This is a genomic window from Hamadaea tsunoensis DSM 44101, assembly GCF_000428945.1.
In the GTDB taxonomy this organism is placed as follows: Bacteria; Actinomycetota; Actinomycetes; order Mycobacteriales; family Micromonosporaceae; genus Hamadaea; species Hamadaea tsunoensis.
Window position 1 is genome coordinate 401,984 of record NZ_AUAX01000001.1, and the last position, 193,982, is coordinate 595,965.

The 193,982-nt window shown below is 70.9% G+C and carries 169 protein-coding genes, 1 tRNA gene and 1 pseudogene (1 of these 171 cut by a window edge); 56 read left to right on the forward strand and 115 right to left on the reverse strand.

Features of this window, described 5'->3' with window-relative positions; all coding sequences use genetic code 11:
* A protein-coding gene (locus G401_RS0101790) for a cation:proton antiporter regulatory subunit (protein WP_027341154.1) crosses the window boundary here: on the reverse strand, positions 1 to 461 show its 5' portion. The gene continues 22 nt to the left of window position 1, outside the view; the window shows 461 of its 483 coding nt (coding positions 1-461); its start codon is at positions 459 to 461; its stop codon lies off the left edge, out of view.
* A gap of 157 nt (positions 462 to 618) precedes the next feature.
* Entirely contained in the window at positions 619 to 816 is a 198-nt protein-coding gene (locus tag G401_RS0101795) for a hypothetical protein (RefSeq protein ID WP_027341155.1), read from the reverse strand.
* Positions 817 to 1,492: 676 nt separating this feature from the next.
* Here G401_RS0101795 and G401_RS0101800 point away from each other — a divergent pair.
* The 3 genes from G401_RS0101800 (at position 1,493) to G401_RS42790 (ending at position 3,501) form a co-directional block, all read left to right on the forward strand.
* Entirely contained in the window at positions 1,493 to 1,990 is a 498-nt protein-coding gene (locus G401_RS0101800) for a metallophosphoesterase family protein (RefSeq protein WP_027341156.1), read from the forward strand.
* A complete protein-coding gene (locus G401_RS42785; RefSeq protein WP_064741652.1) occupies positions 1,987 to 2,415 on the forward strand; it encodes an MmcQ/YjbR family DNA-binding protein in 429 nt (142 codons plus the stop codon). The genes G401_RS0101800 and G401_RS42785 overlap by 4 nt, the downstream gene beginning before the upstream one ends.
* Before the next feature lie 129 nt (positions 2,416 to 2,544).
* The gene (locus G401_RS42790) at positions 2,545 to 3,501 is read left to right on the forward strand and encodes an acyl-CoA dehydrogenase family protein (RefSeq protein WP_051366003.1); all 957 of its coding nucleotides are present in this window, start codon (positions 2,545 to 2,547) and stop codon (positions 3,499 to 3,501) included.
* Positions 3,502 to 3,732: 231 nt separating this feature from the next.
* Here the strand turns inward: G401_RS42790 and G401_RS0101815 are convergent, their stop codons facing one another.
* The 8 genes from G401_RS0101815 to G401_RS42805 all read right to left on the reverse strand — a co-directional run bounded on the left by G401_RS0101815 (position 3,733) and on the right by G401_RS42805 (position 13,301).
* The gene (locus tag G401_RS0101815) at positions 3,733 to 4,908 is read right to left on the reverse strand and encodes a cytochrome P450 (protein ID WP_034590399.1); all 1,176 of its coding nucleotides are present in this window, start codon (positions 4,906 to 4,908) and stop codon (positions 3,733 to 3,735) included.
* A 50-nt stretch (positions 4,909 to 4,958) separates the two neighbouring features.
* Positions 4,959 to 5,138, reverse strand: coding sequence for a hypothetical protein (locus tag G401_RS0101820; protein ID WP_027341158.1), 180 nt, complete (start codon positions 5,136 to 5,138; stop codon positions 4,959 to 4,961).
* Between the two features lie 149 nt (positions 5,139 to 5,287).
* Complete coding sequence (locus tag G401_RS42795; protein WP_051366004.1) at positions 5,288 to 5,911, reverse strand: hypothetical protein; 624 nt, start codon at positions 5,909 to 5,911, stop codon at positions 5,288 to 5,290.
* A 21-nt stretch (positions 5,912 to 5,932) separates the two neighbouring features.
* Positions 5,933 to 6,544, reverse strand: coding sequence for a TetR/AcrR family transcriptional regulator (locus G401_RS0101830; protein ID WP_027341159.1), 612 nt, complete (start codon positions 6,542 to 6,544; stop codon positions 5,933 to 5,935).
* Positions 6,545 to 6,554: 10 nt separating this feature from the next.
* Complete coding sequence (locus tag G401_RS0101835; RefSeq protein WP_027341160.1) at positions 6,555 to 7,712, reverse strand: acyl-CoA dehydrogenase family protein; 1,158 nt, start codon at positions 7,710 to 7,712, stop codon at positions 6,555 to 6,557.
* Complete coding sequence (locus G401_RS42800; RefSeq protein WP_051366005.1) at positions 7,709 to 9,709, reverse strand: acetyl/propionyl/methylcrotonyl-CoA carboxylase subunit alpha; 2,001 nt, start codon at positions 9,707 to 9,709, stop codon at positions 7,709 to 7,711. The genes G401_RS0101835 and G401_RS42800 overlap by 4 nt, the downstream gene beginning before the upstream one ends.
* A 5-nt stretch (positions 9,710 to 9,714) precedes the next feature.
* On the reverse strand, positions 9,715 to 11,295 hold the full coding sequence (locus tag G401_RS0101845; RefSeq protein ID WP_034590400.1) for an acyl-CoA carboxylase subunit beta: 1,581 nt from the start codon (positions 11,293 to 11,295) through the stop codon (positions 9,715 to 9,717).
* Positions 11,292 to 13,301 (reverse strand): acyclic terpene utilization AtuA family protein, encoded by a 2,010-nt coding sequence (locus G401_RS42805; RefSeq protein ID WP_169734129.1) that lies wholly within the window; start codon positions 13,299 to 13,301, stop codon positions 11,292 to 11,294. Before G401_RS42805 ends, G401_RS0101845 begins: the two co-directional genes overlap by 4 nt.
* Positions 13,302 to 14,110: 809 nt before the next feature.
* Between G401_RS42805 and trpD the strand changes: the two genes are divergently transcribed.
* Both trpD and G401_RS57450 read left to right on the forward strand, forming a co-directional pair.
* Positions 14,111 to 15,139: an anthranilate phosphoribosyltransferase gene (gene trpD / locus G401_RS0101860; protein WP_027341162.1), complete on the forward strand. Its 1,029-nt coding sequence runs from the start codon at positions 14,111 to 14,113 to the stop codon at positions 15,137 to 15,139.
* A gap of 176 nt (positions 15,140 to 15,315) precedes the next feature.
* Entirely contained in the window at positions 15,316 to 16,962 is a 1,647-nt protein-coding gene (locus G401_RS57450) for a cellulose-binding domain-containing protein (protein ID WP_084556705.1), read from the forward strand.
* 52 nt (positions 16,963 to 17,014) lie between these two features.
* Here G401_RS57450 and G401_RS0101870 read toward each other — a convergent pair whose 3' ends face one another.
* Positions 17,015 to 17,998, reverse strand: coding sequence for a glycoside hydrolase family 11 protein (locus tag G401_RS0101870; RefSeq protein ID WP_027341164.1), 984 nt, complete (start codon positions 17,996 to 17,998; stop codon positions 17,015 to 17,017).
* A 458-nt stretch (positions 17,999 to 18,456) separates the two neighbouring features.
* On the opposite strand from G401_RS0101870, the gene G401_RS0101875 reads away from it, so the two are divergent.
* Both G401_RS0101875 and G401_RS0101880 read left to right on the forward strand, forming a co-directional pair.
* Positions 18,457 to 20,073 carry a pectinesterase family protein gene (locus G401_RS0101875; protein WP_245601570.1) on the forward strand — a complete coding sequence of 539 codons (1,617 nt, stop codon included), beginning with the start codon at positions 18,457 to 18,459 and terminating at the stop codon, positions 20,071 to 20,073.
* Between the two features lie 102 nt (positions 20,074 to 20,175).
* Entirely contained in the window at positions 20,176 to 20,907 is a 732-nt protein-coding gene (locus G401_RS0101880) for a GrpB family protein (protein WP_245601571.1), read from the forward strand.
* Between the two features lie 47 nt (positions 20,908 to 20,954).
* On the opposite strand, the gene G401_RS0101885 is transcribed toward G401_RS0101880, so the two are convergent.
* Positions 20,955 to 21,030, reverse strand: a tRNA-Asn gene (locus G401_RS0101885).
* Between the two features lie 215 nt (positions 21,031 to 21,245).
* On the opposite strand from G401_RS0101885, the gene G401_RS42810 reads away from it, so the two are divergent.
* Entirely contained in the window at positions 21,246 to 21,512 is a 267-nt protein-coding gene (locus tag G401_RS42810) for a YtxH domain-containing protein (RefSeq protein WP_051366006.1), read from the forward strand.
* Here G401_RS42810 and G401_RS42815 read toward each other — a convergent pair.
* The 4 genes from G401_RS42815 to G401_RS0101910 form a co-directional block, all read right to left on the reverse strand.
* On the reverse strand, positions 21,499 to 22,728 hold the full coding sequence (locus G401_RS42815; protein WP_407636820.1) for a TIM barrel protein: 1,230 nt from the start codon (positions 22,726 to 22,728) through the stop codon (positions 21,499 to 21,501). The two genes, G401_RS42810 and G401_RS42815, sit on opposite strands and share 14 nt — an antisense overlap.
* A gap of 239 nt (positions 22,729 to 22,967) precedes the next feature.
* Positions 22,968 to 23,789 (reverse strand): ABC transporter permease, encoded by an 822-nt coding sequence (locus tag G401_RS0101900; RefSeq protein ID WP_027341167.1) that lies wholly within the window; start codon positions 23,787 to 23,789, stop codon positions 22,968 to 22,970.
* Between the two features lie 8 nt (positions 23,790 to 23,797).
* Positions 23,798 to 24,592, reverse strand: coding sequence for an ABC transporter permease (locus G401_RS0101905; protein ID WP_051366008.1), 795 nt, complete (start codon positions 24,590 to 24,592; stop codon positions 23,798 to 23,800).
* A gap of 3 nt (positions 24,593 to 24,595) precedes the next feature.
* Positions 24,596 to 25,525, reverse strand: a complete 930-nt coding sequence (locus tag G401_RS0101910; protein ID WP_027341169.1) for an ABC transporter ATP-binding protein — start codon at positions 25,523 to 25,525, stop codon at positions 24,596 to 24,598.
* 265 nt (positions 25,526 to 25,790) lie between these two features.
* On the opposite strand from G401_RS0101910, the gene G401_RS0101915 reads away from it, so the two are divergent.
* On the forward strand, positions 25,791 to 26,852 hold the full coding sequence (locus G401_RS0101915) for a S1 family peptidase (RefSeq protein WP_034590401.1): 1,062 nt from the start codon (positions 25,791 to 25,793) through the stop codon (positions 26,850 to 26,852).
* A 586-nt stretch (positions 26,853 to 27,438) separates the two neighbouring features.
* Here the strand turns inward: G401_RS0101915 and G401_RS42820 are convergent.
* Together G401_RS42820 and dnaG are read right to left on the reverse strand one after the other, a co-directional pair.
* Positions 27,439 to 27,870, reverse strand: a complete 432-nt coding sequence (locus G401_RS42820) for a hypothetical protein (RefSeq protein ID WP_051366009.1) — start codon at positions 27,868 to 27,870, stop codon at positions 27,439 to 27,441.
* Positions 27,870 to 29,726 carry a DNA primase gene (gene dnaG, locus G401_RS0101925; protein ID WP_027341171.1) on the reverse strand — a complete coding sequence of 619 codons (1,857 nt, stop codon included), beginning with the start codon at positions 29,724 to 29,726 and terminating at the stop codon, positions 27,870 to 27,872. The genes G401_RS42820 and dnaG overlap by 1 nt, the downstream gene beginning before the upstream one ends.
* A gap of 56 nt (positions 29,727 to 29,782) precedes the next feature.
* Between dnaG and G401_RS0101930 the strand changes: the two genes are divergently transcribed.
* Positions 29,783 to 30,499: a hypothetical protein gene (locus tag G401_RS0101930; protein WP_027341172.1), complete on the forward strand. Its 717-nt coding sequence runs from the start codon at positions 29,783 to 29,785 to the stop codon at positions 30,497 to 30,499.
* Here the strand turns inward: G401_RS0101930 and G401_RS0101935 are convergent.
* Genes G401_RS0101935 through ppdK form a run of 3 tightly spaced genes read right to left on the reverse strand, consistent with a single transcriptional unit; the run spans position 30,446 to position 34,685 of the window.
* The gene (locus tag G401_RS0101935; protein WP_034590403.1) at positions 30,446 to 31,663 is read right to left on the reverse strand and encodes a deoxyguanosinetriphosphate triphosphohydrolase; all 1,218 of its coding nucleotides are present in this window, start codon (positions 31,661 to 31,663) and stop codon (positions 30,446 to 30,448) included. The genes G401_RS0101930 and G401_RS0101935 overlap by 54 nt on opposite strands.
* A 6-nt stretch (positions 31,664 to 31,669) precedes the next feature.
* Positions 31,670 to 32,023, reverse strand: coding sequence for a VOC family protein (locus G401_RS0101940; protein WP_027341174.1), 354 nt, complete (start codon positions 32,021 to 32,023; stop codon positions 31,670 to 31,672).
* A gap of 16 nt (positions 32,024 to 32,039) precedes the next feature.
* Positions 32,040 to 34,685, reverse strand: a complete 2,646-nt coding sequence (ppdK, locus tag G401_RS0101945) for a pyruvate, phosphate dikinase (RefSeq protein ID WP_027341175.1) — start codon at positions 34,683 to 34,685, stop codon at positions 32,040 to 32,042.
* A gap of 216 nt (positions 34,686 to 34,901) precedes the next feature.
* Between ppdK and G401_RS0101950 the strand changes: the two genes are divergently transcribed.
* The gene (locus G401_RS0101950) at positions 34,902 to 35,633 is read left to right on the forward strand and encodes a HipA family kinase (protein ID WP_245601572.1); all 732 of its coding nucleotides are present in this window, start codon (positions 34,902 to 34,904) and stop codon (positions 35,631 to 35,633) included.
* Complete coding sequence (locus tag G401_RS57010; RefSeq protein WP_027341177.1) at positions 35,630 to 35,989, forward strand: DUF3037 domain-containing protein; 360 nt, start codon at positions 35,630 to 35,632, stop codon at positions 35,987 to 35,989. The genes G401_RS0101950 and G401_RS57010 overlap by 4 nt, the downstream gene beginning before the upstream one ends.
* Positions 35,990 to 36,234: 245 nt before the next feature.
* On the opposite strand, the gene G401_RS0101960 is transcribed toward G401_RS57010, so the two are convergent.
* The 3 genes from G401_RS0101960 to G401_RS0101970 are packed head-to-tail and all read right to left on the reverse strand — an operon-like array spanning position 36,235 to position 39,533.
* Positions 36,235 to 37,800: a glycoside hydrolase family 71 protein gene (locus G401_RS0101960; RefSeq protein WP_157545208.1), complete on the reverse strand. Its 1,566-nt coding sequence runs from the start codon at positions 37,798 to 37,800 to the stop codon at positions 36,235 to 36,237.
* Between the two features lie 45 nt (positions 37,801 to 37,845).
* On the reverse strand, positions 37,846 to 38,448 hold the full coding sequence (locus tag G401_RS0101965; RefSeq protein WP_027341179.1) for a response regulator: 603 nt from the start codon (positions 38,446 to 38,448) through the stop codon (positions 37,846 to 37,848).
* A complete protein-coding gene (locus tag G401_RS0101970) occupies positions 38,445 to 39,533 on the reverse strand; it encodes a sensor histidine kinase (RefSeq protein ID WP_027341180.1) in 1,089 nt (362 codons plus the stop codon). Before G401_RS0101970 ends, G401_RS0101965 begins: the two co-directional genes overlap by 4 nt.
* 111 nt (positions 39,534 to 39,644) lie before the next feature.
* Here G401_RS0101970 and G401_RS0101975 point away from each other — a divergent pair, with 111 nt between their 5' ends.
* The 3 genes from G401_RS0101975 to G401_RS55540 all read left to right on the forward strand — a co-directional run bounded on the left by G401_RS0101975 (position 39,645) and on the right by G401_RS55540 (position 42,095).
* On the forward strand, positions 39,645 to 40,649 hold the full coding sequence (locus G401_RS0101975) for an FtsX-like permease family protein (protein WP_027341181.1): 1,005 nt from the start codon (positions 39,645 to 39,647) through the stop codon (positions 40,647 to 40,649).
* Entirely contained in the window at positions 40,646 to 41,305 is a 660-nt protein-coding gene (locus G401_RS0101980; protein WP_027341182.1) for an ABC transporter ATP-binding protein, read from the forward strand. The genes G401_RS0101975 and G401_RS0101980 overlap by 4 nt, the downstream gene beginning before the upstream one ends.
* A 334-nt stretch (positions 41,306 to 41,639) precedes the next feature.
* Positions 41,640 to 42,095, forward strand: coding sequence for a hypothetical protein (locus G401_RS55540; protein ID WP_157545211.1), 456 nt, complete (start codon positions 41,640 to 41,642; stop codon positions 42,093 to 42,095).
* Positions 42,096 to 42,690: 595 nt separating this feature from the next.
* On the opposite strand, the gene G401_RS0101990 is transcribed toward G401_RS55540, so the two are convergent.
* The 4 genes from G401_RS0101990 to G401_RS0102005 are packed head-to-tail and all read right to left on the reverse strand — an operon-like array spanning position 42,691 to position 44,869.
* Positions 42,691 to 43,086, reverse strand: coding sequence for a RidA family protein (locus G401_RS0101990; RefSeq protein ID WP_245601573.1), 396 nt, complete (start codon positions 43,084 to 43,086; stop codon positions 42,691 to 42,693).
* A 22-nt stretch (positions 43,087 to 43,108) separates the two neighbouring features.
* Positions 43,109 to 43,627, reverse strand: coding sequence for an AAA family ATPase (locus G401_RS42830; RefSeq protein WP_245601574.1), 519 nt, complete (start codon positions 43,625 to 43,627; stop codon positions 43,109 to 43,111).
* Positions 43,618 to 44,298, reverse strand: coding sequence for a GNAT family N-acetyltransferase (locus G401_RS0102000; RefSeq protein WP_245601575.1), 681 nt, complete (start codon positions 44,296 to 44,298; stop codon positions 43,618 to 43,620). Before G401_RS0102000 ends, G401_RS42830 begins: the two co-directional genes overlap by 10 nt.
* A gap of 10 nt (positions 44,299 to 44,308) precedes the next feature.
* On the reverse strand, positions 44,309 to 44,869 hold the full coding sequence (locus G401_RS0102005) for a TetR/AcrR family transcriptional regulator (RefSeq protein WP_027341185.1): 561 nt from the start codon (positions 44,867 to 44,869) through the stop codon (positions 44,309 to 44,311).
* 55 nt (positions 44,870 to 44,924) lie between these two features.
* Between G401_RS0102005 and G401_RS0102010 the strand changes: the two genes are divergently transcribed.
* The 3 genes from G401_RS0102010 to G401_RS0102020 all read left to right on the forward strand — a co-directional run bounded on the left by G401_RS0102010 (position 44,925) and on the right by G401_RS0102020 (position 47,517).
* Positions 44,925 to 45,965 carry an FAD-dependent monooxygenase gene (locus tag G401_RS0102010; RefSeq protein WP_027341186.1) on the forward strand — a complete coding sequence of 347 codons (1,041 nt, stop codon included), beginning with the start codon at positions 44,925 to 44,927 and terminating at the stop codon, positions 45,963 to 45,965.
* Between the two features lie 326 nt (positions 45,966 to 46,291).
* A complete protein-coding gene (locus tag G401_RS52230) occupies positions 46,292 to 46,813 on the forward strand; it encodes a GNAT family N-acetyltransferase (RefSeq protein WP_051366011.1) in 522 nt (173 codons plus the stop codon).
* 32 nt (positions 46,814 to 46,845) lie between these two features.
* Positions 46,846 to 47,517 carry a hypothetical protein gene (locus G401_RS0102020; RefSeq protein ID WP_027341187.1) on the forward strand — a complete coding sequence of 224 codons (672 nt, stop codon included), beginning with the start codon at positions 46,846 to 46,848 and terminating at the stop codon, positions 47,515 to 47,517.
* 202 nt (positions 47,518 to 47,719) lie between these two features.
* On the opposite strand, the gene G401_RS42840 is transcribed toward G401_RS0102020, so the two are convergent.
* From G401_RS42840 to G401_RS0102040, 4 genes are all read right to left on the reverse strand, one after another.
* On the reverse strand, positions 47,720 to 51,136 hold the full coding sequence (locus tag G401_RS42840; protein WP_064741654.1) for a glycosyl hydrolase 2 galactose-binding domain-containing protein: 3,417 nt from the start codon (positions 51,134 to 51,136) through the stop codon (positions 47,720 to 47,722).
* A 1,046-nt stretch (positions 51,137 to 52,182) separates the two neighbouring features.
* Positions 52,183 to 53,448 (reverse strand): hypothetical protein, encoded by a 1,266-nt coding sequence (locus G401_RS0102030; protein ID WP_027341188.1) that lies wholly within the window; start codon positions 53,446 to 53,448, stop codon positions 52,183 to 52,185.
* An 11-nt stretch (positions 53,449 to 53,459) separates the two neighbouring features.
* Complete coding sequence (locus tag G401_RS0102035) at positions 53,460 to 54,980, reverse strand: alkaline phosphatase D family protein (RefSeq protein ID WP_027341189.1); 1,521 nt, start codon at positions 54,978 to 54,980, stop codon at positions 53,460 to 53,462.
* Positions 54,981 to 55,223: 243 nt separating this feature from the next.
* Positions 55,224 to 55,676, reverse strand: a complete 453-nt coding sequence (locus tag G401_RS0102040) for a carboxymuconolactone decarboxylase family protein (protein ID WP_027341190.1) — start codon at positions 55,674 to 55,676, stop codon at positions 55,224 to 55,226.
* Between the two features lie 140 nt (positions 55,677 to 55,816).
* On the opposite strand from G401_RS0102040, the gene G401_RS0102045 reads away from it, so the two are divergent.
* The 4 genes from G401_RS0102045 to G401_RS0102060 all read left to right on the forward strand — a co-directional run bounded on the left by G401_RS0102045 (position 55,817) and on the right by G401_RS0102060 (position 58,584).
* Positions 55,817 to 56,290: a DUF402 domain-containing protein gene (locus tag G401_RS0102045; RefSeq protein WP_034590407.1), complete on the forward strand. Its 474-nt coding sequence runs from the start codon at positions 55,817 to 55,819 to the stop codon at positions 56,288 to 56,290.
* A 5-nt stretch (positions 56,291 to 56,295) separates the two neighbouring features.
* Positions 56,296 to 57,108 (forward strand): P-loop NTPase family protein, encoded by an 813-nt coding sequence (locus G401_RS0102050; protein ID WP_027341192.1) that lies wholly within the window; start codon positions 56,296 to 56,298, stop codon positions 57,106 to 57,108.
* Positions 57,109 to 57,129: 21 nt separating this feature from the next.
* Positions 57,130 to 57,900, forward strand: coding sequence for an NRDE family protein (locus G401_RS0102055; RefSeq protein ID WP_027341193.1), 771 nt, complete (start codon positions 57,130 to 57,132; stop codon positions 57,898 to 57,900).
* Between the two features lie 123 nt (positions 57,901 to 58,023).
* Positions 58,024 to 58,584 (forward strand): YceI family protein, encoded by a 561-nt coding sequence (locus tag G401_RS0102060; RefSeq protein ID WP_027341194.1) that lies wholly within the window; start codon positions 58,024 to 58,026, stop codon positions 58,582 to 58,584.
* Positions 58,585 to 58,893: 309 nt separating this feature from the next.
* On the opposite strand, the gene G401_RS0102065 is transcribed toward G401_RS0102060, so the two are convergent.
* The gene (locus G401_RS0102065) at positions 58,894 to 59,337 is read right to left on the reverse strand and encodes an XdhC family protein (RefSeq protein ID WP_027341195.1); all 444 of its coding nucleotides are present in this window, start codon (positions 59,335 to 59,337) and stop codon (positions 58,894 to 58,896) included.
* Between the two features lie 246 nt (positions 59,338 to 59,583).
* The gene (locus G401_RS0102070) at positions 59,584 to 60,462 is read right to left on the reverse strand and encodes an oxidoreductase (RefSeq protein ID WP_027341196.1); all 879 of its coding nucleotides are present in this window, start codon (positions 60,460 to 60,462) and stop codon (positions 59,584 to 59,586) included.
* A 124-nt stretch (positions 60,463 to 60,586) separates the two neighbouring features.
* On the opposite strand from G401_RS0102070, the gene G401_RS0102075 reads away from it, so the two are divergent.
* From G401_RS0102075 to G401_RS0102085, 3 genes are read left to right on the forward strand one after another with little or no spacing between them, the layout of a single operon-like run.
* Complete coding sequence (locus G401_RS0102075; RefSeq protein ID WP_027341197.1) at positions 60,587 to 62,038, forward strand: alpha/beta hydrolase family protein; 1,452 nt, start codon at positions 60,587 to 60,589, stop codon at positions 62,036 to 62,038.
* Positions 62,039 to 62,083: 45 nt separating this feature from the next.
* Positions 62,084 to 62,581 (forward strand): hypothetical protein, encoded by a 498-nt coding sequence (locus G401_RS42845; RefSeq protein WP_034590409.1) that lies wholly within the window; start codon positions 62,084 to 62,086, stop codon positions 62,579 to 62,581.
* Positions 62,562 to 62,915, forward strand: a complete 354-nt coding sequence (locus G401_RS0102085; RefSeq protein WP_027341198.1) for a hypothetical protein — start codon at positions 62,562 to 62,564, stop codon at positions 62,913 to 62,915. The genes G401_RS42845 and G401_RS0102085 overlap by 20 nt, the downstream gene beginning before the upstream one ends.
* Here G401_RS0102085 and G401_RS0102090 read toward each other — a convergent pair.
* Both G401_RS0102090 and dusB read right to left on the reverse strand, forming a co-directional pair.
* Complete coding sequence (locus G401_RS0102090; protein ID WP_027341199.1) at positions 62,912 to 63,910, reverse strand: IS481 family transposase; 999 nt, start codon at positions 63,908 to 63,910, stop codon at positions 62,912 to 62,914. The two genes, G401_RS0102085 and G401_RS0102090, sit on opposite strands and share 4 nt — an antisense overlap.
* A 119-nt stretch (positions 63,911 to 64,029) precedes the next feature.
* Positions 64,030 to 65,151: a tRNA dihydrouridine synthase DusB gene (gene dusB / locus G401_RS0102095; RefSeq protein WP_027341200.1), complete on the reverse strand. Its 1,122-nt coding sequence runs from the start codon at positions 65,149 to 65,151 to the stop codon at positions 64,030 to 64,032.
* A gap of 80 nt (positions 65,152 to 65,231) precedes the next feature.
* Here dusB and G401_RS0102100 point away from each other — a divergent pair, with 80 nt between their 5' ends.
* The 3 genes from G401_RS0102100 to G401_RS0102110 all read left to right on the forward strand — a co-directional run bounded on the left by G401_RS0102100 (position 65,232) and on the right by G401_RS0102110 (position 68,605).
* Entirely contained in the window at positions 65,232 to 66,149 is a 918-nt protein-coding gene (locus tag G401_RS0102100) for an NAD-dependent epimerase/dehydratase family protein (protein ID WP_211240640.1), read from the forward strand.
* Between the two features lie 10 nt (positions 66,150 to 66,159).
* The gene (locus tag G401_RS0102105) at positions 66,160 to 67,035 is read left to right on the forward strand and encodes an RNA polymerase sigma-70 factor (RefSeq protein WP_027341202.1); all 876 of its coding nucleotides are present in this window, start codon (positions 66,160 to 66,162) and stop codon (positions 67,033 to 67,035) included.
* Positions 67,036 to 67,141: 106 nt separating this feature from the next.
* Complete coding sequence (locus G401_RS0102110) at positions 67,142 to 68,605, forward strand: AAA family ATPase (RefSeq protein WP_034590410.1); 1,464 nt, start codon at positions 67,142 to 67,144, stop codon at positions 68,603 to 68,605.
* Here the strand turns inward: G401_RS0102110 and G401_RS0102115 are convergent.
* On the reverse strand, positions 68,571 to 69,200 hold the full coding sequence (locus tag G401_RS0102115; RefSeq protein ID WP_027341204.1) for a class I SAM-dependent methyltransferase: 630 nt from the start codon (positions 69,198 to 69,200) through the stop codon (positions 68,571 to 68,573). The two genes, G401_RS0102110 and G401_RS0102115, sit on opposite strands and share 35 nt — an antisense overlap.
* 13 nt (positions 69,201 to 69,213) lie before the next feature.
* Positions 69,214 to 70,353, reverse strand: a complete 1,140-nt coding sequence (locus G401_RS0102120; protein WP_027341205.1) for a lytic polysaccharide monooxygenase — start codon at positions 70,351 to 70,353, stop codon at positions 69,214 to 69,216.
* Between the two features lie 187 nt (positions 70,354 to 70,540).
* On the opposite strand from G401_RS0102120, the gene solA reads away from it, so the two are divergent.
* Entirely contained in the window at positions 70,541 to 71,644 is a 1,104-nt protein-coding gene (gene solA / locus G401_RS42850; RefSeq protein ID WP_034590411.1) for an N-methyl-L-tryptophan oxidase, read from the forward strand.
* A gap of 134 nt (positions 71,645 to 71,778) precedes the next feature.
* Here solA and hrpA read toward each other — a convergent pair whose 3' ends face one another.
* The 4 genes from hrpA to G401_RS0102145 all read right to left on the reverse strand — a co-directional run bounded on the left by hrpA (position 71,779) and on the right by G401_RS0102145 (position 78,475).
* Complete coding sequence (hrpA, locus tag G401_RS42855) at positions 71,779 to 75,876, reverse strand: ATP-dependent RNA helicase HrpA (protein WP_051366012.1); 4,098 nt, start codon at positions 75,874 to 75,876, stop codon at positions 71,779 to 71,781.
* A gap of 187 nt (positions 75,877 to 76,063) precedes the next feature.
* Complete coding sequence (locus tag G401_RS0102135) at positions 76,064 to 77,443, reverse strand: glycine--tRNA ligase (RefSeq protein WP_027341206.1); 1,380 nt, start codon at positions 77,441 to 77,443, stop codon at positions 76,064 to 76,066.
* A 122-nt stretch (positions 77,444 to 77,565) separates the two neighbouring features.
* Positions 77,566 to 78,144: an Rv0361 family membrane protein gene (locus tag G401_RS52235; protein ID WP_051366013.1), complete on the reverse strand. Its 579-nt coding sequence runs from the start codon at positions 78,142 to 78,144 to the stop codon at positions 77,566 to 77,568.
* 7 nt (positions 78,145 to 78,151) lie between these two features.
* Entirely contained in the window at positions 78,152 to 78,475 is a 324-nt protein-coding gene (locus G401_RS0102145; RefSeq protein ID WP_027341207.1) for an antibiotic biosynthesis monooxygenase family protein, read from the reverse strand.
* 128 nt (positions 78,476 to 78,603) lie between these two features.
* On the opposite strand from G401_RS0102145, the gene G401_RS0102150 reads away from it, so the two are divergent.
* From G401_RS0102150 to G401_RS0102170, 5 genes are read left to right on the forward strand one after another with little or no spacing between them, the layout of a single operon-like run.
* Entirely contained in the window at positions 78,604 to 79,512 is a 909-nt protein-coding gene (locus G401_RS0102150; protein ID WP_027341208.1) for a metal ABC transporter substrate-binding protein, read from the forward strand.
* Positions 79,509 to 80,267: a metal ABC transporter ATP-binding protein gene (locus G401_RS0102155; protein ID WP_027341209.1), complete on the forward strand. Its 759-nt coding sequence runs from the start codon at positions 79,509 to 79,511 to the stop codon at positions 80,265 to 80,267. Before G401_RS0102150 ends, G401_RS0102155 begins: the two co-directional genes overlap by 4 nt.
* Positions 80,264 to 81,142: a metal ABC transporter permease gene (locus G401_RS0102160; RefSeq protein WP_027341210.1), complete on the forward strand. Its 879-nt coding sequence runs from the start codon at positions 80,264 to 80,266 to the stop codon at positions 81,140 to 81,142. Before G401_RS0102155 ends, G401_RS0102160 begins: the two co-directional genes overlap by 4 nt.
* Entirely contained in the window at positions 81,139 to 81,564 is a 426-nt protein-coding gene (locus G401_RS0102165; protein WP_027341211.1) for a Fur family transcriptional regulator, read from the forward strand. The genes G401_RS0102160 and G401_RS0102165 overlap by 4 nt, the downstream gene beginning before the upstream one ends.
* A gap of 17 nt (positions 81,565 to 81,581) precedes the next feature.
* Positions 81,582 to 82,199, forward strand: coding sequence for a hypothetical protein (locus tag G401_RS0102170; RefSeq protein WP_034590412.1), 618 nt, complete (start codon positions 81,582 to 81,584; stop codon positions 82,197 to 82,199).
* 21 nt (positions 82,200 to 82,220) lie between these two features.
* Here the strand turns inward: G401_RS0102170 and G401_RS42865 are convergent, their stop codons facing one another.
* The 3 genes from G401_RS42865 to G401_RS0102185 all read right to left on the reverse strand — a co-directional run bounded on the left by G401_RS42865 (position 82,221) and on the right by G401_RS0102185 (position 86,116).
* Positions 82,221 to 84,161 carry an acyl-CoA dehydrogenase family protein gene (locus G401_RS42865; RefSeq protein ID WP_051366014.1) on the reverse strand — a complete coding sequence of 647 codons (1,941 nt, stop codon included), beginning with the start codon at positions 84,159 to 84,161 and terminating at the stop codon, positions 82,221 to 82,223.
* Between the two features lie 207 nt (positions 84,162 to 84,368).
* Positions 84,369 to 85,109, reverse strand: coding sequence for a TIGR03943 family putative permease subunit (locus G401_RS0102180; protein ID WP_027341213.1), 741 nt, complete (start codon positions 85,107 to 85,109; stop codon positions 84,369 to 84,371).
* Positions 85,106 to 86,116 carry a permease gene (locus tag G401_RS0102185; RefSeq protein WP_051366015.1) on the reverse strand — a complete coding sequence of 337 codons (1,011 nt, stop codon included), beginning with the start codon at positions 86,114 to 86,116 and terminating at the stop codon, positions 85,106 to 85,108. The genes G401_RS0102180 and G401_RS0102185 overlap by 4 nt, the downstream gene beginning before the upstream one ends.
* 326 nt (positions 86,117 to 86,442) lie before the next feature.
* Here G401_RS0102185 and G401_RS0102190 point away from each other — a divergent pair, with 326 nt between their 5' ends.
* Genes G401_RS0102190 through G401_RS0102200 form a run of 3 tightly spaced genes read left to right on the forward strand, consistent with a single transcriptional unit; the run spans position 86,443 to position 89,143 of the window.
* Positions 86,443 to 87,027 (forward strand): ECF transporter S component, encoded by a 585-nt coding sequence (locus tag G401_RS0102190; protein ID WP_034590549.1) that lies wholly within the window; start codon positions 86,443 to 86,445, stop codon positions 87,025 to 87,027.
* Positions 87,027 to 88,406 carry an ABC transporter ATP-binding protein gene (locus G401_RS42870; RefSeq protein ID WP_051366016.1) on the forward strand — a complete coding sequence of 460 codons (1,380 nt, stop codon included), beginning with the start codon at positions 87,027 to 87,029 and terminating at the stop codon, positions 88,404 to 88,406. The genes G401_RS0102190 and G401_RS42870 overlap by 1 nt, the downstream gene beginning before the upstream one ends.
* A complete protein-coding gene (locus G401_RS0102200) occupies positions 88,403 to 89,143 on the forward strand; it encodes an energy-coupling factor transporter transmembrane component T family protein (protein ID WP_027341216.1) in 741 nt (246 codons plus the stop codon). The genes G401_RS42870 and G401_RS0102200 overlap by 4 nt, the downstream gene beginning before the upstream one ends.
* A 114-nt stretch (positions 89,144 to 89,257) precedes the next feature.
* Here G401_RS0102200 and G401_RS0102205 read toward each other — a convergent pair whose 3' ends face one another.
* The 14 genes from G401_RS0102205 to G401_RS0102270 all read right to left on the reverse strand — a co-directional run bounded on the left by G401_RS0102205 (position 89,258) and on the right by G401_RS0102270 (position 103,542).
* The gene (locus G401_RS0102205) at positions 89,258 to 90,031 is read right to left on the reverse strand and encodes an isoprenyl transferase (RefSeq protein ID WP_027341217.1); all 774 of its coding nucleotides are present in this window, start codon (positions 90,029 to 90,031) and stop codon (positions 89,258 to 89,260) included.
* 56 nt (positions 90,032 to 90,087) lie between these two features.
* On the reverse strand, positions 90,088 to 90,843 hold the full coding sequence (gene recO, locus G401_RS42875; protein WP_034590555.1) for a DNA repair protein RecO: 756 nt from the start codon (positions 90,841 to 90,843) through the stop codon (positions 90,088 to 90,090).
* Between the two features lie 33 nt (positions 90,844 to 90,876).
* Positions 90,877 to 92,343 carry an Asp-tRNA(Asn)/Glu-tRNA(Gln) amidotransferase subunit GatA gene (gene gatA / locus G401_RS0102215; protein ID WP_027341218.1) on the reverse strand — a complete coding sequence of 489 codons (1,467 nt, stop codon included), beginning with the start codon at positions 92,341 to 92,343 and terminating at the stop codon, positions 90,877 to 90,879.
* A 2-nt stretch (positions 92,344 to 92,345) separates the two neighbouring features.
* A complete protein-coding gene (gatC, locus tag G401_RS0102220; protein ID WP_027341219.1) occupies positions 92,346 to 92,642 on the reverse strand; it encodes an Asp-tRNA(Asn)/Glu-tRNA(Gln) amidotransferase subunit GatC in 297 nt (98 codons plus the stop codon).
* A gap of 398 nt (positions 92,643 to 93,040) precedes the next feature.
* Positions 93,041 to 95,200: a putative bifunctional diguanylate cyclase/phosphodiesterase gene (locus G401_RS42880; protein ID WP_064741655.1), complete on the reverse strand. Its 2,160-nt coding sequence runs from the start codon at positions 95,198 to 95,200 to the stop codon at positions 93,041 to 93,043.
* Between the two features lie 155 nt (positions 95,201 to 95,355).
* Positions 95,356 to 97,503, reverse strand: coding sequence for an NAD-dependent DNA ligase LigA (gene ligA / locus G401_RS0102230; RefSeq protein WP_034590413.1), 2,148 nt, complete (start codon positions 97,501 to 97,503; stop codon positions 95,356 to 95,358).
* A 9-nt stretch (positions 97,504 to 97,512) separates the two neighbouring features.
* Positions 97,513 to 97,800 (reverse strand): hypothetical protein, encoded by a 288-nt coding sequence (locus G401_RS0102235; protein WP_027341221.1) that lies wholly within the window; start codon positions 97,798 to 97,800, stop codon positions 97,513 to 97,515.
* Entirely contained in the window at positions 97,800 to 98,129 is a 330-nt protein-coding gene (locus tag G401_RS0102240) for a hypothetical protein (protein WP_027341222.1), read from the reverse strand. The genes G401_RS0102235 and G401_RS0102240 overlap by 1 nt, the downstream gene beginning before the upstream one ends.
* Before the next feature lies 1 nt (position 98,130).
* Positions 98,131 to 99,096: a methionine synthase gene (locus G401_RS0102245; protein WP_027341223.1), complete on the reverse strand. Its 966-nt coding sequence runs from the start codon at positions 99,094 to 99,096 to the stop codon at positions 98,131 to 98,133.
* Positions 99,097 to 99,100: 4 nt separating this feature from the next.
* Entirely contained in the window at positions 99,101 to 100,174 is a 1,074-nt protein-coding gene (gene mnmA / locus G401_RS0102250) for a tRNA 2-thiouridine(34) synthase MnmA (protein WP_027341224.1), read from the reverse strand.
* Between the two features lie 34 nt (positions 100,175 to 100,208).
* Positions 100,209 to 101,369 carry a cysteine desulfurase family protein gene (locus tag G401_RS0102255; protein ID WP_027341225.1) on the reverse strand — a complete coding sequence of 387 codons (1,161 nt, stop codon included), beginning with the start codon at positions 101,367 to 101,369 and terminating at the stop codon, positions 100,209 to 100,211.
* A gap of 10 nt (positions 101,370 to 101,379) precedes the next feature.
* The gene (locus G401_RS52240; protein ID WP_027341226.1) at positions 101,380 to 101,754 is read right to left on the reverse strand and encodes a nucleotidyltransferase domain-containing protein; all 375 of its coding nucleotides are present in this window, start codon (positions 101,752 to 101,754) and stop codon (positions 101,380 to 101,382) included.
* A gap of 43 nt (positions 101,755 to 101,797) precedes the next feature.
* Positions 101,798 to 102,754, reverse strand: coding sequence for an electron transfer flavoprotein subunit alpha/FixB family protein (locus G401_RS0102265; RefSeq protein ID WP_027341227.1), 957 nt, complete (start codon positions 102,752 to 102,754; stop codon positions 101,798 to 101,800).
* Between the two features lie 8 nt (positions 102,755 to 102,762).
* On the reverse strand, positions 102,763 to 103,542 hold the full coding sequence (locus G401_RS0102270; protein WP_027341228.1) for an electron transfer flavoprotein subunit beta/FixA family protein: 780 nt from the start codon (positions 103,540 to 103,542) through the stop codon (positions 102,763 to 102,765).
* A gap of 176 nt (positions 103,543 to 103,718) precedes the next feature.
* Between G401_RS0102270 and G401_RS55545 the strand changes: the two genes are divergently transcribed.
* Together G401_RS55545 and G401_RS0102275 are read left to right on the forward strand one after the other, a co-directional pair.
* Positions 103,719 to 103,904, forward strand: a complete 186-nt coding sequence (locus G401_RS55545) for a hypothetical protein (RefSeq protein ID WP_157545217.1) — start codon at positions 103,719 to 103,721, stop codon at positions 103,902 to 103,904.
* Between the two features lie 51 nt (positions 103,905 to 103,955).
* On the forward strand, positions 103,956 to 105,746 hold the full coding sequence (locus G401_RS0102275) for a phosphatidylglycerol lysyltransferase domain-containing protein (RefSeq protein ID WP_034590417.1): 1,791 nt from the start codon (positions 103,956 to 103,958) through the stop codon (positions 105,744 to 105,746).
* Here the strand turns inward: G401_RS0102275 and G401_RS0102280 are convergent.
* From G401_RS0102280 to G401_RS0102290, 3 genes are all read right to left on the reverse strand, one after another.
* The gene (locus G401_RS0102280; RefSeq protein ID WP_027341230.1) at positions 105,685 to 107,433 is read right to left on the reverse strand and encodes a M91 family zinc metallopeptidase; all 1,749 of its coding nucleotides are present in this window, start codon (positions 107,431 to 107,433) and stop codon (positions 105,685 to 105,687) included. The genes G401_RS0102275 and G401_RS0102280 overlap by 62 nt on opposite strands.
* Positions 107,430 to 107,771, reverse strand: a complete 342-nt coding sequence (locus tag G401_RS0102285) for a hypothetical protein (protein WP_157545220.1) — start codon at positions 107,769 to 107,771, stop codon at positions 107,430 to 107,432. Before G401_RS0102285 ends, G401_RS0102280 begins: the two co-directional genes overlap by 4 nt.
* Positions 107,772 to 107,871: 100 nt before the next feature.
* Positions 107,872 to 108,681 (reverse strand): GNAT family N-acetyltransferase, encoded by an 810-nt coding sequence (locus G401_RS0102290; RefSeq protein WP_034590418.1) that lies wholly within the window; start codon positions 108,679 to 108,681, stop codon positions 107,872 to 107,874.
* A 17-nt stretch (positions 108,682 to 108,698) separates the two neighbouring features.
* Between G401_RS0102290 and G401_RS0102295 the strand changes: the two genes are divergently transcribed.
* From G401_RS0102295 to G401_RS0102320, 5 genes are all read left to right on the forward strand, one after another.
* A complete protein-coding gene (locus G401_RS0102295; RefSeq protein WP_027341233.1) occupies positions 108,699 to 109,070 on the forward strand; it encodes a YidH family protein in 372 nt (123 codons plus the stop codon).
* Positions 109,067 to 109,411: a DUF202 domain-containing protein gene (locus tag G401_RS0102300; RefSeq protein ID WP_027341234.1), complete on the forward strand. Its 345-nt coding sequence runs from the start codon at positions 109,067 to 109,069 to the stop codon at positions 109,409 to 109,411. Before G401_RS0102295 ends, G401_RS0102300 begins: the two co-directional genes overlap by 4 nt.
* Before the next feature lie 750 nt (positions 109,412 to 110,161).
* Entirely contained in the window at positions 110,162 to 112,213 is a 2,052-nt protein-coding gene (locus G401_RS0102310; RefSeq protein ID WP_027341235.1) for a hypothetical protein, read from the forward strand.
* Positions 112,214 to 112,390: 177 nt separating this feature from the next.
* The gene (locus tag G401_RS42890) at positions 112,391 to 113,347 is read left to right on the forward strand and encodes a daunorubicin resistance protein DrrA family ABC transporter ATP-binding protein (RefSeq protein WP_034590419.1); all 957 of its coding nucleotides are present in this window, start codon (positions 112,391 to 112,393) and stop codon (positions 113,345 to 113,347) included.
* Positions 113,344 to 114,135 carry an ABC transporter permease gene (locus tag G401_RS0102320; RefSeq protein WP_027341236.1) on the forward strand — a complete coding sequence of 264 codons (792 nt, stop codon included), beginning with the start codon at positions 113,344 to 113,346 and terminating at the stop codon, positions 114,133 to 114,135. The genes G401_RS42890 and G401_RS0102320 overlap by 4 nt, the downstream gene beginning before the upstream one ends.
* Before the next feature lie 148 nt (positions 114,136 to 114,283).
* On the opposite strand, the gene G401_RS0102325 is transcribed toward G401_RS0102320, so the two are convergent.
* The 3 genes from G401_RS0102325 to G401_RS0102335 all read right to left on the reverse strand — a co-directional run bounded on the left by G401_RS0102325 (position 114,284) and on the right by G401_RS0102335 (position 119,989).
* On the reverse strand, positions 114,284 to 117,358 hold the full coding sequence (locus G401_RS0102325; RefSeq protein ID WP_027341237.1) for an ATP-binding protein: 3,075 nt from the start codon (positions 117,356 to 117,358) through the stop codon (positions 114,284 to 114,286).
* Between the two features lie 60 nt (positions 117,359 to 117,418).
* A complete protein-coding gene (locus G401_RS0102330; RefSeq protein WP_027341238.1) occupies positions 117,419 to 119,038 on the reverse strand; it encodes an acetolactate synthase in 1,620 nt (539 codons plus the stop codon).
* A 177-nt stretch (positions 119,039 to 119,215) separates the two neighbouring features.
* Positions 119,216 to 119,989: an enoyl-CoA hydratase-related protein gene (locus tag G401_RS0102335; protein ID WP_027341239.1), complete on the reverse strand. Its 774-nt coding sequence runs from the start codon at positions 119,987 to 119,989 to the stop codon at positions 119,216 to 119,218.
* 101 nt (positions 119,990 to 120,090) lie between these two features.
* Between G401_RS0102335 and G401_RS42895 the strand changes: the two genes are divergently transcribed.
* Positions 120,091 to 120,606 carry a DUF6232 family protein gene (locus tag G401_RS42895; protein WP_051366018.1) on the forward strand — a complete coding sequence of 172 codons (516 nt, stop codon included), beginning with the start codon at positions 120,091 to 120,093 and terminating at the stop codon, positions 120,604 to 120,606.
* A gap of 52 nt (positions 120,607 to 120,658) precedes the next feature.
* Here the strand turns inward: G401_RS42895 and G401_RS42900 are convergent, their stop codons facing one another.
* The 21 genes from G401_RS42900 to G401_RS0102450 form a co-directional block, all read right to left on the reverse strand.
* Positions 120,659 to 121,696, reverse strand: a complete 1,038-nt coding sequence (locus G401_RS42900) for an acetate/propionate family kinase (protein WP_051366044.1) — start codon at positions 121,694 to 121,696, stop codon at positions 120,659 to 120,661.
* A gap of 224 nt (positions 121,697 to 121,920) precedes the next feature.
* Positions 121,921 to 124,005, reverse strand: a complete 2,085-nt coding sequence (pta, locus tag G401_RS0102350) for a phosphate acetyltransferase (protein WP_027341240.1) — start codon at positions 124,003 to 124,005, stop codon at positions 121,921 to 121,923.
* Positions 124,006 to 124,014: 9 nt separating this feature from the next.
* Complete coding sequence (locus G401_RS42905; RefSeq protein ID WP_051366019.1) at positions 124,015 to 125,229, reverse strand: DUF2786 domain-containing protein; 1,215 nt, start codon at positions 125,227 to 125,229, stop codon at positions 124,015 to 124,017.
* 791 nt (positions 125,230 to 126,020) lie between these two features.
* Positions 126,021 to 127,274 carry a hypothetical protein gene (locus tag G401_RS0102365; RefSeq protein ID WP_027341241.1) on the reverse strand — a complete coding sequence of 418 codons (1,254 nt, stop codon included), beginning with the start codon at positions 127,272 to 127,274 and terminating at the stop codon, positions 126,021 to 126,023.
* Positions 127,275 to 127,309: 35 nt separating this feature from the next.
* A complete protein-coding gene (locus G401_RS0102370) occupies positions 127,310 to 127,951 on the reverse strand; it encodes a class I SAM-dependent methyltransferase (protein ID WP_157545226.1) in 642 nt (213 codons plus the stop codon).
* Positions 127,952 to 127,968: 17 nt separating this feature from the next.
* Positions 127,969 to 128,736, reverse strand: a complete 768-nt coding sequence (locus tag G401_RS0102375) for an HpcH/HpaI aldolase/citrate lyase family protein (RefSeq protein WP_027341243.1) — start codon at positions 128,734 to 128,736, stop codon at positions 127,969 to 127,971.
* Complete coding sequence (locus tag G401_RS0102380; RefSeq protein ID WP_027341244.1) at positions 128,733 to 129,908, reverse strand: CaiB/BaiF CoA transferase family protein; 1,176 nt, start codon at positions 129,906 to 129,908, stop codon at positions 128,733 to 128,735. Before G401_RS0102380 ends, G401_RS0102375 begins: the two co-directional genes overlap by 4 nt.
* A complete protein-coding gene (locus G401_RS0102385; RefSeq protein WP_027341245.1) occupies positions 129,905 to 131,665 on the reverse strand; it encodes an SUMF1/EgtB/PvdO family nonheme iron enzyme in 1,761 nt (586 codons plus the stop codon). The genes G401_RS0102380 and G401_RS0102385 overlap by 4 nt, the downstream gene beginning before the upstream one ends.
* Entirely contained in the window at positions 131,665 to 132,603 is a 939-nt protein-coding gene (locus G401_RS0102390) for a ribokinase (protein WP_027341246.1), read from the reverse strand. Before G401_RS0102390 ends, G401_RS0102385 begins: the two co-directional genes overlap by 1 nt.
* On the reverse strand, positions 132,600 to 133,946 hold the full coding sequence (locus G401_RS0102395) for an ADP-ribosylglycohydrolase family protein (RefSeq protein ID WP_027341247.1): 1,347 nt from the start codon (positions 133,944 to 133,946) through the stop codon (positions 132,600 to 132,602). The genes G401_RS0102390 and G401_RS0102395 overlap by 4 nt, the downstream gene beginning before the upstream one ends.
* 35 nt (positions 133,947 to 133,981) lie before the next feature.
* Positions 133,982 to 135,118, reverse strand: a complete 1,137-nt coding sequence (locus G401_RS0102400; RefSeq protein ID WP_281174127.1) for an ADP-ribosylglycohydrolase family protein — start codon at positions 135,116 to 135,118, stop codon at positions 133,982 to 133,984.
* Positions 135,118 to 136,416 (reverse strand): ABC transporter substrate-binding protein, encoded by a 1,299-nt coding sequence (locus tag G401_RS0102405; protein ID WP_245601577.1) that lies wholly within the window; start codon positions 136,414 to 136,416, stop codon positions 135,118 to 135,120. Before G401_RS0102405 ends, G401_RS0102400 begins: the two co-directional genes overlap by 1 nt.
* Positions 136,417 to 136,432: 16 nt before the next feature.
* Complete coding sequence (locus G401_RS0102410) at positions 136,433 to 137,281, reverse strand: carbohydrate ABC transporter permease (RefSeq protein WP_245601578.1); 849 nt, start codon at positions 137,279 to 137,281, stop codon at positions 136,433 to 136,435.
* A complete protein-coding gene (locus G401_RS0102415; RefSeq protein WP_027341251.1) occupies positions 137,278 to 138,150 on the reverse strand; it encodes a carbohydrate ABC transporter permease in 873 nt (290 codons plus the stop codon). The genes G401_RS0102410 and G401_RS0102415 overlap by 4 nt, the downstream gene beginning before the upstream one ends.
* A complete protein-coding gene (locus G401_RS0102420) occupies positions 138,147 to 139,178 on the reverse strand; it encodes a LacI family DNA-binding transcriptional regulator (RefSeq protein WP_027341252.1) in 1,032 nt (343 codons plus the stop codon). The genes G401_RS0102415 and G401_RS0102420 overlap by 4 nt, the downstream gene beginning before the upstream one ends.
* 320 nt (positions 139,179 to 139,498) lie before the next feature.
* Positions 139,499 to 139,879, reverse strand: a complete 381-nt coding sequence (locus G401_RS0102425; protein ID WP_027341253.1) for a YccF domain-containing protein — start codon at positions 139,877 to 139,879, stop codon at positions 139,499 to 139,501.
* 9 nt (positions 139,880 to 139,888) lie between these two features.
* On the reverse strand, positions 139,889 to 140,518 hold the full coding sequence (locus tag G401_RS0102430; protein WP_027341254.1) for a DUF402 domain-containing protein: 630 nt from the start codon (positions 140,516 to 140,518) through the stop codon (positions 139,889 to 139,891).
* On the reverse strand, positions 140,515 to 141,576 hold the full coding sequence (locus G401_RS0102435; RefSeq protein ID WP_027341255.1) for an amidohydrolase family protein: 1,062 nt from the start codon (positions 141,574 to 141,576) through the stop codon (positions 140,515 to 140,517). Before G401_RS0102435 ends, G401_RS0102430 begins: the two co-directional genes overlap by 4 nt.
* Positions 141,564 to 142,922, reverse strand: a complete 1,359-nt coding sequence (locus G401_RS0102440) for a type I glutamate--ammonia ligase (RefSeq protein ID WP_034590569.1) — start codon at positions 142,920 to 142,922, stop codon at positions 141,564 to 141,566. The genes G401_RS0102435 and G401_RS0102440 overlap by 13 nt, the downstream gene beginning before the upstream one ends.
* 225 nt (positions 142,923 to 143,147) lie before the next feature.
* A complete protein-coding gene (locus tag G401_RS42910) occupies positions 143,148 to 143,981 on the reverse strand; it encodes an ABC transporter ATP-binding protein (RefSeq protein ID WP_051366020.1) in 834 nt (277 codons plus the stop codon).
* Positions 143,974 to 144,633 carry a hypothetical protein gene (locus tag G401_RS0102450; protein ID WP_027341257.1) on the reverse strand — a complete coding sequence of 220 codons (660 nt, stop codon included), beginning with the start codon at positions 144,631 to 144,633 and terminating at the stop codon, positions 143,974 to 143,976. Before G401_RS0102450 ends, G401_RS42910 begins: the two co-directional genes overlap by 8 nt.
* Positions 144,634 to 144,731: 98 nt before the next feature.
* Between G401_RS0102450 and G401_RS0102455 the strand changes: the two genes are divergently transcribed.
* The 4 genes from G401_RS0102455 (at position 144,732) to G401_RS0102470 (ending at position 147,897) form a co-directional block, all read left to right on the forward strand.
* Positions 144,732 to 145,718: an ATP-binding cassette domain-containing protein gene (locus G401_RS0102455; RefSeq protein WP_027341258.1), complete on the forward strand. Its 987-nt coding sequence runs from the start codon at positions 144,732 to 144,734 to the stop codon at positions 145,716 to 145,718.
* Positions 145,715 to 146,788: an ABC transporter permease subunit gene (locus tag G401_RS0102460; protein ID WP_051366021.1), complete on the forward strand. Its 1,074-nt coding sequence runs from the start codon at positions 145,715 to 145,717 to the stop codon at positions 146,786 to 146,788. The genes G401_RS0102455 and G401_RS0102460 overlap by 4 nt, the downstream gene beginning before the upstream one ends.
* Positions 146,789 to 146,874: 86 nt before the next feature.
* Complete coding sequence (locus G401_RS0102465) at positions 146,875 to 147,501, forward strand: type IV toxin-antitoxin system AbiEi family antitoxin domain-containing protein (protein WP_064741656.1); 627 nt, start codon at positions 146,875 to 146,877, stop codon at positions 147,499 to 147,501.
* An 87-nt stretch (positions 147,502 to 147,588) separates the two neighbouring features.
* Positions 147,589 to 147,897, forward strand: coding sequence for a hypothetical protein (locus G401_RS0102470; RefSeq protein ID WP_027341261.1), 309 nt, complete (start codon positions 147,589 to 147,591; stop codon positions 147,895 to 147,897).
* Here G401_RS0102470 and G401_RS0102475 read toward each other — a convergent pair.
* The gene (locus G401_RS0102475) at positions 147,894 to 149,069 is read right to left on the reverse strand and encodes an ROK family transcriptional regulator (RefSeq protein WP_027341262.1); all 1,176 of its coding nucleotides are present in this window, start codon (positions 149,067 to 149,069) and stop codon (positions 147,894 to 147,896) included. The genes G401_RS0102470 and G401_RS0102475 overlap by 4 nt on opposite strands.
* Positions 149,070 to 149,242: 173 nt before the next feature.
* Here G401_RS0102475 and G401_RS0102480 point away from each other — a divergent pair, with 173 nt between their 5' ends.
* Entirely contained in the window at positions 149,243 to 150,739 is a 1,497-nt protein-coding gene (locus G401_RS0102480; protein WP_027341263.1) for a glycoside hydrolase family 3 protein, read from the forward strand.
* Between the two features lie 119 nt (positions 150,740 to 150,858).
* Here the strand turns inward: G401_RS0102480 and G401_RS0102485 are convergent, their stop codons facing one another.
* Positions 150,859 to 151,275: a nuclear transport factor 2 family protein gene (locus G401_RS0102485; RefSeq protein ID WP_027341264.1), complete on the reverse strand. Its 417-nt coding sequence runs from the start codon at positions 151,273 to 151,275 to the stop codon at positions 150,859 to 150,861.
* 107 nt (positions 151,276 to 151,382) lie between these two features.
* On the opposite strand from G401_RS0102485, the gene G401_RS0102490 reads away from it, so the two are divergent.
* Positions 151,383 to 151,823, forward strand: coding sequence for a MarR family winged helix-turn-helix transcriptional regulator (locus G401_RS0102490; RefSeq protein ID WP_027341265.1), 441 nt, complete (start codon positions 151,383 to 151,385; stop codon positions 151,821 to 151,823).
* A 20-nt stretch (positions 151,824 to 151,843) separates the two neighbouring features.
* Here G401_RS0102490 and G401_RS0102495 read toward each other — a convergent pair whose 3' ends face one another.
* From G401_RS0102495 to G401_RS42925, 14 genes and pseudogenes are all read right to left on the reverse strand, one after another.
* On the reverse strand, positions 151,844 to 152,446 hold the full coding sequence (locus G401_RS0102495) for a histidine phosphatase family protein (protein ID WP_027341266.1): 603 nt from the start codon (positions 152,444 to 152,446) through the stop codon (positions 151,844 to 151,846).
* On the reverse strand, positions 152,443 to 152,838 hold the full coding sequence (gene rsfS / locus G401_RS0102500) for a ribosome silencing factor (protein ID WP_027341267.1): 396 nt from the start codon (positions 152,836 to 152,838) through the stop codon (positions 152,443 to 152,445). The genes G401_RS0102495 and rsfS overlap by 4 nt, the downstream gene beginning before the upstream one ends.
* Before the next feature lie 1,217 nt (positions 152,839 to 154,055).
* On the reverse strand, positions 154,056 to 154,649 hold the full coding sequence (gene nadD / locus G401_RS0102505; RefSeq protein WP_027341268.1) for a nicotinate-nucleotide adenylyltransferase: 594 nt from the start codon (positions 154,647 to 154,649) through the stop codon (positions 154,056 to 154,058).
* A 46-nt stretch (positions 154,650 to 154,695) separates the two neighbouring features.
* Positions 154,696 to 157,140, reverse strand: coding sequence for an aminopeptidase N (gene pepN / locus G401_RS0102510; protein WP_027341269.1), 2,445 nt, complete (start codon positions 157,138 to 157,140; stop codon positions 154,696 to 154,698).
* Positions 157,141 to 157,173: 33 nt separating this feature from the next.
* Positions 157,174 to 157,614, reverse strand: a complete 441-nt coding sequence (locus tag G401_RS0102515; protein ID WP_027341270.1) for a GNAT family N-acetyltransferase — start codon at positions 157,612 to 157,614, stop codon at positions 157,174 to 157,176.
* Positions 157,615 to 157,686: 72 nt separating this feature from the next.
* The gene (gene obgE, locus G401_RS42915; RefSeq protein WP_051366022.1) at positions 157,687 to 159,174 is read right to left on the reverse strand and encodes a GTPase ObgE; all 1,488 of its coding nucleotides are present in this window, start codon (positions 159,172 to 159,174) and stop codon (positions 157,687 to 157,689) included.
* 147 nt (positions 159,175 to 159,321) lie between these two features.
* On the reverse strand, positions 159,322 to 159,579 hold the full coding sequence (rpmA, locus tag G401_RS0102525; RefSeq protein ID WP_027341271.1) for a 50S ribosomal protein L27: 258 nt from the start codon (positions 159,577 to 159,579) through the stop codon (positions 159,322 to 159,324).
* Between the two features lie 10 nt (positions 159,580 to 159,589).
* Positions 159,590 to 159,904 carry a 50S ribosomal protein L21 gene (gene rplU / locus G401_RS0102530; RefSeq protein WP_027341272.1) on the reverse strand — a complete coding sequence of 105 codons (315 nt, stop codon included), beginning with the start codon at positions 159,902 to 159,904 and terminating at the stop codon, positions 159,590 to 159,592.
* Between the two features lie 295 nt (positions 159,905 to 160,199).
* Positions 160,200 to 160,703, reverse strand: a complete 504-nt coding sequence (locus tag G401_RS58220) for a hypothetical protein (RefSeq protein WP_027341273.1) — start codon at positions 160,701 to 160,703, stop codon at positions 160,200 to 160,202.
* 201 nt (positions 160,704 to 160,904) lie between these two features.
* Positions 160,905 to 161,474: a hypothetical protein gene (locus tag G401_RS0102540; RefSeq protein WP_027341274.1), complete on the reverse strand. Its 570-nt coding sequence runs from the start codon at positions 161,472 to 161,474 to the stop codon at positions 160,905 to 160,907.
* A gap of 145 nt (positions 161,475 to 161,619) precedes the next feature.
* Positions 161,620 to 164,034 (reverse strand): annotated as a pseudogene (locus G401_RS42920) (Rne/Rng family ribonuclease); the annotation flags it as partial.
* Positions 164,035 to 164,285: 251 nt separating this feature from the next.
* A complete protein-coding gene (locus tag G401_RS0102550) occupies positions 164,286 to 164,993 on the reverse strand; it encodes a TIGR03936 family radical SAM-associated protein (protein WP_281174130.1) in 708 nt (235 codons plus the stop codon).
* A gap of 66 nt (positions 164,994 to 165,059) precedes the next feature.
* Positions 165,060 to 166,976 carry an arabinofuranosyltransferase gene (locus G401_RS0102555; protein WP_027341276.1) on the reverse strand — a complete coding sequence of 639 codons (1,917 nt, stop codon included), beginning with the start codon at positions 166,974 to 166,976 and terminating at the stop codon, positions 165,060 to 165,062.
* 70 nt (positions 166,977 to 167,046) lie between these two features.
* On the reverse strand, positions 167,047 to 168,096 hold the full coding sequence (locus G401_RS42925; protein ID WP_281174128.1) for a glycosyltransferase family 2 protein: 1,050 nt from the start codon (positions 168,094 to 168,096) through the stop codon (positions 167,047 to 167,049).
* 190 nt (positions 168,097 to 168,286) lie between these two features.
* Between G401_RS42925 and G401_RS0102565 the strand changes: the two genes are divergently transcribed.
* Positions 168,287 to 170,260, forward strand: a complete 1,974-nt coding sequence (locus G401_RS0102565; protein WP_027341277.1) for a hypothetical protein — start codon at positions 168,287 to 168,289, stop codon at positions 170,258 to 170,260.
* 158 nt (positions 170,261 to 170,418) lie between these two features.
* Here G401_RS0102565 and G401_RS0102570 read toward each other — a convergent pair whose 3' ends face one another.
* The 5 genes from G401_RS0102570 to G401_RS42930 all read right to left on the reverse strand — a co-directional run bounded on the left by G401_RS0102570 (position 170,419) and on the right by G401_RS42930 (position 178,797).
* Entirely contained in the window at positions 170,419 to 172,365 is a 1,947-nt protein-coding gene (locus G401_RS0102570; protein WP_027341278.1) for a TIGR03960 family B12-binding radical SAM protein, read from the reverse strand.
* Positions 172,366 to 172,385: 20 nt separating this feature from the next.
* The gene (locus tag G401_RS0102575) at positions 172,386 to 173,069 is read right to left on the reverse strand and encodes a lysophospholipid acyltransferase family protein (RefSeq protein WP_027341279.1); all 684 of its coding nucleotides are present in this window, start codon (positions 173,067 to 173,069) and stop codon (positions 172,386 to 172,388) included.
* An 89-nt stretch (positions 173,070 to 173,158) separates the two neighbouring features.
* A complete protein-coding gene (locus G401_RS0102580) occupies positions 173,159 to 174,082 on the reverse strand; it encodes a hypothetical protein (RefSeq protein ID WP_027341280.1) in 924 nt (307 codons plus the stop codon).
* A 148-nt stretch (positions 174,083 to 174,230) separates the two neighbouring features.
* The gene (gene ileS / locus G401_RS0102585) at positions 174,231 to 177,353 is read right to left on the reverse strand and encodes an isoleucine--tRNA ligase (protein ID WP_027341281.1); all 3,123 of its coding nucleotides are present in this window, start codon (positions 177,351 to 177,353) and stop codon (positions 174,231 to 174,233) included.
* A gap of 247 nt (positions 177,354 to 177,600) precedes the next feature.
* On the reverse strand, positions 177,601 to 178,797 hold the full coding sequence (locus tag G401_RS42930; RefSeq protein WP_051366024.1) for an endo-1,4-beta-xylanase: 1,197 nt from the start codon (positions 178,795 to 178,797) through the stop codon (positions 177,601 to 177,603).
* Between the two features lie 188 nt (positions 178,798 to 178,985).
* On the opposite strand from G401_RS42930, the gene G401_RS58225 reads away from it, so the two are divergent.
* The gene (locus G401_RS58225) at positions 178,986 to 181,052 is read left to right on the forward strand and encodes a hypothetical protein (protein ID WP_051366025.1); all 2,067 of its coding nucleotides are present in this window, start codon (positions 178,986 to 178,988) and stop codon (positions 181,050 to 181,052) included.
* A 58-nt stretch (positions 181,053 to 181,110) separates the two neighbouring features.
* Here the strand turns inward: G401_RS58225 and G401_RS42940 are convergent, their stop codons facing one another.
* Positions 181,111 to 182,187, reverse strand: a complete 1,077-nt coding sequence (locus G401_RS42940; protein ID WP_051366026.1) for an LCP family protein — start codon at positions 182,185 to 182,187, stop codon at positions 181,111 to 181,113.
* Between the two features lie 246 nt (positions 182,188 to 182,433).
* Between G401_RS42940 and G401_RS0102605 the strand changes: the two genes are divergently transcribed.
* Both G401_RS0102605 and G401_RS52250 read left to right on the forward strand, forming a co-directional pair.
* Positions 182,434 to 184,152, forward strand: a complete 1,719-nt coding sequence (locus G401_RS0102605) for an O-antigen ligase family protein (protein WP_027341282.1) — start codon at positions 182,434 to 182,436, stop codon at positions 184,150 to 184,152.
* 284 nt (positions 184,153 to 184,436) lie between these two features.
* Positions 184,437 to 185,327, forward strand: coding sequence for a glycosyltransferase (locus G401_RS52250; RefSeq protein ID WP_211240642.1), 891 nt, complete (start codon positions 184,437 to 184,439; stop codon positions 185,325 to 185,327).
* An 18-nt stretch (positions 185,328 to 185,345) separates the two neighbouring features.
* Here G401_RS52250 and G401_RS0102615 read toward each other — a convergent pair whose 3' ends face one another.
* Genes G401_RS0102615 through G401_RS0102635 form a run of 5 tightly spaced genes read right to left on the reverse strand, consistent with a single transcriptional unit; the run spans position 185,346 to position 190,556 of the window.
* Complete coding sequence (locus G401_RS0102615) at positions 185,346 to 186,056, reverse strand: nucleotidyltransferase family protein (RefSeq protein ID WP_027341284.1); 711 nt, start codon at positions 186,054 to 186,056, stop codon at positions 185,346 to 185,348.
* The gene (locus G401_RS0102620; protein WP_027341285.1) at positions 186,053 to 187,063 is read right to left on the reverse strand and encodes an SDR family NAD(P)-dependent oxidoreductase; all 1,011 of its coding nucleotides are present in this window, start codon (positions 187,061 to 187,063) and stop codon (positions 186,053 to 186,055) included. The genes G401_RS0102615 and G401_RS0102620 overlap by 4 nt, the downstream gene beginning before the upstream one ends.
* A 16-nt stretch (positions 187,064 to 187,079) precedes the next feature.
* Positions 187,080 to 187,982 carry an NAD-dependent epimerase/dehydratase family protein gene (locus G401_RS0102625; protein ID WP_027341286.1) on the reverse strand — a complete coding sequence of 301 codons (903 nt, stop codon included), beginning with the start codon at positions 187,980 to 187,982 and terminating at the stop codon, positions 187,080 to 187,082.
* On the reverse strand, positions 187,979 to 188,971 hold the full coding sequence (locus G401_RS0102630) for a glycosyltransferase (RefSeq protein ID WP_027341287.1): 993 nt from the start codon (positions 188,969 to 188,971) through the stop codon (positions 187,979 to 187,981). Before G401_RS0102630 ends, G401_RS0102625 begins: the two co-directional genes overlap by 4 nt.
* Positions 188,964 to 190,556, reverse strand: coding sequence for a lipopolysaccharide biosynthesis protein (locus tag G401_RS0102635; protein WP_027341288.1), 1,593 nt, complete (start codon positions 190,554 to 190,556; stop codon positions 188,964 to 188,966). Before G401_RS0102635 ends, G401_RS0102630 begins: the two co-directional genes overlap by 8 nt.
* Before the next feature lie 287 nt (positions 190,557 to 190,843).
* On the opposite strand from G401_RS0102635, the gene G401_RS0102640 reads away from it, so the two are divergent.
* Positions 190,844 to 192,325, forward strand: a complete 1,482-nt coding sequence (locus G401_RS0102640) for a sugar transferase (protein ID WP_027341289.1) — start codon at positions 190,844 to 190,846, stop codon at positions 192,323 to 192,325.
* Between the two features lie 4 nt (positions 192,326 to 192,329).
* Here G401_RS0102640 and G401_RS42950 read toward each other — a convergent pair whose 3' ends face one another.
* Together G401_RS42950 and G401_RS0102650 are read right to left on the reverse strand one after the other, a co-directional pair.
* Entirely contained in the window at positions 192,330 to 193,481 is a 1,152-nt protein-coding gene (locus G401_RS42950) for an LCP family protein (RefSeq protein WP_051366027.1), read from the reverse strand.
* Between the two features lie 176 nt (positions 193,482 to 193,657).
* Positions 193,658 to 193,982 (reverse strand): UDP binding domain-containing protein (locus G401_RS0102650; RefSeq protein WP_027341290.1); only part of this gene is annotated, 325 nt, incomplete at its 5' end.

Below are 193,982 nucleotides of genomic sequence, written 5' to 3' on the forward strand. Positions count from 1 at the left end.
GCCACGCCCTGCGTACCGTCGGACGTGCCGACCGCCACGACGACGTCACCCGCCCGGAAACCGAAGTCCGGTCGCGGGCTCGTCACCACCTCCGGGCCGCGCAGCACGGCCACGATCGAGGCTCCTGTACGCGTACGCGCCTGGGTGTCGCCCAGCGTCCGGCCGTCGTAAGGCGAACCGGCCGCGATGGCCACCTGCACGGTCACCAGACCGGTGACCTGCTGCTGCAACTCGGCGAGCCGCTCGACGATCCGCGAGGTACCCAGCAGCTCGGCGACCCCGTTGGCCTCGTCCGGCGTCAGCATCAGCGACGCGACGGCGCTGTCGGGATCGTGCGGGTCGTAGACGACGAGATCACGACGCCCGCCGTGATGCGAGATGACCGCCGCGCGCTGCCCGCGGGCGGTCCGGAAATCGTGGCGCAGGCCCACTCCGGGCAGGGCGGTACGCTCCACGTCCACGGCCGGCTCCTCCCAGTCCGAAGATGGCCATTGCCCCAGCCGGTGAAGCTGGAGCAATGGCCACAGTCTACGCGTACCGGGTGGGTCGGGCGGTTGTGGCTTGCTTTGGGCCTTACTTCGAGCGGCCTTACTTTGAGCGGGCTTACTTCGAGGGGCCTTACTTCGAGGGGGTGGGCGTGGTGCATTCGATCTTCGGGTTGACGCCCACGTAGTTCAACGGGCCGGCGATCACCGTGACGATCGTGTTGCCGGCCTTCGCGCAGTTCGTGTCGCTGCTGTTGAAATATCCACGCTGGCCGGCGGCGATGGCTCCGATGACAAGCCAGATGACGACGACTACGGCTCCGATGCGCATTCCATTCCTCCTTATGACCCGACGGTCATACCCCGCGTCTCCCTCCTTCAACCATCTGTCCATAGTGGTCGCTCGCTCGGCCTCGGTCGGCCGGTCCATGATCTGGTTTGGAACAGAAATATCGTGCACCTCTCATGATCAGTGCGCCGATCATGAAGCAGGGGAAAAGCGCCCGGGAGGGTTGCCCGATATGGGGGCTTGGCTGCCAGCAGGCCGGGTGATCGTCGGCGGGTGGGATGTAGTTTTCGGGCCTGTCCCTCGATCGTTTGCGGCAGGGATGTTGATAGGGGAGGGTTTTTCTACATCAGTAGCGCTTTGGATCTTGGATGGGGGCTGGATTTCTACATCTCAGCCGCCGTGGATCACGCCCGAGCCCCTCCGCCTCCGCCGGTTGCCCGCGCTGTGGGACAGATCTTCCGGCAGGTGGACCGTGGCCGCCGTTTTCTTGATCATTTACGGCTGAGGTGTCATTTCCAGCCCACCTTGCATGATCGTTTACGCGCCTGGTGCAACCAGGAGCCGTCCACGCACCCCGGAACCGTAAATGATCATGCAGTCGTCGGCCGTTTTCGCACCTCGCCCGTAAACGATCACCTTCTCCGGCAGGGAGGCGATCCAAACGGGATCATGGGATGGGAGCACCGGGGTGGGAGTGTTGCTGGGGGAGGATGGGGGGGTGCGGGTTGTGGTGATCGCGGATACGCATCTGCCCAAGCGGGCTCGGGATCTGCCGGCGGTGGTGTGGGCGGCGATCGACGACGCCGACGTCACGGTGCACGCCGGCGACTGGGTCGACGCGGCGGCGCTCGGCGCGATCGAGGCGCGTACGCCGAGGCTGGTCGGCGTGTACGGGAACAACGACGGCCCCGAACTGCGGCTGCGGTTGCCGGAGATCGCCCGGGCCGAGCTGGCCGGCGTACGCGTGGCGGTCGTGCACGAGACCGGCGCCAAGGAAGGCCGGGAGAAGCGGTGCGACCTGCGGTTTCCCGATGCGGATCTGCTCGTCTTCGGACATTCGCACATCCCGTGGGATTCGACCACGCCGGGCGGGCTGCGGCTGCTCAATCCGGGTTCGCCGACCGACCGGCGGCGGCAGGCGTACGCGACGTTCCTGACGATGGACCTCGCCGGTGGCCGGATCGAGTCGGTGGCACTGCATAGGATCGAGCGATGAACGCTGAGGACGTGCGGCGGCTGGGCGTACGCCTGCCGGAGGCGGTCGAGGGCGGCGATCCCGAGCGGGTCGGGCTGAGCGTACGCGGGAAGGGCTTCGCCTGGACCTTCACGGAGCGACCGGAACCCCGTGCTCCGAAGGAGCCGGTGATCGGGGTGCTGGCGATCCGGTGCACGGCGGCGGACAAGGAGTCGCTGCTCGCCGCGGACCCGGACAAGTTCTTCACCACCGACCACTACCGCGGGTTCCCCGCCGTTCTGGTGCGGCTAGACCGGGTGGACGAGGCCGAGCTCTGGGAGTTGCTCGTCGAGGGCTGGCGCTGCCAGGTGCCGAAGCGCATGGCAAAGGAGTTCGACGCGAAGGAGTTCGGCGCGAAGGAGTTCGACGCGCGGGAGTCCGACGCCGCCGCTGAGATCATCGATTAACGCCCATTCGGGGTACGCCGATGCGGCGCCATCCACGCATCTACGCCTATGGTGACAAGCTGTGACCCAGCGGCCGGTGCGAAACGGCATACTGGCGCGAGAATCGGACCCCGCCGCCCTGGAGAGCCCGTGGATTTCAGCCTGACCGCCGACCAGCACGAGCTGCGCGAGGTGGCCCGACGTTACCTCGCCGACCATTATCCGCCGGAGCGGATAACGCAGGTGGCTTCGGCCGGGTCCGACATCGCGGCCTGGCACACGCTGGCGGGGCTCGGCTGGTTCGAGGCGGGCATGGTGGAGCGGGCGCTGCTCGCCGAGGAATGCGGGTACGCCCTCCTGCCCACCCCGTGGTGGAGCGCGCTGGCGTTGCCGGAGCCGCCGGACGGGCCGATCGCGATGGCGCACGGCGGTTTCTCGGCGAAGGCCCGGTCGCACGGGGGCTGGCTGGTCACGGGGACGGCGGCCGGCGTACCCGACGCGTTGACGGCGACCGCGTTCCTGGTGTCGGCCGAGGGGCGTACGTTCCAGATCGCGCCGTCGGCGTGCACGGTCACCGCGGTCGCGGGCGTCGACCCGCTGCGGGCCGGGGCGGACCTGTCCTGCACCGACGTGCCCGCATGGGAGCGTCCGCTGATGGACGACTCCTTCGCGCTCCGGTCGCAGGCGGTGCTGGCCGCCGAGGCCGTCGGGGTCGCCCGGCGCGCCTGTGACTTCGCGGTCGCGTACGCGAGGGTGCGCTCGCAGTTCGGCCGGCCGGCCGCGGGGTTCGCCGATGATCTGTCCGAAGTGGCGGCCGGCATGGCGGACTGCCATGTGCTGATCGAGATCGCGCGTTCGCTCGCGTACAAGGCGGCTTGGCTTCTGGACGAACACGACTCGGACCTCGCGCGGATCGCGGTGGCCATGGCGACGCCGGCCGCCCGGCACGCGGCGGTGACGACGTGCGAGAAGGCGCTGCGGGTGCTGGAGCCGCCGGCGTCAGACGAGCATCCGGTGCACCACTGGTACCGGCGGGCGTTGTGGCTGCGGGAGTACGGGCCGAGCGACGCGGACTGCCTGGAGGAGATCGCAGGCACGCTCTTCTGACAGCGCTCCGCCAGCACCCGCCAGCGCCCAGCAGCACCCGCCAGCGCCCAACAGCGCCCCAGCAGCGACGATCTTGCGCGAATGTCTCGAATTTCGCGGCAAATGCCCGAAAGGCCGGTACATTCGCGCAAGATCGTCAGCAGTAGCCGGCGGGGACCCGGGGAGGGCGGCGGCCGGGGCGCCGGGGAGGGCGGTGGCCCGGGGTGTCCCGGGAGGGCGGCGGCCGGGGCTTCAGGGGAGGGTGAGGTGCAGGTCGCGGAGTTCGTAGCCGGAGATCTCCGGCTTGACGGTCACCCGCGGCCCGCGTGACATCCGCAGCCCGTCCAGCGCGAACAGCTTCGACAGGAAGATGTCGGTCTCCTGGATCGCGATGTGCGCACCGGGGCATTTGTGTGGCCCGTCGCCGAAGGACAACCCTTGCGCGGGCGCCCCGTCCCGCAGCGGCCGGGCCGGGCAGACCTCCAGCGCCCGTTCGCCCATGACCGCCGGGTCCAGATTGGTCACCGAGACGACCACGTCCACAAGATCACCGGCGGGGATCACGGTTCCGTCGGGCAGTTCGACCGGTGCCGTCGTACGCCGCAACAGGTTCCCCACCACCGGTTCGAGGCGCAGGATCTCGTAGAGGATGGCCAGGCGCTCGGGTTCGCCGGCGACCGCGTACCGGGCGCGGAGGGTCTCGTCGTCGAAGAGGTGCCAGGCCGCCACGTTGATGAACTCGCGGGTGGTCACCATTCCGGCGGCCGCGAACGTGAGGCACTCGCCGAGGAGCTCGCCGTCGTTGCAGCCCTCGTCCAGCAGGTGCGAGATCAGGTCGTCGCGGCGGCTCTTGCGGCGCGTACGCGCGGCCGGGCGTACGTCGCCGAGATAGATGGCCAGGTACGCGAGGTTCTGCCGGAAGAACCAGTAGATCCCGTTGAGGCTGTCGAAGCCGGGCTTGCCGAACTTCTCCGGGAAGAAGCGCTCCAGCCGCCGGTCGGTGCCGGGCTTGCTGTCGGTGAGGCCGATGACCTGCTTGGCGACGTCGACCGCCAGGCGGAAGCTGAGGTCGGACAGGACGGCCGCGCGGTCGCGGACGAGCAGGGCGATCTCCCGGTCGGCCACGGCGTGCATGAGGTCGCGGTAGTTCTCGTCGACCTGGCGCGGCGTGAAGTACTTGGCCGTCTGGCGGCGGTGCTCGCGGTGCTCGGGCCCGTCCCGGTAGAGCACCGGGCGGCGGATCTTCGCGGGCAGCTTCTCGACCGTCTCGACACCGAGACCGGCCTGCTTCGTGTCGTTGCTGCGCAGCAGGGCTCGCCCGGCGGCGAAGCCGCGTACGCGCCACACGCCGTCGGCGTCCCGCTCGACCGGGCAGGACGCCGTGGTGTCACCGCGATCGATCTTCCGCGCGCTCACGATCTCCGTCATCGCGCGAGCATAGGGCGCCGCCGCGACGGCGTCACCCGTCGAACAGACGATCAGCCCCGCAGCAGTTGTGTCAGGGACTTGCCCGGCACCACCCGCCGCTCCGGAACGGGCCTTTCCACCGCCGGCTTCTCCGGGACCCGGCGCACCTGCGCCTCGATGGGCTCACGGATGATGACCTTGGGGGTCGCCGGCTCGGTCAGCTTATATTGATCTTGAACGATTCCCGACATGTTTCGACCTTACGCCGCTCGGTCGCCCGTCCAGTAGGGCGATAAGACCACGAACATGTGACCTTCGCCGGTCCGCGTACCGAACTCGTCGAGGCGTCGGCTCCAGGATGAGGCACGCCGGGGCCGGGCGTACCGGGATCGCCGGAAAATCAGGCCCGCGCCGCGCGCAGGGCCTCCTCGGCCGCCGCGAGTTCGGCCTCGGCCCGGGTCAGGTCGGCCCGCAAGGCTTCGATCCGCTCCAGCGCCCGGTCCCGCCTGCGCTCCGCGTCCGCGACCGCCTTCTTGTCCGGCGTACGCACAGCCGGCCGGACCGCCCGCGTGACCTGGCCTTCGATCGTCGGGAAGCCGCCGCGTTCGAGCGGTTTCACGAGCATTCCGGCCCGCAGTTCCGCGGCCGCGGCGGGATCGGCCATGGCGGCCTGGAGGGTGTCGGCGATCTGCCGGGCTGCGTCCTCGCCGACCGGCCGGACCGCCCGCGCCCGCTGGACCAGCCCGGCCACGAGCTCCTGCTGCCGCCGGCCGAGCTCGCGCAGCTGGGCGCCGTCGAGCGTACGCGTCGCCTCCCGGAGCGTGTCGCCCAGCGCGAGCAGCTCGTCGACCTCGTCGCGGTGGTCCCGGACCAGGCGGTTGACGAGCCAGGCGACGGTGGTCGGCTTGCGGAGCGCACTGATCTCGCGGGCGCGCCCGGCGTCCCCCGCCGCCTTCGCCTCCTGTGCGGCGGCCGTGCGGGCCGCGGTGAACTCCTCCGGAGTCAGTCCGTAGAGATCGGTCACCTGTCCATTGTGCGGGCGGAGTCAGCGCGTGGGCGGCAGGACCGCGTCGAGGGTCCGCGCCCACTGCCGGAGGACTCGCGTACGCCGGACCGTGTCGTCGCTGAGCAGGTTGGCGAGCCCGAGACCGCGGGCCAGGTCCAGGGTGGCCTGGACGGTCTCGCGGGCGCCGGGGACGCTCTCGTCCACACGCAACAGCTCGACGGCCATGTGGTGGGCCTGCCGGCCGAGCCGGGCCTCCAGCGGGGCGACCCGGGCGTGCAGGGCCTCGTCGGCGGCGGCCGCGACCCACAGGTGCAGCGCGGCCCGGAAGATCTGCCCGTTGTACAGCCCGACCAGGGCGGTCAGCGCCGCCTCGGTACGCCGTTCCCCGCCCGCCAGGGACGCCGACGCGGCCTCGATCTCGGCCTGGCGTACCTCGCTCATGTGCTCGACGAGGCCGGTGACGAGATCCTCCCGGGTCGGGAAGTGGTGCTGGGCGGCGCCCCGGGACACGCCGGCCCGCTCGGCGACGAGGGCGACCGTCGCACCCGACCAGCCCAGTTCGGCCATGCACGCCACCGAGGCGTCCAGCAGCCGCTGCCGGGTCGCCCGGCTGCGATCCTGCCGGGGCTCGCGGACACTCGCGGACGTCAACGCATCCCCCTCAATAGGACCGTGGCAGCCCAAGCGTGTTCTGGGCGACGAAGTTCAGGATCATCTCACGGCTGACGGGCGCGATCCGGCCCAGCCTCGACGCCACGAGCAGGGTCGCCAACCCGTACTCCGTGGCGAGCCCGTTGCCGCCGTGCGTCTGGACCGCCTGGTCGACCGCGCGTACGCAGGCCTCGCCGGCGGCGTACTTGGCCATGTTGGCGGCTTCCCCGGCCCCCTGGTCGTCCCCGGAGTCGTAGAGGTACGCGGCCCGCGCGGTCATCAGCCGGGCCAGCTCGATCTCGATGTGGCAGGCGGCCAGCGGATGGGCGACCGCCTGGTGCGCCCCGATCGGCGCGTCCCACACCGTCCGGGTCTTCGCGTAGTCGACCGCTTTGCCGAGCGCGTACCGGGCCATGCCCAGCGCGTACGCCGAAGCCATGATCCGTTCGGGGTTGAGCCCCGCGAAGAGCTGCGCCAGACCGGCGTCCTCGCTGCCGACGAGGGCGTCCCCGGGTAGCCGGACGTCGTCGAAGAACAGGGCGAACTGCCGCTCGGGCGAGACGAGCTCGGTGTCGATCGCAGTCGCGGTGAAGCCGGGCGCGTCGGTCGGCACGACCAGGAGCACCGGCTTCAACCGCCCCGTACGCTCGTCCGCCGTACGCCCGACGACCAGCACGGCCTCGGCCTCGTCCACGCCGGAGATGTAGGTCTTGCGGCCGGACAGGATCCAGCCGTCCCCGTCGCGCCGGGCGGTCGTGGTCAGCTTGTGCGAGTTCGATCCGGCGTCCGGTTCGGTGATCCCGAACGCGAAGACGCGCGTACCGTCGGCGAGGCCGGGCAGCCAGCGCTGCTTCTGTTCCGGCGTGCCGAAGCGGGCGATCACGGTCGCGCAGATCGCCGGGGAGACCACCATCATCAGCAGCGGGCTGCCGCAGGCGCCGAGCTCCTCGCAGACCGCCGCGAGGTCGCCGATGCCGCCGCCCCCGCCGCCGTACTCCTCCGGCACGTGCACGCCCAGGTAGCCCAGGCGGCCCGCGTCGCGCCAGAGGTCGGTGGTCTTCTCCCCCGCCTTCGCCCGGGCGACGTAGTAATCGTGGCCGTACTTGGCGCCGAAGGCGGCGACGGCCTGCCGCAGCGCGCGCCGCTCCTCGGACTCGACGAAACTCATGCCGTCTCCTGTTCCCGTTCTCGCACCACGTGTTCGTCTGCCACTTGTTCCAGCACTACTTGTTCCAGCCCCACTTGTTCCAGCACTACGAGGACCGTCCCCGGCTCGACCTGGTCGCCGGCTTTCGCCCGCAGCTCGGCGATCACACCGGCCGCCGGGGCGGGCAGCTGGTGCTGCATCTTCATCGCCTCCAGCCACAGCAGGGGCTGCCCGGCCGCGACGGTGTCGCCCACCGCGACCGCGACCCGGACGACCGTGCCGGGCATGGGCGCCACCAGCGAACCGCCGGGTCCCGCCGGGCCGCTTTTCGGGAACCGGTCGACCGGGACGAGGCGTACCGAGCCGAGGGCGGAGTCCACATAGGTCGCATCGTCGTAGCGCGCGACGGCAAAGGCATGGCGTACGCGGTCACGGAACAGTTCCACCCGGTCGGCCGACACGGTCCCGACGACGGGGCCGTCGACGACCGCCACACCGTCGCGGGAGAAGCGGTAGTGGACATCCACAGTGGAATCGTCGGTTGTGAAGCTCCGGCGGCGCGGCATGGAAGGCAGGTTGCGCCAGCCGTTCGGGAGGCCGCCGAGGACGGCCGTGCGCCGGGAGCCGACGGCGTCCGCGAGAGCGGCGGCGACCGCCGACAGCCGGACGCAGTCCGGATCGGCCGGCGCTGAGGGGAAGGTGGCGAGGAAGCCCGTATCCGCGCCGCCCGACCGGAAAACGGGGTCGCGCAGGACGCGTACGAGCTGGTCGAGGTTGGTGACGACGCCGTGGATCCGGGCCCGCGACAGCGCGCCCGCGAGCGCCGACACGGCCTCGTCGCGCGTGGGCGCCCAGGCCACGACCTTCGCCAGCATCGGGTCGTAGTGCACACCGATCTCGTCGCCCGCCGTCACGCCGGAATCGAGCCGCAACCCGCGCGGCGCGCCACCGGACTCGAAGCGCGAGACGATCCCGGGGATGTCGAACGCTTGCAGGACACCGGTGTGCGGCCGGTAGTCGTGAGCGGGGTCCTCGGCGTACAGGCGGGCCTCGACGGCATGGCCCCGGGGATCCGGCGGGCTCGGCGGCAGGCGGTCGCCCCGGGCGATCTCCAGCTGGAGGCGTACCAGGTCGAGACCGGTCACCGCCTCGGTCACCGGATGCTCGACCTGCAGCCTCGTGTTCATCTCCAGGAAGAAGAAGCGGCCGTCCGGTCCGACCAGGAACTCGACCGTGCCCGCGCCCTCGTAGCCGATCGCCTGCGCCGCCTGGCGCGCGGCCGCGTACAGGCGCTGCCGCAGGGGTTCGCCGACGGTCGGGGCCGGCGTCTCCTCGATCACCTTCTGGTGCCGCCGCTGCACGGAGCAGTCCCGCTCGCCGACCGTCCACACCGTACCGTGCCGGTCCGCCAGGACCTGCACCTCGACGTGCCGACCCGTGGGCAGGTAGGGCTCGCAGAACACCGTCTCGTCGCCGAACGCCGCGAGCGCCTCGGCCCGCGCCGCCGCGAGCTGCTCCGGCAGGTCCGCGAGCCGCTCCACCACGCGCATGCCCCGGCCACCGCCGCCGGCCGAGGCCTTGATCAGCAGTGGCAGGTCCGCCTCGCCAGGGCTTTCCACCACCCCCAGCACGGGTACGCCGGCCCCGGCCATCAGTTCCTTCGACCGGACCTTGGACCCCATGGCCGACATGGCCGCCGGGGACGGCCCGATCCAGCCGAGCCCGGCGTCGAGAACGGCCTGGGCGAATTCCGCGTTCTCTGAGAGGAAGCCGTATCCGGGATGCACCGCCTCGGCGCCCGCCGCCAGAGCGGCTTCGATGATCAGGTCGGCCCGCAGATAGGTCTCGGCAGCGGAGCGCCCCGGCAGGCGTACTCCCAGATCTGCTTCTGCAGCGTGAAGAGCGTGAGCGTCGGGATCGGAGTAGACCGCCACGGTCGTGATGCCGAGCGCGCGGCAGGTGTGAAAGACGCGGCGCGCGATCTCGCCCCGGTTGGCCACGAGAATGCTGGAGAACATGCGGCTCACATCCTGAAGACGCCGTAGGGACCGGCGGCCTTCTCGCAGATCACGACGGAGAGGCAGAGGCCGAGGACGGTGCGGGTGTCCCGCGGGTCGATGACGCCGTCGTCGTAGAGCATTCCCGAGAGCACCATGGGCAGCGATTCGGCCTCGATCTGGTTCTCGACCATCGCCCGGACCACGGCGTCGGCGTCCTCGTCGAACGGCCGCCCGGTCGCCGCGGCGGCCTGCCTGTTGACCAGGGACAGGACCCCGGCCAGCTGCGCGCCGCCCATGACGGCGGACTTCGCGCTCGGCCAGGCGAACAGGAACCTCGGCTCGTACGCGCGACCGCACATCCCGTAGTGCCCGGCGCCGTACGACGCTCCCATGAGGACGGAGATGTGCGGCACGGTGCTGTTGGAGACGGCGTTGATCATCATGGCCCCGTGCTTGATGATGCCGCCCTGCTCGTATTCCGTGCCGACCATGTACCCCGTCGTGTTGTGCAGGAAGATCAGCGGCGTACGCGACTGGTTCGCCAACTGGATGAACTGCGTGGCCTTCTGCGACTCGGCGCTGAACAGGACCCCGCGGGCGTTGGCCAGAATGCCGACCGGGAAGCCGTGCACCGTGGCCCAGCCGGTGACGAGACTGCCGCCGTACTCGGGCTTGAATTCGTCGAACTCGGAGCCGTCGACGACCCGGGCGATGACCTCCCGGGGATCGAAGGGCGTCCTGAGATCGGGCGGCACGATGCCGAGCAGCTCCTCTTCCGCCAGCTTCGGCGGTGTCACCGGGCCGGGCGTCGGGCCCTGCTTCTTCCAGCGCAGGCTCCGGACGATCCGCCGGCCGAGGCCGACCGCCTCGATCTCGTCCCGCGCGTAGTGGTCGGCGAGGCCGGAGACGCGGGCGTGCATCCGCGCGCCGCCGAGTTCCTCCTCGTCGGCCTCCTCGCCGGTGGCCATCTTGACCAGCGGCGGCCCGGCGAGGAAGACCTGCGACCGCTGCTCGATCATCACGACGTGGTCGCTCATCCCCGGGATGTACGCGCCGCCCGCGGTCGAGTTGCCGAACACGATCGCCACCGTCGGTACGCCGGCCGCGCTCAGCCGGGTGAGATCGCGGAAGACCTGGCCGCCGGGGATGAAGATCTCCTTCTGGTTCTGCAGGTCGGCACCGCCGGACTCGACGAGATTCAGCACGGGCAGCCGGTTCTGGCGGGCGATCTCCAAGGCGCGCAACGTCTTCCTGAGCGTCCACGGGTTGGAGGCGCCGCCGCGTACGGTCGGGTCGTTGGCGATGATCACGCATTCGGTGTCCGAGACGACGCCGATCCCCGTGACGACACTGGCCCCGACCGGATAGTCGCTCCCGTAAGCGGCCAGCGGGGACAGCTCCAGGAAAGGAGCGTCCTCGTCGAGGAGGAGTTCGATCCGCTCCCGGGCAAGCAGCTTGCCGCGCTTGCGGTGGCGGTCGACGTACTTGGGACCGCCGCCGGCGAGCGCCTTGGCGTGCTCGGCGTCCAGCTCCGCCAGCTTGGCGAGCATCGCCTCCCGGTTCTCGGCGAACTCGCGGCTACCGGCATCCACAGTGGACTTCATGACGTCTCCCCGGTCGCGGCGCCCGATGGCTCGGTGTCGGCCGATGGCTCGGTGTCGGCCGATGGCTCGGTGTCGGCCGATGGCTCGATGTCGGCCGATGGCTCGGTGTCAGCCGATGGCTCGGTGTCAACCGATGGCTCGGTGTCAACCGATGTCGCCGGGTCGGCCGATGTCGCCGGGTCGGCCGATGTCGCGGTCGGTTCGGGGAGGAGATGGGCGGGGATGTCGGCGTACCGGCTGCGGAGCCATTCGCCGAGGCCCTTGCCCTGCGGATCGAACCGCGTACCGGCGGACACGCCCTCGCCCAGCAGGCCGTCGACGACGAAGTTGACGGCGCGCAGGTGGGGCAGTTCGTGCCGTTCGATCGGCAGCTCCGCCGTCTCCGGCAGCAGGTCCCGGAGGCGGTCGGTGGTCAGGAAGGCCACGAGCCAGGCGAAGGCGTCGTCGGACCGGGCCCACACGCCGATGTTCGCGGAACCACCCTTGTCGCCCGACCGCGCCCCGACGAGAACCCCCAACGGCACCCGCCGCGTCCCACCGCCACCTGCGGTGTCCAACCCCGCTGCCCCCGCGGGCTTCCCCAAGATCCCGTTTGGATCAGGGAAATCACCCGAATCTTGGCCCATGATTACGTGCGGATCCCTGATCCAAACGGGATCTTGGGAGCGGCTCTCGCGCCCGGGGACGGGATCTTGGAGGCTCCCGGGAGCGGGATCTTGGGGAGGGGTGTGGGGGATGTCGAGGGTGGTGCCGTCGGGGAGGGTGACCGTCTGGCGGACCAGCTCCGGGTCGACGAGCACCGACCGGAACACGCCGAAGGGCGTACCGTCGCCGGGGGGCGAGGTCATCGTGAACCCGGGATAGCCGGCGAGCGCCAGCTCCACCGCCGCGCCGGAGAACGAGCGTCCCACCACCGCCGGGTCCGCGTCCTTGACCGTCACGTGCAGCAGGGCGCTCGCTTCCTCCTGTGTGGACGCGTCCGCGTGGTCCGTACGCGCCAGCGTCCACACGATCTCCCCCGGCGGTACGCGCAGCGAGTCGGCGAGCTGCGATCGGACCAGGGCCGCCTTGGCCGGGATGTCGAGCCCGGTGAGGATGAACGTGGCGTCGTTGCGGTAGCCGCCGAGCACGGTGACGCCGGCCTTGAGGGTCGGGGGCGGCGGCTCGCCCCGGACTCCGGTCAGCGCGACGCGGTCCGGTCCGGCCGGGGCGACGCGTACGGTGTCGAGGCGCAGGGTCGCGTCGGGATGCAGGTAACGCGGGCCGCCGACCTCGTAGAGCAGCTGGGCGGTCACGGTTCCCACGTCGACGAGGCCGCCGGTGCCGGGATGCTTGGTGATGACGCTCGACCCGTCGGCCTCGATCTCCGCGATCGGGAAGCCGGGCAGGCCCATGGTCGCCGGGAAGAAGCTGTAGTTGCCGCCGGTGGCCTGCGTACCGCACTCGATGACGTGCCCGGCCGCGACCGCGCCGGCCAGCGCGTCGAAGTCGTCGCGGGCCCAGCCGTAATGAGCCGCCGCGGGTCCGGTGACCAGCGAGGCGTCGGCGACCCGCCCGGCGATGACGACCTGCGCGCCCGCCCGCAGCGCTTCGGCGATCCCCCACCCGCCCAGGTACGCGTTCGCGGTCAGCGCCCGCTGCACCCCGAGATCGGCGCCCATGAGGTCGTCGCCGGCGACCACGGCGACGCGTACCTCGACACCGAGGCGCCGGGCCAGTTCGGTGAGGCGCTCGGCCAGTCCGGCCGGGTTCAGGCCGCCCGCGTTGGTGACGACGGCGACGCCCTTGTCCACCGCCAGCCCGAGCGTCTCCTCCATCTGGCGCAGGAACGTCTTCGCGTACCCGGTGGCGGGGTCCTTGAGGCGGTCGCGGCCGAGGATGAGCATGGTGAGCTCGGCGAGGTAGTCGCCGGTGAGCACGTCGAGCGGGCCGCCGGTCAGCATCTCGCGGACGGCCGAGAACCGGTCGCCGTAGAAGCCCGAGGCGTTCGCGATCCGCAGCGTCATGCCACCCCTCCGCACCGTCCCGACATGCCTCCACGGTCACGCGGCGGTCAGAAAAAGTCAAGTGTGCTTGCTTTATTTTCGACTCCAAAGGTTTGCGGGCTCGATGCCTTCATGATCATGTGATGCACATATGTCGCCAGGCAGGGTTTTTCGACATATACGCATCACATGATCAAGGCTGGGCGGTCGCGAAACCGGAAAGTCGGGACAAACGCCTGGCGGATCCGATCGCAGCTCGGCATGATCGCGGCTACCTCCTTGATCATGTAACGCTATTTCGGCGAGAACGCGCTCTCCCGCCGATATGGCGTTACATGATCAAGGCCAGGTCGGTCACGGCGCCGGAATGGCGTTACATGATCAAGCCGCTGAGGATCGCCACCGCCTCCATATCAGACAGTCGCGACAAAGGCTGGGAGTGACGGGTGAAACGGTGACCGAACCGCGGTGAAGAATGCGTCGCCCCAGAAACCTGGCAGTGGAGGCCTCGGAGCGAAGCGGAGGGGCCGGAGCGGTCTCCCGCGGGAGGAGCGGAGGCGAGATCGACGAACCCGGGACACAATTCTTATAAGAGCGTCCGGCAGTAGGCTCTCGGGATCCGCCGGCCCCCTGCGGCGCCCCGCTGCCAAGATGCTGGGGCCTACTGCCGGCCTCTCTAAAGATCTTGGCTACACTCCCGCCATGACGTTCCGCGCGCAGTGGTGGCCCGCCTCCTAGGCGGCCCCCGCGCGCATCCCACGGCCGCCGCTTCCGGCGGCTGTCGTTCCTGTCCAGCTCCCGGTCGGCGGCCCCGATCGACAAGGACACGGATGAACACGCTCGCCCGCCTGCTCGCCCGCGAGGACCTCTCCCGCGAGCAGGCCGCCGCCGCCATGACGGAGATCGTGCTCGGCGCCGCCGACCCGGTCCGCATCGCCGGCTTCCTCGTCGCCCTGCGGGCCAAGGGCGAAACCGCCGTCGAGATCGCAGGGCTCGTCGACGCGCTCCTCCAGGCCGCTGTACGCGTACCGGTCCCGGGGCCGACCGTGGACATCGCGGGCACCGGCGGGGACGGCACGAACGCGGTCAACATCTCGACCATGGCGGCCGTGGTCGTCGCCGCGACCGGCCGGACCGTCGTGAAGCACGGTGGCCGGGCGGCCTCGGCCGGCAGCGCCGGATCGGCCGACCTCGTCGAGGCGCTCGGCGTACCGCTGGATCTGACGCCCGAACAGCATGTCCGGGTCGCCCGGGAAGCCGGGATCACGTTCCTCTTCGCGGCGGCCCTGCACCCGGGCATGAGACACGCCGGACCCGTACGCCGCGCGCTCGGCGTACCGACGGTGTTCAACGCGCTGGGGCCGCTGATCAATCCGGCCGAGCCGACCCATCGGCTGATCGGCGTGGCCGATCCCCGGCTGCTGCCCGCGATCGTGGAGACCCTGCGCGTACGCGGTGCCGACGCGCTCGTGGTCCGCGGCGGGGACGGCCTCGACAAGCTGAGCACGGCGGCGCCTTCGCACCTGTGGCGCGTACGCGACGGCGCCGCGACCGCGTCCGTCCTCGATCCGGCCGAGCTGGGCATTCCCCGCCCGGACGGGGACGGTCTGCGCGGCGGATCGGCCGCCGACAACGTCCGCGTCGTCCACGATCTCGTCGCCGGCCGCCCCGGCCCGGTACGCGACGCCGTCCTGCTCAACGCCGCCGGTGCGGTACTCGTCGCGCGGGGGGCGGCACCGGAGCCCGACGGGTTCCGCGCGGCGCTCAAGATCTGCGCGGAGGCGGTCGACACGGGCCGGGCGGCCGCGACCCTGTCCCGGTGGATCGAGGCGAGCAACCGGAATTTTCCGCTGCCCTAGTGCCACACACAGCAGTGGAAAGCCACTATGGAGCGTCCTACTACGGGCCGTGGGACCGAAAATTTCCGGAACATATTGACGCTCATGCGTTTCCTCGCGGAGGCTGGAGGCTGCCCTGACATACGTGATCATCGATCACGTTGTCGCATCCTTCTCCGCCCGGAAGGAGGCCCACAGTGGCCATCGAATCGGGCCGCTCCCTGTTCCGTTCGACGATCGTCGCGGTCACCGCCGCGACCCTCGCCGTCACGGGAGCGGCCACAGTGCTCAGCCGAACCCCCACCACCGCCCTCGCCGCCTCGGCGGCCGGGGTCGAGGACGAGGGGGCCGACTGCGCGGTGTCCCTGCCCGGCTCCACGCCCAGCGACAGCAGGCTCCCCGACCCCTTCAAGAAGATCGACGGTACGCGGATCACCGCCAAGTCGGATTGGCGGTGCCGCCGAGAGGAGATCAGGAAACTCGCCGAGCGCTCGGTCTACGGCACGAAACCCGGCAAGCCGGCCGGCGTGACCGGGTCGGTGACGCGTACGGCGATCTCGGTCAGCGTCTCCGACAGCGGGCGCAGCGCGAGCTTCTCGGCGAGCGTCAGCCTGCCCAGCGGCACGGGACCGTTCCCGGCCGTGTTCGTCGTCGGCGGCCTGGGAGCCGACACGGCGACGATCCAGGCGGCCGGAGTGGCCGTGATCAATTACGACCCGTTGGCCGTCGGCAAGGAAGGCACGCCCCGCACCAGCAAGCAGGGCGCCTTCTACAGCATCTACGGCGCGACCAGCACGACCGGTCTCGAAGCCGCCTGGGCCTGGGGGGTCAGCCGGCTGATCGACGTCATCGAGCAGTCCGGCGCGAGCATCCTCAAGGCGGACGCGCTCGGCGTCACCGGCTGCTCCCGGTACGGCAAGGGCGCCTTCGCCATCGGCGCCTTCGACCAGCGGATCGCGTTGACGATGCCGATCGAGTCCGGCTCCGGCGGCGTCCCGATCCTGCGCGGCATCGCGGGCGAGTCCGGGGCGCAGCCGCTGTCCAGCGCGTACTCGGAGCAGCCGTGGCTCGGGGACGCCTTCAGCGCGTACACGGGAAATCCGAACGCCCTGCCGGTCGACACGCATGAGACGGTCGCGATGATCGCGCCGCGCGGCCTGCTCGTGATGGAGAACCCGCACATCGACTGGCTGGCGGCGCGGTCGGGCAGCGTCTCCGCGCTGGCCGGCGCGGAGGTGTACAAGGCGCTCGGCGCGGGTGACAACATCACCTACTGGTCCGACGTCGCGGACGGCACGCACTGCGCCGTCCGTCCCGAGTGGAAGGTCCCGCTCCAGCAGAACCTGCAGAAGTTCCTGCTGAAGACGGGCAACGCGGCCGGCACGTTCCGGATCTCCAGCCTGAAGGCCGGCAACCTGGCCGACTGGCGGACCTGGACCACGCCGACCCTCTCGGACTCCCCGGGATCGCCGTCGCCTTCCCCCTCTTCGCCGCCGCCCTCTTCGCCGCCGCCCTCCTCACCGCCCGCTTCCTCGCCACCGCCCGTCGGCGGGGCGTGCGCGGCGGCGTACCGGACGGTCAACGCGTGGCAGGGCGGCTTCCAGGGTGAGGTCACCGTGACCGCCGGTTCCTCCGCGATCAACGGCTGGACCGTACGCTGGACGCTCGCGAGTGGACAGACGATCAGCCAGGTGTGGAACGGGACGCTGACCGTCAGCGGCGGTTCGGCGACCGTGAAGAACCTGTCGTACAACGGATCGCTGGGGGCCGGCGGGTCGACGACCTTCGGCTTCCTCGGCACCGGTACGGGATCGGCCAACGGCATCACCTGCACCAGTCCTTGAGTGATGCAGGAGGGGCCGTCGCGCGGCGGCGGCCCCTCCGCCGAACCAGGGATCACGCACTGCAGGAGACGGTCGGCCAGGTCCACGTGCCGTTGGCCTGGATCGTCACGCCCCAGTTGTTGCCGCTGCCGTTGGGTTTCGCCGTGAGAACCTGCGCGCTCGGCCAGGTCGCGCCGACGTTCCAGGTGGCGATGATCTTCTCCGGCGACGGCAGGGTCATCGTCACGGTCCAGTTGCTGGAGCCGGTGACCGCGACGTTGAGGTTGTAGCGGTCGCTCCACTGCTGGCCGGCCGAGAGCGTCGCGGTGCAGCCGCCACCGCCACCGCCGCCTCCTCCGCCCCCGCCACCGCCGCCACCGGTCCCGCCGATGGTGATGTTGGAGTTGCCGCTGCTCTGGTAGCCCTCGGTGGCCAGGACCATGTAGTTGAAGGCGCCGAGGCCCATGCCGTGGCTCGCCCAGGCGTCGAAGTGGTTGCCGGTCGTGATCGTCCCGCCCGTACGCCTCGACTGCCGCACGCTCCAGTACTGGTTGAACGTGGCCGTGCCGATGATCGACGGTGCGTTCGTACGCGTCGTCTCGTAGATGTCGTACGTGCCGCCGTCACTGGAGACCGTGCCCTTGTACGTGCCGGTCGGGCGGTAGGTCCCGTAGTTGTCGACGATGTAGTACTCGACGAGCGGATTCGTCGTCCACCCGTAGAGCGACAGGTACGCGTTCCCCGACGGGTTGAAGCTGCCGGAGTAGTTGACGCTCATCCGGCCGCCGGTGCTCCAGCCCTTGCCGGCGACGAAGTTGCCGACGTTGCTCCACGAGGTGCTGTAGTTGCCGCCGGAGCCGAGCGTCATCGAGCTGGACCCGCCGCCGTCGGACCAGAACGAGTAGAAGTAGCCGTTGTTCGTGCCGGTCTGGTTGGACGTGATGGCGGCGTTGGCGGTGCCGGGCAGCACCACCGCGGCGAGCAGCGCGCCGACGAGCACGCTCGCGGTGAGCAGCCGGCCTCGCCTTCTCGTGGGAGCGGGGTGGTCGTGCTTCATGGTTCCTCCTTCTCCCCCGGCCGGGCGGGCCGGGGCAGCGTTGATCGGGCCGGTGGAAAGAGCCGGCCGCGGTACCCGGGATTGGGTGGTCGCCGGTGGGAGCGGCGGCCCGGAGGCCCAGGTCAGGACGGGACCCGGGGCGACGGTTGTAGGGATCCGTCGATGGCTGAAGTATGTGACCGCCGAGAATGGAGTGTCAACAACTTCCGGAACAGTTTCGGGCGCTGCCTTACAGCTCGAATCGCCTTCACTCGCCGCCTGGCGATTGTCGGCACGCCCTGAATCACCGCAAGTTTCGGTCGATTTCCGGATGCTGCTCAGCACCCTCACCGTGATGAGTATCGATTGACATGCGGGAACGCGGAGGCGTACGTTCCGAATCGGAAAGCGCTTTCCCGTCCCGATTCCCGGCCGCTCGCCCAGCACGTCCGCGGCCGCTCCACGGAAGGACCCGTCCCATGACACTCCCCCGCACCTGGCGGCGGTCGCTCGCCGGGCCGGCCGCCGGCCTGCTCGCCGTCCTCGTCGGCGCCGCGCTGAGCACCGGCGCCAGCGCCGCGACCCTGTTCACCGACGACTTCGAGGACGGCAACGCGACCGGCTGGACCGGTTCGGCCGGCACGTGGTCGGTCGTCGCCGACGGCTCGAACGCGCTGCGGCAGTCCGCCTCGACCCTGGACGCCCGGTCCCGGGCCGGCTCGGCCTCCTGGACGAACTACACCGTCACCGCCCGGGTGAAACCGTTGGCGTTCAACGGTTCCAACCGGTTCGTCGCCCTGCTCGCGCGTACGCAGTCGGACACGAGCTACTACTACGTGACCCTGCGCTCGACGAACGTGTTCGAGTTGAAGAAGCTCGTCAACGGCTCCTCGACCACGCTGGCGACCGCCGCCGCCACGGTCACGGCCGGCACCTGGTACACGCTGTCGCTGACGGTGTCCGGATCGACGCTGCGCGGCTCGGTCGCGGGCGGGCCGACACTCACGGCGACCGACTCGCAGTTCACGGCCGGCGGCATCGGCGTCGCGACCTACTACGCCACCGCCTCCTTCGACGACATCTCGGTGGCGGACACCGGAAGTCCCAGCCCGTCCCCGTCCCCCACCGGAACGACGATCGTGGTGGCCAAGGACGGCACCGGCAACTACACGACCGTGCAGGCGGCGGTGAACGGCGTACCGGCGGGCAACACGAAGCGCGTGACGATCTCGATCAAGCCGGGCACCTACCGCGAGCTGGTGACCGTGCCCGCCACCAAGCCCTACATCTCCTTCGTCGGCACCACGGGCAACGCGACCGACGTCGTCATCACCTACGACAACGCCGCCGGTACGCCCAAGCCGGACGGCAGCGGCACCTACGGAACGACCGGAAGCTCCTCGGTCGTCATCGACGCCAACGACTTCACCGCCAAGAACCTCACCTTCGCCAACGCGTTCGACGAGGCCGCCCACAGCTACGACGCCGAACAGGCGGTAGCGGTCACCACCCGCGGCGACCGGCTGATCTTCGACAACGTCAGGTTCCTCGGCAACCAGGACACCCTCCAGCCCAGTTCCCCGAGCACCACCACGATCGGCCGCGCGTACTACCGCAACTGCTACGTCGAAGGCGACGTCGACTTCATCTTCGGCCGCGGCACCGCCGTCTTCGACCACTGCGAGATCCGCTCGCTCAACCGCGGCTCCACCACCAACAACGGCTACGTCACCGCCGCCTCGACCAGCAACACCACCGCGTACGGGTTCCTCTTCACCCAGTGCTCGCTCACCGCGGCGTCCGGCGTCGCCGCCCAGAGCGTCCACCTGGGACGCCCGTGGCACCCCGGCGGCGACGTCAACGCCATCGCCCAGGTCCTCTACCGCGAGTCGGCGATGGGCGCGCACATCCTGCCCTCACCCTGGGACGACATGTCCGGCTTCTCGTGGCGCGACGCTCGATTCAGCGAGTACGCGAACACGGGGCCGGGCAGCACGGTCACCGCGGACCGCCCGCAGCTGACCGCCGCGCAGGCGGCGAACTACACGGCGCAGAAGTACCTGGCGGGATCGGACGGCTGGAACCCGATCCCCTAGGTCCGGCCCGCGACAGGGTGGTCCCGGCCTGCCGCCGGGGGAGGCCGGGACCACCGCCTGCGCACGGGTAACGGTGCGGTGCCGGGGACTACCATGATCACCGTGACTGGGCCGCTGCCGTACCGGGTGCTGACCGGACCCGACGATGCCACGTTCTGCGAGCGGGTGAGCGCCGCGCTGGCCGACGGCTACGAACTTCACGGTTCGCCGGCGCTGACCTTCGACGGCGACCGGGTTGTCGTCGCCCAGGCGCTCACCTACCAGGCCGTCGACCGGGCGCGGGTGGTCGGCTACGACGACCGCTGGCCGGACCGGGCCCGGGCACTGATCGCCGAACTGGCGGACAGCCTCGGCCCGCGGGCGCTGCGGATCGACCACATCGGCAGCACCGCCATCGCGGGCATGGCCGCCAAGGATCTGCTGGACCTTCAGGTCAGCGTCGCCGCCCTGGACCCTGCCGCCAAGGCGTTCGACGAACCGCTTGCCCGGCTCGGGTTCGCGCGTACGCCCTTCCAGCAGGATCACGTGCCGGCCGGCAGCGCCGACGCACCCGACCGCTGGGCCAAGCGCTACTGGCACCGGCACCACCATCCAGCCGGCGACGTCAACCTGCACGTACGCGTCGCGGGCGCGCCGAACGAGCGGCTGGCGCTCCTTTTTCGCGACTGGTTCCGGGCGCATCCTGCGGCGGTCCCGGCGTACGCGAGTTTCAAGCGGGTGCTCGCGGACAGCGTGGCGGACCGGGACGCGTACACCGATGTGAAGGATCCCGTCGTCGACCTGGTCGTCGGCGTCGCCGAGCAGTGGGCCGCCGACACCGGCTGGCAGCCCTGAACGACAAGAAGCCCGGACCGGAGTCCTGGGCTTCTTCGTTGTGGTTCTGGCTCCCCGACTTGGACTCGAACCAAGAACCTGCCGGTTAACAGCCGGCTGCTCTGCCAATTGAGCTATCGGGGATCGCAGTTCCGGACGCTGGAGAAGATCTCCGCGCCCGGGCGACTGCACAAGACTACACAACTCCCAGGGGCCGACGCGAGTGGGTATCCCTTCGTGTTGCGGCGCCGACACAGGCCCAGGAAAGGGACAATCTTCACGAGAACGTTCGTCCGAGGTGTAGGCGACCCCGAAACGGGGCATCACCGCGTACAGGACAACAGGAGGGAGGCACGGAGATGAGCAAGATGTGGTTCGTCGCCGGTGCGGCCGTCGGGTATGTGCTCGGCGCCCGGGCCGGCCGGGAGCAGTACGACAAGCTGGTGCGCTCGGCGCGGCAGCTGTGGGAGAGCCCTACCGTGCAGGAGGCGGCCGGGGTCGCCCGCGAACAGACGGCCCGCCTGGTCGACACCGCCAAGGACAAGGTCCAGGAGAAGGTCGGCACCTACACGCACAGGTTCGACCGTTCCGTGACCGACGCCGAGGCACGCATCAACGGTGCGTGACCCCCGCATCCGCCGGCCGCCGCTCCTGGTCTCGTACCGGGCGGGGCGGCCGGGCGGGGCCGGTCAGCCCGATCTCGCTCAGCCGGGTGTGCGCGTACGCGACCTCGGCGGCCAGGTCCGCCACGTCGGGATGGGGTTGCCGGTACGCCCACGTGGCCGTCTCGACCTCCACGTGGTCGGTCAGCGCGTCGGCGCCGGCGAACAGCTGGTCGAGGGCCGCCCAGGCGATCGGCAGGGTCGTCGTCAGCGGAGCCGGAGCCTCGCTGTGCAACGGGACGTGGACGTGTACGCGCCACGGCCCGTCCAGATCCCCCGCGAACGCCTCGGGTAGGTCGTCCGCGCCCTTGCCGTCGGGACGGCGTACGGGATGCGGGAAGCGGGGTTCGGCGTACGCGCCGAGGACGGCCATCGCCTGCGCGGGATCGTCGGCCACCAGCGCGGCCGACAGCTGCACCTTCACGACCTGCAGCCGGTGCGCGCGCAGGTTCGCCATCGCCTCCTCCGGCGTCTCCCAGGCACAGGCGAGATGGGCGAGGTCGAGGCAGATGCCGAGGAAATTGGGGTCGATGTCGGAGAGCCGCTCAACCGCCTGCGCGCTGGTCTCGATGAGGCAGCCCGGCTCCGGCTCGAAGCCGATCCGGACCAGACGCCCGGTATGCCAGGTGATCTCGGCGAGCCCGTCGGCCAGATCCTCCAGCAGCCGGTCCGCCCGGGCGCCGCGCTCCTCGTCCCAGGGTTCGCGCCAGCCGATCGGCACCGTCGAGACCGAACCCCGCTCGGCGTCGTCCGGCATCAGATCGCAGAGGACGCGGGCCAGGTCGAGCGTGTATTCGAGGCGCTCCCGTTCGCTCCAGTCGGGCCGGTAGACGGCCCGCTTCTGCGGGGTCAGGGCGCTGTCGCCGGCCTCGGGCCAGCCCACGGCGGTCTCCGCCGTCTTGTGGACCTCCGCGGCCGGCCGGGGGGACGGCAACCGTCGGCCGTCCTCGGTGGACGAACCCGGTGATCGGTAGGGGAAGCCGTTCAAGGTCACGACTTCGAGCCCGCGGGCGGCCAGTTCGGAACGTAATCGCGTACGCAGCGAGTACGACGCGGCCAGTGCGGCGGCGACCGGTGCGGCGAGCCACAGCCCGAGTCCGAGCAGATCGACGCCGAGTTCCTCGCGGACGGGGACGGCGTCGGAGTCGAGTTGGGCGAGGATCCCGCGAAGGTCGGTCACGTGGCGCACGTTCGTGCCGTAGGCGAGGTGAACGGTCTGACCGTCACGATGCCGTAGACGCATCAAGCCACCTCCAGCCCCTGTGGGAGTGACCGTATAGGATCTTGCCGCACCTGACAATCCACATGAGACATCCGGTGGACCGCTGGTCTTACGATCCCACGCGGCACGGCCGGACCCCCAGGTCATGTCGGATCAACGACACAAAACGTGCCGTGTCCGGCCGTGCGCGCGAACGCCTATTTCAGCAGCATGGCCTCGAGCCGGCGGCCCGTGAACCAGAGCCCCACGACCACCATCACGACCAGGTACGCCGCGTGCCCCACGGTCGCCCAGTCGGGTACGCCCGTCGCGAGGTCGCGTACCAGACCGACGGCATGGTAGAGGGGCGTGCACTCGATGATCACCTGGATGGCCGGCGGGTAGTTCTCGATCGGGGCGAACGTCCCGGAGAACAGGAACAGCGCGAACTGCGCCGTGGTGAGCAGGTCGAAATCCTGCCAGCCGCGCATGAGCGTGCTGAAGGCCATGCCGACGGCGCCGAACGCGAAGCCCACCAGCACGGTCGCCGGGAAGGCCGCGACCGCCCAGCCGAACGCGGCCAGCTTCATCGCCACCATGATCCCGAGGAACACGGCGGTGTAGAGCGAGCCCCGGATCATCGCCCAGATCAGCTCGCCCATCGCGATCTCGAACGGCTGCACCGGCGTGGCCAGCATGGCGTCGTACGTCTTGATGTACTTGAACTTGAAGAAGAAGTTGAACGTGGTCTCGGCCATCGCGCCGTTCATCGCCGAGGTGGCGAGCATGGCCGGCGCGACGAACTGCGCGTAGCTCAGGACGGAGCCGTCGACGAGGGTGATGTTCTTGACCAGCGCGCCGACCCCGAGGCCGATGGACAGCAGGTAGAACAGCGGCTCGAAGAAGCCGGACACGAGCACGACCCAGTACGCCGGCCCGGACCGCAGCGGCCCGATGTTGCGGCTGATGACCGCGCCGATCCGGCCGGGCGACAGCGTGCCCGTCCGGAGTCCCGCGGTGGCGACGAAAGTGGTGACCATGTCTCCGCCTAGTCCTGAAGTCTCTTGGTGAAGCGCCAGACCGCGAGCAGCACCCCGACGACCGCCCACACGCCCAGGTACGCGACGTGCCCGGCGATGAAGACGGCGTTCCAGCCGGCCGACGCCCCGGGATGGGGCGCCTGCCCGAGCATCGCCGAGCGCGACAGCACGACGGCGTGCCACAGCGGCGAGACCCAGGCGAGCGGGCGGATCCACAGCGGCAGCTGGTTGACGTCGAAGAAGACCCCGGAGAACAGGGTCGCCGGGATCAGCCCGAAGCGGAACAGGATCGCGAAGTAGTTGTCGTTCTCGATCGTGGCGGCGAACGCCGTGACCGGGGCGGCCGAGGCCACCGCGAGCAGGGCCGCGATCGGCAGGGTCAGGACGGTCAGCCAGGAGTGGATCGCGCCGAAGAAGCCGACCACGATGAGGAACGCGATCGTCGCGAGCAGCGCCCGGAAGGCGAGGAACAGCAGGTGCCCGCCGACCATGTCGCGCGGCGCGACCGGGGCGGCCCGCATCGCGTGGTACGAGCGCACCCATTTGAAACCGCCGAGGACGGGATACGTCGACTCCCCGACCGCGATCTGGAACGCCGTCGTCACCAGGACGCCCGGCGCGATGTAGCTGAGGTAGTCGACCCCGCCGAGGCCGCCGTTGGCGTCGACGTAGCGGCCGACGCCGACACCGATGCTCAGCACGAACAGCAGCGGCAGCAGGAACGAGGAGAGTGCGGAAGCCTTCCACAGCCGACGGTAGAGCACGAGTTCGCGCTCCAGCGTGGCCACCATCGCGGTCGCCATCGCTCAGTCCACCAGGGTCCGGCCGGTGAGGTTCAGGAAGACGTCCTCGAGACTGGACCGGCGCACCAGTACGCTCGACGGCGCCAGGTCCCGCCGGTGCACCTCGGCGACGGCCGCGTCGCCGTCGTCCGCGTACAGCAGGATGCGGTCGGGCAGGACGTCGATGCGCTCCCCCACGCCGTCGAGCTTGCCGCGCAGGCTCTCCAGCGGGGTGTCGCCGTAACGCAGCTCGACCACCTCGCGGGTGGAGTGGGTCTCGATGAGCGAGCGGGGCGAGCCCTCGGCCACGATCCGGCCGGCGTCCATGACGACCAGGCGGTCGCAGAGCTGCTCGGCCTCGTCCATGTAGTGCGTGGTCAGCACCAGCGTGACGCCCTGCTGCTTGAGCCGGAACAGCCGCTCCCAGAGCAGGTGGCGGGCCTGCGGGTCGAGGCCGGTGGTCGGCTCGTCGAGCAGGACGAGGTCCGGCTGGTTGACCATGGCCCGGGCGATGGTGAGCCGGCGCTTCATGCCGCCGGAGAGCGGGTCGACCTTGCTCTCCGCGCGGTCGCTCAGCTGAACGAACTCCAGCAGCTCCGCCGCGCGGCGGCGGCCCTCGGCCCGGGGCAGGCCGAAGTAGCGCGCGTAGGTCGTCAGGTTCTCCGCGACGGTGAGGTCCGGGTCGAGGTTGTCCAGCTGCGGGCAGACGCCGAGGCGGGCACGGATCTTGACGCCGTCCCGGACGGGGTCCATGCCGAGGATGCTCAGCGTGCCCTCGGTGGGGGTCGAGACGCAGCCGATCATCCGCATCGTCGAACTCTTGCCGGCGCCGTTCGGCCCCAGGAAGCCGAACGCCTCACCGGGGGCGACGTCGAGGTCGATGCCGGCGACGGCGGTGAAGTCGCCGAAGCGTTTCACCAGGCCACGGGCATGAATCAGGGGCTGCACAGTCACGGGGCCGACCCTAGACCCGAGGTACGACAAACCCAACCCGAATACGCCCCGGCCCGAATGCCCGCCACCCCCATGATCCGGTTTGGATCAGGGAATCGCACGTGATCATGGACCAAGATTCGGCTGGTTTCCCTGATCCAAGCCGGATCAACACGAGATCACGGCACGTAACATATCGATAATCTTCGTCGTAAGCCTTGCCATCAAAAGCGGTGAATGGGAATATCTGCAATCACGGAACTCCTCTACCCCCAAGGAGGACATCGTGAGCTTCACCAAGCTCTCCCTACGCCACGCCGCCGTGATCGGCGCGGCAGCGACCGCATTCTTCTTCGCGACGGCGGTCGCACCCGGTGCCGCGAACGCGGCCGCCCCGCACGCCACCGCGCTGGGCGCCGCCAACCTCGTCGCCGGACTCGGCGACCGCAGCGCCGGCTTCTACCTCGACCAGGTCACCGGCAAGCCCGTCGTCACGGTCACCGACGACGCGGCCGCCGCCCTGGTCCGCTCGTCCGGCGCCACGGCCCGGCTCGTGCGGCACAGCGCCGCCGCGTTGAGCTCCGCCGCCGGGCAGGTCGACCGCACCATCCCCGGTTCCGGCATCGCCTGGGGCGTTGATCCCGCCTCCAACCAGGTCGTCATCACGGTCGACTCGACGGTGACCGGAGCCCGCTACGCCCAGGTCCAGGCGGCCGCCGCGAAGATCGGCGACACCGTACGCGTCGAGCAGACGCCCGGCGTGTTCAGCCTCCGGATCAACGGCGGCACGGCGATCTACGGCGGGCAGTACCGGTGCTCGCTGGGCTTCAACGTGCGCAGCGGCTCGACCTACTACTTCCTCACGGCCGGGCACTGCGGCAACATCGCCAGCACCTGGTACGCGAACTCGGCCCACACGTCACTGCTCGGCACCACCTCGGGATCGAGCTTCCCCGGCAACGACTACGCGATCGTCAAGTTCGCGAGCGGCGTGGCCCACCCCGGCACCGTCAACCTGTACAGCGGCAGCCAGACCATCAGCTCGTCGGCGAACGCGTACGTCGGTGAGGCTGTGAAGCGCTCCGGCAGCACGACCGGCGTACACAGCGGCACCGTCCAGCAGACCGGCGCCACCGTCCGGTACGCCGAAGGTACCGTCACCGGCCTCATCCGCACCAACGTGTGCGCCGAGGGCGGCGACAGCGGCGGCTCGCTGTTCGACGGCTCGATCGCGCTGGGCCTGACCTCCGGCGGCAGCGGCAACTGCTCCAGCGGCGGGACGACCTACTTCCAGCCGGTCACCGAGGCGCTCAGCGTCTACGGCGTCACGGTCTCGGGCGTCGCCTGATCCGCACCCTCCGCTCCCGGGCGTCCTTCCCCCCGGCGCCCGGGAGCACCCATGTCCACGTCGAAAATCTTCAGATTCTTTTGTCCCGGGTTCGTCGATCTCACTTCCGCTCCTCCCGCGGGAGACCGTTCCGCCCCTGTCGCTGCGCTCCGGGGACTCCACTGCCAGCACAGTGGGGCGAAGCATCGTCCACCGCGGTTCGGTCACCGTTCACCCCAAGCCCCACCCGGACTTTGTCCCGACTGTCCGAAATCGCGTTGGGCGGGTCGACTCGTGGCTGATCGTTCGCGGCGGCGATGCCCCGCCACTGTTCGTGATCGTTTGCGGCTGAGGTGTAAATCCGGCCCGATCCGCATGATCATTTACGCGTCAGGTGTAGCGGAAGTCGGTCAACGCGTTCCAGACCCGTAAACGATCATGCATCGGGACGCCTTTTCTACACCTCAGCCGCAAACGATCACCTCATCGGTCGCCGGCGGGCGCACAAGTCGCACAGTCGGGACAAAGGCCGGGCTGACACAAGCCGGTCGGGGGTTCGGGTGAAACGCTGACCGGACGACGGTGGCTGATGCCTATAAAATGATCTTCAGGGTAGGTGGAGCGTCCAGGCGATGCCGTCGACTCCGGGGATGCGGCGGCCCACCAGGCGCGACCCGTCGGCGTTGAGGTCGGAGCTGACGACCGACGCCGTGACCCGCTGACGTACCTGGTGGGGCAGGTGGCCGGGCTCGATGAGGGTCAGTTTCAGCGACTCCCGGTCCCGGATCGTCACCGGGTCCACCTCGCCGTCGACGATCTCGCTGATCGTCACCGTGAGGCAGGAGCCGTCCCAGACCGCTTTGGTGATCTCGTGCCAGCCGATGCGCTGCCGCTCGACCCAGAGTCCCAGATTCGTCGCGACGACCAGGCCGGCTTCCTCGCCGTCGGCGCGGGCGGCCCAGGCCAGCGTGCGCTCACCCGGCGCGAACAGCTCCCGGTACGCCTTCGGCAGCGCGCGTCTCGCGAAGAAGGATGCCATCAGAGAAGTCCTGTCGATGCCTGTTCGCGCAGGGCGCGGGCGGTGGTCTCCATCGAGACGAGATCGTTGAAGAGGCCGAAGTACTCGTCCTTCTGCGTCACCGGATTGATCCGCTGCAGCCGCGATTTCACGGCGTGTACGCGCCGGTCGACCTGGGCCAGCTGGAGCCGGGCGACGGTGACGTGGACGTAGTGGGGGTCGGCCTCGCCGTCGTAGCGGAACTCCTCGACGGCCAGTTGGGCGACGAGCGACTGCGCCATGAGGTCGTCGCACTGGCCGGTGACGGCCGCGATCCAGTTGGCTCCGGCGACGCCCCGGGACGCCCCGCCGGCCGCGTGGATCGCCTGGCGCACCTGGACGTGGAGAGGATCGGTGTAGCAGTCGGCCTCGGCGTTGTCGAACAGCGGGCCGGCCAGCACCGGTGCCTGGATGGCCAGCTTGAGCGCCTCCCGTTCGACCAGGAGCTGCGGGTCGTCGGGGCGGGTCCGCGGACGCGTGGCGGTCTCGATGCGCTCGCCCTTGGTCGCGGCCGCGACCGCCTGCTGCACCGTCTCGACGTCCGTGCCCAGCCAGCCCGCCAGGATGCGGCCGTACTCGGGACGGAGCGAGCGGTCCTTGATCTGCGCGACGAGCGGGGCGGTCGCCCGGAGCCCGCCGATGCGTCCCTCCGGGCTGTCGAGATCGTATTCGGTGAGCTTCGTGCGGAGGGCGAAGGACACCAGCCGCTCACGGCTCGCGATCATGTCCCGCACGGAGGCGTCGCCGCGGGCCAATCGGAGTTCGCAGGGGTCCATCCCGTCGGGGCCGACCGCGATGAAGGTCTGCCCGACGAAGCGCTGGTCGTCGGCGAAGGCGCGGAGCGCGGCCTTCTGCCCGGCGGCGTCGCCGTCGAAGGTGAAGATGATCTCACCCTTGAACGTGTCGGTGTCCATGAGCATCCGGCGCAGCACCGAGATGTGCTCCGAGCCGAAGGCCGTCCCGCAGGTCGCCACCGCCGTCGGTACGCCGGCCAGGTGGCACGCCATCACGTCGGTGTACCCCTCGACGATGACGGCCTGCCCGCGCTTGCCGATCTCACGTTTGGCCAGGTCGATGCCGTAGAGCACGGTCGACTTCTTGTAGAGCGGGGTCTCCGGGGTGTTGAGGTACTTCGGGCCGTCGTCGTCCTCGAACAGCTTGCGGGCGCCGAACCCGATCACGTCGCCGCCGGTGTCGCGGATCGGCCACACGAGCCGGCGGCGGAACCGGTCGATGAGGCTGCCCGAGCGGGCCGGCTTGGCCAGGCCGCCGGTGTTGAGCTCCTCTGGGGTGAAGCCGAGCTGGCGCAGGTGCTTGGTGAGCGCGTCCCAGGAGTCCGGCGCGAACCCGCACCCGTACGCCGTCGCCGCGTCCCGGTCGAAGCCGCGCTGGGCGAGGAACTCCCGGGCCGCCCGGGCGCCCGGGGTCATCAGCTGCTCGGCGTAGAACTTGGCGGCCGCCACGTGCGCGGCGACCAGGCGCTGGCGCTGGCCGGGCTGCGGGCGCGGCGAACCCGGCGCGGCGGTGCCCTCGACGTAGCGCAGCTGGAGACCGGCCCGCGCGGCGAGCTTCTCGACCGCCTCGGTGAACCGCAGGTGGTCGATCTCCATCACGAAGTTGATGGCGTCGCCGCCCTTGCCGCAGCCGTGGCAGAAGTACACGTTGCGGTCCGCGGCGACCGTGAACGACGGCGTCTTCTCGTCGTGGAAGGGGCACAGGCCCTTGAGGTTGCGCCCGCCGCCGCCCCGCAGCGTCACCTGCTCGGAGATCACATCGACGATGTCCGTACGCTCGCGCACGAGCGCGACGTCCTCGTCGCGTATCCGACCCCCAGCCATGCCACCATCCTAAGGCGGGGACCGACAGTGTCAGCCGGGGCCGATACCATCCCCGGGTGTCCACCCCCCAGAAGGCACACGAACCCGCCGACGCGCCCGCCGACGCGCTGACCATCGCGCTCACCGAATACGGGTTCATCGCCCAGCTCCAGAGCAGTATGCGCGACCAGGCCGCCGCCCGGTTCAACTTCTTCCTGGCCGTCGCGACCGCCGCCGCGGCTGTCGTCGCCGGGCTGCTGAGCAGCGGGAACATCTCCGGCGCCGGGCTGGGAGCGGTCGCGGCCCTGGGCGTGCTCGTGCTGGTGATGGGGATCTCCATCTTCGTGCGCCAGGTCGAGTTCACCCAGCGCGGCATGCGCTACGCCGCCGCCCATGACGCCGTGCGGACCTATCTCGTCGGGCGGGCCGGGCCGGCGGGGGCGTACATCCTGCTGCCGACGCTGCACGACCGGGGTGTGATCGGCGAGGGCTACCGGCGCCTGCGGTGGCGGCGCGACATCGTGGGGCTGGCCGGCACGGTCGCCTTGATCAACAGCGCCCTCGCGGGCGGCGGGGCCGGGCTGCTGCTGGGCCGGATCGCACCCACGCTGCCCGTCGCGGTCACCGTGGCGGCGGCCGTCGCGGCGTTCCTCGTCCTGCTCAGCCTGCAGATCGGCTACCTGCAGCGGGCCAAGCGGCTCACGCACCTGATGACCAAGGGGGTCATCGAGCAGCGCGGGCTACGCGCCGACGAGATCCCGGTGCAGCTCGATCGCGGCGGGGTCGGTGAGTGACGCCACCTGGTCGATGATCACCCGCAGCCGCGCGGCGTCGTCCGGAGCCGCCCGGAACAGCGGCGCGAACACCTGGTCCAGCCCGGCGCCGTCCCGGTCGCACAGCGTACGGACCAGGTCGGTGAGGATCTCCCGCTGCTGCTCGTACCACGGCTCCATGCCGCGCCGGCGCATCACGTAACGCAGCGCCACCCCCTTGAGCAGCGCGCACCGCAGCCGGTCCGCGCGCGGCACCACGAGGTCCGCGGCGTACCTGCGCAGCTTTCCGGGGTACGCCGACCGCGTCGCCGTCACCGCGTTCACCACGAACCGTCCGGTGAGGACGGACGTGCTGTTCTTCAGCAGCTCCTGACCCTTGTGCGACCCGTCGTACGCGGCCAGGCAGGCGAACACCGGATCGGCCAGCAGCTCGGTCAGGGCGGCGCGCAGCACGTCGGCCGGTTCCGGCGAGTAGGCCGCGGCGACGTCGGCGCACAGCTCCGCCTGCTCGTCGGCGTCCGCGATGAGCGGGCCGAGCTTGATGTAGCCGGAGTAGATGCCGTCCTCGACGTCGTGCACCGAGTACGCGACGTCGTCCGACCAGTCCATGACCTGCGCTTCCAGGCAGCGCCGATCACCGCCCGGCGACCCGGTCCGCAGCCAGTCGTAGACGGCGGCGTCGTCCGCGTACACCCCGAATTTGCGCGTGGTGGAGCGGCGCGGCCACGGATATTTGCAGGTGGCGTCGAGCGAGGCGCGGGTGAGGTTGAGCCCGGCGCCGGGGATCTTGGCCTCCAGCCGGGTGAGGACCCGCAGCGTCTGCGCGTTGCCCTCGAAGCCGCCGCACGCCTGGCCGACGGCGTCGAGGGCGTCCTCGCCGTTGTGGCCGAACGGCGGGTGGCCGAGGTCGTGCGCGAGCCCGGCGACGTCGGTCACGTCGGGGTCGCAGCCGAGGCGCTCGCCGAGTTCGCGGGCGATCTGGGCGACCTCGAGCGAGTGCGTCAGCCGCGTACGCAGGAAGTCGCCGGAGCCGGCCGTGTGCACCTGGGTCTTGGCGGCGAGCCGGCGGAACGCGGCCGAGTGCAGCACCCGGCCGCGGTCGCGCTCGTAGGCGCCGCGCTCGCCGGCGGTGTCCTTGGCCGGCTCGGCGACCCAGCGTTGTTCCTCCAGCTCAGCCGTCACCAGCGCAGCCTAGTCCTCGCCACGGCTCTGCAGGACGCAGAACTCGTTGCCCTCCGGATCCGCGAGCACCACCCAGCCGACGTCGCCCTGGCCGATGTCGATGTGCCGGGCGCCCATGTCCAGCAGCCGCTCCACCTCGGCCTCCTGGTCGGTGGGGCTGAGGTCGAGGTGGAGGCGGTTCTTGCCGGCCTTGTCGGCGTGCGCCGGGGTGAAGTAGATGCACGGCAGGTCGAGGTCGGGTCCGATCATCAGCTCGCCGTGTTCCTCATGCATGATCGGATAGCCGAGCACCTCGGCCCACCAGCGGCCGAGCCGGGCGGGGTCGGCCGCCTCGATCACCACACGGTTCCAGCGCAGTCCCATCCGTCCAGGCTAGCGGTCAGCGGGAATCGGAACTACCGCCCTCCAGCGCCGCCCGTCCCGCCTCCAGCCGCGCCACCGGTACGCGGAACGGCGAGCACGACACGTAGTCCAGCCCGGTGTCGTGGAAGAAGTGCACGGACGCGGGGTCGCCGCCGTGCTCGCCGCACACGCCGATCTTGAGGTCCGGCCGGGCCGCGCGGCCCTCCTCGACGGCGATGCGGACCAGGCGGCCGATGCCCTGGGCGTCCAGGGTCTCGAACGGCGACACGCCGAAGATGCCCAGATCGAGGTACCGCGGGAAGAACGCGGCCTCGACGTCGTCGCGCGAGAATCCCCAGCCCATCTGGGTCAGGTCGTTGGTGCCGAAGGAGAAGAACTCGGCGCTGGCCGCGATGTCCCCGGCCGTCAGCGCGGCCCGGGGCACCTCGATCATCGTGCCGATCGGGATCGTCACGTCCGGGGCCACGTCCGCGATGACCGCCAGGGCCTGGGCGCGTACCACCTCGAACTCCTGGACGGCGCCGACCAGGGGCACCATGATCTCCGGCCGCGGATCGCCGCCCGCCGCCCGGACGTCCGCCGCGGCCTGGGCGATCGCGCGTACCTGCATCTCGAACAGGCCGGGGATCACCAGCCCCAGGCGTACGCCGCGCAGCCCCAGCATCGGGTTCTGCTCGTGCGTACGCCGGACGGCCGCCAGCAGTTCCCGCTCGCGCGCGCTCGCCTCGCCGGTGGCCGCCTTCACCGACAGCTCCTCCAGCGACGGCAGGAACTCGTGCAGCGGCGGGTCGATCAGCCGGATCGTCACCGGCAGCCCGTCCATCGCCGTGAGGATCTCGACGAAATCCTTACGCTGCAAGGGAAGCAGCTTCTCCAGCGCGACCGCCTGGCCGTCCTGGCCGGTTGCCAGGATCAGCTCCTCGACGAGGGCCCGGCGGGTGCCGAGGAACATGTGCTCGGTGCGGCACAGGCCGATGCCGGCGGCCCCGAACCGGCGGGCCCGGGCGGCGTCGTCGGCCGTGTCGGCGTTCGTGCGTACGCCGAGCCGCCGCACCTGGTCGGCGTGCCGCAGCAGGCGGTCGACGGCGGTGACGAGCGCCCCGGCCACCGGCTTGCCCTCGAAGTACTGGACGACCGGGCTGGGCTCGACCGGGATCTCGCCGAGGTAGACCTTGCCGGTGGTGCCGTCGATCGAGAGCAGGTCCCCTTCGTGCACGACGGTTCCGTCCACGGTGAACCGGTCGACCCCGACCTCGATGTCCTCCGCCCCGCACACGCACGTGCGCCCCATGCCCCGGGCCACGACCGCGGCGTGACTCGTCTTGCCGCCGCGGCTGGTCAGGATGCCGGTCGCGGCGATCATGCCGGGCAGGTCGTCGGGATTGGTCTCCCGGCGTACGAGGATGACCTTCTCGCCCTTGTCGGCCCACTCGGCCGCGCGGCGGGCGTCGAAGACCGCCTTGCCCACAGCCGCACCTGGCGCGGCGGCGACCCCCTTGGCCAGCGGTTTCGCGTCGGTCATGGCGAACGCCGGGAACATCAGGTGCGACAGCTGGACGCCGTCGACCCGCAGCAGCGCCTCGTCGAGGTCGATGACGCCCTCGTCGACCAGCTGGTGGGCGATGATGAAGGCCGCGGCCGCCGTACGCTTGCCGACCCGGGTCTGCAGCATCCACAGCCGGCCGCGCTCGATGGTGAACTCGATGTCGCAGAGGTCCTTGTAGTGTCCTTCGAGGACGGTCATGATGCGCATGAGCTCGGCGAAGCTCGCCGCGTCCAGCTTCTCCAGCTCCTGCAGCGTGACCGTGTTGCGGATGCCGGCGACGACGTCCTCGCCCTGGGCGTTCTGCAGGTAGTCGCCGTAGACCCCGCGCTCGCCGGTCGCCGGATCGCGGGTGAAGGCCACCCCCGTGCCCGAGTCCGGGCCCAGGTTGCCGAAGACCATCGCCACGATGTTCACGGCCGTGCCGAGATCCGCCGGGATCCGCTCCTGCCGCCGGTACAGCACCGCGCGCTCCGCGTTCCAGCTCGCGAAGACCGCGCGTACCGCGAGCTCCATCTGTTCCCTGGGCTGCTGGGGGAAGTCCCGGCCCGTGTGCTCCCGGAAGATCTTCTTGTACGCGTCCACGAGCTGTTCGAGATCACGCGAGTCCAGGTCGACGTCGTCGCGTACGCCCTTGGCCTTCTTCGCATCGTCGATCGCGGCCTCGAAGGCGTCGCCGGGCACGTCGCAGACGGTCTTGCCGAACATCTGGATCAGCCGCCGGTAGGAGTCCCACGCGAACCGGTCGCTGCCCGACTGGGCGGCCAGGCCGGCGACGCTCGCGTCGGTCAGCCCGACGTTGAGGACGGTCTCCATCATGCCGGGCATCGAGAACTTCGCGCCGGAGCGTACCGAGACCAGCAGCGGGTCGGCCGGGTCGCCGAGGCGGCGGCCCATCCGCTCCTCCAGCCGCCGCAGGTGGTCGCCGACCTCCTCGTCCAGCCCGGCCGGCACCTCGCCGTCGGCCAGGTACGCGCGGCACGCCTCGGTGGTGATGGTGAACCCGGGCGGCACGGGCAGACCCAGCCGGGTCATCTCGGCAAGGTTGGCCCCCTTGCCGCCGAGCAGATCCTTGAGGTCCCTGTTCCCCTCGGCGAACGCATAGACGAACTTGGTCATCGTCGACCTCCCGCTCGGCCTGAACGCTTCATTAGGCCGGGACGTTATCCATGCTATGAGCTGCTGAAAACGAGTCGTGAGGAATGGCACATTCCGCGGGGTCTGTCCCGTTCATTCCGGTTCGGTGGATCGCTCCTCCACGCACATTCGCGCCTGGGAGCGGTCCCACGATCACGGCGATCTTCACGTCGCTAGGGTGGTCGCATGCTTCCCACGGTGACGGCAGTCCGATACGTCACTCCCCTGCGTGAAGGCGGTTCGCTGCCCGGCCTCGTCGAGGCCGACGACCTCGGCACCTATGTCGTGAAGTTCCGGGGCGCCGGCCAGGGGCCGAAAGCCCTGGTCGCCGAGGTGATCGTGGGCGAACTGGCCCGCCGGCTCGGCCTGCCGATGCCCACGCTGGCCGTCGCCGCCTTCGCCGCCGAGCTGGGCCGGGGCGAGCCCGACCCGGAGGTGCAGGCGCTGCTGCTGGCCAGCGCCGGCGACAACCTCGGCATGGACTTCCTGCCCGGCTCGTTCGGGTTCGACCCGCGCGCGCACCGGGTGGACAAGGAGCTCGCCGCGCGGGTGCTGTGGCTGGACGCCTTCGTCGAGAACGTCGACCGCACCTGGCGCAATCCGAACCTGCTGATGTGGCACAACGCGCTCTGGCTCATCGACCACGGCGCGAGCCTCTACTTCCACCACAACTGGCCGCGCGCCGACAAGGCCGTCCTGCGCCCGTTCAAGGCCGAGGACCACGCCCTGTCCGACTACGCCGCCGGGCTGCCGGCGGCCGCCGCCGAGCTGACCCCGAGGATCACTCCCGCGCTGCTGGACGAGGTGATCTCGCTGGTGCCCGACGGCTGGCTCGGGGACCCGGCCTTCGCGACGGTCGAGGAGAACCGGGCCGCGTACCGGGACCATCTGCTGGCCCGCGCCGCGTCCCCGGAGGCCTGGCTGCCATGAAGACCTCCTTCGAGTACGCGGTCATCCGGCTCGTCCCCCGCATCGAGCGCGGCGAGATGATCAACGTCGGCGTGGTGCTCTACAGCCGCGGCCGGGACTACCTGGCGGTGCGTACGCATCTGGATCCCGCCCGGCTGCTCGCCTTCGACCCGACCACCGACCTCGACTCCGTACGCGCGGTCCTCGACGGCTGGGCGGCGACGTGCGACGGGGAGCGCCGGATGAGCCTGGGCGAACGGTTCCGGTGGCTGACGTCGCCGCGCAGCACCGTGGTCCAGGCCGGACCGGTGCACAGTGGACTGACCGAGGACCCGGCCGCCGAGCACACCCGCCTCCTCGACCTCCTCGTCCACTGACCGGGGAGCCCTGCCCGCACGTGACGCGCCTCACGTTCGGGCGGTCAGCGGGGTGGAGGCGTTGACATCATCCATTGACGCTCGCCATACTCATTCCTCCGCGTGAGCGGCTCTCCACTCCGGGTGAGGCCTCCTCGGAGGCACGGGGGCATCCGGACTGGACGGCTCAGGGCTCACAGCTCTCGGCTCACAGCTCTCGGCCCGCAGCTCTCGGCCCGCAGCTCCCGGCCCTCAGCTCCCGGCGCTCAGTGGCCGCCGCAGGCCGTACCGCCGCCGGCGTGGTACATCAGATCCTGGTGGACGACGGCGGTCCTGATCGGCGTCCGGCTCGTCACCCGCTGCACGACCGCTCCGCCGCGCTGCAGTTCGAAGACCGGCGTCGTGCCCGGCACCAGCGCGGCGGTGAAGGACACCAGCCCGGCCGCGGTGACGTCCTTCGTGGACACCTGCGACCCCTGCCGGATGACGAGCCGGCCCGCCCCCGCCAGGTACGCGAGCAGTTCGACCCGGTCCACCGCGGGATCGCCGTAGGGCACCTTCATCGTCACGGTCTGCGTACCGGTGAAGGCGGCGGCGGCCTTCTGGCTCCGGTGGAAGTAGTAGAGCGCGTCGCGGACGAGGCCCGGCCGTTTCCCGGTCTTGAGCCAGGCCGTGTAGTACGCCATGACGTCCGCGACGGCGTACCCGCGCTCGACGGAGGGCGCGACCCAGGACTCGGTGTAGTCGTTCCAGGTGATGAGGGCGACCCAGTCGGCGTCCCCGGCGATCGCCTTCTCCATCATGGCCCGCAGTGCCCCGCTGCCGGAGGACTCCCAGTAGCGGCCGTCGTAGAGCCGGTCGTCCTCGAACGCGATCGGCGCCATGTACGCCCGCCCGGCCGCGTGCGCCTGCTGTGCTCCGACGCGGTCCGTGTCGGCGCCCGACACCCAGCGGTTGCCCCACAGCGAGTAGCCGTAGACGGCCGAGTTCCACTCCGCCGACCTGGTGGCCGGTGAGCCGGACAGGAAGATGGGGACGAGCACGGTCTTGACGCCCTGGCCGGCCAGTGTCGTGCGGACACCCGTCCACCAGGCGGCCGGCTTGCGTTCGGGGTAGAACGGGGCGAGCACGATCGAACCGTCCACCTTGTACAGATTGGCCGCGTCCTTCACCTTGAGGACGTCGGTCACGATCTGATCCGGGCTGGTGTCCGCGCCCTGCTGCAGGTCGGGGCTCAGCATGATGCGGAAGCCGGGGTCCACCGACTTCGCCGCGGCCAGCATCGCCGGCAGCTGCGTCCACCGCGCGTCCGAACTGACGCTGTGGTACTCCCAGATGAAACCGTCGAGCCCGATGGCGATCGCCTGGCGTACCTCGGTGGCGAAGTCCTGCTGCCGCCAGTCGGAGCCCGAGCGCACGGACCGGGTCAGCGGCCGGTCCAGCACGCCGTCGCCCTGATGCACCCCGGGTACGCCGTTCGCCCGCCACTTCGCCCAGTAGTCGGCCGACGCGCTCTTGTTGTCGATCGAGACCGGATACGGCGGGAAGTAGTACGCGAACGCCTTCTTCTTGGCCGACCGCAGCGTGGCGGTCGACGGCTTGTCGAAGGCGTACAGGCCGCAGGAGGCGGGCTTGCCGGGCGTCGCGGAGGCGGCGGCGGACGCGCTCGCGGAGGCGCCCGGCGATCCGGCGGCGGCGGAGCCGTCCGCGGCGACGGACAGGGACGGTTCGGAGGAGGCGCCCGCCGTGGGATCGGGCGTGCTCCCGCAGCCGGCCGGGAGCAGAAGGAGCAGCGCCAGAGCGGCCCGCCGAGCAATGTCCACTGTGGCCATCGGCAGAGTCTGCGCCTGAAGGCCGGTCAGGTCAACCCCGCGACGTCAGCGGATGAGACCGCGGCGGCGCCCCTCGACCGTCGCGGCCGTGCGGTTGTCCACGTCCAGCTTCGCGAAGACCTGCACGAGATGGGACTTCACCGTCGCCTCGCTGATGAACAGCAGCTTCGCGATCGCCTGGTTGGTGCGGCCCGCGGCCACCTGCTGGAGGATCTCCGTCTCCCGGGCGGTGAGCGTCTGCGCCGGCCGGCGTACGCGACCGACGAGGCGGGTCGCCACCGCCGGGGCCAGGACGGTCTCGCCGGCGGCGGCGGCGCGTACCGCGGCCACGAGCTCGGCCGGCTCGGCGTCCTTGAGCAGGTAGCCGAGCGCGCCGGCCGCGATCGCCGAGAGGATGTCGGCCTCGCTGTCGTAGGTCGTCAGCACCAGGACCGCGGGCGGGTCCGGCAGGGCGCGGATACGCCGGGTGGCCTCGGCGCCGTCGATGCCCGGGCCGAGCTGGAGATCCATCAGGACAACGTCCACATCGGACGCGAGTGGCACGGCCGCCTCGCCGGACGCCGCCTCGATCACCTCGAACGCCGTGCCGAGGACCGAGCGCAGCCCCGATCGCATGATCGGATGGTCGTCGACCAGGAGGACCCTCACAGCGGCACCGTCGCGCTGACCGCCGTGCCGCCACCGGGGGCCGCCTCGACCACGAACACGCCGCCGGCCTCCGCCACCCGCTTGCGCATCGCCGGCAGCCCGAGCCCCCCGGCGGGTACGCGTTCCGCGTCGAAGCCGACGCCGTCGTCGGCCACGTCCAGGCGTACAGCGGAATTCTGGAAGGAGAGGGTCACCACGGCCTGGCGGGCGGCACTGTGGGTACGCACGTTGGCGAGCGCGCTCTGGGCCACCCGCAGGAGGGCCACGGAGACGGGGGTGGGCAGCGGCGCGGGCTCGCCGTCCACGACGAGTGCGGTGGCGACGCCGAAGGGCCGCAGGTCGGCGGCGAGCCGGGCGAGCGCGTCGGGCAGCGAGCCGCCGGACAGCTCGGCCGGGGTGAGCTCGCGGACCAGGCGGCGGGCGCTCTCCAGAGCCGTCATCGCCGTACGCTCGGCGGCCCCCACGGCCGGCGGCGCGGCCCGCAGGTGCAGCAGGATGCTCGACAGGTCCTGCGCGACCGTGTCGTGGATCTCGCGGGCGAGCCGCTCGCGTTCGGCCAGGACGCCGGCGCGGCGCTCGGTGGCGGCCAGCCGCTCGCGGGCGTCCGCGAGCTCGCGCAGGAGGTCGGCCTCCCGGCGCAGCCAGCCGTAGACCTGGTTCATGACGATCGCCACACCGGCCCCGATGACCGGGCCGAGCAGGGCGCCGGGGTCGAACGTGCCCTGGTGGGCGGTGAAGGCGGCGGCCGAGGCGAGCACCAGGGCCACGACGAGGAGGTGGCCCGGGACCGGGCGGAGCAGGTGCAGGCCGAGGAGCATCAGCGGGAAGGCCAGCCACACGAAGCTCGCCGAGACGGCCGTGAGGCCGACCCAGCCGGCGACGAGCGCGCCCAGCCACAACCCGGGAAGGGCCCGCGACCTCGTGACGTCCGGGACGCCGGACGGCCGGGCCAGGAGGATCCCGACCGCGTACCAGGCGCCGACGACCGCCGGCAGGACGTAGGCGGACGCCGACACCGCTCCCACCACGAGCAGCACGGCGAACAGGACATGTTCGGCGCGGCGCAGCAGGGTTCGGGCGGTCATATCACCGAGGGTAGCCAGCTTTGAAGATCCACTGCCTGCATCGAAAGTTGGGGCCGGGTTCCCATCCGACGCCCGAGGTCGCCCGGGCGCCGACCGGCAAGCCTGGTGGACGTGTTCATCGCCCTTCGTGATCTCAGATTCGCCCGCGGCCGGTTCGCTCTGCTCAGCGCGGTCGTCGCCGTGATGACTCTCATGGTGGTCCTGCTCACCGGCCTGACCGCCGGGCTCGGCGCCGCCGCCGTCTCCGCCGTCGACGCGCTGCCGGCCGACCGGATCGCCTTCGCCGCGCCGCCGCCGGGCCAGGACGTCTCCTTCGCCACCAGCTCCCTGCCCTTCCCTCCGGCCGGCGCCACCGCCGCAGCCGAGCCGCTGGGGGTGGGAACCAGCCGCCTCGACGCCGGGTCACGCTCCGTAGCGGTCACCGTCCTCGGCGGCCGGCTCGTGCCGCCGCTGGTGCGCGGATCGGCGGACGGACTCGTCGCGTCCGACTCGCTCGACCTCGACGTCGGCACCGCCGTCTCGGTGGGCGGCGTACCGGTGACGGTCACGGGGACCGTGCGCGAGACGAGCCTCAGCCACCTGGCCGCCGTCTACGTCCCGCTCGCGGTCTGGCAGCAGGTCGCGCACACCGACCGGGTCACCGCCTACGCCCTGCCCGCCGCGTCCGCCGATCTCCCGGGCACCGTCACGCTCACCCGCTCCGAGGCCCGCCAAGCAGTTCCGGGGTACGCGTCGGAGCAGGGTTCGCTGACGCTCATGCGCGTACTGCTGCTGATCGTGTCGGCCCTCGTCTGCGGGGCGTTCTTCACCGTCTGGACCCTGCAACGCGGGCACGATCTGGCGGTCGTCCGCGCGCTCGGCGCCGGTCGCGCGTACCTGCTGCGGGACGCGGTCGGGCAGGCGCTCGTCGTGCTGCTCGGCGGGGTGCTCGCCGGAGCCGGGGTGGCCGCGGGACTCGGCGCGCTCGCGCGGACCGCCGTCCCGTTCGTCCTCGATCCGTCCACAGTGCTGCTTCCCGGCGCCGCCATGCTCGCCGTCGGCCTGATCGGCGCGGCCGTCCCGGTACGCCGCGTCACCGCAGCCGATCCCCTGCTCGCGCTCGGAGGAGCCCGATGAGCATCAGCCTCACCGACGTCACCGTGACCTACCCCGACGGCGGGCGTACGCTCACCGCGCTCGACCACGTCTCGATGAAGGCCGACCCGGGCGACCTGGTCTTCGTCACCGGCCCCTCGGGTTCGGGCAAGTCGACCCTGCTGGCCGTGGCCGGAGCGCTGCTCACCCCCGACAGCGGGACCGTGCTGATCGGCGGCGCGCCGCTCGGCCCCGATCCGGCCCGCGTACGCCGGGAGCGCATCGGCTTCGTCTTCCAACAGGCGAACCTGCTGCCGTCGCTGACCGCCCGGGATCAGCTGCTGCTGACCGCCCACCTGGCCGGTACGCCCCGCCGCCACGCCGAACCGCGCGCCCGGGCGCTCCTGGACCGGGTCGGATTGTCGGCGCGGGCCGACCGGCGACCGCACCAGCTGTCGGGTGGCGAGAAGCAGCGGGTGGGTCTGGCCCGGGCGCTCATGGGCTCGCCGGCCGTCCTGCTGCTCGACGAACCGACCTCGGCCCTGGATTCGGCCCGCGCACACTCCATAGTGGAACTCGTACGCGAGATCGTCGCCGAGAACCAGGTGGCGGCGCTGTTCGTCACCCACGACACGACCCTGGCCACGCCGGCCGACCCCCGCATCCACCTGACCGACGGCCACCTCGCCACCCCCTGACCCCCTCCCCACCGATTCTTGCGCGCTCCCCCTCTCTTGCGATCTTGCGCGTCCCCCCTCCCCGCGATCTTGCGTGAATGTCCGGGCTATCCGGGCATATGCCGCGGATTTTGGGACACTCGCGCAAGATCGTCGGGGTCGGGAGGTGCCGCTGCGGGGTTTCAGGATCAGGCGTCGGCTTGTCGCTGACCGGTTTCCGATGCGATCCGGACGGGGGCGATCCATCGCATGGCCTGCTGCCGACAGCCGCCCATTGTGGCCCCGAGGCGGTGACACTCGCCCAGGTCTTGGCCTTTGTCGCGACTATCCGACTTGTGCGCGAGGGTGCCCGGGTGTGTTCGGCGATCTTGCGCGAGTGTCTCGAATTTCGTCCGGTGTGGCCGAAATGCCCGGACATTCGCGCAAGATCGCCGCCAGCCTCGAGGTCGAGGTCGAGATCGAGATCGAGATCGAGATCGAGATCGAGATCGAGATCGAGATCGAGATCGAGATCGAGATCGAGATCAGGCCGGGTCGAGGCCAGGGCCAAGGCTCGGTCGGACTTTGTCGCGACTGTCCGATATGGTCCTCGGGTCAGGCCCGTTGCCATGATCATGTAGCGCTATTCCGGCAGCGGGGACCACTTGGGCTTGATCGTGTAGCGCTATATCGGCGGGAGAGCGTTTTCTTGCCGGAATGGCGTTACATGATCAAGGAGTTCGGCGTGATCATGCCGGGCGCTCGGTCGGGCTCGGTCGGGCTTTGTCCCGACTGTCCGATACCGGGTCGGGCGGGCCGGCACCATAGGTGATCGTTCGCGGTGGGGACGTAGTTTTCGGGGCCGCCGTCATGATCCATCGCGGCTGGGATGTAGCTATGGGCCGATTTTCTACATCCGAACCGCTGTGGATCGTGGGCGAGGGTGCGGTTTTTACATCCCAGGCGCTGTGGATCACGTCCGAGCCGCTCCGCTGCCGGCTGTCGCCCGCGATGCGGGAGCGATCTTCCGTCAGGTGGACTGCAGTCGCTGATTTCCTGATCGTTTGCGGCTGGGGTGTAATTCCGGCCCGATCTGCATGATCGTTTACGCGTGAGGTGTAGCCAGAGGCGGTCAGCGTGCTCCAGAACCGTAATTGTTCATGCAGTGGGCAGCCGTATTCACACCCCACCCGTAAACGATCAACCCGCCGAGCGCCCGCCGAGCACTCACCGAGCACTCGCCGGCTACCACCCGCCACCACCAGCCGCCCATATCGGACAGTCGCGACAAAGCCCGAACGGGCCGCGACGAACGCCGACCCTGATCCTCAGGGATCGCCTGCGGCGTGCGGGCGATCTTGCGAGAATGTCCGGGCATTCCTGGCAAACCCGACGAAATTCGAGACATTCGCGCAAGATCGTCGGGGTCAGGAGGTGGGGAGGGCTACTACGGCTTCCACCTCGACGAGGACGTCGGGGCGGAACAGGCCGGCGACGCGTACCAGGGAGGATGCCGGGTTCGGGCGGTCGCCGAGTGCCGGGCGCAACAGCGCGTCGCGGGCGTCGCGTACCGGCTGGAGGTCGGCGGCCTCGGTGAGAAACCAGGTCAGCTTGACGACGTCCGGCCAGTCCGCGCCCAGCGTCACCAGGACGCGGCCGAGGTTCTCCAGGGCCTGGGCCGTCTGCGCGCCGGTGTCGTCCGGCCCGACGAGCCGCCCGTCCGCGTCCAGCGGGACCTGGCCGGAGACGAAGGCCAGCGCCCCGGACACGGTGACGGCATGGGCGAATCCGAACCCCGGGGCGTTGCCGGGCACTTCGGTCACACGATCGATGATCCCCATGCCCTCAAGCTACCGGCCCCACGTACGCCCGCACGGCGCGTACGCACTCGTCGGCGTCCCCGGCCATGTCGACGACGAGCCGCTCGTCCGTCCACGGCTCGTATTCGCGCTTCATGACCTCTTCCCAGGTCGGGACGGTCAGTCCGGCCAGATCGCTGACCCGCTCGGTGACCCGGCGCCGGTGCAGGTCGCGGTCGGAGCAGACCACCTCGATGAAGCGCAGTTCGACCCCGCGGCTCGCGGCGAGATCCCGCCAGCCCTGACGGGCGACCTCGACGGGGTTCACCGCGTCGATGATCACCGGCCGGCCGAGGGCGAGCTGTGCGTCGGCCACCGCGTGCGCCACCCCGTAGGCGGCGATGCCGGTCGTGAAGTCGCGGGCGACTCCGCAGTTCCACATGGCCGCCTCCAGCTGGTCGATACGCAGCCAGGTCGCCGGGACCTGCGCGGCCAGCGAGGCGCTGAGCGTGGTCTTGCCCGAGCCGGGCAGCCCGCCGAAGACGATCAGCATGCTCAACCCCACACCCCGATGATCTTCCAGCCCAGATCGGGGAAGCCCGAGCGCCGGGCGGTGCGGTCCGACGCGGTGTTCGCCGGATCGTGCAGGTAGATCGGTACGGCACCGGCCGCGAGGATGTGCCGGGCGGCCTGCGCGACGAGCCGGGACGCCAGGCCCTGGCCGCGGTGGCGCTCGTCGGTCCCGACCGAGATCTCCATCCCGTACGCGTTGTGCCGCTTGATCCCGACCCCCGCCGCGTACGCGCCGTCGGAGCCGAAGGCGACCAGGGCCTCCCCGCCGAACGGGCGCAGCCATGCGGGCAGCCGTTCGTCGGTGAAGGCGATCCACTCCCCCGCGTCCGGCAGATCGGTCGGGTCGGTCGCGTACCGGAAGGTGCCCGCGAAGGCCCGCGCCTGCGGCCGGCCGACCGCCCGGGGCAGCTCGACCGGCACGTCGTCCCAGGTACGCACGGCCGCCCGCACCGGATCCGCCAGCGCCGGCGCGACCGAGAGCACCCCGCCGTCGGGAGTGGAGACGCCCAGCACGTTGGTCGTCGAACCGTCCCAGCCGGGGCGCAGGCGTACGTCCGCGCCGACGACGTGGACGCCGGGCGTACCGGGCCAGCCGCCGAGCCATTCGATGAGGAACTTCTCCAGCCGTTCGTCCACTGCCCGGCCCGCCTTCTCGTCGCTCACGCAGCCATCATCACGCGCGGGGCAGCATACCGGCGAGCAGTGTTCCGATCGTCTCAGCGGGCCGGAAATCCGCGGCGGGCCCGGCCAGCTCGTTGTGCAGCAGGCCGTCCAGGAGGTCGAGCACCATCCGGTAGTCCCGGGCGGGGTCCGCCGAGCCGAGCGCGGCCAGCCACGGTACGCCCCACGCGCCGAGCCGCTCCCGGGCCTCGACGATCTTGTGCTGGAGGGCGGGGTGGTGGGCCGCCTCCCCGAAGACCGCGAACCGGGCCAGGGTGAGCACGCGGCCCTCGCCCCGCGTCAGCTGCTCGACCATCGTGCCGAGGAGGGCGGCGAACTCGCGTACGCCGAGCGGGCGGGCGGTGCCCGCCAGCCGCTGCCAGCCCGCCGTCTCCACCTCGACGAGCCGGTCGAGGACGCCGTCCAGGAGCGCCTCGCGGGTGCGGAAGACGTTCGAGGCCGACCCCGCCGGCAGCCCCGCCTCCGCGTCGACCGCCCGGTGGGTGAGCTGCCGGAGGCCACGCGTACCGAGCACGCGGACGGCAGCGTCGAGAAGATCGTCGCGCCTGGTCACGAGGAGCAGACTACAACTGTAGTCAAACGCACTACAGCTGTAGTACGGTGCCGTCATGGGGAGAACTGCGGCCGTCGTGGGTGGCGGCATCGGCGGCCTCGCCGCCGCGATCGGACTCATCCGCGCGGGCTGGGAGGTCACGGTCTTCGAACGGTCCGCGGCCCTGCCCGAGACCGGCACCGGCCTCGGCATCTGGCCCGCGGCCCTGCGCGCGCTCGACACGCTCGGCGTCGGCGCCGCCGCCCGCGCCGCCGGCCGCCCGCAGCCCTCGGGCACCATCCGCCGCGACGACGGCACGGTCATCGCCCGGCTCGACATGGACGCGCTCACCCGCCGCCACGGCGAACCCGTCCACCTGGTGTCCCGGCCCGCACTGCTGCGCACCCTGGCCGAGGCGCTGCCCGACGGGATCGTGCGCTTCGGGTCGCCGGTCGACGACGTCAGGTCGCTCGTCTCCGCGTACTCCCTGGTGGTGGGGGCAGATGGGATCAACAGCCGGGTGCGGGCCGCGGTGGGCGACCCCGCGCGCACCGTCTACTCGGGCTGGACGGCCTGGCGCGGCACCGCGGACCTGGAGGTCCGCGCGGGCGGCGAGACCTGGGGCCGCGCGCGCAAGTTCGGCGTCACACCCATGATCACAACCACCAACTGGTACGCGGCCGCGCGCGCTCCGGAAGGCGACGAACCCGAGGACCACCTGGCCGAACTCCACCGCCTGTACGCGGACTGGCCCGATCCGATCCCGGCATTGCTGGCTCGGATCGATCCGGCCGCGATCCTGCACCACGGCCTGTACCACCTCGAACCGCTTCGGTCCTTTGTAGACGGCAGTGTGGCCCTGCTCGGGGACGCGGCCCACGCGATGACGCCGGAGTTGGGGCAGGGCGCGTGCCAGGCGCTGATCGACGCGGCAGCCCTGGCCGAGGCGCTCGCGGACGGCGACGTCCCGGCCGGCCTGCGCCGCTACGACGCGGTACGCCGCAAGCCCGCCCAGCGGATGGCGCGCAACTCGGCCCGGGTGAGCGTGCTGACCGGTCTGCGGCACGGCCTCTTCGTCCGCGACGCGATCACGAAGATCGCGGCGCGCCTCACCTGACCCGGAGCCTCACCTGAACCCGGATATGCAGCGACCCCTGGGGTTCCGCGCTGTCGCGCGGGCCGGTTGGACTGAACCGGTCGATCCCCAGGGGCCGGGTAGCTGCCTAGTATTCGCCACACCGCTACTACACGGCCTCGAGCGAATCCAGTCGAGAACAGCGGCTAGCGGACAGCCACCTCACGAGTCCGATTGCTACACAAAGCTGGACCACCTCCCTTCCCGTGTACGCCGAATCTACCCAAGCGATCTTCGGAACCGCAACGGTCTTTTCCGCGTACCCGCCGGTCTTTTCCGCGTACGCGGCGGTGAGGCATGATCAGTGGATGCCGATGAGCACCCCCGCGCCCGTCGAGTTCGTCGGCCGCGAGCCGTTTCTGGCCGCCTCGGCGGCGCTCGCGGACGCGTACCAGGACGCTTTCAGCGGCCCACCGTGGGACGAATCGGACGATCAGGTGCTCTCCTTCCTGAGCGGGCTGCCCGAGTGGACCGCCCGGGACGGGTTCACCGCCGCCTGGTCGGCCGGACCGGCCGGGATCAGCGGTTTCGCTTTCCGCGTACGCACGCCCGAGCCGGTCCCGGCGGGTGACTTCTACGCGGTCCTCCGCGAGCGGTTCGGCGACCCCGTGGGGACGCTGGGCGGCCGGATCGAGGTGGTCGAACTGGCCGTACGGCCGTCCGCGCAGGGCCGGGGCCTCGGCCGCGAACTGCTCCGCGCGATCGTCGGCAGCGAACCGGCCTGGCTGGTGACCCGGCTGGCCGCCGAGAGCACGCTCGCCTTCTACCACCGCGTCGGCTGGCGCGAGTACGCGATCTCCGACGGCCTCGCGATCCTCGCCAACGCATAGAAATATCTGTCTGCGCTGACTAGCCTGGGAGCGTGTCGCAGTACGGGTACATGGTGTGGGGCGGCGTCCTCGCGACCGTATGCCTGGCCATGCTCGGCCTGTTCCTGCTGATCCTGCGCGAACAGCGCCGCCAGGCCCCGCCCCGCCGCCGCGGCGACTGCGCCGGCCTGCTCGCCGAGGCGAAGGAACTGGAGGAACTCGCGGCGGCCGCCTACACCAAGGCCCTCGAAGCGACCACGACAGCCGCCCACGCGCTCGCCCAGCTCGACCTCGCCCAGGCCGAGACCGACGCGGCCTCCCATGCGCTCGACGCGACGACGGCCGCCCTGGACGAGGCCAGCACCTCGGTACGCCCACCGGCGTCCGGCCGCGACGACCCCAAGGAGCTGTCGAGCGCGGCGATGGCGGCGTACCGGCAGGGAGCGATCTCGGCCGACCAGCTCCGGCTGCTGTGGCAGAAGATCGACGGCTGGGAGCCCGGCCAGGACGAGCTGGCCCACGAGCTGACCCGGCTGCGGGCCGAGGACGTCGACGCCCGCCGCCGCTACGACAACGCGACCTTCCTGGAACGCGCGGCCCGGCAGGCCGCCGACGTGGCCGAAGTGGCGTCGCGGGCCCTGACCCAGGAAGCGGCGGACGCGGCCGCCGAGGCGCAGGAGGCCCGGGTCGCGTTCGACCAGTGCCGCCAACGCCCCACCCGCTGACCCCGCCCCCTCCCGCCCCCCGCCTCCACTCCCCCTCCCCTCCCGCCCCCGCCCCCGCCGAGTTGCGGCGATCTTGCGCGAATGTCCGGGCCTTTCGGGCATTCGCCGCGAAATTCGGGACATTCGCGCAAGATCGTCGAAGAGGGGTCGCCGGGGCGACGGGGGCGAGGGGGACGGGGGCGGGGGGTGGGTGGCGAGGGGGTCAGCCCACGTCGAGGTAGTCGAGGTTGGCCGGGCCGTTGGCGGTGGTGCCGGTGACGCGGATCGTGTTACTCCCCGCGACCAGGTTCACCGTCAGCGTCACGTCCACCCAGGTGTCCCAGTTCGCCGTCGCCGGGAACGCCACCCCCGGCGACACCACCACCCCGTTGACCGAGATGTCCGCGGGCCGCCCCGCGGCGGTGCCGTTCGCGTACCGGATGGTGATCGGAGTGGGTCCGGCGGTCGCGGCGGTCACGGTCCAGGCGGTGTAGCTGCCCACGACGTTGTCGCCGTTGACGAAGCCCGTCCCGCTGTAGTTGAGGTGGTTCGATTCGACCACCCCCTGCGAGATCGTCGCGCTTTCCGCCTCGTACCGGGTCCGGGGAGCGGCCAGCGCCACGTCAAGGTAGTCGACGTTCGGACCGCCGTTGGCCGTCGTCGCGGTCGCCGTGATCCGGCTCGTCCCGGCCGGCACCGACACCGTGAGCGTCTTGGTCACCCAGGTGTCCCAGTTCGCCGTCGCCGGGAACGAGACTCCCGCCGCGACGACCGTCCCGTTGACCGAGATGTCCATCGGGCGGTCCACCGCGGTGCCGTTCGCGTACCGCAGGGAGAGGGTGGCGGTGCTCGCGGCCGGTGCGGTCAGCGACCATTCCACGGCACTGCCCGCGACGTTCGTGTAGTCGACGAACCCGGTGCCGCTGTAGTTCAGGTGGTTCGACGCCACCGCCGCCTGCGTCAGCGTCGCGTTCTCCGCCTCCAGATGCCCGGTCCCGCCCCCGCCGCCGGCCGCGGTCACGTTGAAACCACTCACGCGTACGCCGGGAGCCGAGCCCTGCAGATCGCTCGTCCGATAGGTGCCGGTGATCGTCGTGGACTCCCCCGGCCACAGCGTGACCTGGTTGTCGCTCCACTGGATCGGCAGCACCGGCGCCCCCGAGGACCGCACCACGTGGGCGTCGATCGTCAGCGCCGGTACGCCGCTCGTGGCCGTGTTGCGCAGCGTGACCGTCGTCGTGGACGTCCCGTCCGCATTGTTCACTGTGGACGACGTGTTCGACACGGGCACGTTGGGCATGGCGGCCAGCCCCTGCAGGTTCGCGTACGCGGTCGTCGGCACGTAGTACCAGTCGTTGTTCGCCCAGTCGATGGTGTCCGGGGCGGTCGACAGCCAGTACACGTTCCGGTCGACCTCGGCGCCCGTGCCGTCGGTCAGCGTCAGCTTGAGCAGATACGTGCTCGACAGCCCGCTGATCGACGGCAGGGTCAGGACGCTCGCCTTCTGCCCGTCGCCGTTGACGCCGAGGTTCGCGACGGTCTGCGTGTACTTCTGCGTACCGTCGGTGTTGTAGACGCTGACCTTGGCCGTCAGCCCGGACGCGGCCGCGTGCCGGTTGTTCACCACGACGACCGCCTTGTTGTCGTAGCCGTACTGGATGTGCAGCGGCTCGTTCGCCTTCTTCGCCCCGAAGTAGGAGCCACCCTGGTCGAGGTAGTAGTCGAACAGCTGCCAGTGCAGCGAGGTCCAGGCGCTGTTGAACATCCAGTAGACGACCCCCGTGGCCGGGTTCGAGGAGTCGCTGAAGTTGCGCCCGTACGCCTCGAACTGCGCCCGGATGTTCTCGTACTGGGCCAGCTGCGCCTTGCGTACGTAGTCGGTCAGGGAGGTCGGGGCGCCGTAGCGGCCGGCGAGCGCGTTGTCGAAGATCTTCAGGGTGCCGAACGTGCTCGACGGCGACCGGTGGTACTGGGACGCGGTGAAGTTCTGCCACAGCGTGTCCAGTTCGGACGTCGACATCATCCGCCGGAGGCTGTCCAGCGTCGGGATGTCCGGCCCCGCGCTCGTCTCGGAGTTGAAGCCGAAGGCGCCGCCCTCGCGCTTGTTCGTCCAGTAGTTCGGCGGCACCCAGTCGTAGGGCCCGGTCATCTTCATCCCGGACGCGCCGGAGATCGGCGAGGACGAGTCCGAGGCGGCGGACACGATCGGCGTGGACCAGTCGGCCGCGTTCAGCGCCGCCACGTAGTTGCTCTCGATCGTCCCCTGCGGGGCGAAGTCGCTGCCGATGAGGAACGAGATCACGCTCGGGTGGTCGCGCAGGCGTACGGCCTCGGACTTCATGGACGCCTGCGCGATCGTGCGGTCCGCGGCGGCCCAGGTGTCGCCGGGCTCGCTGCCGTTGACGTCGCCCTCCCACTTGTCGCAGCACTCCCAGCCGGGCAGCACCAGGACGCCCATCCGGTCGGCGAGGTCGAAGAACTCGTCCGGCTCCAGGTGGCCTTCGAGCCGGATCGTGTTCAGGCCGAGGTCGAGCGCGTACTTCAGACGGTCCTCGACCGAGGTCGGGTCCCAGCGCAGGAACAGGTCCGGCGACCAGCCGCCGCCCTTGATCAGGATCGGCCGCCCATTGATCTTGTACGCGCGGTGGCCGCCGGCGTCGAGCGTGCCGCTGACCGTGCGTACGCCGAAATGATCGAGAGCCTGGTCGGAGACGGCGCCGGAGACGGACGCGGACAGGCTGAGGTCGTAGAGGGGCTGGGCGCCCATCGTGGCGGGCCACCAGATCTGCGGCGACGCGAGGGTGACCGGCGCGAAGGCCACGGTCCTGGTCTCGTGCGCGGCGAGGGTGACGGAGGTGCTGATGCTCCTGCCCGCCACGGTGCCGGCGATGGTCGCGGTGACCGCGGCGGCCGTGTCGTTGCGGGCGTCCACCTTGGCCGTCAGCGTGGCCGAATCGAGCGCGCCCGTGACGGACGTGAGCACGTGCGCGCCGCGCAGGGCCACAGAACCGTTGCGGCGCACCAGAACGTCGCGGAAGATGCCCATGTTGCGGTCCGGCGGGTTCTGCACCCAGTCGATCCAGCCGACGGTCAGATCCTTGTTCGGGTCGTTCGGGTAGACCTTGAACGCCACGGCGTTCACGCCGATCCGGGCCTGGGCGGTGACGTCGATCTCCTGCCGGTTGTACGCGCCCGCGACCTGGCTGCTCGTCGCGACCTGTACGCCGTTGACGAACACGTCCGCCTTGGACACCACCCCCGAGAAGTCGAGATAGGTACGCGTACCCGGCTCGTCGGCCAGCGTGAACTCCGACCGGTACCACCACGGCACGGTGAAGTCGGCGGCCGGGATGTTCTTGAGATTGGTGCTGTAGAAGGGATCCGCCGGATACGTGCCGTCGGCGAGCAACGCGGCCACCACGGTCGACCGGGGGCCGGCCGGGTGCCAGCTCGTCGCCGCGTACCCGGGCTGGGAGATCGTGGCGCCGGTGTCGGTGGTCTTCGCGGTCGACTGGATCCGGTAACCGGACAGGGCGGTGGTGGCGGGTGTGGTCGCGGCGTGTGCCGGCGTGGTCGTGGGGATCACGGCGATCAGGGCGAGGGTGAGGAAGGCCGCGGCCTTCCTCCGAGCATGGAGCATCGTCACTCCCGGGGATTGGAGACCGCGGGCGCGACGCGGCGCTTATGTTAGTCAATTTGCCTAACGGTTTAGGACTCTAGGGTGGACAACGTCCATCGTCAATGCCGGAGCCCGTCGACAATTCAAGATCAAATTTATGTCCCGGGTTCGTCGATCTCACCTCCACTCCTCCCGCGGGAGACCGTTCCGGCGCGAGGCGCCTCCACTGCCAGGCGAGTGGGGCGAAGCATCGTTCACCGCCGTCCGGTCACGGTTTCACCCTTCACCCCTCCCGTCACCCGTCGCCCGTCACCCGTCGCCCGTTGCCCGTTGCCCGTTGCCCGTTGCCCCGACCTTTGTCGCGACTGTCCGACTTGTACCCGAGATCCTCGACGATCTTGCGCGAGTGCCCCGAATTTCGTCCGGTGTACCCGGAATGCCCGAACATTCGCGCAAGATCGCCGAAAGCCGGGAAGATCGTTTACGGCTGAGGTGTAGAAAAGGCCTCCCGATGCATGATCGTTTACGGTTCTAGAGCGCGGTGACCGGCTTTCGCTGCACCTGACGCGCAAACGATCATGCAGATCGGGCCGGAATGACACCTCAGCCGTAAACGATCAGGAAAACACGACCCGCCGCCCGCATGACGGAAGATCGTTCCCGCATCCCGGACCACAGCAGACGGCCGGCCGCCTTGGACATGATCCACAGTGGCTGAGATGTAAAAACACACCCCTCGCCCACGATCCACAGCGGTGGGGATGTAGAAAAGTCGACCCGTCCAACCGCTATTTCGGACAGTCGGGACAAAGTCTGGTCGGGGGGTGGGGGTAGACGGCGACCGGACCGCGGTGAAGGATGCGTCGCCCCAGAAACCTGGCAGTGGAGTCCCCGGAGCGCAGCGATAGGGGCGCAACGGTCTCCCGCGGGAGGAGCGGAAGTGAGATCGACGAACCCGGGACAAAAAGAACTTAAAAAGATCTTGAAATCAAAAAGGATCTTGATCGACATGCCGGTAGGGCGACTTCATCACCCGATGACGTCGCCCTACCGAGATCCGAGACCGCCTACCAGTTGGAGTTGCTGATGCCGGTACCCATGCGTACCTGGTCGAAGGTGTTGCCGTCCGCGTCGTCGGTGTAGCTCAGAGCGATCTCGCCCCACGCCGACTCGGCGATCGCGAGCTGCTCCTGCCGGTCGGCGGTCAGCTCGCTGACGACCTGGTTCGCGAAGCGCCCGGCGGTCGTGCCGTCGGGGTTGAGGCCGACGGCCCACACGTCGTTGGCATTGGCCGTCTCGACCCAGCCGACGACCGCGTTGGCCTGGTCGTCGATGCCGACGCTCGGCGAGTTCGCCCCGGCGCCCGTCGACACCTGCACCTCGACGGCGTTGGCGACCGCGGCCGACGTGAACGTACGCGCCCACACGCCGAGCGCACCGGTGTGGTCGGACTCCCAGGCCACGGTGAAGTCGCCGTTGAAGTTCTCGGCGATGGCCGGGTGCTCCTGCTGCAGGTCCCCGAGCGAGTTGGCCGTACGCCGGGTCAGCGTCACCGCGCCGTTCGCCCGGGCCAGCCGGACGAGGCCGATGTTGTAGTACCCGTTGGCGTCGGAGTCCTCGTCCCACACGATCGTCGCGTCGCCGGAGGCCGCCACGCCGACGTCGGGCCGGTGGTGCGCCCCGGTCGTCTGCGAAGCCGTCACCTCGTACGCCTTCGTGGTCACGTTGGTGTAGCCGGCCGCCTTGACCGTCGCGGAGGCGCCGGTCTGGATGTCCTCCCACACGACGGTGAACGCGACCGCCGACGGGGTGGCCGAGGTGCCGTCCGGGTCCGCCGCCACGCGCGGGTTGATCTGCTGGCCGGTCGACGACGCGTTGGCCTGGCCGGAGGCGAGCTGCGTACCGGTGGGGCCGAGGACGCGGTAGGGCACGTTGTAGTAGCCGTTGCCGTCCGGGTCGTCGGACCAGACCACGACCGCGTCGCCCTTGTCGTCCAGGGACACGTCGGGGTCGATGTGCTTCCAGTTCGTGCCGCTGGTGCCGCCGGCCGACAGCTGCTTCTCGTAGACCGAGGCGCCGTTGTGCCAGAGGTGGATCCAGATCTCGGAGTGCGTGTTGTCGGCCGCGTTCGTGGTATCGCGGTCGTCTTCCCACACCACGGCCACGTAACCGTTGCGGTTCATGGCGATCGCCGAGCCGTCCTGGTCGCCGGTCGCGGTGGTGTTCGCGGTGCCGTAGACGATGCCGGCCGGTGCGGCCAGCGCCGACGCGGGGACCGCCAGCACCGCGCCCGCGGCCAGCGCCGCGGCGGAGAGGGGAACGATGCGCTTCAAGAGAGGGTCTCCTAGATCCGGTTCAGGCCGGGCTGGCCGTCGGGGATGACGAACGAGGCGGTGGTACTGACGGCGGCGCCGTGCTGGGTCACCGCGGCGACCGAGCGGAAATCGGCCTGCACCTGGGTCGGCGTGATCGTCGTACGCACGTAGCCGCGCCGGTCCACGTGGAACTTGATGTGCGGGTTGGTCGCGGCGTCGGGGATCGTCGTGCTGCCCGTCCCGTCGCCCGTCGAGGTGATCGACGTGCAGACCAGCTCGGTGCCGATCGTGGCCGAGTTGGTGTTCGTGTAGTCGGCCTTGAGCTCGTTCGCCCAGGAGCTGTGCACGTCGCCGGTGAGCACCACCGGGTTGCGCACGGCGTTGTCGATGAGGCCCTGCTGGATGCGCTTGCGCGAGGCGCGGTAGCCCTCCCAGGAGTCCATGCTGCCGGCGCCGGCGGCGGTGTGCTTGCTGGCGAAGAACACCTGCTGACCGATGATGTCCCAGGTCGCCTGCTTCAGGCCGAGCCCGTTGAGCAGCCAGGCCTCCTGCGCGGCGCCCGTGATCGTGCGGCTGGCCAGGTCGGCGTCGGCGCACACCTGCGTACCGTCGCCGCAGGCCTGGTCGTCGCGGAACTGCCGGGTGTCGAGCATGTGGAAGGTCGCGAGGCTCCCCCACTGCAGGCGCCGGTAGAGCTGGATGCTGTTGCCGTTCGGCGTCGAGGTCGCGCGCAGCGGCATGTTCTCGTAGTACGCGCGGTACGCCGCCGTACGCCGGGCCGTCCACTGCGCCGTCGTCAGGGCCGGGGAGTTGTCGGCCCGGACCATGTTGGCGTAGTTGTTCTCCACCTCGTGGTCGTCCGGCACGACGATCCACGGCGCGATCGCGTGCGCCGCCTGGAGATCCGGGTCGGACTTGTAGAGGGCGTACCGCACGCGGTAGTCGGCCAGCGACACGATCTCGGCGCCGACGTGCAGGCGTACCGAGCCGGTGGTGGCGGCGTCCTCGTAGATGTAGTCGCCGAGATGCAGGATGAGATCCGGGTTGTCCTCGGCCATCCGCCGGTACGCGTTGTAGTACCCCGACTCGTAGTGCGCGCACGAGGCGAAGTCCATCACCAGCGTCCGGCCGGTCGTGCCCAGAGCCGGCGCGGTACGCGTACGCCCGACGGGAGAGATGAACCCCTGGGCCCGGAAGCGGTAGTAGTAGTCGCTGTCCGGGGCGAGCCCGCCGGCGACGACGTGCACGGAATGGGCGTCGGCGTAGTGCGCGGCGACCGAACCCGAGGCGACGAGGGTGGCGAAGGTGCTCGTGGTGGAGACCTGCCAGTCGACGGTCACGTCGGCGTTGGCCATGCCGCCCTGACCGTCGGCGTTCAGCGGGGAGGGCGCGAGCTTGGTCCACAGCACGACACTGGACGAGTCGGGGTCACCGGAGGCGACGCCGAGCGTGAACGGGAAGGCCGCGGCGCGGGCGGAGGAGGCGAAGGCCAGCGTCGAGGCGGCACCCAGTCCGCCAAGGATGAAAGTACGACGACCAACTGATCTCATGGCCGTAGATTTGTAGAGGTCCTTTAACAGGATCCGCTGTCCGGGTGAACCCCAGGCGACCTGTGGTGTTACAGCGTCCGTCCCATGAGGACCCTTCTGCTCCTTCATCATGTGAAGGACTTTCATTCACATTTCTCGCGTTGTCAATATTTTACGATTCCACAATCGCCGGACGGGCCGACCCGGCCCGCCCGACGTGGGAAAACGTTTACATAAAGGCTTCCGGCCCACGCGGGCGACCCGCTACCGGAAGGAGGCCGGCACCAGGCGCATCCCCACGCCGACGCGGTTCCAGGCGTTGATCGTCAAGATCAGCATGAAGAGCTCGGCGAGCGAGGTCTCGTCGTAGTACTTCTGCGCGTTCGCCCACACCTCGTCGCTCACGCGGTCGCCGCCGTCCGGCAGCCGGGTCAGCGCCTCGGTCAGCTCGAACGCCGCGCGCTCGGCGTCGGTGAAGCAGGGCGCCTCGCGCCAGACCGCCACCGCCCAGATCCGGGCGTCCGTCTCGCCGCCGGCCTTCGCGTCACCACTGTGCGAGTCCACGCAGTACGCACAGCCGTTGATCTGGCTCGCCCGCAGCCGGACGAGTTCGGTGAGCGGCTTCGGCAGGCTGTTGTGCCCGACGGCCGTGTCGAGGGCGATCAGGGCCTTGTACGCGGCCGGAACGACCTTGCCGAGTTCCATCCGAGCGGTCATGGTGCGTCACTCCTGTAGTGCGTCGTTGTTCTTCTCTGTGATGAGATTAGGGCCCGGATTGGCCCGTGATCAGATCCAATCCGGGTCGACTTGATTGGGCCAATCTCCGTCCGGCGGCGTCCGGCGTAGGCTCATGGATCATGAGTGTCACGGTGCGCCTGACGAAGAACGGCCGCGAGAAGTTGTCCTATCCGGCGGAACTGGTGGCCGACGACGGCACCCATCTGGTGGTCCGCGCCCCCTGGGCCGGCACGCAGACCCGTGACATGGGCTTCGTACGCTTCGAGGCCGGCGACGTCTTCACCGAGCACTACTGGCGCGACCGGTGGTTCGCCATCAAGGAGGTACGCACCGCGGCCGGCCTGCTCAAGGGCTGGTACTGCGACGTCTGCCGCCCGGTGACCGTCGAGGACGGCGTGATCGAGGCCGACGACCTCGACCTGGACCTGTGGCTGTCCGGCGACCGCCAGTCGGTCCTGCGCCTCGACCAGGACGAGTTCGACGCGAGCGGGCTGGCCGAACGCGACCCGTACGCCGCCGTCCAGGCCCGGCGCGCCCTCGACGAACTGGCCCACCGCGCGGAGACCATGTTCGACGGCCTGCTGGAATACTGATCCCGATGGACGTCCTCTGGCTCGGCGGCGGTTGCGGTGCCGGCAAATCGACTGTGGCGCGCCGGCTGGCGTACCGGTTCGATCTGCGGCTGTACCCGCTCGACGCGTACGGGTGGGTGCATGACGCCCGGCTGTCCACCGGTCAGGAGCAGTCCTTCGAGGAGAAGTTCGTCTCGCCGACGCCGCACGAGCGCGCAGCCACCTTCCTCGCGTACGCCGAGCGGAGGTTCCCGCTGATCGACGAGGATCTCGCGGCGCTCGGCGCGGGACCGCTGATCCTGGCCGAAGGGCCGGGGCTGCTGCCGGAGCCGGTGGCGGCGCGGATGGCGTCGCCGGCGCACGGGCTGTGGCTGCTGCCCTCGGCCGAGTTCTCGGCCCGCAACCTGGGTCTGCGCGCGGAGCCGCAGCCGACCGAGGACGCCGAGGCCAAGGCGCAGGCCACCCGGGTACGCCTCGCCCGCGACGAGCTGCTGGTCGAAAGGATGCGGGCCGACGCCGCCCGGCTCGGACTGCCCACCTGGGACGTCGACGGCTCGTGGACGCTGGAGGAGACCGAGGAGCGGGTCGCCCGGCTGTTCGCGCCGCTGATCGAGGCCGGACCGCGGGTCCGGGACGGCGCCGAGCGCGCGGCGATCCGGCGCGCCGAGAACGCCGTGGTGAAGACTCAGATCGAGATGTTCCTGCGCTACCTGGGCGAGCACGCGCCCGCCGAACCCGCGCCGTTCCCGTGGGTCTGCGAGTGCTCGACGCTCGGCTGCGCCGCGACCGTGCCCCTGCCCGTCACCGCGTACGCGCCCGGAGCCGTGCTCGCCCACTGACCCGTTTGCCCGGAGGTCCGCATGTGCACGGTGATCGTCGGCTTCGACCCGGACGCGGCCGTCCCCCTGCTCGTCGTCGGCGTACGCGACGAGTACCTGGCCCGGCCGTGGCGCTCCCCCGCGCACCACTGGGCCGCCCGGCCCGGCCTGGTCGGCGGCATCGACCTCCAGTCCGGCGGGACGTGGCTGGCGGTCGCGCCCGGCGTACCGCGGGTGGGCTGCGTCCTCAACGCCTTCGGCGCGGAGGCGGCCGTGGCGACCCGGCTCACCCGGGGCAGGCTGCCGCTGCTGGCCGCCGGGGGCGGGGAGCCGTTCGGCGAGGAGCTGACCCGCTTCGACCCCTTCCACCTGGTACGCGCCGACGCCGACCAGGTCCTGCTGTGGACCTGGGACGGCGCCACGCTCGCCGAGCGGCCGCTCGCGCCCGGGCTGCACATGATCCTCAACAGCGGCCTGGAGGGCGAGCGCGCCGCCACCGCCCCTCCGCAGGCCGCTGAGGACATGGCGGCACGGCTGGCGTACTTCCGGCCGCGCCTGGAAGCCGCGAAGCGGCCGGAACCGGGTACGGGGATGAGCGTCGAGGAAGCCTGGGGCGAATGGCTGCCGCTGGTGTCCGGCGCGGGCCTCCCCGCGGCCGATCCGGCGGCGCTGCTCGTCCGTCGCGACTTCGGGGACGAGCACCTGTGGGGCAGCAGTTCGGTCTCGCTCGTGGCGCTCGGCCCGGCCGGGACACGCTACGACTTCGGCGTCGTACCGGACGAAGGCGCATTTACCTGGTCAACCGTGAGCTGAGTCACACGAGATTATCCGCGTGGGAATAGTTGTAAGTTCAAGAACCTTGGGTAGGCTGTAGGCGTTGGTTGAGTCTTCAACTAATGCGGTTCCGCCAGACAGACTTTCCACGAGGAGCACACGATGACCACCACGACCACTCCGCTCGCCGAGCTCACCGGCAAGTACGCGTTCGACACCGCGCACTCCCGGGTCGGCTTCGTCGCCCGCCACGCGATGGTGACGAAGGTACGCGGCGCGTTCAACGAGTTCGAGGCCACGGCCTTCCTCGACGGCGCCGACCCGAGCAAGTCGACGGTGAACGTCACGATCCAGGCCAAGAGCATCGACACCCGCAACGAGCAGCGCGACGGCCACCTGCGCAGCAACGACTTCCTCGACATGGAGAACTACCCGGAGATCACCTTCGTGTCGACCGAGGCGAAGCAGCTGGACGACACCACCTTCCAGGTGACCGGAGATCTGACCATCAAGGGCGTCACCAAGCCGGTCACGATCGACTTCTCGTACGAGGGCGCGGTCAAGGATCCGTTCGGCAACACCCGCCTCGGCTTCGAGGGCGCGGTCACGATCAACCGCAAGGACTGGGGCGTCAACTGGAACGCCGCCCTGGAGACCGGTGGCGTGCTCGTCAGCGAGAAGATCACGCTGGAGTTCGAGCTCGCGGCCATCAAGGTCGACTAATACCAACCGATCCGGCGGAAGGGCTCGGCGCCACGGCGCTGGGCCCTTCGCCGTTCCCAAAGACCTGACTGCCCAGGTCCCCCAAAGACCTGACCCCCCAGGTCTTGGCCCCGCACTCGGCCCGCGACGTCCGGCAGTGCAAGATCAACAAATACGAAGTAATTGTTGATCTCTGTGCTGACGGACGTTGCATTATGGGGCCGAGTGCCCGGCACCGCCCGAAGGGCGGGCCCAACAACAACCTTCCAGCCCAGCCCGTGGGGGTAAGCCAGGGGGAACCGTCCCGTGGGGGTAAGCCAGGGGGACCCGTCAGAACGAAAACCCCCCAGCCCGGTTGTTGCGGGACGCGATGAGCCCCGCCAGCGTCGACACCGCGATCTCCGCCGGCGCCTTCGACCCGATGTTCAACCCGATAGGCCGGTGTACGCGCGCGATCTCCGCATCGGTCGCGCCGAGTTCGCGCAACGCCGGAACATGCTGGGCGGCGTGCCGCGTACTGCCCATGACACCGATCCAGCGGGCCGGTGTCGCGAGCGCCGCCCGCAGCATCTCCCCCAGCTCCGGCCGGTCGTGATCGGTCACCACCACGTCGGCGTCCGGATCGGCGAACGACGGGTCCACCGTGCTCACCACGGTGTACGCCTCAAGATCTCCGACCCGGTCCGGGCTCGGCTCGACGAGGATCACCCGGTAGCCCAGGTCCGCCCCGAAATGCAGCAGGTACCCGGCGACGGGTGAAGCGAAGACGGCCACGAGCGTACGCGCCCACCTCGGGCGGGATCTCGCCGCTGGCCATCCGGCAGGCCGGATCCTCGTTTTCGCCCACTTCCCGACCCTACCGCCCGCCCGCCCCGTTTGTGACGATCTTGCGCGAACGTCCGGCTCCCCGGCCCATTCGACGGACGTTGCCACGATCTTGCACGAATGTTCGGGCATTCCGGGTACACCGGACGAAATTCGGGACACTCGCGCAAGATCGTCGAGCATTCCGGGTACGCGTCAGAGGGCGTCGAGGAGGGCGAACTCCGCCGGCGACAGCTTGATCTCCCCGGCCGCGATGTTCTCCTCCAGGTGCGCAGGGTTCCCCGTGCCCGGGATCGCCAGCACATGAGGTCCCTTGTGGAGAGTCCACGCGATGCGTACCTGGGCGGGCGTCACACCGTGGGCCTGCGCGATCGACACCACGGCGGCCTCGTCCGGTGCCGAGCGGCCCGAACCGCCACCGGTCGCCGCGATCGAGAAGAACGGCACGAACGCGATCCCCGCCCGGCCGCACGCCGCGAGGATCTCCTCCTGACTCGGCGTACGCGCGCCCAGCCCGTACCGGTTCTGTACGCAGACCACCGGCGCGATGGCCTGCGCCTGGGCGAGATGCTGGGGCCGGATGTTGGAGATCCCGAGATGCCGGATCATCCCCGCCGTACGCAGATCCGCCAGTGCCCCGAAATGCTCCTCGATGGAGTCCAGCCCCTGCTGCCGGAGGTTCACGACGTCCAGATGATCCCGGCCGAGCTGGCGGAGGTTCTCCTCGACCTGGCCGCGCAGCTGATCGGGGCGGGCCAGCGGCAGCCACTCACCGGACGCGTCGCGCCCCGGACCGACCTTGGTCACGATCACGAGATCGTCCGGGTACGGGCCCAGCGCCGAGTTGATCAGCTCGTTCGCCGACCGGATCGCCGAGAAGTAGAAGGCGGCGGTGTCGATGTGGTTGACGCCCAGCTCGACCGCCCGCCGAAGCACGGCGATCGACCGGGCGCGGTCGCTCGGCGTACCTTCGTCGAACGCGGCGCTCCCCGTGAGCCGCATCGAACCGAACCCCATCCGGTGAACGGTCCTGTCCCCCAGCTGCCAAGTACCCGCCGCACCAGCGAAGATCATGGGTCGGAGTGTTGCATACTCCACCCGTCGGCACGCTCGCCTACCCTTACGGCATCGGCTAATGTGCATGCATGGCGCGTGCGGCGGATCCGGGGACGACCGTGGTCCGGGCCTGGGGTTGAGGATGCAGACCAGCCCGGACAGCATCTGGATCGCCGAGACCGCGACCGGCGTCGTGGTCGCCCGGATGCGGGCCGGTGAGGCGCTGCTCGTGGTCGACCGCCCGGCGCTGGGCCGGTTCCGGGAGAAGCGGCCGCTGGCGATCCAGGGCGACAGCCCGGTCGTCGACGACGTCGCGCTGCACCGGGTCTCGCCCCTGCCGTCCCGGATGTCCGAGGTCTCCGGCTGGTACGAGGACGACGACGGCCGCGTCCTGCTGCTGACCCACTTCCCCGAGGCGTACTTCGGCGAGCCCATGATCCTCGTGGCGGAGGGCGACAGGGTCACGCGCGCGTACGCCCTCGGCGAGACGCGCATGCTCACCGAGGAGGGGATGTTCCTCGAACTCGACGACGACGGCCTGCGCGTCACGAGCGACTACCTGGTGACCACGCTGCGGCGCAGCCCCCGCTTCCGCGAGCGCTACGTCACCTTCTACGCCGGCGACGACCAGCTCGCCGGCACGGTGATCCTCCCCGCCGGCACCGGGCCGCACCCCGCCGCCGTCTTCCTGCCCGGCGCCGCGGGCGGCCAGCGCGACTTCGGCCGGCTGCACGTGCGGCCCCTGCTGGAGGCCGGCGTCGCCGTCCTGCTCTTCGACAAGGCCGGCCACGGCTTCTCCGACGGCACCGATCCGTCCATCTTCGACCAGGCCACCGCGGCCAACGCGGCCATGCGCCTGCTCGCCGACCTTTCCGAGATCGACGGTACGCGTATCGGGCTGGCCGGGTTCTCCAACGGGATGTGGGCGGCCCCGATGGCGGCCGCGCGCGCCGAGACCGCGTTCATCGCCGGCGTGGGCGCCCCCGGTGTCTCGATGGCCGAGGCGGAGGTGCACCGGCGGACGAAGGTGCTGCGGGAATCGGGCATCAGCCTGGGCACGGTGGCGGCCGTCGGCGACGCCTGGCGCTGCATCTTCTCGATCGTCGGCGAGGGCCGGTCGGCCGCCCTCGAGGAACGCCTCGACCGGGCGATGACCGTCATCGGCGCCGCGGCGGACCTCGACGCGTACGAGATCCCGGACTTCGTCCGCGAGAACCCGATGCTGTCGCCGATCCCCCCGCTGATGCCGGTCGCCGACCTGGTCGGAATGCTCGACGACCTCCGCGATCCCCAGGTCGCCTACGATCCGGCGACCGACTACGAGGCCGTCGGCTGCCCGGTCTTCCTCCAATATGGATCGGACGACACGAGCGTACCCGTGGAGGCTTCGATCGAAAGGATCGAGCGCGCGGTGGCGGAGGCGGGGCAGGACGTGACCGTGAAGGTGTACCACGGCCTGGAGCACCTGCTGAACGTGCTGCCCAAGGAGGTCGTGGGCCTGACGCCCGAGGGCCTCATGTACGGCTTCCACCGCTTCCGCTACGGCGACGGGGTGCTCGCCGACCTCACGGAGTGGCTACGCGCGACCCTCTGACGGATCATCGTTGTATTTGATCATGAATTAGTTCATGATTGGGCCATGACCATAGAAGCAACCCTGCAGTGGTCGGATATCGCTCGAAATCCCCGCGAGGTCGCGGCCACCGTCGAACGCGAGGGCGAAGCACGTCTGGAGCGCCGAGGTGAAGGCTCAGCGTTCATCCTCATGACGGCGAGCCGCCATGAGGCGGCGAGCACCGGCATGCGCATCGCGCAGAGCTTGCTACGGAACGCCATTACCCATTCCAGCAGGCTCGGCGATCTTGACAGCCTGCTCATCGACACATTTCCTTGGCTCCGATTCATCCCGGAAAGCCATCGTCATGAGTTCGCCCCGGAGTTTGTGGCCACCTACGAAGCATGTAGCGAGCTGGACGTGTGGACCCCGCTGCAGAGTCTCATGAGGGAGTGGAAGGCCACCGCCGCCATCTACGCCGATCCCGTCCTGGCGGCCAAGCTCCAGGGCCCGTTCGACGACGACCTCGGCCAGGTCATGGCTCCCGAGGTGGTGTCCGACGATGCCGGCCGGAAGGAATGACCGAGCCGCGCCGCCGCGCAGAGCAGGTGGTTACGAGGTCAGGTTCGCCGGCAAGGATGCCGCCGACGGCTGGGAGGAACTGGCGCGGGTCGCCGGCAATGCCCTGCGGACGGCTTGGGACACCCTCGACGGCCATCCACTGACCCCGATCAACGGCGACAGGCATCATCGGCTGAAGGCCGGCTTCGCGACCGTGACGGTGCGCGGAAAGGTTCTCGAACAGTGGCAGTACGAGGTGACGGCGGGCGGCCGCATATGGTTCGGCGTCGACCCGCAGGACATGATCGTGTGGATCACGTACGCCTCGACCAGGCACCCGAAGGCGACGGACTAGCTGTTCTGTCCCGTGAGGTTGGGTATCCGGCTGGCGGGTGGTAGGCCTCCGAGCGCGGTGTGCGCGCGGTGGTGATTGTAGGTGTGTAGCCAGGGGCCGAACGCTTCGCGGCGTTCGGTCTCTGTGCGGTAGGGCCGGGCGTAGGCCCATTCGTTGAGCAGGGTTCGGTTGAAGCGTTCGACTTTGCCGTTGGTCTGGGGCCGGTAGGGGCGGGTGCGTTTGTGGCTGACGCCTGCTGTGGCCAGGGTCTGGGCCCATAGACGTGAGCGGTAGCAGCTCCCGTTGTCGGTCAGTACCCGCTCGATGTTCACTCCGGCCGCGGCGAACCAGGCGTGGGCGCGGGTGAAGAACGCCGCGGCGGTCTGCTGGGTCTCGTCGGGCAGGATCTCGCTGTAGGCCAGGCGGGAGTGGTCGTCGACGGCGTTGTGCAGGTAGCTGTAGCCGAGGTTGGGTCGGCCGTGGACCTTGCGTGGGCGGTCGGGGTCGCGGTGGGCGGAGCTGTTATGGCCGCCGTCGGCGCGGCCGTGGATCTTGTGGCCGCCGCCGTCGGGGATGTTGCCCATCTTTTTGATGTCGACGTGGATCAGTTCGCCGGGCCGGTCGCGTTCGTAGCGGCGCACGGTGCGGCCGGTGGCGCGGTCGAGGTCGGCCAGCCGCGCGAGGTTGTAGCGGGTCAGGACGCGGTGCACGGTGGCGGGGTTGAGGTGGAGTAGGTAGGCGATGCGGGCCGGGCCCCAACAGCGGATGACGCGGACCTTGATGATGCGTCGTTCGGTGCGGGTCGGGGTGCGCTGTGGGCTGTGATGGGGGCGGCTGGATCGGTCGGTCATGCCCGCTGGCCCGTGTTGCCGGTAGCGGTCGGCCCAGCGTCGGGCGGTGGTGTGCGAGACCTGAAAACGCTCGGCAGCACGGCGAGGCGGCCAGTTGTCCTCGACGATGCAGCGGGCCAGGCGTAGCCGGCCGGTCTCGGACAGGGGTGCGTTACGGTGGGTCATGCGAGGGCCTTCCGGTCAGGGCGTGCGAGTTTGGTCGCTACACACCCAGCCAGAAGGCCCTCCATCTTTCAAGATCTACAGCCCGTGGTCCCCGTCACCAACCTCCATGGGCAGTACAACTAGCCACCGCTGTCGTCGTGCTCGGCGTCCTGCGGGACCGCTTCGGAGTCGCGGTCGTCGAGCCACCCGTAGGGCAGCACCACCTTGGCCGGCGCGTTCGTACGCCCTCGCGGCTGCCCCAGGTTCGCGACCGGGAACGGCGCCGCCGGGTCGAGCTTGCCGAGCAGGTCGTCGAGTTCCATGAGCGACGACGACATGGCCATGGCCTGGCGCAGCTGGGAGCCGACCGGGAAGCCCTTGAGGTACCACGCGACGTGCTTGCGGAAGTCGGTGACCGCCTCGCGCTCCTGGCCCCACCATTCGACGAGGAGTTCCGCGTGCCGCCGCATGACGGACGCGACCTCGCCCAGGTTCGGCATGACCCGGTCCGGCCGCCCGGCGAACGCGGCGGCGAGGTCGGCGAACAGCCAGGGCCGCCCGAGGCAGCCGCGGCCGACCACGACGCCGTCGCAGCCGGTCTCCTTGACCATGCGCAGCGCGTCGTCGGCTTCCCAGATGTCACCGTTGCCGAGGACGGGGACGTCGAGGGCGTCCTTGAGGGTGGCGATGGCCGCCCAGTCCGCCTCGCCCGAATACCGCTGAGCCGCCGTACGCGCGTGCAGCGCGACCCACTTGACGCCGACCTCCTGGGCGATCAGGCCCGCTTCGACGAAGGTCAGGTGGTCGTCGTCGATGCCCTTGCGCATCTTGATCGTGACCGGGATGCCGGCCGGGGCCGCGGTGTCGACGGCCGCCTTCACGATGGACCGGAACAGGTTCCGCTTCCACGGGATGGCCGAGCCGCCGCCCTTGCTGGTGATCTTCTTGACGCTGCAGCCGAAGTTCAGGTCGATGTGGTCGGCGAGGTTCTCCTCGACCACCCGGCGTACGGCGCGGGCGGTCATCTCCGGGTCGACGCCGTACAGCTGCATGCTGCGCGGCTGCTCCTCGGGGGCGAACTCGATCATCTTGTCGGTCTTGGGGTTGCGGACCGCCAGCGCGACAGTGGTGATCATTTCGCACACGTAGATCCCGGCGCCCTGCTCCCGGCACAGCCGGCGGAAGGCCACGTTGGTGATGCCCGCCATCGGCGCCAGCACGACGGGCGGGTCCACGACGTGGGAGCCCAGGGTCAAAGTCACCCGTAGAGGATACCCGGGCGAGTCGGGTGTGATCGCGGTCACGGATGTCACGGATTCCCGGGCTGTCTTGTCCCATGGGCATGAACACGCAACCCATGGGCATGAACACGAACCAGACGGTCATCGTGGCCGGCGCGAGCGGCGTCTTCGGCCGGCACGTCGTGCGTACGCTCCGGGCGGCCGGGCACACCGTCCTCGGGCTGGGCCGCCGGGAGGGCACCGAGATCCGGGCCGACCTGCTGGACCGGGCGGCCCTGCTGCGGGCGGCCGACGGCGTACGCGCGGACGTGGTCGTCCACGCCGCGACGGCGCTCAGCAAGCCGCCGATGTCGCACAAGGGCATGTACGGCACCGACGACCTGCGGGTCGCGGGCACCCGGAATCTGATCGAGCTGGCCGGCGTCGTGGGTGCCCGCCGGTGGATCGGCGAGAACATCGTGTTCGGCTACGGGTACAAGGACTTCGGCGGCCGGGTCTTGACCGAGGCCGACCCGTTCGGCGGCACCGATCCGGACGCGGGCCTCGCCCGGCATCTGGAGGGCATGCGGGTCAAGGAGAACCTCCCGGTCGAGGCCGGGCTGGACGCGGTCAGCCTCCGGTTCGGCCTGTTCTACGGCCCCGGCGGCGCGACCGAGAGCCTGGTGGCGATGCTGCGCAAGCGGCAGCTGCCCGCGTTCGACGACCACGGCCGCGTCCTGCCCTGGATCAACCTGATCGACGCGGCCAACGCCGTCGCGGCGGCGATCGAGCACGGTCGGGGCGGGGAGGCGTACAACATCGTCGACGAGTCGCACCTCGGCTTCGGCGGCGCCGTACGCACGGTCGCGGCCGCGTACGGGACGCCGAAGCCGTTCACGATGCCGGCGCTGTTCACCCGCGCGCTGCCCTACCTGCGCAGCATGCTCACCACCAACATCACGGCCGACACCGCCAAGGCCCGCCGTGAGCTGCGCTGGGCGCCGGTCTATCCGACTCTGCCCGACGGGCTCGAGCACTAGGCTGGCGGCCATGGTGGACTCCGCGGTCTTCACCCGGCATCGGCGGCTGCTGTTCGATGTGGCGTACCGGATGACCGGCAGTGTCGCCGATGCCGAGGATCTCGTCCAGGAGGCGTGGCTGCGCTGGTCCGCCACGGACGAGAGCACCGTCGCCAACCCGCGCGCGTACCTGGTGCGGACCGTCACCAACCTCTCGCTCAACCAGCTCACCTCCGCGCGGGCGCGCCGCGAGGCGTACGTGGGCCCGTGGCTGCCCGAGCCGCTGCTCACGCAGCCCGACTCCAGCCAGGAGGCCGAGATGGCCGAATCGATCTCGATGGCGATGCTCGTCGTCCTGGAGACCCTCACCCCCGTCGAGCGCGCGGTCTTCCTGCTGCACGAGGTCTTCGGCTACGCCCACGGCGAGATCGCCGACATCCTCGGCAAGTCCGAGGTCGCCGTCCGGCAGACCGCCACCCGCGCCCGTGCCCACGTCGCGGCCCGCCGTCCCCGGTTCGACACCGACGATCGCGTACGCGTGGAAGCCACCGACCGGTTCCGCGCCGCCTGTGCCGGCGGCGACCTGAACGCGATGATGGAGCTCCTCGCCCCGGACGTGGTCCTCTGGTCCGACGGCGGCGGCATCGTCACCGCCGCCCGGCGCCCGCTCGTGGGGGCCGACCACGTCGCCCGGTGGATGCTGGGCGTCATGCGCAAGCCGGAGTCCGCCGCGGCCGAGTTCGGGCCCGCCCTCGTCAACGGGGAGCCGGCGATCGTCGGCTACTACGGCGACCAGCCGGTCGGCACGATCCACGTCGAGGTCGCCGACGGAAAGATCACCGAGGTACGCATGGTCGTCAACCCCGAGAAGCTCGCCGGCCTGCGCCGCCCCGACCCGCGTTCCTGACCGTCCATGGCAGGTCGGGTTATGGCAGGTCGGGTTATGGTAAGTCGAGTTACCATAACCCGAGTTACCATATGCCGAGAAGGACGTGACCAGGGGAGGCGACCACATGATCGACAAACCCGACCGACTCAGCGGCCGCGTACGCGAATGGCGCGCGGTCACCCGGTTCGCCGAGGACGACGAGGTGGGCGCGCATCTCGGACTCGTGTACGGGCGTCGCCGCCAGGGCAAGACGTTCCTGCTGGAACTGCTGGCCGAGGCGACCGGCGGCTTCATGTTCACCGCCCTACAGCAGTCCGGCCCGCAGAACCTGCGCCTGCTCGGCGATGCGTACGCGGCCTTTCTGGGGTTGCGCGACCCTGTGCGGTTCACCGGCTGGCCGGCCGCGATGGAGGCACTTCTCCTGCTCGGCGAGCGCCGGGCCGAGCCGACAGTCGTGGTGCTCGACGAGTTCCCGTTCCTGCTCGACGGCGACCCGTCCCTGCCGTCCCTGCTGCAGGTCGGCATCGGCCCGACCGGTGCGGCCTTCCGCCGGGGGCGTACGCGGCTGATCCTGTGCGGCAGCGCCCTCACCACGATGCGCCGGCTGCTGGTCGGCAGTGCTCCGTTACGCGGGCGGGCCGTGCTGGAGCTGATGCTGCCGCCGTTCGGGTTCCGCGAGGCGGCCGCGTTCTGGAACCTGGAATCCGACCTCGACACCGCCTTCCGAGTCGACGCCCTCATCGGCGGTACGCCCGCGTACCGGGCGATGTCCGGCGGCAGCCCCGCCCCGGGCCGGTTCGACGAGTGGATCGCCGACGGCCTGCTCGACCCGGCCTCGGCGATCTTCCGCGAGGGCAACGTGCTGCTGTACGAGCAGCCCGAGGTCAACGATCCGGCGCTCTACTTCTCGGTGCTGGGCGCGATCGCCCAGGGCGCTGCCAAGCGCAGCGAGATCGCCGCACTGCTGGAACGCGCCGACAGCTCGCTCAGCCATCCGCTCGCGGTGCTGGAGGAGTTGCAGCTCGTCGGGAAGATCGAGGACGCGCTGCGCCCGCGGCGGCCCGTCTACGAGATCCGCGAGCCGGTCATCCGCTTCCACCAGCTCGTCATCCGGCCCCGCGAGGCCGCTCTCGCCGCCCACGGGGGTTCGCGGGTCTGGCGGGAGACCACCGACACGGTCAGCAGCAAGATCTACGGGCCGCACCTGGAGCACCTCGCCCGCGAGTGGACCCTGGCGTACGCGTCGCAACAGACGCTCGGCGGTGCGGCCAACCAGGTACGACCGGCCACGGTCGCCTGCCGGGAGCACCGGGCCGGTCACGAGATCGACGTCGTCGCCCAGGCCGACCTGCCCCACGAACCGGTACGCGTTCTCGCGATCGGCGAGGCCAAGGCCACCGAACGGCCGGTCGGGCACGGGGAACTGGCCCGGCTGGAGCACCTGCGCGATCTCGTGGCCGCCGCGAAGCCGGGTACGCCGAAGCTGCTGCTGTTCTCGCGTACCGGGTTCACGAAGGAGCTCCGGGCCGAGACCGGACGTGCCGACCTGGAACTCATCGACCTGGAACGGCTCTATCACGGCGATTGAGCCGCCACACGTGCGTACGCTTCACCGACACTCCCTCAAGGTTCGGGCGTACCGGGACGTCGTAGGTCGCCACCTGGGTGAACAGGCGCTTCGGCAGGAACTCCCGGTCCGGGTCGCCCACGTAGACGTCCGCCGTGCCGCGCAGGAGCAGGCGCGTCATCCGGTCGGCGATGCTCTGCGTGTAGAAGCCGTCGCCGACGAGCACCACGTCCGCGCTCACCGTCAGGTCCGCGAGGTCCCCGACGACCCCCTCCACCTGTACGCCGTTCGCCGCGGCGTTGGCGGCGACGGCTTCGATGGCGTCCTCGTCCAGGTCGACTGCGCGTACACGAGAGGAGTGGGAGTGCGCGGCGGCGAGCGCGACGACGCCGGAGCCGCAAGCGACGTCGAGGGCCGTGCGGCCTTGGACCGTCTCGGGGTGGTCGAGGATGTAGCGCGCGAGGGCCTGGCCGCCCGGCCACGCGAAGGCCCAGAAGGGCGGGCGGCGGTCGGAGGAGTAACCGCCGTCCCAGAGGCCCGCGGTCGCGGGGGCCTGGTGGAGGCGCAGCTCGGGGAGGAAGGTGAGCGGCGCGAGCTGTGTCTGTACGCCGCTCACCCTCCCAGGGTAGTTAGGGACTCGTGCAGGTGACCGTCGGTATCGAGTTCGTGGCGCCGGACATGCCCGCCAGGAAGCCGAAGGTGGTACTGGCGCCGGCCCCGAGGGTGCCGTTCCAGCTCACCGGGGTCACGGTGATGTTGGCGCCGCTGGCGGCCAGCGTGCCGTTCCAGATCTGACTGATGGTCTGGCCGTTGGCGAAGGTCCACTTCGCCGTCCAGCCGTTGAGTGTGCCGGTGCCGTTGTTCTTCACCGTCACGTCCGCTTGGAAGCCGCCCGACCACGAATTGACGATCGTGTACGTGGCGCTACAGGCGCCGCTGGGCGGCGGGCTGGAGCTGGGGCTCGCGCTGGCGCTCCGGCTCGGGCTGGTGCTCGGGCTGGGGCTCGCGCTGCGGGACGCGCTGGCGCTGGGACTCGGGCTGGCACTGCGGGAGGCGGAGACCGACGGGGACGGCGACGGGTTCGTGCCGGTGCCGCCGATGCCGGTGACCTCGCCGTTGCCGCCGTCGAAGACCACGTCGGAACAGCCGTAGAAGGTCTCGGTGCTGTCCGAACGCTTCCACACCGAGTAGATGATGTGGCGGCCGGTCTTCACCGGCAGGTTGCCCGACCAGGAGTAGTACCCGGTCGGAGCGGAGCCGGTCAGCGGCGGGTGGTCGGCCGACAGGAACGGTGTCGACTCCATGTCCGCCCAGGTCAGCGCCTGGTTCGGGTCGAAGCCGTCCTTCGTGACGTACAGGTAGAACCAGCCGGGGTGGGCGGCCCAGGCGGCGTACGTCCAGGTGAAGGGGGCACCCGAGGTCAGATGGGTCAGGGGCCAGTCGTTGCGGGGGGCGTCGAAGCCGGCGTACTTGGTGAAGCCGCCGCTGCACAGCGAACCGTCCGGGATGAAGCCCGACGTACGCCCGGCACCATCGGAGCGCAGGACCCCGAACCAGTCGTAGAAGGGCTGGGCTCCGCCGACCGCGAGGGCGTTCTGGCAGGCGGGGTTGGTGGGTTTGATCTCGCCCGTGGAGGTGAGGCCGTCCTTGTAGCACAGGTACGTTCGACTGCCGGGGGTCAGCAGCGCACCATGTGCCCACGTCGTGCTGGGGATGAGCGCCGCGACTACCGCGGCGACCAGTCCCACCACAAGGGAGCGTCCCACCATCGCGCGTCCGATCTTCACGTGAACTCCTTTCGCGATGGACAGGTTTAGACGCCCGGGCCGTGGGAGTTGCCCGTGCGGGAAGCGCATCACGCCTTAAACAATTCAGCAATGTGGATGTCACGATGTGGGAACGCTCCCATGGAGTCCGCCCCTTTTTTGAGATGCCCCCTTGACCTAGTCTTTCGGCATGCCGGACGTGATCATCGTGGGTGCGGGCAGCATGGGATCGGCGGCGGCGTACGCGCTCGCCCGGCGGGGAGCCTCGGTCGTCGCGCTCGACCGTTTCACCCCGCCGCACACCCGGGGCGCCCACGCCGGCGGCTCCCGCATCATCCGCATGACGTACGCCGAAGGGCCGGCCTACGTGCCGCTGCTACGGCGTACCTATGCGCTGTGGGAGGCGCTGGACCCGACTCTGGTCACGCCGACGGGCGGGCTCAACATCGGACGGCCCGGCTCCGGGACCGTTGCGGGAGCACTGGAGAGCGCGGTCGCGTACGGGCTGGATCACGAGGTGCTGGACGCTTCCGCTCTGCGCCGGCGGTTTCCCGCCTTCACCCCCGCCGCCGACGAGGTCGCGGTGTACGACGTGGCCGCCGGGATCGTCGAACCCGAGCGGGCCATCGCCACGCTGCTGTCCCGCGCGGCTTCGCTGGGGGCCTCGTTCCGCTTCGGTACGTCCGCGGAATCCTGGTCCACATCAGACAGTGGTGTGTCGGTCGTGCTGTCCGACGGGTCGACCCTTTCCGCGGACCGGCTCGTGCTGGCACCCGGCGGGTGGGCGCCCGGACTACTGGGCTTCCCGGTGCCGCTGCGGGTCTCGCGGCGGATCCAGCACTACTGGGCGTCGCCCGGTCCGGCGTACGAGCCCTCGGCCTTTCCGGTCTGGATCTGGGAGTCCGGCGAGGGCATCGGCTACGGGATGCCCGCGTTCGGGGCGGAAGGATGGGTCAAGGCCGCTTTCCACCACGGCGACGAGCCCGCCTCGCCGGCCGAGGGGGTCCGGCCGTACGCGCCCGGCGAGGAGGAGCCTGTCCGGTCGTGGCTCGCCGACCGGATTCCCGGACTGTCGCGTCACGTCGGGGCCAAGGAATGCATGTACACCCTGACGCCGGACGAGAACTTCCTCATCGGCGCGCATCCCTCGGACTCACGGGTGGTGGTCGCGGCAGGGTTCTCCGGGCACGGGTTCAAGTTCGTCCCGGTGGTCGGGGAGATCCTGGCGTCACTCGCCCTGGACGGGACCTGCGACTTCGACCTGACGCCGTTCTCCCCCGGCCGATTCTCCTGAAGGCCACCCCTTTACCCTGCGCCTCACCCGGCCTCCGACGATCTTGCGCGAATGTCCCGAATTTCGCGGCGAATGCCCGAAACGTCCGAACATTCGCGCAAGATCGTCGAGGAGTGACGCCGCCGAAAGGGGCGTCACAGGAGGTCGATGGCGCGGTAGATGCGGACGTCCGACACCGGGTACGCCGTCCCCATCGTCTGCGCGAAGTAGCTCACCCGCAGCTCTTCGATCATCCAGGGGATCTGCGTGACCGCGTCCGCCGCCCGGCGCGCCGGTGGCAGTTCGGCGACGCGTTCGTTGTACTCCGCCCGGATCTCCTCGATCCGCTGGGTGTACTCACGGTCCCGGGTCACGTTCGCGGCCAGCTTCTCCAGCCGGATCTGCATCGCCTGCAGGTAGCGCTGCACGTGCGGCAGCAGCCACCAGCCCGTCTCCGCGACGAACCCGGCGTGGATCAGCCCGGACAGCTGCCGGCGCAGGTCGTTGACCGCGAACACGTACGCGATGTTCGACACGCCCTTCAGCCGTCGCTCCACCTCGAAGGAGGCGGTGAGGATCAGCTGGACCTTGGACACCACCTGTTCGAAGGCGTCGAACAGGTTCTCGCGTACCTTTTCGCGGAGGGCGGTGAAGGCGTCGGGGGTCCAGGCCGGGCCGCCGTTCTCGGCGATCAGCCGGTCGACCGCGCACGCGACACAGTCGTCGAGCAGGGCGGCGATGCTGCCGTGCGGGCCCTTGCCGAGCGCCAGTTTGGCCGCGTTGTCGAGGCGGCTGGACAGGAAGCGTACGGGCGAGAAGGGCAGGTTGAGCATGAGCAGCCGGCGGGTGCCCCGCCACATCGCCTTCTGCTGTTCGGCTTCGCTCTCGTAGAGGCGTACGCCGACGGAGTCGCCCTCGTCGTGCAGGGCCGGGTACGCCTTGACGGTGTACCCCATCCGCTTGCGCTCGACGTTGCGCGGGATCTCCTCGTCCGGGAATCCGGTCAGGCCGGACCGCTCCACATCGGACACGGTGGTCTGGAAGACCTCGCGGGTCTTGGGGCGCAGCTTGGCCTGGATCGCGGCCAGGTCCTTGCCCTCGGCGAGCACCTTGCCGTCCTCGTCCTCGACCCGGTACGTCATCCGCAGGTAGTCCGGCAGCTTGGCCAGATCCCAAGCGTCGTAAGGGATTTCGACGGCCGCCAGCCGGTGCAGGTGCCGGCCCAGCCCCTCCAGCAGCGTGCCCTCGTACGGGGTGATCTGGGTGAGCGCGTACTTCGCGTGGTCGGGGGCGGGGACGAAGTGCCGGCGCAGCACCTTCGGCAGGCTGCGCAGCAGGGACGTCACCAGTTCCTCGCGCAGTCCGGGGATCTGCCAGTCGAAGCCCTCGGTCGTCAGGGCGGCCAGCGCGGCGACCGGGATGTGCACGGTGACGCCGTCGGCCTCGGTGCCCGGCTCGAACTGGTAGGTCAGCGGGAACTCGTGCCCGCCGCTGCGCCACACGTCGGGGTAGTCGGCCTCGCTGACGCCGCCCGTGCCGGTGTTGGTGAGCATCGCCAGGTCGAACGTGAGCAGGTCGGGCTGCTGGTGCCGCTCGGTCTTCCACCACGCGTCGAAGTGCCGGCCCGACACGACGTCCCGCGGTACGCGCGCGTCGTAGAAGTCGAACAGCGTCTGGTCGTCGACGAGGATGTCCCGGCGGCGGGCGCGGTGTTCGAGCTTCTCGACCTCGCCGAGCAGCTCGCGGTTCTTGGCGAAGAAGTGGTGGCGCGTCTCCCAGTCGCCCTCGACGAGCGCGTGCCGGATGAACAGCTCCCGGCTCAGGCCCGGGTCGATGTTGCCGAAGTTGACGCTGCGCTGCACGATCAGCGGCACGCCGTACAGGGTCACGCGCTCGTAGGCGAGGACAGCGCCGGCCTTCCGCGACCAGTGCGGCTCACTGTACGAGCGTTTCACCAGGTGGCCGGCGAGCTTCTCGACCGCCTCCGGCTCGACCTTCGCCACGATCCGGGCCCACAGCCGCGAGGTCTCCACCAGCTCGGCGGCCATCACGAAGCGCGGATTGCGCCGGAACAGCACGGAACCGGGGAAGATCGCGAACTTCGCCCCGCGCGCGCCCGCGTACTCCCGCTTCTCCTGCTCGTAGAGGCCGATGTGGCTCAACAGGCCGGCGAGCAGCGAGACGTGGATGGCCTGGCCGTTGGGAACCTTGTCCGGATCCTTGGCCGCGCGCACCGCCTGGCTGTCGCTCGCCGCGCGCCGCAGCTGGCTGAAAAGATCCTGCCATTCGCGTACGCGAAGGTAGTGCAGGTATTCGGCCTTGCACAGCCGGCGGAACTGGTTGCCGGACAGCTCCTCCTGCTTCTCGTGCAGGTAGTCCCAGAGATTGATGTACGCGAGGAAGTCCGATTCCTTGTCCGCGAACCGGGCGTGGGACTGGGCGGCCTGCTGCTGCTTGTCCTGCGGGCGCTCCCGGGGATCCTGAATGGACAGTGCGGCGGCGATGACGAGGACCTCGCGCAGGCACAGGTTCTGCTCGCCTTCGAGGATCATCCGGCCGAGCCGCGGATCGACGGGCAGCTGCGCGAGCCGGCGGCCGGTCTGCGTCAGCCGGGCGTCGGCGTCGAGCGCGCCGAGTTCGTGCAGGAGGTCGTAGCCGTCCTTGACGTTGCGCTTGTCCGGCGGGTCGAGGAACGGGAAGTCGGCGACCTCGCCGAGGCGCAGCGCGATCATCTGCAGGATGACCGAGGCGAGGTTGGTCCGCAGGATCTCCGGATCGGTGAACTCCGGCCGGGACTCGAAGTCCTCCTCGGAGTACAACCGGATGCAGATGCCGTCGCTCAACCGCCCGCAGCGGCCCTTGCGCTGGTTCGCGCTCGCCTGGGAGACGGGCTCGATCGGCAGCCGCTGCACCTTCAACCGCTGGCTGTAGCGGGAGACGCGGGCGGTACCGGGGTCGATGACGTACTTGATGCCGGGGACGGTCAGCGAGGTCTCGGCGACGTTCGTGGCGAGCACGATCCGCCGCCCGGTATGCGGGGCGAACACCTTGTGCTGCTCGGCCGTGGACAGCCGCGCGTACAGCGGGACGACCTCGGTGAACCGCAGATTGCGCCGGTTCAGCGCGTCGGCCGTGTCCTTGATCTCCCGCTCGCCGGACAGGAACACGAGAATGTCGCCGGGGCCCTCGGCCGCCAGTTCGTCGACCGCGTCGCAGATCGCGCCGACCTGGTCGCGTACGTCCTCGGACTCGTCCTCTTCCTCCTCGGCCTCGTTCACCAGGACGAGCGGCCGGTAGCGGACCTCGACCGGATACGTACGCCCGGAGACCTCGACGACCGGCGCGGGCTTGCCGTCGGCGTCCGCGAAGTGCTGGGCGAACCGCTCGGTCTCGATGGTCGCCGAGGTGATGATCACCTTGAGGTCGGGCCGCTTGGGCAGCAGCTGCTTGATGTAGCCCAGGATGAAGTCGATGTTGAGGCTGCGCTCGTGCGCCTCGTCGATGATCAGGGTGTCGTACGCGCTCAGCAGCCGGTCATGGGCCAGCTCGGCGAGCAGGATGCCGTCGGTCATGAGCTTGACCAGGTTCTGTTCGCTGACACTGCCGCCGAAGCGGATCTGGTAGCCGACCAGGTCGCCCAGCTCGGTCCCCAGCTCCTCCGCGATCCGGTCCGCCACCGTACGCGCGGCCAGCCGCCGGGGCTGGGTGTGCCCGATCATGCCGTCGATGCCGCGGCCGAGTTCGAGACAGATCTTCGGGATCTGCGTCGTCTTGCCCGAACCGGTCTCGCCGGCCAGGATCACGACCTGGTTGTCCCGGATGGCCGCGAGGATCTCGTCCCGGCGCTGGCTGACCGGGAGCTCCTCGGGATAGGTGATCTTCGGCACCCGGGCGCGGCGGGCCTCCAGCTGCTCGGGCGTACGCCTGCGCCGCTCACGGCCGGTGTTCTGCTTCCGCTCCGGGCGCTGGTTCCGGCCGTCCCGGGAGCCGCGCCCGTCACGCTGGGGGCGGGTGCGGTTCGGCCCACGCTCGGTCGCGGGCGCCTGGTCACCGGTGGGCTTGTCCGCGCGGGAGGTGCTCTCCGCGACGGGTGCGGCCGCCGCTTCGCCGGTCGCGTTCTCCGCGGCGGATGCGGCCGGCTGAGGACCCGGCCGACGGGAGGCGGGACGGCGGCGGCGCGCGCCCGGACGTCCGCCTGCGCGCTGCTGCGGACCGCCGGCGCGCTCGGGCGGGCTCTGCTCGGGAGTGCTCATCTCGCCGACAACACTATCGGCTGCGCCGTCCCGGTCCCACCGGGTTTCCCACCCGCCCCGCCCCTGCCCCGCCCCCGCAGCGCCCCCGCACCCCTTGCGACGATCTTGCGCGAATGTCTCAAATATCGCGGAGAATGCCCGGAATGCCGGTACATTCGCGCAAGATCGTCGGAAGGAAGACGGCGGGTCAGCAGCGGGGCAGGCGGTCGGCCAGGTAGGCCTCAATCTCCGCCAGCGGGACCCGCTCCTGCTCCATCGTGTCGCGGTCGCGTACCGTCACCGCGTCGTCTTCGAGGGTGTCGAAGTCGACCGTGACGCAGTAGGGCGTACCGATCTCATCCTGGCGGCGGTAGCGGCGGCCGATCGCCTGGGCGTCGTCGAAGTCCACGCTCCAGCGCTGCCGGAGCGCGGCCGCCAGCTCCCGCGCCTTCGGCGACAGCTTCTCGTTGCGCGACAGGGGCAGCACGGCCACCTTCACCGGCGCGAGCCGCTTGTCGAAGCGCATGACGATCCGCTTGTCCACGCCGCCCTTGGTGTTGGGCGCCTCGTCCTCGTCGTACGCGTCGAGCAGGAACGCCAGCACCGCCCGGGTCAGACCGGCCGCCGGCTCGATGACGTAGGGGAACCAGCGCTCGTTGGTCTCCTGGTCGAAGTAGGACAGGTCCACACCGGACTCACGCGAGTGCGTCGACAGGTCGAAGTCGGTACGGTTCGCCACGCCCTCCAGCTCGGAGAAGTCGGTGCCGCCGAACTGGAAGCGGTACTCGATGTCGACCGTACGCTTCGCGTAGTGCGACAGCTTCTCCTTCGGGTGCTCGTAGTAGCGCAGGTTCTCCGGCTTGATGCCGAGATCGATGTACCAGTTCCAGCGCTGTTCGAGCCAGTACTCGTGCCACTTCTCGTCGGTGCCGGGCTCGACGAAGAACTCCATCTCCATCTGCTCGAACTCACGCGTACGGAAGATGAAGTTGCCGGGCGTGATCTCGTTGCGGAAGCTCTTGCCGACCTGGGCGATGCCGAACGGCGGCTTCTTGCGCGACGCGGTCGCCACGTTGTTGTAGTTCACGAAGATGCCCTGGGCGGTCTCGGGCCGCAGGTAGTGCAGGCCGTCCTCGCTCTCGACCGCGCCGAGGTAGGTCTTCATCATGCCGTTGAAGTTGCGCGGCTCGGTGAACGTGCCCTTGTTGCCGCAGTTCGGGCAGTTGAGCTGCTTCAGGTCGAAGACCGCGTCCGGCTTCTTGGCCAGGAACGCCTCTTCGAGGTGGTCGGCCCGGAACCGCTTGTGGCACTGGGTGCACTCGGTCAGCGGGTCGGTGAACTCGCGGACGTGGCCGGAGGCCTCCCACACCTGGCGGGCGAGGATGATGGCCGAGTCCAGGCCGACGATGTCGTCGCGGGTCTGCACCATCGCCCGCCACCACTGGCGGCGGACGTTCTCCTTCAGCTCGATGCCGAGCGGGCCGTAGTCCCAGGCGGAACGCGTGCCGCCGTAGATCTCGCTGGACGGGAAGACGAAGCCTCGCTTCTTGGCGAGATTGACGACCGCATCGATACGATCCGCGGGCATGATGGGCTCCTTCCGTGGAGGCCGCCGCCGGCTGGCTGTCGGCGGTATTTAGTCAGCAAAGATAGGACCCCGGGCCGGGGCCTGCACCTGGTTAACGCTACCGAAGCCGTCCCGGCTCGCCCTCAGGCGGTGCCGCAGATCTCCAGATGACCGGTCGACGCGTCCTGGGCCAGCTGATACGTCACGTTCTGGGTACGCGTACCGAACTTGAGCTCGACCGGCATCTCCAGGGTCGCCACGTCGAACTTGCCCAGGGTGTATCCGGTGCTGCCGGCGGTGTCCTGCTCGGCGTCCTTGAAGTCGTTGAGGTCGTAGCGCTGGCGCATCCGGTCGCACAGCAGCGCGTACGCGTCGTTGTAACGCTCGTGCTCCAGGGCGGTCAGATAGTCCCCGACCACCTTGTGGGCCTGGTCGTTGACCGCGCGTACGCCGGTGACGATCATGCCGGTGAAGACCGCGACGCCGCCGCCGCAGACCAGCAGGACGGCGAGGACCGCGGTGCCGACCGCCCACCAGACGCGCTGGTTGCCGCCCTCGGTGGGGGCCGCGACGAACGGCGGGCGTACGCCTGGACCCGGCGGGATGCGCTCCAGCGGCGGAGCCGCCACCGGCGGGTGGCCCACCGGGCCCGACGGCGGAGGGGGCGGCACGGTGGCGGGCCAGCCGGCCGGGTGCGCCGGATCGGGCGTGGGCTGGGTCACCTGGCGATCATACGGCGCGGTCGCTGGATCGCACTTCCACCTGTGCGCCCGGGGCGGCCGTCGCGAGCGTCTCGTACGCCGTCGGCTCGAACAGCGATTCGGCCAGCAGCGGGGTGGCCGTGATCTTGACATCGAACCGGGACAGCGCCCGCCGGTACGCGCCCACGTGCTCCCATTCGGTGACCAGGCACCAGCTCTGCGGCTCGTCGAGCGACCGGGTCAGCTCGCCCCGCAGGTAGCCGGGGGCCTCGGCCAGCGCACCCAGCGCCGCGTGCGCGCGGGGCACGAACGCCTCCTCGTCGGCGACGACGAACCTGTTGAAGACCAGCATCCTGAACGCCCTCCCGCGGTTGAAGTCACAGAGTAGCCCTGGCCGGAAGCCGCCTCGCGAGGCATCGCGGTCCGGGCGAAGATGAAAACGCTTTTGACAATCATTCTCATTTAGGGGAGAGTGGTGGCATGCGACGCTCCCTCCTCGGAACCGTCCTCCTGGCCTCGGCCCTGGTGCTGGCCGCCTGCGGCAAGACGGCACTGCCGGACGCCGGCGGCCGGCTCACCGTCGTGGCCGCCTTCTATCCGCTGCAGTTCGTATCCGAACGCGTCGGCGGCGACGCGGTCAGCGTCACGAACCTGACCGCGCCGGGCGCCGAACCGCACGATCTGGAGCTGACCCCCCGGCAGGTCGCCCAGATCGCCGAGGCCCAGGTCGTCGTCTACCTCAAGGGCCTGCAGCCGGACGTCGACAAGGCCGTCGCCGAGCAGGCGAAGGGCACCGTGATCGACGTCTCGGAGCTCGTCCCGATGCTCACCGCGACCGGCGAGGCGGCGTCCGAGGCACCCGGCCTGCACGGCCGGGACCCGCACGTGTGGCTCGACCCGACCCGGCTGTCCACGATCACGGCCGCGGTCGCCGCGAAGCTCGGCGCCGCCGATTCCGGGCACGCGTCCACCTTCACGGCGAACGCCGCCAAGCTGGAGGCCGACCTCGGCGAGCTCGACATGGAGTACGCGGCCGGTCTCCAGACCTGTGCCCGCAAGCAGATCTTCACCAGCCACGCGGCGTTCGCGTACCTGGCCCAGCGGTACGGGCTGCAACAGGTGGCGCTGTCCGGACTCGACCCCGAGATCGAGCCCACCCCGAAGCAGCTGGCCCAGGTCGCCCAGCAGGCCAGGGAATCCGGCGCCACCACGATCTTCTACGAGACGCTGGTGAGCCCGAAGGTCGCCGAGACCATCGCCCGCGAGGTCGGGATCAAGGCCGAGGTGCTCGACCCGATCGAGGGCCTCGCACCGGGGGCGGGCGGCGACTACCTGAGCATCATGGGCGACAATCTGAGCACATTGCGTACGGCCTTGGGGTGTTCGTGACAACTGTTCTCCGGGTACGCCACGGTGTGGTCGCCTACGGCGAGCGCCCGGTCCTGCGCGGGGTCGACCTGACCGTCCACACGGGAGACGTCGTCGCGATCCTCGGCGCCAACGGTTCCGGGAAGTCGACGCTCATCAGGGCCGCGCTCGGGCTCGTCCCGCTGTCCGGTGGCGAGATCGAACTGTTCGGCACCCCGCTGCGGCGCTTCCGCCAGTGGCCCCGGCTCGGCTACGTGCCGCAGCGCCTGGGGGCCGGGGGCGGCGTACCGGCGACGGTCGGGGAGGTCGTCGCGGCCGGCCGGCTCGGGCGCCGGGGCTGGAAACCGGCCACCCGCCGGGACCGGGAGGCCGTCCGGGCCGCCATCGACGCCGTCGGCCTGGCCGACCGCACCAAGGACCCCGTCTCCACACTGTCGGGCGGGCAGCAGCAGCGGACGCTCATCGCCCGCGCGCTGGCCGGCGAACCGGAGCTGCTCATCCTCGACGAGCCCACCGCGGGCGTCGACGCCGCGAGCCAGGAGACCTTCGCCAAGGCGCTCGGCGACTTCGTCCACGGCGGCGGCTCGGTCGCGCTCGTCGCCCACGAACTCGGCCCGCTCGCGTCCCTGATCACCAACGCGGTCGTCATCCACGACGGCGTCGTCGCCCACACCGGGCCCGTGCCGCCGCCCGCCGGCCACCACGCCGACCCGGACCACGACCATGTCCACCCGCACGCGCCGGGCACCGCGCCGGGCCTCTGGGAGCGGCCATGAGCATCTTCGCGTACCAGTTCATGCAGTACGCCTTGCTGGGCACCGCGATCACCGGACTGACCGCCCCGGCCCTCGGCATCTACCTCGTGCAGCGGCGACTGTCGCTGATCGGCGACGGCATCGGGCACGTGGCGCTGACCGGTGTCGGGATCGGCGTACTCATGAACAAGTCGCCGGTGCTCCTCGCGACGCTGGTGGCCGCCCTCGGTGCCGTGGCCGTCGAGATCATCCGCGAGCGCAGCCGCACCTCCGGCGACATCGCCCTGGCGATCCTGTTCTACGGCGGCATCTCCGGCGGCGTGTTCCTGGTCGCGCTGTCGCGGACGAGCGTGAACCTGAACTCGTTCCTGTTCGGGTCGCCGCTGACGATCTCCGACGCGGACATGGCCACCATCGTCGTGCTCGGCGCGGCCATCCTCGCGGTCTGCCTCGGCCTGCGCCCCTGGCTGTTCGCCGTCTGCCAGGACGAGGAGTACGCGAAGGTCGCCGGCCTGCCCGTGCGTACGCTCAACGTGGTCATCGCGATCACGACGGCGGTGACGGTGACGACGGCGATGCGCTCGATCGGCCTGCTGCTCGTGAGCGCGCTCATGGTCGTGCCGGTGGCGACCGCGCAGCTGGTGACCCGCGGCTTCGGCAGCACGATGGCGCTGTCGATGGTGCTGGGCCTGGCCAGCGGGGTCGCCGGGATCGTGATCTCGGGGCCGTCGGACACCGCGCCCGGTGCCACGGTGGTGCTCTTCGCGATAGCGCTGTTCCTGGTGGTCGCGATCGGCGCGGCTGGTCGGCGGGCCTGGCGCCGCCGTAGGATGCCCGGTGAGCCCGCGCACTGCGATCCACCGGACGTGCTGCTCAGTCAGGAGGGACGGTCATGACCGTGGATGGCCGGAAGACCGCGCCCGCGCGCACGACCCGGCAGCGCACCGCCGTCGCCGCCCTGCTCGCCGAGACCCCCGGTTTCCACAGCGCCCAGGAACTGCACGCGATGCTGCGCGACAAGGGCGACGCGATCGGCCTGACCACGGTCTACCGCACGCTGCAGGCACTGGCCGACGCCGAGGAGATCGACGTCATGCGGCCGCCCGGTGGCGAGCACCTCTACCGCCGGTGCAGCGACACCCATCACCACCACCTGGTGTGCCGGGTGTGCGGGGCGACGGTCGAGGTCGAGGGCCCGGCCGTGGAGACGTGGACGTCGAAGATCGCGGCTCGGCACGGCTACTCCGACGTGAGCCACACCCTGGAGCTTTTCGGTACCTGTTCGCGATGCGCGGCGGAGGCTTCGTCCACCCCCTGATTGGGCAATATGGACGCATGCCGAAGCTCTACGCGGAAAGACCGTTCCGGTTCGGCCGGCAGTTCCTGGCCGACGTCTTCGTGGTCGCCTGGATCGTGTTCTGGATCTGGCTCGGGCGCACCCTCTACGTCCTCATCATGAAGCTGGCGGTGCCGGGCCAGAAGCTCGAATCCGCCGGCGCCGGGCTCGCCGGCAACTTCACCGACGCCCAGCACAAGGCGGACGACATCCCGCTGGTCGGCGACAAGCTCGGCGTACCGTTCGGCAAAGCGGCCGACGCGGCCAACGCCATCACCGACGCGGGCCGCAGCCAGCAGGCGGCCGTGCACGACGTCGCGCTGGCCCTCGGCATCGCGATCGCCGTGCTGCCCATCTTCTTCGTCGGCCTGCTCTGGCTGATCACCCGCGTACGCTGGATCCGCCAGGCCAGTGCCGCGGCCCGGCTCCGGCGCCGGCGCGGCGGTGTCGAACTGCTCGCCCTGCGGGCGCTGTCGGGCGCGCCGATCCGGCGGCTGGCGACCATGCCCGACGACACGGCCGCCCGCTGGCGCGCCGGGGATCCGGGCATCATGGACGGCCTGGCCGAGCTGGAGCTGCGCCGGCTCGGCCTGCGTACGCGGATCAAGACCGGTTAGGGTCTGTTTGAGAAACAGACCCTAGTCCCGGGGAATACGGCGGCGGACGTCGTGCTGGGTGGACGGGCCTTCGGACCAGCTCGCCACCCACTCCCCCGTCTCCGGCAGCGGGACGATCCCGTCTTCGAGGAACGCGTACCGTCCACTCACGACGGCCTTGGCCGCCTTGACGTCGATCGCGTCGGTGTTGGCGTGCAGCGCCCGGAAGACGGTCTCCGCCCGGTCGCGGGCCTGCCGGCAGAACAGGTCGGCCAGTTCCAGCTCCTCGCGGCGGCCCGAGGCGTGCGCGCGTACGCAGGTGGCCGCGATCGCGAACAGCTCCGCGCCGACGTCGACGATCCGGGCCAGGTAGTTCTGGTGGAACTCCATCCGGCCCTGCCACGTGGCCATGCCCCGGAACGTCTCGCGGGCGAGCTTGCGGGACGCGCGTTCGGCGTACCGCAGATGCTTCGCGAGCGGCCCGTACGCGCCGTAGCCGCCGACGGTTCCCTTGCCCGCCGCGAGCGTCGGCAGCCAGCGCGCGTAGAAGCCGGCCGCCTTCACGCCCGCCTTGGTCTTCCTCCCGGCGCCGGCCTTCGGGTCGATGATGTCACCGGCCACGCTCAGGTGCTGGTCGACGGCCTCCCGGGCGATGAGCAGGTGCATGATCTCGGTCGAGCCCTCGAAGATCCGGTTGATCCGCATGTCCCGCAGCAGCTGCTCGGCGCCGATCGCACGCTCGCCCCGGGCCTCCTGCGACGCGGCGGTCTCGTAGCCCCGGCCGCCCCGGATCTGGACGAGTTCGTCCACCGCCCGCCAGCCGAGCTCGGACGCGTACAGCTTGATGAGCGCCGCCTCGATCCGGATGTCGTTGCGGTCGTCGTCGGCGAGCATGCAGCACAGGTCGAGCATGCTCTCCACCCCGTACGCGGTCGCCGCGAGGAAGGACACCTTCGTCGCGATCGCCTCGTGGACCGCGACCGGCCGCCCCATCTGTACGCGTTCCGCCGCCCAGCGCCGCGCGACCCCGGCCGAGTACTTCATGGCCCCGACGCAGGAAGCGGGGAGCGACAGGCGGCCGGTGTTCAGCGTACCGAGGGCGATCCGCATGCCCTTGCCCTCGTCGCCGATCCGGTTCTCCGCCGGGACGAACACGTCGTGGAAGCGGGTGACGCTGTTCTCCAGCCCGCGCAGCCCCATGAAACCGTTGCGCCGCTCGACGGTCACCCCCTCGGCGTCGCCCTCGACCACGAAGGCCGTGATCCCGCCCTTCCGGCCGTCGGACTTGGGCACCCGCGCCATCACGACCAGCAGGGTCGCCACGGTTCCGTTGGTGGCCCACAGTTTCACGCCGTTGAGCCGGTAGCCGCCCTCGACCGGCGTCGCCGAGGTACGCAGCCGCGCCGGATCCGAACCGACGTCGGGCTCGGTCAGCAGGAACGCCGACACCTCGCCGCCCGCCACCCGGGGCAGGAACTTCTTCTTCTGCTCCGGACTCCCGTACATCTTCAACGGCTGCGGTACGCCGATCGACTGGTGCGCGCTCAACAGCGCCCCGACGGCCGGATTCGCCGAACCGGCCAGCATCAGCGCCTTGCAATAGTGCAGATTGGACAGTCCCAGGCCGCCGTACTCCGGATCGATCTTCATCCCGAACGCGCCGAGCTTCGCCAGCCCGGTGAACACCTCGTCCGGAATGAACGCCTCGCGCTCGATCTGCTCGTTGTCGACCTTCTCCGCGAGGAACGCCGCCAGCTTCGGCAGGAACTCCTCCGCCCGCCGGGTCTTCTCCGGATCGGAGGTCGGCCACGGGGAGATCAGGTCCATCCGCAGCCGGCCGAGGAACAACTGCTTGCCGAAACTCGGCTTGCGCCACTCGGCGTCGCGGGCGGATTCGAGGATCTCGCGCGCCTGCGCAGCCTCGCGGTCCGACTGGTTCTCGCGGCCCGACTGGTTCTCGCGGCTCTGGGTCGTCGCGGTCATCGCTGGCACCTCCGGGGTTCGGCGGGCAACACCCTCCACGCTAAACCCGTTTGCTACCCGTGGGTAGGCCGATTTAACCAAGATCCCCCACGCAGGATCCCCGGCTCAAGATCCCGCTTGGATCAGGGAAATCACCCGAATCTTGGCCCAAGATTACGTGCGAAACCCTGATCCAAACGGGATCTTGGGCCCGGATCACGAGGCGGCCTATTCGTACTGCTCTTTCGGCGGCTCTATCGGGCGCCAGGCCGTCACCTCGACGAACGGGATGATCTCGCCGTTGACCCCATCCTTGACCTGCTGGTCGCTGTATGTGCCCTCGACCTCCACCCAGGAGTCGTCGGCGAGACCGGTCGGGCCCTGGCCGGCGAAGCCGACCTTGATCGGCCGGGCGTCCGCCGCGCAGCAGGAGAGGATCATGCGGGCGAGGATCTGCCGGCCGTCCGCTCCCGTGGTGAGGAAGCCGGTGAGGCGTACCTTGCGGTCGCCGAGGGACTGCCCTTTGTCGAAGACCGCCCGGGACGCGTAGTCGAGCATCGTCAGCGGGACGACGTCGCCGGCCGGCAGCGGCGGGAAGTCCGACTGGTCGGCCGTGGACAGGGCGGTGCCGGACTGGCCGGCGGCGTAGGAGCCCATGGCGGGCGGGGCCACGAGGAGCAGGCCGAGGACGGGGGCGATGATCAGCCAGCCGATCATCGGCTCCCGGTGCGGCTTGCCGTCCCCGTGGTCGTGCCCGTCATCGCCCCCGTGATCGTGCTCGCGCTCGTCGGTGGACCGGAATTCGTACCACAGTGTCATGATCGCGGCGAGGACGAGCAGGACGCCCGCGCAGATGAGGAAGGGGCGCAGCCCTGCCTTCACGTACCGCAGGTAGAGATCGGTCAGGCTGGTACGCAGAACCGCCCCGCCGAGCAGCAGCATGATGACCGCTTGGGCCTGCCTGTTCACAGGAACACCGCCCCCAGCCCGAGGCCGACCGCGACCGCCGCGACGAACGTGGTCGGGGCGAACCGGAACGCGAACCGGCGGCCGAAGACACCGGCCTGCATGGACATCAGTTTGAGGTCCACCATGGGCCCGACGAGCAGGAACGCGAGCCGGGCGGTCAGCGAGAACTGGGACAGCGAGGCGGCCACGAACGCGTCGGCCTCCGAGCAGATCGACAGCAGTACGGCGAGCAGCCCGAGCGCGACGACCGACAGGAACGGGTGCGCGGCGACGAGCAGCAGCCAGCGTTCGGGGACGAAGACGTTGATGGTGGCCGCCGCCGCGGCACCGAGGGCCAGGTAGCCGCCCGCGTGGATGATGTCGTGCCGGCAGGAGGCCCAGAACGCCCGGCCGCGCGCGAGGTCGTCGAGTTCCGGGCGGTGCGGCAGCTTGATCCATTCCGCCTTGCCGAGGCGCAGCCAGAGCCAGCCCATGAGCGTCGCGATGATCAGGCTGCCGACCGCGCGCAGTACCACGATCCCGGGCCGGCCGGGGAAGGCGACGGCGGTCGCGGTGAGCACGATCGGGTTCACCGCCGGGGCGGCCAGCAGGAACGCGAGCGCGGCCGCCGGGGTGACCCCGCGGCGCATGAGGGAGCCGGCGATCGGTACCGAGCCGCACTCGCAGCCGGGCAGGATCACGCCCGCGCAACTGGCCACCGGTACGGCGAGCGCGGGATGGCTCGGCAGCGCCTTGGCCCAGAAGCCCCGGGGCACGTACACGGCGATCACGGCCGAGAGCACGACACCGAAGACGAGGAAGGGCGTCGCCTGCACCATCACCGACACGAACACCGTCGTCCAGGTGGCGATCCGCTGGCCGGACAGCAGCCCGGCGAGGGGCGCGCGCAGCAGGACCAGCAGGATCAGCAGCCCGGCCAGGATCTCCACCGAGCCGATCCGGCGGCGTGTCGCGGCTGGTCGGGACGGTGTGCCGGGCGGCGTACGCGGCGGCGAGACTGTCGTCACGAAACCGTACGGTACCGGCCGAAAGAGTGTTACGGTACGCGCCACAAGTGAATAGAACACAGACGACAGGGGAGCGCACAGCGCTGAGAGTGCGGCCGGGCAACCGGGCCGCAGACCCTCGAACCTGATCTGGACAAGGCGTTGCCGACGGCCGCCCGATGCCAGCGTAGGGAGTCGGTCTCACCACCTCACCGTTGCGCCCTGCCGTATCACCCCTTATGGGATGATTCGGGCAGGGCGTGCGTCTTCTCCTGGTTCGCGCCGGGATCCCGGCCAGGGGTTCCGCCGACCGGCCGCTCCGGCGGCCAGAACTGGGAGTCACCATCATGCAGGGCAACCGCTGGCGGACGGTCGACATCGTCGTCACCGCCATCATCGCCGTCGCCTTCGGCGTCATCTTCTGGGCCTGGAACCTGTTGTGGTTCGGGCCGTTCTCGGCCGCCTTCGCGGCGTTCCCGCCGGCGGGCGCGGTCGTGACCGGCGTCTGGTTCGTACCCGCCGTCCTCGCGCCGCTGATCGTCCGCAAGCCGGGCGCCGGCCTCTTCGCCGAACTGGTCGCGGCCACGGTCTCGGCCCTCATCGGCTCCGGCTGGGGCCTGTCCGTCCTCTGGTACGGCCTCGCCCAGGGCGCGGCCGGCGAACTCGGCTTCGCGCTCGGCCGGTACCGGCGCTGGGGCCTGACCCAGGCCGTCCTCTCCGGCGCCCTCATCGGCGCGGCGGCGTCCACTCTGGACCTCACCACCACGTCGTACGGCGAATGGTCGGCCGGCTGGCAGGTCGCGTACACGCTGATCCAGATGGCCAGCGGGGCGCTCATCGCGGGCGCCGGTTCCGCCGGCCTGACCCGGGCCCTCGGCCAGACCGGCGTCCTCGCACCGTTCCCCTCGGGCCGGACCCGCGAGCTCGTCTGATGATCACCCTGGACGCGTACGGGTGGCGGCACGGGGGGCGCCGGGCCTGGGCGGTCCGCGGCGTCGACCTGCGGATCGAACGCGGGGAGCGCGTCCTGCTGCTCGGCCCGTCCGGGGCGGGCAAATCCACCTTGCTCTCGGCCCTCGCCGGACTGCTCGACACGGCGTCCGGCGAGGCCGAGGGCACCCTCAAGGTCGAGGGCCGGCCCGGCATCGTCTTCCAGGATCCCCAGGCCCAGCTCGTCATGACCCGCGCGGGCGACGAGGTGGCCTTCGGCCTGGAGAACCTCGCCTGGCCGGCCGCCGGCCTCTGGCCGCGCGTCGACGAGGTGCTCGCCCAGGTCGGCTTCCCTTACGACCGCGACCGGCCCACCGGCCGGCTGTCCGGCGGCGAGCAACAGCGCCTCGTCGTCGCGGCCGCCCTCGCGCCCAGGCCCGACCTGCTCCTGCTCGACGAGCCCACGGCCAACCTCGACCCCGCCGGGGCCGCGCTCGTGCGCGCCGCCCTCGCCGCCGTCGGCCCGGACGTCGCCACCGTCATCGTCGAACACCGCATCGCCGAGATCCTCCCGCTGATCACCCGGGTCGTCGTCCTCGACCCGGGCGGCGGCGTCCGCGCGGACGGGCCGCCCGGCCTGCTGTCCGGCCCGCTCGGCGCCGAACTCGCGGCCGCCGGCGTATGGGTCCCCGGCCATCCACTCCCCGCGAGGCCCGCGCTCCACTCACCCGGTGAGCCCCTCATCTCTACTTTCGATCTTCGAGTACGCCGGAACGCGTACTCGGACATGGTCGTGCAGGAGCGGGAGATCGTGGCCGTGACGGGGCCGAACGGAGTGGGCAAGTCGACGCTCGCCCTGGCCCTGGGCGGTCTGCTGCGACCGGCGGCGGGTCGCGTGTCCACAGCGGACGGTGAGCCGCACCGCTGGCGGGCGCGACGCCTGGCCGCGCGCATCGGATCGGTGTTCCAGAATCCGGAGCACCAGTTCGTGACCCGGACCGTACGCGACGAGCTGGCCCTCGGCGGCACCAGCCCGGTACACGTCGACGAACTGCTGGACCGCCTGCACCTCGCGGAGCTGGCCCGGGCCAACCCGTTCACGCTGTCGGGCGGGCAGGCGCGCCGGCTGAGCGTGGCGACCGCGCTCGCGGCCGCGCCCCGCCTGCTGATCCTGGACGAGCCGACGTTCGGCCAGGACCGTCGCACGTGGACGGAGATGGTGGACCTGCTCGCGGCGCTGCGCGACGAGGGCCACGGCATCGTGGCGGTGACCCACGATCCGGACCTGGTCACGGCGCTGGACGCGCGGGAGGTGGCGCTGTCGGCTCCGCCCCAGGAGATTGCGCCGGTCGCTTTCTCGCGGGAAGGACGGCAGGGATGACGACGCTGCTCGCCCGCCGGGCGCCCGTGGCCAAACTGGGCGCCGCCCTGACCCTGTCGGTCGCCGCCGTGCTGACCCTCGACCCCGTCGCGTTGGCCGTACTCGCCGCGATCCCGCTGGTCACCGCCCCGCTCTTCGGCCTCTCCCCGCTCCGGCTGCTGCGCCGGGCGTGGCCGGCCTTCGCGGCGGCCGTCGGGATCATCCTGTCGCTGGCCCTCTTCTCGGCCGACCGCGGCGGCACCGTCTACGTCCACTTCGGACCGTTCCTGGTGACCTCGTCGGTGCTCGCCACCGCCGGGGCGTACGCGCTGCGGCTCGTGGCCCTCAGCCTGCCCGCGGTGCTGTTCACGGCCACCACGGACCCGACCGACCTCGCCGACTCCCTCGTCCAGCACGTACGCGCGCCCGCCCGGTTCGCGTACGGTGCGCTGGCCGCGTACCGGCTCGTGGGGCTGTTGACGGAGGAATACCAACAGCTCACGATGGCCCGCCGGGCCCGGGGCATCGACTCCGGCGGCAACCCCCTGCGCTGGGCGAAACTGTTCGCCGGAACCGCCTTCGGCCTGCTGGTCGGCGCCATCCGCCGAGGTACGCGCCTCGCCCAGGCCATGGACGCCCGCGGCTTCGACGCGGGGCTGCCGAGGACGATCGCCCGCCCGTCCCGGTTCGGGCCGCCGGATGTGGCCCTGCTGCTGGGCACGGTCTTCCTGGCCACCGTGCCTCTACTCGCCCTGTGACCACCCCGCCCGCGGCACTGAAGACGGCATCACCGGCGACCGGTGAGCCCGCGCGAGGAGCGGAGGCGAGATCGACGAACCCGGGACAAAAGATCTTGAAGTGGATCTTGAACTCTATGCGGTGGCGACCGGGTTCGGGAGGGCTCCGCCGAAGCGCCGGTCGCGCTGCGCGTACAGCTCGCAGGCCTGCCAGAGGTGGCGGCGGTCGAAGTCCGGCCACAGCACGTCCATATAGATCAGCTCGGCGTACGCGCTCTGCCACAGCAGGAAGTTCGAGGTCCGCTGCTCCCCCGACGGGCGCAGGAACAGGTCGACCTCCGGCACCTCCGGGTGGTAGAGGTGCTTGGCGACCGTCTTCTCGGTGATCCGGTCCGGGCTGAGCCGCCCGGCCGCCACCTCGCGGGCGATGGCCGCCGCCGCGTCGGCGATCTCCGCCTGGCCGCCGTAGTTGACGCAGAACTGGAGGGTCAGCTTGGTGTTGCCGCGGCTCATCTCCTCCGCGGTCTCCAGCTCGTCGATGACGCTCTTCCAGAGGCGACCGCGCCGGCCCGACCAGACCACGCGTACGCCGAGGTCGACGAGCTGGTCACGGCGGCGCCGGATGACGTCGCGGTTGAAGCCCATGAGGAAGCGGACCTCGTCGGGTGAGCGCTTCCAGTTCTCGGTCGAGAACGCGTACGCCGAGAGGTAGGGGACGCCGATCTCCAGCGCGCCCTCGATCGTGTCGAAGAGCGAGTATTCGCCCTGCTCGTGGCCTTTCGTCCGGGGCAGCCCGCGCTCCTTGGCCCAGCGGCCGTTGCCGTCCATGACGACCGCCACGTGCCGGGGCAGCATCTCGACCGGCAACGCGGGCGGTGTCGCACCGGACGGGTGCGGGGTCGGGAAGATCGGCTCCCGGGGGGCCGTGCTCCGCGAGGCGGACCGCCGCAGGCTGAGTTTCTTGATCACGTGCGCTCTCCTCGATCGACCAGCGGTAGCGAGCGTAGCGCGCGTTCCATGTGCCACTGCAGGTGAGCCGCGACCAGGCCGCTGCACTCGCGGCGCTGCGCGGGCTCGGCCGCGTCGGCGGTCTTCCAGTCGCCGCCGAGCAGGGCGATCATCAGGTCGATCGTGAGCGGGTGGGGGTGGGCCGCGCCGGGCGGGCGGCAGTTGGGGCACACGCAGCCGCCGGCGGCGACGGAGAAGGCGCGGTGCCGGCCGGGAGTGGCGCAGACGGCGCACTCGGCGAGGGCGGGCGCCCAGCCCTCGTGGGCCATCGCCCGCAGCAGGTACGCGTCCAGCACCAGCGTCCCGGCGTGCTCGCCGTCCGCCAGTGCCCGCAGGGCGCCGAGGGTCAGCAGGAACAGCCGCAGGGCCGGCTGGTCCTCCTCCGAGGTGAGCCGCTCGGCGGTCTCCATGATCGCGCAGGCGGCCGTGTAGCGCGGATAGTCCTCGACGAAATGCTTGCCCAGCAGGGCCAGCCCCTCGACCTGCGAGATGGTGTGCAGCCCCGATCCCAGCGCCCACTGGACGTCGACGTGGCCGAACGGCTCCAGCCGGGCGCCGTAACGGGAGGTCATCTTGCGCACGCCGCGGGCGACCGCGCGGATGCGGCCGTGCCTGCGCGTCAGCAGGGTGATGATCCGGTCGGATTCACCGAGCTTCTGTACGCGCAGCACCACGGCGTCGTCACGCTGAAGGGGGCGGCGCATCCCAGGCACGTACGCCATTGTGCCGCCCCCGTACGACTTGTTTTACAGCGCGGGCGGAGTGAGGGTTCCCACGACGGACTCGACCGCCGCCGCGACCCGGTACATCTTGTCGTCGCGCAGCGTCCCGGCCATGATCTGGAAACCGACCGGCAGCCCCTCGGACAGCCCGGACGGCACCGAGATCGCCGGACCGCCGTAGAGGTTGGTCGGGATGGTGAACAGGTCCGCCAGGTACATCTGGTACGGATCCGACGTCCGCGAGCCCAGCTCGAACGCCACGAACGGGGTCGTCGGCGACACCAGCACGTCCACCTGCTCGAACGCGGCCGTGAAGTCGCGGGTGATCAGCGTACGCACCTTCTGGGCCTGGCCGTAGTAGGCGTCGTAGTAGCCGGACGAGAGCGCGTACGTGCCGATGATGATGCGGCGCTTCACCTCGGGGCCGAAACCCTGCTCCCGGGTCAGCGACATGACCTCTTCGAGCGAGTGGTTGCCGTCGTCCCCGGCCCGCAGACCGAAGCGGACACCGTCGAACCGGGCGAGGTTCGAGCTGCACTCGCTGGGCGCGATCAGGTAGTAGGCCGGCAGCGCGTACAGGAAGTGGGGGCAGGAGACCTCGACCACCTCGGCGCCGAGCTTGGCCAGGGCGTCGACCGTCTCGCGGAAGGAGGCCATGACGCCGGGCTCGGCGCCCTCCCCCGAGAACTCGCGGACCAGGCCGACCTTCACGCCCGTGAGGTCGCCGGTCGCCCCGAGCCGCGCGGCGGCCACGACGTCCGGCACCGGCGCGTCGATGGACGTGGAGTCGCGCGGGTCGTGACCCGCGATCACCGCGTGCAGCAGGGCGGTGTCCTCGACCGTACGCGCGCACGGCCCGGGCGTGTCCAAAGAGGACGAGAACGCGATGAGCCCGTAACGGCTGGTGCCGCCGTAGGTGGGCTTGGCGCCGACGGTGCCGGTGACGGCGCCGGGCTGGCGGATGGACCCGCCGGTGTCCGTGCCGATCGACAGCGGCGCCTCGTACGCGGCCAGCGCGGCGGCCGACCCGCCACCCGAACCGCCGGGGATGCGCGACAGGTCCCACGGGTTGTACGTCGGCCCGTACGCGGAGTACTCGGTGGACGATCCCATGGCGAACTCGTCCATGTTCGTCTTGCCGAGCATCACCGTGCCGGCCGCCCGCAGCCGTTGCACGAGCGTGGCGTCGTAGGGCGGCTTCCAGCCTTCGAGGATCTTGGAGCCGGCGGTCGTCGGCACCCCCTCGGTGGCGAGCACGTCCTTGACGGCGATCGGCACACCGGCCAGCGGCCCGAGGTTCTCGCCGTTCTTGATCCGCTCGTCGACCGCCCGGGCGGCGGCCAGCGCCCCCGCCTCGTCGACGTGCAGGAAGGCGCGTACCTTCCCGTCGACCTCGGCGATCCGGTCGAGGTGGGCCCGCGTGACCTCTTCCGACGACACTTCCCGGCTCGCGATCAACGCGCCGAGCTCGGCGGCGGTCTTCTTGATCATGCTCACTCCTCGTCCAGGATGCGCGGTACGCGGAACCGCTCCTCGGCGACGTCCGGCGCACCGGCCAGCGCCTTCTCCCGCGGCAGGCACGGCGCGGGAACATCCTCGCGCAGCACGTTGACCAGCGGCACCGAGTGCGAGGTGGGCGGGATGTCGGCGGCGGCGACCTCGCCGATCCGGGCGATCGACTGCAGGATCACGTCGAGCTGGCCGGCGAACATGTCCAGCTCCTGCTCGGTGACGGCGAGCCGCGACAGGCGCGCGAGGTGCGCGACCTCCTCGCGGGAGATGGCAGTCATGACGCGCCCCCTACGAAGTCCGACGAAATATGCGGCAGCGAGTGCCCCCGAGAGTCTATTTGCCCGCCTGTCCTCGTCGTTCGTCGGGGCGTAGGGGTTTCTTCGGTCAAGATCAAGATCTTTTTTGTCCCGGGTTCGTCGATCTCACCTCCGCTCCTCGCGCGGGAGACCGTTCCGGCTCCTCCGCTTCGCTCCGGGGCCTCCACTGCCAGGTGAGTGGGGCGACGCATCATTCACCGCGGTTGGGTCGCGGTTTCCGCACGCGCTCGCTGACGCGAGTGTCACCCCAGCGCTCCACGCCCCCTTCTCTCGACGATCTCGCGCGAATGTTCGGGCATATCGGGCATTCAGGACGGATTTCGAGACATTCGTGCAAGATCGTCGGGGAAGGGCGAGGGTCAGGCGTCTTCGCTGGTCCAGGAGGCGGTGAGGTCCGCGGCGCTCCGGCCCACCGGCAGCCCGGCCAGCCGTCGCGCCCCCGGCACCGTGGTACGCCCCAGCCAGCCGATCAGTTCGTCCGCCGGCATCGGCCGGGCGTAGAACCAGCCCTGGGCGACCTCGCATCCGCATTCGTGCAGCAGCCGCCAGGTGGGTTCGTCCTCGACTCCCTCGGCGACGACCCGCAGCCCGAGCGCGCCGGCCAGGTCGATGATCGAGCGTACGATCGCCGCGTCGTCGGGGTCGGTACGCATCCCGAAGACGAAGGTCCGGTCGATCTTGACTTCGGCCAGCGGCATCCGGCGCAGGTGCTGCATCGAGGAGTAGCCCGTGCCGAAGTCGTCGAGGGCGATCGCCACGCCGAGCCGGTCGAGCAGGCCGAGGGTGACGAGCACCCGGTTCGGGTCGGCCATCAGGCCCTCTTCGGTGATCTCCAGTTGCAGCTGGTCGGCCGTCACGCCGTGCGTACGCAGGAGGGCCGTGACGTGTTCGACGATGTCGTCGGTGTGCAGGTCGCGTACGGAGACGTTGACCGCGCAGCGCAGCCGCAGGGCCATCGGCCGCCAGATCGCCAGCTGCTCGATGACGTGCTCGAGCACCCAGCGGGTGAGCTGGCGCATCACCGAACTCGGCTCGGCCGCCTTGATCAGTTCCTCCGGGTCGATCGGCCCGTAGTGCGGGTGGCTCCAGCGCAGCAGGGCCTCCACGCCGACGACCTCGCCCGTCGCGATCTCGACCTGCGGCTGGTAGTAGATCGTCAGGCCGCCGCCGTCCGGGCTCTCCAGCGCCTGGCGGAGGTCGGCGACGAGGCTGAGGCGGCGGGGCGAGTTGTGGTCGGACTCGGCCGCGTAGATCGCGACGCCGTCGCCGCGGTGCTTCGCGTCGTACATGGCCACGTCGGCGTGGCGCATCAGGGTCGCGAAGTCCGTGCCGTGCTCGGGGTAGAGGGCGATGCCCACCGACGCCGAGATGTCCAGCGGCAGCCCGTCGAGGCTGATCGGGCGCTGGAGCGCGGCGGTCACCCGGGCGGCCAGGTGGACGGCGTCCTGCGGGCCGGTCAGCCGGCCGGCGATGATCGCGAACTCGTCGCCGCCGAGCCGGGCCACCAGGTCGCCTTCGCGTACGCCTTTCGCCAGCCGGTCGGCCACGGCCACCAGGAGCCGGTCGCCGACCGCGTGCCCGAGGGCGTCGTTGACGTGCTTGAACCGGTCGAGGTCGAGCAGCAGCAGGGCGAAGCTGCCGCGGCCGCCCGAGCGGGCGTAGTCGGCCGCGATCGAGCCGACCTCGCTGATCAGCACCTTGCGGTTGGCCAGTCCGGTCAGCGGGTCGAGCCGGGCGAGCCGGCTCTGCTGCATCGACAGCACCGACAGCCGCTGCACCGCCAGCAGCGGGACGACCGCGAGCGGGACGTAGAGCGGGCTGGCCGTGGCCGCCTCGGCGAGCACGGTGCCGAGCAGCAGCAGCGATCCCGTGGTCAGCGCCTCGGAGACGAACGGTACGCGGATCGTCGACCAGAACGGCCCGCCGAACCGCAGCCACACGGCGATCGAGGTCGTCGTGTACTTGAGGGCGAACCAGGTGAGGGCGGCGGCCACGAACACCACCACGTACGCCCCGGTCGGCGCGTCGACCGGCAGGATCATCGAACCGGCGTGGATCACGAGCTGGGCGGCGGTGAGGGCCAGCGTGTACTGGGCGATGTTGAACAGCGCCCGCCACGGCCTGTGTTTCATCCGGATCGACGAGACGATCACGGCCGCGGTCTGGACGACGAGCGCCGCGGGCAGGCCGGAGTCGATGAGGATGGCGAAGGTGAAGCAGATCGACGGGAAGACCGCCGAGCTCAACCGGCGCCCCGGCGGCATCCAGGGCCAGGCGTCGGCCAGCAGGGCCAGGGCGGCCATGAGCCAGACCTCGACGCCGATGTTCGCCGATCCGGCCAGCGGCCCGGCGGGATGCAGGAAGATCAGCGTCGCCGCGACCGCGATGACCACCGCGACGTAACTCGCGAACCGTCCCGCGCCCTCGGCGGGCGCCGAATTCCGCAACGTCTCGGCCGGGACCATGATCGATTGGGTCTCGGCCGGGATCCTGACGGTGCGTGACGTGTCGGCCGCCATGCCCCCACCTCCAGCGCCCCCGTCGCCGTCGTCGCCGACCGGCGTACCAACACCCTATGACCAGCAACCTTATGACCGGCGTAACGCTTCCGGCCAAGGGACGACACGCCCGGACGGAACTGAAACCACGCAAACACTACAGCCGGACCGGTCGGTCAGGGCGCCTCCGCCGTCGATGCCGCGTACGCCCGAGCCGCGTCAGGTCCCTCGGTCAGCAGGATCGCGAGACCGGCGTCATCGAGCGTCGGTACGCCCAGCGTGAGGGCTTTGTCCGCCTTCGAACCGGGTTCGGCGCCCACCACGACGAAACTGGTCTTCTTCGACACCGATCCGGTGACCTTGGCACCCTGCTCGGCGAGGCGCTCGCCGACCTCGTCGCGGGTGAAGTCGGTCAGGGTGCCGGTGACCACCACGGTCAGCCCGTCGAGCGGCTTGGGACCGGTGTCCGGCGCGATCTCCTCCGCCATCCGTACGCCGGCGGCCGTCCACTTCTCGACGACCTCGCGGTGCCAGTCGACGGTGAACCAGTCGCGGACGGATTCGGCGATGATGCCGCCGACGTCCTCCACCGAGGACATCTGCTCGACGCTCGCGGTCCCGATCCGCTCGACCGAGCCGAAGTGCGCCGCCAGCGCCTGGGCCGCGGTCGGCCCGACGTAGCGGATGGACAGCGCCACCAGAACCCGCCACAGTGGACGCTGCTTGGCCTCTTCCAGGTTCAGCAGCAGCTTGCCGGCGTTGGTCGACAGCGTGCCGTCCTTCTTGAGGAAGAACGGCGAGCGCGCCAGGTCGTCGGCGGTCAGCGCGAAGATGTCGCCCTCGTCCACGATGATCTTGTCCGCGAGCAGCGCCGCGCCGGCCTTGTAGCCGAGCACCTCGATGTCGAAGGCGCCGCGGCCGGCCAGGTGGAAGATCCGTTCACGCAGCTGGGCCGGGCAGGAGCGGGAGTTGGGGCAGCGCAGGTCGACGTCGCCCTCCTTGGCCGCGTGCAGCGGCGCGCCGCACTCCGGGCAGCTCACGGGCATCACGAAGTCGCGCTCGGTGCCGTCACGCAGGTCCACGACCGGACCGAGCACCTCGGGGATCACGTCGCCGGCCCGCCGGATCGTGACGGTGTCGCCGATCCGGACGCCCTTGCGCTTGACCTCCTCCTGGTTGTGCAGGGTCGCGCTGGTGATCGTGACGCCCGCGACCTGGACTGGGGCGAGCACCGCGTACGGCGTGACGCGGCCGGTGCGCCCGACGTTGACGAGCACGTCGAGCAGCTTCGTGTTGGCCTCCTCGGGCGGATACTTGTACGCGATCGCCCAGCGCGGTGCCCGGCTCGTGGAACCGAGGCGGCCCTGGATCGAGACGTCGTCCACTTTGATCACCACGCCGTCGATGTCGTGCTCGACGTCGTGCCGGTGCTCGGCGTAGTACGCGATGAACTCGCGGACGCCGTCGAGGGAGTCGACGACCTTCCAGCGGTCCGAGGTCGGCAGCCCCCACGCGTGCAGCAGCTCGTATGCCTCCGACTGCCGGACGGGTGCGAATCCGTCGCGGGCGCCGATGCCGTGCACGATGAGCCGCAGCGGCCGGCTGCCCGTGACGCCGGGATCCTTCTGCCGCAACGATCCCGAGGCCGCGTTGCGGGGATTGGCGAACGGGCGCTCACCGGCCGCGACGAGCTGGGCGTTGAGGTCGGCGAAGCCCTCGGTCGGGAAGAAGATCTCGCCGCGGACCTCCACGAGCGCGGGCAGGTCCTCCCCGGTGAGCTGCTTCGGCACGCCCGCCATGGTCAGCACGTTGGGCGTGACGTCCTCACCGGTACGCCCGTCGCCGCGGGTCGCGGCCCGCACGAGCCGCCCGTTGCGGTAGGTCAGGTTGATCGCGAGCCCGTCGATCTTCAGCTCGCACAGGTAGGAGAGGGGTCCGCCGCCGGCGTCGCGCTCGGCCCGCTCGGCCCACGCCACCAGCTCCTCTTCGGAGAAGGCGTTGTCCAGGCTGAGCATCCGGACCTCGTGCTGCACCGGAGCGAACAGCGTCGAGGCGGTGCCGCCCACCCGCTGCGTCGGCGAGTCGTTCGAGCGTAGTTCCGGGAACTTCTCCTCGATCGCGGCGAGCTCGCGCAGCAGTGCGTCGTACTCCGCGTCGGAGACCGTGGGCGCGTCCAGCTCGTAGTAGCGCCGCTGATGCTCGTCGATCTCCTCGGCCAGCTGCGCGACCCGGATCCGGGCCTGCTCGAAAGCGGGATCGTTGACAGGAGCCGTATCCGCGGGGACGGCGACGGGGACGGCTTCGGGAAGGACGCTCTCGCTCACACCAAGAATCTACTGGGTGTGTACGACATCCGAGCCCTGCGCCGGGCCCGGCCGGCCGACGAGCCGCAGGCTCACGCGGTTGGCCGCGAGCAGCGTCAGCATCGCCGGCGTGAGGGTCAGCCGCGACCCCGGGCTCACCTCACCCGTGATCTGCACGAACCGCCGGTCCGGGCCGGCCGTCGCGCACCCGGCCAGCGCCACCACCAGCGCCGGGCCGAGATCCTGCCCGTCGGGCACCGGCAGGCCGTTCCGGCCCTGCGCCGACACCTGGATCGCGGTCCAGCCCGAGCTCGCCATCAGGCCGCCACCCGGGCCACGAAGGAGACCGGCAGGCCCAGGTCGGCCAGGCGGCCGAGGGTCGCCGCGTCGACGCCGAGCGCGCTGTCCACGGCGACGTCGAGCGAGATCTTCGCGCCCTCCGTCTCGATCAGCTTCTCCAGCGGATCCTTCAGCCCGGCGCACGCGTCCAGGAAGTCGCCGAGCGAACCGCCGGCGAGCCGCCACAACACGCGGGACGGGCCGTCGAGGAGCCGCGCACTGGCGCCGGGGGCGGGCAGCGCGTCGGTCAGCAGGGCGGGATCCTCCCCCGGCACCTGCACCCACAGCACGACCGCGGGTGCTGCCACGTCACACCTCCGCGAGACGACGGCCCGCGTCACGGCAGGCCGTGAGGGCCGCGCGGGCGAACTCGGGCGTGGCGCCGGCCAGCCCGCACGCCGGTGTCACCACCACCTGCCGGGCCAGCTGCGACTCGCCGAACCCGAGCGTCCGCCACATCGTGCGTACTGTATCGGCAATCTTGCGGGAGTCGCGCGAAGCCGGGACGCCGGCGAGCAGCGTGAGTCCCGCCTCGATCATCTCGCCGATCGGGTCGAGGTCCTTGACCAGCGAAAGATCGACCGCGACGCCCGCGGCGCCGGTCTCCCGCAGCAGCCCGATCGGCGCGTCGGGCGCGCAGCAGTGCAGGATCACGGGTACGCCGGCCGGCCCCACGAGCTCCGTCAGCCGGTCCCGGACCGTGGCGGCCGCCACCGAGCGATAGGTGTACAGGCCGCTGTCCGTCTTGACGTGACCGGCGAGGACCGCGGGCAGCGAGGGTTCGTCGATCTGCAGCATGACCTGGGCACCCGGCACCCGGCGCCGGACGTCGGCGACGTGCTGGCGCAGGCCCTCGGCGAGCGAGGCGGCCAGCTCGCGGGCGGCGCCGTGGTCGGACAGGACCGCCTGCCCCTGCGGAAGTTCGATGGCGGCGGCGAGCGTCCACGGCCCGGCGGCCTGGATCTTCAGCGGCCCGGTGTACCCGTCCGCCTGCTCGGCCAGCTCGTCGAGATCACGTTCCAGCAGGTCGTACGCGCGCCGGAGATCCTTGCCGCCGCGCGCCGTGATCCGCCACCGTCCGGTGTAGATCTCGACCGGCAGCTCGACGAGGAACCCGGCACCGCGTCCGATCATGTCGGCACCCGGCCCCCGCCCCGGCAGCTCCGGCAGGTACGCGACCGGCAGCTCGCCCAGGCTGAGCTTCACCGCCTCGGCGATGTCGGTGCCCGGCAGCGAACCGATGCCGGTGGCGCTCCCGAGGGGCAGCTCGATCACAAGATCACTCCGCATTCACGATGGTCGCGCTGCCGAGGACGATGTCGCCGCCGGGATCGGGCCGGTAGACGACGATCGCCTGGCCCGGAGCTATGCCGCGGGCGGGCTGCCGCAGCGACGCCGTCAGCCGGCCGCCGGCCAGCTCGATCACCGCGTCCGTGGCCTCGCCGTGCGCCCGCATCTGAACCTGTGCCTCGATCGGGCCGTCGATCGCGGCCAGCTGGACGGGGCGCTCGCCGACCACCGTGCGGACGTCGAGGGCCTCGGCCGGGCCGACGGTCACCGTGTTGGACACCGGCGTGATCGACAGGACGTAGCGGGGCTTGCCGTCCGGGGCGGGCCGGCCGAGCTGGAGGCCCTTGCGCTGGCCGACCGTGAACGCGTACGCGCCGTCGTGGCGGCCCAGGACCTCGCCGGTGGTGCCGTCGACGATGTCGCCCGGCGACTCGCCCAGGTGCCGGCGCAGGAAGCCGCGGGTGTCCCCGTCGGCGATGAAGCAGATGTCGTGCGAGTCCGGCTTGTCGGCGACCATGAGGCCGCGCTCCTGGGCCTCGGCGCGCACGTCCGACTTGAGGGTGTCGCCCAGCGGGAACATGGAGTGCCGCACCTGCTCCGGCGTCAGTACGCCGAGCACGTAGGACTGGTCCTTGCCCAGGTCGACGGCCCGCCGCAGCAGCCCGTCGGCGCCGAGCCGGGCGTAGTGCCCGGTGACCACGGCGTCGAAGCCGAGCGCCAGCGCCCGGTCGAGGACGGCGGCGAACTTGATCTTCTCGTTGCAGCGCAGGCACGGGTTCGGCGTACGCCCGGCCGCATACTCGGCGAGGAAGTCGTCGACCACGTCGGCGTGGAACTCCTCGGCCATGTCCCAGACGTAGAACGGGATGCCGATGACGTCGGCGGCGCGCCGGGCGTCATGGGAGTCCTCGCGGGAACAGCAGCCGCGGGCGCCGGTCCGGTAGCTCTGCGGGTTGCGCGACAGGGCCAGGTGCACCCCGGTCACGTCATGGCCGGCCGCGGCCGCCCGGGCAGCCGCCACCGCCGAATCGACCCCACCCGACATCGCCGCAAGAACACGCACCCACCGAGCTTACTGCCTGCCTCTGAGGGATTTCTCAGGCGCGGTTGCGCAGCATGCCGGCCCGGCGGGCCCGCTCGACCGCACCGGGCAGGGCGGCGATCAGCGCGTCGATCTCGGCGGACGTCGAATCGTGGCCGAGCGTGAACCGCAGCGACGACCGGGCCAGCACCGGATCGCACCCCATCGCCAGCAGCACGTGGGACGGCTGGGCGATCCCGGCCGAGCACGCCGAACCCGTCGAGCAGGCGATCCCCTGCGCGTCGAGCAGCATGAGCAGCGCGTCGCCCTCGCAGCCGGGGAAGGCGAAATGCGCGTTGCCGGGCAGCCGGTCGGCCGGGTCACCGTTGAGGACGGCGTCCGGCACGATCTCGCGTACGCGGGAGATGAGCTCGTCCCGAAGGGCGGCGAGCCGGGCGGCGGCCTGCTCGCGGGCGCGGACGGTCAGGTCGAGGGCGGTGGCGAAGGCCACGATGCCCGGCACGTCGAGGGTGCCGGAGCGGACGTCGCGCTCCTGGCCGCCCCCGTGCAGCAGTGGTACGCAGGCCACCTCGCGCCCGAGCAGCAGCGCGCCCACGCCGACCGGCCCGCCGATCTTGTGGCCGGTGACGGTGAGGGCCGAGACGCCGGAGAGTGCGAAGGCGACCGGGACCTGGCCGATGGCCTGGACGGCGTCGGTGTGCATCGGGATGCCGCGGGCGCCGGCGATCCCGGCCAGCTCGGGGATCGGCTGCAGCGTGCCGACCTCGTTGTTCGCCCACATCACGGTGACCAGGGCCACGTCGTCGTCGAGGGCCTCCGCCAGGGTGGCCGGGTCGACGCGGCCGGCGCCGTCGACGGGCAGCCAGGTGACCTTGGCGTCCTCGTGCGCCTCCAGCCAGTGGACGGCGTCGAGGACGGCGTGGTGCTCGATGGAGCTGGCGACCACGCGGCAGCGGCCCTCGGGGCGGCGCGCCCAGAAGATGCCCTTGACCGCGAGGTTGTCCGATTCGGTGCCGCCGCCGGTGAAGATCACCTCGGACGGTCGGGCGCCCAGGGCCGCGGCGACGCGCTCGCGCGCCTCCTCGACCTTGCGACGGGCGCACCGGCCGGGGCCGTGCAGCGACGATGCGTTGCCGACTTCGCGCGCGGCGGCCACGTACGCCTCCACTGCCTCCGGCAGCATCGGGGTCGTGGCCGCGTGGTCTAGGTATGCCATCGTGTCCAGCCTATCCGGACAGGGCGCCGAGCCAGCGGTGGCCGGGATGCACGAGGGTCAGCCAGGACCGCAGCCGGTGCCGGTCGGCCGCCGCCAGCAGGGGCGCGACCAGGTCGAAGTCCTGCTGATCCTTGGGCCGGGCGTGCTTGGCCTTGAAGAACAGGGCCAGCTCCGGCCGGAGGAACGGGATGCCGTCCGCGTACGCGACGACGTCGGTCAGGGGGACGGCGATCTCCAGGTCCTCGTGCGCCCGGCTGATCCGGCCGAGCCACAGGTCGACCGCCCAGCCGCCGGCGACGTACCAGGGCACGTCCACTCCGGACAGGACGGTGGCGATCCCGCGCGGTTCCCACGCCTGCCACGCTTCGATGTCGGGTGCCGTCACCCGCAGGAGAGTACGCCTCCCGCGGGTGACGGCGCCGACGGTCTCACTTGCGCTTGCGGATCTCCTCGGCAGCCTGCGGCACGACGTTGAACAGGTCGCCCACCACGCCGTAGTCGGTCAGCTCGAAGATCGGCGCCTCGGCGTCCTTGTTCACCGCGACGATCGTCTTCGAGGTCTGCATGCCGGCCCGGTGCTGGATCGCGCCGGAGATGCCGAGTGCCACGTAGAGCTGCGGCGAGACGGTCTTCCCGGTCTGTCCGACCTGGAACGCGTGCGGGTAGAAGCCGGAGTCGACGGCCGCGCGGGACGCGCCGACGGCGCCACCGAGCAGGTCGGCCAGCTCCTCCACCAGCGCGAAGTTCTCCGCGCTGCCGACACCGCGGCCGCCCGAGACCACGATCGAGGCCTCGGCCAGTTCGGGGCGGGCGCCCTTCGCCTCGGCGACGCGCTGCGTCACGGTGGCGAGCTTGGCGTTGTCCGGCACCTCGACGGCGACGGCCTCCACGACCGGCTGCGCCGGTGCGGGGGTCGGGGTCAGCGAGTTGCCGCGGACGGTCACGAGCGGGATGCCCCGGGTGACCGTGGACTTCACGATCGTCGAGCCGGCGAACACGACCTGCGTGGCCGTGCCGTCCGCGCTCAGACCCACGACATCCGTCAGTACGCCGTTGTCCAGCTTGACGGCCAGCCGCCCGGCGATCTCCTTGCCCTCCTGGGTGGAGCCGAGGAGCACGGCGGCCGGCGAGGTCGACTTCACGATCTCGGCCAGCGCGGCGGCCTTCGGGGCGACCAGGTAGCCCGCGAGGTCGTCGTGCTCCGCGACGAGCACCTTCTGGGCGCCGTACTCGCCGAGCTTCGCGACCAGCGGTTCGGCCGTGCCAGGGGCGCCGAGGACGACCGCGACCGGCGTACCGAGGTCGCGGGCGAGGGTCAGCATCTCCAGCGTCACCTTCTTGGGCGTACCGCCGGCGGACTCGACTACAACAAGAACGTCACTCATCGTCGACCTCACACGAACTTCTCGGTAGCGAGGAACTCGACGAGCTTCGCGCCGCCGTCGCCCTCATCGGTGACCTTGACACCGCCGGAGCGGGCGGGACGCTTGCTGTGCTCGACGACCGCGGTGCTGGCACCGGCGGCACCGACGGTGCCCGCGTCGACGCCCAGGTCGGCGAGGCCCAGGGTGGAGACCGGCTTCTTCTTGGCCTCCATGATCCCCTTGAACGACGGGTACCGCGGCTCGTTGATCGTGTCCCAGACGCTGACGACCGCGGGGGTCGAAGCGGTGACGATCTCGTAGCCCTCCTCGGTCTGCCGCTCGATCGTGAGCGTCGAGCCGTCCACGGTGAGCTTGCGCGCGCCGGTCAGCGCCGCGACGCCGAGCCGCTCGGCGATCATGTGCGGCAGGACCTGGCCACGTGCGTCGGTCGCCTCCGCGCCGCAGAGGACGACGTCCGGCTCCAGCTGCTTCAGGGCGGCGGCGAGCACCGCGGAGGTGCCCAGCGCGCACGAGCCGTGGAGGGCCTCGTCGGTCACGTGCACGGCCTTGTCCGGCCCCATCGACAGCGCCTTGCGGATCGACTCGGTCGCCCGCTCCGGTCCCATGGTCAGCAGAGTGACCTCGGCGCCGTGCGCCTCCCGGATGCGCAGCGCCTCTTCGATGGCGTACTCATCCATCTCGTTGATCACGTTGTTCGCCGACGCGCGGTCGACGGTGTTGTCGTCAGTGCGCAGCGTGCGGTCCGCGCCGGAGTCCGGCACCTGCTTGACGAGTACGACGATCTTCATCGTGCTTCGACGACCCTCCTGTGATGTACAGCTGAACGTTCGTTCATGCTGCCATGTGGCTCCGCGCTCCGATGTTACCCACTAGTAGCTTCACCACGTCGCGGTGGTGTCCGTGACACAACTCACCTCGTAATGATCGCCGGGCGGTAGAGTCACTATTGCTGGAGGTGTCGTACATGTCCACGCAAATCGCTACTCCGCCTGTCCACAGCACGACGGCCACGGGCACAGCCCAGGTAACCACGACCCGGGCCGACGAGGTGCACCGGTCTCGTCAACAACCCCACGAACACCTGTGCACCTGCGGCCGCGTACGCGAGGAGTGCGTCCGCGAGCGCGTACGGGCACTCTGGTCGAGCTGATCTCCGGGGGAGGGTCGACGCCGGGATGCGTGGCCGCTATACGGTGCTGCCATGAGTGTCCCGGCCCGCGCCCCCCGGCGTAGCGACAACGTGCAGGCACGGGGCGGCCGGGCAACGTGGATGACCACCTGGCTCGGCCTCATCTGCCTGCTCATCGGGCTGGTCGACATCGCGAGCGCGATCGTCCCCCGGTTCCGCCATTCACGGCTGCGCGAGTTCGCCGACGTCCTGCCGGGCACGGTGTCCAGCGTGGCCACCGCGGCCGCGCTGGTCGTCGGCGTCCTGCTCGTCATGCTGGCCCACGGGCTGCGCCGGCGCAAGCAGCGCGCCTGGCGGGCGGCGGTCGCGCTGCTCACCCTCAGCGTCCTGCTCGACCTCGTCCGCTGGCACGCCCTCGGCACGGCCGTCATCTCGGTCGCCTTCCTGACCGCCCTCGCCGCCCAGCAGCACGAGTTCTACGCCCTGTCCGATCCGCGTACGCGCTGGCGGGCACTGTGGAACCTGCTGGGCATGGGCACGGTCAGCGTCGTGCTCGGGCTGCTCATCGTCAGCGCGCACCGGGACATCGTCGGCGATCCGTCGTTCTCGGAACGGCTGCGGCACGTGCTGCTCGGGCTGGTCGGCGTGACGGGGCCGGTCGCCTACTCGCAGCCGCACACCGGGGACATCGTCGCGTTCTCGCTCGGCGCGCTCGGAGTCACGACCGCGGCGACCACGGCCTACCTGTTCCTGCGGCCGGAGAAGCCGGTCACCACGCTCGACCCGGCCGACGAGGGCCGGCTGCGGCAGCTGCTCGCCGAGAACGGGGCCCGCGACTCGATCGGGTACTTCGCGCTGCGCCGCGACAAGAGCGTCATCTTCTCGCCGACCGGGAAGGCCGCGATCGCGTACCGGGTGGTGAACGGCGTGATGCTCGCGGGCGGCGACCCGATCGGCGATCCCGAGGCGTGGCCGGGCGCGATCGAGGCCTTCCTCGACACCGCGCGGCGGCACGCGTGGGTGCCGGCGGTGATGGGCTGCGGCGAGCAGGGCGGCACGGTGTGGACCCGGGTGAGCGGGCTCAACGCGCTGGAGATCGGCGACGAGGCGATCGTCGACGCCACCCGGTTCTCGCTGGCCGGCCGCCAGATGCGCAACGTACGCCAGATGGTCGCCCGCGTGACCCGGGCCGGGTACGCCTGCCGCGTACGGCGGGTCGCCGAACTCGACGACGCCGAACGCGACCAGTTGGTACGCCTCGCGATCCAGTGGCGGACGGCCGACGCCGAGCGCGGATTCTCGATGCAGCTCGGCCGCCTCGCCGACCCGGCCGACGACGCGGCGACCCTGGTGACGGCGCACGACGAGAGCGGTGAGCCGCGGGCGTTCCTCCACTTCGTCCCGTGGGGCGCCGACGGCATCTCGCTCGACATCATGCGCCGCGACCGCAGCGCCGACCCCGGCCTCAACGAGCTGATGGTGGTGGCCGCGATCGAGGCCGCGCCCCGGCTCGGCTACCGGTACGTGTCGCTCAACTTCGCGGCGTTCCGGGCGGCGCTCGCCCGCGGGGAACGGCTCGGGGCGGGTCCGGTGCTGAAGATGTGGCGCGGCATCCTGGTCCTCTCGTCGCGGTGGATTCAGATCGAGTCCCTCTACCGGTTCAACGCGAAGTTCCGCCCGGACTGGCAGCCGCGTTTCCTGCTCTTCCCGGCCACCCGTGACCTGCCCCGGATCGGCCTGGCGACGCTGCGGGTCGAGGGGCTGCTGAGCTTCGGCAAGCCGAAGCTGCGGCTGCCCCGGGTCAGCGGCCGTAGTGGGCGCGAAGCCGCCAGCCCAGCTCCGTCCGAAGCCCGTTCTCTGTGAACGCGATCGGGTGATCGGGGTCGATCCGGGTCGGCGTCGCCGGGTTCCCGTCATCGTCCACCGGCAGCCCGACAGCCTGCCGCTCGGCGTTCGGCACATCCTCGAATCGCCCGTGCCCCAAGGGAATCCGGTCGGGGTCGAGCGGATCGTGGTACGTGCCCGCCAGCGCCGTGCCGTTCATGAAGTCGTACTGGTGGGCCATCTCGTGGTAGAGCACGACGACCGGCGGCGTGTCGCCGAGGAACGTGCTGAACGTCGGGTTGTAGTCGATCGCACGCTGGGCACCGGCCGCCGCCGAGGTGTCCGGGTAGGCGGATCCGTTCTGCTCGGCGAATTCGCGGATCGTCAGCGTGTCCCGGCCGTGGATGCCCTGATCCAGCTCGGCCAGCATCCGCTGGCCGTCCGGCGAGACGCGCAGGAGATCCAGGTCGGCCTGGACGCGCTGCACGAACGCCGGTGACCCTTCGACCTGGATGTGCGTACCGGCGTGGGAGACCTCCACGGTGACGGAGCGCTCGACGGCGTCGGTGGCCACCCCGTCCGGCCGGTACGCCGTGTCCCGCCCGTCGCCACCGTCCACTGTGTCCTTGCGCGTGTCGGCGTAGAGGGTGTCGTCGCCGGCGCCGCCGGAGATCCGGTCGACTCCGGTCCCGCCGGTGACGGCGTCCGGGCCGGCGTCCCCGTCGACGACGTCGGAACCGGGCCCGCCGTCGAGGAAGTCGTGCCCCTCGCCGCCGCTGAGCTGGTCATCCCCGCCGAGACCCGCCACCGTGTCGTCACCGGCGCCCCCGTCGAGCAGATCCGCGCCGGTGCCGCCCGCGAGGTAGTCGGCGCCGGTGGAGCCGAGCAGCACGCCGCCGCCGCCGCCCTGCAGGACGTCGTCGCCGGAGCCGCCCAGCACCGTCACGCGTACGCGGGTCCCGGGCGCGACGGTCACCGTGTCGTCCCCGTCGCCGGTGCGCAGCACGATGTCGGAGTCCTTCGGGAACCGCCAGGTACCCAGGCCCGTGCTGACGACGTCCTCGCCGGTGAGCGGGTCGACGCGGACGGAGACCTCGTCGTCGCCGCGGCCGGTGCTGATCACGACCCGGTGGCCGTCGCGCAGCACCATGGTCCGCCCGGACTCGGCCGGCGTGGTGAACGTGTCGGCCCCCTCGGCCGCGTCCCGCCAGGCGCCCGCGATCCGGTTCCACTCCGGCACCGTGCCGAGCAGCACACCCGCCTGGTCGGACAGCTCGGTGGCGAGCGCGGTCCGGATGCGGGCCGCCTGCCGGACCGCGACCCGCATCAGCTCCACATCGGACTGTTCGCGGACCCGCAACCGGAGTTCGCCCTCGGCGTGCGCCCGGATGTCGAGCACGCCGGTGACCGCCGCGTAGTGCTCGGCGAGCAGCCCCCGCGTACGCGCGACGGCGGCGGCCGACGCCCGCAACGCGCCCGCGATCCGCCCCGCGAGCGCATCGCACGTACGCAGGTCCCGTTCGGCGCCGGTGCGATGGGCGGAGTAGCTCACGGCGGTCGGACCCTGCCAGCCCTTCGTGATCGTGGCGGCCCGGCGGCTCCAGGCGTCGACGCCCAGCTCCTTCGCGTCGGCCACGGCGGACCAGGCGGCGGCCGCGTCGGCGAAGCCGCCCGGGTCGGCCGGCAGCGACCAGTGGTCCGGGACGGGCAGCTCGACCGGTCTCATGCCGCACCCCTGACCTGGCCGGCGCGCAGCATCCAGCCGGCCGCCCGCCCGTCCGCCTCCTCATACGCGAAAGCGGTACGCCACAAGCGATCGGCGTCGCCCGCATACACCTCGGCGAGCCGGCGCAGGGCCGGGCCGGCCGCGGCCGCGACAGTCTCGGTGGCGGCGCGGAGATGGTCGACTCCCCCACCCGCGCCGGACGGCACCACGAGCCGGCCGGACGCGGCCCGCCACGATCCGCTCAGCGCGGTGGACAGGTCCAGCGTGGCCGACGCCAGCCGGCTGATCTCCTCGGGATCGGCACGCAGCTCCCGTGCCGGTGACGACAAGGCTTCCATGCGGCCGACCCTAGGCGGGCCGGCCGCACCCGGAAACGGCCTGTGGACAGCGCCGGGGAGATCGAAGGAGAGTCGCTGCGGTTAGAACGGCGGCGACGGGTCAGCCACGCGGCTCGAACACGTACGGCGTCGTCGTGGTCACCGGGATCAGGCCGATCCGCTCCAGGATCGGGCGGCTGTCCGCCGACGCGTCCACCTGCAGGAGGCTGAAGCCCCGCTCGGCGGCCCGCCGCGCCCGGTGCTCGACCAGCGCCTTGTAGATCCCCCGGCCGCGGTACTCCGCGAGGGTCGCGCCACCCCAGAGGCCGGCGAACTCGGTGCCCGGGACGTAGCGGGTCCAGGCCGCGCTGACGATCCGGCCGTCGGCCTCCGCCACCACGATCAGGATCTCCTCCGGGGTCGCCTCGATCTCCCCGGCCAGCATCTCCACCAGGTGGCCGCGGGTCCCCGCACCCCAGACCTCCTCCTCCATCCGCGCGATGCCCTCCAGGTCCGCGCGTTCGGTCGTCTCCCGCAGGCGTACGCCGGGAATGTCGCGCGGCGGCGCGGCGGCCAGCGGGGCGACGGGGCCGATGACGACGGTCTCCGGGTCTTCGGGCTGGAAACCGTGCGCGAGCAGGCGATCGGTGAGGTCCGCGGGCCGGTCGTGGCCGTGCGTCTTCCACTCGACCTGCTCGCCGCGCTCGGTGAAGATCCGCACCTGCCGGGCGATCAGCTCGTCCAGCTCGGCGCCCTCCAGCCCGCCGAGGTCACGGTAGGTGAGGTGGCCGCCGCGGCCGAAACCGGTCCAGCGCTGCAGCGGGCCGTCCTGCTCGATGGCCGCGCCCGGCGGCAGATTGGTCGGTACGTGGGTCCTGAGCTGGGCGTCGTAGATCTCACGGAGCCGGTCCGCGTTCGCGTCGAAAGTCACCCCGGGATAATAGGGAGGTGTTCGGCATGATCAGGATGTGGTTTTTCCCGCGCGAGGTGCGGGAGGTCGGCACCACCCCCGACTACCGGTTCTCCCTGGCCAACGAGCGCACCTTCCTCGCCTGGATCCGGACCGGCCTCGCGATCACGGGTGGCGGCCTCGCGGTGGCCCAGTTCGTGCCGCCGCTCGCGATCCCGCACCTGCGGGAGATCGTCGCTCTCGGCCTCATCCTGCTGGGTGCGGCCTGCTCCCTGCGCGCCGTCGACCACTGGGTCCGCTGCGAGATCGCCATGCGCCGCGGCCTGCCTCTGCCGGCGTCCCGCTTCCCGGCGATCCTGGCGCTGCTGGTCGGCATCGGCTCGATCGTCGTCTTCGTCGGCGTCCTGTGAGCGCGCCCGAGCCCTCCCCCGACGAGCCGCCGCTCGCACCCGGCGTCCAACCCGAGCGTACGCGGCTGGCGTGGCGGCGTACGGCGCTGACGATCTCGGCGGTGAGCCTGCTGCTGGCCCGCCAGGTGCTGCACGTCGACACGCTGACCCCGCTGCGCGCGGGTGCCCTGGTGGCGACCGTGGCGATCTGGGTCTTCAGCCTGATCGTGATCCAGCGCCGGATCGCGGTGATGGCCCAGGCCGAACCGCCCGCGATGCACAAGTCGGGCGTGTTGATCGCGGGCTGCGCCGCGGCGATGGCAGTGGTCGCCGCGATCCTCACCCTCGCCGACCTGCCCTGACACCGCTTACCCAAGATCCCGCTTGGATCAGGGAAAACTTGCGCTCTCCTGTCTGCATGTATGGGCGACCCGTCGCGGCTGGCAAGATCGTTCACGGCCGGAGTCCGCTGTTGGCGTCAGGATCAGCGCGTTGATCACAGTCGCCATATGGGTCTTTGTCGCGACCGTCCGATATGGCCGCCTCGGCGGCTCGCCGACTGGTGATCGAAAACGGCCGGGATGTCAATTCGCGCTTCCGCCCTAGATCGATTGCGGCACACATGCGGCCCTGGCCCGCTTTCCGCATCCAATGCGCTTTCGATCTTGGGCCTAAATGGATTTCCGCATCCCCACCGCAGTCGATCACGCGCGACCCCGCGCCGCCGGCCCGCAGTCCAGCCAGCGGAAGATCCTTCCCGCATCGCGGATCACCGAGATGAGGAAGAAGCCAAAAACCTCTGCCGACCACCACACCAACCTTGATCATGTCGCGCATATATGTCGCAGTAGATCACCTGACCATGATCGTGTAGCACATATATGTCACAGCGGCCGACTTTCTACATATACGACTTACATGATCAAGGCCCGGTGCACTTGTACCCAGTTCCCACCACCGGGGATCGTCGACGGCTGGGATGTGGCTCCGGGCCTGGTCCCTCGATCAACATCGACGAACCCCGACATGAATGTGATCTTCAAGGTTGAGAACTTGATCTTCAAACAACCGCCCTGGCGGAAACATGAAAAGTTCTCTACGCTCCCCGTGCTATGAGGCGGATCACACTCACCCTCCTGGTCCTGATCGCGGCGATCACCCTGCCCACGCCCGCTCAGGCCCATGACGAACGTCCTACCCGGACACTCGACGGCACCGGTACGCGGCCGGCGTACCGGACGGACGGGCCGACCCTGCTCGTCTGCAAGTCCGACAAGACCGACTTCGATCAGCGGATCGCCACCTTCGCGCCGGATCTCAAGGCCGCGAACGAGCAGCTGTGGGCGGACTGCCAGAAGTCCGGCTTCCGTGACCTCCAGGCCGCCGTCGACTCCGTGACGCTGCCGGGGACCAACATCAAGATGCTCCCCGGGGTGTACCAGGAGCTGCCGAGTCTCGCCGCACCGACCGCGCGGTGCGCGAACCTGGTCGGCATCGGCAAGTCCGTCCTCTACAAGTACGACGTCCTGTCCCTGCAGCAGCAGATCGACTGCCCGCACAACCAGAACCTCGTCGCGATCATCAACAAGAAGAACCTGCAGATCGAGGGTACGGGTGCCGCGCCGGGCGATGTCGTGCTGGACGGGCAGTACCAGAAGCTCAACGTCTTGCGGGCGGACAACGCCGACGGCGTCTACCTGCGCAATTTCACCACCCAGCGCAGCCAGTTCAACGCGGTCTACATCATGGAGACCGACGGCTTCGTGATCGAGAACGCCGTGGGCCGGTGGAACGACGAGTACGGCTTCCTGACCTTCGACGTCGACCACGGGCTCTACACGCACGCCGAGGGTTACGGCAACGGCGACTCGGCGTTCTACCCGGGCGCGGCCGCGAACATCAACAAGGACGCCGGCTACGACGTGCCCCGGTACGCGGTCGAGATCCGCGACAGCTACGGCCACGACAACATGCTCGGCTACTCGGGTACCGCCGGGGACTCGGTGTGGGTGCACGACAGCGTGTTCACGAACAACTCGACCGGCATCTCGACGGACTCGGCCTTCCCCAACCACCCCGGCATGCCGCAGAACCACTCCAAGTTCGAGCGGAACGTGATCGCGAACAACAACCACGACTTCTACAAGTACTTCGGCGACGGAACCTGCCACCGGCCGTACGCCGACCGCGGGTACGAGACCGGCGTCGTCTGCCCGGTGGTGGGCGTACCGGTGGGCAACGGGGTCATCAACCCGGGCGGGAACTACAACATCTGGCGCGACAACTACATCTACGGCAACCGGTATTCGGGCTTCGTGACGAGTTGGGTGCCGGGCTTCGTCCGCGACGACACCGCGTTCGCGGCCCAGTTCGACACCTCGAACCACAACCGCTACCTGAACAACCACATGGGGATCAGCGAGAAAGGCGTCCCGAGTCCGAACGGGACGGACTACTGGTGGGACGGCCAGGGCGTCGACAACTGCTGGACGACCGCTCCCGACAGCGTCGACGTGTCGTCGAACATCGGCGTACTGCCGGAATGCGGTTCCGACGAACGGCCGACGGCGCTGGGGATGAAGCGCTACATCGGCGAGCCGGGCGCCACCCTCAAGATGTACGCCTGCGCGCAGTACAGCCTGCAGGGCGATCACATGCCGGTCGACTGCGACTGGTGGGGCGCGTACGCGGCTTCGGGAACGGGACGCATCGAGGTCGAGTGGGCGCTCGGCGAGGCCGTCGTGCTGTTCCTGCTCCTCGGCGCCACCTTCGTACGCCGTCTGCGCCGCTCCCCGCTGGCCACCTTCGGCTGGGTGTGCGCGGCGGCCGGGTTGGCGGTCGGCGTACTCGGAACATGGCGGACCGACGCGCGACTGGACGGCATCGGCCTCGGCGTCGCGGGGCTCGGGATGCTGGCCCTGGGGCTGGCGCTGCGCCGGGTCGGGCGCGGGCGGCTCGGTGTGCTGACGATCGTCGTGGCGGCGTTCGCGCTGATGGGCGCGATCGACCACGCGGTGCTGCCCATCCCGTTCATCCCGGTCTCGCCGGGATTGGTGCGGGTGCTGCTGGAGGTGGCGTGGGTCCCCACGGCGATCGTGTCCCTCATGCTGCGCGACAAGCAGGCAGCGCCCGCCGAGCCGGACCCCGAACTCGCCCCCGCGTAACCCACCCTTGATCCCGTTCGGATCAGGGATGGCCACGTAATCTTGGCCCAAGATTCGGGTGATTTCCCTGATCCAAACGGGATCAAGGGTGGCCGCACACCCCGCTGACATCGGCGTGTCAGCGGCTTGTCAGCGCTCGTCAGCGTCCGGTCAGGGCGGGCGCGCACCGTAGTCCGCATGACGAACGCGATTGTTGCCGAAGGGCTGGTCAAGCGCTACGGCTCGACCGTCGCCCTGGACGGGGTGGACCTGGCCGTCCGCACCGGCTCGGTGCTCGGCGTCCTCGGCCCGAACGGGGCCGGCAAGACGACGGCCGTACGCATCCTGGCCACCCTCCTGCGCCCCGACGCCGGGCGCGCCACCGTGCACGGTCTGGACGTGGTGAAGGACGCTCACCGGGTCCGGTCGCTGGTCGGGCTCACCGGCCAGTACGCCAGCGTCGACGAGACGCTGACCGGCACCGAGAACCTGCTGATGATCGGCCGGCTGATCGGGATGAGCCGCAAGGACGCCCGGGCCCGGGCCGCGCGGCTGCTGGCCGATTTCAGCCTGAGCGACGCGGCCGAGCGGGCCGCGAAGACGTACTCGGGCGGCATGCGGCGCCGCCTCGACCTGGCCGCCAGCCTGGTCGGCCGGCCGCGACTGCTCTACCTGGACGAGCCCACGACCGGCCTGGACCCCCGCGCCCGGATCGAGATGTGGGAGATCGTGCGTACGCTCGTCGCCGACGGGGTCACGGTGCTGCTCACGACGCAGTATCTCGACGAGGCCGATCAGCTGGCCGACGAGATCGTCGTGATCGACCACGGCAAGGTCATCGCGGGCGGGACCCCGGCCGAGCTCAAGTCCCGCACCGGCGCCCAGACCCTCGCGGTACGCCCCGTCGACCCTCGCGACCTGCCGATCGTGCTGAGCGTCGTCGGCGAGGTGACCCGGTCCACGCCGGAGGTCGACGACAACGTGGTCATCGCCCAGGTGACCGAGGCCGCGGCCCTGCCGGCCGTCGTACGCCGCCTCGACGACGCCGAGGTCGAGGTGGCCGAGCTGACCCTGCGTACGTCCACGATGGACGAAGTGTTCCTGTCTCTCACCGGCCACCGTGCCGAACTCACCCCGGAGGTGGCCGCACCATGAGCGCCGTAGCCCTGCCCGCCCGGCCCGGTGCCGTGGCCGGCGTGAAGAACACCCTCACGCTGGCCTGGCGCAGCCTGGTCTCGGTCAAGCACAACCCGATGGAACTGCTCGACCTGAGCATCCAGCCGATCATGTTCCTGCTGCTGTTCACCTACACCCTCGGCGGCGCGATCTCCGGGTCGACGAGCGCGTACCTGTCGTTCGCCCTGCCGGGCATCCTGGTGCAGAACACCATCTTCGCCACGATGAACATCGGCATCCTGCTCAACACCGACCTGACCAAGGGCGTCTTCGACCGGCTCCGGTCGCTGCCGATCGCCCGGTGGGCGCCGCTCGCGGGGCGGATCGCCGCCGACACCGTCAAGCAGGCGTGGTCGGTCGCGCTGCTGCTGGGCGTCGGGATGCTGCTGGGGTTCCGCGTACAGACGAGCTTCTGGGGTGTCCTCGGCACCTTCGGCCTGATGATCGTCTTCTGCCTCGCGATCGCGTGGGTGGCCGTGCTCGTCGGCGTCATCGCCTCCGAGCCGGACAAGGTGCAGATCTTCATGTTCGCGGTGGTCTTCCCGCTGACCTTCACCAGCAACATCTTCGCGCCCACCGAGTCGATGCCGCACTGGCTCCAGCACTGGGTGAAGATCAACCCGGTCACCATCGTGGCCGACGCGGTCCGCGGCATGCTCAACGGCGGCCCGGTCGCGACCCCGGTGATCCAGTCGCTCTTGTGGGCGGCGGGCTTCCTGGTGGTCTTCGCGCCGCTCGCCGTCTGGCGCTTCCGCCGCCGGGTCTAAATCAAGATCTGGTTCAAGAGCCTTTTGTCCCGGGTCCGTCGATCTCACCTCCGCTCCTCGCGCGGGAGACCGCTCCAGCCCCGTCACTTCGTGACGGGGCTTCCACTGCCGGCACAGTGGGGCGACGCATCGTTCGCCGCGGATCGGTTCAGGCGATCGTCGCGACTAGTTCGCGGATTTCCTTGGCCTGCCACCGGCGACCTGATTCGTACGCTTCGGCATACCGTTCGGTGCCCAAGGCAGCCAGCGCCGCCGCTTCGACGCGGGGACGGTCCGGGACGGAGTGGTCGATGGCTCCGGTGATGTTCTCGGCAGCGCCGAGCAGCTGGGCGGCCGTGGTCGCGTCGCCCTTCGCGAGGGCGTAGTCGGCCCAGCCGATGAGGGCCAGGCCGACGACGGGGTGGTCGCCGACGGCGAGCCCGTCTTCCAGGGCACTGGTGTGCAGGACGCGGGCCCGGTCGAGGTCGCCCTGGACCGTCAGCAGCATGGCGAGCGCGCTGGACATCATCGCCCGGAACTGCGGCGCGCCGAGCAGGTCCCGCAGTTCGACCAGGATGCGCTCCAGCTCGCGGCGGGCGAAGTCGAGATCGCCGTCCAACCGCGCCATGTTGGCCCGCCCGTACGCGACGAAGGTCAGCGTGTGCGGCAGGTTGATCTCGGTGGCCGTCCGGCCGGCGTCGTCGATCATCGCCCGGGCCTCGTCGCGGCGGCCCTGGTGCCACATCGCCCAGGCGAGGTTCATCCGTTGCTGGACGGCGTCCTCGGTGACCTCCAGCTCCTCGGCGAGGGCGACGGCGTCGCGGGCGTACGCGGCACCGGCGGCGAAGTCGCCCTCCTGCCCGGCCACCGCCGCGAGGGCGTCGAGGACCAGGATGATGCCCCAGCGGTCGCCGACGGCACGGAAGCGTACGAGGGCGTTCTCGAAGTCGGCGCGCATCATCTCGCGGTCGCCGCCCATGTTCATGGCCGCGTGTCCGTGAAACGCGTGGGCGGTCGCGGCCAGCCACGGATCGGGGTCGTCGAAGTAGGTTTCGAGCAGGTCCAGCGGCTCCGGCTCGCCCTTGATGCCGGACTCCATCAGGGCCCGCATCGGCTCGGCCATCCGCAGCATCGGATGCCGGTGCTCCTCGCCCCGGGCCAGCTCGACGGCCTCGGTGAGGACGGCGAACGAGCGGTCCATGTCTTCCATCGCGTCGATGTCGCTGACCGACGCGAACACCTTCGCCATGGCCAGGAGGTGGTTCGGCATCTCGCCCGGCAGGGCCAGCGCGGCTTCGATCACCGCGCCGCCCTCGCGCCGGAAACCGCGCAGCCACCAGTACCAGCCGACGCCGATGATGAGCCGCAGCGCCTGCACCTTCCAGCCCCGCGCGATCGTCCAGCGGATCGCCGACTGGATGTTCTCGTGGTCGTCCGCGAGGCGCCGCATCCAGACCAGCTGGTCGCGGCCGCGCAGGTGCGGCTCGGCCGTCTCGGTCAGCTCGATGAAGTGCTCGACCCAGGCCCGGCGCGCCTCGTCGCCCCCGCCGGACTCGGCCAGCTTCTCCAGGCCGTATTCGCGGATGGTTTCGAGCATGCGCCAGCGCGGGCCGTCCGGGCGCAGCAGGGACTTGTCGACCAGCGCGGCGGTCAGCTCGACGGCGTCCGGGCCGAGCAGGCTCTCGGCCAGGTCGAGGCCGATGGTCGCGGTCGGGACGGCCAGCCGCGACCAGGCCCGCCGCTCGTCCGCGTCGAGCAGGTCCCAGCTCCAGTCGATCACCGCGCGCAGCGTCTGGTGGCGCGGCAGCGCGGTCCGCGAACCGCCGCGCAGCAGCCGGAACTTGTCGTCCAGCCGCTCCGCAAGCTGGGCGGCCGGCATCGTCCGCAGCCGCGCGGCGGCCAGCTCGATCGCCAGCGGCATGCCGTCCAGCGCACGGCAGATGCGTACGGCGGCCTCGTCGACCTCGAAGTCGGGCCGCACGGCCTCGGCCCGCTCCCGCAACAGCTGCACGACCGGGAACGTCAGCGCCGTCGCCACGTCCGCGTCCGCGGGCGGCAGGCCGAGCGGCTCCACCGGCCACAGCGCCTCGCCCGTGATTCCCACCGGCTCCCGGCTCGTGGCCAGGACGCGTACGCGCGGACAAGCGCTCAGGAGCAGATCCGCCACGTACGCGGCCGCGTCGATCAGGTGCTCGCAGTTGTCCAGGACGATCAGGGCCACATGCGGTGCCAGTGCGCCGACCAGCCGCTGCTCCACGTCGCCGGCGTCGAACAGCAGGGACTGGTTGCGTACCTTGGATTCGAGCGCGCCCACGGCCGCGGCCACGGCCGGCGCGACATCCTCCGGCTTCGTCACCGGGGCCAGCTCGACCAGCCAGACCCCGTCCGGGAAGGACTCCGCCAGCCCGCGCGCGGACTCGACCGCCAGGCGCGTCTTGCCCGATCCGCCCGGGCCGGTCAGCGTCACGAGCCGGGACCCGCGGACCATCTCGCGTACGCGGCGCAGGTCGTCGTCGCGGCCGAGGAACGAGGTCCGGGCCGCCGGCAGGTTCGTCCGCGCCGGAGCCGCCGTGCCCCGCAGGATCGCGAGGTGCAGCTGCTGCAGGTCGGCGGACGGGTCGGTGCCGAGCTCGTCGGCGAGCCGGGTCCGGTGCTCGGAGTACAGGGCCAGCGCCTCGGCGGAGCGGCCCTGCGCGGTCAGCGCCCGCATCTGGAGCTCGACCGGCCGTTCGCGCAGCGGCTGACCGGCCGCGAGCCCGCGCAGCGCCGCGAGGTCCGCGGTCCCGGCGGCGACCTCTTCGGCCAGCACGGCCTCGGCGGCCTCCTGGCGCAGCGCCTCCCACCGCGCCACCGGTACGCGCGCGAAGTCCTCGGCGGCCACCTCGGGCAACGGCTCACCGCGCCAGAGCCGCAGCGCCGCTCCGGCCTGCCCGTCCTTGATCAGATTCTCGAACCGGTACGCGTCCACAGCCGACCGGGCCACGCTCAGCCGGTAGCCGCCAGGGGCGGCCTCGACCGGCACTCCGGCCCGGCGAAGCCTGCTGACCAGCGCCTGGAGTGCGTTGGCCGCGTTGGCCGGGACCTGCTCGCCCCACACGGAGTCGACGAGCGTCGTGGTGCCGACGGCCCGGCCGGGATCGAGCGCGAGGCGGATCAGCAGCCGCCGCAGCCGGGCGCCGCCGAGGTCCAGGGGCGTGCCGTCGTCGGCGCGCACCTCCACGGGCCCCAGCAGCAGAATGTCCACGCGCCCATTCTGCCCGACTCCCGCGACCGGCCCCGGCCGCCCGAGCCGCGCCGCCCGTGCTCAGGCCAGGTTCGCCGAGCGCGGGTAGACGTCCTCGGGGTCGGTGATCACGTTCACGACGTACGGGACGCCGGACGCGAAGGCTCGGGCCAGGGCCGGGCCCAGGTCGGCCGCCTGGGCGACGGTCTCCCCCGCCCCGCCGAGCGCCTGCACGACCTTGTCGTAGTGCAGTCCGGGCTGGAGGTCGGCGGCCACGTCGTAGCCGTACATGGCCTTCATCGGGTGCTTCTCCAGACCCCAGATGCCGTTGTTGCCGACCACGATCACGACCGGCAGCTGCTGGCGTACCAGGGATTCGGCGTCCATCAGGGAGAAGCCGGCCGCCCCGTCCCCCATCAGTACGCAGATCTGGCGGTCCGGATGCGTCACGCGGGCGCCCATCGCGTACCCCATGCCGGTGCCGAGGCAGCCGTAGGGTCCCGGGTCCAGCCACGTGCCGGGCTGGGCGGGTTCGAGGTAGCGGCCGGCGTACGAGACGAAGTCGCCGCCGTCGCCGATCGTGATCGCGTCCCGGTCGAGCACCTTGCGCAGCTCGCCGTAGACCCGGGCGGGCTTGATGAGCTCGGTCTCGGCGTTCATCTCCGCCGCGTGCTTCGCCGCCTGCACGTTCTCCGCTTCGCGGAGCTGCGCGATCCAGTCGGCGTGCTCTACGCGTACTCCCTGGTGGTTCGCGAGATCGGTGAGGATGAGCCGCAGGTCGCCGGCGGGCGCGGCGGCGACGGTGACGTGGTTCGCACGCTGGGACGGGGCGTCCACGATGTGGACGACCGAGGCGGAGCCGAAGTCGCCGAAGCCCAGGCGGAAGTCCAGGGGTGTGCCGATGACGGCGACGACGTCCGCCTGGCTGAGCGCGAGCCGGCGGGACTTCGCGAAGGCGAGCGGGTGCTCGGGCGGCAGGGCGCCGCGGCCCATCCCGTTCGTGAACACCGGTACGCCCAGTTCCTCGGCGGCCGCCCGCAACGCCTCGACGGCATCGCCGGAGTAGACGTCGGAGCCCGCGACGATGACCGGGCGCTGCGCCCCGGCCAGCAGGTTCGCCGCCTTGGCGACCTCTTCGGGGTCGGCGCTCTCGGGCGTGATCAGGGGCGCCTCGGGCGCGGGGACGTCGCCGGTGCTGAAGATGACCTCCAACGGGAAGTCCAAGAAGGACGGTCCCTTGTGGCCGGACAGGCTCTGCTGCAGCGCGCGCTGCACGTGGCGGGGAATGTCGGTGATGTCGGCGATCGTGGCCGCGTACTTGGTGACCGGGGCGACCAGCGGCAGGTGGTCGATCTCCTGCAGGCTGCCCGAGCCCCAGCGGAAGGCCGGTGCCCGCCCGCCCAGCACCAGAACCGGCACCGCGTTGAAGTACGCGCTGGTCAGCCCGGAGATGCCGTTGGTCACGCCCGGGCCGGCGGTCAGCGCGGCGACACCCGGGCGGCGGGTCAGCTTGGCGACCGCCTCGGCCGCGAAGACCGCGGTCTGCTCGTGCCGCACGTCGTAGAGGGGGAAACCGGCCTGATGCGCGGCGTCGTAGAGCGGGAAGAGATGGCCACCCGAGAGGGTGAAGAGCTCGGAAACGCCGGCGGCCTGCAGTGCGGCGAGCGCCAGGGCGCCGCCGTGCCCCTCGATGGTCGACATGTCGGGGAGCCTATCCAGCCCTCTGGAAAATGTGAAGAGATCTCATGCTTTTCTCGGCTCTCGCTTCCGCTGGACGCGCAAGATCCCGTTTGGATCAGGGTTTTCACCCGAATCATGAGCCAAGATTCGGGTGATTTGCCTGATCCAAACGGGATCTTGGAGGGTGTGTCGCGGGGGTCAGCGGCCGGTGAACTTGGGGGCGCGCTTCTCCACGAACGCCGCCATCCCCTCACGCTTGTCGTCCGTCGCGAACAGCGCCGCGAACAGCTGCGACTCCCACGCCAGCCCGCCGGCGAGGTCCCGGTCGAGACCACCGTCGACCGCCGCCTTCGCCGCCGCGATCGCCGCCGCCGGCCCCTCCACGAACGTCTTCATCCAGTCGTACGCGGTCTGGTACACCTCGGCCGCCGGCACGACCTTGTCGGCGAGCCCGATGGCCAGGGCCTCCGCCGCGCCGACCATCCGCCCGGACAGGATCAGCTCCTTGGCCTTCGCCGGGCCGACCAGGCGGGCGAGGCGCTGCGTACCGCCGGCACCGGGGATGACGCCGAGCTTGATCTCGGGCTGGCCGAGCTTCGCGTCCTCCGCGACGACCCGCCAGTCGCAGGCCAGGGCGAGCTCGCAACCGCCACCGAGGGCGTACCCGGTCACGGCCGCGACGACCGGCTTCGGTATCCGCGCCACCGCGTCGAACGCACTGCTCAGCGCGCCCGCCCGCTTCGCCATGTCGACGTACGCCATGTCGGCCATTTCCTTGATGTCGGCCCCCGCGGCGAACACCTTCTCGCCGCCGTAGACGATCACGGCCCGGATCTCGTCGTCGGCCGTGGCCTGCGCGGCCGCCGCCCGCAACTCCTCCTGCACCTGAATGTTGAGAGCGTTCATCGGCGGTCGTTCCAGCCGAATGATCCCGATGCCGTCGGCCTTGTCCAGGCGTACCAGCTCGCCCATGCGTCACCCACTTCGTTGTCGGTCGGTCGCGGTTGGTCCAGCATATGGGCGCGATCCGCGATCGGCGTGCGAGGATGGGCGTACGTTGATGGGGGTCGATCGTGATCACTTATTACAAGGATCCTCAGGTCCAGGTCACGTCCGAGACGCTCCGCGTCGGCGACGTCCGCATACCCCTGGACCGGCTCCAATACGTCTGGCACACCTCGGCCGAGGCACCCCCGAAGGTACGCCTGCGCCTGGTCGGCCGGGGCGCGGTCGGCTTCGGGTTCGTCATCGGCGGCCTGCTGGCCCTCATCGGCATCGTCTACCTGCTGGCCCTGGTGATCGGCGACGCCGCGACGGCCGGGCGCGTACTGCTGCCGCTGGCGGGGGTGGTCGCGCTCGTCGGGCTCGCCGGACCGCTGGTGGAGATGGGGATGCACCGCATCGACCGGAACGTCGACCAGGGCTCCCAGGTGCGGGAGATCTGGAGCGTGGTCGACGGCCAGGAGCGCTGCCTCATCCGGATCGCGGACGCGCAACGGTTCGGCCGGATCTACCGGGCGCTGGAGCGCGCCATCGAAGCAGCCGGCGCACCGGCCCCCGTCGTCGACGGATCGGACGACGGGACCTGACGATCGGCGCCGCCCGGCCCGGGACCTGACGGCTGGGAGGCGGCAGCCGGATTCAGGCCGAGGGAGGCTGGAGGACGGCCCGGGACTGGGTCGCGATCTCCAGCTCCTCCTCCGTCGGCACCACGCACACCGTCACCGGGGCGCCGTCGGGCGAGATCACTCGTTCGCCCTTGCCCGCGTTGCGGTCCGGGTCGACCTCGATGCCCAATGCCGTCAACCCTTCCAGGGCGGCGGCGCGGACGGGGGCGGCGTTCTCGCCCACGCCGGCCGTGAATGCGATCGCCTCGGCCCCGCCCAGAATCGCGTGGTACGCCCCGACCGTCGCCTTGATGCGTCCACAGTAGACGTCGAAGGCGAGGGCCGCCGCCGCGTCCCCGTCCGCCCGGCGGCCCAGGATGTCGCGCATGTCGTTGGCGCCGGCCAGGCCCAGCAGTCCGGACCGGTGGTTGAGCAGTTCGTCCACGTCGTCGAGGGACAGGCCGCCGACGCGTACGAGATGGAAGATCACGGACGGGTCGATGTCGCCGCTGCGGGTGCCCATGACCAGGCCAGGCAGCGGCGAGAGGCCCATCGAGGTCGCGACACTGCGGCCGTCGCGGACCGCGCAGGCGCTGGCCCCGTTGCCGAGGTGCAGCGTGATCACCTTCCGCGCACCCGTGAGCACCGCCGTACGCCGGGACACGTACGCGTGCGACGTCCCGTGGAACCCGTACCGGTGGATGCCGTACCGCTCGGCGATGGCGAGGTCGATCGCATAGGTGGACTCGGCCGCGGGCATCGTCCGGTGAAACGCCGTGTCGAACACCGCCACCTGCGGTACGCCGGGGATCAGCCGGCGCGCGACCTCGATACCGGTCAGGTTGGCGGGATTGTGCAGCGGGGCGAGCGGGATCAGCTCGCGGACCACGGCGACGACCTCGTCGTCGATGAGCGTGGGGGCCGAGAACCGCGTGCCGCCGTGCACGACCCGGTGCCCGACGGCGGCGAGCCCGTCGAGATCCAGCTCCCCGAGGACGCCCCGCAGCGCGGACTCGTGGTCGGTGACGCGCTCCACGAGTCCTTTCGCGACGGTGCCGTCCCCGTCGAACAGCCGGTACTTGACGGACGACGACCCGCAGTTGAGGACGAGGACGCGGCTCGCCCTGCCCTCGGCACCGTGTTCGCTGCTTCGGGAGCCGGCTTCGCTGCTTCGGGAGCCGTTTTCGCTGCTTCGGGCCCCGGCTTCACTGGTGGGGGCGCCGGCTTCGCTGGTGGGGGCGCCGGCTTCGCTGGTGGGGGCGCCGGCTTCGCTGGTGGGGGCGCCGGCTTCGCCGGTCACGACGCTGCCTGGATGGCCGTGATGGCGACGGTCGAGATGATGTCCCGCACCGTGGCTCCCCGGGACAGGTCGTTGACCGGTTTGCGGAGGCCCTGCATGACCGGCCCGACGGCGACCGCCCCCGCCGACCGCTGCACGGCCTTGTACGTGTTGTTGCCCGTGTTCAGGTCCGGGAAGATCAGGACGGTCGCGTGCCCGGCGACCTCGCTGCCCGGCAGCTTGGTGGCCGCCACGCTCGGATCGACGGCCGCGTCGTACTGGATCGGGCCCTCGACCGGCAGGTCCGGGCGGCGTTCCCGGACGAGCTTCGTGGCCGCGGCGACCTTGTCCACGTCCGCGCCGAAGCCGCTGCCGCCGGTCGAGTAGGAGAGCATCGCGACCCGCGGCTCGACACCGAACCGCGCGGCCGTCTCCGCCGAGGAGATCGCGATGTCGGCCAGCTGCTCCGGATTCGGGTCGGGGTTGATCGCGCAGTCGCCGTAGACCAGGACGCGGTCGGCCAGGCACATGAAGAAGACGCTGGAGGCGATCGAGACACCCGACGCGGTCTTGATGATCTCGAAGGCCGGCCGGATCGTGTCGGCCGTCGGGTGCACGCAGCCGGAGACCATCGCGTCGGCGCGGCCGCTGTTGACCATGAGCGTCCCGAAGTAGTTCACGTCGCTGACCTGGTCGTACGCCTTCTCCAGGGTCATGCCCTTGTGCTCGCGGAGCTTCGCGTACGTGCCGGCGAACTCGGTACGCCAGGGGCTCGTCACCGGGTCGACCAGGCGGGCGCCGCCGTCGCCGAGGCCGAGGTCGAGCCCGAGATCCCGGACCCTCTCCTCGATCACGTCGACCGGGCCGAGCAGGGTCAGCTCGCACACCCCCCGGCGCAGCAGCTGTTCGGCCGCCCGCAGGACACGCTCCTCGGTACCCTCCGGCAGCACCACCTGGCGCAGATCGGCGCGGGCCCGTTCGATCAGCTCGTACTCGAACATCAGCGGAGTCACCCGCTCCGACCGGGTCACGTCCAGCCGGGACGTCAGCTCCGGCACGTCGACGCTCGCCTCGAACGCACCCAGGGCGGCGTTGACCTTGCGGGGATTGTCCGCCTTCAACGCACCTTCCAGGCCGGTCAGCCGGGAGACGGTCTCGAAGCTGTCGTCGCGTACCGAGATGACGGGCAGTTCGGCCCGGAACCGCCCGATCAGGGCCACGACCCGGGGATCAGGCTCAATGCCGAGCGTGAGGATCAGCCCGGCGATCGAGGCCAGCCCGGACGAGTGCGCGGCCATCGAGGCCACGATCAGGTCGGCGCGGTCGCCCGGCGTGATCACGAGGCAGCCGTCGCTCACGTGGTCCAGGAAGGTCGGCACGGTCGCGCCGCCGACCACGATGTGCAGCACGTCCCGGTCGAGCGCCTGCGGCGAGGTGCCGAGCAGCGGGGTCGCGCCGAGCACCTGGACGACCTCGGCCACCGTGGGCGCGCTGACCGCCGCGATGCGGGGCACCGCGTAGACCGGGGTGCCGTCGATCACGGCCGGCAGGCTGCTCATCTGCTCGGCGGACACCCGGTTCGCGAACAACGCGATCAGGGGGTGCCCCAGCACCGCCTGCTGCGCCGCCCGCAACGCGGCGTCGATCTCCTGCGTGGTGCGGCCGTCGCCGTCGACCACCGGCAGCAGCGGCGCGCCCAGCTCCCCGGCCAGCCGGATGTTCATGCCCAGTTCGTCGGGGAAGGTCGCCTCACCCTCGCCGCCGTCCGGCGCCCCGAAATCGGTCCCCACCACGACGACCGCGTCGCAGTTGCGCTCGATCTCGTGGAACCGCTCCAGGATCAGGCCCACCACCGCGTCCTGCTGGCCGCGGCCGAGCATGAGGGCGGCCTCCGCGTAGGTCACGCCGGTCCCGGCCGCCATCGGCGAGATCGCATAGTGGTTGCGCACGAGGGTCACGATCGGATCGTCGACCTTGCGCGTGAAGGGACGGAACACCCCGATCCGGCGTACGCGCCGCGACAGCAGCTCGGCCACCCCCAGTGCGATGGTCGACTTGCCGCCGCCGGCGTCGAGGCCGGTCACATACACGCTGCGCGCCACGTGATCACCCTATCGTTGGACGGCACTGCGCCCGTGAAGGTCCGCCCGGTCCGCGGCGGCGCGACCCTGCGCCCAGCCCTCGGCGTTGCGGACGGTGACGGTCTGGGTCTCCAGCCGGGGGAAGAGCGCGGTGAACCGCTCCTGGACCTGGTCGGCCCGCGCCTTCAGGACCGGCAGCAGATCCATCGTCGTCTCCGTCTGCGCCTCCCGGACCGCGTCCTCGGCGGCACCGCTGAGACGTTCGCCGATCCGGTGCGCGTACGCGGTCAGGAAGGCCTGCCGGAACGACCGGGTGTTGTTGCGCCCGTAGCGGTCCTGGTGGGGGCCGGTCTGGGTCATCGCCTTGATCGCCTGCACGAGCAGTGAGGTGAACAGCAGCTCGACCGAGTCGAGGTCGGCCGGGAAGCCCATGACCGTCGAGAAGCCGTAGTTCCTGGACCACACCGCGCGGCAGTTGTTGGCGCTCGCGACCACCTGCAGCAGCATCGTCTTCGACGCCTCGTACGGGTTGTCGACGAGCACCCGCCGCACGGCCGGCTCGTCCCGCCCGCCGGTACGCGCCGCCAGCAGCGCGAGATCGATGCTGTGCCGGGCCATCAGCTCCTGCGCCTTGGCCGTGTAGGCCTCCGCCTCCTGCGGGAAGGTCGTCGACTCGGCCTTGGCCAGCAGCGCGCGTACGCGATCGAGCATGCGCTGGTCGACGGGGCCGCGCGCGCGGGCGGGCGACTCGGGCCGGGCCTCGCCGGGCAGCGGACCCGCGAACGGCAATTCCGGCAACCGCCGCAGATACGTCAGTACGCTCAGCGCCCGCGACAGCACGGCCTCGGCGTCGCCGCGCTGGCCGCCGAACGGGCCGCCCTCGGGGCCGCTGTCGGCGCCGATGTCCTTCAGCTGAGCCCGCCAGCGGTCGTCGAGCCGGGCCGCCGCGTAGCCGCGGGCCTCCTCGGCGACGGTGTCGCGCACGAGCCGGGCGCAGTCCTCGTCGACCTCCCGCCGGACGGCCCGGACCAGCTCGGCGGGCTGCCAGCCGCGGCGCCACACCGTCGCGACCTCGCTCACCAGCATCGCCGAGAACACCGCGGCCACCTCCGGCCGCCCGGCCAGCTCCCGCACCCGCCGCCGGTGGACGTCGGCCCGCGGCGCGGTGAAGGCGATCTCGGCGATGAGCCGTTCGGTGATCTGGCGGTCCGAGGGCCGGGGCTTGCCGGCCGGCTCGTGGTCCACGTGCTTCCCCCTGTTCGTCGGTCCCAGCCTATCGAGCGGAGCGGACACTCTTCTGTGACGTACATCCATCTGAAGCGTTCTGGCGTGGAGTTCCAGCAGATCCAGGCGCGCCATAAGGGCGTGCCGGCGGTGATGACGCGAATCGCCGGGATTCCGGTCGAGAAATGAAGCCGCCTTTGATCTCGACGAGAAGGTTAGGCGCGGGCCTTGTGAGATCACAACGAGGCGAAACGGCCTGTGGATAAAGCGCGCTTCTCTGAACGTCCTTGGAGGGCGCCCGGCCTGCTGTATCCGCAACTCCAAAACATTTCCTCGATTGTCCATTTGCTTTCGACAACCGCATTTCGAAGATCCCGTTTGGACCAGCGATTCGCACGTAGTCACGGCCCGGAATTCGGCTCTCCAGCCCATGTGCGGGTGCTGTCCCGCCGTTCGGCCGGGAGCCGGTTCGGCCGTGGAGCGGTTGGCCGGTAACACCACGACCCGTGATCATTTACCGCTATGACGGCAGTCTCGGCCTCATCTTCGTGATCAAATACCGTCAATACGGCAAGAAAGCGCTCTCTCGCCGCAATAGCGGTATTCGATCAAGGGAATCGGTATCGCGGTGCCGTGATAGCGGTATTCGATCACGCACGTAAGGACGGAAGACCCAAGACCGCTCCAAGATCTGGTTTGGATCACGGTTGCCACCCGAATCATGGCCCAAGATTCGGGTGATTTCCCTGATCCAAACCGGATCTTGGGGCGGCCCAAACGGGATCTTGGGGTCGGGGTGAGGTGGGAGAGGGTCAGGCGCGGGTGACCTGTTTGACCGGCTCCGCGCCGTCCCGCTGACGCGGGATCGCGACCTCCCGGAGCCGACGGCGCGCCCGCGGCCGCGACGCCACCGCCGACACCACGGAGATCAGGGTCGCCAGCAGCACCAGCATCGCGATGAGCGGGCGCGGTGCCCCGCCGACCGCGTTCGCGTCGGAGGTGAGGAAGTCGTACCAGACGAGCACGGACTGGATCAGCGTCACCGCCGTGAAGACGAAGATGAGCCGGTTGCGGCGCTCGTCGCGGTTGTTGAAGATGCGTTCCCGATGCAGCGTGAACAGGTCGCGCAGGGCGGCCGTACGCTCTTCCAGCCCCTGCGCCTCCTCCGTGGTGTTCCACGCCGCGCTGGCCGCCTGGCTGATCCGGCGCCGGGGGGCGGTCAGGTAGCGGGATTCCTGCTTGAGCAGCAGGTTGCGCAGCGTCACGTCCTCGGTGAGGGCGAGCACGTCGACGTACTGCGTCTCCATCGTGATGAGGTTGCGCGCGTCGTTGGCGCTCAGCGCGAGCAGGAGTTCGGCGATGTGCCGCTTGGCCTCGTCGACCACGAGCCACTCCTGGGTGGCGATCATCAGACCTTCGATGACGTCGTTGACCAGACCGGTCCGGCCGCCCGTGTGCAGGTTGGTCACGCCCGTGCCGACCTGCACGTCGGCGTTGCCGGTCAGCTGGGCGGAGACGCCGTACCAGCGGGCGCCGGGGAATTCGACCTCGGGCGCGCCGTCCACGCAGATCCGGTGCCACCACAGCAGGCTGCTCGCGTCCAGGGCGGACTTCGGGACCGGCCGGAGCAGCGCGGGGTCCACCGCGTCGACGATCTCCCGGCACCAGCGGCCGATGAGCGGCTCGATGACCTCGGTCACCGGCGTCTCGTACGCCTTGAAACGGTCGCAGGAATCCTCGTCTTCCAGGTCGAGGACGAGGTCGTCGGGCACGTCCAGTTCGCAGACGACGAAGCCCACGGCAAGGCTGGAGATATAGAGGCGTACGAAGCCGGCCCCCTCGATCTCGGCCGCGCCGGAGAAGACCATCGTCTCCATCCGCTGGTGCGCCGAGCGCTGCACGTCGAGGAACAGGCCCTGCGTCTCGAAGAGCGCCCGGTCGACGTCGAAGTCGGTCAGCCGCCGGGTCAGCGCCTGCGACACCCGGTCGCGGCCGTCCCCGCTCATCATCCCGACCAGCGAGAAGCGTACGGGCAGCAGGAAGGCGCCCACGTTGATGACCCGCACCGAACCACCCTGTCCCGGGGAGAAGAGGAAAAAGGTCAAGCGTTGTGCGTCGCGAGCAGCCATTCGCCATGACCGGCCCGGCCCGCCCGCGTGGTCCACTCTGGACCCAGCATGTCGGCCAGTCTATCGGGATGCACGTACAGCGGCGTACCCGCGCCGAAGGACGTGCACCACAGCAGCTGGCCGCCGGGCGCGAGCACCCGGGTGAACTCGTGCAGGTGCGGTACGCCGTTCAGCCCGACCAGCAGCGGCACGGAACCGTCGCGGAACGGCAGGCGGCGTACGTCGGCGGCGAGGTAGTGCGTCTGCGGCAGGCAAGGCGCCCCGGTCAGCATCGACTCGTTGACGTCGGTGGCGAGCACGGGCGGGCCGGCCTTGCTGAGCACCAGGGTCGCCTGGCCGGTGCCGCAGCCCACTTCGACGATCCACGGGACCGGCCGGATGTGCGCGAGGCCGACCGACACGGGTGCCGCGTACCAGTGCTGGTCCTTGGCCCAGTCGGTCCACTCGGGGGCCATCTCGTCGTAGGTCCGCACGAGATCCGCCCACGCCGCGTCGTCGAAGGGGTCCTTCAGGATCCGCTCCAGCGCCGCACGGCTGCGGTGGTTCTCCGCGTTGAGCTGCGGCGGCGGGTCCTGAGGCACCTCGACCGCGTCCTGCCATACCTGCACCGGCATGTCCAGAAGGGTACTCATCACCCACCAGCCAGCGCCATCGTCCGGCGGGCGGCCGCGACCATCGCGACGTCCACGAAGCGCCCGTCCGGCAGGACCGCCGTGCCGGCCGCCGGATCGAAGCGCTCCAGCAGCAGCCGCGCCCGATCCACCTCGTCGGCCGTCGGCCGGAACGCCCGGTCGATCACCGGCAGCTGCCGCGGATGGATCGCCGCCCGCCCCAGCAGGCCCAGACCCCGACCCACCAGGCAGGACGCGGCCAGTCCGTCCAGATCGGACACATGCGGGTACACCGACATGGCCGGCGGTGGCAGGCCCGCGGCCCGCGCGGCCACGACGATCCGCGACCGCGCCCACGCGAACCCGGCGTCGTCGCTCACGCCCAGGTCCGCGCCCAGATCGGCCTCACCGAGCCCGATCGAGCCGGCGGGAGCGCACGACGACGCGATCTCCGCGGCCCGCTCCAGCCCCCGGGCACTTTCGATCAACCCATGCACGGGTACGCCGACCGGAGCGACCGGTTCCTCCACCTTGGGCAGGCGTACCCCGGACAGGCCGGGCAGCCCGAGCAGCGTGGTGAGCTGATCCGGGGCGGAGATGCGTACCTGGACGGGGACGGGATGGGAGGCCGAGAGGAAGGCGGCCGTCTCCTCCAGCGCGAGCTGTTTCCGGGCCGGGGCCACGGCGTCCTCAAGGTCGATGATCACGACGTCCGCGCCGGAACCGACGGCCGAGGCGAACCGGTCCGGCCGGTCCCCGGGCACGTAGAGCCAGGTCAGCGGGATCACGCGACGCCACGTTCGCGCAGCGCGGCGATCTCGTCGTCGGCCAGGCCGAGTTCGCGCAGGATCTCGTCGGTGTCGTGGCCGTGCGGGCGGCCGGCCTCGCGTACCCCGCCGGGGGTCTCGGAGAGGCGGAAGGGGACGTTCTGCATCGTCAGGTCCGGGCCGTCGGCACTGGGCACGGTCACGAAGGTGCCCAGCGCCGCCAGGTGCGGATCGTCGGCCAGTTCGGGGACCGCGTACACGGGGCCGATCGCGGCGTCGGCGGCGGTGAAGGCGCGGATCACCTCGTCGCGGTCGCGCTCGGCGATCCAGGCGGCGACGGCGCCGTCGAGCAGGTCGGCGTGCGTGGCGCGGCCGGCGCCGGTGGCGAACCACGGTTCGTCCACAACGGACGGCAGGCCGACGAGGGTCATGACCCGGGCGGCGACCGAGGTGGCGCTCGTCGAGACGGCGACCCACCTCCCGTCCGCGCACCGGTACGCGTTGCGCGGCGCGTTGTTCGCCGACCGGTTGCCCAGCCGGGGCGAGACGTAGCCGAGTTCCCGCCACCACGTGACCTGGGGACCCAGCATCGCCATCAGCGGTTCGACGAGGGAGAGGTCGACGACCTGGCCGCGGCCGGTCGCGTCGCGCGAGCGCAGCGCGAGCAGGACGGCGTACGCGGTCGCCAGCCCGGTCACCGAGTCGGCCAGCCCGAACGGCGGCAGGGTCGGCGGCCCGTCCGGTTCGCCGGTCGCCATCGCGAAGCCGGACATCGCCTCGGCCAGCGTGCCGAACCCGGGGCGCGACGCGTACGGGCCGGTCTGGCCGAAGCCGGTGATCCGGGCGATCACGAGGCCGGGGTTCACCTCGTGCAGCACGTCCGGACCGAGGCCCCAGCGTTCGAGGGTGCCCGGCCGGAAGTTCTCGATGAGCACGTCCGCGCCGGCGAGCAGGCGCCGCAACAGGTCCGCACCCTCCGGAGTGGACAGGTTGAGCGTGCCGCAGCGCTTGTTGCGCTGGAGCACCCTGCCCCACAGTCCGCCAGGACCGTGACCGCGGCCGGTGTCGGGGACCGCCGGGTGCTCGATCTTGATCACGTCGGCCCCGAAGTCGCCGAGGAACGCCCCGGCCAGCGGCCCGGCGATCACGGTCGCCACCTCGACGACCTTGACCCCGGCGAGCGGCCCGGTCACAGGTCCACCGCCAGGCGGAAGCCGACCGACGGGGACCGGTCGAGCCCCTCCCCCGTCAGCAGCAGCTTGGCGCTGTAACCGGCCGGTCGGGGGCCGCCGTCGAAGTACCAGTCCGAGCCCTCGGCCGCGTACGCGCAGCCGCCCTTGACGATGACGAAGCGCGTACGCCCGTCGGAGTGCTCGCTCTCGGTCAGGTTCCACACGAGCGGCTCGCGCCGGCGCAGCAGTCCCGCCTCGGCGGCGACCTGCCACTCGTCCTCGGTCGGCAGGCGGGACCCGTGCGCGGCCGCGTACGCGCGGGCCTCCGCGAGGGTCACACCGGTCGCGGGCGCCCCGGGATCGCCCACGCACCCGGTTCCCCGGAAGGCGGCCAGTTCCCCGGCGCTCACCTCGGCGACCGCGATCGCGAAGGCGCCCAGCTCCACGGACCGGTGCAGGGTCGCCAGGTCGTGCAGGCGGGGCGGCAGCGGCTTCCACTCGTCGACGTAGGGGACCTCGCCGTAGAGCCCGGTCTCCCGGCGGCGATGGCGGACGACCAGATCCCGGCGACCGGTCGGCAGCGCGGCGAAGCCCTCCGGCACGCCGCTCACGGGCGCGGGCCGGTGCGGCACCCTGATCGCCGCCCGCGCGGGGAAGCCCGGGTCGAGCATCGGGGCCGCGACCGCTCCCGCCGACGTGACCAGGCCGAGACCGCCCGCCGGGAGGAATCCGCCCACGCCGGTCGACAGCCACGGGCCGTCGTGGTCGTCGCCCCGGTTCACGACCGTCCACAGTGTCTCGCCGTCGAGGTCCCAGCGGGACGCGTACACGGCGCCGCCGGCGTGGTCGGCCAGCGGCGTCCAGGTGCCCGAACGGAAGAACGCGGCATAGGTGTCCCAAGTGGACCGCAGGAACCGCAGCAGGCCCCTGTCCCGTTCCGACCAGCCGACCCAGGAGCCGAAGACCGCCTCCCAGACGAGCATCCCGCTGCCGTTGAACCAGGCCGACTGCAACTCTTCGAGGTGGTCGCGATGCCAGCGCCGGGTGTGGTGCAGCATGTGCCGCGGCTCGAACCACTTGGCGCGCAGCACTCCCGGCACCGGCGAGTCGCCGAACCACTGCGCCCACGACATCGTGTGGTCCGCGATCCGGTCCAGCGGTACGCGTGACTCCCCGGCCAGCACCGTCTCGCGGGGCAGCGCCGCGACGAGGTCGGCGGCGGACTTCAGGGTGTCGAGGAAGAGCCCGTCGACACCGAGGCGTTCGACGAGCTCGGCGATCTGGGCGGGTTCGCCGCCGTCCCAGGGGTTGTAGTCGGCGAAGACGCGTACGCCGCGGGCCTGGAAAGCCCGGACGACCTCGGGGAGCGCGTCGACGGCGTAGAAGTCGAACTGGTCGCGGGCGTCGATCCCGATGACCGGGTACGCGTGCCACAGCACCACCCCGTCGAACCCGCCGAACTCCTCGACGGCCCGGTCGACGAAGGAGTCGACGGTGAACTGTCGCGTCGCGTGATCGTAGAGCGTCTCGTCCCACAGCCAGACGAGGGCGACGGCGAAACAGTCGAGCGGCGCGACGTCGTAGCGCGACCCGTCGTAGCCCAGCCGTTCCCGCGCACCGGTACGCCAGCGCGCCAGCACCGCCCGCCAGGCCGCCCAGTCGGCCGGGTCGTCCGGCGCCGCGAAGATCTTCGCCTCGTCGAGCACCGACAGGTCGGCGTCGTCGTCGAGCGGGACCGGCGTCGGCCGGTCCAGCGGGCGCGGGACGTAAGGGTTCACTACTGCTTCGCCGCCAGCATGTCGATCTCGTCGCGGGTGGCCAGCGAGCTGGACGCGCCGAGCCGGGTGGCGCCGATCGCGCCGGCCGCGCAGGCCCAGCCGAGCGCCTCGACGACCGGCTTGCCCTCCGTGTACGCGACCGCGAACGCGCCCATGAACCCGTCCCCGGCGGCGGTCGAGTCGACGGCGTCCACCTCGGGGGCGGGCATGTGCAGCCACGCGCCGTCCCGGTCGGCGTAGAAGGCGCCGTCGGCCCCGACGGTCAGCACGATCCGCCTGGCCAGCGGGCGCAGCCGCTCCATCAGCTGGTACGCGTGCATGTCGCGGGCCGCCGCGACCCGGCTCAGCCGGGCCGAGCTGTCGACGTCGCCGAGCACCATCTGCGCCTCGATCGTGTTGACGACGAGGACGTCCACGCAGTCGAGCAGCTCGGCGGGCAGGCGCTGAGCCGGGGCGGCGTTCAGCAGCACCGGTACGCCGGCCGCCTTGGCCGTCCGGGCGGTCTCGACGACGGTCGCCATCGGGATCTCCAGCTGGAGCACGACCGCGTCGGCCCCGGCGACGGCCGCCCGGTCGGCATCGGTGAGCGCGGTGAGCTGCGAGTTCGCCCCGGGCGCCACGATGATCAGATTCTCGCCCTCGTCGTCGACGGCGATCAGGGCGACGCCGGACGGGCCGGGCACGACGCGCAGGTGCGCCAGGTCGATGCCGGCCGCGCCGAGGCTGGCCCGCAGTTGGAGGCCGAAGTCGTCGTCCCCGATCGCGCCGACGAACTTCACGTCGGCACCGGCGTACGCGGCGGCCATGGCCTGGTTGGCGCCCTTGCCGCCCGGGACGGTGGTGAAGCCGTGGCCGAGCACGGTCTCCCCCGGCCGGGGCAGCTGGGCGGCCGTCGCCACCAGGTCGAGGTTGACGCTGCCCACTACGACGATCTTCATCTGCTCATCCTCAGGGTCCGCTCGGCCAGCTCCGTGAACGTCACCCGGTCACTGCCCGGAATGCTGGTACGCACAGTGTCGCGCAGCGGCCCGCTCCACTCCGGCGGCACCTTCCCGGCGAGCGCACCGGTGATCGCGCCGACCGTGGCGCCGTTCGAGTCGGTGTCGCAGCCGGCGGTCACGACACCGCAGACCGAGGCCGCGAAGTCGCCCCCGAAGTACGCGAGCGCGGCCGCGACGAGGGCCGCATTGGGCAGCACGTGGACCCAGTGGTGCTTGCCGTAGAGCGCGTAGACGCCGTCGACGACGGATTCCCAGGAGTCGCCGTGGGTGGCGAGATCGCGGCCGTCCATGACCGCGTGGGCGAACCGGCTCACCGGCGGCAGCACGGACTCCCCCGCGTCCAGGACGGCCTCGACGGAGTCGGCGGTCAGCGCGGCGCTGCTCAGGGCGGCGACCCACATCGCGCCGTAGACCCCCGCCCGCACGTGGCTCACGACGGCGTCCCGGTACGCGGCCGCGGCGGCCAGATCCGGCCGCCCCGGATGGATCCAGCCGTAGAGGTCGGCGCGGATCTGGGCGCCGATCCACTCGCGGAACGGGTTGCCCCGCGTGGCCGTCGCCGGCGGCGTGTAGCCCAGCAGCAGGTTGCGGTACGCGATCCGCTCGGCCGTGAACACGCGCCCGGCCGGCAGCTCGTCCAGCCACGCCTGGGCGACGTCCTCGCTGGTGAAGTCGCGGCCGGCCCGCTCGACGAGCCGCAGGGCGAGCAGCGTGTAGTTGAGATCGTCGTCCTCGGGCGTGCCCTCGCTGACCCCGGCCGCCAGCGGCTCGGCCAGGCTGGTCGGCGCGGACCGCCGGTTCCACGGCCAGCGCGCGGTCACCTCCGCCGGTACGCCCGCCCCCGAGATGTAGCCGCGCAACGGCCACTGCCCGCTCGCGGACAGGATCTCGCGGATGCCCTCCCGCGGGATCTTCTCGACCGGCTTGCCGAGGACGCAGCCGGCCGCCCGGCCGACCCAGGCGGAGTGCACGCGGTCGAAGTCGTGGCGCGCCGGGAACTCCGGCACGTTCTTCCAGAGGGCGCGGATGCCGTCGAGGTCGTCGGGCTCGCCCGGGCTGACCGGCATGGGCTGCTCGTCCAGCGCCTCCATCAGCCGGTCGGCGAGCGCATGCAGCTGCGGCGAGGCCGGCGTCGCGGACGCCCCCGCCGGCGTCGCCGCCAGCGACCCGCCGGCGTCGAGCCATTTCCATGTCACCCGGCTCACGTCCTTGCCGAGATCACGCGCGGCCACCAGCTCGTGCGTCAGCAGATCCTCAGGCTGCACCCAGCTCAATCGCATGGCGCACAAGGTAGCGCCACCCTCTGACATCCCGCTCATCCCAGCAGGTCGCCGATGTTCTTCGCCCGGTACGCGTACCGCTCGGCGTCGCGGCGCAGGATCGCGTCGGCCACCTCGGACAGGTCGGCGGCGAGGGCGGCGAAGTCCAGTCTGGAGTCCGCCTCGACGGCCGCCGCCCAGTCGGCCGGGATCGCCCCGAAACCGTGCAGCGCACCGGCGATCGCGCCCGCCATCGTGGCGGTCGAGTCCGCGTCCCGGCCGTAGTTGACCGCGCCGAGGACCGCCGGTGCGTACGCGCCCCCGGCCACGACGAGCATGCCGAGGGCGATCGGGAGCTCCTCGATGGCGTGCAGCCGGCTCGGCCGGCGGGCGCCGAGACCTGGTTCGGCGTACTTCTCCCCGACCGTGTCGTACGCGGCGACCGCCCGGCGCAGGCCGTCGACCACCGTCGGGGAGTCGGTCGGCTGATCGGCGTACTCCCGGGCCTGGGAGACGACCGCGGAGATGGCGGCGCGGGTGCCGTCGTGCGCCACCGCGAGCGCCGCGTCGATCACATCGTCCACTGTGGCCGACGGTGGCAGCGCGGCGGCGACGCAGGCGGCCATGACCCCGGCGGCCTCGCGCCCGTAGCTGTGCTGGTGCGGGGAGGCGACCTCGATGGCCTCCGCGTACGCGGCGCGCGGGTCGCCCGCGTTGATCACGCCGACGGGGGCGGCGTACATCGCGGCGCCGCAGTTGACGGCGTTGCCGCTGCCGGCCTCGCGGGGATCGGCGTGCGCGTGGTGTACGCGGCTGACCAGGTACCGCTCGCCCGCGGCCAGCCGGTGCAGGGTGACCGCCTCGCGCTCCAGGTCCGGAATCCACACCGGACGCTGGAGGAGGTCCGGGACGAGGATCTCGGCGACGTCGAAGGCGTCGAGGTGATCGCGCTTGCGCTGGTACGCCCGCACCAGCGCGAGGGTCATCAGCGTGTCGTCGGTGACGCGCCCGTATCCCTTGGAGTAGGGGGCAGTCGGCTTCTGCGCGGGCCCACGTATCGGTGCGACGGGCCCCGTGACCGGACCGCCGTAGTGGGCCCGGATCTCGCCGGGCAGGGCGCCCTCGACGGCGCCACCGAGGGCATCCCCCACGGCGGCGCCGGCGAGGCAACCGCGAATCTCCGCTGTGAGCACTATCCCAGGACCTGCTTCCCGCCGTCTTCGAGGTTCTTCGCCAACTGGTCGATGGAGATCTTGTTCGCGAAGTACTGCTGGAGCGCCGGAGTGGCGATCTTCGACTTCCACTCCGGGTACGCGGCGACCTTCTGGAACGGGGCCTGGATCAGCGCCGAGGCACTGCCCACGGCGACGTCCCAGCCCTGCTTGCCGCCGGTGCTCGCGACGAGTTCCTTACCCGCGTCGGTGCCGGTCGGCACCAGCCAGTCGCCGTGCGCGAGCTTCGCCATGTTGGTCGCGTCGAGGAACGTCGCGATGAACTGCATCGCCTGCTTCTGCGCCTTGGAGTCGGCGCTGACCGACAGCGTCTGCGGGTTGGCCGCCTGGTTCTGCGAGGTGCCCTTGAGCGCGGGCAGCGTCACCCACTCGAAGCCCGCCGGGGCCTGCTCCACCATCTGCTGGCGCAGGTAGATCGAGCCGGGCAGGAGCGCGTACTTGCCGGCGAAGAAGCCGGGCAGCGGGTCGGTGCCGCCCATGCCCAGCGCGTCCGGCGCGGCACTCTTGTCCACATAGAACATATCGTGGATGCGTTGCGGGACGGCCTTTTCCCCGTCGCCGACGCGCACGACCGTCTTGCCGCCGTCCTGGGCGAAGAAGACGCCGTCGAAGTTGAGGGCCAGGTTCATGACCCGGTTGGTCGGCGACTTCAGGGCCCAGGCCACGCCGTACTGGCCGGGCTTGGTGAGCCTGCGGGCGTTCTCGGCGAAGTCGTCCCAGCTCCACGGCGCGTCCACGGCCGGTACGGTGATGCCCGCCGCGTCGAGCAGCTTCTTGTTGGCCAGCACGACCTGCGATTCGAGCAGGAACGGTACGCCGGCCACCTTGCCGTCGAACGTGACGGTGTCCCAGACCTTCGGCGAGATCTGTCCCTTGAGGTCGGCCGGCAGCAGGCCGGACAGGTCGGCGAGGTACCCCTGGCCGGAGAACTCGCCGATCGCGGCCGACTCGTAGTGCAGGATGTCGGGCGCGTCCCCGCCCTCGAAGGCGGTCAGCATCTGGTCGTGCACCGAGTTCCAGTCGCCCTGGACGTACTCGACCTGGATGTTCGGGTTCGCGGCGTTCCAGGCCGCCACGATGGCCTTGTTGGCCTCGACCGACTCCTTCTGCCAGGCGAGGCTGAGGAAGCGCAGCTTGACCGGGCCGGTCGACTGCTCCGGGGAGTCGTCGGCGGAGCAGGCCGAAAGCAGGCTCGCCGTCGCGACGAGGCCGGGCAGCGCGAGCAGGGACCGCCGGCCGAGGGGCGTACGCATGATCATGGTTTCTCCTGTCGGGTCAGCCCTTCACGGCGCCGGCGAGGCTGCCCTCGGCGAGACGGCGCTGGAGCAGGGCGAAGAAGACGAGACTGGGCAGGGTGGCCAGCAGCGAGCCGGCGGCCAGCGGGCCGAGCCGGGCGATGCCCTCCACCCCCACGAAGCGAGCCAGCGTCACCGGCAGGGTCGCCAGTTCCGGGCTCTTGAGCAGCACGAGCGCGAAGAAGAATTCGTTCCAGCCGCTGATGAAGGCGAACAGCGAGGTCGCCACGAGGCCGGGGGCGAGCAGCGGGGCGACGACCTGGCGGAGCACCTGCAGCCGGGACGCCCCGTCGACGGCCGCCGCCTCCTCCAGCTCGCGCGGGATGCCGCGGACGAAGCCCTGCAGCATCCACAGGGCGAACGGCAGCGACCAGGTGACGTAGACGACGATCAGGCCGAACCGGGTGTCGGTCAGCGCCACCGCCTTGAGGATCAGGAACAGCGGGATCACCAGGAGCACGAAAGGGAACAGCTGGCTGACGAGGACCCAGCCGAGGATCGGGGTGGACAGCCGGGTCCGGAACCGCACCAGCGCGTACGCCGCCGGCAGTGCGAGCAGCACGGTCAGCAGGGCCGACGCCGAGGCGACGATGAGGCTGTTGAGCGCCGAGCGGGCCAGGTCCTGCTCGGTGAAGGCGGTGACGTAGTTCTGCAGGGTCGGGTGCCGCGGGATCAGCGAGGGGTGCAGCTCGACGAGTTCCCGCGGATCCTTGAAGCTGGTGGAGATCAGCCACACCAGCGGGAACGCCAGGAACACGAGGTACCCGGCCAGGGCCGTGTACTGGCCGATCCGTTTAAACGTTTTCGTTTTCGGGCCGGAGATGCTCACGCCGCCTCCTTCAGCCGGCGCCTCAGGTAGAACCCGAGCAGCACGAGGATCACCAGCACCATGACGTTGCCGAGCGCGGCCGCGTACCCGTAGTGCCCGAACCGGAAGGCCTCCTCGTACGCGAACAGCATCGGCAGCATGGTCCGGCCGCCCGGCCCGCCGCCCGTGAGCACGTAGACCAGGCCGAACGAGTTGAAGTTCCAGATGAAGTCGAGGCTCGTGATGGCCAGCACGACCGGGGCGAGCGCCGGCCAGGTGACCGCCCGGAACCGCCGCGCCGCGCCCGCGCCGTCGACCGCCGCCGCCTCGTGCAGCTCGCGCTGCACCCCTTGCAACCCCGCCAGCAGCACGATCGTCGTCTGCGGCAGGCCCGCCCAGATGCCCACGAGGATCACCGCGGGCAGCGCCGTCGTGAAGTCGCCGAGCCAGTTGTGCTGCAGCCCGCCGAGTCCGGTGCGGTAGAGCGCCTCGTTCAGCAGGCCCGCGTCCGGGTGGTAGACCAGCTTCCACATGATCCCGACGACCACCGGCGGCATCGCCCACGGCACGAGCGCCAGCGTCCGGGCCAGCCAGCGCAGCCGCAGCGGCTGGTTGAGCAGGCTCGCGAGGCCGAGGCCGAGCAGGAACTGGCAGATCGTCACGGCGAAGGCCCAGACCAGGCCCACCTTGAACGCGCTCCAGAACTGCTCGTCCTCCAGCAGCTTCTGGTAGTTCGCCAGCCCGGTCACGTGGATCGGCTGGTGCCGCCCGGCCCGCGCGTCGGTGAAACCCAGGAAGACGCCGCGGATCAAGGGCGCCGCGGACAGCGCGGCCACCGGCACCAGCGCCGGGATCAGCAAGGAGTACGCGAACCGGGCGTCCCTGTTCACGTCGAGTCCCGCTGGACCAACGTCGGTGGGACGGTCTCCCGGCGCGGGCCGATCGTGCCGTCGTCGAGCCGGCTCAGCAGCAGCCGGGCCGCCCGGCGACCGCGTTCGGCCGCCCCGAGGTCCACACTGGTCAGTCGCGGGAAGGTCAGCTCGGTGATGTCCGTGTTGTCCATCCCGACCAGCGCCACGTCGTGGGGTACGCGTACCCCGGCGGCCAGCAGGGCGTGCAGCGTACCGGCGGCGATGAGGTCGTTGGCGGCGAGAATGGCGTCCGGGCGGTCGCCGGTGCCGCCACTGCGCTCCAGCAGCCGCCGGGCGGCCGCCAGCCCCGCCTCGAACGTGAAGTCGCCGTATTCGACGTCGGCCGGGGCGAGTCCCCGTGCGGCGAGCGCCGAGCGGAAACCGGTGTCGCGGGCGGCTCCCGGCACCGTGTCGAGCGGACCGTTGATCATCGCGATCCGCCGCCGGCCCGTGTCCACGAGATGGTCGACGGCCAGGCGTACGCCGGCGATCGAGTCCGCGCGTACGTTGTCGATGGGCGCGTCGTCGGGCAGCTGCCCCACCACGACGACCGGTACGGCGCTCTTGGCCAGGGCGTTGAGGTGCGCCTCGGTGACCCGCAGCGGCGACATGATCATGCCGTCCACGTACCGCCGGGCGAGCCCCCGCAGCAGTTCGGTCTCACCGGCCGCGTTCGCGTTGGTGGCATGGATGAGCAGCTGCCGCCCGCAGTCGGCGATCTCCGCCTCGATGGCCCGCATCATCTGCACGTACACGGGGTTGCCGATGTCCGCGACGGCCAGCCCGATCAGCCCCGTACGCTGCGCCTGCAGGCTGCGGGCGATCGCGTTCGGCACGTAGCCGACCCGTTCGGCGGCGGCCTTGACGCGCGCGGACAGCTCCGGACTGCCCCCGAGTCCGTTGAGGACCCGCGAGGCGGACGCGATCGAGACCCCGGCCAGATCGGCGACGGTGCGTACTGTCGCCGGACCGGTCGCGACCTGCGATTGGAAACGTTTCCGCCCCATCTGGGAACCCTCCGCGAAACACGAAACAGTTCCCGGAGCCTGTCGTATTTAGTCGACCTTCACCACTAGCCGATCAGCTGATGTCTTGCCACGGATGTCGTGTCACGACAATCTCCACCCCAGGTTGCAGCCGTAGAGATCGATATCCGCTTCTTTCCGGCATCGGAGATCGGCACACGCCCAAGATCCCGCTTGGATCAGGGATCCGCACGTAATCATGGCCCATGATTCGGGCGATTTCCCTGATCCAAGCGGGATCTTGGGGCGACTCGCGGGACGGGATCTCGGGGGCGACTCGCGGGACGGGATCTGGGGGGACGTCAGGGCTTGGCGACGATCTCGCGGCCGAGCGGCCACAGCGCCGCCGGCACCAGCTTGAAGTTCGCGATCCCGAACGGGATGCCGATGAGCGTCACGCACAGCGCGATCCCCGCGATGATGTGCCCGAGCGCCAGCCACCAGCCGGCGATGATCAGCCACACCACGTTGGCCACGGCCGACGCGACGCCCGCCGACTTCTTCTCGGTGATCGTGTAGCCGAACGGCCAGAGCGCGTACCGGGCGATGCGGAAGGCGGCCACGCCGAACGGGATCGTCACGATGAAGACGAAGCACAGGATCCCGGCGATCGCGTACCCGAGGGCGAGCAGGAAGCCGCTGCCGAAGATGAACCACAGGACGTTCAGGATGGTCCGCATGATGTGATCATCTCACCGGTTCGCAAACGGCACCGCGTCCCAGCCCGCCGGCAGCGGCCGCGGGCCCCACGCCGGGTCCGGCTCCCAGGTCGCCCAGGACTCGTCCCACCAGCGGCTCCCCTCGTCCAGCAGGCCCGCGATCCGGTCGCCCTCGGCTTGGATCGCGGCCACCCGCCCCGGGTAGCGCGCGGCGCCCGTGGCGGCGAAGGCATCGACGTCCTTCCACGAGTACGTCTCGGCGCCCGCGGGCCACACCAGGTCCAGTTCGTGGTCCAGCGTGTCAAAGCCTAGGGGAGTACGCCGTGGAGCGTCCTGCAGATTGAAATACCAGCCCGTGAATTCGCGGTTCCCGCCGCGCCAGAACACGAAGATCGCGTGCTCGACGTCCGCCCAGTGCAGCGCGAGCAGGCCGTGCCCGGACCAGGCGGTGAGGCCGGCCGTCCGCCACGGGTGCTCCCCCGCCGGGAACTCGCCGTCGGGGAAGCCGAACGGCGAACCGGTCGGAAGGTACGTGACGAGCAGATTCCCGTCATCGTGGACGCAGATCGACGAGTAGCCGAGCCAGATCTCCCCGTTGATGATCTCGCGGCGGACGACGGTGTCGCCGGGCGCGAAGACGGTGGATCCCGGTGCGAAAGTCATGCGTCCAGAGCGTAGACGCGCCGGGCGTTCCCCGCGGCCACCAGTCCGGCGATCCGCTCGGCCTCGCCCGGCGGCAGATCGGCCAGCACGTGCCGGATCGAGTGCCGGAACTGCTGCGCCCCCACGAGGTACAGCTCCGGCAACCCGTACGCGTCGGAGGAGTAGAGCACCTTGCCGAACGGGGCCAGTTCGAGGAACTCGGCGAGCACGGCGTCGAACCGGGCCCCGGTGTAGGTGACGGCCAGGCCGACGTCGGCGTACACGTGCGGGTAGAGCTGGGCCAGCCAGGCGGCCTGCCGGTGGTACGGGTAGCAGTGCAGCAGCACGATCGGCACCCGCGCCGACCGCGTCGCCGCGCAGAACGGCTGCAGATGCGCCGGATCGGCACGAAGCAGAGCGGCGTCCGGATCACCGAACCCGGTGTGGAACTGGATCGGACGTCCACAGTCGACGGCCGTCCACAGCAGGTGCCGCAGCAGCACCGGATCCGCCAGCCGCTCGCCCGATCGCAGCCAGGCGTCGGCCGCCCGGACCACCTCGGCCGGGCCCGGTCGCTCGGGATCGAGGTCGAGCCCGTGCCGGTACGCGGCGATCGATTTCACCGCGACCGCCCCGGCATCGAGCTGCGCCGCCAATGCGTCGGAAAACGAGCGGCCGAACCCCGACCCGCCGGCCGTCTCGGCGACGGATACGGCCAACTGCTCCAGGCGTACAACGGAATGGACAGGCGCATGGGCGGCGGCCGCGAGCTCATCGAGTGCGGCACCACCGGTCAGGCCGGTGTCCACGAGGAGCGCGCTGAGACCCGCGGCGGCGAGCAGGCGGGCGCCCGCGTCAGGCAGGGAGCGACGAGACTCCGCATATTCCGCAAGGGGCGCGAAAGGAGAAAGGCCGAGGGCGGGCGCGCACCAGCGGCGGATCGCGAGGCCGAGCCGGGAGTCCGGAAAGGACGTTCCCGGCGCGGGCGGCCACGGCGATTCGGTGCACCAGGCCGCGAACCGCTCGTCGGTCAGCGGGCCGAGCTCGACGGTGTGGCAGTGCGCGTCTAGTACTTCCACCGCACGGCCTCGGCGATCTCGTCATCGGTACGCGTCGCGAACAGCTCGGCCTCGGCCCGGTGCACGGCGATGTGGGCGTTGAGCAGCTCCTTGCCGAGCGCGTCGCAGAGCACCTCGTCCCCGGCGAGCGCGGTGAGGGCCTCCTCGACGCCGGTGGGCAGCAGCGGCGGCCGGGTAAAACCATCCAGAGTGGACGGATCGAGCTGGTACTCGGCGGGCAGCCGCAGCTCGGCGAAGGCGCTGGCCGCGGCGACCGCGGCGACCGCGCCCACGACCAGGTACGGGTTGGCGGACGCGTCGCAGCACTTCAGCTCGGCGTTGGCGGCGCCCGGACCGGCGCCCTTGACGCCGGCGATGAACCGCAGGGCGGCCTCCCGGTTCTCCAGCCCCCAGCACTGATAGGCGCCCGCCCACCGCTGCGGTACGCGTCGCAGCCGGCTCGACACGCTCGGCGCGGTCAGCCCGATCAGCGCGGGCATGCGTTCGAGGATGCCGGCCAGGATCGACTCCCCGCGGCCGGTCATGCCGTACGGGCCGAGGCCGCCGGAGAACAGGTTGCCGTCCCCGGACCACGCCGAGAAGTGCAGGTGCAGGCCGTTGCCGACCTTGCCGGCGACCGGCACCGGGGCGAACGAGGCCCGCCAGCCGTGCGCCAGGGACACCGCGCGGATGGTCTCGCGGACGAGGACCACCATGTCGGCCGCGCCCACGGGATCGGTGTGCGACACCGAGATCTCGAACTGGCCGCCGGCGTACTCGGGATGGAACTGCTCCACCGGCACGCCCTGAGCCGTCAGCGCGGTCAGCACGTCCTGGGCGTACTGCGAGACCTCGATCAGCCGCGTCATCCCGTACGCCGGCCCCGCCGCGGCCGGCGTACCGTCCTCGTTGCCGAGATACCACTCGATCTCGAAGGCCATCCGCATGGTGATCCCGGCGTCCTTCGCGCGCTCGACGGCCCGCTTGGCGAACTGCCGCTGATCGGCCACGTACGCCTCACCGTTCTGGGTCCACCGGTCGACCGGCGCCCACGCCCAGCCGGGCTGGGCGGCCAGCACGGTCAGCGCGTCCAGGTCGGGATGCAGCCGCAGATCGCCCACCGGACCGCCGATGTGCTCGCTCTCGGTGATCGAATCGTCCACCAGGAAGACGTCGTGGACGGTCGACATGCCCACGCCCCACGCGGCGGCGCCGGCCAGCCGGTCCAGCGGGATCGCCTTCGCCCGCGTCACGCCCGCGTTGTCGACCCAGGTCAGAGCGACCACGCGTACATCGAGGGCGGCCAGGCCGACCGCGGCGGCACGGGCCGTCCCGGCGAGCGCCTCCCGGTCCAGAGTCACAGCCATGCCGAGCATTGTGGCCGATGTTCGGCGTCTGCCAAGTGTCGCCCGGCCGACAGCTGCTTTCTAGGGCCTGTCTCCCGGATCTCGTGGTCCGGTGGCGAGTCTCAGGCGGCGATTCGGCAAGCTTGATCTTCGTCGTCAGGCTGGTGGCCTGTCGGCGAAGACTCAAGCGCCGCCGATCGTCGTCTGAGGCCGCCAACGGGCCGCGAATGATCCGGGAGACAGGCCCTAGGATGCCCGGGCGGCGAACCGCCCGTCCTCGTAGCTCAGCTTCAGCGGCAGGCCGAAGGTCGCGCTGAGGTTGTCCGCGGTCAGCGTCTCCTCGAGTACGCCGGCCGCCACGATCTCGCCCTGCCGCAGCAGCAGCGCGTGGGTGAACCCGGGCGGGATCTCCTCGACGTGGTGGGTCACGACGACCAGCGCGGGCGCGTCCGGATCGGCGGCGACGGCGGCCAGCCGGGCGACGAGGTCCTCCCGGCCGCCGAGGTCCAGCCCGGCCGCGGGCTCGTCCAGGATCAGCAGCTCGGGATCGGTCATCAGGGCGCGGGCGATCTGCGTACGCTTCCGCTCCCCCTCCGACAGCGTCCCGTAGGTCCGCTCCGCGAGGTGCCCGACGTTCAGCTGGGCCATCAGGCCCTCGGCCCGGGCCAGGTCGGCCGGGTCGTAGCTCTCCCGCCACCGGCCGACGACCGACCAGGCGGCCGTGACGACGACGTTGCGCACGATCTCGTCGCCCGGGATGCTCTCCGCGAGCGCGGCCGTGGACAGGCCCACCCGCGTACGCAGCTCGTTCAGGTCGGTACGCCCCAGGCGCTCGCCGAGCACGTACATGGTGCCGCGCGTCGGGTGCGACCGGCCGGCCGCCAGATTGATCAGCGTCGTCTTGCCGGCCCCGTTCGGGCCGAGGACGACCCAGCGCTCGTCGAGCTCGACGCGCCAGGTGATCTCGCGCAGCAGCGCCTGGCCCGATCGCACCACGGCGACCCGGTCGGCGGCGACGGCGAGGTCGGGATCGTCCACGGCGGGCAGGGCGGGTAGATCGTGAGCCACGGTGTCATCCAATCAGGCGCGGCACGTTCGCGGACGGCAGGGTGGTCATCGGCACACGATCCTCCGGATGCCGCACGAAGTGCTGGAGTACCGCCACGGTCCGCGCGGGCGGCACCGTGCTCAGGTCCACCGGCACCACGACCCGCCGGCCGAACCGTTCGGCGACCTCGATCGTCATGGACTCCTCGGCCGGCACCACCCGCGTGATCCGCTCCCACGGCCGCAGCCGGCCCGCCAGGATCATCCCCGCCGGGGTGACCGCCACCTCCGGCAGACCCCGCAGGCAGCGCAGGAAGAGGGCCGCCTGGGCATAGAGCGGGTACAGGAACACCCCGGTCGCGGCGGTCAGCCAGCGCTCCGGATGCGTCGTCGTGGCCGCGCCGACGCCGGCCGCGTACAGGCCGAGCGCGAGGGTGAGGCCCGCCAGGCTGGAGTAGACGGCCAGCGGCCGGCGCGGGGCGACGAAACCGCCCCCGGGCAACGGCTCCCAGTCCCGCGCGGCGAACTGGTTGCGCCAGAGGAAGCTCGCGAACCTGGCCACGAACAGGCCCGCGGTCAGCGAACCGGCCAGGTTGTGCCAGGACGGCACAAGCCAGGCACGTCCGGCGCAGAACGCCGCCACCGTCACGGAAACCGCCGCTACCAGGGCGAACACGATGCGCATGGCCGGGAATCATAACCACCCGTTCGGCGAGCAACGCCCCCCATGGTTTTCGCGTCACAGCGTACGGTGAGCCAACCCTCAAACTCCGGGAGGCCGCGTTGACGGCGGTAATTGAGATCAAGGGATTGCGGAAGACCTTCCGCTCCCTGCGCAGAGGGCCCAAAGTGGCCCTGGACGGCTTCGACATGCTGGTCGAACCGGGCCAGATCCACGGCTTCCTCGGGCCCAACGGCTCGGGCAAGACCACCACCCTGCGTACGCTGCTCGGCCTGGTCCGGGCCGACGGCGGCGAGATGAGCATCCTCGGTACGCCCAGCCGCGAGTACGCGTCGGTCGCCCACCGCGTCGGCGCGATCGTCGAGAGCCCGGCGTTCTTCGGCAACTTCTCCGGCCGCAAGACCCTCAGCCTGCTCGCCACCGCGGGCGGGGTCGGCCAGTCGCGCGTCGGCGAGGTCCTCGAGCGGGTCGGCCTGCGCGACCGCGCCGACGACCGGGTCCGCTCCTACTCTCTCGGCATGAAGCAGCGCCTGGCCGTCGCGTCCGCCCTGCTCAAGCAGCCCGAGCTGCTCATCCTCGACGAGCCCGCCAACGGTCTCGACCCGGCCGGCATCCACGAGATGCGTACCCTCATGCGCGATCTCGCCGCGGACGGCGTCACGGTCCTCGTCTCCAGCCACATCCTCAGCGAGATCGAGATCATCTGCGACACCGTCACCATCATCAGCCGCGGCCGGCGCGTGCTCGCCGGTCCCGTCGACGCCGTCCTGGCCGAGCACGACAACGGCGATTTCCGGGTACGCGTACCCGAGCCGGACCGGGCCCGCGAAGTGCTCGCCGGCGCGGGCTTGTCGGTCACCGCGGCCGACGACCACCTCGTGGTCGGCGGCGTCACCGACGCGTCGGCCATCAGCGAGGCGCTCGGCCGGGCCGAGATCTGGCTGACCGAGCTGTCGCCGATCGCCCCCGACCTGGAGAGCGTCTTCCTCGACCTCACCGGTACGCGTCCCGTCGACGGCGTCTACCACCAGGTCGACGATTCCGTGGCCGTGTCGGTCGCCCCGCAGACCCTGGAGGTGTCCGCATGAGCACCGACGTGCTGGAACAGGCCGCGCCGCCGGTCGCCACCCCGCCCGCCGAGCCCGCGGGCAGCCTGGTGCGGGCCGAGTTGCGCCGGCTGCTCTCCCGCCGCTTCGTGCAGATCCTGACGGCGGTGATGATCGGCGCCTTCGCGGTCACCGTCGGCGTCACCATGGCCGGCAGCCGTACGCCGACCGCGGCCGACTGGTCGAGCGCGACCGAGCAGGCGCAGCAGGTGAACGCCGCCAACAAGCAGGCCTACGACGAGTGCACGGCGGCGCACGCCCCGGACGCGTCGAGTACGCAGCGGCTGCGCTACCCCGACAAGTGCGTCTACGTCGAGGCGGCGCCCGAGGACTTCCTCTACGACACCTACGTCTTCCGGACCTCGATCAAGGGGCTCGTCGGCTTCCTGGCCGCGTACCTGGCACTGTTCGGGTTCCTGGTCGGCGCCACGTTCATCGGAGCGGAGATGTCCAGCGGCGGGCTCACCAACCTGCTGCTGTGGCGGCCGCAGCGGATGACCGTCCTGGGGACCAAACTCGGCGTACTGCTGCTGGCGGTCGGGGCCTTCTCGGTCCTCTTCTCGGCCGTCTACATAGGAACGTTCTACGGGATCGCCTCGGCGACCGGGTACGTCGGGACGGTCAGCAGCGAACTCGTCCAGGACATCGCCCTCATGGCTGGCCGCGGCATCGGGCTCGCCCTCATCGTCACCGCGCTGTCCTTCGGCGTCGCCACGATCGGCCGGCACACCGCGGCGGCCCTCGGCCTGCTCACCGCGTACGGGGTGGTGTGGGAGGGGGGCCTGCGGATCATCATGGAGGTGGTCCGGGCCAACCTGCCCGACCCCTGGTTCCTGTCGACCTACGTCGGCGCCTGGATGACGGGCTCGTTCGAGTTCTACTCGCGGGATCCGTCCGGCTGCTACTACTCCGACGGTTCCGGGGACGCCAGCTACTGCTCGCCGGACCACTACACGGTCTACTGGTGGCACGCGGCGGCGGTGTTCCTCGCCCTGCTGGTGATCGTCGTGGGCGGAGCGTTCGCGCACTTCCGCAAACGCGACCTCACCTGATCGACTCCATTTCCACGGCTATCATTTCTACGGCTATCGTCCTCTTCAAGGGTACGATAGCCGTAGAAATGGAGACCATGAATGCAATGACCCGGCATCCAGGCGTGCCACCCGAGATCGTTCGAGCCCCGCTGCGCACAGTGCGGGCCCGCGACGTCACCGCGTACGCGCACCCCCGTCAGCAGCTCGCCCGGCTCGCCGGACGCGGCATCCTGCACCGGCTCGCCGACGGTTTCTACACGGTCGTCCCCCGTGAGCGGACGGGCGACACCTGGATCCCGTCGTTGGAGGGCGCCGCAGCAGGTGTGGCCGCCGCCGAATTCGGGGACCGCCGTTACGCCCTGATGAACCTCAGCGCGGCGCGCCTGCACCGCGCGGTCCCCCGCGCCCTGGCTGTCGCGGATGTCGCCGCCCCCCGTCGGCGCCAGCCGTTGAGACTCACCGATCGCCCCGCCCGGGTGCGGTTCTTCGTTCGCGACATCGACGCGCTGCACGTGGAAATGCTGGCGACAGACCTGGGCGCGTGCCTCGTCACCACGCCCGAGCAGACGGTGCTCGACCTCGCTCACCTCAGCCCGCTCGACGATCTCCACGGAGAGGCCGTAGCGGCGATCCGGATCCTTCTTCCCCGCTGCGACGAGGCGAACCTCGCCGAGATCGCGGGTACGCAACGGCTGAAACGTGCCCTCACTCGCATCAGGGAGATGTCGTGAACCACGAACGAAGCTCCTTCGGGCTGTCCCCGGCCGACCTGGCCGCGGAGGCCGAGCGCTTCGGCGTCGCCGACGAACAGGTGCGACGTGACCACGCGATCTCCCACGTCCTGGCGGCAGACCGAGACCTGGCACGCCCGCGAAGCCTGCCGAGACCTCTACGACCTCTGGGCTCTGGCGGACTGCGGCGCGATCGACGAGGCCGCGGTCGCCGCGTTCGTGGCGCACGGCTCGACGGGACGCCCGCCACGGCCTTTCATGTTCGCGCGTACGCCCACCGAGAACGCCTGGGAGGCGGCTCTGGCCGGGCAGACCCGTCTGGAGATCGGTCCGGGGGAGGCGATCGCGGCCGTCCGGAATGCTTGGGCGGCCGCGATCGGTGAATCCTGGGACTAGTTCGTGGTGGAGCCGAACACCTGGTCGCGTACCGCGTCGAGGCCGGTGAGCAGTGCTCCGCGCAGGACCGGCTCCGCTCCCACCTCCGACACGACCACCCGCGGCGACACCGGCGTGATCGCGGCGACCTCGTGCTGTACGCGGTCCGCCAGCGGCGTACCCCCGGCTTGTCCCACTTCGCCGGCGAGGACGACGAGCGGTGGGTCGAGGACGACGCCCAGGGAGGCGACGCCGAGCGCGAGGCGGCGGGCGAGTTCGTCGAGGACCGGGCCGCCCTTGGTGCCGGCGGCGATCGCGGCGCGGACGGCGTCGGCGGCCGTGGGGGCTCGGAAGCCGTGCTCGCGGGCGACGACGCGGACGGCGTCGGCCCCGGCGATCTGCTGGAAGGCGCCCTTGCCGCGCTTGCTGACGTCGCGCGGCAGTTCCGCGCCGGGGACGGGCAGGTAGCCGATCTCGCCGGCGGCGCCGGTGGCCCCGCGGTGCAGCCGGCCGCCGAGCATGACGGCGAGGCCGACGCCGCGGTCGACCCAGACGAGCACGAAGTCCCCGACGCCGCGGGCGGCGCCCTCGTGCGATTCGGTGACGGCGGCGAGGTTCACGTCGTTTTCGAAGAACACGTCGGCGATGAGGTCCTCGCGCAGCGCGCCGAGGAGGCCCCGGTGCCAGCGGGGCAGGTCGAACGCGAACGCGATGTCCCCAGTGGACGGATCCACGAGGCCGGGCGTGCCGAGGACGATGCGGCGGATGTCGGAGACGGCCGCCCCGCCGATCTCCGCCGCCTCGATGACGGCGGAGTGCACCACCCCAACGGGGTCGTCCGTGTCGTGGGTGGAGTGTTCCGCCCGGCCTACTATCGAACCGGTGATGTCGGCGCAGGCGGCGATCACGTGATCGGGGCCGACATCGACACCCACGACGTACGCGCTGGACGGCGTGACCGCGTAGAGCTGCGCGTTCGGGCCGCGACCACCGGCCTGTTCGCCGACCCGGCGCACGAGTCCGCGCTCCTCCAGGCGCTCCACGAGCTGGGATGCGGTGACCTTGGAAAGGCCGGTCCGCTCGCCCAGCTGAGTACGCGTGAGCGGGCCGTGTTCCAGCAATAGTTCGAGCGCTGCGCGGTCGTTGAGAGCGCGCAGGAGACGGGGGGTTCCGGGAAGGCGGGCAGAAGACATGGCGGCAGCCTCTGGCGTTTAGTAAAGTTTCTTATTAGATTGGTAGCGCTTAACCACTAACGGAAGAGTAGCGGTCCCACGACAACGAAGTCGTCCCCTACCCGCCCGACGCACACCGAGCCGAACGACGGCTCATGATCCCCCGGTCACCGACGAATAGTGGGACTACAGAGATGACGATCGACCCAGGACTCCGGCGCGTGGTCCTGCAGACGCTGCTCGCGTCCTTCGGCGGGCGTACCCGGGCCGGAGACGGTATCGGGGCCGGCCGTGGGAAGGGCGCGTTCACCGCCCCCCAGTGGGCCGTGGACCTGGTGAGCGAGGGCCTCGCCGGCTACTGCCTCTTCGGCTACAACATCTCCACGCCCGAGCAGCTCGCGAGCCTCACGGCCGAGCTGCGCGCGGCCCGCTCCGACGTGCTGCTCAGCCTCGACGAGGAAGGCGGTGACGTCACCCGGCTCTACCACCGCACCGGTAGCCCCTACCCCGGCAACGCCGCCCTCGGCGCCGTCGGCGACTTCGGCCTCACCCGCCGCATCTACCAGGCCATCGGCCAGGACCTGCGCGCCGCCGGGGTCAACCTGAACCTCGCCCCCACCGTCGACGTCAACGTCGCCACGGACAACCCCATCATCGGTACGCGCAGCTTCGGCGCCGACCCCGTACAGGTGGCCGCGCACGCCGCGGCGGCCGTGGTCGGGCTCCAGTCGACCGGCGTGGCCGCCTGCGCCAAGCACTTCCCGGGGCACGGCGCGACCGTCGAGGACTCGCACCTCGGCCTGCCGACGGTGGACATCGCCGAGGCGCTGCTGCGCTCGCGGGAACTGCCGCCGTTCGCGACCGCCACGGCCGCCGACGCCAAGTCGATCATGACTGCGCACATCCGCGTACCGTCGGTCACGGGCGACCTGCCGGCGACCTTCAGCCGACGCGTACTCCAGGATCTGCTGCGTACCGAATGGGGCTACGCGGGCGTGATCGTGACCGACGCGCTGGAGATGGCCGGCGCGGCGAGCGCGGCCGGCGGGATCGAGAAGGCGGCGGTGCTGGCCCTGGCCGCCGGCAGCGACCTGCTCTGCATCGGCGCGGACGTCGACCTGGACCTGATCGAGCGGATCGCGGCGGAGATCGCGGCCGCGGTCGGCGACGGCCGCCTGGCGCTGGCCCGGCTGGAGGACGCGGCCGCGCGCAACGCGGAGCTCGCCGCCTGGACCCAGGGCAGCTTCCCGACCGAGATCGAACCCGACCTCGGGTACGCCGCCGCGGCCCGCGCCATCCGTGTCGAGGGTTCGCTCGACGAGATCGTGAACCCGCTGGTCGTGCAGCTCGTGAGCGGCCACAGCATCGCCGAAGGCCCGGTCCCGTGGGGTCTCGCCCCGCACCTGGCCGCGGGCGCGGAGCACCTCGTGGCCGACCCGGCCGACAGCTCGGCCGCGTCCCTGCTGGCCAAGGCCGGCGACCGCCCGATCGTGATCGTGGGCCGGCACATCCACCGGACCCCGGCAGCCGTCCAGCTCACCGAGACGCTCGCGGCCGGGCACCCCATCGCGGTCGTGGACATGGGCTGGCCGGCGGCCTGGCGGCCGGCCGGGGCGCGGGCGTTCATGAACACCTTCGGCGCCAGCCGCGCGAACAGCCGCGCGGCCGCCGCCGCCCTCCACCTCGCCTAGCCGTACCGCCCGCCCTCCGCACCACCAGCTCTTCCAAGATCCCGCTTGGATCAGGGAAATCACCCGAATCTTGGCCCATGATTCGGGCGGCAAACCTGATCCAAGCGGGATCTTTGTGGCTAGCGGGCCGGTTCGGTCCAGGCCAGGGCCAACTGTCCCTGCGTGAGCCGCCACCCGTCCGGCGTACGCACGGCGGTGTAGGCCAGCCGGAGGCCGCTGCGCCGGTGCGGGGCCTCTCCCTCCTGGTAGTAGATGACGAGCTGGCTGGCCGAGACGCGTACGCCGGCCCCGTCCTCGGTGATCCGCACACCGCTGTGGATGTGGTGCGTACGCTCGTCCGCCACCGCCGTCCTGTGCAGGAACGCCTTGACCTCGTCGAGGCCGCGGAGTTCGCCGCCGCGCGGTGAGGAGACCGAGACGTCCGGGGCGTAGACGGTCCCGATGTCGTCGAACCGGCTCTCGTCCAGGACGTCGGCCAGGCGCGCGAACAGGTCGGCGATCTCGAACCGGTCGGCGGCGTCGATGGTGGTGGGCATGGCGCCCTCCCTCGTAATCGTTGGTGTAGCCAACGATACAGCCGATCGTTGGTCTTGCCAACGATCTGACCGATCATTGGTCACGCCAACGGTGTTACCGTGATCACGTGGAAGGAATCCCCGAACGCCTCGCCGCCAAGCCGAGCTGGCTGATCACCCAGCTGGCCACACACGCCCGCCGGCTGTCCGCGGCCGGCCACGAGGACGCGCGGGCCGGGGCGTACCACTATCGGATCCTGGCCGCGCTGCGGGAGTTCGGCGCGCAGAGCCAGGCCGACCTGGGGCGGCGCGGGAATCTGGACCGCAGCGACGTGGTCGCGGCGTTGAACGAGCTGGCGGCGAGCGGCTGCATCGAGCGCACTCCCGACCCCGCCGACCGCCGCCGCAACCTGGTACGCCTCACCGACGCGGGCGTCGACCAGCTCCACCGCATGGACCGGTCCCTGGACAGGGTGCAGGACGAACTGCTCGGACCGCTCTCCGCCGACGAACGCGCGACCCTGACCGGGCTGCTCACCCGGCTGCTCGCCCACCACCGGACGAGCTGAGCCCCAGAACGAGCTGAGCCTCAGGACGCGTTGTACGCCGCGAGCCGCCACCCGTGCTTCTCGTCGAACAGAAGCTCGACCCAGTGGCAGTTCCCGATCGGCCCGAACCGGTGCAGCAGATCCTCCGGGATCCCCAGCAGGTACGCCGACCCGTACTTGATCGAGCCGCCGTGCGTCGTGAGGATGCTGAGCTCGCCGGGGTGGCGCTCGGCCGCCTCGCGGATCACTTCGCTCATCCGCTTGCCCAGGTCGTGCAGCGACTCGATGCCGTCACCCGGATCGGGATCGGCGGCCTCGAACTTCGCCCGCGAGACCGGGAAGCGCTCCTTGATCTCCGGCGTCGTGAACGTCTCCCACAAGCCGAAGCCGCGCTCCCGCAGCCGGGCGTCGCGCTCCGGCCGCACATCGAGGATGTCCCCGAGCGCGTCCGCCGTCCGCGCGGCCCGCTGCAGATCGCTGCTGACCAGCGCGGCCGGCTTCAGCAGGGCGAGCTTGGCGGCCGCCTCGGCGGCCTGGCGCCGGCCGAGATCGTTGAGCGGAACGTCGGTCTGCCCCTGGACCCGGTGCTCGGCATTCCAATCGGTGTTGCCGTGCCGCCAGAGGATGATCCGTGTTCCGCTCATGCGGCGTGTGCCTGGTTCTCCGCGAGGTCGCGGTCGACGAAATCGATCCGTGGGCAGTCCTTCCACAGCCGGTCGAGCGCGTAGAACTCGCGCTCCTCGGAGTGCTGGACATGAACCACGATGTCAACGTAGTCGAGTAGCACCCAGCGACCCGCCCGCTCGCCCTCACGGCGTACGGGCTTGGCCTTGTCGGGCAACTCCAGCAGCTTCTCCTCGATGGCGTCGACGATCGAGAGAACCTGACGTTCATTCGGCGCGGAGGCGAGCACGAAAACGTCGGTGATCACGAGTTGGTCACCGACGTCGAGCAAAACGATGTCTTCGGCCTTCTTGTCGGCCGCGGCCTGCGCCGCGACCAACGCCAGCTCCACGGCACGCTCGGATGCGGGCACCTGGTTCCTTCCGTCGGACTTCCCAGGTCTCCAGGATCTCACAGCCCCCCACCTTCGCACCCCGCCAATATGACCCATCTCGCCCTCTTGACCGAATGTCACGTTTTTGAGATCAAGAGAGTTAAGGGCGTTTGGTCCCAGGTTCGCCGATCCCTCCACCCCTTGCGGACGGACGTGTCCGACGATCTTGCACGAATGCCCCGAATTTCGTCCGACCTGCCCGGAATGCCCGAACATTCACGCAAGATCGTCGGACGCCGTCGGAGCCCGCTGAAGGTCGCCGGGATCGGGGCTGCCGTTCGTCGGGACTCGTTTGGCTTTGTCGTGACTGTCCGATATGGGCGCCCGGCAACACGCCAGGTAGTGGCTGCTCGGGCGCTGTGGTGACTACTCGGGCCTGGCGGGGGTTGATCATTTACGGCTGAGGTGTGAAATCGCCGCCCATTGCATGATCATTTACGGTTCCGGAGCACGCTGACCGCTTCTGGTTACACCTGACGCGTAAACGATCATGCAGATCGGGCCGGAAATACACCTCAGCCGCAAACGATCAAGAAATCGGCGGCCATGGTTCACCTGGCGGAAGATCGTTCCCGCATCGCGGACGACGGCCGGCACCGGAACGGCTCAGCCGTGATCCACAGCGCATGCGATGCAAAACCCCGCCCTCACCCACGATCCACAGCGGTTCGGATGCAGGAAATCGGCCCACAGCTGCACCCCAGCCGCAATGGATCACGAGGACGACCCCGAAACCCACATCCCCACCGCGAACGATCACCGAGGACGTCGACCCGCCCGACCCTGTATCGGACAGTCAGGACAAAGCCCGGGTGGGCCTGACCACGCGCCCGCCATGATCACGCCGAACCCCTTGATCGTGTAACGCCAGTCCGGCAAGAAAACGCTCTCCCGCCGATATAGCGCTACACGATCAAGCCCAAGCAGCCCTCATTGCCGGAATAGCGCTACATGATCATGACGGCGAGCCGGCCCGATGCCCATATCGGATAGTCGCGACAAAGGCCAGGCATAGCGGCGAACCAGGGGCACGGGCGAGACGGTGACCGGACGACGGTGAAGGATGCTTCGCCCCACTCACCTGGCAGTGAAGGCGCCCCCGGCGCCGGAACGGTCTCCCGCGTGAGGAGCGGAGGTGAGATCGACGAACCCGGGACAAAATGCCCATAAAGATCTTGAAGATATGCGGTCGGCGCTCAGCGGTACAGGTCGTGTTTGGCGATGTACTGGACCACGCCGTCGGGGACGAGGTACCAGACCGGCTGGCCCGCGGCGACCCGCGCCCGGCAGTCGCTGGAGGAGATCGCCAGGGCCGGGACCTGGACGAGCGTCACGGCCTCGGACGGTAGGTGCGCGTCGGAGAGCGTGAACCCCGGCCGGGTGACGCCGACGAAGTGCGCCAGGTCGAACAGGTGCTCGGCGTCCTTCCAGGAGAGGATCTTGCCGAGTGCGTCCGCGCCGGTGATGAAGTAGAGCTTGGCGTCGTGGCCGTAGACGTCTCGCAGGTCGCGCAGGGTGTCGACCGTGTAGGTCGGGCCGTCCCGGTCGATGTCCACCCGGCTGACCGTGAACTGCGGGTTCGAGGCGGTCGCGATGACCGTCATCAGGTAGCGGTCCTCGGGCGGGGAGACCTTGGAGTCGTGCTTCTGCCACGGCTGCCCGGTCGGCACGAAGATCACCTGGTCGAGGTCGAACCGGTCGGCGACCTCGCTCGCGGCCACGAGGTGGCCGTGGTGGATGGGATCGAAGGTGCCACCCATGATCCCGATGCGGCGCGGGCGCTGCCTCATGATCGAAGCGTACTCCGGGAGCGTCCGCGCCGCCTGGTGTCGAGGGTTACAGCTCCCGCTGCCGCAGGGACCGGCGCAGGTCGTCGGCGTCATCCATGATCGACCGGCGCAGCATCGTGTGCAGGTCGTCCCGGGCGAGCAGGGCCTCGGCCGCGTCTACAGTGGATTGCGAGACGGCGTACGCGGGGAAGGCCGTGCCGGCGAGCATCGACTGCAGGGCACCCGATCGCCACTCCCCCGTGGCCGGAAGGCCGGCGAGGAAGGGTTCGACGAACGGCTCCATCAGTTCCTCCTGGCCCGGCCGCCAGAACGCCTGCCCGACCGCCTGCAGGATGCGGTTCGACTGCGTACGGTCGTGCAGGAGCAGGTCGAAGGCGGTCCGCTTGGCGTCGATGTCCGGCCGCGCGGCCCGGCAGTAGGCCGACTTCGTGACACCCCGCTCGGTCGGGTCGGCCGCGGCCGCCGCGTCGATCTCGGCCGCGCTCAGGTCACCCAGCGCGGCCAGCCGGGCCAGGATCAGCCAGCGCAGGTCCGCGTCGATCTCCAGGCCCGCGGGCGCGAAGGCGCGCAGCGCCGCCGGATCGTTCTGGCGTCCGATCACCAGTCGCGCCGCGGCCAGGAGCCGTCCGTCGTTCGCCGCCACGATCCGCTCGTACGCCGAAACGAGCGCCCGGTCGGCGTCGGCCCGGCGCTCGGGCGCCAGGTACTGGTCGACCGCGAAGGGACCGGCGTAGGAGCCGACGGTTTCGAGGATCGACACGTTGGTCTCGTTCGGGAGGTGTTCCGCCACCAGCCGGACGAACTCGGCCGCCGGCAGTTCGCCGTCGCGTACGCAGTCCCAGAGGGAGGCCCAGGTGACCGCCCGGTCGAGCGAGGAATCCAGTGTGGACAGAAGTCGGCCGGGGTCGGCGGAGGGGTCGAGGCGTACCTTGGCGAAGGTCAGGTCGCCCGCGTTGAGCAGCACGTCGGTCGCGGTCACCCCGGTCAGCGCCGGCACCTCGGTCAGCGGACCGTCCACATCGGCCTCGATGCGGCGGCGCGTACCGGTGGCGTCGGTGTAGCCGATTTCGATCTTGTGCGGGCGCAGCGTCGGGCAGGCCGCCGGGGCGCTCTGCTCGACGGCGAACCGCTCGACCGTGCCGTCCGCGCCGAACGAGACCACCGGCCGCAGCGTGTTGACCCCGGCCGAGCGCAGCCAGACGCGGGCCCACTCGCCGAGATCGCGGCCGGACGCCAGCGACAGCGCGGCGAGCAGGTCGTCCAGGGTGGCGTTGCCCCACGCGTGCTTCTCGAAGTGCGCCCGCAGCCCGGTGAAGAACGCCTCGTCGCCGACGAACGCCACCAGCTGCCGCAGCGCCGAGCAGCCCTTCGCGTAGGAGATGCCGTCGAAGTTCGCGTACGCCGAACCGGTGTCGGCCACGAACTCCGGCGCGATCGGGTGGGTCGAGGGGCGCTGGTCGGCCGCGTACCCCCAGATCTTGCGGTCGATGGAGAAGTCCGACCAGCCCTCGGTGAACCGGGTGACCTCGGTGATGAGCCGGGTGCCCATGTAGGTCGCGAAGGACTCGTTCAGCCAGAGGTCGTCCCACCAGCGCATGGTGACGAGGTCGCCGAACCACATGTGGGCCATCTCGTGCGCGATGATCGACGCACGGCGGGCGCGCTGCGTGTCGGTGACGGCGGACCGGTAGACGACCTCGTCCCGGAACACCACCAGGCCCGGGAACTCCATCGCACCCCAGGTGAAGTCGGGCACGAACGCCTGGTCGTACTTGCCGAACGGGTACCGCAGCCCGAAGAGCTCGTGGTAACGGTCGAGGCACGCCTTGGTGATCTCGAAGATCTCGGGCGCGTTCTCCGCGAGCGCGGCGGCGTACGAGGACCGCGCGAAGACGCTCATCGGGATGCCGTCGTGCTCGTCGGCGACCTCGGCGTACGGGCCGGCGATGAGGGTGATCAGGTAGGTCGACATCGGCTTGGTCGGCGCGAACGTCCAGCGGCCCGGCGTCTCGGCGACCGGCGCGGTGTTCGAGCGGACCGTCCACGTGGGATCGGCGGTGACGGCCAGCCGGAACACGGCCTTGATGTCGGGCTGGTCGAAGCACGCCATCAGCATCGGCGCGTCGGCGATCGCCGGCTGCGCGTAGATGTAGACCAGCCCGTCGGCCGGGTCGGTGAACCGGTGCAGCCCCTCGCCCGTGTGCGAGTACGCGTACTCCGCGGTGACGACGACTTCGTTGACGGCTTCGAGGTCGGCGAGCGGCAGGCGGCCGTCGGCGTACGCGTCGATGCTCCGGCCGTTGAGCGTGGCCGAGGCGAAGCGGGACGGGCGGAGTTCGAGGAAGGTGGCGTGACCCGGATCGGCCTCGAAGCGGACGACGGTGGTCGCCCGGAAGGTCTCCTCGCCGGTCAGGTCGAGGTCGAGGTCGTAGTGGACATCGCGGACGACGGCGACGCGAGCGGTGGCTTGGTCGTGGGTGAGGCTGGCCATGCCCCCATCATGCCTGCCCGCGGGCCGGCATGATCACTCGGTCAGCAGCTTCTTCTGGAAGCACACGGACAGCGGATTGCCCACGTACTCGCCGTAGGGCGGGATGCGGACGTAACCGGACTCCTCGTAGAGCGCCAGGGCCTCGGGCTGCCGTACGCCGGTCTCCAGGATGAGCGTGTCGTGCTTCTCGTTGTGCGCCTTGCGTTCGAGCGCGGCCAGGATCCGCCGCCCCACACCCGTACGCCGGTTCGCCGGCCGCACCCACATCCGCTTGACCTCGGCGACGCCGGGCGCGACGGTGGCCAGCGCCCCGCAGCCGACCGGCTCCGACAACACGTACGCGACGACGAAACGCGCCAGCGGATCGACCGGGGTAACGGTCTCGTCCGGATAGCGGGACAGCAGCTCACGCTCGGCGGCGACGACGAGCAGGGTGACGTCCGGGTGCGTGACTTCGCGGTTCTGGATCAGCACCCGCGCGACGCTAGCCAGCGCCTGTTTCCGGCCTGTTTCGCATCCCGCACAACGGCTACCGGGTGAGCGCGATCACTCGTCCTCGTCGTCCCCGACCGTGTCCGTCACGCCCCACGTGTGCTCGTCCGGCTCGAAATCGCCCGCCGTGTCGCCTTCGGCCCGGACCCGGCGCGCCTTGCGCATGGCGAGCCGGTCGGCGGTCGGCGTACGCGACGACTTCTGGTCCAGGCGGATGTCGGTGCCCCGGTTGCCGGGCACGTAGTCGTCACCGGCGTAGACCGTCGGCTGCCAGTCGAACTCGTGCGTGGCGATGCGTACCGGCGCGCCGGGTTCGGCACCGGCCTTGGCCAGCGCGGCCTCGACGCCCAGCCGGGCCAGCCGGTCCGCGAGGTAGCCGACCGCCTCGTCGTTGGCGAAGTTGGTCTGGCGTACCCAGCGCTCGGGCTTGGCCCCGACGACGACGTAGACGCCCTCGTCGTCCTGCCGGACGGTGAAGCCCGAATCGTCGACCGCCTGCGGGCGCAGCACGATCCGCGTCGGCTCCAGGATCGGCGTGGCCAGGCGGTGCTCGATGACCAGCCGGCTCATCGCGTACACGAGTTCCTTGAGGCCCTCGCGGGTGGCGGTGCTGATGTCGTAGACCTCGTAGCCGCGGGCTTCGAGGTCGGGCCGCACGATGTCGGCCAGGTCCTGCCCGTCGGGGATGTCGACCTTGTTGAGCGCGACGAGCCGGGGCCGGTCCTCCAGCCCGCCGTAGGCCGAGAGCTCGGCCTCCAGCGCGTCGATGTCGGCCAGCGGGTCGCGGCCGGGCTCCAGCGTGGCCGTGTCGACCACGTGGACCAGCACGGACGTGCGCTCGATGTGCCGCAGGAACTCCAGCCCGAGGCCCTTGCCGGTGGCCGCGCCCGGGATGAGGCCGGGGACGTCGGCGACGGTGAAGGTGCTCTCGCCGGCCTGGACCACGCCGAGGTTGGGCACCAGCGTGGTGAACGGGTAGTCCGCGATCTTGGGCTTGGCCGCGGAGATCACCGAGATCAGCGAGGACTTGCCCGCGCTCGGGAAGCCGACGAGGCCGACGTCGGCGACGCTCTTGAGCTCGACCACGACGTCGATCTGGTCACCGGGCTCGCCGAGCTCGGCGAAGCCGGGCGCCTTGCGCCGGGAGCTGGCCAGGGCCGCGTTGCCGCGCCCGCCACGACCGCCCCGGGCCGCCTCGAAGGTCGTGCCCACGCCGACGAGGTCCGCGAGGACCTCGCCCTCGGGGCTGAGGACGACGGTGCCGTTCGGGACCTTGAGGATCAGATCCTGGCCCTTGGCGCCGTCCCGGTTGCCGCCCGCGCCCCCGCCGCCGTTGGGCGCCTTGAGGTGCGGCCGGAAGTGGAAGTCCAGCAGCGTGTGCACGGCCGGGTCGACGACCAGCAGGATGCCGCCGCCGTGCCCGCCGTTGCCGCCGTCCGGACCGCCGAACGGCTTGAACTTCTCGCGCAGGATCGACACGCAGCCGTGCCCCCCGTTTCCGGCCTGCAGGTGCAGAACGACCCGGTCGACAAAGGTAGCCACGTGCTCAATCCTTCCATCTCACCGCCGCTTCGCCCCGAGATCTCGCCCGGCTCCCGGGCTGGGCGCCCGGCCGGAGGCCGGGGGCGGAACAAAGACGAGCGGGCGGGGCGTACCGCCCCACCCGCTCGGTCAGTTCTGGTGCGAGGCTCAGGCCTCGACCGGCACGATCGACACGGTCTTGCGACCGCGCTTGGTGCCGAACAGCACGGCACCCGCGGCCAGCGCGAAGAGCGTGTCGTCGCCACCGCGGCCGACCAGGTCGCCCGGGTGGAACTTGGTGCCACGCTGGCGGAGGATGATCTCGCCGGCGTTGACCTGCTGACCGCCGAAGCGCTTCACGCCGAGGCGCTGGGCGTTGGAGTCACGACCGTTACGGGAGCTGGACGCACCCTTTTTGTGTGCCATTGCGGAACGCCTACTTCCCGGTGGTGATGCCGGTGACCTTCACCTGGGTCAGCGGCTGGCGGTGACCCTGGCGCTTGTGGTAGCCGGTCTTGTTCTTGAACTTGTGAATCCGGATCTTCGGGCCCTTGGTGTGGGCCACGAGCTCACCGGAGACGGAGACCTTGGCAAGCTTGGCCGCGTCGGTCACGAGGTCGGCGCCGTCGACGACGAGCACCGGAACGAGCGAAACAGCGTCGCCGGGCTGGCCGGTCAGCTTCTCGACCTCGATCACGTCGCCCTCGGCGACCTTGTACTGCTTGCCGCCGGTCTTGACGATCGCGTACATGGGACGCGGACTCCCTTGCGTAGTGATCCGCGCCGATCGAGACCGGCGCTGTTCTGGCGGATGAAGAGGCGGCGGGCGCTTTCGTCACGGCGCGAACCCACGCGGGGCTCCGCGGCCGGCGAGCCCGATCCGTAGAACCCGGACCGCGCGGCGCACGACACCTGGCACCCGATGGGGCACCGCAGGCTAGGGTACGCCATCGGCCGCCCGTACCTCAAACCGGGCCAGGTCGATACCCGCCGGGCGTGGCGGGGCTCACCGCGTACACGCGGCGAGCCCCGGCCGGTTCACGGCGTCACTCGGACAGCGTCACACCGGCGGCGCTGCAGATGGTGGTGACCTTCTTCGACTCGTCGGTGGCGTCGAGCGCCTTCATCTTGCCGTCGATGTCGTCGTCGAGGCTCTTCATCGAGGTGACCACGCCCTCGAAGTCGGCCTCGATCTTCAGCAGGGCGGCCTTCAGCTCCGGGTCCTCGGCCTTGGCCGCGACGTCCTTGAGCTTGGCGAAGACCTGCACCAGGAAGGCCTTGGCGGTCATCAGGGCGGCCGCCTGCTGCTCGGCCTGGGTCTTCTTGCCCGCCATGGCGTCCTGGACGGCCTTCTGCAGGCCGGCCGTGTCGTTCACGCCGTTCAGGGTCGTGTTGATCTCGGTGCACACGTCCTTGGAGTTGGCCGTGTGGTCCGCGGCCGCGGAGGAGGCGGCAGCGGTCGGGCTGCTGGAAGTGTCCTTGCTGGTTCCGCAGGCGGTGACGGCGAGCAGGGCCACGCCGACGCCGGCGGCCGCGAGTACGCGTCGCATCAGGTGTTCGTTCCTGTTCTGCAGAGGGGGTTGACGCCGGGGCCGGACCTGGCCCGGGCGGGTCGCGACAGAACGCGAGCGTCGTCCCGGCTGAGCGGGAGGACGCTCGCGCACTCTACGGCATCCCGTCGCGGTACGCCGCCTGGTCGGCCGCCGGCTCCATCGATCCGATCATGGTGTTCGGCCGCGTGATCAGGGCGATCAGGAGGCCGTCGGCGATGCTGTGAGATCGGCGACCCAGAAGTCGCCGCACGCCTGCTGCACCTTCTCGCCCGCGTCCGTCACGTCGGTGCCGGACAGGACCGCACCGGCGTTCTGCAGGTCGGCGGCACTGTTGACCTTCGCGGCGGCCTGGTCGAACGCGGCCGCCTCGGTGGTCAGCGCGGCCTTCAGGTTCGGCTCGACGGCGGTGTCCGCCTGCTGCCGCAGTCCCGCCGCCCAGTCCGTGAGCAGCTGCTTGATCTGCTGCACGGCCTGGTTCGCCTTCGTGCCGCCCGAACTCGCGTCGCTGAGCGCCGCCACAAGCTTGTTGCTGAACTCGACGGTCTTGTCGGTGATCACCTGCTTCACCGAGGCGCAGACCGTCTTCGTGTTCGCCGCGACGTCGGGCGCCAGGCTGACCTGGGCGCTCGGCGTACCGGTCGCGGCGGTGGTGCCCGAGGCCGAGGCGTCCGGCGTACCGGTGCCGCTGCAGCCCGCCGCGAACAGCGTGCCGGCCGCGACGGCCGTGGCGCCGAGGAGCCGAAGGGTGGTTCCGGAAAACATGCGCATGTCGGGGGTATCCAAACCGTGCGGGGATATCGGAACGACGGAAGTATGCCCCGGGAAGGCTACGCGCAAACGGCGGCACCGGGACACTGCCCGATGCCGCCGTTCCAGTCCTGCTGAGAGCCCCTGAGGCTCCTGCCGAGAGTCCCTAGGGGCGCGTACGCCGCCGGGCCCCGCCCCGGCGACCGCGGCGGCGGCCGGACCGGCCCTCGTCGCCCTCGCCGTTCTCGTCGCCCTCGCCGTCGCCGTTCTCGCCCAGTGCCTCGGTGTCCTCGACGACCTCGGCCTCGTTCGCGAACGGGTCGTCGGGCTCGGCCGGCGTGGTCTCCTCGTCGGCGTCGTGGTTGTGCGCGGAGTGGGCGACCTCGCGTACCTTGTCGCCGCCGCCCTGGTTGCGGCCGCCGCCGGCACCGCGCTCGGCCACCGGCTCGGTGTGGATGACGACACCGCGGCCCTTGCAGTGCTCGCAGGTCTCGCTGAACGCCTCGAGCAGGCCCGCCCCGATCCGCTTGCGGGTCATCTGCACCAGGCCGAGCGAGGTCACCTCGGTGACCTGGTGCTTGGTCCGGTCCCGGCCGAGGCACTCGGTGAGCCGGCGCAGCACCAGCTCCCGGTTGCTCTCCAGCACCATGTCGATGAAGTCGATGACCACGATGCCGCCGAGGTCGCGCAGCCGCAGCTGGCGCACGATCTCCTCGGCCGCCTCCAGGTTGTTGCGGGTGACGGTCTCCTCCAGGTTGCCGCCCGCACCGGTGTACTTGCCGGTGTTGACGTCGACGACCGTCATCGCCTCGGTGCGGTCGATGACCAGGTGGCCGCCGGAGGGCAGGAACACCTTGCGGTCCAGCCCCTTGAGGATCTGCTCGTCCACCCGGTACGCGGCGAAGATGTCCACCGTGCCGGAGTAGCGGTGCACGCGCTCGACGAGGTCGGGCGACACGTGCTCCAGATACTCCTCGACGATGTCGTACGCGTCCGCGCCGGAGACCACGATCTCCTTGAAGTCCTCGTTGAAGAGGTCGCGGACGACGCGTACGAGCAGGTCGGGCTCGGAGTAGAGCAGGGTCGGGGCGCCACCGGAGGCCGCCTTGCCCTGGATCTCCTCCCACTGCGCCTGCAGCCGGGCCACGTCGCGCTCCAGCTCGACCTCGCTGGCCCCTTCCGCCGCCGTACGCACGATCACGCCGGCGCCCTCGGGGACGAGCTTCTTGAGGATGTCGCGCAGCCGGCGGCGCTCGACGTCCGACAGCTTGCGGCTGATGCCGGAGGCGGTGCCGTGCGGCACGTAGACGAGGTGGCGGCCGGACAGCGCGATGTGGCTGGACAGCCGGGCGCCCTTGTGCCCGATCGGGTCCTTGGTGACCTGGACGAGCACCGAGTCGCCGCTCTTGAGCGCCTGCTCGATCGAGCGCGAGCGGCCCTCGAGGCCGGCCGCGTCCCAGTTGACCTCGCCCGCGTAGAGCACCGCGTTGCGGCCCCGGCCGAGGTCGACGAACGCGGCCTCCATGCTCGGCAGCACGTTCTGTACGCGGCCCAGGTACACGTTGCCGACCATGGTCGCCGCGCTGGCCCGGGTGACGTAGTGCTCGACGAGCACGCCGTCCTCGAGGACGCCGATCTGCGTACGGTCGCCCTTCTGGCGCACGACCATGACCCGGTCGACGGCCTCGCGGCGGGCCAGGAACTCGGCCTCGCTGAGGATCGGCGGGCGGGTGCGGCGCTGCTCGCGACCGTCCCGGCGACGCTGGCGCTTGGCCTCCAGCCGGGTCGAACCGGTGACGCCCTGCACCTCGTCGGCGGCCTTGCGGCCGTCGCGGACCTTGACGATCGTCGGTACGCCGTCGTCGTCGCCGTCCTCGACCTCGGCGCTGCCCTTGCGGCGGCGCCGGCGGCGGCGGCGGGTCAGCTGCTCGCCGCCCTCCTCGTCGTCGCCCTCGCCCTCCTCGGCCTCGACGGGTTCGGCCGGCTGGTCGGTCTCGCCCTCTTCGGTGCCGTCCTCCGCCCCGCCCTTGCCGCGGCCACGGCCCCGGCGGCCACGGCGGCGGCGGCGGGCGGAGCCCTCCCCGTCGTCGTCGGCGTCCTCGTCCGTGTCGGCCGGCTCGGCCTCGGTCTCCTCGACCGCCTCGGCGACGGGCTCGGCGGCCGCCTTGCCGCGGCGACGGCGGCTGCGCCGACCGGTCTCCGGCTCGGCGGCCTCGGTCTCGGCCGGAGCCTGGGCGGCCTCCTCGGCCCGCTCGACCGGCCGGGCAGGCGCCCGCACCGGCTCGGCGGCCGGCTCAGGGGCCATGAACAGCACGGTGGCGGCCATCGGCCGGCGGCGCGACGGGCGCTCCGGCTCAGGCTGAGCCTCCTCCTCGGCGATCTCCTCGGCGGCCTCGTCCTCCTCGGCCTCGGCGATCTCCTCCGGGGAGGCCACCGCCAGGTCCGCGTCGGGCGCGGTCACGGGGTCGGGCTCCGCCGGGGGTTCCTCGGCGCTGACCCGCTTGCGGGTACGCCGGGCCGGCTTGGCCTCACCGTCGTCGGCCACGACCGTACGCCGACGAGTCCGCGTACGGGCCGGGGCCGGCTCGGTGACGCCCTCGGGCGCCTTGTCGTCTGCCGGTGCGCTGGGCGCAATGGCGTTTTCAGCCTCGGCCGCTGCGTTTCGCGCGGCCTCGGCGGGCTCGTTGTCGAGCATCCGGACGTTCTCCAGTTCTGGCACTCCCCGGGCGCGCGTACGCAGCCACGCAGGGCGTGCTCCTTATAGTCACCAGGCCGGCGGCCCACCGGCCGCCGTACCCAAGTCCGTCTTCGCGCGCGCGACCTTTCCGGGGTCTAGCGCTCGACCGACGACGCCTCGCGATCCGCGTCCAGCGGATCGACGATCTCGCCGTCCCTGAGCGTGCCCTGGGCGATCCTCGTCGCCCGGGGCGGGACCGGCTGATGCAGATCCGCCACGACACGCAGCCCAGCGAGTACATCATCGGGCCGCACGGTCGGTGTCACCTGCCGTACGACAAGGTCGAGTATCGCATACTGGGCATCGGCGACAGCTTCAGGTGGTGAGATCACCGTGATCGCCGCCACCGCCGCCCGGCAGTCGAACGAGCGTCGTCCCTGCTTGGTGAGCCGTTCGACGACCACCTCGGGGGCCGCCTCGAAGGCCGCGACGGCGCGCCGCAGCTCCTCCTCGGTGATCTCCGGCAGCTCGATCCGCCACCGCGAGACCTCGATCCGGTCGGCGAGGCTGCCGGGAGCGGCCGCCTCCACCGCCTCCATGACGTCCAGGCCCGGCGAGAGGGCCGCGTCCAGCGCCGCCCGCAGCCGGTCCGGGTCGACCCGCGCCTGCAGCCCCAGCTCCAGGTACTCCGCCTCGCTGGCCACGCCGGTCGGCGCGGCCGAGGCGAACGAGATCTTCGGGTGCGGCGTGAACCCCTGGGAGTACGCGATCGGCACGTTCGCCCGGTGGATGGCCCGCTCGATCGCCCGCGCGAAGTCCCGGTGGCTGGTGAAACGCAGCGGACCGCGCTTCGCGTACCGGATGCGGATGCGCTGGACGACCGGGGCCTGGCCGCCCTCGGGTTGTTTCCTGGCCACGCGTACGCCCTCCTAAGGCTTCCGGATGACGACAACGTAGTCGTTCGCCACGTGCACGATCTCAAACGACGGGTCCGAGAAGACCTTCGGGTCGAATCGTGTCGCGCCGCGCCAGCGCCACTTGCCGTCGGGGTCCACCTTCAGGATGAACGCGTCGATCGGACCGAGGTCGAGGTTCCCGGCCATCCGGGCGAACTCGGCGGGGTCGGTCTGCGCCGCGAGCTTGTCGACCGCCGCCTCGCGCCGGGGACCCTGCGCGAAGGTGCCCGACACGACCATGCCGGCCGGCTGGGCGTACACGTACCAGGGCAGGTACGCGAAGAGCTTCTCGTCGACGGTCAGCACGGTCGGCTTGTAGCCGGGCCCGTAGACGCGCTCGACCGCGTCGCGGATCTGCCACACCGGCAGCCACTTCTGCGCCCGGGCCGCCGGGTTGGCGAACTTCGGCATGCTCCCGTCGGGCAGCGGCTCGGTCAGCGGGGCGTCGGCCGGGTTCAGGTCCTCGACGTCCAGGTTGACCCGCGGGTTGTGCACGTTCGGGACCGTCGTCGGCTTCCAGCCCTGCCAGTAACTCTGGCCGATCAGCACCGCGTACACGCTGATCAGGATGATCGCCGTGGACCGTACGCGGACCGCGTCGAACCGTCCCGCCGCCGCCCGGAGCCATTCCGCCAGGGTCAGTACGCCCGCCACGGCGAGCACCTCGGCGACCAGTCGGACCGAGTAGTGGGCGAACATGTTGTGGCCGGAGAGCATGAACCGCAGCTCGGCGAGCACGTAGAACAGCCCGGTGCCGATCAGCAGGACGCCGAGCGACCGGGCCCACCACTGCTGCCGGAAGAACCACACGATGCCGACCAGCCCGGCGACGAGCAGGACGCTGGACGCGGCCACGCTGAGGAACGGCAGCTGGATCGGGTTGTCGATGTAGTCCGGCGCCTCCAGCGTGTCGCTGGTCATCTTGGCCGGCAGCGTCAGCGTGCCGTGGATGTAGGGCACCAGGTACCAGGACGCCACGACGAAGGCGGTGACCGCGATGAAGATCCACCGGCGGACCTCGGCCCAGCGGTGCTCCGCCGTACGCCAGGCCGAGTACATGAAGTACAGGACGGCGAAGACCGCGAAGACGAAGTAGCCCTGGTAGTTCAACACCATCAGGCCGCCGATGATCCCGGCCGGCAGCCAGTGCAGCCGGCCGCGGGGCGGCTTGGCGAAGGTCAGCAGGATCCAGGGCACGACCACGAACAGCGAGATCAGCTCGTACGCCTTGGCGGCGTCGGACTGCCCGATGAGGGTCACCCCGGCGATGCACAGGGCGGCGACCGACGGGACCATCCGGCGCCAGAGCAGGAAGGCGGCCAGCACCGCGAAGGAGACCGTCAGCACCTGCGCGTACGCGATGAGGTGGTAGGGCGGGACCCCGGTCAGCACCGAACCGCGGCCGACGAGCCAGGCGAACAGCGGCGGATACTCGGCCGGTACGCCCTTCGTCACCGCGTCGACCGGCATGACCGTGGTCGAGTAGCGCAGCGCGAGGGCGACGATCCGCTTGGCGTCGCCTTCCATGCCCTCGTAGCCGAACGGCGTGCCGTAGAGCATCGCGCGCCCGAGCAGCACGAACCAGGCGGCCAGCAGGCCGGCGGCGATCCCGGTGACGGCCTCGCCGATCGGCCGGCGCAGCCAGACGATCGCCAGGACCGTCAGGCCGCCGATGAGGGCCAGCATCGGCATGATCGCGCCGTGCACCGAGATCGGGTTGAGCTTGAGGACCTTGGGGACCACGAAGGCCACCGGCACGGCGATCAGCCAGGTGACGATCGCGGTCGCGGCACTCGAACGCCACCAGGGCGTACGCGGGGTGGGCGGGTTCTCGGCCGGTTCCGCCGACGAGGGCGCGGCGGCCGGTTCCGCGAGACCAACGGTCTGCACGTCTTCGTCCTTAGGGGCTGGGGGGAGCCGAGGGGTGCCGGGCCCGGGAAGCGCGCCGGGCGGCCCGTCGTCAGTGGGAGACGGGCTGCCGTCGACCGATGCCATCGAGATCCTCGGAGTCGGCCGAGTCGGAGAGCACGTCGCCCAGCTGGACGGGCCCGTTCTCCTCCGCCGAGTCGTAGCCGATGTAGAAGGCCGGGCGGCCCTGCACGGCCTGGTAGATCCGCCCGACGTACTCGCCGAGCAGGCCCAGGCACAGCAGCTGGGTGGCGCCGAACAGCAGCACGACCAGGAAGAGGGAGGTCCAGCCGGCGACCGTGTGCCCGTTCGCGTACGCGATCAGGGTGGTCACGATCCCGACCAGGCAGGCCAGGACGCCGACGGCGCCGAGCCAGATGGCGATCCGCAGCGGGGCGGCGGTGAAGCTGATGATGCTGTCGACGGTCAGCTTGAGCATCTTGCTCAGCGGGTACTTGCTCTCGCCGGCGGCCCGCTTCTCGCGGGTGTAGGTGACCTCGCCGCTCGGGAAGCCGAGCCACGGCACGATCAGGCGGTAGACCGGGGTCTTCTCCGGCAGGCCCTTGAGCGCGTCGACCATCGAGCGGCTGAGCAGCCGGAAGTCGCCGGCGCCGGAGGGGACCTTCTTGCCGACGATGCGGCGCATGAGGCCGTAGTAGATGCCGGCGGTGTTCCGCTTGAACCAGGTGTCGGTCGTCCGGTCCCCGCGTACGCCGTAGACGATGTCGAGGTCCTCCTCCTCGGCCTTCGCCAGCATCTCGGCGATGGTCTCGGGCGGGTCCTGCAGGTCGGCGTCGATGCTGGCCACGTAGTCGCCCCGCGACCGGTGCAGGCCGGCGGTCAGGGCCGCCTGGTGTCCGCTGTTGCGGCGCAGCCGGACCAGGCGCAGCTGCGGCCAGGACGCGCGCATCATGTGCACGATCGCCGCCGTGTCGTCCCGGCTGCCGTCATCGACCGCGACGACCTCGTAGGTGCAGCCGATCCCGTCGAGCACCGGCCGCAACCGGGCCACGAGCAGGGGCAGGACCGCCTCCTCGTTGTACATCGGGATCACGACCGACAGCTTCGGAGCTGCGTTTGCGGCGGTATCGGTGGCCTTCACGACACGTACTATAGGCCGCGCGACGGCCAGGTGAGATCCGTCCCCGCGCGTCCGCACGGTCGGGCCCGCCGGCCGGGGCGATGCCCGGGTGGCCCGCATCACCGCAGGTCACACTGCTGATCATGGTCGACACGGTCCGTCGCGCGTCACGGGGCGGAGCCGGCCGCGCCGGGACTGTAAAGTTCGGCGCGTGCTGCGCAGTGGATGGATACCGGCCGCTCTGACGGCCGCCCTCACCGCCGTCTTCGTGGTCCTCTACGGCGTCTCCGCCGCCGACGTCGCGAAGTTCTCCGCGTACCTGCTGCTCGTCGTCGTGGTGCCGGGGACCCTGCTGTGGCGTCTGCTGCGCGGCGGATCCGGGCTGCTGGCCGCCGACGTGGCCGCCGGCACCGCCCTCGGGTACGCGCTGTCCGTCCTGGTGTACCTGGCGCTGCGCGCGGTGGGGCTTCCGCAGCTCGCGGTCGTCCCGACGCTGGCCGTCCTCGGGCTGTTCGCCGGCGTTCCCGGACTGCGCCGGCACTGGCGCGGTTCCGGCGAGCGTACGCCGTGGTGGTGGTCGTGGCTGCTGGCCGGATTCGTCCTGGTCCTGGTGGCCTGGAGCGGCATCAACTTCTTCCGCGGCCACGGCCTCGACTGGCCCGGCGACTCGACGCCCTACCCCGACATCCCGTTCCAGCAGGCGCTGGCCGGCGAGCTGAAGAACCACTTCCCGGGCCGGATCCCGTTCGTCGCCGGCGAACCGCTGCACTACCACTACTTCTTCCACGCCCACCTGGCCGCGGCGAGCTGGGGCACCGGCATCGAGCTGCAGGTCCTGCTGCTGCGCCTGGCCGTCCTGCCGATGCTGGCCGCGCTGGTGGTGCTCGTCGCCGTCCTCGCGAAGCAGATCACCGGCGCCTGGTGGGCCGGGCCCGCGGCGGTCTTCCTCACCTTCTTCGCGGCCGCCCCGTTCGGCCGGTACAGCACCGCGACCCCGCTCACCGTGCTGTGGACCAGCCCGACGCAGAGCTTCGGCAACGTGGTGTTCGCCGGCCTCGCGTACCTGCTGATCCTGATGTGGCGAGGGACGCCGCGACGGACCGACTGGGCGCTGTTCGCGGTGCTCACCCTGGGTGTCGCCGGCGGCAAGGCCACCTTCCTGCCGATGCTGCTCGCGGCGCTGGCCCTGGTCGCGGTGGCCGAGCTGGTCGCGCGGCGGCGGGTGGGCCGCACGACGCTGACCGCCTTCCTCATCGTGCTCGCTCTTCTGGGCGTGGCGATGGTCTTCATCTTCGGCGGATCGTCCACCGGGCTCGAAATCAACTTCCTGGGCTCGATGTACCGCCCCGGCCGTGCCCGCCTCGCCGTCCTGGCCGGCGCGATCCTCGCCTGGTGCATCGCCTGGGCGGGCATCGCCGGCCTGTTCTGGCGCCGCCGCTTCGCCGACCGCGCCGTCCTGCTCTGCCTCGGCCTCGGCCTCGCCGGCTTCGGCGCCGTCCTGCTCACCACCCAGCCGGGCGCCAGCCAGTACTACTTCCTCATGTCCGCGCGGCCCTACCTCGCGCTCGCCGCCGTGGCCGGCCTCGTCAACCTCCTGAGTACGCGTACCAGGGTGAACCAGCTTCTCGCGGCGCTCCTCGTGGGGATCATGGTGTTCTCGGCGTTCTCGGATTCCGAGCTGGAGGCCTCGACGATCAAGGCCGCCACCACGCAGGGCCCGCGCGCCTATCCGAAGGCGACCCACGGCCAGATCCCGCGCGGCGGTGTCGAGGCCGCCCGCTGGCTGCGCGACCACTCGTCGCCGGACGATCTCGTGGCCACCAACGTCCACTGCCTGATGGTGCGGGGCCGGTGCGACAACCGGAGCTTCTGGGTCTCCGCGTACGCCGAGCGCCGCATGCTCGTCGAGGGCTGGGCGTACGCGCCGACCTGGTACCCGCTGGCGGTCAAGGCCGTGCCCGACTACCACGTGCTGCCCTACTGGAAGCCGCAGGTGCTGGCCGACAACGACGCGGTGTTCGCGCACCCGACGAAGGAGAACGTGGCCCGGCTCCGCCAGGAGTACGGCGTGCGCTGGCTCTTCGTCGACAAGCGCCTGACGCCGAACTGGGCCGACCTCAAGGAGTACGCCAACCTGGTCTACGACCGCGGCGACGCCGCCGTGTTCGAACTCCCCGCCGCCTGACCCGCACCACCGCGCAGCGCGCGCAACGCGCGCAACGCGCGCAACGGCAAGATCCCGCTTGGATCAGGGAAATCACCCGAATCTTGGGCCATGATTCGGGTGACAACCGTGATCCAAACGGGATCTTGGCAGCGTCAAGCGGGTGAAGCCGGGGTGGGTCAGACGCGCAGACCGTCGACGGGCGTGAGCGGGAGCAGCTTGCGCCCGGTCGGGCCGACCTGGATCTCGGTGTCCATGGCCGGGCAGACGCCGCAGTCGAAGCAGGGCGTCCAGCGGCAGTCGTCCTGCTCGTACTCGCGCAGCGAGTCCTGCCAGTCCTGCCAGAGCCAGTCCTTGTCCAGCCCGGAGTCGAGGTGGTCCCAGGGCAGGACCTCGGCCTCCTCGCGCTCCCGGGTGGTGAACCAGGCGAGGTCCACCCCGTACGCGGGCAGCACCTTGGCCGCCGCGTCGACCCAGCGGGCGTAGGCGAAGTGCTCGCTCCAGCCGTCGAACCGGCCGCCCTGCTCCCACACCTCGCGGATGACCGCGCCGACGCGGCGGTCACCCCGGGCCAGCAAGCCTTCGATGAGCGACGGCTCACCGTCGTGGTAGCGCAGGCCGATCGCCCGGCCGACCGACTTGTCGGCGTTGACCGCCTGCTTGAGCTGGCGCAGCCGGTCGTCGATGACCTCCGGGCTCGACATCGCGGCCCACTGGAACGGCGTGTGCGGCTTGGGCACGAAACCGCCGATCGAGACCGTGCAGCGGATGTCGCGCGTACCGGTGGCGGCCCGGCCGGCCTTGATCACTTCGTGCGCGAGCCGGGCGATCTGCAGCACGTCCTCGTCGGTCTCGGTGGGCAGGCCGCACATGAAGTACAGCTTCACCTGCCGCCACCCGTGCGTGTACGCCGTCACGACCGTCCGGATCAGGTCCTCCTCGGTGACCATCTTGTTGATCACCTTGCGCATGCGCTCGGAGCCGCCCTCGGGAGCGAAGGTCAGCCCGGTACGCCGGCCGTTGCGCGACAGCTCCTCGGCCAGCGTGACGTTGAACGCGTCCACCCGGGTCGACGGGAGGGACAAAGAGACGTTGGTTCCGGCGTACTGGTCGGCGAGGCCGGAGCAGATGTCGCCGATCTCGCTGTGGTCGGCGCTCGACAGCGAGAGCAGGCCGACCTCGTGGAAGCCGGAGAACTCCAGCCCCTCCTTCACCATCTGCCCCACGGTCGTGATCGACCGCTCGCGGACCGGACGGGTGATCATGCCGGCCTGGCAGAAACGGCAGCCGCGCGTGCAGCCGCGGAAGATCTCGACGGCGAACCGCTCGTGCACGGTCTCGGCCAGCGGGACCAGCGGCTTCTTCGGGTAGGGCCAGGCGTCGAGGTCCATGGTCGTGCGCTTGTGCACACGGAACGGCACGTCCGCGCGGTTGGGCACGACCCGCTGGATACGCCCGTCCGGCAGGTAGTCCACGTCGTAGAAGCGCGGCACGTACACCGACTCGGTACGCGCCAGCCGCAGCAGCAGCTCGTCGCGGCCCCCGGGCCGGCCCTCGGCCTTCCACGCCCGGACGATCGCGGTGATCTCGAGCACCGCCTCCTCGCCGTCGCCGAGGACGGCCGCGTCCACGAAGTCCGCGATGGGCTCCGGGTTGAACGCGGCGTGCCCGCCGGCCACCACGACCGGGTGCGACTCGTCCCGGTCGGCGGCCGACAGCGGGATCCCGGCCAGGCTGAGCATGGTGAGCATGTTGGTGTAGCCGAGCTCGGTGGCGAAGGAGATGCCGAAGAGATCGAAGTCGCGTACGGGACGGTGCGCGTCCACCGTGAACTGCGGCACGCCCCGCTCGCGCATCAGCTTCTCAAGATCCGGCCAGACCGCGTACGTACGCTCGGCCAGGACGTCCGGCTGCTCGTTGAGTACCTCATAGAGAATCTGTACGCCCTGGTTCGGCAACCCCACCTCGTACGCGTCCGGGTACGAGAGCACCCAGCGGACGGCGGCGGAGTCCCACTCCTTGACGGTGGCCCCCAGTTCGCCTCCGACGTACTGGATAGGCTTCGAGACCAGCGGAAGAAGCTGTTCAAGCTGTGGCCAGACGGTCGGCGACGTGTTCACACCCATAACGAACCAGGGTACTGCACTCAGCTTTCGACCCTCTTGGGCGCGTAACGCGGGACATACTCCTGGCCGGTCATCTTCTGGATGGCCGCCATCACCACGTCGGTGATCTCGCGCGCGGCGGTCGACGTCTGCTCCGCGCCCTGCCACTTCTCCACGCTGATCGGCTCGCCGATCCGGATCTTGACCTCGCCGCGCTTGAACTTCGGCAGCAGCTGGCCGGTCGGCTGGATCTTGTCGGTGCCGATGTTGCCGACCGGGATGATCGGTACGCCGGCCGCCAGCGCCAGCCGCGCCACCCCGGTACGCCCCCGGTACAGCCGGCCGTCGGGCGAGCGCGTGCCTTCCGGGTAGACGCAGACGGTGCCGCCGCCCTGCAGGTGCGGGATGGCGGCGTCGAACGCCGACAGGGCCGCCCGGCCGCCTTCACGGTTGACGGGGATGGCGCCGAGGCCGGTCATCAGCGTACGGAAGAACAGACCCGTGGGGCCCTTGCCGGTGAAGTAGTCGGACTTCGCCCAGAAGGCGACCTTGCGTTTCTGCAGCACCGCGCCCAGGAAGATCTCGTCGGCCACCGAGAGGTGGTTGCCGGCGAAGATCAGGCCACCGGTCTCGGGGACGTTGTCCAGTCCCTCGACGTCCGGCCGCCATCCGATACGCAGGGCAGGCGCGACCGTCCACTGACCGACCGTGTAAAGCACGGGCACCGCTGGCCTCCAAAGCCTCTCGACGCGACAGCCGCTGAACATACCCTAGCCAGCTCGAACGCCCGCCGCCCGGCGGATGGCCGTCCCAGTTACCCGCCAGTTTGGGCGCGGAGCCGTTCGAGCTGCTGACGCGCGTCGTCGCGCCAGGCGACGATCCACTGTTCATACTTCAGCAACAGGGTCGTCGCCCGCTCCGTGATCACAGTCACCATCACCGATGCCATCGTGACCTGCTCGCGGCAGCGCGCATCGGCGCCGGCCTGCTTGATCTCCGCCAGCTCCCGGGTTCTGGTGTACACCGGCGGCTCACCGTGCGCGCCGTACCTGCGCATGGTCATCTTGTACGCCTCGTCGACGTCGTGCAGTCCGGCGTACCCGGCCTTCTTCATGCAGCCCGACCAGGCGGACAGCATCGTCGTCACCCGCTTGTCCGCCGAGGCCTGTTCCACGGGCGTCGTCAGCAGGTCGCTGGGCGAGGGGGCGCCGAAGCGTACCGGGGCGGGACTCGGGCCGATCATGGTCTTGCGGGCCTGGGCGGCACAGCCGTTCGGTTGCGCGTCGCGCGTGGTCGCGTACTGCCGCTGTTGCGCGGGGGGAAGATTGTCGAAGGCGGTCTTCGCGGCGGGCGAGTCCGACGGCGCGGGGTTGCGCAGGGTCTCGCCGTAGCCGTAGCCGATGGTCGCGGCCTGGGTCTTGTCGAGAGTCCAGGTCGCCGGTTCGGGCAGCGGGCTGCGGAACGGCGGGACGTTGGAGACCGCCGCCGGGTGTACGCGGAAACCCTTGGCCGCCATGCATTTCGCGATGAGCTTCTGCCGCTCGGTGTCGACCTGCGCGTTGAGGGCGGCGGTCTCCTGGAGGATCGCGACCAGGCCCGCCGCGGTGAGCGGGCCGGACGGGCTCGCCTGCGGCTGCCCGGGGCGCGAGGGCGCCCAGGCCGGCGCCGCGGTGGGACCGCAGGCCGCGGTCGCGAGCGCGGTCATCGACAGCAGGGCCGCGGCGAGACGGGAGCGCATGCCCGCGACCCTACCGCCCCCTCCACGCCCCCCTCAGCGACGATCTTGCGCGAATGTTCGGGCCTTCCGGGCATACGCCGCGGAATTCGAGACACTCGCGCAAGATCGTCGAAAGGTGGATCGTCGGAAGTGGATCAGGCGGAAGCGATCAGGCGGTGACGGGGACGACGGAGATGGCGACGGTGCCGCCGTCGCCGACCTCGCCGGTGTAGCCGCCGTCGACCGCGCCGAACGTCAGCCCGATCGCCAGCACCTCACCCTTCACGAACTCCTCGTGGGCGCGTACCGCCGCCATGACCTCGTCCGAGGCGGACAGGGTCAGCGCGATGCGGTCCGACACCCGCAGATCCGCCTCGCGGCGCGCCTGCTGCACGGCCCGCACGACGTCGCGGGCCAGGCCCTCGGCCGCCAGCTCCGCGGTGACCTCGGTGTCGAGCAGCACCACGCCGCCGGAGACCGGGACCGCCGAGGAGCCGGCCTGCGCGACCAGCTTCAGCTCGTACTCGCCCTCCTGCAGGGTCACCCCGGCCGCCACCGGAGCGCCGTCGACCAGCGACCACTCCCCCGCCTTCACGGCCTTGATCACCGTCTGCACGGCCCCGCCGACACGCGGCCCGAGCGCCCGCGGCACCACCGTCAGCACCTGCTCGCAGTGGGCCGAGACGTCCTCGGTCAGCTCGACCTTCTTCACGTTCACCTCGTCGGCCACGAGATCCGCGAAGGGCCGCAACCGCTGCGCCCCCTGCGCCGCGACGGTCAGCGTCGACAGCGGCAGGCGTACGCGCAGCCCCTGGGCCTTGCGCAGCGACAACGCGGCCGAGCAGACGTCGCGTACGGCGTCCATGGTCGTGACGAGGTCGTCGTCGGCCGGGAGTTCCCCCTTCGCGGGCCAGTCGGCCAGGTGCACCGAACGGCCGCCGGTCAGGCCGCGCCAGATCTCCTCCGCGGTCAGCGGCGCGAGCGGCGCCACCACCCGGCAGAGCGTCTCCAGCACGGTGTACAGCGTGTCGAACGCCTCGGCGTCGCCCGCCCAGAACCGGTCCCGGCTGCGGCGCACGTACCAGTTGGTCAGCGCGTCCAGATAGGACCGGACCGCGGCGCACGCCCCCGAGAGGTCGTACGCGTCCATCGCCGCCGTCGCCTTGCCCACCAGCTCCTCGGTCTTCGCCAGCACGTAGCGGTCGAGCACGTTCGTGCTGTCCACGCTGCGCCGGGCGGTGTGGTCCGCGGCGTTGGCGTACAGGGTGAAGAAGTAGTAGACGTTCCACAGCGGCAGCAGCACCTGGCGTACCGCGTCGCGGATGCCGGACTCGGACACCGGCATGTCGCCGCCGCGCAGCACGGGCGAGGCCATGAGCATCCAGCGCATGGCGTCCGCGCCGTACTTGTCGAACATCTCGTACACGTCGGGATAGTTGCGCAGGCTCTTGGACATCTTCCGGCCGTCCTCGCCGAGCAGGATGCCGTGCACCACGCAGCTCGAGAACGCCGGCCGGTCGAACAGCGCCGTGGCCAGCACGTGCAGCGTGTAGAACCAGCCGCGTACCTGCCCGATGTACTCGACGATGAAGTCACCGGGATAGTGCGACTCGAACCACTCGCGGTTCTCGAACGGGTAGTGGACCTGGGCGAACGGCATCGAGCCCGACTCGAACCAGCAGTCGAGCACCTCCGGTACGCGGCGCATCACGGACTTCCCCGTCGGGTCGTCCGGGTTCGGCCGGGTCAGCGAGTCGATGAAGGGCCGGTGCAGGTCCTGCACCTCCACGCCGAAGTCGCGCGTCAGCTCCTCGATCGAGCCGTACACGTCCATGCGCGGGTACGCCGGGTCGTCCGACTTCCACACCGGGATCGGCGAGCCCCAGAACCGGTTCCGGGAGATCGACCAGTCCCGGGCGTTGGCCAGCCACTTGCCGAACGAGCCGTCCTTGATGTGCTCGGGCGTCCAGGTGATCTGCTGGTTCAGCTCGACCATGCGGTCCTTGAACTGGGTCACGGCGACGAACCAGCTCGACACGGCCATGTAGACGAGCGGGGTGTCGCAGCGCCAGCAGTGCGGGTAGGAGTGGGTGTAGGTGTCCTGCCGCAGCACGACGCCGCCCCGGTCCTTGAGCTCCCGGATCACCGGCTTGTTGACCTCGAAGACCTGCTGGCCCTCGTAGGTGGGCACGAGCGAGGTGAACCGGGTGTGCGCGTCCACCGTCACGATCGTCGGTACGCCGGCCGCGTTGCACGCGTTCTGGTCGTCCTCGCCGAAGGCGGGCGCCAGGTGCACCACGCCGGTGCCGTCGGAGTCGCTGACGAAATCGGCCGCGAGCACCTGGAACGCGTTCTCGCCGGCCTGCTCGACGAGGTAATCGAAGAGCGGCACGTACCGCCGGCCGGCCAGTTCGGCCCCGGTGACCTCGGCCACCTGCGCGTACCCGTCGAGCTCCTTCGCGTACGCGGAGACCCGGGAGGAACCCATGATCACCTTGTCGCCGGACTCGTTCTGGAGCACGGCGTAGGTCAGGGCCGGGCCGACGGCGAGGGCGAGGTTGGACGGCAGGGTCCACGGCGTGGTCGTCCAGACCGCGATCTTCTCGGCCTTGTTCCCGTCGGCGTCGAGCAGCTGGAACAGCACGTGCAGGGCCGGGTCCTGCCGGTCCTTGTAGACGTCGTCCATCCGCGTCTCGGTGTTGGACAGCGGCGTCTCGCACCGCCAGCAGTACGCGAGCACGCGGAAGCCTTCGTAGATCAGCCCCTTGTCGTGCAGGTTCTTGAACGCCCACATGACCGATTCCATGTAGGGCTTGTCGAGGGTCTTGTAGTCGTTCTCGAAGTCGACCCACCGCGCCTGCCGGGTGACGTAGCGCTCCCACTCGTTGGTGTAGCGCAGCACGGACTCGCGGCAGTAGTCGTTGAACTTCTCGACGCCCAGCGCCAGGATCTCGGCCTTGGTCGTGATGCCGAGCTGCTTCTCGGCCTCCACCTCGGCCGGCATGCCGTGGCAGTCCCAGCCGAACCGCCGCTCGACGCGCTTGCCGCGCATCGCCTGATAGCGCGGCACGACGTCCTTGGCGAAGCCGGTCAGCAGGTGGCCGTAGTGCGGCAGGCCGTTGGCGAAGGGGGGGCCGTCGTAGAAGACGAACTCGTCGTCGGCCGGACGGCCGTCCACCGACGCCTCGAACGTCTTGTCGGCCGCCCAGAATTCGAGCACCTTGCGCTCGACGGCGGGCAGGTCGGGGCTGGCGGGCACGCCGCCGAGCGCCTCGTGCAGGGGGTACGCCATGAGTGGTCCTCTCTCGCGTACAGTCCGGTCACTGTGCGCGAGGACGAACAGCCCGGCCGGGCCGCCCGCGGTACCACCTCGCTTGCCCGGTGACGTACGCCGGGCCGCTCGTTGTCGGCTGTGACGGGCCGCCCCGTCCGGTTCTACCGAGCCCACCGGGGTACGGCGGGCTTTTCTTCCGGAGGCTCACCGGTGATCGCCGGGTCGATGCCTGTGCGACCAGGATACCCCGGGCCGCACCTGGATTTCAGGAGCCCCGCAGCGCCCTGAGCGTGGCCTGGTACGCCGGCTTCGGCTGGTCCTGCGTATCGAAGAGGCAGGCCGCGCCCCAGCCCTTGTAGTTCGCGTCGATCCAGCTCAGGGCGTCGCTGAAGCCCCACACCGTGATCGACGCGCAGGCCGGGACGGCCAGGCAGGCGCGGACCGCGGCGGCGTACTGGGCGGCCTGCTGGTCGAGCGTCGCCGGCGTGGTCGGCAGCTGGATGCGCACGTCCAGCTCGGTGATCGCCACCTTGATCCCGAGCGCGGCGAACCGCTGCAGGTTCGCCTTCATCTTCGCCAGCGGCGTCGTGGACTGGATGTGCGTCTGGAAACCCACCCCGCCGACCGGTACGCCCTCGTTGCGCAGCTGCCGGACCATGTTCAGCAGGGCGTCGGACTTCTTGTTCGCCACCTCGATGCCGAAGTCGTTGATGAACAGCCGCGCGCCCGGATCGGCCTCGTGCACCCAGCGGAAGACGTCGGCGATGTAGTTGTCGCCCAGCTTCCGCCGCCAGATCGAGTCGCGCGGCGTACCGTCCGGGTTCAGCGGCTCGTTGACCGCGTCCCAGGCCCAGATCTTGCCCCGGTAGCGGGCCGCGACCGTCTGGACGTAGGTGCGCACCTCGTCGCGTACGACGTCGGGCGGGGTGGACTCGTTGACGAACGTCGGCACGTTCGAGTGCCACAGCAGCGTGTGGCCGTAGACGACCTGGTCGTGCGCGGCGGCGAAGGCGATGATCCGGTCGGCCGTGGCGAAGTCGAAATCGTCCGGCGTGCGCTGGATCTCGGTCCACTTCATCGCGTTCTCGGCCGTCACCGAGTCGAACTCGCGGGCGACGAGGTCGGCGTACCCGACGTTGTCGAGCAGGGTCGGGCGCATCGCCGTTCCGATGTGGACACGGCCACCGGCGCTCGTACGCAGCGACGCCGCCGCGGCCGAGGGAGAAGCGCTCACGGTGGGCGTCGCCGGGGGGTTGGCCTCCACGCGGTCGTGACCCGACGGCGACATCCGCACGATCACCACCACGACGACCGCGACCCAGACCACGACGAGCGCCGCGGCCACGGCGAGCACGCGGGTCGAACGGGAGCGGCGCAGCGGCCCGAGGCGCAGCTGCGGACGCACCGACCGCGGCCGGCCGGTGGGACGGCTGACCACCTTGGCCCGGCCCTGGTATCCCACGTCGGCAGCTGTTCCTCTCGTCGGCTTGTGTCCCAGGAGCCTATCCGAACCGGACTCATCTCCTCATACCACCGGTCGATCATGGTCTCCGGACGGGCGGCGGCCGACCGGCCGCGGGGTGGCGTGAGCTCGCGACCTCTAGACTGGCCCGGAAGACCTTTCCGGCCGCCACCCCTCCCGGAGCCTCCATGTTCCTTCGCCGTTCCGTCGTCCGCCTGGGCGCGTCCGCCGCCGTCCTCGCCGCGCTCGCGCTGCCGGCGGCCGTGCCGGGCCCGGCCGCGGCCGCGGCGCCCTCCTACACGCTGGAGGAGCGGGCCACCGCCCTGACCACGCCGTCGCTGATCTACATCGAGGCGCGGTACGCGGGCTTCGTGCGGCTGCGCTCGACCGGGGCGCTGGTCTACCCGAAGCAGATCGTCATGCGCTTCTCCTGCACCGGCGTGGTCGTCGACACCGCCGGGTACGCGGTGACCCCGACCTACTGCCTCGACCCGGGCATCGAGGTGCTGCGCCAGCGGGCGTTCGCGGTGGTCGCCGGCAACCTGGTCGCGGAGAAGAAGCTGGCCCCGGACAAGGCCGCCGGCTACGCCCGGGACCTCGTCAAGAACGCGGTCTACACGACCGAGGACAAGACCCGCAACGCGGAACTGTCGGTCTACGTGCAGCGGTTCTCGGCGACCGCGAGCGCGACGACCCCGATCACGGCGACGATCGCCGACCGGCTGCCCATCCGCGACGGCAACGCGGCCCTGCTGAAGCTGTCGGTGTCCGGGCTGCCCGCGGCCGTCCTGTCGGCCACCCCGCCGGCCGCCGGCGCCTCCATGTACGCGTCCGGCTTCACGACCGCCGACCGCTCGGCGAACGGCAAGCCGGCCGACGGCGCGTCGTTCTCCGTCCGGTCCCGCCAGACGGCCATCGTCGGCGAGGTCGGCGGCCAGGGCCGGCTCGACGGCGACCTCGGACCGGAGTCGGCCGGCGGCGTGCTGACCGACTCGGAGGGGCACGTCGTCGGGCTGCTGAACGCGAACTTCCCGACCGACACCCGGCCGGTCATGGTGACCACGGTCGCCACGATCCAGCAGCTGATGACCGATCAGAAGATCGACAACACCGGGGCCTCGACGGACGACGCGTACCGGCAGGGCATCGACGCGTACTTCGGCGGCCGGTACTCCGACGCCATCGCCCAGCTCGACAAGGTGCTCGCCGAGCAGCCCGACAACCGCACGGCGGCCGACTACCGGCGCCAGGCCGCGGACCGGATGAACATCGAGGGCAGCCAGCCGGGCAGCTCGGCGATGCCGGTGTGGCTCGTCGGCCTGCTGGCCGCGATCGGCGGGGCGCTGCTCATCGGCATCATCGTGATGGTCGTGCTGATGCTGGTACGCCGCTCGCACCGGGACCGGGCGGCCGACGAGATCCTCGTGCCGATCTCGATCAACCCGTTCTCGCCGACGTCCGGCATCCCGCAGAGCGTCCCCCCGATCTCGGGCGGCGGCTATCCCGAGTACCCGACGGCCCCGTACCCGCTGACCCAGCCGCAGCCCGCCACGCCCGGCGCGATGATCCCGCAGCCGCCGGTCCAGCGGCCGCCGATGGTCCCGCCGCCGGTCGCGGCCCAGCCGGAGCAGGCCGCCGCGCAGCAGCTGCCGGTCCCGCCGCTGTACCCGGCGCCCCAGGAGACGGCCGCCGCACCGGTGGCCCAGCCCGTCGCCCCGCCGGTGGCGCAGCCCGAGTCCGAGCTTCCGCCCCTGCCGGCCCAGCAGCCGCCGGCGGTTCAGCAGCCCTTCGTTCAGCAGCCGGTCGTTCAACAGCCCTTCGTTCAGCAGCCGGTCGTTCAGCAGCCGTTCGCCCAGCCCGCGGCCCAGCAGCCCGCAGTCCAGCAGCCTGTGGCGCAGCCGCCCGTGCCGCAGCAGCCTGTGGCGCAGCAGCCCGTGGCGGCTCCGCCGGTGGCCCAGCAGCCGGAGGCGTACCAGCCCATCTTCCAGCAGCCGATCTTCCAGCCGGCCGCGCCGCCGCAGGAGGCCGTGACGCCCGCGCCGCTCGTGGCACCCCTGCCGCCGGTGGCGTCGGAGCCGTCACTGCACACCTTCCCGGTGCCGCCCGTGGTGGAGCAGCCGCCGGCCCCGCTGCCGGTCCCGGCGGACTTCGCCGATTTCGCCTGGCCCGAGGACGCCGACGAGCCGCCGGCCGACGCGGACGAGACCAACACGGGCAACCCGTGGGCGCCGCCGCCGTCCGGCGCGAGCCGCTGACCAGCACATAAAGAACGCCCGGCCGGTGATCCGGCCGGGCGTTCTCGCGTACGGCGGCTCAGGAAGTCGCCTTCCAGTCCTTCACCGTGTCGTCCGCGATCGCCTTGTACAGCGCCGCGTCCTGGGCCTCGTCGGCGAAGACCACGCTCTGGCCCGACACCATGCCCGTGCCCTTGCTCGGGTTCGTGATGAACCGCAGCTGGTCGCCGGAGATGCCGCGCAGGTCCATGGCCGTGTCCACGACCGAGAAGCCGCGGTCCACCGTCAGCGTCTGCGCGCACGACTGGAGGAAGTCGCTGAGCTTCAGCGGGTTCGCCAGGATGCCCGCGGTGGTCGCCTTGTTCAGGATCGCCCGCAGCACCTGCTGCTGGTGCTCGATCCGGCTGAAGTCGCCGTTGCTGAACTGCTTGCGCTGGCGGGCGTAGTCGAGCGCCTCCTCGCCGTTGAGGTGCTGGCGGCCCGCCTGGAACACCCGGAACGGCGCGTGGATCGAGGTGAACGTCTTGTCGATCGTGACGTCGATGCCGCCGATGGTGTCGACCACCTTGGCGAACCCGGCGAAGTCGATGACCGCGACGTGGTCGATGCGTACCTTGGTGATGGACTCGACGGTCTGCGTCATCAGCGCGATGCCGCCCCAGGCGAACGCCGCGTTGATCTTCGCCGTCACGCCGCCGTGCTGGCCGTCCGCCGACTTGGGGATCTTCACCCAGGTGTCCCGCGGGATCGAGATGAGCTGCGCGGACTTATGGTCGGCCGAGACGTGGGCCAGGATGATCGTGTCCGTACGCGATCCGTCCAGCTCCGGGTTACGCGAGTCGCTGCCCAGCATCAGGATGTTCATCGCGGCGGTGACCGTCTTGACCGGCCGGTCCTGCTCGGGGATCTGGGCCAGGTCGTCGACGTGCGTGACGGTCGAGTTGTCGATGTGGCGAACGTACTGCCAGCCGGCGATGGCGCCACCGGCCGCGAGGACGACGAGGATGACACCGACGATCAGGACCACCTTCGGCCAGCGGCGGCGCTTGGCCGGCGCGGTCTCGGCCGGGGTGCCGTCGGGGGCCGCGGTCGCTTCGTCCGAAACGGTCGGGGTGGCGTCGGGGGCGTCCGTCGAGGGCGCGTCGGGGTAGGTCACGAGGATGGATTATGCCTCAGCACCAGGCTCCCCCGGGGCCGCGCAAACGGCTCGTTACATGTGGTACGTCGGGTCCGGCCGGTCGTGCCCCATGATGATCACAGCCGCGGCGGCCGGGGCTGCCCCGCCCGGTCCACGATGGTAACCTCTGCCTGCCCTCGGACCGCGCCGTCGACGGGGCCGTGATCGGGCCATCGCCACAGCTGTCCTGCCCTCGGGCCGCGATCAGGAAGGATGGCCAGCGCAATGTCCCTCGCTTCGCCGGCCGGCCGCACCACCGCCCGCCGGTTGAGCAGGTTGCTGTCCATTGTGCTCCTCGCACTGCTCGCGATCCTCCTGGTCGAGGTGTTCCTGGAGACGTGGACGCAGGTGCTGACCGGTCCGACGAGCACCGATCCGCGGGTGAACCTCGAACTGGCCAGCCAGTGGCCGAAAACACTGAAGAACGCCCTCTACTTCGGTCTCGCCGCCGTCACCTTCGCCAAGATCGCCGTCGACCGCCGCTGGAAGTCCTTCCGTACGCCGGCCGACCTGGCCCTGGCCGCGCTCGTCGTGGTGCTGGTGCTGGCCGGCCTGGTCAACGGCTCGTCGCCGAAGCTCATGGCCGACGCGCTCTTCGTCTACCTGCGCGGTGCCCTGGTCTTCTACGCGTTGCGGTCGGCGGACGTGACGCCCCGCACCGGACGCCGGCTGATGACGGTCGCCGGGGTCCTCGTCGGCGTCAACGTGCTGCTCGCACTCCTGCAGATGATCATCGGCGAGCCGGCGTACCGGATGCTGGGGTGGGTCGACCTGACGTGGGCCGGCCAGTACCGCGCCCAGGGCCTGCTGCCGCACCCCAACCATCTCGGCCACGTGCTCGGCCTGGTCCTGCTCGGCCTGCTGGCCTTCATGGTCAGCCGCCCGCTGCCCCGCTGGTGGTGGGCGGTCCTGGTGCCGCCGGCGATCGCCCTGTCCGCGACCCAGTCGCGCGAATCCCTGATCGGCGTCGTGCTCGGTGCCGTCGTCATCGGACTCGTGGCGCGTACGCCGCCGAAGAAGATCGTGGTGTTCTGCCTGGTCATCGTCGCGTGCACGGGCCTGCAGATCGTGGCCCGGCCGGCGAACCGGGCCGAGTGGGAACGGCGTATCGGCAACGTCTTCACCGCGTTCCGCCATCCCGCCAGTACCACTTCGCACCAGCCGGTCGCGTCCAAGCCCGCGACCACGCCCCGGCCGTCGCCCCAGCCGGAGGAGACCACGTCCGCGGCCCCGTCGGCCCGGCCGTCACGCTCGCCGTCCAAGGCCGCGAGCCCCACGCCGCAGGTGAGCCACTCCCCCTCCCCCGCGCCTGTACGCGAGATCCGCGTCCTCTACTTCCAGCAGTCCTTCGAGCTGTGGCAGAAGCAGCCGCTGCTCGGCTTCGGCATCGGGCAGTTCGGCGGGGTCGTCGCGCAGAAGAACAATCCGGACTGGGACAAGAACCCGAAGTTCGGCCCCAAGGGCTTCAACCGCTACGGCTTCCAGGCCGTCCAGATCGACTCGTTCTGGCTGCACCTGGGCATGGAGGCGGGCCTGCTCGGACTGCTCGCGTACGCGGCGTGGCTGTGGATGCTCGTCCGGCCGCTGCTGCAGTCGACGCGGTCCACCGGCCGGGAGCGGCGCCGGCCCCGGGATCCGCTGGTGCTGTGGGCGATCGCGGTCATGCCGTTCGTCGCCCTGGTCGCCGTCCTCTCCCCGGCCTATGAGGATCCGCTGCTGCCGCCGCTGCTGTTCGGCATTCTCGGCTTCGCCTGGTGGTCGCTGGAGTCCGCGGCACAGGCCCGGCTGCGGGCGCTGACCGCCGAGACCACCCAGCTGCCCAGCATGCGGGACGGCCGGGCCGCCGACGAGACCGTGATCCTCAGCACGGACGAGATCCGGGCGCTCGCCCGCAACCCCCGCCGGGACGAGCGGATCAACGGCTCCGGAGCACCGCAGCCCTGATCAACAGGGGTCGGCCGTCATCTGCCATGGCGGACAGTCCACTCTCCCCGGCGGGTCCGACGTCCGGTCGTAGCTCTAGCCCGCATTTCTGAGCAGCGGCTATACTCAGGCGGCCACGGGGAGGCAACGACGCACCTATCTGTCAATTTCGATTGACCTCTCCTCCGTGTCTTCGCCGACGAAGAGGAACAGAGTAGAAGCATGTCCGGACGCAGCGGGGGACCCGAAGAGCGAGGCCGAGACCGGCCGGGTCGGTACGGGCTGCCATGACGGCGGGCCGGCCGGTGACGCCCTTCCCACCGGACAGCGTGGACGTGACGGCGCAGGTGCCGCGGCAGTTGCAGGTGCACGACGTCCGGGCGCCGGCGGAGACGATCGACCCCGCCACGCGTACGCCGGTGAAGCCGACCTTCTCCGTCTGCATCGCGGTCCGCGACCGCTCGGCGCTGCTGGTGAACTCGATCCAGAGTGTCTTCGCGACCGGGGCCGCTGACGTCGAGGTCGTCGTGGTCGACGACGGCTCGGGAACCCCGTCGCAGGAGGGGCTGGCCGACGCCGGCCTGCTCGCCGACGAGCGGATCCGGCTGGTCCGGCGCCCGGCGCGCGGCATCGCGGCGGCCCGCAACACCGCCCTGGCGGTCGCCCGCGGTCGCTACATCACCGTGCTGGACTCCGATGACGAGCTGACCGCCGACGCGTTCGACCACCTGCGCGGACTGTTGGATGCGACCGGCGCGCCCTGGGTCTACACCGACTACGAGGAGATCACGAACAGCTCGCAGCGGGTGATCCGGATGCCGGCGTACCAGAGCCCTCCGGAGATGCTGCGCGCCGTGCTGACCCGCCCGCGCCTGCCGTTCAAGCACTCCGGCATGACCATCGACCGGCGGGTGCTGACCGACCTCGGCGGCTACAACGAGGACATGCGCATCAAGGTGGACGTCGAGCTCGTGCTGCGCGCGCTGCGGCACGACATCCTGCCCGTCCGCCTCGGCGAGCCGGTCGTCAAGTTCCGCCGGCACGACAGCAACATCAGCCACAAGCGCCTGACCGGCCTGGGCGCCTGGTACGGGCTCATCTCGGAGTACGCGCCGCGGCGGTCCCGGCTGCGGATGAAGGCGTACCGGACGGCCAGCGAGATCGCCAAGTGGGGCGTCAGCGCCGTCGGCCGCTGAGAATCGGCGCCGGGCCGCTCAGAGGTCGCGCAGGAACGCCCGCGGATTGTCGGTGAACATCTCGTTGGCCAGGGCGTAGTCGTCGGGCCGTCCGATGTCGAGCCAGAATCCGTCGTGCCCGCGGCTGTTGACCCGCTGACCGTCCGCGAGCAGGTCGAGGATCAGTTCCGGCATGTCGTACCGCCCGGCCGGTACGCGTTCGAGCGCCGCCGGCGACATCGCGTACGCGCCCATGGAGACGTCGACGTAGAGCGTGGGCTTCTCGTCGTAGCCGATCACGTCGCCGTTGGGGTCGATCTTCAGTACGCCGAGGTCGATCTTCTCGGCGCGCGAGAAGGTGCTGATGGTGACCAGCGTGCCGGCGCGGCGGTGGGCCGCCATGAGCGCGGTGAAGTCGAGGTCGGTGAGCAGGTCGCCGTTCATGACGAAGAAGTCCTCGTCGAGCCGGCCGGCGAGCTGCCGCAGCGGGCCGGCGGTGCCGAGCGGTTCTTCCTCGTGCAGGTAGTCGATTTTCAGGTCGAGCCGGTGCCCGTCCTCGAAATACCCCTCCAGCAGGTACGCGAGATGTCCCGTGAGCAGGGTGACCTCGACGACGCCGTGCGAGCGCAGCTGCCGCAGCAGGATCTCCAGGATCGGGATGTCGCCGACCGGCATGAGCGGCTTGGGGAAGCTGACCGTGAAGGGGCGCAGGCGGGTCCCCCGGCCGCCCGCCAGGATCACCGCTCTCATACCGTGTACCGGTCCACGTCGTACTGATGCAGGTGGTCGCGGACGTACGCGACGACCTGGGCCAGGCCGTCGCGCAGCCGGACGGCGGGCGTCCAGCCGCACAGCTCCTTCGCCTGGGCGTTGGCCGCGATGAGCTCGAAGACCTCGCTGCGGGCCGGCCGCAGCCGGTCGCCGTCCGCCACGATCTCCACGTCCGGCCGGCCGGCGATCTCCGCGATGAGCCGGGCGAGGTCGCCGATGGTGATGCCGGCGCCGTTGCCGATGTTGGTGGCCCGGCCGACGCACGCGTCCGTCGCCGCGACCGCCATGAAGCCGGCCGCCGTGTCGGTGACGAAGGTGAGGTCGCGTACCGGGCGCAGGTCGCCGAGCGAGATCTTCTCCCGGCCGGCCAGCACCTGCGACGCGATCGTCGGGATCACCGCGCGGGCGCTCTGCCGCGGCCCGTAGGTGTTGAACGGCCGGATCGTGGCGACCGGGGTCTCGAACGAGCGGAAGAACGACTCCGCCAGCGCGTCCGCCCCGATCTTCGACGCCGAGTAGGGCGACTGCGGCTGCAGCGGGTGCTTCTCGTCGATCGGCGTGTACAGGGCCGTCCCGTAGGTCTCCGACGTCGACGTGTGCACCATCCGGCGTACGCCGAGATCGCGTACCGCTTCGAGGACGTTGAGCGTGCCGGAGACGTTCGTGGCCACATAGGACGCCGGCGCCACGTAGCTGTACGGGATCGCGATCAGCGCGGCCAGGTGGAACACCGTGTCGCAGCCGTCGACGGCCCGGCGTACCGCGAACGGGTCGGTGATGTCGGAGGGCACGATCTCCAGGTCGGCCCGGACGTCCGGGTCGACCTGCGCCAGCATGCCGATGTCGGAGCGGCCGTTGTAGCGCACCATCGCGCGTACCTCGGCGCCGGACCGGACCAGCCGCTCGGTGAGGTGCGAGCCGATGAAGCCGCCCGCGCCCGTCACCAGCACCCGACGGCCCGACCAGTCCTCGACGTGGCTCGTCACAGACATCTCCTTCTCGTCATCCCCGCGCGACGTCCGCGTACAGGTCTTCCAGGCTGCGGCGCAAGGGAATGGCCGCGGTCCACGCGGTCAGCTCCCCGATCCGACGGGCCGACCCTACCTGGCGGGCCACCGGCCCGGCCCCGGGCAGCACCTCCACCACCGACCAGTCCAACCCCGCCACCTGCAGCAACGTCTCCAGCACCGCCCGCACGGCGACCGGCCGCTGCGAGCAGATGTTCACCGTCGGCCCGCCGAGATCGGCCGCCGCCAGATCCGCGTACGCGCGCGCGACGTCGCGTACATCGGTGAAGTCCCGAATCGCGTCGATGTCGCGGACGGTGACCTTGTCCGCGGACCCGGCGGCGACGGCGGCGACCTTCCGGGCCAGCGCGCCGGCGACGGTGGCGGCGGTCTCACCAGGGCCGACGTGGTTGAAAGGCCTGGTGGCGACCAGCTCGAAGCGGTCGTCGGCGCTCAGCCCGCGGGCGATCGCCTCGGCCGCGCACTTCGCCCAGCCGTACGCGCCGGCCGGCCGCAGCGCGCAGTCCTCGGTCAGCGGTGCCGCGCCCGGGTCGAGGGCGCCGTACTGGGCGGACGAGCCGGCGAGCACGAGCCGGCCGCCGTTCGCCCGCAGCGCGGCCGCCAGGTTCGACACGGGCCCGACGGTCGCCTCGACCAGCCGGTCCGCCGCCGGTACGCGTTGCGGCGTCGCGGCCGCCAGGTGGATCACGACATCCGGGCGTACCTCGTCGAGGAGCCGGGTCACACTGTCCAGATCGGACAGATCAGCGGCCACGTAGCCCGGATCGGCGCCCGGTGTCCGGCCGGTGCGCACGACGTCGAACCCGCGCTCGGCCAGCAGCGGTGCCACGTACCCGCCGACCCAGCCGCCGGCCCCCGTCACCAGCGCCCTCGTCATCCGGCGAGGACCTTCCGGTAGATCTCGACGATCCGCTCGGCGACCCGGCGCTCGTCCAGCCACGCGCAGCTCTCCCGGCCGTCGGCGCGTACGCGCTGCATCAGCACGTCGATGGTCCGATCGGCCAGCGTCGAGACCAGCTGGCGGCGGCTGTGCGCGGGATCCTCGTGCTTCGGGAACGGCACGACCGCGCTCGGGTGGACCCGGCGCAGCACCTCGGTCACGTCGCCGACGTCGACCGAGACCACGGGCAGCCCCATCGCGGTCGCCTCCTTGACGACCGTCGGCGAACCCTCGCTGCCCTCGCGCGAGGTGAACAGCAGGACGTCGGCGGCGTCGTATTTGCGTACCAGCTCGGTCGCGGGCTGGCCGGGCGCCGAGAGCACCAGTTCCCGCACCGGTACGCCCCGGCGGCGCAGCTCGGCCAGCACGTCGGCGTACACGTCGTAGCCCTTGACCGGGCGCTTCGGGTCGCCGCCGAAGAGCACGACCGGATCGGTCTCCGGGAGGTCGTACTCCTGCCGGACCGCGCGGCGGTCACCCGGGGTGAACAGGTCGAAGTCGACACCGTTGGCGACCACGTGGCCGGCCGGGTCGCCCGCGGTGTCGGCCAGCCGCTGCGAGACGTAGATCCGCGCGGCCGTGCCCGACCAGCCGAGCTTCGTCGCCATGCGCTGCTTGGGCGCGTTGATGTCGCTGCCGTAGAGGGACAGCACCCGCGGCGTGCGCCCGATGCCCCGGGCGGCCAGCGCGGCCAGTCCGTAGTGGATGTGCACGAGGTCGTAGCCGCCGTCCTTGACCCGGGCGCGGACCCGCGGCGCGGCCGAGACGTAGTCGAGTTTGCCCCGCGACTGCGCGACGACCTCGACGTCCACCTGGTGGCCGAGGGCCCGGACGGCGGTGACCTGGCGCTCCACGAAGATGCCGCGGTAGCTGCCCTCCTCCGGCCACAGGTTGGTGACGGCCAGAATGCGCAGTGGTTCAGTCACGTCGGATCCTCCTGGAGCTGGGCGCGCGGTGCGACACGATGCCGGCGCGCTGCCGCTGGGCGGGGATGACGGCGGCCGGCCCGGACCGCCGGGCGCCCGACCGGACCTGCGCGACGAGCCCCTTGATCTCTCCCAGGAACAGCACTCCGGCGAGGACGGCCCCGACTGCGGCGGCCACTGGTCCCCACAGCGTGCTCTGCAGGACGGGCAGGGTGGTGAGCACTCCGGTGACCGCTACGGCCGCGATGCTCTTGGCCAGCGGGCCGAACCAGGACATGCGGTGGATACGCCAGACCGCCGACAGCGGGATGAGCGCCGTCACACACGTCCCGACGAGGTATCCGATGCCGACACCGGTCGCGCCGTAGGGTCCGCCGAGGACGGCCACCACCCCCAGGCCGACCAGGCACCCGGTCACCGCGGAGGCGACCGGGACACGCGTCTGCCGGGGCGTACCGCTGGCGAGCACGTTGACCGCCGGCACCTGCAGTACGCCGAAGAAGCACGCGCACAGCATCAGCCGCAGTACGCCGGCGCCGCGCGCGTACCCGGAGCCGCCGAAGATCGTCAGGATCAGCGGCGCGGCGAGGAGGCCGACGACGAAGACCGGGGTGAGCAGGGCGGCCAGGCCGCGCGTGGACAGGTCGACCTGGCGGCGGATCGCGGCGTGGTCGCCCGCGCCCTGCGCGCCGGCCATCGCCGGGAACAGGGCCAGCGCCATGGCCCGGGGCAGGAAGTAGAGCGGCGCCACGAGGGCGACGGCCGCGACGAAGTGCGCCACCTCGTCCGGCTCGGCGAACCGGTCCGCCAGCAGCTGGGTCGCCTGCAGGAAGCCCGCGCTGGCCAGGGTGCCGATGCTGCCGAGGATGGTGAAGACGACGACCTGGCGCCGGTCGAAGGGTCCGGTGCCGCCGGTGTGGCTGTTCCGCCGGTGCCGCCGCAGCTGTACGCGGGCCAGCACCACGAACGCGAGATAGCCGATCGCGAGCGGCAGCAGGTACTGGGTGGCGCCGGTGACGACGATCACGATCGTGCCGGCGACGGCCAGGCCCGACGTGCACAGTTCCAGGCGGGCGTACTGCGGGACGAGGCCGTGGCCGTACATGGCCGCCTTGTCCACTGTATACAGCGAGTACGCGGCTGTGAGCAACGCCACCGCGAGGGCGTCCGCGGGCCGCAGGTCGTAGAGTTCCGCCGCCGCCCAGGCCGCGCCGGCGCCGAGGACCACGGAGGACACCAGACCGAGCCGGCCCAGGAACCGGTGCACGGCCCACGCCGCGGCCGGATCGCCGGCCCCCCGGTGGAAGGCCACGAACTTCGAGTACGCGCTGGAGACGCCCCCGGGCAGCACCAGGCTGGCGATCATCGTGGTGGCCAGCATCGTCCCGACGAGACCATAGGTCTCGTGATCGGTGGCGTGGCTGACGAGCGAGCCGTGGACCAGCCGCGTCAACCCGACCGCGACCAGCGCGAGCATCGACAGCGCGCCGGCCTTGAGCACGCCGATCGAGCCGCGCGCGGCGGGGGCGGGCACGGTCGCCTCACCCTCCGGCCGGTCGGACGGATGGTCGTGCGTCATGGTCATGCGCTGTGCTTCCCCGCGGTCGGTCGACACCGTCGCAGATCGTAGTCCACCGGCGGCCGCCCTGGGTATCCGTCCCGAGTTGCACGGATCCGTACGAGGACGGCGTATTCGGAGTTGTGATCCCTCTCGTCGAATTCCGCCCGAATGCCGCTAGGCAAAACGCCGACCCGGCCGCTAGCCTCCAGAGCGCCGGACCCCTGACCGACGGACTTCTCCGGCGCGAAAGGAATCCGGCGGTGTCCACCCACGCGCGTCCTTCCGGGGCCGGACCTGCCGGGCCCGACGTCATCACACCCTCGAACGGCGTGGCCCGCGCCGCCTTCGGCCGCTCCGGCGCGCACCGCGTCACCTGGCACCGCAACTACGTCATCTGGTTGCTGGCCTTGGACTTCATGTGCGCGCTGGCCGCCAGCCGGACCGCGATCACGCTCTTCCAGCGGGCCGACGCGGGCTTCGGCAAGGACGAGGTCCTCTCCGGCTCGCTGCGCGCGTTCACCCTGGTGGCCAACCTCGGCATGCCGCTGGGCTGGGTGCTGCTGCTGGCCGCCTGCGGCGCGTACGACCGGCGGGCGCTGGGCACCGGCACCGAGGAGCTCAAGCGCCTCATGCGGGCCACGCTCGCCATGGCCGCGACCGTCTCGTTCCTGGCCTTCGGCTTCAAGAAGGACCTGTCGCGGATGACCGTCGTCGTCGTCATCCTCGCCGCCATGTGCTACACCCTGCTGGCCCGGCTGATCGCCCGCTGGGTGCTGCAGATCATCCGGCGTACCGGCACCGCGGCCTCGCACCGGATGCTGCTGGTCGGCCGGCTGCCCGACGCGCTCGCCGTCTACGACGTCGCCACCCGCAACCGCGGCGCCGGGCTGCTGCCGGTCGCCATCCATCTGCCCGAACCGCCGCTCGCCGGGCAGGTCCCCGAGACACCCGTTCCCGTGTACGCGGGCTGGGACCTGGTCCCACTCGTCCAGGAGATCGACGCCGACACGATCGCCATCTGCGGCCCGGCCAGCCTGGAGTCCTACGAGTTGCGCCGGCTCGCCTGGCAGATCGAGGGCACCGGCCTGGACCTCGTCGTGGTTCCGCAGGTGACCGATGTCGCGGGGCCGCGCGTACACGTCCGGCCGGTGGAGGGGCTGCCGCTGCTCACGGTCGAGGAGCCGACGATCTCCGGCCTCTCGCTGGTGGTCAAGATCCTGCTCGACCGGTTCGCGGCCCTCCTCGGGCTGCTCGCGCTCTCGCCGTTCCTGCTGCTGATCGCGTTGTCCATCAAGCTGTCCGACCGCGGCCCGGTCTTCTTCCGCCAGCGCCGGGTGGGCTACCAGGGCAAGACGTTCCGCGTCTGGAAGTTCCGGACGATGCACACCGACGCCGAGGCCCGCCTCGCGGCGCTGCGCGACAGCAACGAGAGCGACGGCCTGCTGTTCAAGATGAAGGACGATCCCCGCGTGACCGGGGTCGGCCGGTTCCTGCGGTCGTTCTCCCTGGACGAGCTGCCCCAGCTGATCAACGTACTGGTCGGCGAGATGTCCCTGGTCGGGCCGCGCCCGCTGCCCACCGACGACGAGAGCTTCCAGGGCGACGTACGCCGCCGCCTGCTCGTGCGCCCCGGCATCACCGGACTGTGGCAGGTGTCCGGTCGCTCGGATCTGAGCTGGGACGAGTCCGTCCGGCTGGATCTGTACTACGTGGACAACTGGTCGCTCGCGTACGACCTCGGGATCCTGTGGCGGACGGTGTGGATCGTGGTCGGCCGCCGGGGCGCGTACTGACCGGTCAGTCCTTCGCGATCCAGGTCGGGTGGTTCTGCACGAAGTCCGCCATCGTGTCGTCCCGGGCGGCGTGGAACATGTCCAGGCTGTCGGGGGTGAGCTTCTGGCAGGACGAGCCGTCGGGGCACTTGAGCGACGCGTACTGGCCGCCGTTGGTCTTCAGCATCTGCATGTCGCCGATGTTCATGCCCTTGAGCATGAAGATCCAGTCGGTCAGGCCGACCGCGCCGGGGTCGACGGTGAGGGTGTGCCCGGTCGCCGTGAGCAGGCCGTTCAGCTTCGAGACGTTCGTCATGCCCTGGCTCATCGCCTCCTTGGCGACGGCCTTGAGGAACTGCTGCTGGTGGCGCTGGCGGTCGTAGTCGCCGCCCGAGGTGTGCCGCTGCCGCACGAAGTCCAGCGCCTGCCACGGTTCGAGGTGGCGGCAGCCCTTCTCATACGTCATCGCGGTGCCGCCGCCCGTCGCCAGCAGCTGGCCGTTCGTGTTCATGTGGATCGAGGTGACCTTCTGGTCGATGCACATGTCGACGCCGCCCAGCGCGTCGACCACGGCCTCGAAGCCGGCGAAGTTGACGATGGCACCCGCGTTGAAGTGCAGACCGGTGACCGAGCTGATGGTCTCCGCGAGCAGTTCGAAACCGCCGGTACGCCCGCCGCCGTTGTCGCTGCCGTGCTGGAAGGCCGCGTTGATCTTTTCGTTCGAGCCCTTGAAGCCGGTCTTCGGGAACGCCGGGATCTGGGCGAGGGTGTCGCGCGGCATCGACAGGAAGTACGCCGCCGTGTGCGCCGCGTTGATGTGGAAGATGATGATCGAGTCGGCCCGCGTACCGTCCGGGTCGTCGGTGACCGTGCGCTCGTCCACGCCCATCAGCAGGATGTTCACCGCCCCGTCGAGCGCGTGGGCCTTGTCGACGGGCGCGCTCGCACCGCCGAGCATGCTCTCATGCTGGACGGAGTTCTCCACCTCGCCGAGGAAGTACTTCGCGGCGATCAGCGCGCCGGAGCTGGCGAGCACGATGAGCGCGCCGAGGACGGCCACGATCTTCGCCCACAGTGGACTCTTGGCCTTCTTCCGCTTCCGTTTGCGGCCGGCGGATCCGAGTTGGTGGGAGGACCGGCTGGAGCCCTGATCGCGGTCGCGGATGGCGGCAGGCATGGACTCCCCCGTCTTTCGTTGCGTTCCCCCGGCGGTCCCGCCCGGCGTACGCGACGGCGGAAACCTCGATCCGGGTTACCGTACTCCTGCGGCCGGGCGGCCGACCGCCCGCCGGGGCTCGCAGCGACGAACGGCCGCGGTCCCGGGTCGGGATCCGCGGCCGTACAAGCGGTCGGTCAGAGGGCGGGGCGGCCGAGTCCGCGGTAGGTCCACCCGGCGGCGGCCCAGGCCGGTCCGTCGAGGCAGTTCTTGCCGTCGACGACGAGCCTGCGGCCGGTGATCTCGCCCAGCGACACCGGATCGGCGTTACGGAACTCGGCCCAGTCGGTCAGCACGCACACCAGGTCCGTACCCGTCACCGCGTCGGTCAACGACTTCTCGTACGCCAGCTCCGGATGCACCCGGCGGGCGTTGTCGGTGCCCTGCGGGTCGTACACATGCACATCCGCCCCGGCTTCGGCCAGCATCCCGGCCACCGCCAGAGCCGGCGAGTCACGGACA

Coding starts and splice junctions, on each gene's coding strand:
- G401_RS0101795 (WP_027341155.1), bottom strand. CDS start 816: ATGCGCATCGGAGCCGTAGTCGTCGTCATCTGGCTTGTCATCGGAGCC.
- G401_RS42785 (WP_064741652.1), top strand. CDS start 1,987: ATGAACGCTGAGGACGTGCGGCGGCTGGGCGTACGCCTGCCGGAGGCG.
- G401_RS0101815 (WP_034590399.1), bottom strand. CDS start 4,908: ATGACGGAGATCGTGAGCGCGCGGAAGATCGATCGCGGTGACACCACG.
- G401_RS0101820 (WP_027341158.1), bottom strand. CDS start 5,138: ATGTCGGGAATCGTTCAAGATCAATATAAGCTGACCGAGCCGGCGACC.
- G401_RS0101835 (WP_027341160.1), bottom strand. CDS start 7,712: ATGAGTTTCGTCGAGTCCGAGGAGCGGCGCGCGCTGCGGCAGGCCGTC.
- G401_RS42800 (WP_051366005.1), bottom strand. CDS start 9,709: ATGTTCTCCAGCATTCTCGTGGCCAACCGGGGCGAGATCGCGCGCCGC.
- G401_RS0101845 (WP_034590400.1), bottom strand. CDS start 11,295: ATGAAGTCCACTGTGGATGCCGGTAGCCGCGAGTTCGCCGAGAACCGG.
- G401_RS42805 (WP_169734129.1), bottom strand. CDS start 13,301: ATGACGCTGCGGATCGCGAACGCCTCGGGCTTCTACGGCGACCGGTTC.
- trpD (WP_027341162.1), top strand. CDS start 14,111: ATGAACACGCTCGCCCGCCTGCTCGCCCGCGAGGACCTCTCCCGCGAG.
- G401_RS0101870 (WP_027341164.1), bottom strand. CDS start 17,998: ATGAAGCACGACCACCCCGCTCCCACGAGAAGGCGAGGCCGGCTGCTC.
- G401_RS0101875 (WP_245601570.1), top strand. CDS start 18,457: ATGACACTCCCCCGCACCTGGCGGCGGTCGCTCGCCGGGCCGGCCGCC.
- G401_RS42810 (WP_051366006.1), top strand. CDS start 21,246: ATGAGCAAGATGTGGTTCGTCGCCGGTGCGGCCGTCGGGTATGTGCTC.
- G401_RS0101900 (WP_027341167.1), bottom strand. CDS start 23,789: ATGGTCACCACTTTCGTCGCCACCGCGGGACTCCGGACGGGCACGCTG.
- G401_RS0101905 (WP_051366008.1), bottom strand. CDS start 24,592: ATGGCGACCGCGATGGTGGCCACGCTGGAGCGCGAACTCGTGCTCTAC.
- G401_RS42820 (WP_051366009.1), bottom strand. CDS start 27,870: ATGGCATCCTTCTTCGCGAGACGCGCGCTGCCGAAGGCGTACCGGGAG.
- dnaG (WP_027341171.1), bottom strand. CDS start 29,726: ATGGCTGGGGGTCGGATACGCGACGAGGACGTCGCGCTCGTGCGCGAG.
- G401_RS0101940 (WP_027341174.1), bottom strand. CDS start 32,023: ATGGGACTGCGCTGGAACCGTGTGGTGATCGAGGCGGCCGACCCCGCC.
- ppdK (WP_027341175.1), bottom strand. CDS start 34,685: ATGACCAAGTTCGTCTATGCGTTCGCCGAGGGGAACAGGGACCTCAAG.
- G401_RS57010 (WP_027341177.1), top strand. CDS start 35,630: ATGAAGACCTCCTTCGAGTACGCGGTCATCCGGCTCGTCCCCCGCATC.
- G401_RS0101960 (WP_157545208.1), bottom strand. CDS start 37,800: ATGGCCACAGTGGACATTGCTCGGCGGGCCGCTCTGGCGCTGCTCCTT.
- G401_RS0101970 (WP_027341180.1), bottom strand. CDS start 39,533: ATGACCGCCCGAACCCTGCTGCGCCGCGCCGAACATGTCCTGTTCGCC.
- G401_RS0101980 (WP_027341182.1), top strand. CDS start 40,646: ATGAGCATCAGCCTCACCGACGTCACCGTGACCTACCCCGACGGCGGG.
- G401_RS0102010 (WP_027341186.1), top strand. CDS start 44,925: ATGGGGAGAACTGCGGCCGTCGTGGGTGGCGGCATCGGCGGCCTCGCC.
- G401_RS52230 (WP_051366011.1), top strand. CDS start 46,292: ATGCCGATGAGCACCCCCGCGCCCGTCGAGTTCGTCGGCCGCGAGCCG.
- G401_RS42840 (WP_064741654.1), bottom strand. CDS start 51,136: ATGCTCCATGCTCGGAGGAAGGCCGCGGCCTTCCTCACCCTCGCCCTG.
- G401_RS0102035 (WP_027341189.1), bottom strand. CDS start 54,980: ATGAGATCAGTTGGTCGTCGTACTTTCATCCTTGGCGGACTGGGTGCC.
- G401_RS0102040 (WP_027341190.1), bottom strand. CDS start 55,676: ATGACCGCTCGGATGGAACTCGGCAAGGTCGTTCCGGCCGCGTACAAG.
- G401_RS0102045 (WP_034590407.1), top strand. CDS start 55,817: ATGAGTGTCACGGTGCGCCTGACGAAGAACGGCCGCGAGAAGTTGTCC.
- G401_RS0102050 (WP_027341192.1), top strand. CDS start 56,296: ATGGACGTCCTCTGGCTCGGCGGCGGTTGCGGTGCCGGCAAATCGACT.
- G401_RS0102055 (WP_027341193.1), top strand. CDS start 57,130: ATGTGCACGGTGATCGTCGGCTTCGACCCGGACGCGGCCGTCCCCCTG.
- G401_RS0102060 (WP_027341194.1), top strand. CDS start 58,024: ATGACCACCACGACCACTCCGCTCGCCGAGCTCACCGGCAAGTACGCG.
- G401_RS0102070 (WP_027341196.1), bottom strand. CDS start 60,462: ATGATCTTCGCTGGTGCGGCGGGTACTTGGCAGCTGGGGGACAGGACC.
- G401_RS0102075 (WP_027341197.1), top strand. CDS start 60,587: ATGCAGACCAGCCCGGACAGCATCTGGATCGCCGAGACCGCGACCGGC.
- G401_RS42845 (WP_034590409.1), top strand. CDS start 62,084: ATGACCATAGAAGCAACCCTGCAGTGGTCGGATATCGCTCGAAATCCC.
- G401_RS0102085 (WP_027341198.1), top strand. CDS start 62,562: ATGCCGGCCGGAAGGAATGACCGAGCCGCGCCGCCGCGCAGAGCAGGT.
- G401_RS0102090 (WP_027341199.1), bottom strand. CDS start 63,910: ATGACCCACCGTAACGCACCCCTGTCCGAGACCGGCCGGCTACGCCTG.
- G401_RS0102100 (WP_211240640.1), top strand. CDS start 65,232: ATGAACACGCAACCCATGGGCATGAACACGAACCAGACGGTCATCGTG.
- G401_RS0102105 (WP_027341202.1), top strand. CDS start 66,160: ATGGTGGACTCCGCGGTCTTCACCCGGCATCGGCGGCTGCTGTTCGAT.
- G401_RS0102110 (WP_034590410.1), top strand. CDS start 67,142: ATGATCGACAAACCCGACCGACTCAGCGGCCGCGTACGCGAATGGCGC.
- G401_RS0102120 (WP_027341205.1), bottom strand. CDS start 70,353: ATGGTGGGACGCTCCCTTGTGGTGGGACTGGTCGCCGCGGTAGTCGCG.
- solA (WP_034590411.1), top strand. CDS start 70,541: ATGCCGGACGTGATCATCGTGGGTGCGGGCAGCATGGGATCGGCGGCG.
- hrpA (WP_051366012.1), bottom strand. CDS start 75,876: ATGAGCACTCCCGAGCAGAGCCCGCCCGAGCGCGCCGGCGGTCCGCAG.
- G401_RS0102135 (WP_027341206.1), bottom strand. CDS start 77,443: ATGCCCGCGGATCGTATCGATGCGGTCGTCAATCTCGCCAAGAAGCGA.
- G401_RS0102145 (WP_027341207.1), bottom strand. CDS start 78,475: ATGCTGGTCTTCAACAGGTTCGTCGTCGCCGACGAGGAGGCGTTCGTG.
- G401_RS0102150 (WP_027341208.1), top strand. CDS start 78,604: ATGCGACGCTCCCTCCTCGGAACCGTCCTCCTGGCCTCGGCCCTGGTG.
- G401_RS0102160 (WP_027341210.1), top strand. CDS start 80,264: ATGAGCATCTTCGCGTACCAGTTCATGCAGTACGCCTTGCTGGGCACC.
- G401_RS0102165 (WP_027341211.1), top strand. CDS start 81,139: ATGACCGTGGATGGCCGGAAGACCGCGCCCGCGCGCACGACCCGGCAG.
- G401_RS0102170 (WP_034590412.1), top strand. CDS start 81,582: ATGCCGAAGCTCTACGCGGAAAGACCGTTCCGGTTCGGCCGGCAGTTC.
- G401_RS42865 (WP_051366014.1), bottom strand. CDS start 84,161: ATGACCGCGACGACCCAGAGCCGCGAGAACCAGTCGGGCCGCGAGAAC.
- G401_RS0102190 (WP_034590549.1), top strand. CDS start 86,443: ATGCAGGGCAACCGCTGGCGGACGGTCGACATCGTCGTCACCGCCATC.
- G401_RS42870 (WP_051366016.1), top strand. CDS start 87,027: ATGATCACCCTGGACGCGTACGGGTGGCGGCACGGGGGGCGCCGGGCC.
- G401_RS0102200 (WP_027341216.1), top strand. CDS start 88,403: ATGACGACGCTGCTCGCCCGCCGGGCGCCCGTGGCCAAACTGGGCGCC.
- gatA (WP_027341218.1), bottom strand. CDS start 92,343: ATGATCAAGAAGACCGCCGCCGAGCTCGGCGCGTTGATCGCGAGCCGG.
- gatC (WP_027341219.1), bottom strand. CDS start 92,642: ATGACTGCCATCTCCCGCGAGGAGGTCGCGCACCTCGCGCGCCTGTCG.
- G401_RS42880 (WP_064741655.1), bottom strand. CDS start 95,200: ATGGCGGCCGACACGTCACGCACCGTCAGGATCCCGGCCGAGACCCAA.
- G401_RS0102235 (WP_027341221.1), bottom strand. CDS start 97,800: ATGGCGAGCTCGGGCTGGACCGCGATCCAGGTGTCGGCGCAGGGCCGG.
- G401_RS0102255 (WP_027341225.1), bottom strand. CDS start 101,369: ATGGCATACCTAGACCACGCGGCCACGACCCCGATGCTGCCGGAGGCA.
- G401_RS0102265 (WP_027341227.1), bottom strand. CDS start 102,754: ATGAGTGACGTTCTTGTTGTAGTCGAGTCCGCCGGCGGTACGCCCAAG.
- G401_RS0102270 (WP_027341228.1), bottom strand. CDS start 103,542: ATGAAGATCGTCGTACTCGTCAAGCAGGTGCCGGACTCCGGCGCGGAC.
- G401_RS55545 (WP_157545217.1), top strand. CDS start 103,719: ATGTCCACGCAAATCGCTACTCCGCCTGTCCACAGCACGACGGCCACG.
- G401_RS0102275 (WP_034590417.1), top strand. CDS start 103,956: ATGAGTGTCCCGGCCCGCGCCCCCCGGCGTAGCGACAACGTGCAGGCA.
- G401_RS0102280 (WP_027341230.1), bottom strand. CDS start 107,433: ATGAGACCGGTCGAGCTGCCCGTCCCGGACCACTGGTCGCTGCCGGCC.
- G401_RS0102285 (WP_157545220.1), bottom strand. CDS start 107,771: ATGGAAGCCTTGTCGTCACCGGCACGGGAGCTGCGTGCCGATCCCGAG.
- G401_RS0102310 (WP_027341235.1), top strand. CDS start 110,162: ATGAGGCGGATCACACTCACCCTCCTGGTCCTGATCGCGGCGATCACC.
- G401_RS42890 (WP_034590419.1), top strand. CDS start 112,391: ATGACGAACGCGATTGTTGCCGAAGGGCTGGTCAAGCGCTACGGCTCG.
- G401_RS0102320 (WP_027341236.1), top strand. CDS start 113,344: ATGAGCGCCGTAGCCCTGCCCGCCCGGCCCGGTGCCGTGGCCGGCGTG.
- G401_RS0102330 (WP_027341238.1), bottom strand. CDS start 119,038: ATGTCGACCATCGAGGGGCACGGCGGCGCCCTGGCGCTCGCCGCACTG.
- G401_RS0102335 (WP_027341239.1), bottom strand. CDS start 119,989: ATGGGCGAGCTGGTACGCCTGGACAAGGCCGACGGCATCGGGATCATT.
- G401_RS0102370 (WP_157545226.1), bottom strand. CDS start 127,951: ATGCCGGTGCAGGTATGGCAGGACGCGGTCGAGGTGCCTCAGGACCCG.
- G401_RS0102390 (WP_027341246.1), bottom strand. CDS start 132,603: ATGAAGATCGTCGTAGTGGGCAGCGTCAACCTCGACCTGGTGGCGACG.
- G401_RS0102395 (WP_027341247.1), bottom strand. CDS start 133,946: ATGCGATTGAGCTGGGTGCAGCCTGAGGATCTGCTGACGCACGAGCTG.
- G401_RS0102405 (WP_245601577.1), bottom strand. CDS start 136,416: ATGATCATGCGTACGCCCCTCGGCCGGCGGTCCCTGCTCGCGCTGCCC.
- G401_RS0102420 (WP_027341252.1), bottom strand. CDS start 139,178: ATGGGGCGGAAACGTTTCCAATCGCAGGTCGCGACCGGTCCGGCGACA.
- G401_RS0102430 (WP_027341254.1), bottom strand. CDS start 140,518: ATGACTTTCGCACCGGGATCCACCGTCTTCGCGCCCGGCGACACCGTC.
- G401_RS0102440 (WP_034590569.1), bottom strand. CDS start 142,922: ATGGCTGTGACTCTGGACCGGGAGGCGCTCGCCGGGACGGCCCGTGCC.
- G401_RS0102450 (WP_027341257.1), bottom strand. CDS start 144,633: ATGCGCATCGTGTTCGCCCTGGTAGCGGCGGTTTCCGTGACGGTGGCG.
- G401_RS0102460 (WP_051366021.1), top strand. CDS start 145,715: ATGAGCACCGACGTGCTGGAACAGGCCGCGCCGCCGGTCGCCACCCCG.
- G401_RS0102465 (WP_064741656.1), top strand. CDS start 146,875: ATGACCCGGCATCCAGGCGTGCCACCCGAGATCGTTCGAGCCCCGCTG.
- G401_RS0102475 (WP_027341262.1), bottom strand. CDS start 149,069: ATGTCTTCTGCCCGCCTTCCCGGAACCCCCCGTCTCCTGCGCGCTCTC.
- G401_RS0102480 (WP_027341263.1), top strand. CDS start 149,243: ATGACGATCGACCCAGGACTCCGGCGCGTGGTCCTGCAGACGCTGCTC.
- G401_RS0102485 (WP_027341264.1), bottom strand. CDS start 151,275: ATGCCCACCACCATCGACGCCGCCGACCGGTTCGAGATCGCCGACCTG.
- G401_RS0102495 (WP_027341266.1), bottom strand. CDS start 152,446: ATGAGCGGAACACGGATCATCCTCTGGCGGCACGGCAACACCGATTGG.
- nadD (WP_027341268.1), bottom strand. CDS start 154,649: ATGAGGCAGCGCCCGCGCCGCATCGGGATCATGGGTGGCACCTTCGAT.
- pepN (WP_027341269.1), bottom strand. CDS start 157,140: ATGGCCAGCCTCACCCACGACCAAGCCACCGCTCGCGTCGCCGTCGTC.
- rpmA (WP_027341271.1), bottom strand. CDS start 159,579: ATGGCACACAAAAAGGGTGCGTCCAGCTCCCGTAACGGTCGTGACTCC.
- rplU (WP_027341272.1), bottom strand. CDS start 159,904: ATGTACGCGATCGTCAAGACCGGCGGCAAGCAGTACAAGGTCGCCGAG.
- G401_RS58220 (WP_027341273.1), bottom strand. CDS start 160,703: ATGCGACGCGTACTCGCGGCCGCCGGCGTCGGCGTGGCCCTGCTCGCC.
- G401_RS0102540 (WP_027341274.1), bottom strand. CDS start 161,474: ATGCGCATGTTTTCCGGAACCACCCTTCGGCTCCTCGGCGCCACGGCC.
- G401_RS0102570 (WP_027341278.1), bottom strand. CDS start 172,365: ATGGGTGTGAACACGTCGCCGACCGTCTGGCCACAGCTTGAACAGCTT.
- G401_RS0102580 (WP_027341280.1), bottom strand. CDS start 174,082: ATGCGCTCCCGTCTCGCCGCGGCCCTGCTGTCGATGACCGCGCTCGCG.
- ileS (WP_027341281.1), bottom strand. CDS start 177,353: ATGGCGTACCCCCTGCACGAGGCGCTCGGCGGCGTGCCCGCCAGCCCC.
- G401_RS58225 (WP_051366025.1), top strand. CDS start 178,986: ATGTTCCTTCGCCGTTCCGTCGTCCGCCTGGGCGCGTCCGCCGCCGTC.
- G401_RS0102605 (WP_027341282.1), top strand. CDS start 182,434: ATGTCCCTCGCTTCGCCGGCCGGCCGCACCACCGCCCGCCGGTTGAGC.
- G401_RS0102615 (WP_027341284.1), bottom strand. CDS start 186,056: ATGAGAGCGGTGATCCTGGCGGGCGGCCGGGGGACCCGCCTGCGCCCC.
- G401_RS0102625 (WP_027341286.1), bottom strand. CDS start 187,982: ATGACGAGGGCGCTGGTGACGGGGGCCGGCGGCTGGGTCGGCGGGTAC.
- G401_RS0102635 (WP_027341288.1), bottom strand. CDS start 190,556: ATGACCATGACGCACGACCATCCGTCCGACCGGCCGGAGGGTGAGGCG.
- G401_RS42950 (WP_051366027.1), bottom strand. CDS start 193,481: ATGCCTGCCGCCATCCGCGACCGCGATCAGGGCTCCAGCCGGTCCTCC.